Genomic DNA, 230,686 nt, shown 5'->3' with positions numbered 1-230,686 from the left:
TTGGCAGTTTGAATTGTATTCAATGCCACTTGAGCGGCAGCCCGATCTAACCAAAAACCGATCAGCTTCACCTGCTCGCCATCCTGCTCGATATTGGCCAGAACTGGTGAATTGTTCTCGGACAAAATGGCAAACACGGGCACGGCATCGAGGCGACCCAAGACTTCATCGGAACTGAGAGGAACGCCGGTTGATTGAGCAACGATCGCCGGTTCGGATAGTGCAGATTTAGATAGTGCTAGGTCAGTCGTCTGGGCATATAGCGCTTGAGGTATGGCAGCAACGAGCGAAACACTGCAAGCCATTACGAACAGACTCAACTGTCGGACCGGTTTCATGGCAGTTCCTAATTGACACGGGATCTGAAAACAAAGTCGGGAAGCGCAACCTCTCTGTACTGCAATCGCAGCCACTCGAACCTCTTTATTTTATTGGGCGGGGGCGATTTCTCGGGCATATTCAATTGCCGCGCGGGAGGGCACAAACTCAATCTTCTGAACGTTGGCCTCTGCGTTGGGAGACACCATCGAGTTCATCACCGTATTGAGAGAGGTGACGCGAACTTGAGTTCTGGCTGCAATATCGGCGTTTTCAGCGCCAGCCCGATTGAGCGTCGCTTCTAGGTCATCTTTATGGAAGAAGAAGGGTACAACCTCAGAGCCATTGGCTTCCAACGTTAACACCCCAGCCTCCGACTCGCCGTAAAACAACGGTACGCCAGGAAAGCGATCGGCATCTTCTTGTCCAGCAGTCTGTCGCAATAAATTCAGGGCTACTTCCAGTGTCTCGACATCGGGCCAGATGCGGACCTGGATTTCATTCTCTTGTTGCTCTCTAGCCACGCGCAGAGCTTCTGGCATGGGTAGGGATACGAGCCGCGCCTGTCCGCCCACTGAGGGATTCGCTTGCTGAACGTTACTCAGCGCTGTTTGAGCTGCCTTCTGATCCAACCAAAAACTGATCAGCTGAACCTGCTCGCCGTTCTGTTCGATGTTCGCAAGCACGGGCGAATTGTTCTCGGACACAATGGCAAAGACAGGCACAGTTTTCAAACGATCTAACACCTGATCTGGAGTTAGAGCAGTGCTGTCGGCTTGGGCCACGATCGCCGCTTCAGAAAGGACTGGAGCGGCTGTCTGAGCGAGTGCTGCCTGAAAGGTAGCCGCAAGCATTAATGCACCGCAGGTGGTTAACAAGCTCAACTGTCGGACCAATTTCATAGAGGCTCCTACTTTACATAAGACACTTTACATAAGACATCATTACAGGCAAAGGATAGCGGCCAATGGGCTGACAACAGACAAGCGGAACGCTTGCTAGCGGCTTTCGAGCTAGAACTCAGTATCCACTTGCCACTCCTGGGGTTACTAGCAGCAGGAGCTGCCTGTCTGCGAGAAATTCTTTCCTATCCTAGCTAGGGGCCTTATCAACTGCGAGGGATGCAGGCGCAATTGTTTTGCCCCAATTAACACCTCTATCTGCGCTTGCTTCTGCAGAGCCAGAGCGACAGAGTGCTATTGACTGCAGTCCCCCCAGCAATGGGAGCATTCGATCGACCGATAAGAAACTCCTGAGATCCCGCCGAGAAAAGCCTTCTTTGCCCCTAACAAGCCGTCTAGGTCATCCATCGCGCCTCCTCAGTGGCAGACAGTTGACTGAAACTATGCGGCTAAAAGTCTGGATTGAGGTGAGACAAGCGAAATGCAAATCCACAACGTGACGGCAATCCACAAGCAAGCCAATCGCTGGCTCTGGCCCATTGGCGCGATCGCCCTCATTCCAATCGCCTACCTCAGCCTCCACCACTTCCCCAGCGATATTCTCTCCCTCTCCACCTGGCGAGACATCGCCGATCGCACCGGCCCCTTCGGCCCCCTCCTCTATATCGCTGTCCTTGCCATCTCAGTGATTATTTCTAACATCCCCGGTCTGCCCCTACTTGTCGTCGCCGCTGCCATTTGGGGTCCACTCTCAGCCAGCATTTACACCGTCATCGGCGGATTCCTCGGTAGCATGGCCGCCTATAGTTTGGGTCGCACCTTAGGCAGATCCGCCCTCAAAACTCTGACTGGCAAAGTCTTTACTTTCTCCAAACAACGGGGCGAAACCTTCCTCGGCTGGCTCATCTTTGCCACCCGCTTGCTACCCATCTTTTCCTTCGACCTCATTAGCTACAGCGCAGGCATAACGGGCCTATCTGCTCCCATCTACGCTGGTGCCACTTTCTTCGGCATGGTTCCATCCACAATGGCGATCGCCTATCTCGGTGCCAATGTCACCATTGGGTGGAGTGGAGGTTTTGCCTACGCGATCGCCTTCCTCGCCATCTCGCTCGGCCTGCCTTGGGCAATCCGTCGCTACAATTGGTTTGACCTCAACGAAATTATCTGTATCGAATAAAGTTGCCGTACAGTCAGCGTTGCGGTAGGGAGTGCGAGCGTGTCTGAGTCTTGGAGCCACGGCTTTCTGGAAAGCAACGGCATCAAACTGCATTACGTCACCCGAGGAGAAGGGCCGTTAATGCTGATGTTGCACGGTTTTCCGGCCTTTTGGTATGCCTGGAAATACCACATTCCCGAATTTGCCAGCAGCTATAAGGTCGTGGCGTTAGATTTGCCCGGATATAACGACAGCGATAAGCCAACCGAATTCAGTGCCTACCGAGTCGAGAACCTGGTGGGCTATATCGAAGGGGCGATCGACGCCCTGGGCTACAAACACTGCGTTTTAGTGGGTCACGATTGGGGCGGAGCCCTCGCTTGGACCTTCACCTACGACCGTCCCGAACGGGTAGAGCGCCTGGTGGTGATGAACTTTCCCCACCCAGCCAAATTCGCCCAGGGACTGCGCACTCCCCAACAACTACTCAGAAGTTCGTACATCCTCTTCTTCCAACTGCGAGGGATATCAGAATTTGTCATCCGGCAGGGGAACTACGCATTTATTGGTTTTGTATTTGAGGAAGTCAAACAATACAACCCCGACTTTACCTCTGAGGATATCCAAACGTTCCGCACTGCTGCTGCCCGGCCGGGGGCACTGACGGCCATGCTGAATTACTATCGCAATCTTCCCAATAGCCCCTTCTTAAAGCGTCAGTGGGGTCAACTAGAGGTTCCCACCCTATTGCTGTGGGGAGAGCAGGATAATGCCTTTGGCAAAGAACTCTCCTACGGTACCGAAGCCTATGTGAAGGATTTTCAACTGCACTACATTCCCAACAGCGGCCATTGGGTGCAGCTCGATCGCCCCCAACAGGTGAGCCAGCACCTGCGGGACTTTCTCGCTTAGGCACGGACACTGTAAGCTCTCCAGAGAAATAGGCTCCAGTTGCCGAGATCTCCCGGTTTCCTCCCATTAACGTCGTAGAGTATCTCTACGGCAGTGGTGTAACTGCGAGGTAGAAGAAGACCTTCTAACCCTTCTGAGGTCTTGTGGCTCGACTCAGCCACTCGGCATCGATGGCAGTACCAGTAAATGCTGGCAACTCCCGCTAGGTCTGTGGAGGTAGCTTGGAAAGGTAAGCATGAAACTTTTGGTGGTTGAGGACGATCGACGAATTACGGCGCTGCTGCAAGAGAGCCTAGCCGAGCAAAATTTTCTGGTGGAAGTTGCTCATGACGGCGAGATGGGTTGGGACATGCTGGATGCCTTTAAATACGATCTGGTACTGCTGGATGTGATGCTGCCCAAACTAGATGGCATCTCCCTTTGCCGCAAACTGCGATCGCGGGGATATCAATTGCCCATTCTGATGCTGACGGCAAAAGACACCACCACTGATAAGGTTGTGGGACTCGATGCCGGAGCCGATGACTATGTGGTGAAGCCATTCAAGTTTAGCGAGCTCTCGGCCCGGATTCGAGCGCTGTTGCGGCGGGGCATCGCGGCACAGCCGCCCGTGCTGGAGCGGGGCTTGTTGCGCCTCGATCCCAGCACCTGCCAGGTGACCTACGATCTCGAGCCCCTGAATCTAACGCCCAAGGAATACAGCCTCTTGGAATTGCTGATGCGCAACGGCGATCGCATTTTCAGCCGCAGCGCCATTCTGGACCGCCTGTGGTCGTTCGAGGAACCCCCCGACGAAGAAGCCGTCAAGTTTCATATCAAGCGCTTGCGCCACAAATTGAGGCAAGCGGGAGCTACAACCGATCCGATTGAGACTGTTTATGGGATGGGGTATCGCCTCAAATAGTCGTCACCAGCGACTGTTTTTCAGCCTGCGCCTGCGCTTGCTGCTGGCATATTTGGTTGTCATGGCAGCCTCGTTGGGGGTATTTGGCTTTGGGGTGTATGGGTTTGTCGTGCGCAGCCTCTACAGACAGTTAGATAAGCGCCTGCTGACGCTGGCACAGGCGGCTACCCTCACCCAAGTTGACATCGAGCGCCAGGGCCACGAGTATCTCGACAATGTAGAGGAAGTTCCGTGGCGCGATATTTTCAATCGCGATCGCCAAAGTCTGGAGTGGTTCGACGTGAATCGCTCTCTCCTGGCGAGCAAGGGGATCATCTCAATTGCTCGGCCGCCCAAACTGGGTCCGCAAACCCTGCATCCCCCCGATCAACCCTACCCCGTGCGAACCTATGCCATTTCTGTGTTTAGCGATAGTCCAGACTCGGTGCTGCCATCGCTAGAAGGTTACGTTCGTGCCAGCCAATCGATGGAAGATCTAGTGGTGGCGCAGTCTCGGCTGCTGTGGGGGCTGGGTTTGGGGGGCAGCGTAGCTCTGGGGTGCATTGGTGTTGGCGGCCTTTGGCTGACTAAGCGAGCACTCGAACCGGTGGAGCAGAGCTTTCAGCGGCTGCGCCAATTTACAGCGGACGCCTCCCACGAACTGCGCGGTCCGCTGACAGTCATGCAGGGTTTTGTGGATCTGATGCAAGTTCATCCCGAACGGGTTCATCCTGCCGATGAACGGAAATTGGCGGCACTCTCCAGCGCAACAGAACAAATGACCCACTTGACCGAAGATTTGCTGCTGCTGGCGCGGGCGGATGCGGGCGTCGAAGCCAGCGATGGAGATCGAGGACGGATCTGTTTGAGCGAACTGTTGGGGGAGTTAGTAGCAGAAACTTACGATCGAGCCAAACGCGCGGAGATTCAGCTCCAGTTTCGGCCTGCCGAGACTGCCAAAACTGAAATTTGGGGCGATGCCATGAGGCTTCGCCGACTGTTTGGCAATTTGATCGACAACGCCATCCAGTACACTCCTGCAGGTGGTACTGTCGAAGTGCAGGTGGATCGATCGCCTCGCTGGATCGAAGTTGCCGTCACGGATACGGGCATCGGCATTCCCGCCGAACACCTGCAGGCTATTTTCGAGCGTTTTTGGCGGGCGGAAGAGGCTCGTACCCATCGCGAGAACGGCTCGGGGTTGGGGTTGGCGATCGCCCAAACCATTGCCAGACAGCATGGCGGCAAGATTGCTGTCAGCAGTATGGTTGGCAAAGGATCGTACTTTCAAGTGGCGTTGCCTGGCGAGATGAAGCGGGTAGAAGGAAAGCGGCAGCACTCGGGAAGGCAGTGGGATAAATGAAACGTCGCGATCGCACCCGGCACCGTTAATGTTGGGCAACCGTTGCATCTAAAATGGCAGTTTCTAACTCTTGCACGGCGCGATCGATTCGATCGTTGACGATCGCCAGATCGAATTCAGATTCAGCCTTCAACTCCAGCTCGGCAGTCGCCAAACGTTTCTGGATACTCTCTTCAGTATCTTGGCCCCGTTCCCGCAGGCGACGTTCTAGCTCGGCTAAGGAGGGAGGACGAATAAACAGTTTAAAGGCTTCGGGCCATGTGCGGGCCACCTGCCTCGCCCCCTGCAGTTCGATTTCGAGGATGACATCCTCTCCCGCTTGCAGGCGTTGTTTGACGGGAGCCAAGGGGGTGCCGTAGAGGTTGCCCGCAAATTCTGCCCATTCCAGAAACTGGCCGCGATCTCGCAATGATTCAAACTGCTCGCGAGTATAGAAGAAGTAATGTACACCGTCGATCTCGCCGGGACGAGGCGATCGCGTTGTGGCCGAGATCGACATCTGCAATTCGGGATGGCGTCGGCGAATTGCGGCTAGCAAAGTCCCTTTGCCCACGCCACTAGGGCCTGTCACCACGATCAGGCGGCCTCGAGAACGCTGGCGATCGCTGGGGCTGGAGGAAGTTAACAGGGTTTCAGACACGACGAACTCTGCGGGGTGGAAAGGGATTTTCTTACTCTACTCTCTCAATTTGCCAGCAGCCTGCGAGATTGTTCCTCAGATTGCATTTAGAGAACTGATATTGAAGCTGAAATCGCGATCGCGGTAGTAGTCTTGAGAGGGCTCGCTCCCTTTGCGGCTGTCCTCAGAATAGAGCCCCCATCTCGATCGTCGCCTGTGCAACCGTTTGACCTCACTACAGCGATCGCCGTCCATCGCGATCTCGCCCGCCGCTGTCTGCCCGCTCGGGTGGAGGTCGTGCAGCAAACGGATTTGTGGACGCTGCATCTGGCCCTGCGCACGCTGGAGGGGCGGCAATGGGTGACGTTGAGCTGGCATCCGCAGGCGGCTCGCTTTCATTTGGGCCAACGCATTCCCAAAGGCATTGCCGACCCCTTCCAGTTCAGTCAAATTTTGCAGCGGCTGCGGGGATTCGCCCTCTGCCAAATCCTTCAGCTCGATCCCTGGGAGCGTGTCACGGACTGGCAGTTTGCTCTTCGTCCCCAAGAGGAGGCGCAGTGGCATCTCTATCTAGAAACGATGGGCAAATACAGCAATGTGGCATTGGTCGATCGCGACGGGATCGTGGTGGCCTGCGGGCGGGGGGTGAGCGATCGCCAATCGAGCGTCCGTCCCTTGCAGGCGGGCCTTGCCTATCAACCCCCTCCCCCCCTCACGGGCGCGATCCCCAACCCAGATGAGCCGCTGGAAGACTGGCAAGATCGGCTGGTGTGGCCTGCAGGTCCGTTACGCAAAACGCTGTTGCAGGCCTATCGCGGTCTCAGTCGCGCCATTGTGGAACCGATGGCAGCAAAAGCGGATCTGTCGCCGCAGGTTTCGACAGAGGCGATCGCCCCCGAGCAGTGGCAACTTCTATTTGACTGTTGGCAAGAGTGGCTGGCGATCCTCAAAGATGGTGGATTTCAGCCGGGATGGAGCGAGCGCGGTTATACCGTCACGGGCTGGAACAGTGTCGAGCCCGTAGAAGATATTCACAAACTGCTGGATGACTATTACCGTCGGGAACTGGAGAATCAGCAGTTCGATCGCGATCGCCATCGCCTGCGACAGAAGTTGCACTCCGTTCTCCGCAAGCTGGAACAGCGGCGACAGGATTTTGCGCGTGCTTTGGAGGGATCGGAGCGGGCGGGGGAGGCGAAGCGGGCGGCGGACTTGCTGATGGCTCACCTGCAGGACTGGCAGCCGGGGCTGACTGAGATAGCGCTGTCGGATTTTGAAACGGGGGAATCTGTCGCGATTCAATTGGACCCCGAAAAGAATGCGATCGCCAATGCTCAGCAATACTACAAAAAACATCGCAAACAAAAACGTGCTCGCACGGCAGTCACCCCACTGCTAGAGCAAGTGAACCGCGAGATCGCCTATCTGGAGCAGGTTTTGGGGGCGATCGAACAACTGGATGGCTATCGTACCTCTGGCGACCTACAAGCCCTGTGCGAAATCGAACGGGAGCTAATTTCAGAAGGCTATCTCGGCGATCGAGATCGCCCCAGCGCCTCTATCCCCAGCCCAGACTCCGATCCCCACCGCTACACCAGCCCCAGCGGCTTCGAGATCCTCGTGGGTCGCAACAACCGCCAAAACGATCTCATCTCGTTCAAACTCGCTCGCAATACCGACTGGTGGCTCCACGCCCAAGAAATTCCCGGCAGCCACGTCCTCTTGCGCCTGCCCCCGGGCGCAGTGGCAGAAGACGAAGACCTGCAAGCCGCTGCCGATCTCGCCGCTTACTACAGCCGTGCCCGTCTCAGCGCTCGCGTTCCCACCATCTACACTCGCCCCAAACACGTTTACAAACTCAAAGGGGCTGACGCCAAACCCGGCATGGTGACTTACCTGCAGCAACAGGTGTTGTGGGCACAACCGCAGCGGGCAGAAGCGTTTTTCAGTATCCGGCAGAATGTGGAAAACGAGGGTTGAAATTGCTGCCGATCTCAGCGGGAAATTGTTAAAGAAAATCTGAAATTTTGCCGGTAAAATCTCTGGAATGAGACAATCTCGATTCATGCTACTCCAGCTATAGCAAGAAACATCACTAGAAACTTGTGTTGTGTAGAGGTTACTGTAATGGAACTGTAACGCAGCCAACGCAAGCCATTTGGGGAAGGTATGTTATTACGGTATTGACTTTTATACCTGTGATGGCTCGACCCATTTGCTGAAGTTCAATTGCTGAAAATCGCTAAAGCCAGGGATTGCGAGAGGATAGGCGCTGAGAGCGTTTTTATCGCGGCTCGTTTCGGTACGAGCGATCGCTTCATCTCGCCATGGGGGCGAGCAATTCCCCCCTCCCACATCACCACAAGGAGACTAACCCGCGATGACCTCACAAATTCCTGAAGGTTTTGTCTGTCCCGACGTTCTCGTGGAGGACGATCGAGTTGGCTTGAGTGTAGAAACCCTAAAGCGAGCATTTGTCGACAACCTGTTTTACGTTCAGGGCAAGTTTCCAGCTCTGGCAACCAAGAACGACTATTACATGGCCTTGGCTTATACGGTGCGCGATCGAATGTTGCACCGTTGGAATAGCACTGCCGACTGCTATACCCAAGCAGGATCGCGAACGGTTTGTTATTTCTCTGCCGAGTTTTTAATGGGGCCTCAGTTGGGCAAAAACCTGATCGTGCTGGGGATTTACGAGCAGGTCAAGCAGGCGGTGGAAGAGTTTGGCGTCAGTCTCGACATGCTGTTGGAGCAAGAGGAAGAGCCCGGTTTGGGCAATGGCGGTTTGGGCCGTTTGGCCGCCTGTTACCTCGACTCGCTGGCGACAATGGAAATTCCCACCTTGGGTTACGGCATTCGCTACGAGTACGGCATCTTCGACCAAGAGATTCAGGATGGCTGGCAGGTGGAAGTCACTGACAAGTGGTTGCGCTTTGGCAACCCTTGGGAAATTCCCCGGCCCGAGTGGTCGGTGGAGGTGAAGTTTGGCGGTCACACGGAGTCCTATCTCGACGATAACGATCGCTATCGCGTTCGCTGGGTGCCCGATAAAGTGGTGAAGGGAGTGCCCTACGACACACCCATTTTGGGCTACAAGATCGATACCGCCAACACGCTGCGATTGTGGAAGGCTGAAGCCACCGAATCGTTTGACTTTGAAGCGTTCAATCGGGGGGATTATTACGGTGCGGTTGGCGAGAAGATCGTCTCCGAGAACATCACAAAAGTGCTTTACCCCAACGACGAACAGCTTTCGGGCAAGCGGCTGCGTTTAGAGCAACAGTTCTTCTTCGTGTCCTGCTCGTTGCAAGACATGTTCCGCATTATGGAAACGCAGGGCATTCCACTCGATCGATTCCACGAAAAATTTGCCGTGCAGTTGAACGATACCCACCCGGCGATCTCTGTAGCGGAGCTGATGCGCCTATTGGTGGACGTGCGGGGGATGGCCTGGGAGGAGGCCTGGGAAATCACCCACAAAACCTTCTCCTACACCAATCACACCCTCCTGCCCGAGGCATTGGAAAAGTGGCCCCTCAGCCTGTTTGGCAAGTTATTGCCTCGCCACTTAGAGATTATTTACGAAATTAATCAGCGCTTTTTGGATCGCGCCCGTATCAAGTTTATGGGGGATGAAGGCCGACTGAAGCGCCTTTCCCTGATTGATGAAAGCGGAGAGCGCTACGTGCGCATGGCCAATTTAGCTTGTGTGGGCAGCCATGCCATTAACGGCGTAGCGGAATTGCATTCCGAACTGCTCAAGAAAGGGGTGCTGACAGACTTTTATGCACTCTGGCCCGAGAAGTTTACCAATGTTACCAATGGTGTCACCCCCCGTCGCTGGCTAGTGTTGAGCAATCCCAAGCAAACAGAGTTGGTCTGCGGCAAGATTGGCGATGGCTGGATCGTGCAGCTAGACCAACTGAAAAAGCTAGAAAGCTTTGCAGACGATGCGGGCTTTCGAGACGAATGGCAGATGGTCAAGCAGAAAAACAAGCTAGATCTGGCCGATCGCATCTTCAGGAACCTAGGAGTTGCTGTCGATCCGGCCTCTCTATTCGACGTGCATGTCAAGCGCATTCACGAGTACAAGCGCCAGCATCTCAACATCTTGCATGTCATTTCGCTATACCACCAGCTCAAAAGCTATCCCAATCTGGATATTCAGCCGCGCACATTTATCTTCGCGGGCAAAGCTGCTCCGGGCTACTTTATGGCGAAGTTGATTATCAAGTCGATCACCTCTGTTGCGGCTGTGGTGAACAGCGATCCCGATGTGAACGATCGCCTCAAAGTGGTCTTCTTGCCCGACTACAACGTCACCAACAGCCAACGCATCTATCCTGCCGCCGATCTCTCCGAGCAAATCTCCACTGCGGGCAAGGAAGCCTCGGGAACCGGCAATATGAAGTTTGCCTTGAATGGAGCGCTCACCATCGGTACCTTAGATGGGGCCAATGTCGAGATGCGCGAAGAGGTGGGGGCCGAGAACTTCTTCCTGTTTGGCCTCACGGCCCCAGAGGTGGTCGAGCTGAAGGCAGCGGGCTATCGCGCTTGGGATTATTACAACAGCAACGAGCTGCTCAAAGCCTCGATCGATCTAGTGAGCTCGGGCTTTTTCTCTAGCGGCAATCCCGATTTGTTCAATCCTTTAATTGTGTCTTTGCTACACGACGATCCCTACCTGGTGTTGGCTGACTTTCAGGCATATGCTGACTGTCAGAAAACAGTGGGAGAAGCCTATCGAGATCGCGAAGATTGGACTCGCATGTCCATTCTCAATGCCGCTCGTATGGGTAAGTTCTCCAGCGATCGCTCGATCGCCGAATATTGCCGCAATATCTGGAAGGTGAAACCGGTCGAGATCGAGTTGAAGAATTACGATCTCGCCGATCTCAACTTCTGCCACATTTAGGCGATCTGTTCTCCTCCGCCCGAGCTGACCTCGGCAAAGAAAAGTCTCAAAAGAGAAGTGTCAATCGCACCGATCTCAGCTCCATGTTTAGGCAGGCAAAATGCCAATGTCTGTCAGCGATCGCTGATAAGCCTCGATGTCAACATTATTGGAATAAGATTATTGGAATAAAATTATTGGAATAAGCCCACTGCAATCCTTACAGTGGGTTTTCTTTCGGGGTTGGGCTTATTTTACTAGCGCTGGCGATCGCCACAGCAATCCCGGCCACCCCCAGCTTTACATTTCTTCACTTGATGTCACGATAGAAGAACTGCCCGTTGTACCTGCCATTTCTAGCAAGGTACGGGTCCTACACTATCGTCATCTGAGAGACATCGCGTGAATCGATCGCTGCGCTTTCCCATCTCGCCCTTCTTTATCGTGGTGCTCGCGATCGTCATTGAAGTGACGGGGGGCGGGCTCTTATTCCCGGTGCTGCCGTTCTTAGTCGAACGGTTTCGCTCGGATGCCCTCACCATTACCCTGCTGGCAGCCAGCTTTGCCACCGCTCAATTCTTCGCCGCCCCCGTCTTGGGAAACCTGTCCGATCGCTTCGGTCGTCGCCCCATTCTCGTCCTCTGCACCCTGGGCACTGCTCTGACATTTTTCCTCTTCGGCATTGCTAGTGCCCTCTGGGTGATGTTCGTTGCCCAAATCGCCAACGGCATCACGGGAGGCTTAGTCAGCACCGCCCAGGCATACATCGCCGACATCTCGGATTCGCCGCAGGAGCGCACCAAAAACTTTGGCGCGATCGGGGCTGCTGCTGGCATTGGGTTTATTCTGGGGCCACTCTTGGGGGGCAGCTTGGCGGGCATCGACTTGCGTTTGCCGGTGTTTTTAGCCGGGGGAACTGCCCTTTGCAACTCAGCCCTAGCTTACTTCGTACTGCCGGAATCTCTCGAACGCAAGAGCACCGAGCCAATTCGACTGCAGGACTTAAACCCCCTCGGACAACTGCGAGATTTACTCAGCCGACCGCAATTGCGCAGCTTAATGCTGGGGTACTTTACGTTCTTTCTGGCATTTGCGGGGTTCACCAGTATTTTTGTGGTGTTAGTCCGCGATCGCTATGACTGGGGACCGATGCAATCGGCGGGGGTGTTATTTTTTGTCGGCATTGTGGCGAGCGTCGTGCAGGGGGGCTTGATCCGCAAACTACTGCCTCGTTTTGGCGAACTGCGGCTGATGTTGGCGGGCTTCAGCCTTGTTGCTCTAGCTCTGTGTCTCGTCGCTCTCAGCCCGCGCGGATACTATCTGTACGGCACTCAAGCGATGTTTGCCTTTGGCATCGGCATTGCCTCCCCTTCGCTGCGCGGTTCGATCGCCAGCAGCGTGCCGGATAGCGAACAGGGCAAAGTCAGTGGCGGGACCCAATCGCTCAGTAGCCTGACCCAAATTTTAGGCCCCTTGCTGGCGGGGTGGACCTATGACAATTGGCAGCCAACTTGGCCGCTGTGGATTAGCGCGGGTTTGGTGTTAGTGGCGATCGCGGCGATCGCCAGCAGCAGCACCCTTCGCTCTGGTGTAACCGCGCCTGTCCCGACCGCTGCCAAGGAATAAAAGGTGACGGCTCGACTCTAGTGTTTGGAGCCACATCTCTGATGTAAAACGAGGCATCGATCGCCGCCTACACCGCCCGCCTCGATTCAGCCGCAGCCCCCGCAAACGGACAGCCCTCTGTAGAGCGCTGTAATTGAGCCCCCAACCCCCGCAACTTGCCTTCTAGATCCTCATAGCCGCGATCGAGATGCTGCAGATTTTTGACTTCGGTGACCCCCTGCGCCGCTAGTCCGGCAATCACTAAAGCCGCCGCTGCCCGCAGGTCGGTGGAAGCCACTGGAGCCCCCGACAGTGCCGACACCCCCCGCACCAAGGCCACACCCTTCTTAATGCGAATATCGGCTCCCATGCGGTTCAGTTCCGGGACGTGGTTCATGCGATTTTCGAACACTGTCTCGGCAATGGCAGAGTCCCCTTCCGCGATCGCTGCCAGCACCATCACCTGCGCCTGCATATCCGTCGGAAAACCGGGATAGGGCAAGGTTTCCACATCCACCGCCCGCCTCGATTCGCCAGGAGAAATCTCTAATTTATTGACCCCCACTTCGCGAATATTGAGGCCCATTTCCTGCAGCTTGGCGATCGCCGCCCGCAAGTGCTCGGGAATCACGGGGCCAATGGTAATCGTCGACCGAGTCGCCGCTGCCGCCACCAGCAAAGTTCCAGCTTCGATGCGATCGGGAATGACTGTGTATTCTGTGCCGTGCAGGCGAGGGGTACCCACAATCTCGATCGTATTGGTGCCCGCCCCACGAATTTTAGCCCCCATCGCTCGACAGAAATTCGCCAGATCGGCCACCTCGGGCTCTTGGGCAGCGTTTTCAATGATGGTTTCCCCCTGCGCCCCTGTGGCAGCCATCATCAGGGTTTCCGTCGCTCCCACGCTAGGATAATCCAAATAAATTCGGGCTCCCGTCAGCTTGCTGGCCCGCGCATTGACGATGCCGCCATCAATATGGACCGTAGCCCCCAGTTTTTGCAGGCCGCGAACGTGCAAATCCACCGGACGGGCGCCAATGGCACAGCCCCCCGGCAGTGGAATTCTAGCCACCCCTCGCCGCACTAATAGGGGGCCAATGGCAAAAAAGCTAGCCCGCAATTGGCTGACTAATTCGTAAGGGGCGTGACAGGAGGTCAGATGGGAGGGATCGAGGTCCAGAATGTTGCCGTGGAGAGCCACCTTCACCCCCATGCCAGCCAAGATTTCTCCCATCCGCTGGATATCGACTAAGCGGGGCACATTGTGCAGGCGGCAGGGCTCGGGGGAAAGCAATGCCCCCGCCATCAGGGCTAAGGCAGAATTCTTCGCTCCGCTAACTTGCGCGTACCCGGATAATTGTTGCCCGCCCCGGATATATAAGGTTGGTTCTGGGATTGGCTCGGTAAAGTCAGTTCGAACGGAAGCTTTCGATTCAGTTTCAGCAAGGTCAAGGGACTGGCCAGACTCACGCAAAATTTCACCCACCGCAAACACTCCACACAGGGGATATCTTAACCATACCCGTTCACCTATCGGCAAACCTCATGCCAATGCGAAGCCAAGCGCGATCGCCCTCAACCCGCTGCCCTCGGGACGCTCGCACTCGTTTGACGTTAGCTCCAAGGAAATGGCAGCGTCCCATCGAGAGAGCCGCCACTAAAGTGTGTTGAGAAAAAGTGTGTTGAGAAACCGACGCTACCGTCCTAAAATTCTCAGTTCTACCGGGCCGACCCCTGCCCCCAGCAAGCCGATCGCCCGCGCGGCCCTTGCTGACAGATCGATAATGCGATTGCCGATAAACGGACCGCGATCGTTGATGCGCACGATCGCCGAGCGCCCAGTACTGATATTGATCACCTCCACCAACGTGCCGAAAGGCAGGTAGCGGTGGGCAGCGGTCATGGCATTGGGGTTGAAGATCTCGCCACTGGCACTGGGGCGTCCGGCAAAGCCCGGGCCGTACCACGAAGCCAATCCTGCTTGGCGAGCAATAACGGTACCGGCAGCAATGGGACTGATGCCCCCCGGCACACTGTTGAGGGCAGCAGCGCCAACGAGGAGGCGGCGGATGCGATTGGTGGCGGCGAGTGCCGCTCCTGCCCGACTGGAACCGCGCTCGGGTTTCACCATCTCGTCAATCGTCTCAATCGGTTCGCCGTCTACCGCGATCGCCAGTTGTGCGCCCTCTCTAGACAGCTCGATCTCGACTCCGTCTAAATCTCGCTGGGCGAGCAAATTGAGTTGAGCGGTAAAGTTCGACGCACGCTCTAGCGCAGTCGTTGCAGCAGACTCAGCACTGCTAGGGATAGAGGGTTCGATAAAGGTTAAAACGGGCAGCCCTTCGAGATAAACTGTTGCTGCTGCCTTGCCATCGAGATCGTAGGAATAGAGGGTGGCGGGGGCAATTTGGAGTTCTTCCAGGTTGTTTTGCACGCGGCCTAATTTGAGTACTGTCGGGAAGGGAGCGTCTGCCCCATTCTCGCTCGGGGGGGTGATGGAACCGCGATCGCCATCTACCACAGCGGTCTTGATGTCTTCTGCCCGATCGATGTCTTCTGTCTGACTATCTGGTGCCTGACTATCTGGTGTCTGACTATCTGGTGTCCCAAGACTCCCATCAGCCTCTACAGGTGACTCTGAATTCGCTTCAGCCTCTGCGGCAGCTCTAGCCTCTGCTTCTAAGCGCAATAGATCGGCCAGTAGAGGATCGGTTGGCTCTGCACTCGGAGAGATAGTCTCCCGCACCGAAGCACTGTCTTGGGGGGAAGCCTGATTCAAGTCGGTCTCTATTTCAGCAATCGCTGCCATCGGGGAGAGCCATAGCCCTAAGGTTAAGCCAGTGAATGTTGTCAGTGACCGTTTAGCAAGCATAAATATCTCGTCCAGATTTAACTACACTTTGAATGTGGAGAATCGTTAAGCAGAATCGAAGTAAACTTAACACACATTTTGATGGCGGGTGGGTAAAGGGTTGAGTTTGTGCCAGTATATTTACTCATCCTATCTCACGCCTGCCGGTCTGTGAATATCGAGCAAAAGCTTTGAGGATTAGGGGTTTGGACTATCGTTCGGCAGGCGTGGACGTGGCTCGCGGTCGCGAGTTTGTGCGAGACATTCAAGCGAGCGTGGCTCGCACGATGCGTGCGGGGGTGTTGGGCGGAATTGGGGGGTTTGGCGGTTTGTTCGAGTTGCCGCAAGGCTATCGGCAACCGGTGTTGGTGTCGGGCACCGATGGAGTGGGCACCAAATTAAAGCTGGCCCAAATAGCCGATCGCCACGACACCATTGGTATTGACCTGGTGGCGATGTGCGTCAACGATATTTTGACGCTAGGGGCCGAACCGCTGTTTGTTTTGGACTATTTGGCGACGGGGAAACTGGAGCCGCAGCAGTTGGCGGCGGTGGTGGACGGGATTGCCACGGGCTGCGAGCAGTCGGGCTGTGCGCTGTTGGGGGGCGAAACTGCCGAGATGCCTGGGTTTTATGGCGCGGGCGAGTACGATGTGGCCGGGTTTTGCGTTGGCGTCGTCGAAAAATCCCAGTTGATTGACGGCTCCCAGATCGCGGTGGGCGATCGCCTCATCGGCTTGCCCAGTTCCGGCCTTCACAGTAATGGCTACAGTCTCGTGCGCAGGATTGTGGCAGAGAGTGGCGAAGCCTGGGACGCGATCCCCGCTGGCTGGCAGCGATCGCTTTTGGAGACTTTTCTTGCCCCAACCCAGCTCTATGTCCGACCCATTTTGGCTGCCCTCAAAGCAGGTTTGACTGTGCGCGGTATGGCCCACATTACCGGCGGCGGCTTGCCCGAGAATTTACCGCGCTGTTTGGGACCGCATCAGTCCGCGCGCATTCGTCCGAATAGCTGGACGATTCCGGCGGAATTTGAGTGGCTGATGCAGCAGGGACCGGTGGAGCTGTTGGAGATGTTCCACACCTTCAATATGGGCATTGGATTTGTACTGGCGCTTCCCCCCGAAGCTGCCGATCGCGCACTGGACTTACTTCCCGAGGCGATCGCGATCGGCGAAGTGGTGGCTGGCGAGGGGGAAGTCCTCGGGCTGGAGGATTGGCAAGTTTAAACGGAAACTGGTTCCCGCACCGTCTTGGCAACAAACCGGACGTAGTTTTCCAGCATGTGCAAGCCTGCCGCCGCAGATTTTTCGGGGTGGAATTGGGTGGCCATGACGCGGCCTTTGGCGATCGCCGCTGTGACCGTTTGGCTGCCGTGGGTGACGGTGGCGGCGGTCCAACTGGAATCGCTGGGGGTGACGTAATAGGAGTGGACGAAATAGGCCCAAGGGTTGCCGCTGAGGTCGATCCAGAGGGGGGCCTCGGGTTGGGTAAACGTCAAGCGGTTCCAGCCCATGTGGGGGATGGTGATGTCGGGTTCGGGGTTAAAGCGATCGACGCTGCCTGGAACGAGGCCCAAGCCGGGTTCGACCCCTTCGGAGCTGCGATCGAACATCAGTTGCATGCCCAGGCAGACTCCCATCAAGGGTTGACCCCGTTCGACTGCGGCTTTTAGGGGCTGCTCGAAGCCGTGCTTGCGCAAACTCTGGATGGCGGGATCGAATGCGCCCACGCCGGGTAATACCAATCCGTCAAACTGTTCCAAGCGATCGGGGCGATCGAGCACGGTCACGGCAGCACCCACCTGCTCCAGCCCTTTGCAAGCGGAATGCAGGTTGCCCATCTCGTAGTCGATGACTGCAATTGACGCGATCGCCATTCCCATCCTCCCATACCATCACTGCTCTAGTGTGCCACTTTCGGTTCGAAGCGGGGAGACTGGGAACATCGCAGTTGTGTAGATGTGAGTCGTTGCGGGGAAAGCCGATTGTGTTTTATGGCAAGTTTGACGATCGCGATCGCGAGGAATTCCAACAGGCACTGAAACTGTTGCAGAAGGTTTTCGGTCGCGTGTACGCCCAAGATAATTTGATTGCACTCCAGCGAACGGCAGGGTTCCTGCAGGATGAGTCCTTTTTGCAAGCCTTTAAGGGGCAAGCGCAGACTCGCCAAGAACGCTCTTTGGCTTGGAGACTGCACACGCTGACCTGGGCGAGTAAGCATTGCTTGTCCGTTGAGGGGGATTTTGTCGAGTGCGGCGTTTACAAGGGCTTCTCAATGGCTGTGGTGGCGGCTTACCTGCAGTTTGAAGCGGTGGATAAAACGCTATATCTCTACGACACGTTTGCGGGGATTCCGGCGGAGTTTAACTCGGAGGCGCGTTCGAATGCGGTGTACGAGCACGATATGGCGGGCGATCGCGATGCCATTTATCGGACGGTGCAAAACCGATTCGAGCCATACCCCAATGTCCGCATTGTGCGCGGCACTGTGCCCGAGTCATTTGCAGAGGCTTGCCCCGAGAAAATTGCCTTTCTACATCTGGATATGAATTCGAGCAAGTCTGAAATTGCGGCGTTGGAGGTGTTGTTCGATCGCATGTCCTCCGGCAGCGCCATTGTGTTTGACGATTATGGCTGGAGCGGTTACGTGCGGCAAAAACTAGCTGAAGATGCCTTTATGGGCGATCGCGGTCTGGATATTTTGGAATTGCCCACCGGCCAGGGGCTTTTACTGGTGAAATGAGCAGCTTTGGGCGGTGCTAGAATCTTGCCGTTCCGCTCGACGGTTGCCAAACATGCTCGGACTGCTCAGCGTTGCCACCCACAATTTACCCGAGTTGCAAGCGTTCTATCGTCAGTTACTCGATGCCGAGCCCGCTGTTGTTCTAGAGGGCACCTACGCCGAATTTCGCTTGGCGGGGTTGCGGTTGGGGTTGTATCGCTCTAGCAATCCCGAGTTCGAGCCGTGTCTCGGTGCCACGAGCATTTGCTTGCAGGTGAGCGATCTCGATGTCGTTCTCGAACGGCCTGTTTTGCAGGCTGTCGAGCTCTCGCCGTTGCGATCGGAATTTCACGGGCGCGAGGTGGATTGTTGCGATCCAGACGGCAATCGGATTGTCATCCACGAGCCCTCAGAAGAGTTTTGGGGCTTGATGGACTTCGATCGCAAACCCGTAAAGTCAAGACTGGATTAGCGGATAGTTGGGGGAAGGAGAACAGAACGGCAGATTGCGGGTTTGAGGCTATTTCTCCCCTCTCCCAAAATTGGGAGAGGGGCCGGGGGTGAGGGCATGCAGAGCCATCGAACTCAGGCGATCGGAATGGTTTTAGACAGAATGCAATTGCTGCTCTTCACCTGTCCCCCTTTAAATTTCGGGCCCAGACATTAATCGACGCGATTCATCATCGTTCGAGCTCGTGGTAATACCGGTTTCGTTTTGTAGCTTTGGCACATTGCGAAACAGTAGCGTATAAATCTCTGTCGGCATCTCAATATCAGCAGCTTCCAAGGACTCCTTAATCGCTTGGGCTGCCATTGAGGTCGTCTCTAGAAACTCTCCACGGTAAGAGTTCACCCAAAACTGCACTTCGAGGTTAACTGTACTCGCTGCTAGCTCCTGTACGAGAACCCTGGGGGGAAACGGCTCTCGTTTTTGAATGGAGCTGATGGTGCCAATTGCCTCCAAAATAATCTTGATGGCGGTTGAAATGTCAGCAGCGTAGTCAATGCCAACCACGACCGAACTGCGACGAATCGGCGAAGCCGTATTGTTCGTGATGCTAGCTTGGAATACTTCTTGGTTGGGGATATAAACTGTCCGGCCATCGTAGGTTCTCAATGTGGTGGCACGCAGTTGAATCTCGGAGACCGTGCCTTCGTAACCCCCAATCGCCACTTGGTCCCCCTGTCGAAAGGGGCGGGCGGCCAGCAAAATGACCCCCGAAATATAGTTGCTCAAAACATCCTTGAGACTAAAACCAATTGCAACGCTAGTCAGGCCAAATGCCCCTAACAAGGCTCCAAACTCCAACCCCATAACCCCCAAGGCAATCACGGAGCCAATCACCCAGACCCCTCCATACCCCAACCGCGCGATGAGGATTTCCGCACTGCGATCGCCCTCGGTATGCTGCGCCCAGGCAAAGAATCCGCGCCGCACTCCACCCGCCACCCCCCAAGTTACGAGTACAACTATCGTCGCCCCCAATAAAGAAGGGAGACGTTGTACGGTGTCTCGTCCCAAGGCTCGAATGGTTGCGCCGAGCAGTTGGGTAACATCAACAGCCAAGGGCGGTTTCTCGAGTGCCTCGCCCAGTTGCCTCGCCCAATGCCGTGCGAGATCTTCAATCGACACGTCAAAGTCTGCTGCGTCTTGCTGTGTAACGGTCACCAGCACGCGATTGTTGACTTGCAAAGTAGCCCAGGTTCGGTCGGGATTGAGATGCACTGTAACCGGCTGGATAACATCCGCATTCTCCACCAAGCTTGCCAGTCGGCGGTCGATCGTTGCTGCGCGCTCTCTTGCATCGATATCCCCCACACTGCCCACCTGGAAAATGGGTCGACCTCCGATCGACACATCGGCAAAATAAAAGGTGTCGTCGATCGCCCGAAGGGATGATGGTACGGACAGCGCATCTCCAGACAATTGCTCTTCTTGCCCCCAAACGACTGTAGATATCGGAGCCGCCGATATCCCGACAGCGATCGCCATTGATAGGCAAGTTTTGAGAGAGTTGACCATAGTGTCGAGAAACGGGTTAGCGGTCGGCGATCGCCTTTCATCAAAATACCAGTAGGCCCTCCGAAAGCGCAGAGTTATAATGGCTTCAAACTTCTTTAAAGCGATCGAGCTCCGTGAGCCAGCAGCTAACCCTAGAACTTAGTGATGAAGTCTATGCAGCTTTGCAGAGGCAAGCTAATGCTGTTGGATTATCTGTGGCTGAGTGGGTTATTGCTACTTTGAGCCAGAAGAACCATACTTCGAGCAATCGCCTAAACTTTCAAGTGCAGAAAGACGCAGCCCGTTTGAGGTTTCGCAGTCATGCAGGAGCCGTCAGTCTCGGTTATGCAACAGATGCTGGCAACGAGAGTATTGATGCTGACCTGGCTAGAGCATATGCCGATGAGTACTAAGTGCTGAGGCTGATTTGTGCTCCTAGATACATCGGGGTTGCTTTGCTATCTGCACCGAGACGAACCACAGCATCAAGAGGCCGTTAAACTGCTAAACGGAGCAACCAATAAGTTACTGACTCATAGCTATATTTTGGCTGAATTAATCGCTTTGGCATTGGTGCGTCGCTTCCCTCGTAGTGCTGTACTGGCATTTGCAACAGACTTGCTAGACAATCCAGATATCGAGACAGTATGGGTTGGCGAAAGGATTTATACGTTTGCTGCAGTCAGCCACCTAATCCTACGCTGCAGCGAACGGGACAATGGTCTTCTTCCATCAAAATACCAGTAGGCTCTCCGATCGCTGAATTGCAGGAGAACTTAGCGAGTGCGAGCGCGAGTCTAACGAACGACTGGCACAGATTGTAGGAAGCGGTTCAGACGCGGCCGCGCGTAGTAGACTACTCAGACGGAAGTGAATAGCAGAGCAACAACATGGGTCGGGCAAAGAAAGTCGTTTTGGCCTATTCGGGCGGGGTCGATACTAGCGTTTGCATTCCTTACCTCACCCACGAGTGGGGGGTAGAGTCGGTCGTTGCCCTGGCAGTGGATTTAGGCCAAGGAGCCGAGCTCGATGCCATCCAAGCCAAAGGACTCACGGCTGGAGCCGACCAGTCTTTGGTCAAAGACGCCACCCGAGAACTGATCGAACAGTATGCCTTTCCGGCTATCCAAGCGAACGCCCTCTACGAAAATCGCTATCCCCTCTCCACTGCCCTCGCCCGACCCCTCATCGCCAAAATGTTGGTGGAAGTGGCTGAAGAGGTGGGAGCCGATGCCGTCGCCCACGGCTGTACGGGCAAAGGGAACGACCAAGTGCGCTTCGATGTGGCGATCGCCGCCCTCAACCCCAGCCTCAAAGTCTTGGCCCCCGCCCGCGAATGGGGCATGAGCCGCGAGGAAGCGATGGCCTATGGCGAAAAATACGGCTTGACCTTCCCCGTCAAAAAGTCGAGTCCCTACAGCATCGATTTGAACATTCTGGGACGCAGTGCCGAAGCTGGAATTTTAGAAGACCCTTGGGCAGAACCCCCTGAAGAGGTTTATGCCCTGACGAAGGCCGTGGCGGATACTCCCGACGAGCCCGCTTATTTAGAAATTAGCTTCGAGCGGGGGGTGCCAGTGGCGTTGAATGGCGATCGCCTCGGTCCCGTGCAGTTATTCGAGCAGTTGAACGCGATCGCGGGCGAACATGGCGTCGGTCGCATCGATATGCTGGAAAATCGACTAGTGGGCATTAAATCCCGCGAAATCTACGAAACTCCCGCACTGCTTGCACTCATTACCGCCCACCGGGATTTAGAGAGTCTAACTCTAACCAAGGATGTCACTCAATACAAAGTAGGCGTCGAACAAACCTACAGTCAGTTGGTATACAACGGCCTCTGGTTCTCGCCGCTACGAGAGGCGCTAGACGCCTTTATTGTAAAAACTCAAGAGCGCGTCACGGGGGTGGTTAGAATGCGCCTGCACAAGGGTCAAGCAGTCTGTGTGGGACGCAAGTCCGATTGCTCTATCTACAGCGAATCCTTAGCCACCTACAGCGAGGGGGATGTGTTCGACCATAGGGCGGCAGAAGGATTTATTTATGTGTGGGGCTTGCCCACTCGCGTTTGGTCTCGGGGGCAGTCGTAGGAAATTCAAGCTGATGGTCTTACTTCACTCGCGAGCGATACCATCCCACAGTTGAGAGACTGGCAAGCAATCGCCTGCCTCAGACTGTGTTAACGACTTCCGCAGACTGGAGATAATCTCTTCAGGAGTATCGTCTGAGTCTTCCGAATGTTTATCGCTCATACGTCCTGCCCAACCCAATGGTCTATCTGGCTCATTTCGAGCTTGGAGGCTCCCAACCAAATTGGGCGAGATCGATTTTGCCGCGATCGCTAAACTGCACCCCTTCCTCCAATAAAATCTCTCGCTGCAGGTCGTCACTGCCATAACGCATGGGGGACTGCGAAATTTCTCCCTTCGCGTTAATCACCCGCTGCCAGGGCACGTCTGTCTCTCGATCGAGGCGAAATAAGGCATAACCCACCTGCCGCGCATAACCCGGATAGCCCGACCAACGGGCTACCTGTCCGTAGGTGGCAACTTTGCCCGGAGGAATTTGCCTGACGGTTTCGTAGAACTGCTCGTATAGGGGTTTCGAGTCTCGGGGAGTGGATATCAATTTGAGGATCGCTCCCGAAAGGTGCGGTTTTTCCAGCCAAATTGGCATCCCGAGGCTATTCGACCTGCTTGGCCAGCTCGGCCAACTGCTCTTTCTGATAGACCCCGATGCAAGACTGGATCAAATCCTCCATATCCCCTGCCAAAATCGGTGTGAGGGAGAAATTTTGCCCCAAACGGTGATCGGTAACGCGATTGTCTTTGTAATTGTAAGTGCGGATCTTCTCGGAGCGGGAGCCCGTGCCCACCTGCATCCTGCGATCGCTGGTAATCTTATCCCGCTGCTCTTTCAACATCATCTCGTAGAGCTTGGCCCGCAAGATCTGCATGGCCCGCTCCCGGTTTTGCAGCTGCGATCGCTCCTCCGTACAAAACACCCGAATGCCGGTCGGCTTGTGGATCAAATCCACAGCGGTTTCCACCTTGTTTACATTCTGGCCGCCCGCACCTCCCGATCGCGCCGTCTTCATTTCGATATCCTTCGAGTCGATCTTGACCTCCACATCGTCCACCTCCGGCATAATCGCCACCGTAGCTGTCGAGGTATGCACCCGCCCCTGAGCTTCCGTCGCAGGCACCCGCTGCACCCGGTGAACGCCCGCTTCAAACTTCAACTTGCTGTAAACGCGATCGCCCGTCACCTCCATCACCGCTTCCTTAAAACCGCCCATATCGGCCTCAGAGGCACTCGCCAGCTTGACGGACCATCCCACCGCCTCGGCATAGCGAGTATACATCCGCACCAAATCGCCCGCCCAAATCGCCGCCTCGTCGCCACCGGCCCCAGCCCGAATCTCCAACATAATGTTCTTATCGTCATTGGGGTCTTGCGGCAGGAGCAGGATTGTCAGCTTTTCTTCTAGAGAAACTTCCTTCTCCTTCAATTCCTCCACTTCGGCAGCCGCCATTTCCAGCATCTCGGGGTCTTCCTCCGCCGATTTGAGGATTTCCTCTGTCCCTTCAATTTCCGTCTGTACCGACTGCCACTCGCGATAGGTCTGGACAGTCTCTTCCAATGCCGATCGCGATCGCGCCACCCGTTGCAGTTCGTGGGGGTCGGTCGCCACCTCGGGATCGGCCAATCGCAAGGTCAACTCCTTAAAAGTGGACTCGATATTGTCCAATTTTTGCAACATGTGGGAGGCAGCCATACCCTCAAACCCCAAAGACGCTAAACAGCAGTGGCCCGTCTGCGGTGGACCTAAATTCGATCCTAACGAGATCGAAAAAGCGATCGCAAGCACCCGAGGGGGAAACGCGATCGCCCAACCAAGCATTATCGAACAGTCGAATTACTTCTTCTTATCGGACATGCCGTACTTGCGCATAAACCGCTCGACGCGGCCCTCTGCGTCAATAATCTTACTTTGGCCGGTAAAGAAGGGGTGGTTGCCAGACCAGACATCAACCCGCAGCTCGGGCTGAGTCGAACCAACTGTCATCACAACTTCGCCGTTGCAAATCACCTTGGCTTCTGGATACCACTCGGGATGAATCTTATCTTTAGGCATGGGTTGCACCTCCAGCAACGCAGGATGGAATGGGAATAGTCGCGAACCGAATCGAGAGTCCCCAATTCGGCGAACAGGCGCTAGCGCTTCGAGTACTGAGGGGCCTTGCGAGCCTTGTGCAGACCGTATTTCTTCCGCTCTTTAGCGCGGGGATCGCGGGTTAAATACCCTTCGGTCTTGAGGGGACCGCGATTTTCGGGGTCCAGGTCGCACAGGGCGCGGGCCACCCCTAACTTGATGGCATCCGCCTGACCGGTAACGCCGCCACCGTGGGCGTTGACCAAAATATCGTAAGACCCTTCTAAGCCCAAAACCTCTAAAGGAGCCTTAGCCGTGGCAACTAGGGTCTCGCGGAATTGCAGGTACTCGTTACCGGGGCGCTTGTTGATGACCAAATTGCCTTCGCCGGGGACCAAGCGAACGCGGGCGATCGCCGTCTTGCGGCGACCCGTGCCCCAATAAACCGCTTTTGTATCTTCACTCATGACTAGGCTTTCGCTCCGGGAATCGTATTAATGGTTAGGGGTTCGGGCTGTTGGGCCGCGTGGGGGTGGTTGGGGCCAGCGTAGACCTTCAGCTTCGTAAATAACCGGCGACCGAGGGCGTTGTGGGGGAGCATTCCCTTCACTGCTTTTTCGATGATGCGCTCGGGCAAGCGGGCTTGCAGGTGCTCGAAGGTCTCTACTTTCATCCCGCCGGGACGACCGGAGTGGCGGCGGTAAAGCTTTTGCTCGGCCTTACGACCCGTCACAGCAATTTTCTCGGCGTTGACCACAATCACGAAATCCCCAGTGTCCATGTGGGGGGTGAAGGTGGGCTTGTTTTTGCCGCGCAGAGTGGCAGCGATCGCCGTGGCCAGACGGCCCAAACGCTGGTCGGCAGCATCGACTACATACCAGCGGGGCTCTAGTTCGTTGACGGCAGGGACGGGAGTCTTGTTCATAATGACTGTTAACTACAAATGAAATCCATCACTAAGGCAGTGCGGGAGAAAAACACTGCTCCACAGGTGATTCAGCCGCGAAGCGATCGGGTCGAACTGCAAACGGAAAGGTTGCAACTGAGGCAACGTCTAGCGGTTGCGACGCTAGAAAAGGATCGCTCGGGTAGCCCACTCCTGTCAAGCACAGACCCCGGGCGGGGGCGCTGTAGCGAATGGGCGATCGCTTGCGATCGCGCCACATTTGCTCGAACTGTCGGGGGGCAATTTCGCCGAGACCGACGCAGACCAAAGCACCCACCAGCAAGCGCATCATGCGGTAGAGAAACCCAGATGCCTTGACATCAATCCAGACTAACGGGCCAGAACGCCAACACTGCACTGCCAGCACTTGCACGCGGGAGTGGGTGCGCTTGGAGCCCGACAGTCGGAAAATCTCCAGATCGTTCTCCCCCAGCAACGTCTGCAGGGCTCGATCCATCTGCTGCTCGTCTAGGGGTCGACGGTAGTGCCAGCTAAACATCTGCCAAAACACGTTGGGCAGCGCCGCATTCCAGATGGCATAGCGATAGCTGCGCCACACTGCCGAAAACCTCGAATGCCAATCAGTTGCCACCTCTGCCACAGCCTGAACTGACACATCGCGGGGCAAGGCATTATTGAGGGCGAACCCCCATCGATCGATCGGGATGGCAGAGGGGGTGTCAAAATGAGCCACCTGAGCGGAGGCATGTACCCCTGTATCGGTGCGACCTGCGCCAGACAAGTCTGTAGGGCGATCGATCAGCCTGGAGAGAGTCTTCTCCAACACCCCTTGAACGCTGCGGTGCTTGGTTTGTCGCTGCCAGCCAAAGAAACTAGTCCCCAAGTATTGCAGCTTGAGGGCGATGCGTCGATTGATGGCAGTGGTACTAGGCATTGAACTCAATCCCAGCTCAAACAAGCTCGATGATGGCCATCTCGGCCCCATCGCCGCGACGGCTGACGGTACGCAAAATCCGGGTGTAGCCGCCCTCGCGATCGCTGTAGCGCTCGGGCACTTGCTCGAATAGAGCATGCACCAATTGCTTGTCGTAGACATAGCCGAGTGCCTGACGGCGAGCCGCTAGCGAGCCATCTTTGGCCAAGCCGATCATCTTGTCGGCAGTGGCGCGCAATGCCTTGGCGCGGGCCTTGGTGGTGGTGATGCGACCTTCTCGTAGCAGGGAGGTGGTGAGCGATCGCAGCAGGGCTTTGCGCCGATCGGCAGGCATATTGAGTTGGGGGGTTCGACAGCGGTGGCGCATGGTTGAGTTCCTACTGAGGCTAAAGGGGGGATTAAACGCAAACCACCGACTTTACTCTACAAAGTCGGTGGCTGAAGCCATTACTTGCTCTTATCGCGGGTGCGGGGCAGGGTGAGGTTGAGTCGGTCCTTGAGGGCTTCGATCACCTCCTCTGCAGACTTTTGGCCGAAGTTTTTGATCTCTAACAGATCTTCTTCGGAGTAGACCAACAGATCGGCCACGGAATTGACCTGAGCGCGCTTGAGACAGTTGTAGGCACGAACGGAGAGTTGCAACTCCTCAATCGGAATTTGATTCTTTTGATCGTCCTCTGTTTTGGTCACCACATCAGAGGATGCAAAGGTCACATCTTGCAGCGGTATAAATAACCGCACGAGTTCCTGAGCCGCTTGGCTGAGGGCATCTTCAGGGGTAATGCTGCCGTTGGTCCAAATTTCCAGCGTGAGGCGATCCTTTTCGATCGAGCCGCCCTCGCGGGCGTCTTCCACAGAGTAGTTGACCTTGCGCACGGGCATGAAAACAGAGTCGATTTGGAGAAAGTCGACAGCAATTGAGTCGGTGTTGCTATGATCCACCGAGCGATAGCCGCGACCGCGATCGACCAAGAATTCCATCTCTAGGGTGGCATCTTCCGACAGAGTGGCGAGATAGTGATCGGAGTTCACCACCTCCAGTTGGGCAGGCAGCTCCATTTGAGCAGCAGTCACAATCCCCGGTCCTTGCACCGATAGCCGGCCCATTTGAGAGTCGGGGGAAGAGGAATGAAACACTAGCTCCTTCATATTGAGAAGAATGTCCATGACATCTTCCCGTACCCCCGGAACGGTAGAAAATTCGTGACTTACCCCTGCAATTCGCACGGCTGTCACCGCTGCCCCTTCCAAGTTGGACAGCAAGACGCGGCGCAGCGCGTTACCCACGGTGGTCCCTTGGCCGCGTTCGAGCGGTCCCAGCACGAACTTGCCGTATAAGAAGCCTTGCGCTTCTTCTTGGGTCTCGACGCATTCTGTTTGATACTGTGCCATTAGCACACCTCCCTTCCTAGTCAGCCTCTGACTCAAGCGTTCGTCGGATGTCACTCAAATTTGGTGTCATTGACACATTTGGAGTCATTCAAATGGGTGTCACTGAAGTCCAGATCGTCCGACACAATCCAGAGCAGGTCAACTAAAGACCCTTCGGCAAGCGACCCTCGCTCAATTCCTGTTAGTTCCCTCCAGCGCAACAGCGATCGCCACCCTCCATCTAGACGCGGCGGCGTTTGGGGGGACGGCAACCATTGTGGGGAATGGGAGTGACATCCCGAATTAAGGTGATTTCCAGTCCTGCTGCCTGCAGAGCCCGAATCGCAGTCTCTCGGCCCGAGCCAGGACCGCTGACCATCACTTCAATTTGACGCATGCCATTATCGATTGCCGTGCGGGCCGCACTTTCAGCCGCTGTCTGGGCAGCAAACGGAGTGCCCTTTTTAGCTCCTTTAAACCCACTCGACCCTGCTGAAGCCCAAGAAATGGCCTCGCCGTTAGGGTCCGTAATGGTCACGATGGTGTTGTTGAAGGTGGACTGGATGTACGCAACCCCATTGGGCACATTGCGTTTTGCCTTCTTTCTGCGCTGTGGCTGTCGAGCCATGAGTTGTATTCCCCTAAATCCCTGTATCAACCGATCGCCAATTAAAACCTAATGCGAGTTGCGCTATTGCCATGGGCCCGAGCCAGTCGCCAGCGAGACATGCTGAGTCCAAATGCCAAAATCGACCCTAGCAAGCTGCCGCTAGTCTGCGAGCCTCCGCAGGCCATGCGATCACTTCTTCTTCCCGGCCACAGTCTTGCGAGCACCTTTGCGAGTGCGAGCATTGGTGCGGGTCCGTTGGCCGCGCAGGGGCAAACCCGTCCGGTGGCGGCGGCCGCGATAGCAACCGATATCCATCAATCGCTTGATGTTCATCGATTCGAACCGACGCAAATCCCCTTCCACCTGATAGTCGCTCTCGACCACGGCGCGCAGAGCTGCCACTTCAGCATCCTGCAGGTCGCGAGCGCGCGTGTCGGGATTGACGCCAGCCTTGGCTAAGATTTCTCTCGCGCGACTAGGCCCAATGCCATAGATATAGGTCAAAGCAACTTCTACTCGCTTTTCACGGGGAATATCGACCCCAGCAATACGTGCCATATGATTCCTAAATTAACCTTGTTTGATGGGGTTAGCCTTGACGCTGCTTATGTTTCGGGTTGGTACAAATCACCCGAACTTTACCGTGGCGTCGAATCACACGGCATTTCTCGCACATCTTGCGCACAGAGGCTCTGACCTTCATCCCGATCCCGAATAAATCAGCAAATAAACATTGTAGGAGAAGGGCGCACACTTGTCAAAAAATTTAATGGTTCGATTGCGTCACTGTGTCTCCATAGCCCGAGCGAGGGAAACACTGTCACGGTCGCAGAGCGAGAACTAGCGGGTCAGAGGTTCAAGTCGCGGACTGACTAAAAGCCGCCGGTGTTTCACTCGGCGAGCAGTTCAATGGCTCTCGAAAAACGCGAGAACTGATTTCTCGGCGCTCATCCAGGGCGATAAGTCCGAACTGATGCGCTTTCATTCTCATGATTCTGTTTTGCCACGCCTCGTTCCTGATTATCTTGGTTTATTGAGTTTCACGAGTTCAATTCAACCTACATTTCACGACTACAGGTTTCGGAATTGATGCGGCTTGTGCTGTATATAAATAAACCGCAAAAACGTGCTCTTAATATTCCCTTTTTCCGTCCTTATTCAGTGCTTAACCTTGGAAGATTCCTAAATGAGTTAACTTGCCTATGGGAAACTTTTTAAATCCTCAGATCGACTATTTAACTATCTCGAACTGAGAAATACGTACAGACTTTTCAAGAGGAAGAAGAAGACTCATGACAAATCGTAATTGTGCGATCGCGGCTGGTCTGCTAGCTGCCGCAACCTTAGGCGTTGCTTCGGTTGTGTCCGCGGATAACCACCTAAGTGGGGATGTTCTCGCTGACGGTTCTAGCACTGTCGGTCCCGTCACGATCGCTGCTGCTGAAGGGTTCCGCTCTGAGAACCCCAGTGTGCAAGTTTCTGTCGGTACCAGCGGTAGTGGCGGCGGCTTCAAAAAGTTCTGCGTCGGAGAAACCGATATCTCTAATGCTTCTCGCGTCATCAAGCAGAGCGAAATCGATATCTGTGCTGAGAACGGCGTTGAATTTGTTGAAATTCCGGTTGCCTTTGACGGTCTGGCCGTTGTCACCCATAAGGACAATACTTTCGCTCAGTGTCTTTCGGTCGAACAACTCAACTATATCTGGAACGCTGATGCTGAAGGCGAAGTGACCAACTGGTCCCAAGTAAAAGACGCTGATTTCCCCAGCGAGGACTTCGCTCTGTTTGCCCCTGGCGTTGACTCCGGCACCTTTGACTACTTTGTCGAAGCGATCCTAGATGAAGACGATATCCGCGCTGACTTTACCCCCAGCGAAGATGACAACGTCATTGTGACGGGTGTTGCGGGCAGCCCCGGCGGCTTGGGCTTCTTCGGTCTGGCTTTCTACGAAGAGAACAGTGACATTCTCAACTTAGTCGCGATCGATAATGGCAGCGGCTGCATCGCGCCCTCCGAAGAAACGGTGGCTAACGGCACCTACAATCCTTTAGCCCGTCCTCTGTTCATTTACGTCAACACTGAATCTGCCGACGAGTCTCAGGTAGAAGCTTTTGTCGATTTCTACCTCGAAAATGCAGCCGATCTGGCCTCTAGCGTTGGCTACATTGGTTTGCCCGAGGATGCTTATGCATCAATTACCAAACACTGGGAAGCTCGCGGTATTGGAAGCAACTTCCAAGACGTCGAGCCCGGCACTCCCATTGACGAACTGTTCGGCGAGCAATAATTCTCTTTCCCCTTACTAGTCGATTGGCTAGAGTTGCTGCCTGTCTTGCTGATGCAGGACGGGCAGCTTTTTGATGGGCGATGCTTGTGGTTTGCTGTCGCGATCTGCTAGGACATTAGCGATGTCCCGCGATCGCCAACCATGCCACTGATTAAAGTTCAGACCTCCGTCAGCGATACCTCCAGTACAGATCTAGAGACCCTCTTGAAGTCTCTCTCTGCCGATCTGGCCCAGCACTTAGGAAAATCAGAAGCCTATATTATGACGGCATTCGAGCCCAATACCTCCATGACATTTGCGGGCACCGCCGATCCGGCTTGCTATGTGGAAATTAAGAGTGTAGGGACGATGGGCAGTGCTAAAACCAGCGCCATGAGTGCGGCGTTTTGCGAGCAGTTGAGCGATGCGCTGGGCGTACCCAAAAATCGCATCTATATCGAGTTTGCCGATGCTGAAGGAGCCATGTGGGGGTGGAACGGCAGGACGTTTGGATAGGCTCGAACGGGAATCAATGGCCAGCCTGGATGGGAGTCGCGAGAGTTCGGCAGATTGGGTGGCAATTGCCGCTCAGTTTGCAGGCTCTGACAGCGTCATAGACGTTTGCCCGCTAGGCAGCGGCCTCATCAACGATACATTTTTGGCGACCCTTGCGGGAACTGCAGGTCGTCGCTTTGTCTTACAGCGCCTCAATCGCCACGTCTTTCGCCAACCGGAGTTGGTGATGCAAAATTTGCGGGTGTTTTCAGCTCATGCCCGCCAGCGATTGCCAGATTTAGGTTTGGAACTGGGACGGCGGTGGGAGGTGCCGCAGGTGTTGGCGGCAAAAAACGATCGCGACTATTACATCGATGAATTCGGGTCGTTTTGGCGAGCCATTAGCTATATCGACTCTTCTGCAACCATTGGCAAACTCGAAACGGTTGCCCAAGCCCGAGAGGTGGGCTGTGCCCTCGGTATCTTTCATACCTTATCGAGCGATCTAGACTGCGATCGCCTTGCAGACACGCTCGAGGGTTTTCACATCGCGCCCGCTTATTTGCGACAGTTTGACGAGGTTTTAGAGGGTTGCGAGCTGCCTCATTCTAGCGCAGTGAAATACTGCTTGAAGTTTGTAGGCGATCGCCGCGATTGGGTCTCGGTCTTAGAAGATGCCAAAGCGGCTGGGGTACTGCGCTTGCAAACCATTCACGGAGATCCAAAAGTCAACAATATTTTGCTGGATGCCCAAACGGGACAAGCCATTAGCCTGATTGATTTGGATACCGTCAAGCCCGGTTTGGTTCATTACGACCTGGGAGATTGTTTGCGCTCGGGCTGCAAGCGTTCGGATAGCAGCAGGCGAGAGTTCGGGCGGGTGAGGTTCGATCTCGACCTGTGTCGGGGAATTTTGCAGGGCTATTTTGCACGGGCGAGAGCGATTTGGACGGAAGCCGATCGCGATTACCTATTCGATGCCATTCGACTGATTCCCTTTGAGCTGGGGCTGAGGTATATTGCCGATTATTTAGCCGGCAACATTTACTTCAAGATCGGCCATCCCGAGCAGAATTTGGTGCGGGCACGGATGCAGTTCAAATTAGTGGAGAGTATCGAGCGGGGGGAAGGGGAGATTCGAGCCGCGATCGAGCAGATATAGGCTGAGGGGCAGTCGTCACTGCATCAAAAGGCTAAAGCCCCAGACCTTTGTCAGATCGGGGCCTCGGAGCTATTATCTTCTCTCAAAACAAGCTTAAAAAGGGCCAGCGTTGTCGCTTTGCTAGATGCTTTCAAAAGCTTTATGGCTCTGCCTAGCTAGCACAGGGATTCGCACAGGGGTTGGCACAGGGATTTGCGCAAGGGCTGGCGCAAGGATTCGCACAGGGATTCGCGCAAGGGTTGGCACAAGGATTGGCGCAGGGGTTGGCGCAAGGATTCGCACAGGGGTTGGCGCAAGGATTGACAGTGGTACTGGCACAAGGATTGGCGCAGGGGTTCACTTGGCTGACTCCACCGCAGGAAGCAACGCCTAGGCTTAGAGCGGCGGCGATACCAATTAAAGCAAGGTGTTGAATTTTCACAATAGATCTCCTGACTAGCAGTGCCAATTTCCACGTTAGGAAATGGCAGTTCAACCATCAACTATACACGGATTTACACTATCCCGATAGGTGGCATATTAACAAAATATTATGCCAGACACAACCTTACCCACTCCCCTTTCGTGTGGCCACAGTCTTGTTTTATAACAGGCACCGGCATAGAGCTGGACTCTGCTGTCGAGGCGATTCTCCTTTCAAGCTCGATGACAGGCTTGAAGGTACTTCAATCTTATAGAAACCTCAGATAGTTCTAAGGAGAAATACAGCATGAAACCCTTACTGCGCGAGAACGCAATTCCGCTCTCTTGCAGAATTGCGATCGCCAATATTCCGAGCTCTACGGTTGACTGTATGCCAATATTTATCGCAAAAAAATTAGAGACAGGAGTTCCGAGGCAGAGCTTACAGCATATTGACCGAGGAGCCCGTGCCGGGGAAGAAGAGCCAAGACATGAAAAAATTGGCAATAAAAATAGTCAGTAGGGCAGTCACAACTGCAGCCGTAGTGGAGCGTCCCACACCTTTAGCCCCGCCTGTAGTAGTCAACCCCCAACTACAACCAATAATGGCGATCGCAACTCCAAACACAAATGCCTTAATGACAGAAAAAATTAAGTCCGAACCCGCTAAAAAGTTTTGGGCGGAATTGAGAAAACTACTGGCCGTTAAGCCGTAACGACTGACACAAATCAACAATCCTCCCAAAATACCGGTAATGAGGGAAATAACCGTCAAAATCGGCACCATCAGGGCGCAGGCAATCACGCGGGGAACCACCAAATATTCCACCGGATTCGTGCGCAAGACCCGCAGGGCATCGATTTGTTCCGTCACCTCCATCGTGCCCAGTTCTGCCGCAAATGCCGACCCCACCCGACCGGCCACCACCACCGCAGTCAGCACAGGCGTCATCTCGCGAGCCAAGGCCAGCGCCAAGACCCCCCCGATCGCCGAAGAGGCCCCAAAGTTAATAAATTCCCGCGCCACCTGAATCGTAAACACGCCACTAATTACGAGTGCCGTAATCAGTACCACCAGCAAAGACTCGGTTCCCACCAGCGAAAGTTGCTCGACTGTATTGCGCCGATACAAACGCCCGTGAAAGAGGCGCAGCACCACCTGACCAGTCAGCAAAATACTTTCTAGAAATCTCGAGAACCAGTTCACTGTTGCTTTGCCAACATTCCTCAACCGGCCAACCACTATCAATCGTGACGGCTTCGCTAGCAGTCTACAGATAAGATCCACACAACGCTAGGCATGACTAGCTCGGCGATCGGCCGATCGCTGTGGGTTTCAGGGGAACGTTCGTGCCAAAACTGGGCTACATCTACCGACCCATCTCCCTACCCCCCTCCGATGCCGAGCGGCAGCAGTTGCTGAATGCGGGGGCGGAACAGGTGTGGGTGGATTTGGGCGATCGCCAGTATTACACCCGCGCGATCGAATACTTCTCTGGAACGGCAGAAGACTCCGCCTTACTCCTGTTGAGTGTGGCGGAGTTGGGGGATACGGTGACGCAAGTTGCTCAACAACTGCAAGCCTGGAGCGATCGCGCTGTGGAAGTGTGGGTAGTAGACAAAAATGGGGTGCAAACCTCCCGAGACGCAACTGCTGTTGAAACCTGGCTCGCTGGCCTGCCCCTGCAACTCAAGAGCCGCCAGATCTCGGCAGGACACGCCCTCAGTCGCCTGCAGCGCAAGCCACCCCCCGGACCCGCGCCGTTTGGCTATTGCCGACAGGGAGATGTCTACCAATTAGAGGGCGATCGCGCTGCAATCGTGCGGACCTTCTTCGACAATTTTTTGCTGTTTGGTTCCATTCGGGGAGCCGTTAAGTCTTTACAGGTGGAAAGAGGCGAGACTGTCTCCATCAGTACGGCTCGTCGCTGGCTGACATCGGCAGTCTATCGGGGGGATCTGACGTTTAAAGATGGCGTCACCTTGAGAGATACCCACCCAGCCCTGCTGTCGCGCGAAGAGGCTGCCCAGATCGATCGCTGGATGCGCCGCAACCGGCAAATCTCCCGCCGCTCCGCCAGTGCTCCCCGCGCGCTAGCGGGATTAGCGATCTGCCAAACCTGTCAGCAGCCCCTGCGAATTGTGCAAGCGACCCAGAAACAGCGGCAGAAAGTGTATCGATATCTGAGGTGCGATCGCTGTCGCTACAGCCACGACTACGACCGAGTCTTGCAGGCCACCGTGAAAATCGTCTGCCAGCAATTGCCCGCCAAAACGGCTAACTTCAGTCAAACGCCAGTGGCAGAGCTGAAAAAATGTATAGATTTGCAACTGAAAGCAAATGAAAGCATTCTTAACAGTTTCGATTCTAAAAATTCTGCGATCGCCCCCCTCGATCTCCGAGACCAACTGCAGCGCTACCGCCTCGAAGGGGAAAATGCCGCCCTCAACCAAACCCTCGAACAGCTCCCCCCAGAAAACCTAGCGGCGATCGCCCAGACCCTCTCCATCGAGTCCTTCTGGCTGGATTTAACCGAACCGGAGCAGCGGTCTTATCTGCGCGAGTTCATCAGGCAAATAGGTATTGATGCGGATATGAATTTAGACATACAGTTTTTCTTTTGATCTGATTTATTGTTTGGAGCCCAGATCGACCCTTTGAACGGGCGGGAGTTCGATTTAGCATTCAGTTGGCGAATGCGTCGAACAGCTTGTTGAGAACATCAATTCGACAACTGTCTGGCCCCCATCCCCTAGCCCCTTCCCCCCTCGCAAAGCATGGCGTCAGCCATAACTTTGAGCCCAGGAAAGACCAGCAAGCCTCCACAGCTGTTTCTCCCCTCTCCCTAGGGAGAGGGGCCGGGGGTGAGGGCCATGCAGAGCCTCGAACTCAGGTGTCGAGAGCTGCGATCGCATTCTTTTAAGCTCTGTGAAAGAGTCGGTAGGAGTTCAGCCCCAATCCTCCCCGATACCTCAAAATTGGTCTATTCAAGTTTGGCAAGGAGAACGATCTGTGAAACTGGCAGTCTACGGCAAAGGTGGCATCGGCAAATCCACCACGAGTTGCAACATTTCGGCAGCCCTCGCCAAACGGGGCAAAAAAGTTCTTCAAATTGGCTGCGATCCCAAACACGACAGCACCTTCACCCTGACGGGCTTTCTCATTCCCACCATCATCGACACCCTCGAAGAGAAGGACTACCACTACGAAGACGTCTGGCCCGAAGACGTTATTTACGAAGGCTATGGCGGCGTCCATTGCGTTGAAGCAGGCGGCCCCCCTGCCGGTGCCGGGTGCGGCGGCTACGTGGTCGGCGAGACCGTCAAGCTGCTGCGGGAACTCAATGCCTTTGACGAATACGATGTCATCCTATTTGACGTCTTGGGTGACGTGGTTTGTGGCGGTTTTGCTGCCCCTCTGAACTATGCCGATTACTGCACGATCGTCACCGATAACGGCTTCGATGCCCTGTTTGCAGCCAACCGCATTGCGGCCTCCGTGCGCGAAAAAGCCCGCACCCACTCCCTCAGACTCGCCGGACTGATTGGCAACCGCACCTCTAAGCGCGACCTCATCGACACTTACATCTCCCGCGTTCCTATGCCCGTCCTAGAAGTGTTGCCCCTGATCGAAGACATTCGCGTCTCCCGCGTCAAAGGCAAAACCATCTTCGAGCTGGCTGAAAGCGATCCCAGCCTAGAGGCCGTCTGCCAGCACTACCTCAACATCGCCGATCACCTATTGGCCCAACCGGAAGGCATCGTCCCCGACGAAGCCCCCGATCGCGATCTGTTCACCCTTCTCTCCGACTCCTACAACACCGTCGCTACGGGTGCTGCCGCTCTGGTTTAACGGCGTTTTTCAAATCCCAATCGTCACCTGAAGCTTTAAGGATTCTGCTCTGTCATGACTGCTTCCACAGCTCCCAATTCCCTCAATTTCGAATGCGAAACGGGCAATTATCACACCTTCTGTCCCATTAGCTGCGTTGCTTGGCTCTATCAAAAGATCGAAGACAGCTTTTTCCTCGTCATCGGCACTAAAACCTGCGGCTATTTTTTGCAGAACGCGATGGGGGTGATGATTTTTGCCGAGCCCCGCTACGCTATGGCAGAGCTGGAAGAGGGGGATATCAGCGCCAAATTAAATGACTACGAAGAGCTGAAGCGATTGTGTTTGGATATCAAGCGCGATCGCAATCCCTCCGTGATTGTCTGGATTGGCACCTGCACCACCGAAATCATCAAGATGGATCTGGAAGGCATTGCCCCCAAACTGGAAGCTGAAATCGGCATTCCGATTGTGGTGGCCCGCGCCAACGGTCTCGATTACGCCTTCACCCAAGGGGAAGATACAGTATTGGCGGCAATGGCAGCCCGCTGCCCCAGCGAAGCCCCTGCCAGCGAAGCCCCCGAAGAGCGCGGCGGCCTATCCAGCTTGCTCAACCTCGGCAAAAAGTCTCAGGTCGACAGCAGCGAGAGCGAGTTCAAACAGCACGCACCTCTGGTCATTTTCGGGTCTGTCACCGATTCTGTCGTGTCCCAAATCTCGCTAGAGCTGAAAAAACAGGGCATTAAAGTGTCTGGCTGGCTGCCCGCCAGTCGATTTGGCGAACTGCCCGCGTTAACCCCCGATACCCATGTTGTCGGCATCAATCCCTTCCTGAGTCGAACGGCATCCTATTTGGCCCGTCGGCGCAAATGCAAGCTGATTAATGCCCCATTCCCGATTGGCCCCGACGGTACCCGCATGTGGGTCGAGGCCATTTGCCAGTCGCTGGGCGTGGAACCGCAAGGACTAGACGAGCGCGAGGCTGAAATCTGGAACCATCCGCAGGTACAGGAGTACGTCAGCCTGCTCAAAGGCAAGTCTGTCTTCTTTATGGGGGATAACTTGCTAGAGGTGTCGATGGCTCGCTTCTTGGTGCGCTGCGGAGCCACCATCCAAGAAATTGGCATTCCTTACATGGACAAGCGCTATCAAAAATCGGAGTTGGAAGCACTGGAGCGGGCTTGCGAAGAAATGGGGGTGCCCAAACCCAACATTGTGGAAAAACCCGATAACTACAATCAACTGCAGCGCATCAAGCAAGACAAGCCCGATTTAGTCATCACCGGCATGGCCCATGCAAATCCGCTCGAAGCTCGCGGCATTACCACCAAATGGTCTGTAGAGTTTACGTTTGCCCAAATCCACGGCTTCTCAAATGTCAAAGAAATGCTGGAAACTCTGACGCGACCGATCCGTCGCAATGCCAGTTTGGACCAATTGGGTTGGACCTCAATGGTGAAGGAAGAGGTTGCGCGGGTTTAGCAACCGTCTCTCCGCTCGATCGTTCTCTCATTCTTTACGTTGCTTGCGGCCCCGCCTTGGGGCTGCTTTTTTTAGCCGCGACGCGATCGCCCCCGCTGCGATCGCCCCGACACCCCAAAAATTCTTTCACCCCTATCGCAAGTCAAGTGTTAGCATAGTTTGTGCATTAAATTCGTAACCCGACGAGACCCATGGCATTGCTGCAAGAGCGCAAACAAGAACTTATCTCTGAATATCAGGTACACGAGACTGACACTGGGTCTCCCGAGGTGCAAGTGGCCCTGCTCACCGATCGCATCAACTCCCTCACCACCCACCTGCAAGCCAATCCCAAAGACTACGCCTCCCGTCGCGGCCTGATGACCATCATCGGCAAGCGCAAGCGCCTGTTGGGCTATATCCAAGCTGAGTCTCCCGAGCGCTATTTCGAAATCACCAAGCGTCTCAACATTCGGGTCAAAAAGTAGATTATGGCTTCCCGCAAGTCTTCGAAACCGCCGTCTGACCCCAACCCCTCTCCGAAGGGGTTCAAGTTTGGAACGGGCGATCGGTCTGGCCTGAAAAATCAGTCTGGCTCTAAGAATCAGTCTGGCTCTAAATCAGCCAAAACTCGCCGGTCTAAAGTGGCTAAGCAGGCGGCGGGAGGCGATCGTAGGAGAAATCAGAAGACCCGAGCGGCCCGCAGCCAATCTTCGACCGAAGCCTCCAACTACATTCCCCCCGAGGTGAGTCAACGCATGGTGCGCCGCGTCGCCTGGATGGCGGGCGTGCCCAGCGCGCTGGGCCTCTCGGCCTTTTTTATCAATTACTACCTGCTGGTCGAGCATATTTTGGAGCTGCCGAGCTGGTTCACCTTTGTCGAAACGCTTTCCTTATTTGGCATTGGCTTTGTCGGAATCACCTACGGTGTCCTCTCTGCCTCTTGGGAGCCCGAGCGGGCAGGCTCTTGGCTCGGCTTTGAAGAATTTCGGCTTAATGTGGTGCTTCTCTTTCAGCAGTGGCGAGAATACAGACAGGCCCAACGCCAAGCCAGTACTGAAGGAGAGTAGGCATGATTGTTGTCATGAAAACTGGGGCTCCGACGGATGTTATCGAGGAGCTCGCGACTGAGTTTGAGGGTTGGGGGCTAACGCCCGAGAAAATTGTCGGCACCCATAAAATTGTGATCGGTTTAGTGGGCGATACGGCCAGTTTGGACGAAGCCCGCATTCAAGAGTTGAGCCCCTTTATCGAGCAGGTTCTGCGGGTCGAAAAACCCTATAAGCGGGCTAGTTTAGAGTTTCACAACGGCGAATCGACCACGGTTACGGTCGCAACCCCTAACGGCCCCGTTCATTTTGGCCGCAGCCACCCACTGGTGGTGATGGCAGGGCCTTGTTCGGTGGAAAATGAAGCGATGATTGTGGCCACTGCCAAGAGTGTCGGGGCTTCTGGGGCAAAGCTATTGCGGGGAGGAGCTTACAAGCCCCGCACATCTCCCTATTCGTTTCAAGGGCACGGCGAAAGTGCTTTAGAGCTTTTGGAGGCAGCTCGCGCAGCCTCTGGCCTGGGCATTATCACCGAGGTGATGGATACTGCCGATATCGATCGCATTGCTGCTGTGGCCGACATCCTGCAAGTGGGCGCTCGCAATATGCAAAACTTTGCCCTGCTCAAGCAGGTGGGCCAACAGTCTAAGCCCGTGATGGTGAAGCGGGGACCGTCTGCAACCATTGACGAATGGCTGATGGCTGCCGAATACGTGTTGGCGGCGGGCAATCCCAATGTGATTTTGTGCGAACGGGGCATTCGCACCTTTGACAGCAAATACACCCGCAATACCTTAGACCTCTCGGCGGTTCCAGTCTTGCAATCGCTAACCCACTTACCCATTGTCATCGACCCCAGCCACGGTACGGGCAAGTCGCAGTTTGTGCCTGCTACGAGCAAGGCGGCGGTAGCTCTGAATGTAGATTCGCTCATGATCGAGGTGCATCCCGATCCCAGTAAAGCGCTGTCGGATGGGCCGCAATCGCTGACCTTTTCAGCTTTTTCCACGCTGATGGACGAGCTCGAGCCTGTGGCCCGCATCGTCGGTCGCGACTACGCCTAAAGAGTCGGTGGGCTCGCAGACAAATTGAGGAACGGTCCGCAATCCGATTGTCGGATGAGCTAGCGCGATAAAATGATTGCAATGCTGTCGCGGTAGGGCAGGCAAAATGGGCTTGACGCTGGCGAAGTGGTCTCTGACGGACTACCACCGCACGATCGAGGCGGGCGTGTTAGCCGGACGCAAAGTCGAACTCATTGGCGGAGACATTGTTGAAATGGCCCCAGAAGGCCCCCTCCACCGCTACACGAATGCCTCAGTTTTGGATTACTTGAAACAACTTTTAGGCGATCGCGCCCAGGTGCTTCCCCCCGGCCCGATCGAGTTATCCGCCGATGGGTCGGAGCCCGAACCGGATGTGGCGGTAGTGGCCCCGCTGGGGACGATTTATATGGAGAGATTGCCGCGATCGGAGGATTTTTATTGGGTGGTTGAAGTGTCGAAAACTACGGTTGCCCTTGATTTGGGCCGGAAGGCCGAGATGTATGCCAGGAATAGTATCGGAGAGTATTGGGTTTTGGATGTAGAACAGCGGCAGTTGTGGATTCACCGCGAGCCCGTCGATGGGGATTACACTTCAAAGGTGATGCAGCAATGCGGCACGGTTTCTCCGCTGGCCTTCCCCGAGATTGAGATTTCGGTTGAGAGACTGTTTGTCGGCAAGGATGTCTGAGAGTGCAAGCGAAACTGGCTACTGCCCATCTCTACATGGAACTGCGTGCATAAAGGCTCGAGCATGCGATCGCCTCCGCCTTGACTCCACTCAAACCGCGACAGTTGCACTCGAGAGACCAGCCTGTTCTTTTGCAATCCGGCGAGCCCAAGCATCTACCTCCAAAATATCGTCTAGGCTGGGCTGAGCGATGGTGTTGTGGCGATCGCACACTGCTTCGAGCAAGCGAGCGATATCTAAATAGCCAATTTGCTCGTTCAGGAACAGGGCCACCGCCGCTTCATTGGCCGCATTCAAGACTGCAGGCATCGTGCCCCCAGCCCGTCCGGCAGCATAGGCCAACTTCATGCAGGGATATTTGCGGTGGTCGGGGGCCTTGAAAGTGAGAGAGGCGACTTCCACCAGATCCAGCGGTTTCCAGTCGGTGTAGATGCGTTCCGGCCAGCTAATGCCGTAGAGGATAGGTAGGTGCATGTCGGGCCAGCCCAACTGCGCAATGACTGACGTATCCTGCAGCTCGATGAGAGAGTGAATGATGCTTTGGGGATGCACCACAATATCGATGTTGTCGTAGTCGAGGCCGCCAAATAACCAGTGGGCTTCAATCACCTCTAACCCTTTATTCATCAGGGTGGCGGAATCGATCGTAATCTTGCGTCCCATGACCCAGTTGGGATGTTTGAGGGCATCCGCCAAGGTCACAGAAGACAGCTTATCAATGGGCAGATCGCGGAAAGCGCCGCCGGAGGCCGTCAAGATAATGCGCCGCAAGCCCCCTGCGGGAACCCCCTGCAAGCATTGAAAAATCGCTGAATGCTCGGAATCGACGGGAACCAGATTAATGCCGTACTTTTTCACCTCTGGCAGAACGACCGGACCGCCTGCCACGAGGGTTTCTTTATTGGCCAGAGCGATATCTTTGCCAGCGGCGATCGCCGACAGCGTGGGTAACAACCCCGCACATCCCACGATGCCGGTCACCACTAAGTTGGCATCGCCGTAGGCCGCAACCTCGCACACACCTTCACTGCCTGCCAGCAAGCGCGGCGAAGGATCGCAGCCAGCGATCGCGTCTTTTAGTTCCCCCAACTTATCGGGATTGGAAATGGCCACAATTTCGGGTTTGAATTGCCGGACTTGCTCGGCTAATCGGGCGATGTTGTTGTGGGCACTCAAGCCAACAATGCGGAAGCGATCGGGGTATTGGGCCACCAAGTCGAGGGTTTGGGTGCCAATCGAACCGGTCGAACCGAGAAGAGTAATCGCTTTCATAAAATCTAGCAGGGGGCAAACCACCCACACTTTACACCAGACTTTACGGTTTCTTTCGACTGTAGAGTTGTAGCGGCAGTATTCTGCAACAATCCTGCCAGGGAAATGCTCTGTCAGTGGGGTAGGTTTGGCTAAAACAGGAGCAAGCGGCAGGCCCAAAACAGGGGAACGCCCGCTAAAATCGCCCAATCGAATCTTTGCATTTTCAGTACGTGCCACTGAACCGCAAGCTCCGGTCCGAGATAGCCTCGCACTTGCATGGCCGAGGCGGTTTGTTCTGCCCGAATCAACAGATTTTGCAGCACCCTTTCCACCAAAGAGAGGGCCAATTTTACGCCCCCCTTTAAGCCCAATCCCTGCCAGTGAATGTCGCGGGTGCGCACGGCCCGAGCGATGTTTTGCACTTCTTCTAGCACCAGAGGCAAAAACCGCAGGGCTAAGGTCAGAGTTAAGACAATTTCGGCTACCGGCACTTTGAGGGGGCGCAGAGGCGCGCAGAAAAAGGCGATCGCCTCGGTGATTTCTTCAGGGGCAGTGGCGAGTAAAAATAGGGACGTACTGTAGAGCAGCGTGAAAATGAGGGTGGCGAGGCGAATAGCGATCGCCAGCGATCGCCGCGAGATCCGCAGTTCTCGTCCCAGCACTGGCGGTATCGTCAGCAGCTCGTAGCGGTAGCGGGTCGGTTGTGGCAATTGCTCCCAATCCACGACTCGCAGGCGCTCTATCTCTGCAGGCGCGGTTGCGGCTGTGTCGCTCGGATCGGCGGTGACTGCGGACTCCGCTAAGGGCAAGAGCAGTCCGTAAGCCATTTCGGCAGCGGGCCGCACTGGCTCGGAACGAACGCCTAACGCCTCGGGAGCAAAGGCGGTGAGGAGAGTGGCGAAGAGGGCGATGGCTAAAGCGATGCCCAACTGACCTCGCCAGACGCGCCAGGGCAATTGCGACCCCCAGGTGAGCAGAACGAGAAAGGCCACCACCGCTAACCGCCACCAGCCATCGGCCAAGATGGGACTGAGTAAAATACTGACAAGCCAAACAAATTTAACGCGGGGATCGAGACGGTGCAGCCACGTGACGGGCGATTCCAGATAGGTGCCTAACGGGACGTTGCGCAGGAGATCGACCATCGCTGGGGCATTACCGGGTAGCAGGACTCATGTTTACCGTAACAAGGGGTTGGCGGGCAGGCACGCGGTTGGCATCATCCCAGTCCTTGCTGTTCAAATCAATTTTGCTGCGAGATTGCTTGAATAGAGCGAGCATTGCTGTCAGCGATTTGGCGCAATTCAGCCAATTCCTGCCGGACAAGCTCAAATTCTCGTTGGTTAGCTTCTTCGTGCTCTTTTTGCAATTGTGCGATTTGGCCAATCAGGTTGGAAGTTGCCGTTTGCCTTTCAGTCAGTTGCACCAATAGATTGCCAACCATTTCAAACGCAGCTTGTGTTTCTGGGTTCATCTCAGACTCCCCTCCATTTCCCCATCTCTTCTCTACCGCCATCCTAGTCCCTGCACTCGGATGAACGAGCCGACAGGATGTCTTGCAAGGCAAGCTTTGGATTAATCTTGCTGCGAGATTGCTTGAATAGAGCGAGCATTGCTGTCAGCGATTTGGCGCAATTCAGCCAATTCCTGCCTAACAAGCCCAAATTCCTGCCGGACAAGCTCAAATTCTCGTTGGTTAGCTTCTTCGTGCTCTTTTTGTAATTGTGCGACTTGGCCAATCAGGGTGGAAGTTGCTGTTTGCCTTTCAGTCAGTTGTACTAGGAGCTTGCCAACTGTATCAAACGCAGCTTCGGTTTCTGGACTCATCTCGGGCTCTCCTCCAGCTCTCTAGTGCTTCTCTGCAGTTATCCTAGCCCCTCCAACCAGATTACTGAGCTGACAGGATGTCTTGAAAGGCAAAATCTGGATCGGCCAAAACGAAGACTGTGGTTGGCAATTGCGCAGCGCGTTCCTCTAGCTCGGTATACCGTTCGGCAAACGACTCGTCTGGCTGGGCCATGCCCAAAAAGACCAGGTCTGCATGGCGCGAAGTCTCAGCCAAAATTGTGTCGAACGATCGCCCTTCGGCCACCACCACCTGCGATCGCGCCCTGCTCACCCGCAACTGTCGAATCAAGTCGGCCAAATTGGCCGCTGCCGATTGAGCTGCATTTTCATCTGCAACCACTAGGTTGAGGCAAATCTCGGCGTTGCGCCAAGCCACGTCGTTGCGCAAGAGATCCGCCAGCAATAGCATCAGAGCGCCATTGCCCTGCAAGCCCCGCCACCACACGTCGATTTTCTGGCGGCGGCCAAAACCGCGCGCTTCATTTTCCCGCAACACCACAACGCTTCGCCCCGCCCAATGAATATCGGCGATCGTTTGACAATAGCGCTCGCGGCGATCGGGCTCTCCATTGGCCCCCAGCACCACCGTGTTGGGCACCAGCGGACCGATACCGTAGGCTTCCACCAGTTGCAGCGCTCCATCCAAGGGATCGGGAGCGGCAATCACCCGCACCAGTGCTTGCACCCCCCGCTTCTCCAAATAATCCCGGATAGTACTTTCCATATTGGTTTTTTGGGCCGCATCCCGCGACCCACTCGGCAAAATGCTGGCGATCGTAATGAAGCCGCGATTGTGGACCAACGCATCGGCAAACTCCACCAGCGCCCATCTTTTTTTAGGTGTGCCGGTCAAGGCCAAGATATTGGGGCGCCAACTGCGGGGATCTTCGGCAGCAGGGTCGAGCTGGAAAATGCCTTCCCGCAGCAGTGCCAGCCGCAAGCCATTGCGAGCATCTCCCCAGGTGGCGATGAGCGATCGCTGCTGCAGCCAAAAGTAAATGACCAGAACGATCGTTGCGGCCACCACGGTAGCTGCCGGATCGATCGCCAGCATCACGATAATGCAGCCCACTGCCCCCAACAGTGACAGCCACCAGGCCACCGGAAATGTGGGCCGAAAGGACGGGCTTTGGACAAACCCTTCAATCCCGGCAGCCACGTTGAGGACGAGGTAGGTGGTGAGAAAAAACATTGTCAGTACGGGGGCGATCGCATTCAAATCCCCAATACTCACCGCAGCTAGGGCCACCCCCAGTGTCACCATCGTGCCGATGCGAGGTTCGTCGTTCGGGCCACTGCCCGTCCCCAAGATCCGCATCCAGCGAGGCAATACGCCATCGCGGGCCAGCGCCTGCAATACCCTCGGTGCGCCCAACAGGCTACCGATCGCACTGGACAGGGTCGCCCCCCAAACCCCCAGTAAAATGGCCGGTCCCCATGCCGCAATCCGGCGCATCACCAACGAATCGGCAATGAGCGTCGCTGTGTCTACCCGCGCAGCCAAAACAATCGGCACAATCAGGTAGATAACGTATCCCGTAGCCACTGCAGCGAGGGTTCCGAGCGGGATGGCACGGCTGGGGTCTTTCAGATCGCCAGACAAATTAATCCCTGCCATAATGCCGGTGACGGCGGGAAAGAACACGGCAAACACGCGCCAAAACGAGGTTGTCTCCGTCACTCCCACAGCCACAGCACTCGTCGTTTCAGTAGGGTCGAGGGGATGGCCGAATACCAGCAAGATTAGGGAAAGGGCGATCGCTGCCATAATCGCGTACTGTGCTTTAATGGCAGCTTCGGCAGAGGTGAGGGCCAAGACTGCAACTGCTAGGGTTGTTACGAGGGCAACGAGGGTCAAATTGAGATTGCCAAACGAGAGGGTCACACTTTCGGCAAAGCCAATGGTATAGAGGGCCACCGACAGTGCTTGGGCGAAATAAAGGGGAATTCCCACAGCTCCGCCGGTCTCGATGCCGAGGGCGCGACTGACCATGTAGTAAGCACCGCCGACGCGCACCACGCGATCGGTGGCGATCGCGCAGACGGAGAGGGAGGTCAAAAACGTAATCGAGGTGGACAGTGTGACGATGACCAAAGTGCCGAGCAGCCCCACGTTACCCACGACCCAGCCGAAGCGCAGATACATGATCACGCCCAGAATGGTGAGGATAGAGGGGGTGTAAACGCCACCAAATGCGCCTAAACCAGCGGTGGTGGCAGTGTCGCTGCTTGCAGGGCTGGCGGAGGGCGATCGCCACCGAGGGAGCGGAAATTTCATGAACTGTTCGAAGGATAGGCGCAACGATCTTACGCACTGACTGCCAGAACTTCCAGTTTTCGACCCCTTTTAGACCTGAGTTCGATCGCGATCCTCCACGAGCATTACAGGCAATGGGCTGGTTTCGAGCACGGCTTGAGAGACTGACCCCAACAGAATGCGATCGCGGTGCCCCCGACGGCCCATGACGATATTGGTGGCCTGACAGTCGCGGGCCACCTGCACGATGGTTTCGGGAATGCTGCCCTCGATCGCGATCCAGCGGTAGCGGATATCGGCCAACAGTGGGCTGGCGAGTGAATGGAGGGATTGCAGTTGTTCGCGGTTATCTGTGACGCAGACGTGCAGTAGGATGGCGTCTCCATCGGTGCGGCGAGCAAAGTTAGCGGCTTCCAGTAAGACGGATGTCGCCAGCGCTGAGGTATCCACGGCTGCCAGCACCCGCGTCCGCTCCGAGAGCGCGACTTTGGCGGGATCTACTGTCCCTCGCTGCAGCAATTTGGGGGCAAAAAATGGGATTGCCCAGGCCCCCAGCGGTGCAGTGACGAGGATGGAGAGAGCTGCGATCGCCAAAATCGTCTCGCCCCCCGCCAGCCCCTGCGACAGGGGCACTGCCCCAATGGCCGCTTGCACTGTCGCTTTGGCCGAATTCCCCGGCAGTAAATACAGCCGCTCCCGCCACGTCCAGTCGCTGCCGACAGTGGAGAGATACCATCCCGCCGTTCGCCCGAGCAACAGGCCAACTGTCAAGACTGCGAGTCCCGATAAGAGGCGATCGCCCAACACCGCCAGATCGAGACTGGCTCCCAGCAGCACAAACAGAGCGATTTCGGCCACCACCCAGAGGCCGTTAAAGCCCGCACGCAATCGCCGTGCCAGCGGTGCATCCAATTCAATCAGGAAAAATCCCATCGACATCGCCGCCAAATAGCCGGAGAAGTAGGGCCATCTTTGAGCCAGTAACACCAACAGCAGCGAGATTCCCGCTGCCACTAGCAGATCCTGAGTAGCGTTCTGAGTCCATCGCTGCTGGGCCAACAGTCGGACTAACCCCCAGGCCACCCCGTATCCGATCGCAACTCCCAACCCCACCTGCAGGAGGACTTGCAGCGGTAACAGTTGGGCAGCGTTGAGGGACCAACCTCCCGGCAGAGCGAGTTGTGGGATGCTTCCTTGGGTCAGTAGGTTGAGCAGAAGACTGAAAACTAAGAGGAGTAGGGCATCGGAGAGGGCACTCCCCGTTAAAATTGCATCGGCGATTCCTTTGGTTACCCCCCAGCCAGTGCTTTTGAGACGCAACATCCCCGGCACGATCACGGCAGGCGACTCAGCCCCAACAATGCAGCCCAACAGCAGTCCTGTGGGCCAATCGAAACCCAGCAAGCGGGTGGAAATGGCTGCAATAGCGATCGCTTCGCAGGCTCCTGGCAAAACCCCCAGTCTCAAGGCTACCGTCCCCTGCTGGGCGAGTTTACTGCGATCGAGCCCCAATCCCGCCCGCATCAGCACAATCGTGACTGCGAGGGTGCGGGGCGCAGCGGCTTGCTCCAACACCTCTGGGGCGATCGCCTGTCCCCAGCCCAAGGCCAGCCCAACAAGAATAGCTCCCAGTAATGGGGGAGCTCCCAGACGTCGGGCAAGCTGTCCGGCGATGAATCCCCCCAGCAAAATCCACAACCAACTGGTCAATAGGGGCGACATACTTTCCCACCCGAGGTGTTTGGAACTGATGTCGGTTTATTGTAGCGATTGGGAGAAACCCCTTCTGCAGTCTCGCAGGATCGTCGGAAGATGGGGTGCGCGCGGCGATCGCCTATTTGGCATCAGCAGACAGACACTCGACTCGGTAGGTCGCCTTTGCATCCGGGCCAAACGAGATCTCGTCGCCCTCGTGCAGCTCGTGGGCACTGACTTTCAGGCCGTTGACCGTCAAACCATTCGTGCTCGGCTTCCCCTCTAGATCTCCATCTAGAAGGCGGTAGAAATACTCTCCTTCTCGTTCGGCGGGCACCCTCAGGAGCAAAGCGTGATAGCGAGAAGCAAATTGAGAGTTTAAACAAATATCGTTAGCAATATCGCGCCCAATAAAATACTTCGGGGCTCCGAGCGCGTGGTCGCGCAAGCCGTCGCAGTCTTCTACCGACAAGATATGTCGGCAGGATTGGGGAGTAAAGGACTCGTTTCGATCGGCCATGCTGGAGATCGGTGCAACTCTGATGCTGGATTCACGTACTAACACAAATGAACCAAATTTAACGACAGGATGCCAAGTGCATTGAGACGCGGGTTAAAATGCCCGAAGGAATTTTCCTATTCAGAAAGATACCCATAAGGCCGACTTTGCGTAGCGTTGCCACTCATAGCAAGTAGAGACAGCAAATTTTCACTTATTATGACACGAGTTTGCTGGCTAGAAGTTACGTAGATTTCAGTGAAGTTAGTATCGGGGTTTCTGAAAAGATTCAGGGATTCCGTAGGATCTCACAGGCTTCGCGCGCACGCGAGTCGGGCAAAATTGGGTATTCTTTTCGGGTCGCCGATGCAGCTCGCTCGATCGTGAGGTCGGTTTGACAGGGCGATCGCCCCTGTGTAGGCCCAGAATTGTCAGTGCTAGGATCGCAACTGCAAAATCGTCTATCGTAAAATCATCTGTCGCTAAACCGCCCTGTCGCACTGCCATTGTTATTATGCCGGTTGAAGCTCCTGTCAAACCCCAGTCTGCCCCCAGTCGAAACCTAGACCGATCGAGGGAACGGTACCCCAACTATAAAGTGATCGTATTGGATGACGATTTCAATACGATCCAGCACGTCCAAAAATGTCTGCTGAAATATATTCCTAATATGAATCCAACTCTGGCCTACGAGTTGACAATGCAAGTCCATCACCAGGGGCAAGCAATTGTTTGGGTGGGGCCTCAAGAGCCTGCAGAGTTATATCATACACAACTCAAACGAGAAGGATTGACCATGGCTCCCCTCGAACCCGCAAATTAATTTGCCGTTCGGCTGAGCTTGGCTCTGTCGAGTTCGCCCTTCAGTCTGAGGTGCGATCGAGCTGAATTAGGAGATAGCTAATGGCCACAGGGAAAGAGAGCACGAGCAAAATCTGAGGCAATAGCTCCATCAGTCCCGCTAAAGCAGGCCCGAGGACAATGTAAGCAAAGAGTGCAATTGCGATCGCCCAAGTTCGAGAGAGAGTTGCAAAATTCATCACTATCCTTAGCTTGGATGCGAATGAGATGGATGAGAAACACCAGTCAAAAAATAGCCATTACTGAAATATCCAGCAATGGCTGCGAGATTTGGCATTAGGTTGGTTGAATTAGCTTCTATCAATAAGATTCCCGCAAGAGAAAGAAAATTACATCGCCGTTTCTCGACAAAGCGATCGCGCAAAACCTCAGCCTACTGGCAAGAATATTTGCTCATTCAATTGAGGCGATTGTAACTGTCCGACAATTCCTGTTCTTAGGGCCAGTTATCGATAGACCTCTCGGCGATCGCCGAGTCTAACCACCAGAACGAGCAATGCTTTGTCCTGGATATCGCAGATAATCCGACAATCCCCCACGCGGTAACGCCATAAACCTCCAAGTGCGCCGGTTAATGCTTTACCAGTGCTGCGAGGGTCTTCTCTCTCAGCAACGCGCTCATCCATATAATCGAGGATGCGTCTTGCCCTTTGCTTATCGAGCTTCCGCAGTTGTTTTTTGGCCGTGTCAGTGTACTCAATCGTCCAGGCCAAGGTCTTTCCTCACATTAGCCGCAGAATGAACCTGCTCTTGCCCCTTGCGGACGCGCTCTAGCACGTCAGCGGCGAGGTAGTAGTCTTCTAACTCCTCAAGTCCCTGCTCAATGAGTTGACGTAGGTAATAAGCCTTGGTGCGACCAGTCTGCTTGGCCAGGAGGTCGAGCCTCTGCTCGATTTCTGAGGAAAGGCGAATCGAAGTAGCTATGTCTCGCTCCAAATGAATACATGTATTCAGCATATCGCAAGAGTCTGTAGACACTCCAGGTAATTGGGTCCGAACAAGTGTTGCCGGTGATGATGTAGCGCAAGAGGTGACTAGCAAATCGATGCTAAGTTGCGGATACCAGACAACTGACTTTAGAAGAAATCACTGAGGCTTGCGGAAATGGGACTGCTCGTTGATGGCATTTGGCACGACCAATGGTACGACACCAAAAGCACGGGCGGACGCTTCGTGCGCAAAGCTTCCCAATTTCGCCATTGGGTTACCCCCGACGGCAGCCCCGGCCCCACAGGCAAAGGGGGATTTAAGGCGGAAGGCGATCGCTATCACCTCTATGTCTCCCATGCCTGCCCCTGGGCCCACCGCACGATGATTTTCAGAGCCCTCAAAGGCTTAGAAGACCTCATTTCCATTTCGGTGGTGAATTGGTATATGGCAGAAAAGGGCTGGACCTTCGACCCCGCCGACGGCGTCATTCCCGATTCCATCAACCAAGCCCAATACCTCCACCAGGTCTACACCAAAGCCGACCCCACCTACACCGGACGAGTCACCGTCCCCGTTCTGTGGGACACCCACACCCACACCATCGTCAACAACGAATCCTCCGAAATCATTCGCATGTTCAACAGTGCCTTCGACGGGCTGGGGGCCAAACCGGGAGACTATTATCCCGAGCCATTGCGCGCCGAAATCGACGCCCTCAACGATCGCATCTACGACACCGTCAACAACGGCGTCTACAAATCTGGATTCGCCACCACCCAAGCCGCCTACGAACAAGCGGTCAAACCCCTATTCGACACCCTCGATTGGCTAGAAGAACGCCTGGGCAAAACGCGGTACTTAACTGGCGATCGCCTCACAGAAGCCGATTGGCGCTTGTTCACCACCCTCGTGCGCTTCGATCCGGTATACGTGGGTCACTTCAAATGCAACATTCGCCGCATTGTGGATTATCTCAACCTGTGGGGCTACCTGCGGGACTTATACCAAACCCCCGGCGTTGCCGAAACCGTTCATTTCGACCACCTCAAGGGTCACTATTACGCCAGCCACGAGACCATCAACCCCACGCGCATCGTGCCCGTAGGACCGGAGATCGACTTTATGGCCCCCCACGATCGCCACCAGTTAGGTGGCTAACAAGAGCTGTCGCTTGGCCTCAAAGCGATGGGCATTCAACTTCTCCACCGTTGCGATCGCATCTTTGACCAAAAACTGGTTGCCGAATCGTACTAAGCGGCGGCGATCGCCCGCACACACCTCCGCCACCACCGGAATGCGACCGCGAGACTCGCGATCGCCTGCTTGCTCCCGCAAAATCTCGGCGAGCTGGTGCTGCACGGCAATATCGCTGGCGCGATCGGCCTCCAATTTCACCATCACCATCTGCACCTGTTCTAGCGGTTCGATGTCATTCACGATCAATTGTTTCCGGTCGTCCCGCTTATCCACTTTGCCCCACAGCATGACTCGCGTGTCGGGGATGAGGCGATCGTGAATGAGGGCATGGGTTTTGGGAAACACCACCGCTTCGCAGCTACCGGTCAGATCCTCCAGTTGAAGGATGGCCATGCGATCGCCCTTCTTGGTGGTAACGGGCTTGAGGTTGGCGATTAAGGCGATCGCGCTGATATCGATCTTGTCGCTATAGTCAGCCAAATCCCCCAAATTGATGGGGGCCAAAATGCGGGAAGGACGCTGCACGTCCTTGAGGGGATGGTCGGAAACGTAGAAGCCCAATAGCTCTTTTTCTAACCGCAGCCGTTCGTCTTGAGGGTAGTCCTGGGTATGAGGTGCCGTTGGAGCGTCGAAGCTATCGGAAGTTCCGCTATTATCAGTGCTGCCTCCCATCAAATCGAACAGGCTCGCCTGACCGATGGTCCGATCCTTGGCCCGACTGGAGGCCCAATCCAGCACCACATCGAGATCGGCAATGAGTTGTTTGCGGTTGTGGTTGAGTTTGTCGAATGCCCCCACGTGAATCAAGGCTTCTAAGGCTCGACGGTTGACGGCGCGGCCATCGACGCGATCGCACAAATCCGATAGAGACTGGTAAGGGCCATTATTTTCGCGCTCTTCTATCAGATTCTCGATCGCCCCTTGCCCAATATTTTTCACCCCGCCCAACCCAAACAGAATACTCTTTTCCAAAGGGGTGAAATCGAGACCGGAACGGTTGACATCCGGCGGTTCGATCTCGATGCCGAGGGACAGACAATAGGCGATATAGCGCTGCACCTTATCGCGATCGCCGCCAATGGAAGACAGCAGCGCTGCCATATATTCCACGGGGTAATTAGCCTTCAGATAAGCTGTTTGATAAGTGACAAATCCATAGGCTGTGGAGTGGGATTTGTTGAAACAATATTCGGCAAATACCAACATTTGCTCGAACAGTCCTTTAGCCACGGACCCGGGCACGCCGTTCCGGGCTGCCCCATCGAGAAACTTTTCCCGGTGTTTCTCCATTTCAGCCACCTTCTTCTTACCCATCGCCCGCCGCAACAGGTCCGCTTGCCCCAACGAGTAACCTGCCATATCTTGAGCGATCCGCATGATCTGCTCTTGGTATAGAATCGTGCCGTAGGTGTCGTGGAGGATGGGCTGCAGGATTTCGTGACCGTAGGTAATTTGTTTTCTGCCGTGCTTGCGATCGATAAATTCGGGAATCATGCCCGTATCTAACGGTCCCGGTCGGTACAGAGCCAACACTGACGAAATATCTTCCAAATTAGAAGGTTTGAGATCGCGTACTACCTGCTTCATACCAGAAGATTCCAATTGGAAAATCCCTTCTAATTCGCCTTTCTCTAATAATTTATAGGTGTTGAGATCGCCTTCTGGAATCAGATCGATATCTAACTTTTCACCTTTAGTCTTTTCGATCAAATCGACCGCTCGCTGAATCATAGTTAGGTTGCGCAGCCCCAAAAAGTCCATTTTCAGCAAACCGCAAGCTTCCACATCTTCCATGTAGTACTGCGTGATCACCGAGCCATCGTTGTTGCGCTGCAGCGGTACAATCTCATCCAGCGGCAGTTTAGAAATCACCACCCCCGCAGCGTGAACGCCAGAGGTTTTGTTCGTCCCCTCAATCCGCATGGCCATATCGAGCCACTTGGTCACCACGGGATCGTTGAGGTATTTCTCTCTAAATTCCGGTTCTGGCGTGTTCTCGCCAATCATTGTCTTCAGTTTGGCTGGTTTGCCCCGCGCGACGGGGATCATCTTCGCCATTTTGTCGGCGTCGCCGTAGGGAATATCCATCACGCGAGCCACGTCCTTCAGCACCGCCTTAGAGGTCATGCGGTTGAAGGTGATAATCTGGGCAACTTTGTCCTGACCGTATTTTTCGGTGACGTATTGAATCACTTCATCCCGCCGTTCGATGCAGAAATCCGTGTCGATATCGGGCATTGACTTGCGTTCGGGATTGAGGAAGCGCTCGAACAGCAGGCCGTATTTGACTGGGTCGATATTGGTGATGCGCATGGAATAGGCCACCAGCGAGCCCGCCGCCGAGCCCCGACCGGGGCCGACCGGTATATTCTGCTCGCGAGAAAAACGAATGAAGTCCCACACCACCAGGAAGTAGGCGGCAAAGCCTTTGTCCTGCATGATTTTGAGCTCTTTGCGCATGCGAGCGTCGTATTCTGCGGGGATGCGATCGCGGCTGGTTAGTTGAAGGCGATCGAGCAGCCCGTTCCAGGCCACGTCTTCGAAGTAGGTTTCTGGGGTGTGACCGGGGGGGACGGGGTAATCGGGCAGGTTGGTTTTGCCCAGGATGTCGTAGGCTTCGATTTTGTTGGCCACTTTGATGGTGTTGGCGATCGCCTCTTCGATAACGTCGTCGGTTAAGTGATCGCGACAGATCCGGCGCATTTCATCGCAGCTTTTGAGATATTCAGTACCGCTGTAGCGCAGGCGCTTGTCTTCGGTGACAGATTTGCCGGTTTGGATGCAGAGCAGGGCGTCGTGGGCTTCGACGTCGTTGCAGGAGATGAAGTGGGAGTCGTTGGTGAGGATGATTTCGATGTCGAGTTCGCGGGCGATTTTGACCAGTTCGACATTGACGAGCCGGTCTTCGCGGGAGCCGTGGTCTTGCAGTTCGATGTAGTAGTCTTCTCCAAATAGGTCTTGGTACCACTGGGCCACTTTGCGAGCGATTTCGGGGCGGCCCTGCATGATGGCTTGGGGCAGCTCGCCGCCGAGGCAGGCGGAGGTGACGATCAGTCCTTCGTGGTGTTTTTCGAGTAGTTCCTTATTAATACAGGGGCGTTGGAAGATGCCGCGTCCCTGCATGCCTTCGAGGTGGGAGATGGTGGTGAGTTTGACGAGGTTTTTATAGCCTTGGGTGTTTTTGGCCAGGACGACTTGGTGATAGCGGGGGTAGCGTTTTTTCTTGTCGGTGATGTCGCCGTTGATGACGTACATTTCGTTGCCGATGATGGGTTTAATCGGCTTGCCTCGGGTGAGTTTGAGCAGTTCGACGGCTCCGCACATGACGCCGTGGTCGGTGAGGGCGACAGCTGGCATGTTGAGTTCGATGGCGCGATCGACTAGGTCGGGGAGCTGGCTGGCTCCGTCGAGGAGGCTGTAGTCGCTGTGGATGTGCAGGCCGACGAAGGACATGGGCGATCGCTCTGGATGGTGGTTGTAGTCCTAGTTTGCCAGGTGTTTACGCTAATGAGGTGGGGTCTCCACAAGTTTTAGGAAAGCGGTATTGTAGAGGTCTTTAGTAGCACAGGTTTGTGGCGCTAGTAGAACGTGCAAGTGTGTCAATCACACAGAAAGAGGGTAACATTGAGTTGAGGGCTCAGCCCAGGGGTAGTTGTAGGACTGCCGCTCCTAACCGCTGTAAGCAGCGGTTTTTGAGTATTTAAGTATCGAAACAGTAATATTTAATTCCCAATCTTTCTATTTCTGACTCTTCAATTCTGTCATTGATGAGCAATCGATTCGATTTTAAGGATTGAAAAGCTCTGTTATTTGGTTCTCGCTTACCTCTTGCTAGCGGATAGAGGCAAAGGTCGGCAACTTGCAGCTCACTTCTTGTTTTTGGCAGCCCTTCGATGCCCCGCAGTAGCTGTGCGTATTCATTGCGATCGAGCGGAGAGTACTTATCAGAGGTGCTTGGATTGAACGGACTCCCTTTACTCCTCAACTCATTAAAGTATCCTTTGATTATTCGATCCTCCTTCTTCCCAATTTTCTCAAAATAGACCATTAGTTTTCCTCCTTCAGATGCAATGTATTTTGCAGCCCTCTCAACAACGATGCAGAAGGCTGAACGCATCATTTCCCATGTATTAGTTCCATATTGTGCTTCATATCTATTCAAATAACCTTGCCGATCTACAACGCAAGCTGTAAGAATAATCGGTAGACTCGTAATTACATTGGTTAGCTCGTCGAAGAATCGTTCTTGCTCTTCCTCAGAACACTTACCCAGCCAAGCAAATCCTCTCTTTCTGGCTCTAATTTCTGAACCATGTAATAGAGTCTCGCTCTTCATGTCCCAATTCGATTTGAAACAATCGAGGCGATCTCGAATCACCCTTTCATCCTGCCGTTTTACTAGAACCCCGCCAAAGCCAAAGTATGGGCAAGCATCTTTCCTATTGGGCTTTGGACTGCCTGTCTCATCTAGAAAAAGAGCGAACTCAGGATCCATTAGAATATTTAGCAGTATATTTATCGTCTCAAGCTTATCCCTAATCGAGCAAAGTAACATACGGCCAAGGTTGTCAGTCAAGCGGAGGTTTTGATAGGTTTGCGCTTAGCACGGAACTGACGGGACTCGATGTCATCGGTATGTTCTTCGAGATAGGCTGCGATCTCGTCGTCAGGGATACGAATCAGCTCTCCGGTTTTGAGTAATACGTCTGCCATAGTTCTCGGGGGGTTATGATGCTGTCTGCAATATGCTCTGTTTAATCGTCATGTGACATTATTGCCACAGCTCTACTATGGCAGAAACAGTTCTAATGCGTCAGAAATCGGCAGAAACAGCGGTTTGGGGCTTAAAGGCAGCTCCAGTATTGGTTTTGTTGGTGCTGGGGATCGCGTCAGTCGGCCCTCACCCCCGGCCCCTCTCCCAATCCTGATACTGCTGGCCAATTTAACATTTAGAAATATTGGCATGGTGCAAGTCCTCTGCATGGCCCTCACCCCCGGCCCCTCTCCCAAGTTTGGGAGAGGGGAGAAACAGCCGAAAATCCTTACGGGGCCTTGTTCCCCTGCCCCCAAAGTTGGGGGTAGGGGTTAGGGGAAGGGGGCCACAGGCATCTAGACAAATGGCCAATGTTTCGGAATATGAATTTCGCCAGCAGCATCAATCCTGGGCGAGGGGAGTAGCAGCCGCGTTCTTTTGGGGCTAGTGGGGGTACTTTGCGATCGCTGCTTGCTTGTTGGCGATGTTGAAGGAAACGTTTAGGGTTCGAGGGTCGGCACCGAGTGCTGAGCAAGGCTCAAACTGGCGATCGCCCTAACGAGTTAGAACAACTGCTCGATAAGGCTCATTACTCTTGTGAGGACTGATTTGAATAGTAACTTTCCAATCCAGCCGCTGAAGAAACACCAACAGCCTATCCGTTGTGAACCGGTCGAAGTACCCATTCATCAGATGAGAGACTTCCCACTGTTTAATCTCAAGCAGCTCTGTGATCGCCTTTTGTTTGAGTCCCTTCTCTTCTAAAATCCCGAACACTTGAAATCTAATTTGAGCGCGAGTATATAATTTACCAGAACCTTCTGACTCCAGGTCGGCAAATACATTTCCACTACCCTGAAATACTTCTGTTGCTTTTACTTCACTGCTCATTTCTGAAATCCTCCAGAGCTTCTCGATACCGACACTCTATTAAGATGCATAGTCCGACAACTCGACAAGTATTTCTGAAATCTGGTCGAACACTTCATTATTCTCTGGGATATCAGACAAGAGTGTGCGTTGGAGATAAAATATTGCGTCCGAATTAATCTCTCCTGAATCAGAAAGTTTACGTTCAGCATAATCTTTTAAAACTTCCTTTGGATCTGAAGAATTCTGATCAGTAAATTCTTTATGGTTCGCAACTATAAACTCTTCTGAGGTCTGACAAGGTAAATACCGGAAGTGCTTTCTTGCAAAAGATAAATATTTCCTATAAAGATCAAATTTCTGCTCTTGATTGTTTGAATCCATAGGTATACGAGGACAATACTTAAAGGTGCATTGTAGAATGTCTTTCAGGCGATCATTGTCTGAAGGTGGAACCTCTTCAGGATTTCGGATGCCGCCATTAGGCATTTGATCTCCGTCAAAAACAAAACTAGCATTTGATCTATCCTTCAGCATTTCAGTTGCAGCCATATCAAGCATCGTGTTGACACCACCAGGGATAAAATCCACAGTAATTTTATCCCGCTGACTTTCAGAAAGTCTTTTATTTAACACAAATCTTAGTAAGGCTTGAGCGAGTTTATCCTCAACAAAAATCAAAGACTTATTTGATTCAGGTCTTTTATAACCTAAATAAAAAGAGCTTTCATCAGCAGGAGATGAATTAAACAGCTTAATTCTTTCTGTGTCCTCATCACGAATAAGTACCTTAATTGCACAATCTGGAAGACCACGAGCAAAAAATGGCGAATGAGTTGAGATGACAACTTGTAGCTTTTTTTCCTTTATTTTTTCTAAAATAAATTCCCTCAATTTATACTGTGCATCTATATGTAAAGAGGTCTCTGGCTCATCAAGGAGTATCAATGCTTTTTCGGGAGATCTATCTATAGCATAAATAAGTCGCATGATACTCGTCTCTCCACTCCCTGCAAAAGCCTCTGAATAATTATTCTCGTGCCCTTTTTTTATATAAACTGAGAAGCTGCCAGAAAAGTAGAAATCATGTTCAATATAGATAATCTCCTTGTAGTCACTACCAAGAATTTTGTTGACGATTGATCGTTGCGCTTGCGTGAATAAATGATTTACAGATATTCTTTCTTTTCTGTAATATTTTTTACTCTGAAGTTTTTCTTTTATAGCCTCTTTGAGAGGTCTTGAATATTTTCTAAGTGCTTTTCTATGTGCCAGTCTGTTTTTAACAGCTTTATAAAATGCTTTATCGAAAGCACTTATTTCTGCCCTGAAATCTAGATATAGCACCTCCTTATTGATTGCATTCCACCTGGTCATCGACCTTATAGGATGATTTTTGTTTTCAAGTGTCGGGAATGGCTTCATTCCGTACTCAAGAACTGGTCGAGAAGGTTCCCAATAATCAGGATCGCCCTTTCTGTTGATTCTTGTTTTCAGAACTTCTGCAGTGTCGCCAGTTTGCACATCTGTATATCGATAGAAGTATGCTGCTCTTGAATTATCACTAATAGGATCTGTGTAGGTTGAAAACCAGTACTCTCCTGTACTTTTTCCTCTGGGACAACCATATAATGCATGTAGTATCGAGCTTTTATTGGTTCCATTCCTTCCGATAAGTAATGTCAAAGGAAAGTCTAGTGTTAGTTCAGACGAAGGAGATAGATTTTTGTATTTAGGAAATACAATAGATGAAATATATGGTTTATAGTCACTACCACATTGGAATGCTTTTTTGAGACTATCCATATCTTGAGACATAATTTTCTCTCTAAATAAAAGATTCGGAAAACCTTTGAGCCATCAAGGGAGGAACAGCATTTCCTACCTGTCGAGCACATGAGCCTAAGTTGCCATAAAACACAAAATCATCCGGAAATGTTTGTAATCTGGCGGCTTCACGAACACTAATTGCTCGATGCTGCTCAGGGTGTCCAAAGCGTCCATTCGAGTAACTTATACATCTAGTAGTTAATGTAGAAGCTGGCTCATCCCACTTCATACGGCCATATACATCTGTATGACCTTGATAGTTCTTGTGACACCCTACCCTTAGTCCTTCTGGCCAATCTCTTCTATCTCCACCTTCAGGTGTATGTTGAATTCTGATAAGATTTTGCTCCGAAAGGTTGAATGCCGCATGGTTGGGGATTGTTTGATGTCTTTCACCAGCTTTGATCGCAGGAAGATCTGCAATCCAATCCTTAACACTTGTCTCAGGTTGGCTGTATTTCTCAAGAATTTCCTTGATCGGCCTTACCTTCCTTCCATTCGATGATGCTGTAAGGATGAATCTCTTTCTAACTTGTGGCACTCCAATTTCAGATGCTTTTATTACTGAATAATCAAAATTATATCTATCTTTTTCAAGTAATTCTGTAAAACCACTAAAAGCCTCTCCAGATTTGTTTATATTCTGGATACCGGGAACATTCTCAAGAAAAATAAAGTCTGGCTTCCAGTACCTGACAAACCTTTCGAACTCTGACAATAAAGATTTCCTGGAATCATTTTCCTTGATCAGTCTTCTTTGACCTGTAAAAGGCTGACATGGAGCACATGCACAAAACAATAGAGGCGTCTTGCGCTGTTTCATTAATATGCCTGACAGGTCTTCAGGCTTGACTTGCCTAATATCTTTTTCTATAAATGTAACTTTTGGGAAATTGTTTCGGAAAGTTTCTGCTGAGTCTTTGTCATAATCAAGTGCACCGATAACTCTGAATCCATAGTTCTGGAAACCGAGGCTTGTCCCCCCACAACCGCTGAAAAAATCAAAAACTTCAACCATGAATTATTATTCGCGAAGATGCATCACTAGTAATTATGCACTACATAGGACCAATTATATTGAGTTATATACAAGCAACACTTCGGACAGTTTTTCAGAGGCAACGGTAGAATGCGGATTTCAGGCCGTCTGGATGCCCCAATCATCAACGGTAGAATGCGGGTTTCAGCCATTTTCGTAAAAACTGTCCAGACTATTGATACAAAACTGGTTCTAACGTTTTCTGTGGTCGGAGTGTTTTTACTTATTCAGGCAAACATTTTAATGCCTCATAACTTGCATCCCTGTTATCTATAGTTCATCTTTCGTCAGAAGATACACATATTTACAACAAAATAATGCACTATATCTACAGAAGCTTGCAGCAAAATACTGCTATAAGGCCAGAAATACGGCTGCCACAGAATCCGTTAGAACTAGTACAAAACAAGCCCATCTGAAAACACTAAACCTTATACTTGAGTTTGCTATGCACCTGAACCTCACTTATCCAAGCCTAAAATACACTATGTTTTAGGCGCTGTCCACTCGTCAGGGAAATGATAAACCCCATCCACGTAGAGACATGGAATTTTCCAGTGGTAGTCTCTGAACACTGAAGCCATTGCTCTGTAAGCACTGTAGCTGATTTTCAAAACTACGGTTTTCTAGCTAGATGTGGTTTATCGAATTCTGAGATCCTCCTAGAATCCTAATCCCCCACCCTTCACATCGAATTCCAAGTAGAACAAATCCTGACATCCCTTTCTGTTCCTTATGGTGATCTATGCCGTCCGAACCCTTCGGAGATTTCCCAAGACAGACGTGTGAAGGTGTGGTTTATCTGCGAAGAGTCTCCATATAGAGAAGCGCTACCATCCCGCTGATTTCAGCGCCTGCCGTAGGTCTTTGAGAGGAAACATCAGCGTTTTGGGCGCGACGGGTGATTCTTTGAACCCCATACTTTCATAGAAGAGCTTGCCCGATCGCTAAGCGCATGAACGATAAAAGCCCTAGCTCCAATGACATTGGCTGCCTGTAGTCCCCGAAGCAAGGCATCTTTCACCAACCCTCGCCCCAATCCCTGCCCCTGATGATTGAGATCGATCGCCAGTCGTCCGAGAACGATCGCCGGAATAGGATCTGGAGCATTACGTTGCATTGGCTTGATGGCATCCTGTCTGACAACACTCCCCGCAGCCAAACAGTAGAACCCCACGACAACGTTCTCAACACAAACAACATAAGTCCGAGCATTGCCAACCTGCTCACTCTGTCTGGACTGCCGCTGCAGCCAATCATTCAGAGATTCATCCCCACAGTCAAATGCATCTGTACCGTGGATCTCGGCCAACGGCTCTGGCAATCTATACATCACTCCCACGGAGACCTCGAGTGCAGCAGACGGACTAACTCTGGGTTATCTGCTGGAGGGCGATCGATCGCCTCAGTAAACGCCTGCCAAGCTTTGTCACTCAGAGAGAACGCGGTCCGCTCTTGCAGAGCTATTCGATCTACCAATGCCTCGCCCGTTCTGGAAGACAAATCCGATTCACCAGAATTAACAACTCCAACCAGTCCTTCAAGCGTTTTGTCGAGCATTAATGCTTCAGTGTCGTCAGTGTCTTTGACAGCCTTATCCCCATCAATTTCGGGCAGCACAGTCAAACGAACTCGCCGACCGGCTAACTCGTCCGCACGAGTCAGAATCTCTTCCCAAGTGCCCTCTAACGTTTGGAATTCCATCGATCGCCCCTCGTCTTTCCTACAGTCTACGAAATCGAACCCGATCGCGGCGATCGCCCCAACCCCCCTCAGCCAAAGGGCGATCGCACGAGCTAAACTAAACCCAAACTGCATCAGTCCTCCAGACAATGCTCAAACTAACCAACCTCATTCCCCATGAGCCCAACCCGCCAGGATATCATCCAAGCGATCGAATCTCTCCCCAACGAAGCCCTACCCGAGTTAACATCCTTCGTCGAGCAACTCCACCTCAGAACCGAGCCAACCCATCTCCCAAAAACGTCTAGTCTCTCTAGCTTGCTTGCCCTCGCAGGCTTAGGAGCCTCCGGTCAAACCGACATCTCTGAAACAGAAGAAGGCATCCTCGCTACCGAGATCGATCCCCTCCGAGGATGGACCCTCAAGTAGCCCCACCACATGACCGCTATCATCGACACTCGCTTTCTCTACGCCCTCACCGACCGAAGCGATCGCAACCAACTCCCCCGTTCTTCAAACCTCCCAAGCGATCGCCCCTCACCTTGGCACCAACTCAAACCCTTGCCCGCCCCGCAAGTGTAGACATAAACCTCATCCAGATTGAGATCTGGAGTTTTCAAGCATTGCACTCGGCCCCCTAAATCCCCCACCAGTGGGGGACTTCCGAGAGGCTATTGGCTTCGTTCTACAACTATCCAAGGCGAAAATTCTTCGTTTGTCCAAACTTTCGGCAGCAGCAATCAACGAAGCATCAGCCATGTCCATGCATCAGCCATATCCATCGGGCGATCGCTAAAAAATATGTACCGGAGGCGAACTTAAGTCATAATTTGTCGCGCTTCTAATGCCCTAGCGAGGGTAACTTCATCAGCGTATTCGAGGTCGGAACCGATCGGTAGGCCGAAAGCAATGCGGGTGACCTTGAGATTGGGGTTGAGCTCTTTTAGGTAGTCGGCAACCACATGCATGGTCACTTCCCCTTCAACGCTAGGACTGATGGCCATAATGACTTCTTCCGGCTTGTCGGCAGCGGCGCGCTGAATGAGCTGGCGAATATTGAGCTGTTCGGCACCAATGCCATTCATGGGGGAAATGAGGCCGCCCAAAACGTGGTACTTGCCCTTAAACTCGCGGGTGCGTTCTAGCGCGATCAGATCCTTGGAGTCCGCCACGATGCAGAGTTGCCTGGACTCTCGCTGAGGCGATCGGCAAATCTCGCAGGGATCGTCCGCCGAAAAGTGAAAGCAGATGGAGCATTGACCAATTTGCTCTTTGGCCTCGATGAGGGCGCGGGCCAGGGCTTCCACCTCGGTTTTAGGCCGGTCGAGCAGGTGCAGAGCCAAGCGCTGAGCTGATTTGGGACCGATGCCGGGAAGTTTCTGCAGTTCTTCAATCAGGCGGGCTAGAGGGCGAGTATACATGAATGAACTTCCATTGAACGGCAATGGATCGAAAACATCAAAACCCCCCGCGCGATCGCGGAGAGCTGCCTACCGTATTGCGAGCTGCCGCGCAGGTCAGCTTAAAATCCCAGCCCCGGTAGGCTAATATCGCCCGTCAACTCTTCCATCTTGGTCCGCATCGTCTCGGTCGACTCGGCATACGCCTTCTGTAAAGCCTCAAAAAACAAGCCCTGCAACTCCTCCGCTGACTTATCCATCGCTTCTGGAGCCAGCGTTACACCCCGAGGCTCTTGGTTGCCGCTTAACGAGACGGTCACCAAACCGCCTCCAGCTGCGCCGACAATTTCCATCTCGTCTAGCTCGACTTGGAGCTTTTGAGCCCCCTCTTTCACCTGCTGGGCCTTCTTAAGCGCCTCTTGAATCTTGCCGAACGGTCCAAACCCTTTAGCCATGAGTAGCCTCTAAATGCACAACATGCGGACAGAGCACCTGCAATTCTAGCTTGAATTATGCCCCCTCCAGTACAGATTCTCTCGCCTGCACTCACCAAGTGGGGTCGCTCCACAGCTCCACCACCATCGATTGCTCCGGCACTGCCGCAATACAAGAACAGATAGGCCCCCACAAATCGGTCTCCACTTCGCAGGCATGGCAAGATCCCCGCAAACACCCCGTCGGAATCGAGACCCCCGCTCGCGCGGCCACCGCTAGCAGCGACTCTCCGGGAGTCGCTTGAATGGTGACATCGTCCGGTAAAAACTTGATGGTGACCGTTGGTGCGGATGTCGGTTGGGGGGATGCTTTGGGTTCGGACACGCTGCAATGCTCTCCCGCATGACTGCTTGTTAAAGATTCTTCCCTATCGCAGAATTCGCCAGCGCAGCAGTTGATTCCAAAGACGCGCCAACCAGCTTGCGGTACCGGCAATGCGATCGCCTTTGTCCCAGCGACCGAATAACTGGCGACCGATGGGGGCCAAGCGATAGCGGCTAGTAATACCCTGACCGTCCACTTCCCGCCGAATCGCCCCCACTTGAATCAGCCACATCAAATCGTCTTCCACCGCCCGTTCGGAGATGGGGCGAAGGGTGTAACCTCGACTGCTGCCAGCCCGATCGCCAATTTCAGCTAAATCGACGCTGCCATCGAGCATGACGGTGTAGAGAGGATGGCAAAACGGCGCACAACGCATGGCTCGCTCCGCTCGGCGATAGGTACTGGGGGAATAGGTGATGGAAGCTTGAGGGACCAGCATGGGGAAGATGCGAGGGGAACGATCGTTTGCGAAAAGAGGCAAGGATTGGTAAGAGCTGCACGGATACAATTTCAATCTAAACTATCCATCGAATTGTCGCTGAATTCTGCAGGGTACGACTCCACTGCCCCAGCCCCCATCTGCGCAAGCGCGGACACCTAGCCTAGAATCAATGAATTACGTAAACTCAGACTGCTCGACGCAAGCACTATGGCAATCCCTCCAGCCTTTCTCAAAGATCTGCGATCGGTTGTTTCGGCTGAGGCGATTTTGACCGATGCGGGGGTTTGCGAGCGTCTGTCGAAGGATTACTTCTGGTACAGTCCTTGGCTGATAGAAGAGTTGTCGGACAAACAGGCCGATGCAGTGGTGCAATGTTCGTCCGAGGCTGAGGCGATCGACGTGCTGCGGCTAGCCCATCGACATCGGGTGCCGGTGGTGGCGCGCGGCTTGGGTACTGGCAATTACGGTCAAGCCATTCCGCTGCAAGGAGGAATTGTACTGGATCTCAAACCGATGGATCGGATTTTGGGGTTCGAGAATGGCGGCGTGCGGGTGGAAGCTGGTGTGAAGCTGTTGGATATCGAGCAGGCAGGGCGAGAGTGCGGCCTGGAATTGCGCATGTATCCCAGCACGATCGCCATGTCTACGATCGGGGGATTCATTGCGGGGGGCAGTTGTGGGATTGGCAGCATCAATCATGGCGTGTTGCGCGATCGCGGTAACGTTCGCTCCCTTAGGGTCGTCACCGCCAACGAAGAACCGCAGGTGCTGGAGCTGAAAGGCAAAGAGATCGACAAGGTGCTGCACGCCTATGGCACGAACAGCATTATTACGGAGATCGATCTACCCCTCACCCATCGCACCGATTGGATTCAGATGGCCGTGGCCTTCGAGAGCCTGCAAGCCGCCCATAATTTTTGTTGGGCCTTGGGGCGGAGCGAGGGGATTCACAAGCGGGAGATTGCCTTGCTAGAGCAGCCTCTGATTGCCTACCAAAAAGTACTCGCTAACGTAGCCGATCCCGACAAACATACAGTGTTACTGCTCGTCGATCCCACTGATGCGAATGAAACCAGACTGCTGGTGCAGGATTTTGACGGCGGAGTCACTGCCGAGATTCCGCTGTACGAGCCCGGAGCCCCAACCCTTAGCGATGCGACGTGGAACCATACCACCTTGTGGGCGAAGAAATACAACGAGAATTTCACTTACCTGCAATGTGCTTTTGCTGCCGATCCCCAAAAAAGCTGGGAGCAGTCGTCTCAATTAAAAGAAAAATTTGGCGAAGATTGGTCGATCCACGTAGAAATGGTGCGGTTTATGGGGGCGGTCAATTATTGGTCGCTACCGGTGTTGCGGTATCGCGATCGCGAGCAGCTCCAAGGAATGATGGATGAGTGTTTCGCGATCGGTGTGGGAATTTCCAATCCGCATACATTCATTTTGGAGGAAGGGGGGCACGATGCGGGCAATCCCGTACAATTGGCCTTTAAGTACGAAGCCGATCCCCTCGGCATTCTCAATCCGGGCAAGATGAAGCTGTTTGTGCCCCCCGAAGACAGTGCGACTGAAGCAGTGAGTAGCGAGCAGGAAAGTTCTGACGCCCCCGCTCCAGCAGAATCGGCAAGCGAGCTCGAAGGAGATCGATCTCCAGAAACCAGCCAGTCCGGATAGAGCGCTGGCCCAGAATATGTTCGGCAAAGTGTCCTAGGATGGTCGGTGATGTTTGCCATCGCCACTCTCTCCGATGCCTTATCTCGACATTGACAGTAGCCCGCACTACTACGAATGGATCGTGGAGAACGGGGGAGATGCACCTACAGGCGATCGCCCGGTCATGGTCTTTCTGCACGGGTGGGGCGGTTCGGCGCGATATTGGGAAGCCACGGCCCGCGCCCTGTCGGATACCTATGACTGTCTGCTATACGATCTGCGAGGATTTGGGCGATCTTCGGCGCGATCGCTCCAGCAACCTATCCCCTTCGCCGATCCTCGCCACGCAGCCTATGCGCTAGAGCATTACGCCACAGAACTGAAGGAACTGGTAGATGCGCTGCACTTAGATCGCATCTCGATTCAAGCCCATTCGATGGGGTCTTCCATTGCCGCCCTGTTTATCAGTCAGACTCCCGAACGGGTGGATCGGGCTATTTTTGCCTGCGGTGGCATCTTCGAATACAACGCGCTGGTGTTTGGCTTGTTTCAACAAATTGGCAGCACGGTCGTGCGGATTCGGCCTCAGTGGCTGTCGCGGATACCGGGGATGGATCGGATGACGATCGCCCGGTTTGTCCACAAAATGCCCCCCGCACAGGTGCGCCAAGCGTTTTTAGCCGACTATATGCAAGCGGACATACCAGCTAGTCTCGGCACGCTCTATACCAGCGTTAGCAAGCACGCTAGCGTGGCTCAACCGGAAGCCTTTCGCAAGATTCAGCGTCCCACCCTGATTGTTTCGGGGGAGAAGGACATCATTATCCCCTCTGCGCTCGGTCGAATGGCGGCTGAGCTCAATCCCGAGGTTCGCCACGTCGAACTGCCCGAGGTGGCCCACCTGCCGATGTTGGAATGTCCCGACGAGTATTTGGCTACTGTGCGTCAGTTTTTGGCCCATTAGAATTTTTGGCCCATTAGAACTAGCCTCTTGGCTCTTCCTCTCGCGGCTGGGGTTCTGGCGGGCATTTGCTTTGTGCTGCCCGCTGACATTAGCAGAATATATCAGATATGAGACAAGTGCATGCGCAAAAACGATAAACCTCTTGTTTGGCTACACGGTGAGATTAAAACACCTCCTTATTAGCTAACCTGCCAGACTTGAGGCAGGATTCCTGCTAAGGCAACTTCAACACCCAAGCATGTCATCGATATTTGCAAAAAACGCTTAAGTCAGTACGACAGAGATAAACAGGGCTAGTAGCATGGATCGGCAAACTCGCAAAAAACTGGAAGATAAGGGCTGGACAGTTGGCACAGTTTCAGATTTCCTAGAATTGAGTCCAGAAGAAGCAATTCCGAGAAATCAAGCTTGCGCTTAGCCATAGTCTTAAAGAGCGAAGACAGTCACTCATGGCTCAATCTGAGTTGGCAGAAAGGATTCATTCCAGCCAACCGCGCATTGCAAACGCTGAAAATGGAGATGTTTTCGTATCCATTGAGTTGCTAATTCGTACGATTTTAGCGACTGGAGCTTCACCTCAAGATATTGGTCAAGTGATTGCGAGTGTAGGGTAATTATCCTTTTAGACTATCTCTACCGAGGATCTTTGCAGTTATTGCTTTCCTTGAATGCCACATCAACAAGCCCCTCAGCTCATATTTTCTTGCCTGCACGAGACTGGAACCTAAAGTGGGACTGGCGATCGCCCTCAATACCTCATTGCCATTCACAAAACCGCAATTGACAACCTAATCCTCTATCAACAAAGTGAAGCTGCAGGTAAATCCGGCGCTGAATCTGTCAGATGTGATGGATGGCTCCAAACACATTCTTAAAAAGACCATAGTCTTTTTGGCATAGGAAGTATGTCAAATCTTGAAAAAATTACGGTTCGACAAAAATCACGCCTGAAGCTAATTGAACTTGCTCGAAGGCGATACCCTCACGCTTCTCTTGAATAGACTTGAGCTTGACTTCCAGCTCTCGATTTACTTTTCTCAACTGGCCTTCTGTGGCTGGAATAATCTGGGTCTTGCCAGCTTGCTTAAATCGTTGAATGCGATCTTCTAGCTCGCGCTGCTTGCGTTCGGCAAAAGCTCTAGCACTACGCTCCTGAATATTGCAATGATTTTCATTCTCAATCTCAAATTCTTCAAGTGCCTTACCAAAGGAGTCTTCAAGGAAGTCTTCACATTTTTGATGTAAGTCTAAAAGGCGATCGAGATCGTCAATGAAGTTATGAGCATTAGGCTTATCCCCTCCTTGCTGCATGGCTTTAGCCAACACAAACTCAGAAACTCGATCGGAGAGTAATTTGCTGTTGCTGTAGCAGGCAACCTGATAGCCAATTTTATTCTCTGTTTTGAGTCCGATAAATGTCCAGCGACAAACGACATAAACATAAATTCCTAGAGGTAGGCCAACTATTTGTTGGTCAATTTGAGTGGCTGAAATAGGATGGAGCTTTTGAGCTGCTGTTTCGTAGCGGTGGCGAATCCAAAGAATTAGAGGATGAGTAGAATCTAAAAGTTCATTGCGTTTTCCCATTACGCCTGCGATTTTAGAATCGAAGAAGCAGGCAATTGGAATACTCGATAAATGAAGCTGTGTAGGAGTTACACAACGGTTTTGAGTAAGAAATAACTGCAAGCTAACCTTAGCAGCTTCAGAAAGAGTTATTTCATAAAGTTTATCCTGATTTGGCTTTGGTACGATTACTGTACCGGGGTAGTAGCGAGAAAAACAGTCCTCCACAAAAGTCCGAAGTTCCTCAGGTTGAAGCCAGCGGCCTTGTTCCCGGCTATCTGTGATTGACTGAAGAATACGATCTGAGAAAGCTAATATATTAATAGCTTCAGTTTCTAATTCATCTTGTAGAGCACGTTCTTTCAAAAGTGCCATTGTGGTTTCAGTGGCCCGCTGTTCCTGCTCTTCGGGGGTAAGCTGCTCTGAAAAGAGTTCAACAAGCAATTGCTCAGTTGTCTCGCCAAGAATATTTTCTAGATCTCCAATGCTCTCTCGAAATATATTAATCCGTTCGTAGAGACGCTCTAAAATACGTTCTTCAACGGTATCTACTAAACTGAAGTTGATGATTGAGATTCGATCTGCTTTTTGGCCTAAGCGATCTAAACGCCCAATTCTTTGCTCTACCCTCATCGGATTCCAAGGTAAGTCATAGTTAACTAAAAACCGACAATGTTGGAGATCGATACCCTCACTGCCTACTTCAGAAGACAACAAGACTGAAGGACCGCATTTCTCAGCGAACTGATTAATGACATCCCACTTGGCATTTCCCATCCCACCTATGATTAAGCAAGTGGAGATTCCATCTGCTTGCAAACGTCTTTCCAAATACTGGAGGGTTCCTCTGAAATAAGCAAAAATGACGAACTTTTCGCTAGCATTCACTTGAAGCTGCCTATGGAGAAATTGTTGGAGCCGATTATATTTGCTATCTTGCTTCTCTAATTCCGTTGTGTTAACTTTTTGGAGCAAGGTAAGGACTACATCTAGAGGTGATTGCTCTTCTGCTTCTCCATCTTGCAATTCTGCTGAAATTCCAAAATCTTCCCATAGTGATTCATCAATCAGGTCACCTAGAATACCATCAATTTTCCAAGACTGAAGAGCCGCAACCATACAACTTGCCATTTGGCGCTGTCGAGCGATTAATCTAAATAAAGAGACTCCTTGCCTGCCTCGAGTTTGTTGCTTAATTTTTTGAGTCACATAATTATAAATCTCTTGTTCTAAAGGAGAAAAATAGACGTTTAGAGTCTGTGGATCTCGCTTTACTCGGTTCGGCAAGACATCGCGCTTGCGGCTGCGTGTGACATACTGATTGAGTAGGGAGATTTTTTCGAGTTTATAACCTAGTTCAACACGATTTGCTTCATCAATCTGCTCAGATTCCTGCAAGATATTATAAACATAATGAAGCAAACGATTATCTTTAAAATATTCCGATCTCATCGACTGTTTGATGGCAGCCCGAGCTTGTTCTAGCCTTGGCTGATTCGCCCATAGATAGCGTAATGCTTGAATGATGGAATAATTTGCTTCAAGCATGTTTTCAAAAATTAGCTCATTGAAAAAATCATCTGGGCTAACAAGACGTAACAATTGGTAAAGATTAGAACTTTGCACCTGAATAGGAGTAGCTGTCAGCAGCAACAGATGCCGAGATGCATCGCGGATAAGTCGACCTATGCGATTATTTGCAGTGCTAGCATTTCTCAGATAGTGTGCTTCATCAATAATTGCTAGATCGAAGAGCCCGAAATCGTCAGTTGCAGGATTTGTATCTAGTAGTCTTGCAAATTCTGCTCGCGAGTTTTTAACAGTCCGATCTTCCCAGTTTGCACTCGGACGTAGTCCCTCTAGACTAACAATACATGTAAGAGGCTGGAGGTGCTGGGTTTCTAAACAAGTTCTAACTTTATTGACTAACTCTTTGGCATTGACAATTTCGGCAAAGATGTTGAAGCGCTGGCGCAGATCGTCTTGCCACTTTTGACGCAGCATAGCCGGACAAACAATGAGGAGTCGTCGGGCATCTGCACGAGCCTGGAGTTCTTTCCAAACGTACATGGCCTCGATCGTTTTACCCAGTCCTACCTCATCGGCAATCAACAAACGTCCTACTGAAGAATTGAGAAATTTGAGCACTGGCTTAAACTGATGGGCATAAAAGTCTGTTTGACTGGCTTCCATGCTGTAGAAAACATTGGTTAGTTTTCCTTTCACTTTCTCATAGGTTAAAATTCGCCTTAAATCGTCTGGGCCGCCAAATCGTTTCTGTTTGAATAGAGATTTTATACTATCATCATCGCCACAGAGCTCAAGCAGATTCTGCGGCTTGTAGACTTTCTCGTTCGGTCCAAACTGCACCTGAACTAAAATACGTGTCCCTGCCTTGCGAACCTTGCCTGTAGTTAGTCCGCGACGACCGGGGTTGGAGCGAATTCTTACCTCTTGATGGGGAATTTCAGGATTCCAACTTTCAGTGCTGCTTGACGATTGATTTTGATTGGTCATTGCTATGAAATATGAGTCAACCTCAGGCAAAAATTGCTTTTACTCAAGTAGGAGAATTAGAAATTAGATCTCCTTACGTTAAATCTTTCGTATCTTCGTATGGTGTTACTTGATTTAACTCCTTAGGGGTAAGAGTATAATTTGCCTCGACTTGACTGGGAAGACGGATTTCAGGTCCTTCCCAAGTGGGTATAGAAAGACCATAGGCAACGGCAAAGCGATGAAAGTCATCAGCGTCTAAGCCATTCATTGATAAGGTATTCGGGACAGGAATTTGCTTAATTTGATACTGGGGAATTCCTGCTCTATCGTGCTGGAAGTCTTTGTAGGTTGCCTGAACCATGTTTCGAAAGAAAGGATTCTGCCCGCCGCCACCCCCTAAAAAAACTTCTAGGTTATTGCCTAATTCATTTTTAGATAAGATGCCACGATTGTTTTTATGCTTACTCATACCATTTGTAACGACCGAAGCTATGAGCTTTTGAACACTTCGCCGCGTTACACTCGTTTCTATTACGGAAGATAGCCAATCACCTGCTGCCAATCCCACCTCAAAAAGAGCCTGATAAATTTTGTCGGTAGAAGTCTCGTATTCCGAGGCAGTCTGCTGAATAAAAGCTGTTACTCCTAAAGGACGAACCTGGCCAAAATAAAAATCAACTCTTAGTGAATCACCTTCGTTTTCTCGCCAAAACCTAAAGGCAGCGCCATCTAGAGTACCATCTCCAAAGTCGAAGAATGTATAGAATTTTTCCCTTGCCTGACGAGAGCTGAGAAAAGACCAGACAGCTGCTGATATTTCAGGAGTAGTCATACAGTCCAATTCATCATTCGTGACATTATCTTTCATCCATTGGCGCAGGTATGTTCCTAGTAGATTTAAAGAGGATATAGTCAATGACTCTTCAGTAGATGGTGTATTAGATAACAACCATGCTAGGGATAATACTCGCTGAAATCTCTCCAATGCAGGAGAATCACAATACTCTACCGGTACTCCAAGATTAATGCTCCAGCGTACAGTTTGGTTTTTGAATAAGTCTTTACGTTGGCCCTGAATCCAGTTGCGGGCACGGTTGATGACACGGCTTAGGTAATATGCAGATAAATTTTCAACGGTTTCTGGATTGTCTAGCTCGGAAATCTGCTCTAGTCTCCAATCAGCCTCTTTGGGGAAGTCAAGATGGGCTAGCCTCATTTTAATGAATTCAAGCGTTTTTTGAATGTCATGGGTACTTGACTCCCACTCGGTAACTGTGAGACCGGTCAGCAGTGTGCCATTTTGTAGGATAGCAATTTTAGTAGAAATCAATGCTTTTTCTAGCTCGGCACTGGAGTCTTCTGAGAAAGTCACAACTTCTGAGCAGTCACGCGCTAGATCGCGGAAGCAAACCTTGGTAAATCCTGTGCCGAAGTCAATGCCTAAATTGATTTCAAGGACCTCAGTATGGTTTTGAATAGACGGTAACTGCGGAGATATCCACTGAATCTTGGCAACTGGAGAGACTTCTTCGGAAGGTTCAGGTCCAATAGCTGGTTCGGTCAGTGTTTCTGCATCTGAGGGGAAGGTTCTCAGGAGTTCTCTTAGGTCTGCGAATCCTTCTTTGAGTTGAGTTAGATCGTGTTTGAGCTTCCTGAAATTGGTTCTTGCATCTGCGATCGCCTCTTCGAGCGAGGCTCGCCCATCAGCCCACTGCCGCTCTTTCTGTTCTAAAGTCTGAAATCTGTTCTCAAGGTTGAGGAGCTCAAAATCTTCTAAAGTTCTCCAAACTCGCTGGAGATCTTCACTAATTGCGTTGAAACTATCCTGCCTGACAAAATTTTCCTGCTGGCTGTTCTGTTCCTCTAGTTCCTGCCGGAGAGCTTGAATTGCTTCGGAGAGATCTTGGGTTAAGCGATTCGTATCGTCTCTAAGAGTCTGGAGAGCCGCATCAATAGTTGAGTTGACTTCTGGTTGTTGCTCGGGAGTTGTAGCAAGGCTGTTAACACGCTGTTGAATCAGTCGATCTTGCTGGTTGAGTCTATCTAAGCGCCGATCGACCTGAGAGGTGTTTTCTGCAAGACGTTGTTCAATGCGATGTTCCCATTGACGGCGATTGGCTAAGCTCAGTGCAGCAGAAATCGATAGCGGGGCGACTGCATAGACTAGCTGCCGAGTCGCGACTGCTGCGATCGCGCCTACTACTGAGGCAGAAACAGAAACATATTCTACAATTCGCAAGAAGCGATGGCGATTTAATGTCATAAGGCAACTAGCCGAGTCACTGATTGGATGCGATCGAGGTGGTTGAAATGGGGTTACGCCCCAGCCGATTTAAGTGTGTAAATATTTTCGTGAGTCGAGACTCAGTTAGTGGGAAAAGCAATGCTTCTATAGTTAGGATACTCGGAAGATAGAATGATGCGTTCCCAGGAGTGCGGCTATGGTCTATCGCCGGGAAAAGCTGGAACCTGCCGAAATGAAAATGCCCGGGTCAACAGGGCAAGCAGGAATAGACCAAACACCACCATTGCGATCGCCGGTCCTGACGGTAAATCGAAGTAATAGCTGAGATACATCCCGCTCGCGCTAGATGTGGCCCCCAGCAGACTGCCGATCGCGATTGTCCAATGTAATTCTTTGACCAACAAATAGGCAGTTAGGGCTGGCCCCACCAGCAATGAAATGACCAAAATCACCCCCACCGCCTGCATGCCGACCACAATGGTGAGGGTGACAGCAGCCACAAAGCAGACATTAATCGTATGGACCGGCAATCCTGCCGCTTCAGCCCCATTGCGATCGAAGGTGAAAAACAGGAGCTCTTTGTAGAACAATACAGCAACCAACACAGTTGCCAGCATCACCGCAGCCGCCTGCCACACATCTCCAATTGAAACACTCAAGATATTGCCAAATAGCAAGTCTTCTAAGTCCAGGCGACTATCCAGCAAGCTCAATAGCGCTACGCCGATGGCAAAAAAGCTCACTAACGTCAGCGACATGGCTGCATCCGCCTTCACCCGAGTTTTGGCCCGAATCCAGGCGATCGCCAAGGTACTAGCCATGCCAGAAACAAATGCTCCCAACACGAGATCGATGCCGAAGAAATTGGCGATCGCCAATCCGGGCAAGACCGAATGAGAAATCACATTTCCCAGCAATGAAAGCCGCTGCACGATTAAAAACGCTCCCGTGACGGGACACAAAATTCCCACGATGATGCCCATCGTCAAGGAATACCGCATGAACTCGTAATTCAGCGGTTCGAGCAGCCATTCCAGCATTCAATCTATACCTAACTGAACTTATGCCGATCGAGAACTGAGTTCGCGTTTATCTCAATCGGGAGGGTTCTGGGCGGGGATGACCTTCACAGCAGCCCGGTTGCATCGCAGAGCCGAAAGCCTGCCGAATATTGTCTAATGTCATCACCATTTGGGGCTCGTCGTTCGCTAACAGGCGGCGGTTGAGCAGCAAGAGGCGATCGTAGCGGCTGAGTGCTTCCCCCCACTCGTGACTGCAAACAATAATGGTTTTACCCTGCTCTCGCAATTCGTCGAGCAGATCGAAAATAATCCTTTCGGACCTTTTATCCACCCCCGTCAACGGTTCGTCCATCAGAAACAGATCCGCCTGCTGAGCCAGCGCCCGTGCCAAAAAAATTCGCTGCTGCTGCCCCCCCGACAACTCCCCAATCTGGCGATGGCGCAAATCCCACATCTCCACCCGTTCGAGGGCTTCGCGCACAATCTGCCGTTGCTGGCGATCGGCCCACCTCAGCCAACCAATTGCCGTCGTGCGGGCCATCATCACCACACTCCAGGCAGAAGTGGGATAGTCCCAATCAATTTGCGATCGCTGCGGCACATAAGCCACCTGTCGCCGCTGCCGCGCCAGGGGGCGTCCGTTCAGCAAGACTTGTCCGGCATTTGCAGGCACCAATCCCAACATCGCTTTGAGTAACGTGCTTTTTCCGGCTCCATTGGGACCAATGGCCCCGATCAACTCCCCAGCAGGTAACGTCGCGCAGATATTCTCCAGCGCTAACACCCCTCGGTAGTTGACAGACAGGGATTGGATTTCTAACATGAGTTGCGAATGATAACGATTATCAATCTCGATGAGATTGTAGCAAATTTTTGTCTCGCTGCTAGAGATGCTTGGGGTTTATCGATGAATTCTTGTCGCCGCTGGGGCCTCTTGCTCCTGTCTTGCTTGCCCCTTTCTTGCGGGATAGTTGCTACATCTGCCAGAGAAAAGCCTGCTGTCGTTACCACCACCAGTGTCATTTGCGATTTGGTGCGACAAGTGGCTGAAGAAACTGTAGAGCTCACCTGCCTTCTCGCTCCCGGACAAGACCCGCATACCTACGAGCCTACCCCAGGCGATCGCGCTGCGATTGACGGTGCCGATCTGTTGCTGTACGGCGGCTACAATCTCGCTCCCGATATCGTTCAGTTGATTGAGGCATCTTCTCGTTCCGCTCCGAAGGTGGCCGTATTCGAAGCTGCTGTACCCGTTCCCCTGCTGGTTGAAGCTCGCAATCCTGGCGAATGGGTTGCCGACCCTCACGTCTGGCATAGTGCCGATCTCGGAATTGAGATCGTAGAGGCGATCGCCGAGCAACTCATCGCTATCGCGCCAGACGAGGCCGAGTTGTTGAGCGCGAACGCTGCTGCTGTGGTGGCAGAGCTGACCGAGTTGCACGAGTGGATTGCAAGGCAAGTTGCCACGGTTCCCGAGGGCGATCGCAAGCTGGTGACGACCCATGCCGCTTTCGGGTATTTTGCCGATGCCTATGGATTGGAAGTGGTCGGAGTACTCAGTGGTCTGAGTCATGAAGAGAGACCATCCGCCGGTCGCATGGCAGCACTGATTGACTGGGTGGAAGGGGCTGGCATACCGGCAATTTTTGCTGAAACTGCAGCGAATCGAGAATTGATTGAAGTGGTGGCACGAGATGCTGGGGTTCTGGTGCCCGAGCGATCCTTATACGTGGAAGGCCCTGGCGGTCCCGACACTCCAGCGGTGACTTATCAGCAGATGTTAGCGGTCAACACCTGTACCATTGTCACAGGTTTGGGGGGGGAATGCTCAATGTTTGAATCTCCTCTCATAGATATACATGCAGAGTAAGGAGATGTAACGATAGCGGTTTATGTCTCGGCTTGGCGCGGTTCAACCATGTGGATTTGTCAATGGCGATGACGCTCGTGTGAACGATCTTAATCTTCAAACATTTTATACTATCCTTAAAGTACTCAGAGCAGTGCGATCGTGAAATCTCCTCGACAATCAACCATCCGTAGTCATCGTCGTAACGACGCCACACTTTCCTCATTCGTTGTGAAGGTGCTGCGCCGCAATCAAATATAACGTAGTTGGTAAACCACTCACAGAACCACGCACGCGGTCACAGCTGAAGAATCTATCGATGAATTCTCAATCGCTTTATACTCCTTTCTTTTCTAAAGTTACACAAAACCCTGTCGAAATCCAAGAGAATTTCATGGTCTTAATATCCCATTCGGTAAGCCTCTCCATGTTGAAAAGCCGCCCGAATTCTACCAATCAACTTTCTGGCAACAGCTACGATGGCTCGCTTCTTCCCGGTATGAGGATGGAGTCTTTCAAAAAATTCGACTAATGCCTTGTCTTTTCCAATTGCACGCCAAGCAATTTCTATTAATATTCCTCTTACTCTGCTATTGCCCTGCTTGGTAATGTGCCCTCTTCGGATATTTTCACCGGTTGAATATTCACTCGGCGTTAGACCTGTAAAACTGAACAACTGGCGCTCATTCTTAAACTGAGACATATCTCCTAATTCATTAGAAAGAACCCGAGCTGATATCTTCCCGATTCCAGGGGCCGATTGGTAGGTACTCTCATTGGGGTCACTTTCAGCCTGATGCTTCAGCACTTTGTCTAATTTAGCGATCTGTTGGTCTAGGCTCTTCCAGATATCCCAGTAGGCTTCAACTGCAATAGTCAGCTCTTCCGAAAGATTCTGCTTGAACAACTCCCTGACTAGCTTGTGACTCATTCTCCGATTGTCGTCATGGTTGATGAGCCCCAGTTGATGGAACTTCATTCTAATTTTATTCTCGACAGCAGTTCGGTCCTCAACAAGCTGTTGTCTGGTTCGGCTGAGCATGCGGTGTAGTTCTTCTTCCTCGGTTAGGATTCGAACTCCCTTCAAACGTCCTGCTTCCAACAGAGAAGCCAGTTTATGGGCATCTCGTTTATCAGTCTTTACGCGATCGTTAACGGCTACTTCAATCGAAGGGACATGAACGACAATACTATCGATTCCATATTTCACCAGTTCTCGGTGTAGAACAAATGCAGAGAACCCAGCTTCATAGACAGTATGGATTCTTGCCCCTTCAAAGTATTTGAGAAGCTGTTCTGCAAGTCCCTGTGGTGAGGCTGCTGTCGTCCATTTCTTGACGACTTCACTGTCAGCCCTGGCAACAACTGAATAGGTTTTCTTGTGAACGTCAATTCCCACGAAAATATCTTTCCCAGAATAGGAGATGTGTTTGGTAGGTTTCTTCATTGGGTACCTCGCTCTCCGTAGAGACTAAATTCCTTTCCAAGTAGAGCTCACATGCCCTCAACACACCCAAATCCATCATAGAAACAATTGCGGGCATTTTTGGGTAACACTTTCACGACAAAGCGGGCCATCATTTGAGGATGACCAGGCTAGACATACGGGGTCGGATTACGCTCTTTGACCGCCTTGAAAGCTCGCGATGCAATTGATTCCAGCGTTCCCAGTAAGCCTGGGATGTGGGCTGTTTTCGGTAGAGCAGGCCAACCTCGCGCACCGTCTCGCTCAGGCGACCAGGTTAGCGAACGGCTCGCATCGCAATTGAGAGCGAGTGATATTTCCAATCAACCTTAATTGCGGGCGATCACACGCATATCCGTTCCGACGATAATACTGTTAGAGATCAAATCAGTTAAAAGGTTAGGCGTAGTTGGGATGTAGGGCTGGGCAACAAAATCAACATGCTTGCCGTTAAAGTCAACCGGTCCCTCTGCCATGAAGATTGCATTGATCGTGGTGAAGTCGTCGTCTGCTTTGATGCCCGCTGGGCCAGTCAAGAAAGCCCCGCCGCCGATATCACCTCCTTTGAGTTCAATTTTATTGCCCGAAATAATGGCAACCCCAGCCGCGTCAGTCAATGTTGTTGTTCCAAGAAATTTAATGTCATTGAGCGCAGCAATCGTCGAGTCTCCCTCAACCGTTACCCTGCTGTAAATACTAACATCGCCATTTGCGAGAATCGAAGAATCGTTCACAATAAACTCAGTAGGTGGCGAAGCAACATTGTCGAAAGTAAACCCGTCCCCCATCACTAATGTGACATTATCTAATGTTACTGAGCCTTTGTTAAAGTCCAGAGCACCATCTCGAACAACGATCGTGATATTTTCAAGTAAGAGAGTTCCATCAGCAGTGGCATTACCACAGGTAGGATCTGCCGCGAACGCAACAGAGAGAGTGTCTACCACTACAACTGTTGGAGCACCTACAGAGCCTCCTGTAAATCCTGGCGGAACGCAACCCCGATAGGTCCCCCCAGAAGCCGTGTAGTTATTACCGTTCTTAATATCGTCGATGGTCGTTGAGGCTAGGGCAGTTGTCTCTGGAATCGTCGTTAAATCGCCCGAGCCTTCGTTATATCCAGAAGGGGCTCCACCTGGCAAAGATAGGAGTGTCGCATCAATCAGTGTTGCGAAACTTGGAACTGAAAAAGGCGCCACAGTGCTGGTATCTATAACACTTCCGGTAGAGCTGCAATACCCCGCCCACGAGTCATCGGTTGCTTCTGCTCCTCCACAGGTGGCACTCGGTGCTGCTGTAATCCTCTGAGCATCTGTAAGGGTTGCGTTAGCGATTAGCTCGTTACCGCTATAGATCGTGGCATTGTAAGTCGAGGCAGCATCCCCAGAACGAACGCTTTCATTTGAAAAAATGCCAAATTGCTCTCCAGCTAGAGTCACAACTGCCGTAGCAGTATACTCAGCCTCTAGAGCAGGGTCTCTTGCTGTAACCGAAATCCTTGCATTTTCATCGTCAAATCTCGTGTATATTGCATCGCCAGTCGAACCAAGATCCATCCTATTAGGCTGTGCCGAACTCGTGTCAACCTCGATAGGGAGAGTAATAGAACTCACCGGAAAAACCACTGGAAAGACACCGCTAACTCGTGAATCCAAGGAGGCTAGGGCGGCATCTAATCCGGCCTCAGCCCGATAGCGAGTCACAGCATTAGTTCTCACATTTCGAGAAACACTAACGTTGCTAAAACTTAATAGACTCGCCCCTGTTCCGAGAATCAGAAGGAGTGCCATCAACAAGAGTGAGGCAACTAATATATAACCGCGCGAGGCTAACATCAACGTCAATTTAGAGTTTTTTCTGTTTGAGGGGTAGTTGAGTTTCATGCTGCGATGTCTCCTATAGATAGCCGATAGGGTCTAATTGAATTCCAACTGCAGTCAGTCAAGCCTCTCATTGCATGTAGGATAAAAATCTATCAATAAATCCGTCAAGCAGAGCAAGCACCATCTGTCGTGCCCAAAAAGGTACCTGTCAAGCTAGCGATCGAGGCTCCAGAGGTTAAAAAGATGCGGGCAAAGCCGTTGATCGTATAGTTAAGATTGGACCCAACCCCTTCCACATTTGACCATATTGGAACGAGCACGATCTGATTCTCATAAGCTTTGAGTGCATCCCCTACAGAACTATTAACCCCAGTCGCACCTTCAACGACGCTCCCTTGCTGCAAGGTATATCTGTCTGGATCGCTAACTTCACTAATACTTGGATCGATATAGCCGGTGTTGGACAGTATAGGGTTTGTCACAATTTCTCTCAGATAATTTGCACTAGTAGAGCCATTCCACGACAACCAACCAAAGTTACCAGCACCGGGCATACTGCCACCACTAGTCGTCACGGTTGTTTCTACGCCAACGGCCCCCAAACTTGTCTGAGGCCAACCAATGGGAAGCAGATTGCAGGGCTGCCTATTTGGCATCGATATTTCTAGAATTTTTTCGATTCTACGAAAGCGATCGTTGTAGGGTGGCTCAGTCGGCACACCCAAATCAGCCCAGTTGGAAATTGCTGTGCCGTCAGTCAAAACCCCCGTAGGACGTTCCACGGCATTACTGGGAAATGTTTGACTATTATTAGTGTTGGGATCTTCGAGGGTTGCCCGAGTTCTAAAGTAGATGCCAATACTTGCAATATTCGTGACATCGTTGGGGAGGTTGCTTGTGTAGACAGCATTTCCTCCATTGGCGTTTTTGAGTTGGAAGAAAACATGAAAAGCTTCAACACCTGCAACGACAGGCTGGTCGCCATTATTGACTCCATCGAGAGTACAGACAGAATTCGGTGTAAACGTACCAGCACAGTCAAGGCTTTGTCGAAGGCGTGTCAAGTTGTCTCCCACGACCGTATAAGCATTATATTGGAGACCGATTGCGCTCGCACCTGTAGAATTGTCAATTCTGTTTACACGCAAAAAACTGAGAGTATCTGAATCGGTGCCGGTTCCTTCTATTTTGAACAGAGTGGGCAAAGGATCTGTGGAACCAGAAACATTGACGACTCCGACAAGATTGGCTGCCGAGGCAATAGTGTCATCGAGTGTAAATGGCCATCGAAAAGTGCTAACAAAGTTAGCAATTTGAGTCGCACTTGGGGATGTAGTACCAAAAGAATCGGTATCCCCTCCGACAAATCCAACATTTTTCACATCGTTCTGCAATATTGCAGCCGCAACTTCTGCATCTTGAGTTAACGATGTCGCCTGTTCGTTGACTCGATTGCTCCTCAAGGCACTGGAGAACACTTTGCCAAGCGCGAACAGCAAGATTGCTGAAAGTGAGACTGCTATTAGAAGTTCAAGTAGTGTCAAGCCTCGACTTTTCATAAACCCACCGCCTTTATCGTACTGATTTGGACAGGACTATCAATAATTCCTCCATCCACTGTGACGTCAATCTGGCAAGCAGGACTGTCTGCAACACAAGGCGTTGCAGCATTACAGGTTAGAGTTGAGCCTGCGGTATTGAGCAAGCATCCCAGCACAACCGTCGTGCGCGTGTAGCCGTCAACTGTAGCAGAAACGGCAACAGGTACCGAGATCGAGCGCTGATGCTCAATTTCAGCTTCTGCAATGGTTATAGCTCGTTCGAGATCTCGCGAATCCTGGGTTATATTCAAGGAGGCAGCTTGCAATCTTACTGCTGCAAGTATCCCAACAGTCAAAATAACAAGGGATACCATAACTTCAATCAAACTAAAGCCATATTGGCGATGGATAATTTTCATGGTGATTACTGACTCACTCTACCGGCTGAATTGATCGCTATCTGTCTGACCGTGGCACCATCTTGAGTGACATTAATCGTTAGGTCCCCCAATGCTCCGCCACAGAGCTGAGGCGATCCATCTTTATCCCATATCAGGCCATCTCCAGCAACAGTGGTGTCGGCTCCTAAACCCGGCGATCCATCGGTTGGAAGGCGACTTAAGATCGTGTCTCCAGCCTCATTTCCACAGGTCGTTGAAGTTGTATCGTCCTTTGCTCGGGTGATGAATTCCGTGCCTTCTAAGACAAACGAAACAGGTCGATTTCTCTTCATAGCTTCAAAACGAGCCGCTTGTAAGGCACCCTGTAGTTGTTTCGCTAAGGAATTCGCTTCAAGATTTTGGCGGGTTCTATACCAGCCAGCCGCAGAAACCGCTGTCACTATACCAATCAGTGCCAAGACAGCCAGCAATTCCAATATTGTGAACCCTCGTTCTAAGTGACGCACAGCCATTACCCCTTGCAAAATGCGGACGTAACCTCTGGATAATTCATCATTGTGTGTACTCTCCTTGCCAGTGACTGGCGCGAGCAGCAATAGATCGCCAATAAATATCTGCCTCGCTCCAACTGCACGATTTTTGGTTGAAAGAAGAAAGATGGACATAGCTTACCCAATCTGTGGGGGTGATTTCACTTATGCCGAGCTCTCTTGATGCACCCCTTCTAAAGCGAAACTGTCAGACTCGCTACTCACCGGTACTGAGAGATCCAGCAGACAATCCGGTCGATATTCTGGAAACCCGAGCTCGATCGCAACGCAACTCTAGTAACCACCCTCCCCTTCATCAAAACTTTATGTACGCCCGACATTGTAAGCATAAAACCTTGCTAAAGTTGGCGTGCTTACACGTACTCCAAGATGAAAGTCCACTTCGATTGCGAGAATATACGGTATAGATTATAAAAATGATGGCTCTATAGGGATTACAGAGAGGGGAGCCACTCCACCATGCGATCGTTCGATTTAACTTTGGGATAAGCGCTGCACAGCTTCGCCGCCCAATAACTCGTGAGCTTCTTTGAGGTACTGGGGAATGCGATCGCGATGGGGACTCTGCTCCAAACATTTGGCCAACTTGCGCGCCGACACCCGTTCCGCCTTCCCCCCCGGAAACCAATGACCGGCATTCGTCAATAGGTTGTATCGCGCCTTGCCGTATTCCACCATGTCGTAAGCCAGGGCCAAATTGCGCAGCCACAAAATCGTGGGAATGTTAATGCCGTCGGGGGTCTTTTCGTGGGACGGCAGTCCCACCTGCCAAGTTTTTACCCACTCTTCCCCAAACCTATCCACCATCGCCTGCTCCAATCGAGCCAAAATATCCGGCAGGATCTCGTCGGCGCGATCGAGCAAGGGTAAGACTTTGAGATGTTCGTCAAAGTCGCTCGGTCGGGCTGCTCCGAGACTGAGGGTATGGACTTCGGGGTGCGAGAGGCAAAACAGATCGTTGAAGACCATCGGGCTGAGGGGATGGCACAAATCCACCAGCTTTTGAGGGGGATCGTACAAGCGCCCGCCTTTGTCGGAGGGGCTAATAATAAACACCCCCATATCCGCTTGGGTGGCAGCAGCGATCGCGGGCCAGTTGGTTTGATTGATGTAATACCAGTGCAGATTGACATAATCGAACCGCCCGGAGCGAATCGCATCCACAATGACATCACAGGGGCCGTGGGTAGAAAAACCTACAAACCGAACTTTACCTCGTGCCACTAGCTCTCGTGCCACATCCATACAACCGCCGGGACGTAGGGTTTGCCGGATGTGTTCGGGGGTGTTGATGCCGTGAATGCCCAGTAAGTCTACAAAGTCGAGCTGGAGATAGCGGAGGGATTGCTCGAAAGTTTGGCGAAATCGGTTCGCATCTGCTGAGGGGCCCACTTTGGTTTGGATAATGAGGCGATCGCGCGGCAGTTTAGGTAGCACGTAGCCCAACTGCATTTCTGACGAACCGTAGCCTCGAGCCGTTTCAATGTGGGTGATGCCCAACTCTAGCGATCGCCGAATCGTGGCCTCCAGATTGCGCTGGCCGTCTGCGGGCACCTCGGCAAGAGCAATATCCTGCCATTTGTGCTGGTAGCGCATCCCGCCACAGCTAAACACCGGCATTTGCAACTCTGTCCGACCGAAGCGGCGATACTGCACGAGCTCTATCCTTAATGCATTCGTCTTCCGAAATTGTAACGACTACTCCTCGGTTCCCATGGCCCCAACCGCCGCTGGCGATCGCGTTCCATCCAAGAGAGAACGGCTCAAAATGGCTTACACTAAAAACGTTTCGACGCTATAAACCCCGAATACATATGGATATCGTCACGATCGGTTGGATTGCAGTTATGGCCTTTTTTGTCTTCTCCCTCGCCTTTTTGGTGTGGGGAAGGGGCGGCATGTAAATCCCCCCAGATCGCAGGTGCGCTATAGAGGGAATCTATGGACTCCATTCACGCCACTTCAGCATCAATCGAGCAGGTCGCATTTGTCCTATCCGTAGTTCTACTAGGTGGAATTACGCTGGGGGTGGGCTATCTCACTTGGTCCGATTGGCGCGATCGTCGCCGTCGCAAACAGGTGGAAAGCGGCAAGGGCCGCCCCCGAAAATCGCGCTAGAAAGCAAGGTCTTTCAGTGACTGCGGAACGCGATAGATAGAGCAGGCGAGAGCTTCTGACCGACAGACTCTGATAGGATCTTAAAGAAATTGTTGAGATTAAACCAACAGGTTAACGCTGCGAGGTAAAGCGGGTGCGCATTGCCGTTGATGCTATGGGGGGCGACTATGCTCCCGCAGAGATCGTAAAGGGTGCGCTATTGGCCCACAGTCAACACAACATCGACATTGCCCTAGTCGGTCGTCCCGATGCCATGGCCCCCCACCTGCCTTCGAATCTGCCCGACGGCATCGAGATCGTGGAAGCCGAAGACGACATCGGCATGGGTGAAGAGCCGATCGAGGCCCTGCGTCGCAAGCGCAAAGCTTCCATTCGGGTGACGATGGATTTGGTGCGCAAAAGGAAGGCAGATGCAGCGGTGGCGGCGGGCAATACCGGCGCGGCGATGGCGGCAGCTCTGCTGCGCTTGGGTCGCATTCCGGGGATCGATCGTCCGGCGATCGCCGCAATGTTCCCCACCTTGGCCCAAAAACCGGTCATGATTCTGGACGTGGGAGCCAATGTCGATAGTCGGCCCAAATTTTTAGAACACTTTGCCATCATGGGCTCCCTCTACAGCGAATGTGTCTTGGGGGTGAACCGCCCTAAGGTGGGCTTGCTCAATATTGGCGAAGAAGCCAGCAAAGGCAACGAGCAGGTGGTGACCGCCTACCAACATCTCAAACAACTGGACCACATTAACTTTGTCGGCAATGCCGAAGGGCGCGACGTTCTGACCGGCGATTTCGACGTTGTTGTCTGCGATGGCTTTGTGGGCAATATTTTGCTCAAATTTGCCGAAAGCGTCGGCATGGTAGCCACACAAATTTTGCGGGAAGAATTACCTCGAGGTTGGCACGGTAAATTGGGGGCCACGATCCTCATGCCCAACCTCAAAAATGTGAAGCGCCGGATGGATTATGCCGAATATGGCGGCGGTTTGCTATTGGGAGTCAATGGTGTTTGCATCATCACCCACGGCAGTTCTAAGGCTGGGATGGTGAGCAATGCTATCCGTCTGGCCAAAGAGGCTGTCGAGCATCGCGTGATCGATCGCATTCAAGCTGAAATTGTGACTGCCCGCGAAACCATTGAGGGGCAGTCCGCCGCGACAGTCTCTCCGGCAACTGCTCCGGTCGCCCCCAAAGTCGTCTCCCTCGACTCTGCCTCCCGCGAAGCCTTGGATGCCTCCCACATGCACTCGCGATCGCCGTGACTAACGATTTGACCTCTAACGATTTGACCTCTAACGATTTGGCTTCTAACGATTTGACTTCTTCTGCTCTCAAACCCGTCCAACTGGTCAGTGTTGCCACTGCTGTGCCCGATTGCGTGCTCAGCAATGACGAGCTCGGCCAAGTGGTAGATACCTCCGACGAGTGGATTTTCCCCCGCACCGGAATTCGGGAACGACGCATCTTGCCCCCCGATCGCAGCCTCGTCGATTTGGCAACTGCAGCGGGACGGGAGGCGATCGCGCGCGCGCAGCTCGATCCGATGGATATCGATATCGTCATTTTGGCCACCTCCACCGCCAGCGAGCGGTTTGGATCGGCAGGAGCGATTCAAGGGGTGTTGGGGGCCAAGCGGGCAGTTGCCTTCGACCTGACTGCCGCCTGTACGGGATTTGTGTTTGCGGTGGCGACGGCAGCGCAGTTTTTGCAAACCGGATGCTATCGCCGCGCCTTGGTGATCGCGGCAGATGTGCTCTCCCGTACCGTGGACTGGAGCGATCGCCGCACCTGCGTGCTGTTTGGGGACGGCGCTGGGGCCGTGGTGCTCGAAGCCGGTCAAACGGCGGGCTTGCTGGGAATGGAGTTGCGCTCGGACGGAACTGGCTGCGATCTGTTGACATTGCGAAATGAAGCAGAACCCCATCAATTGACGGACTCCATTCAGGTGGGCCAGTACCGCAATCAGTTCATTGCTATGAACGGGCGCGAGGTTTATAAATTTGCCGTGCGGGAAGTGCCGGAAGTGTTGGAGAAAACTCTCTTCCACTCCGGTCTAGAGGCAAAAGAAGTAGACGGGTTCTTTCTTCACCAAGCCAACCAGCGCATTTTGGATGCGATCGCCGCTCGCATGGACGTGCCGGTGGAGCGTTTCGCCTCCGTCATGGATCGGTTTGGCAATACCTCCGCCGCTTCCATTCCGCTGGCACTAGCCGATTGGGTGGAGCGGGGGGAACTGACTGTCGGTCAACTGGCTGTGGCCGCTGGATTTGGAGCGGGTTTGACTTGGGGAGCGATCGCTTTCCGCTGGGGCCGCTTAGACGATTGAGGCTAGCAGAGACGGGTGTTTTTATGGCGGAGCTGTGGCGATCGCCCGATACAGTGGTAGCTCGAAATTTCGCTTTAGCGTAACTTATGTTGCTCGGAATGGGTCTTCTTCGTGCATAGAAGTCCATCAGTCCTTCACAACTCCGTGGAATACTAAAACCAGTCAGTCGCGATCCGATACACCCCATCACTGGGGCGACAGGGATTGGCTCGCAATTGCATTCATCGCATGTAGGGTTACTCGGAAATGAAAATTAGTGACATTGTTGAAGAATCCTTAGCCAGAAAAGCAATTACGATCGCCCAATATCGTCGCGTTCGTATGCTGAGTTTTAAAGGCAGTATCGATGATTCAGATAAACGTTGCTATGAAGCCCTAGAGAAAGCTCTAGAGAGCAGAACAGTCAAGTTAGATATGGGCGGATCGTATAGCAAGCCTCTATAAAGCTAAAGCTGCTCGCAAGACAGATTCTTCGCTGCGATCGCATTCGCTGCTGACAAATCCATCAGGTTGAACCGTGCCGTTCATTGTCTAATCAAACCCAATTCCAGCACGGTTGCCTGCGAGCTCTCTAGAACTCGCTGAACTATGCCTGTTCCCACATGGTTTTAAGTCCATCAGGTAAAAAGCCAGAAATCTCTGCGATGCGGTCGGCAGGCAGTTCACCTTTAGCGGTCGAAAAAACAGCATTAACGGCTGCTTCTGCTGTCACTCCTCCAGGCACACCACCCTCCTGCCGAATGCGACGCAAGAAAGTTTCTGTATCCACCTCTAGCGGGGGACGCAGTTTTGCCAATGCTGCCACGATGGGATTGTCATCTTTCCAAAGTAGTGCAATTCTCTCATCATCAAACGTTTCTTCAGTACGTTCGGCAGCTTCTGTCGTCATTAAGTCTCGCAAAGCACGAAACACAACAATTGTGATATTTCTCGCATCGTATATATCGGGCAGATTGGCCTTCTGCATGACTTTCCCTAGAAAGGCTTGCTCGGCAGGACTAAAATTCTCCACTGACATGGCTAACTCCTAAATACAATGCTTACTGGCATCATACTGCTCCATATGTCCCATTTCTCCAAGGTGTCAGATCTGGGATAGCAGAGCGCTCGATAGAAGATTGGCGGCAGTTCTAAACTGCTCCGCGTCCAGTGAATCGATTGAATAGGATGCGGCTGGATCGCATCAGCTTGTACAGTACTAGAGCTGTGACTGCGTCACAAGACAAACCGGCGATCGGAAAAGATCGAGCGATCGCCGCCATCGCCTCTGAGGAGCAAGTATGTCAATCGCCTGGATCTTTCCCGGACAGGGCTCGCAAGCTGTGGGTATGGGGGTCGATCTCGCCGATTTACCGCACGTCAAAACAACTTTGGAGAAAGCGGAGTTCGTGCTGGGGTGGTCGCTCCTAGACTTGACAGCAGAGCAGTTGAAGGAAACCACCTATACTCAGCCCGCTCTGTATATTATCGAAACCCTCCTCGCAGACCGACTGAAGTCCACCCACTCGCCTGCTGCCGTCGCCGGTCACAGCTTGGGAGAATACAGCGCCCTCTACTGTGCGGGAGTGTTCGATTTTCTGACCGGGCTCAAACTCGTACAGCAGCGATCGCAACTGATGGCCACTGCCCGAGCCGGCACAATGGCTGCTGTCATGGGATTCGATCGCGATCGCCTGGAAGCCCTTTGCGAACAGACTGAAGGGGTGGTGGTCGCCAATGACAACAGCTCCGATCAAGTGGTGCTGTCAGGGGAAAAACTAGCGATTGAGTCAGTGATTGCAGCCGCTAAACCCAAGCGCAGTATTTTCTTGCCTGTCTCTGGTGCTTTTCACTCCCCGCTCATGGCCGATGCCGCCGCCCAGTTTGCTAGCGTATTAGAGACAGTCGAGTTTCAACCGCCCGCCATTCCCGTCTACAGCAACGTAACCGCCGCCGCCACACGCGATCCCGAGATCGTCAAGGCCAACCTGCGCAATCAAGTGACGGGCTCCGTGCGTTGGCGGGAAACCATCTCGAATATGGTGGCGGATGGCGTAGATACCGTCTGGGAAGTGGGGCCGGGGAAAGTGCTGACGGGACTGACGCGGCGCATCGATCGCAACTTGGGCCGCGTTAATATCGGCGATGCTACCTCTCTGGCAGCAATGTTAAACCCCTCTGAATAGATCGGGCTGGCAGTCTGGCCCCAGCCGTGGAGGCAAGCTCGAGGGCAAAGGAGAGAAGATGGTACTTAACGTTTCGCAAAAAATAAGTAATATGAGGATGAGCGCTGAAATTTCCGCTCCGAATCCGCTAGCGAAGATTGCCAGACTCTCGCGATCGCCCAATTCCCCATGGTGCAAGGATTGACTCCAGGAGACGATCGTGTCCACCCCATTGGCTGACGAGCTCTTTCCCGAACCCGAACCGCTGCATCCGGTTCCTGACGAACAGATTCCCATGCGCGAGTACGAAAACCTGCGGGCGTCGGGATTTTTTCGTTGGGCCACCCTCGACGTGCAAACCTACTATCGGCGCTTGGGCTGGATTGGCTTTTGGTCGGGTGCGATTGTTTCTCCAATTGCAGCAGCTAGCTTTCCCCCCGATCGCCAATTAGCGCACCTGCTGTTAGCGGTGCTGGGGGCGGGATTGGCCAGCATAGTTCTGGCCACGCTGCGACTCTATCTGGGCTGGTCGTACATCCGGCAGCGACTGGAAAAGGAGTCGATTGTGTATGAGGAGAGTGGCTGGTATGACGGCGAAACTTGGGTCAAACCGGAGGAGGAATTAGCCAAAGATCGACTGGTGGTGGAATATCAGGTGCAACCGGTGCTGAAACGACTGTACCGCACCTTCTCTGGCAGTTTGGCGATCTCCGCCCTCGGCGCGATCGTCTGGCCTTTTGTCTAGAGTCCGGTCCGTTAGCTGTGCGGGGTACGGTCTGACAGTCCAGGGAATTGAAATCCCCCGCCCGAGTACCCGAACGCTTGAGTTTGTTGAGAGAGCGCCGAGAGGATTGACCTGCGTGCATGTAATTCGCGATTTACACCAAGCCCGTCGTCCTGCTGCTGTGGCATTGGGAAATTTCGATGGTGTCCATCGCGGCCACCAGCAGGTGATCGAGCCGGTCGTCAATGCAGACTGCGGCATCAGCACCATCCTCACCTTCGACCCCCACCCCCGCGAAGTCCTATCCGGCCAGTCTCGTCCCGCCCTCACCCCCCTGTCAGAACGCCTCCGTCTGTTCGAATCGTTGGGGGTCGAGCAGGTGATTTTGCTGCCGTTCACCCCCGAATTTGCCAGTCAATCTCCTCAAGACTTTATCGATCGAGTCTTGGTGGCCGGTCTGGGGGCTCGTGCCGTGAGTGTGGGATGGGATTTCTGTTTTGGCTATCGACGCTCGGGTCGAGTGAAAACCCTACAGCAATGGGGCGATCGCACTGGGGTGCAAGTCTATGCGATTGAGGCCGTGGAATGGGAGGGCGATCGCATTAGCAGTTCCCGCATTCGGGCGGCCTTGGCCAGTGGCAACGTTCAGCTCGCGCAGACGCTACTGAGCCGTCCCTACCATTTGTGCGGGCCAGTGGTGCAAGGCGATCGGCGGGGTCGAGAATTGGGATTTCCCACAGCCAATATGGCCGTTTCTCCCCAAAAAGTCTTGCCCTGCGATGGCGTTTATAGCGGTTGGGTGTATTGGACAGATGTGAATGGTATGGGGGAGGGCCAGCACCGACAGCCAGTCGTGCTCAACATTGGCCAGCGACCCACATTTGACAGTCGAGACCGAACGGTGGAGGTTCACCTGCTCGATTGGTCGGGGAATTTGTACGGCAGCGAACTAACAGTCGCGTTACATCGGTTTTTGCGGCCCGAACGCAAATTCAGCTCGATCGCCCAGCTCGTACAGCAATTGGAACGAGATTGCCAGCAGGCCCGCGAGCACTGCGCGGTTTTGTCACAGTAACCCCCTCCTCCCGAAAGCAGGCGGCAGGTCTACTTCCACTAGAGAAGAGGCGGCAAAACCCGCCTTCTACGGCAGCGCTTTATTGGCCTCTCGCCGGTCTAATTCTCTGAGAGCGTAGAGCGCTGTGGTTGCCACCGTATCTTGCGGATCGCGGGTCAAATATTCCAAGGCCGATCGGCTTTTTGGGGTCGGTAAATTCCCTAACGCCTGGGCTAGCCGCTGGCGCACCAGCCAATCCTCCGACTGGACAAAGCTCAGCAGGCGATCGACAGCCCGCACATCGCCAATTTCGCCCAGAGCGGCGATCGCCGCCTGTTGCATTAACCCATCCGCCTCATCGAGAGCCCGTAGGAGTAGATCGAAGGCTCTCTCATCTTTGAGATTGCCTAACGCTACGGCCGCACTAAAGCGCACCAACCACTCCACATCTTCGTAAAACGCCCGCACCAAGGGTCCGTAAGCACGGCGATCTTCCAGATAGCCCAGAGCTCCAGCCGCATCGGCACGGATACCATAATCTTCGTCAGATTCTAAAATTTCAATCAGTGCTGGCAGCGAAGCCTCGGTTTGCTTGACTCCCAACGCAAACACCGCAAACGATCGCACCTGTTGGAGATCGTCCCCCACCACTTTTAAAATCAGCGGAACCGCCTGCTCGTCAGGCACTTCGCGCAATTGCGCGAGGGCCACCATGCGGTCGGCAGGGCGATCGCTCTCTAACTTTGCGGCCAATGCCGCTAAATCCACCGCCATAACCAACCTCTAGTCTCGCTCCTCTATCATACTCGGGGCCTTAGAGGAGTTGCTGGCCGATGGATAGAGCCCTCGGGCACCAGGCTTTTGAGACAAAACCTAGCGATCGCGATCGCCACTAAGGTATGCTAAAGTGCTACTCTCAAATGTTCCGGTTGTAGCCCGAGTGGGGTAACTGACGATTGTCAGTCCAGCACGGCAAAACTTTCCAGCACAGAAAACTTTATTTGAATAGGCAAAGGAGTCTCGAAGACATGGTGAAACTGCGGTTGAAGCGCTTCGGTAAAAAGCGGGAAGCCAGCTATCGGATTGTGGCTATCGACAGTCGCGCTCGCCGTCAGGGTCGTCCCATCGAAGAGTTGGGCTACTACAATCCCCGTACCAAAGAAACTATCCTCAAAGTGGCAGAAATTGCTAAATGGCTGCGCCGAGGCGCTCAACCCAGCGACACCTTAGATTCTTTATTCAAAAAAGCTCGCATTTACGAAATGGTGAAATCTGGTGTCGAAATTTCCAGCGAGCCCATCACCATTGCTTCCTCTGAGAAGGTAGAAGAGTCTGTCGTGGCAGAGGAGCCCGTAACGGTAGCAGAGCCCGCCCCTGCAGCAGAGGCAGAGACTGTTGGAACGTCCGAAGCTGAGGCTGACAGTGTAGAAGCCCCAGTTGCCGATGCCGAAGAAACTGCTGAGATGGCAGCGGACACAGCAGAAAAGGTAGAAGAGTCCGTATCGGCAGAGGAACCCGTAGCGGCAGAAGAATCCGTAACGGTAGAGGAGTCCGTCGCAGAAGAAGCTCCTGCAACAGAGGCAGAGACCGTTGAAACGTCTGAAGCTGAGGCTGAGGCTGACAGTGTAGAAGCTACTGTTGCCGATGCCGAAGAAACCGCTGAGACGGAACCGGACGCAGAAGAAGCCGCCGACACAGAAACGACTGAAGAAGTGGCTGCTACCGCCTAGCGCGATCGCGAACGGTTGGATGTTGCAATGAAGTGGGTTGGCAGCACATGCCGGATTACATCGGTCTCACTCGGATGCTATTGGAGCCGCTGTTGGAAGAAGGCAGCAGCTTGGCTGTGGACTGCGAAACCACCTGCGGCGGCAAGCGAATTCTGTTGCGGGCCTCCTTCAGCCAAGAGGATAAGGGCCGCGTGTTCGGTCGCGGCGGACGGACGATTCATGCTGTCCGGCAAGTGCTGAGCGCTGCTGGCGAGCTGGCCCACCAGCGAGTGCAACTCGATGTAGGCGATCGCGATCGCCCTAGCAGCCCTCGGGGGCGACGGCGGTAGATGGCAAGATCGGCCGCCCTACAAGCGGGCATGAGTGTGTGAATGTTGCTTGACGTTATCTGCATCGCTCGGTTCGTAGACAACATCGAGAATGCGTTTGGGTTCGGGATTGTAGTTGAGAGCAAAGGGCTGCGAGTCGGGGGTTGCCGTTTCGCCGATGGGCAGATGCTTGAAATCGGATTTAGAGCGATAGGAGCGGACAGCCGCCTGGGCTCGCTCCACAAATGCGTTAGCGGGGATAGTACCTGCAGGAACGATGTCGGCGGGCAAGACAGGGGTGCCGTCTTGCACTAACTCGGCGTATGTGGTGGCGTAGAGCAGTTGGTAGGAAGATGTGCGAGCAGCGCTGTAAAGGCAATCCAACTCGGCAGCAGGCAAGGGTTCTGCCACGAGAATTTCTTCCAGGCGTCCTTCTTCGTTGCGTTTGAAGCAGGTAGCAACGCCTAAAACGAGATATTCTAATCCCTGGACTTCATTGGAGCTAAGGCTGGCAGTCATATCAATCGAGCCGCACAACGGCAGTAAATGTAGAGAGGATAGACACCTCAGCCTTGCAGACTGAGCTTGCTTTGCCAGTTTAGAGGGTTTTCTCAGGGCATTCGATCGACTTCACAAAATGCTAACTTTGCGTCAGTTCGGCTAGGAGCAAATTCAAGTCGATCTAGCTTGACATCACCTGAACTCTACGACGCCGAACTGCTCTCGCCGCCTAGGAACTTGGGCATTGCAAGCGGTACCGGCAGTTAGCACCTCGAGCTGCATAGATCTAAGTTGTCGAGTTCCACGACCGACAAACTCTACTGCGAACTCTATAAATAATAATGTTTTGCTTGGAATATCTTCATTTTCTCTTAAGACCTAGATCGGGAAGGACATCCATTTTAGATAGAGACACCGCGATTGATTCTAGATTCGTTTTGTCCCAGGTCCAATCTTAATGATGACTGCTCGACCTCGGACGTTGTCACGATTTTAGAAAGTCATCAATTAAACACTTCGCAACCCAAAAGGAATCCAACCGTGAAAATTCGTCACCTGACTTTGTTTGGTATCGCCTCTCTGCTCAGCTTTGCCGCGATCGCTGTAGCCCCCAGTGGATTTCAAGGAGCTAGTTCCACTGCCGCTCATGCTGGCCCCTGTGCCTCTAAGCCCTGTGCTAGCCCCTGTGCCTCCCCTTGCGCAAATCCCTGCTGGGCCAATCCTTGTGCTTCTCCCTGCGCCAGCCCCTGTGCCTCTAAGCCCTGTGCCTCTCCTTGCGCCAGTCCCTGTGCTAACCCCTGTGCCTCTAACCCTTGCGCCAACCCCTGTGCCAACCCCTGTGCAACAGCGGCTGCTCCTGCCCCTGTGATTAAATCTGGGGTTGTTTTAGACCAACTTTGCAGTAGCTTCCCCCTCAATTCCCGCTGCGCTGCCAACCCCTGCGCCAATCCTTGCGCGTCTAACCCTTGTGCCTCTTAACGCGCATGTGAACCCTCATTCCAATGCCTTACGGGATTCACTCTAAATGCAATGGTTCTGGCATCTCGCAGTTCGAGCGAGATGCCAGCTCTGTTTTGTAATGCGCCAGTCTAATTCAAATAGCCATCCAGTCTTCTGCGAGTGGTTTTCATCGATCGCAGCTTGCGGAGCGCTTCCTTCTCAATTTGGCGAATGCGCTCGCGGGTTAGGTTGAAGTAGTCTCCTACTTCTCGCAGAGTCTTGCCCTTACCGCCATCAAAGCCATAGCGAAGGCGCAACACATCCTGTTCCATCGGTTTGAGAATTTCCAATGCAGTTTGGACATCTGCCTGCATGGTATTCGCCACTATTTCCTGGAACGGGCGATCGGAATTGCGATCTTCCAGCAAGTCCCCCAGTCGAGTTTCCCCTTCGGGGCCGACGGTGACATCGAGGGAGATGGGCAGCGACGCCGATTGCTGAATGGTGCGCAGTTTCTTTAGCTTTACCCCCATTGCATCGGCCAGTTCCTCTTCAGTGGGGCGGCGGCCGTATTCCTTTGAGAGATCGCGGATGGAACGCTTGAGATGGCGCACTTTATCCACCATGTGAACGGGTAAGCGAATCGTCCGACCTTGGTTGGCAATACAGCGGGTTACCCCCTGGCGAATCCACCAGTGGGCATAAGTACTAAAGCGATAGCCCCGCTCGGCGTCAAATCTCTCAGTGGCGCGGATCAAGCCGATATTGCCCTCTTGAATTAAGTCGAGGAAAGGGACACCGCGATTGAGATATTTTTTGGCAACGCTGACCACTAAGCGCAGATTGGCGTTTATCAATATTTGTTGGGCGCGCTTGCCCTTATGCTCGATCGACCGCAGTTCTAATTCCGTCTTGTCCACATGCTTGGCGAACTCGGCGCTGCTGGGCTGGCGACCTAGGGTTTCGGCCAGCTCCTGTTGCTGAGTGTCCAGTTCAATTTTTTGGCGTACCGCACGAGAAAACTGAATTTCGTCGGCATGGCTGATGCGTTCTACACGGCCAATTTCGTTGAGATAGAGATCTACCGCATCTTCAACGCTGCCAAAAGAGGCGACCGACCTTTTAGAACGCGATCGCCGCTGAGCAGGCCGGTCGTTCTCCCCATCAGCGGCTTCGTCAGTCCAGAGTAGAGAGGAGGTCATTGCAGTCACTTAACTTAAATACGAATTTATTCATATTCATAGTCTAAACAGTGGGCTTCGAGCGCAGTAATCGAAAATCGATCTTCGAGAAGTGAGTTCCACTGGAAGGTTTGATTGGGGAGAGTGAAGCGAGCTGCGACGGACGGGGCGAGGGCTGGGAGACCGCTATCGAGGCCATCAGTCATATCGATCGGCACTGACCTCGTCAAATGGCTAGCGATCGCGGCATAATACCCCTATGTCGGTTCCCAAATGGAGGGGATCGAAAATCGATGATTGCTCCGTCGGGTGTTTTGCCGATAGCTAGAGGATTGGCGATTGAAACCGGAACAACGCTCTCGCTCCGCCAATATCGTTGGCCCTAGAGTCCGTTGGATGCGAGAAAAGTTGCAGCTCACCCAGGATGAGTTGGCAGGACGTTTAGCTCGATATGGAATCACTCTAGATTATGTCAAGATCGGGCAGATCGAGAACGGCAAGCGCCGCGTGATTGATTGGGAATTAGTGGCCATGGCAAAGGCTTTAGGGGTTTCTATCACCTGGCTGCTGAGTGGCGATGAGGAGTCTTGGTAGGCGATCGCGCGATCGCCACCTCGGCTGCGACCATCGGGATCGAAAATCGTTTATCTGCCAGCACCCGCATTGCCCAGCCATCAGGGGTTAGCGATCGCAAAAGCCTTAAACCGCTCCAAATCCGCTTGCAGAGTCGATTCGACAATGCGATCGATAAATGGGATTTGCAGGATAGCGGCCAGCCAGCCGGGAACGGAGTAGGCAATGGAAAGACGAACGATGGTGCCGTCCGCTTTGCGATCGTAAAAGCGCAAGCAGCCTCGGTTGTGCAGTCCATCCACCGATTCCCATTCAATGCGCTGTTGGTGGATAACTGTATGGGTTTTAGAGGTCCAGTTGAAGGTAAAACCGCGACTGGAAAGGGTCCAGCGGGACAGATCGCCATCGAGGGTTTGGACGGAACTAATCCATTTCATCCAACGGGGTAATTGCTCCAGATTGGACCACAGCGACCAAACGCGATCGATGCTTGCGGGTACCTGGATTTGACAGGTGTGTTCTAGCCAATGGTCAGCCATGCAAATTTTTGTTGCGGAGGAAATTATGGCTTTACTGTAGACGATTTTGCTAGCGATCGCCTGTAGGTGGCGATCCCTGCGGCTCTGCCACTGACGCTGCCTCTAGCTTTGGGGGACGTCGTTGCCAGCGCCAATAGGCCGCCCCAAAATGGCCCAACCGTTCTACTTTGCAGTCGATCGCCCTAGCATGCCAAGATTACCAAGAGATTCCTCCCTCCTAAGAACCTATGAAAATCGAGCGATTGCAGGAACTCAAGCAAAAACTGATCCGCGAGCCAAACCTCGCCAAGATCTGGTCGTTTTACATGGACCACTTTGCCGATTTCCAGGAATTCACAGATCTAGGCGAGCCGACCGATAGCCCTTTTCTAGAGGCCGTTATCCCCCAGGTTTGCGAGCAAATATTTGGCAGAAAAATGCGGATTTCCGGCCTCCTCACGATCTACATTGCCGAGCATCAGTTCTTTCACAGCCCCTTGTTTGCTGAAGGACGCCCTGGGGGAGTGATTTATTTCGAAGAGGCCAAAGTTGGCATGCTGGCTGTATCGGCAGAATTTCCCCCTACCGCTGACGTCCTGTATTCGAGGTTTTCAGAGTCGTTCAGAATGAACGTACCGAAAGGGTACGCTCGCAAGAGACCTAAAGGCTTCAAATACAACTGACAGCTCCTCCACTCGGGAGTCGGCATATTCTCATTGCACTCCGAGATTAACGGCGAATGTTTCGTGATTCAAGCTGCTCTCAAATCTCTATAGAGGCACTGGCTAACCTTCAGGCTGCTGCAGATATTGCAGAATTGTTAATGAGTCTGCCATCCTCCATGGTGACGATGCGATCGGCCACATCCAAAATGCGATTGTCGTGGGTGACCAGTAAAATCGTGCATCCCTGCTCTTTGGCTAAGGTCTGCATCAAGTTGACCACCTCTCGACCGGAATGGCTGTCGAGAGCGGCAGTGGGTTCGTCGGCGAGGACAATTGCCGGATGACTGACGAGGGCGCGGGCGATCGCCACCCGTTGCTTCTGACCGCCGGACAGATTGTCGGGATAGGCGTGCGCGCGATCGCCTAAACCCACATGCTCTAGCATGGCGGCTGCCCGTTCGAGCATCTCCTGCCGCCCGAGATTGCCTTGCACCTCCAGTCCCATGCAGACATTTTCGAGGGCAGTTAAGCTTCTATGCAGGTTGTGAGCCTGGAAAATATATCCGTTGTGGCGACGAGCGAGGACGAGCTGTTCTGGAGTGGTACCGCAGAGTTCCCGACCGAGCACTTTTAAGCTTCCTGACTGAACGGAACGCAGTCCGCCGACCAACGTCAGGAGGGTCGTTTTTCCAGAACCGGAGTGTCCCATCAGAATGACAATTTCTCCTGAAAAAATTTCCAAATTGATATCGAAGAGCACTTGCTTGCGCAGTTGACCCCGACCGAAACAATGGTCGAGATGCTGGATGTGAATGGCCGGTTGGTTAGACGTAAAATTTTGCATGGTAAAACGTTGCATGTCATTCCCCATCAGAAAATATCGGCTGGATCTGCAGATTGAAGCCTGCGCGTGGCGATCGCCCCCGATAGTCCGCACATCGCCACAGTGAGCGTCAGCACCCAAACTGCTCGACTGAGGGGCATTGCCAAAGGTAGAGCTGTCGCAGCGGCAGTCAGTTGGTATAAGCCCACTGCCACCATCACACCGGGTACAAAGCCGCAAAGCGACAGAATGACAGCCTCCTCGAAAACGACGCCCAACAAATACTGCGTGCGGTATCCCATGGCTTTGAAAGTGGCGTATTCAGCCAGATGGTCGTTTACATCGGTCGAGAGCACCTGATAGACAATCACCACCCCCACCACAAACCCCATCGCACTCCCCAATGTAAAGACAAAGCTAATGGCTGTAGCGGTTTTGATGTAGTTGAGTTCGAAGTCAACATATTCCTCATTCGTGAAGACTCGCACGTCATCGGGAAGGTGGGCTGCGATGGCCTCCCTAACCCGCTCGGGATCGGCTCCGTCCTGGAGTTCGATCGAACCCAGGCTGATTGCCCCTTCATCTCGTCGGGGGAATAGGTGCAAAAAGGTGGTATGGCTCGTAATCAGAGCCCCATCATCGGCAAATGAAGCCCCCACTTGAAACAAGCCATCAATCGCAATCGTGCGCCGCCCAATTTCCGTATCGACAGTTCGACCCTCTTCCAATTGTGCAATTAAGGCTCGATAGTCTCCTCTGGCGGCGCGATCGAATAGCACGGTATCTGGGAGTTTGAGGCGATCCAATTGCTGGTTGACTGCAGGCAGATCGAATGTCGGCCGATCGGGGCTTTGGCCCAAAATCATCATCGAAGCCTTGTCTCGCGTATCGGGATTGCGCCAATCCACCGAGCCGACATAGAGTGCATCCACAGACTCCACGCCTGGAATGTCTAAAGCTTGATAAATCCGCCTGCGAGGGAATGTGCGCAGGTTACCTAAGTTATCGGCCAAGGTGCTGACGAGGACAATATCGGCCAGTAGCGTGCGGGGATATTGCGTGTTGCTTTGGAATAAGGCATCCATAAAGCCGAACTGCATAAAGATGAGGATGTCGGCGAAGGCGATTCCGGCGATCGCGGTGAGTAACCGAGTGCGATCGCGTTTGAGCTGGAGCCAGCCGAGGGGAGTGCGGCGTCGGAGAGTAGCAAACAGAGCGTTCATGATGGCAATGGGAATTGGGGGCAGATGCCAGAGTTCGAATTTCAAGCGCCAGTGTCGATGGTGACGGTGACGCGGAGATTGGTCAGTCCGCTTACCTGCTGGCTCGCGGCTTCGTCTAGCAAAACTTTGACTTCGACCGTTTTGGCGTCAATGTTGGCAGCGGGGTCTTCGTTAATAACGGTTTGCCGTCGAACCTGTAGGTCAACCTGTTCGACTCGCCCGTGCAGTTCCATATCTGGAAGTGCCCGACTGACGACTCGTGCCTGTTGCCCCAACCGAACTCTGTGAATGTCGCTTTCGTAAATCTCGGCGATCGCAACCATCTGGCTCGTCTGTCCGATATCGACAATGCCGTCAGTAGAGATAACTTCGCCGGGACGGGTGTGAATCTTGAGAATTTGGCCAGATTGGGAGGCTCTGATATAAGCCAGATCGAGTTCTGATTGAGCCCGCTCGACTGCTGCTCGAGCAGCGCGGACTTCGGCGGCAGCCACATTGACATCGACTGGGCGCACTTCGGCAATTCTGTCTAACGTGGCGATCGCTTCATTCAATTGCTGCTGTTGGGCTGACTGAATGCGGGCTAGATTCGCTTTGCCCTCGTCCAGTTGCCGTTGCGCAGTCTCGGAGGCGAGACGCCGACTATCCCACTCGGAGGCAGAGATCGCCCCTTGTTCGTAAAGCTCTCGATAGCGACGCTCGTCCGCTACTGCCGTTTGCAATTCAGCCTCCAGCCGAGCCACTGTCGCTGTCTGGGCTGCTGTATTGTTGAGCAGTTCGGCTTCGTAACGGGCAATTGTCGCTCGCTGTGCTTCGATTTCACCCGTTTTGGCCCCAGCTTCCACCACAGCCAAATTGGCTTCTGCGATCGCCACTTGTGCTCGGGCTTCTAATAAAGCGGCTTGCAAGCGATCGCGATTGTCGAGAATGGCGATCGTCTGGCCCACTTCAACCACATCGCCCTCCTGCACCAATAACTGCGCGATTCGATTCCCATCAGTCGAGCTGGGGGCAGATAGCTGGACAACCTCCCCTTGGGGCTCTAGCCACCCTAACGCCGTTACAGTTTTGATTTCTGGAGAGCTTGTAGGGTAAGGATCGCTTGCTTCAGGCTCGCGAGACTGGGAAATGACTGCCGCCGCACCGCTGAGAGCCAGACCGGCGGCGATCGCCACTGAGATCCAGAGGCGGAGAGATTTACGGATAGGGGAAGCGATCGCTGATTCGGACATCATGACTGCCTCTCGAAGAAATAAACTAAACAGTTTAGTACTGCTATCATTAAACTAGCCAGTTTAGTTTGATTAGTCAATAGGGACTTTCAGTTTTGGCACCTGCTAATGCCGCAGAGGGGTTGGCGAGGGAATTGGTACGATCGGGAAGGCTCGCTCGCAGCCCTTGACAACTCAGGCGGCGCAATCTGTCGGTCGCACTCTAGAGGCATCTATCATGGGACAAAATATTGCACCCAGTCGGCAGCTATCGTCCGAGAAGGCAGAGGCCATCTTGAATGGCGCAATGCAAGAATTTCTCGCGCATGGCTACGCTGCAACCAGCATGGATCGGGTGGCAGCAACGGCAGGAGTCTCCAAGGCCACCATCTACAGTCACTTTAAGGATAAGCAAGGCTTATTTGTTGGGCTGATTCAGTATCTGAAAGAGGAAAAGTTCAACGCGATTTTTGGTCCGCTCGAATCGCAAGCATTGGATGGAGAGCCAAAGGTTATCCTCAAGCAGCTAGCTACTGGGATGCTGAATTCCATTCTGGGCGATCCGCTAGCACTGTCGTTTGTGCGTCTGATTATGGCTGAGTCCGAACGCTTTCCAGAGCTGGCTAGGGCATTCATTTCTCAAACGCCATCAGCGTCGTTGAAAATAGTGGGCCGATATCTAAAATTGCATCCCGAACTCAATTTGCCCGATCCAGAAGTGGCCGCTCGTATGTTCATTGGCACGCTCATCCACTACGTTCTTTTTCACGAACTCCTGTATGGGAAAGAGTTTATGCCAATGGAGCGGGAGCGCTTAGTGGATGGCCTGGTTCAGATGTTAACCCATCAGGTGATCGCGGAGAAATGAGATTTGAACGAGATGGCATAGAGCGACAACTATCACTCCGCCAGTCAAGCGTTGTCGCTGCAGCCAAACGCGAACATCATGTTACGAGAGTTACCCCGAGGCAAGTATGAAACTGCTGATTGCCAATACTCAAATGGTTTTGCCCGATGGCGAACTACTTACCGGGGATCTGCTGGTAGTGCATGGCAAGATATAGCAAATCGAGCGGGCGATCGCCAACGCCAATCCCGATCGAAGTTATTGAGCCTCAGCACATCAACCAAGGCTTATCGGTCTAACCCAGTCATCCTAGCGAATCTAAGTATTTCAGTTAGATTGCGCTTCTCGCGAAACTAACTTGATTTCCAGCTCGCACCCTACAGCGCGGGCATATCGCTGCAGGGTGGCGATTGAAGGAGAGTGCTTTCCACTGCTAAGGGAAGATTCTAAACGGGTAATGGCGGTAGCTTGAGTCCCCATCCGTGCGGCAACATCCGATTGACTGAGCCCAGCTCTTTTCCGCGCCTCCAGCATTTGCCGCAGCAAACTAAATTCAGGCTCTAGGGCGTCATACTCAGCCTTCACCTGAGGATCCCGCAACGCTATTTTCTTGAGGTCAGCGTGTTTCATCGTTTTTTACCTCTGCCATCCGCTTCCGAGCAAGCTTCAACGGAAAAATCTCCAGCCTCTAACGCATTAGCAAACTCGGCTACGCAGTGTTTCGCTGTCGAGAGTGCGATCGCCCTGCCATTGCCTACGGCATTCCCAACAAAGGGCGCTTGCAGGTGGGATACGATGCCGATCTAGTTCTGGTGGATCTGGAAACGACTAAACCTGTCCGCCGCGAAGATCTGGAAACCAAATGTGGCTGGAGTCCGTTTGAGGGCTGGGAACTGACCGGATGGCCGACAGCAACCATCGTCGGCGGCAGCATCGCCATGCGAGACGGCGCGATCGACGATAGCTTGCGAGGGAAAGCGCTAGAGTTTGCCCCCTATCCAGATCCCCCGCCCCTTCAAGCGGCGGTCGGGAGCGCTTGAGCTGCTGCCACCTGTTCTCGCAATACTTCCAGGGCTGCGACGAACTGGGGATCGCGCTCGGTCGCCAGCTCCTCTCGCTTGAGTCGGCGATCGCTGGGCAATTCCACCACCACATCGGGCTCGATCCCCTGATGGTTGATGTCTCGACCGCTAGGAGTGGCATATTTGGCGATCGTGACGGCCAAGCCCGTCTCATCCGGCATCTCGAAGATTGATTGAATCAACCCTTTGCCAAAGGTGCGAGTCCCCACCAGAGCAGCGCGACCGGTGTCTTGCAATGCTCCCGACAATACCTCGCTGGCGCTGGCACTACCGCGATTGACGATCGCCACTAGGGGAGCGTCCGTCAGTTGACTGCCCGTGGCATCCGCACTGTCGCTAATGCCATTGCGATCGATCGTGAACACAATCGGACCGCGATCGATCCACATGCGTCCAATCTCGATCCCCGCCTTCAACAAACCTCCGGGATTTCCCCGCAAATCCAAAATGTAACCGACCGCACCCGCAGATTCTGCGCGATCGATCGCTGCGCGCATTTTCGCAACGGCATTGGCATTGAACTGGCTCAAGCGGATATAGGCCACTGGCTGACCGTTAATCTGCTGAGGAAAAATCTGACTGCGCACCGGGTTGATGGCGATCGCTTCCCGTTTGAGTCCCACTTCAAATTGGCGATCGCCCCGCTGTACCGAGAGATAGACTTGCGTTCCAGTTAAGCCCCGCAGGCGAGCAGCCACCCTCTCGAGACTCCATCCCCGCACCGGTTCGTCATTCACCGCCACAATCCGATCGTCTGTCTGCAATCCCGCCCGATCGGCAGGGGTGCCTTCCAAAGGAGCAATGACTCGCACGCCCCCACTCTCGTCTAATGCAATCTGCAGACCCACCCCGTTCAATTCCCCCGAGGTGGAGGTTTGCAAACTGCGGTAGCTAGCTGGATCCAAAAAACGAGTGAACGGATCGCCCAATGTGGCCAACATGACATTGATGCGCTCGTAGGCGGCCTCGGGCGTCGGCATGGGCTGGCGCAGAAATGTCTGACGCACCTGCCACCAGTTTTGACCGTTAAATGTGGGATCGACATAAGCGCGATCGACCTGCGTCCACACCTGCGCGAGCAGCTTTTGTTCGTCTCCCCACTGCAATCGGGGCTGGCAGGCGGTCAAGCCCAAACAGGCGATCGCCAAGAGGATGAAAGCTAGAGACGCGTGCAACCAGCGCCCGCCCTGCTGTCTCGAGGGCTTGAGGCGCAATGGAAACCAGTCCTTCATAAATACATCTTTATAAGCTAGCGCGGGAGATAGAGGGTCGAAAGCGATCGCGATCTCCGACTCTCAGCCTAACGGAACCGAACCGCCAGCAGTCAGAGTGGATCGGCACGAGAGGAAATATGACTAACTGTATATCGAATTTACATAACACTACAATTCAGGCCGCCTGTGATACGCTGAAACATACCAGGAAAGGATTTGAGCGTAAGGTTTTAGTTTTATGGCAAAGGTTTATGACTGGCTTGACGAGCGTCTGGAGCTGACTCCCTTTGTGGATGATGCCACAGGTAAGTTTATTCCTCCGCACGTCAATATTTTTTACTGCTTGGGTGGCATCACACTGGTTTGCTTCATCATCCAGTTTGCAACCGGTTTTGCAATGACGTTCTACTACAAGCCGACGGTGGCCGATGCGTTCAATTCGGTTAATTTCATCATGACCCAAGTCAACTTCGGTTGGCTAATTCGCTCCATCCATCGCTGGAGCGCTTCCATGATGGTCTTAGTGATGATTTTGCACGTTTTCCGCATCTATCTGACGGGGGGCTTTAAAAAGCCTCGCGAGCTAACCTGGGTGACCGGCGTTGTCTTGGCTGTGATTACCGTATCGTTTGGAGTGACAGGCTATTCTCTCCCCTGGGACCAAGTGGGTTACTGGGCGGTGAAGATTGTCTCTGGCGTTCCCAGTGCCATTCCCGTCGTGGGCGGAACCCTGGTCGAGCTGATTCGCGGTAGCGAGAGCGTCGGTCAAGCGACCTTGACCCGCTTCTACAGCTTGCACACCTTTGTGTTGCCCTGGCTCATTGCGGTATTCATGCTGATGCACTTCTTGATGATTCGCAAGCAGGGTATTTCCGGACCTTTGTAAATCGTCTTTTTTGCGAGTGAGGTCGATCGCTGTCCTCACTTGCTAGCTTTGATTATTTATTTGCACGTACAGAGAGAATCTGCCATGCCTGTCATCCGAAAGGTGGATCTGGATAACCCCAAGGTTCGCGCCAAACTAGAAAAAAACATGGGTCACATGACCTACGGCGAGCCCGCTTGGCCTAACGATCTGCTATTTATGTTTCCGGTCTGCATCCTGGGGACGATCGCAATGTGTGCCGCCCTAGCGGTTATGGAGCCTGCTGGTGTTGGCGAGCCTGCCAATCCTTTTGCAACTCCCCTCGAGATTCTGCCCGAGTGGTATTTGTACCCCGCTTTCCAACTGCTGCGCATTGCCCCGAACAAGCTTCTGGGGATTGCTCTGATGAGTTCGATTCCTGCCGGCCTGTTGTTCGTGCCCTTCTTGGAGAACGTCAACAAGTTCCAAAATCCCCTGCGTCGTCCTGTTGCGACCACGGTGTTCTTAATTGGCACGTTGTTCACCATTTATTTGGGGATCGGTGCAACGTTACCTCTGGATAAGTCCCTGACTTTAGGGCTGTTCTGACAACACCTCAGATTCCAGTTAAGTGTTCGAGGAAGGTCGGATGGCCTTCCTTTTTTACGTCTAGAGGCGCGGGTTGTTAGGATAACTTCGTGCGATGGGCAAAAAAATCGGAGAGTTGGCGATCGTGGTCGTGGGCGAGGTAGCCCAGAGGCAGCTTTGAGAGTTCGAAGGCCTGTACCTCAACAATTTCTGCAGTGTCGCTAATGCTGAATTGACCGCAGGCATCGGCGGCGATCGCAATACAGACCGAATGCATGCGGGGATCGCGATCGGTTGACGAATAGACCCCCACCAATCGGCGCACTTGTGTGAGTTCCAAGCCCGTTTCTTCCACCAGTTCCCGCCGAGCCGCTGTTTCGATTGTTTCCCCCCAATCGACTAACCCTCCTGGCAGCGACCACTGTCGGGTATCTCGACGTCGCACCAAGACAATTCTCCCATCCCCGAGAATGGGAATGATACTCGTACCAACCAGGGGTCGCCGTAGCAGTAGGCGTAAGAGAGTGCGACCAAATCTCCACAATTGGAACATTAATGAGGGCATGCAGAGTCAGTATTGGAAGTGAGCTTAGCATTGCCTGTTCTTAGAGTGTTGTCACTGTGCCATCCGCTCCAAACTAAATGCATATACCTCTCAATCAGTAAACCAGCCTGAAACTGGCCGTCACTGGAAGGCCGAAGGGATGAGGTTGGAGCCCCAACCAACTGAATACGGAACCCTAGATGACACAGAAGAACAATCGCAGCATAAAGCACGCTCAATAAAATTTTTAGATAAAAATAAATTCAATCCTGGGGAGAAAAGAAGACTTTAGCGTACAAAACCAGGAATCCCGAAGAGGACGAAGAGTTTAAATCGACTGGATGTGGACGACATCGAGCAAGAAGTCTTCGCAAATATGTCATCACTGTTGATACTTAATTGCATTAATGGTGGTAGAATGCGCTAGCACTCCAAAACTGGAGGCAATAATGACCGCATTTCAATCAGATAAAGGGATACAGACGTGAAAAAAGTCTCAGTATTGGGATTGATGGTGGTTGCATTGGGAATAGCTGCCTGTTCTTCAGAGCCAATCGCAAGCACGTCAACCCCTGCAGCCCCTTCGGGCTCTCTCAATATCTATTCGGCTCGCCATTACGACACAGACGATGCCCTATACGACAAATTTACCGAGCAGACAGGGATCGACATTAACCTGATTGAAGGTAAGGCTGACGAGCTGATTCAACGGATGAAGAGTGAAGGGGCTAACAGTCCGGCAGACCTATTGATCGTTGTCGATGCTGGGACTCTGTGGCGGGCCGACACGGAGGGATTGTTCCAGCCGGTGACATCGGAAACCTTGGAAGCGGCGATTCCCAACTATCTCCGCCATCCCGAGGGGCATTGGTTCGGATTGACGCAAAGGGCTCGGGTGATTGTTTATAATCCCGAAACGGTCGATCCCTCCGAGCTGTCTACCTACGAAGCTCTGGCAGAGCCAGAATGGGAGGATCGCGTCTGCATTCGCAGTTCTTCCAATATTTACAATCAGTCTTTGCTCGCTTCGACGATCGCCCATAGCGGTCGCGAGGCTGCGGAAAGCTGGGCGGAGGGGATCGTGAATAACTTTGCGCGGGAACCTGAGGGGGGCGACACCGACCAAATTCGCGGTGTTGCGGTGGGCGTTTGCGATGTGGCGATCGCCAACCATTATTATTGGGCTCGTCTGGCAAAGTCCGACGATCCTGCCGATCGCGAGGTGGCTGAATCGACGGCTATTTTCTTCCCCAACCAGGGCGATCGGGGCACCCACGTGAATATCAGTGGTGCGGGGGTTGCGGCCAATGCCCCCAATCCCGAGGCGGCGATCGCCTTCTTGGAATATCTTTCCACTCCTGCGGCCCAGGCGACCTTTGCCTTAGGCAATAACGAATTTCCTGTTGTGGAGGGGGTGGAGGTGGATCCGATTGTGGCTGAGTTAGGGGAGTTCAAAACCGATAGTATCGGGGTTGCCCTTTATGGCGAGAACAACCCAGAGGCGATCGCGGTGTTTGACGAGGTGGGCTGGAAGTAGACCCCACCCTTTGGAATTAGCTCCCTCTACTCTGGAACGGGGGCGATCGTAGTTTTCGGAAGCTACAGCAAGCGGTGCCGCTGTTCAGCGGCACTGCAAGTTTGCGTGACTAGTAGGAGAGTCAAGAGCAGGTGATTCAGTCCGTGCAGTTAATTCCGATTGTGGAATAGGCGATCGCACCTCTCCATTTCCCCTTTTCGTTGCTTGCGGTCGTTTTTGTCGGCTCTGTCGAGCAGCGAGAGGTGGGCGACCCCTCACTTCACCCCAGCGACGCGATCGCCTTGAACGTGCTAACCGCCCAAGCGATCGCCACAAACCCAGCCGCAAACGTTAAGGGCAAAAGCCAGACAATTCGCCACCACGATATCTTTAAAGCAATCGCGATCGCCCACAATTCCCAGGCCAGAAACCACACCAATGCTGCTAATCCGAACAGGGCTCCTAAAGGACCGCCCAAGGCTTGGGCGGGAGCCACGAATGCCCACGGTAGCGCCCCAAAAGCAATCAGAACCAAGACGGAATCGAAACGGGGATCGCGACCGAAGCTAAAGGCTAGCCCTCGCAACAAAGCCCCTAAAATTACCCAACCCAGCAGCCCGATCGAGACCCACTGCACCAGAGAGAAAATGCCAAACCCCGACCTGCGTCCCACATCGAGGGCGTTGAGGGCGATCGTAATGATGGCAGCTTGCCAAATGGGAGCCTCCTCCCGCAGCGATCGAAAGGTACGATCGGGAAAAAACCAGGTGCCGTAGAGGTTGTCGAGAAAGGCTTCCACTCCTGCTGTCCCTCAGTCACTACATCGTTCCAACAATAGCGCTAAACGAGAGTGGCTGCAGGTGGCAGGGCATTCAATCGGGCCACGGGTAGGGCTGTATTAGATCGTCCATGCGGTAAAAACGAGCGATCGCCGTTTCCGTTCCCCCTCGCACCATTGAGATGCGTCCGATCGCATCCACCGATTGAAAGTAAGGACGGTAGGGGGCTTCGGGGTTCCGGTCTGGGTTAGCAGAATAGTCGAGGGCAACGTAGACCCCATTGCGGTGCAGCCATTGGGCGGGCTCGGACCAAAAGGCAAACCCGCGCGGGTCGGAGCTGAAACAGGTGATGGGAATTGGGGACAGTGGGGCGATCGCCATTGCCACCTGCCCGCTGGCAAACCAGTTGTTGGTAAAGACAAACCCGGACTCGTTCAAAGCTTCTATTAAGTCTGGAGACTGTTCGATGCTGCGCCGCAGTTGTTCGATATCGAGCAGTTGGGTCGAGGCATCCGTTTCCACCGGAATGATGCCGCCCAATACCGCCTGGGTACTGGGGATTTGAAAAATACCCGCACGAACGTGTAAGGTCGCTAGCAGCATCAACAGGCTCGCAGTCAGTCCAGACCCCGCCAGCCATCGCCAGACGAGAGCGGGGGAGGGCGATCGCCATTGCGAGGCCAGATGTCCGAGTAGCGGCACAATGCCCCAAAACCCTGGCATCGGCCAAGTGGGCAAAATCGCGCGGTATCCCCCCATGCCGGTAAACCCGATCGCAATGGGCAGAGAGACGCACAGCAACAGCAGATACTTGTCGGGAATCTCCGCTTGCCCCTGCCATCGCCCCCAGCGAGCGGCGAGGCTGACCCAACTGCCCCGGGCGATCGCCCACCACATCGGCAAGCCCAGGGTGGGAAATAAATAGGCAATCCCCACCAACCCAGTGACGGCCAGACTGTCGAATCGATAGCCTGTGGTGGGAATGGCGCGGCTGGATTGAAATAGAAATGAGGCCCATTGGTGTTGGGCATTCCAAATCGCAATCGGGGCAAGGGCGATGGCAAACAGGCCGCAGCCCAATAGCGTCCAGGGCGATCGCAGGGCGGACCGATGGCGATCGCTCAGGAGGCAGAAGCACACCAGCCCAAAGCCGAGGGCGAGACCGTGGTATTTGCCCAAACAGGCGAGCCCGACCAGCAAGCTGACTGCAGACAGTTGCCAAGACGGACGGTAGGGGCGATCGCGATCGAAAAACTCCCGGGCAGCACAGTAAAGGCACAAACTCCAGAAAAACACGAGGGGGCTATCGGGGAGTGCGAGGGTGCCGAATCCCACTTGAAAGATGGGGATGACGCTGGCGATCGCCAGCGCGAGCAGGGCCGCAGTTCGACCGAACAGGTGTCGAGTGGCGAGGGTTAGCCACAGCAGCGAACCGGTATGCAGCAGCAGTGGCCCCAACCGAATACTCCAGCGCGTCACCGAGCCGGTTAGCCAAGGGCCGAAGCCAGTGGCGATCGCCACGAGGGGCGGGTGATCGAAATAGCTCCAGTTGGGGTGGAGGGTGTAGGCGTAGTAGTAGGCTTCGTCAAAGCCGGGGGGCAGGAGAATGGCGATCGCGATGCGAACGCAGAGGCCGAGGGCGAGCAGGGTGAGAATGGGGAGCAATGCTGAAATGTCTCTACACCAATGCCACCGCAAACAGGACGGCGGCGATCGCGCTAGCCACAATCATCACTCCAGCAGGCATTAACTTTTTGGTTTTGCGCAAGCGCACCGCAAACACGATCGCCAAAACGATCGCACAGGCTAAGGCAATCCCCAGACCGGCGCTGGGGGAGTTACTTGCGACGATGCGAGCCACGATGAGGACTGCGGCACTGCCCAGCCCGCTGATTAACGAGATCTTGCTGTTGCTCTTGAGGAATCCGATCGCGCCGCCAACGGCGACGAGAATGGCGTAGACAACGATCGCGATTAGGGCAATAGCGTTCATATATTTTTCGAAACGGTTGATGAAGCGATAGTAGCGCGATCGCGATCGTCACAGGATAAATTCTGGCACGATATCAGTACCAATAGTGATACTATAGTGGGATGGGCAACCTGCGCGACCTCGTTCAACAGATGAAGCAGAATCCGAACGGAGTTCGCTTCAACGATCTTTGTAAGGTTTGCGACCATTACTTTGGCAAAGCCCGTCAATCTGGTGGGAATCATCGAGTTTACAAAATGCCTTGGCGATCCGCTGGTCAATATTCAAAACAACAAGGGCAAAGCAAAGTCTTAAACCGAGTCTAGTCTGAAACCCGTAGTTTTGATGAGACATCGATTAGTCCCTCTCACTAGCGCTGTCGATCGCGGTATTCGCCCCCTAAATCCCCCATTCTGGGGGACTTGACGACAGCGCTAGCTGGGGTTTGGAGACGGGGAAGACGAACCGGCGAATCGCAGTCATTAAAGTTTTAGAACGAAGCCAATAGCCTCTCACAAGTCCCCCACTGGTGGGGGATTTAGGGGGCCGAGTGCAACGCCTGAAAACTCTAGGTCTCAACATGGATGCGGTTTACCAGGTTCGACAAGTTCTGCTAGCCATCGAGAAGTTGGAGGCCGATCGTGACCAATAATCTGGAGCGTTATACTTACCGAGTGACTTGGTCTGAAGAAGACCGAGAATATGTGGGTTCCTGTGTTGAATTCCCCAGTTTGAGCTGGTTAGACGAATCGCCAGAAAGAGCCTTATCCGGTGTGAGAGCCGTTGTCAGCAAGTGCCTTCAAGATATGCAGGCTTCAGGAGAACCCGTGCCAGAGCCGCTATCGACTCGACCCTATAGTGGCAAGTTTATGGTTAGGGTTTCTCCTCATTTACACCGGAAACTTGCCACACAGGCGGCAGAGATAGGCATGAGTCTCAATCGATTGGTCGCCAGCAAGCTTTCCCAATGAGAGCAAAACTCCGGCTACTCCATATTGAATCGATTCCTGAAAAACGTAAAATCGTTTCGAATTTGACATTAAGATCGAGCACTCAGAGCGGGATAATCTGTGTATCCCAGCTCGGCCCCTTCAGGACCGCGACCGTAGAAGGTTTTGGGATTGGGTTCGTTTAAAGGGGCGTCGAGTTTAAAGCGCAAGGGTAGATCGGGATTGGCAATGAATGGCTTGCCAAAAGAGACTAATACGGCACGACTGGAGGCGATCGCCTCATTGCCTGTGGCCTTAATGTAGCGTAAATAAACTCTTTATCCTCTGGATATATTACGCTCGATCGCGAATCGCGAGATTAGGGTCCTGCCGTCACAATTTGCATAGCCTCCGGCTGTAAGATTTGCTGTGCCAACCGATTGACATCCTCCAGCTCGATCGCCTTCAACTTCTGCGGAAACTCGTACAGATCCTCCAACGGAATCCCCAGCACTTCCCGCTGCAAAAACGCACTGGCCACCGCATCGGGATCGGCTAGGCTCACTGGAAAACTGTTGACGATACTGTCCCGCGATAATTCCAACTCAGCCTCGGTCACCCCCTCCGATTTGACCTGATCGAGCACCGCGATCGCACTCTCCACCGCCCGATCCACATCCGTCGGATCGGTTTGCATCGACACCACAAAAGGACCCACACCGCGACCGGTGCGGAAACCGCTGGAGATGCCGTAGGTAAGCCCCTGGCGATCGCGAATTTCTCGACCCAAGCGGCTGGCTAGGGTGTTGCCCCCCACAATGTCGTTGAGCAACAGAGCCGTCTCGAAGTTGGGATCGAGGCGCTTGATGCCCAAATGGCCGAGATAGGTCACCGACTGAGATTTGCCCTCCAAACGGGCATACTGCCGCTCGGTTTGAGCGAGGGGAGTGACTTCGGGAAACTCTAGTTTGGGAGCAGTACCCGGTTTGGACCAATCGTTGAAATACTGACTGAACAACGCCTTAGCGGCCTCGACATCGAAGTCTCCCACCAAGGCGATGGTGGTGGTGTCGGGGCGGTAGTGGGCTTGGTAGAAGGCGATCGCCTCGTCCCGCCCGATCGCCTGCAGCGATTCGGCCGTGGTCATGGTGTAGTAGGGATGGTCGGGCGGGTAAAGGGATTGTTGGAAGGTGCGAACGGCAACCGAGCTGGGGTTGTCCAAAATGGCTTGCAGGCGGGCCAGCGAGCGCTGTCGGTTGAGTTCCAACTGGTCGGCTGGGAATGTGGGCCGCAACAGGGCATCTGCCAATTGCTCCACCAGCAGGGGCAAATCTTGGGCCAGAGCCGCGCCGCCAAATTCCACCCCCTCGCGACGGGCCGCAAAGCCCAAACCAGCCCCTAGATTTTCGAGGGTTTCGGCAAATTCTAGGGCGGTTTGACGTTCAGTGCCGCTGGTTAAATTGCTTGCGGTAAGGGCAGCCAAGCCGGCTGTTTCCGGGCGATCGAAGCCACTGCCCGCATCCACTTGCCCCTCTAGAGTCACGACGGGAGCGCTGCGATCTGGCAGCAGCAGCAGCTTCAACCCATTGCCATAGACGATTTTTTCGGGGATGGGTTGATTGGAGAAATCGATCTCGGAGTCGGCGGCTGCAGGTAAATACTGTTGCAGGTCGAGCGCATTATCGGCATCGTCCAGCACCACTGTTGCGGGGCGATCGGCGATCGCCTCTCCGGCATCTGTACTCAAGTCAGAAGGAGCGAATTGGGTGGGGGTGAAATAGCCTTTGTGGCACAGCTCGGGCCGCAGGTACTGGCGGGCCACCCGTTGAATATCGGCCGGGGTGACGGCAGCAGCGGCTTGTAGGTAGCGATCGCTATCTCGATAGTCGCCAGCGAGCACTTCATCGCTGCCCAGTTGGCGAGCCTGACTGGAAATATCGCGAAAGCCCAATACCACGCCTGCGATTAATTGTCGTTTGACCCGCTGCAACTCTGCCTCGCTCGCAGGTTCGGCGCGCAGGCGCTCCAATTCGGCAAAAATGGCCTCCTCCACGGCTTCTGTCGGTTGGCCGTCTCGCATTGAGGCACCCACATTAAACCAGCCAGCCCCTTGCAGGTTGGAGGTGCCGCTGCTGACGCTATTGGTGATGTTCGTTTGGATGAGATTGCGATAGAAGCGACCGCTGCGCCCCCGCGACAGAATGGCACTGAGCAAGTCGAGGGCAGGGACATCGGGGTGGGTGGCGGCGGGCAAGGGGTACATGTGGGAGAGGAGGCGCAGGCTGCCCGGTTCTTCGAGGTGAATGGGATCGGAGGGGGGCAGGGGCTTGGCGATCGCCGGTTGGGCCTTGGTGCGATTGGGGTGGCCGCGCAATTTTCCAAAGGTGTTGCGAACGCTGTGGAGCAGGTCGTTGGTGTCAAAATCTCCCACCACCACTAACACGGCATTGTCGGGGGCGTAGTACTGGCGGTAATAGGCTTTGATTTGTGCGGGGGTGAATTGTGCGACATCGGCGCGGGTACCGCCGATGGGCAGGCCGTAGGCGGCGATGCTACTGTCTCGGGGCGACTCGAACAGGGAACTGCGGACGGCTCGGTTGAGGCGATAGTTGGGGGAGTTTTCGTAGCCTTGCAGTTCGGAGATGACCACTCGCTTTTCGCTTTCGACGGAGGCATCGTCAATGCGGGTGTTGAGGGCGCGATCGGCTTCGAGGGTCAAGATGGTATCGAGGCGATCGCGGCTGAGGGTGTTGACGTAAGCGGTGGCGTCAAAGGTGGTGAAGGCGTTAGAGCGGCTGCCGATGGCGTCGAACAGGCGACCGAATTGTACGGGGCGTTCTCGGGTGCCTTTGAACAGGAGGTGTTCCAGTTGGTGGGAAATGCCGTTGTTGCCCGAGGTTTCGTTAGCACTGCCGACCCGATACCACACTTGTACGGCGACGACGGGGGCGGTATGGACTTCTTTGCTCAAGACGGTGAGGCCATTGCTCGATACGGTCTTCCTGACTCCTTCGGTCAAGCTGGGCATGAGCAGGTTGGGGGCGGCGATCGTGGGGGGCTGGATACTGTCCGCCCCCAATCGCACATCCGCTAGCTGAGTGACAGGGGGGGTGCGGAAGCTGTGGATCTCTTTTGCCCGGGCGGGGGGAGGACTGAAGAGATTCAATCCCATCCAGGCGATCGCTAGGAGCGCGATCCCGAGCTGTTTCAACTTCACTGCTAACCCGTTCATAGATGCCTGAGTGTCCGCATTTGTTCTTTCGACATCATAACGATCTGCCCGAAGCGAGTGCGACCGTGCAAATCCCTTTTCGAATTCTGCCCGCCCTCCTCCAAAACCTTCCCGACCTTATCGATACCCCGACTTGAATCCCAAACTAAAAAAGCAATGGTTCCTTCCCCAACCCAAAAACCAACATATGACAAGCTAGATCCAGCAATCCCCCCTACCCACCACCGTGACCGCCCCCCATCGCATTGCCGCAATCCTCGGCACCCGCCCCGAAGCCATCAAACTCGCCCCCGTTATCGCCGGACTGCAAACTGCCCCCGACTTTGAAGTTGAAGTCGTCCTCACTGGCCAACACCGCGAAATGGTGGACCAAGTCATGCAACTATTTCACCTCAAAGCAGACGTCAACCTCGACATCATGCAACCGGGCCAAACCCTGACTGACATCACCGAGCGCAGCCTGCGCGGCCTAGAAACCTACTTCCAACAGGCCAACCCCGACCTCGCGATCGTGCAAGGAGACACCACCACTGCCTTCGCCGCCGCCCTCGCCGCCTTCTACCGCCAAATCCCCATCGGCCACGTCGAAGCTGGACTGCGCACCGACGACCTCTTCAACCCCTACCCCGAAGAAGCCAACCGTCGCCTCATCTCCCAACTGGCCAGCCTCAACTTTGCCCCCACCGATCGCGCCCTCGCCAATCTCAAAGCCTCCAGCGCCGTCGGCACCCCCATCAAAACCGGCAACACCGTCATCGACGCCCTGCTCGCCATCGCCCGACAAGACCTCACCCCCCCCGTCCCCCAACTCAACTGGAACGATCGTCGCATCCTTCTCGCTACTGTCCACCGCCGCGAAAACTGGGGCGATCCCCTCAAAGCGATCGCCACCGCCTTCCGCACCCTACTCGATCGCTTCCCCGACACCGCCCTGCTGCTCCCCCTGCATCGCAACCCCACCGTTCGCGATCCCCTCAACACCGTCCTTGCCAACCATCCCCGCGCCCACCTAGTCGAACCCCTCAGCTACGGCGATCTCGTCGCCGCCCTGCAACACTGCACCCTCATCCTGAGTGATTCCGGCGGCATTCAAGAAGAGGCCCCAGCCCTAGGCAAACCTGTCCTCGTCCTGCGCCAAACCACCGAACGCCCCGAAGCGATCGCCGCAGGCACTGCCCGCTTAGTGGGCACCGATCCCGAGGCGATCGTCGCCGCCGCCTCAGAACTCTTGAGCGATCCCGAAGCCTACGCCCGCATGGCCAAAGCCGCCAACCCCTTTGGCGACGGTCGTGCCACCGAGCGCATTCTGACCGGCATGCGCCAGTGGTTCGCCCGCCAAACAACCCCAGCAAATACAATATCTGTACAGTGAACTCGACAGCCCCCTCCAGCGCAGATCTCTCCTACATCGGCGATCGGATAGCCCAACTCCAAGCCGAAATCCCCCCTAGCGTCTGCATCATTGCCATTAGCAAAGGCTTCTCGGCAGGCCACATTCGCACTGCCTACAGTGCCGGATTGCGTCATTTTGGTGAAAGCCGCATCCAAGAAGCCGAAGCCAAATTAGCTCAGCTTGCCGATCTTTCCGACTGCACTTGGCACCTCATCGGCCACCTCCAGTCCAACAAAGCCCGCAAAGCCGTCCAGCTTTTCGATTGGATTGACAGCGTCGACAGCCTCAAACTGGCTCAGCGTCTCGATCGCATCGCGGCAGAACTAAACCGAATTCCGCAGATTTGCCTACAAGTTAAGCTCGCCCCCGATCCCAACAAACACGGCTGGTCCCCCGCCGAACTGCTGGATAGCCTGCCCCAACTGGCTCAGCTCCCCCACCTACACATTCGCGGCCTCATGACCATCCTGCCCGCTGGCCTCAGTCCAAAAGAGTCGCTAAGCTTATTTCTCAAGCTGAAAGATCTAGGCGATCGCCTTCAAGCCAGCCCTGTCTGTCCTTGCGATCGGCAACAGCCCCTCGTCCTGTCAATGGGTATGTCGGGAGACTACCCCACAGCCATCCGAGCGGGTGCAACCCAAATCAGGATTGGCCGATCGATCTTTAAAACCTCTTCTTCTGACGAATCGATCTGAATTCAAGTGTTGAGGTTTAATAACATGAAGCGATCCCTAAATAAACATAAAGTTTTCGATCGTCCGCCATTTGAAGGGGTCGCCAAGTCCTGTAGCAAAGGCTGCGTAAATACTAGGGATAAGGGTTAAATCGCCTCTATATCTATACCAAGCGCTATCGGTAGTGGCGTATTTGTTGCGAATCTTGTCGCTTCTTTGTAAAGAAGCATTTCGACCTCACCTTAAATACGAAATCTGTCGAAAAAAGCTTTTCAGATTTGGCAAGGATAGTCTGTGCAGAATTGTAGAGATCGGCTAGAGTCTGTTGTATCGCGCACAGGCTGGCATACATGTCAGTTGCAGGGGCTTGAGGTAGAAATCGCTGTTGGGCTCCTTCAATAAATTCAGAATTAGAATTGGGGAGATTAATCATGGCTGCATTATTTGGCAAGCTCAAGGAAATGGTTGGATTTACCGACCCAATGGATGCGATTGAAGACGACTATGCAGAGTTGGACGGGCGCGACTATCGCGACCTGTACGAGCGAGATCGCCCCTCTTCGGAGTATGCACCGCTAGACTCAGCTGCTCGCCGTCGTCGCTGGGATCGAGATCGCGAGTCTGCCTCCAACGACTTTAAGACTCGCACCCCCAGTCGGCCGCTGCGCGATCGCCCCATGCCCGTTTCTCATTTAGATAGCAACAAAGTGATTGATATGCCAGGAGTACAAAACTTGCAGGGAGAAGTGTTGCTCGTCAATCCGCGCAGCTTTGACGAGATGGCGGAAGTGATTAAGCACTTGCGCGATCGCAAATCTGTAGTGATGAACCTAACGCTCATGGATCCTGCCGATGCACAGCGTTCGGTGGACTTTGTAGCGGGCGGAACTTATGCCATTGACGGCCATCAAGAGCGCATTGGCGAAAACATCTTTTTGTTCACCCCCAACTGCATCGCCGTCACCACCCCAACCACGACTGGCCAACAGGACACCATCTCCACTCCCGAACCGACTCCCATCGAGCGTCCGTTAGACTTCAGCGCGAATAACCCCGTCTGGGCCGCCGCCGCGAACGGCTAGCCTTCCTCTCCCGCAACGGCTATCCTGTTCGTCAGCAGTTTCGTGCTCGGATGTGCCGTCTAGAATGAATGCTCTGACCTCCGAATTATCCACACCCCTTAAGTTGGCGGTTATTGGAGGCGGGGCGATGGGCTCTGCCCTGTTGCGAGGGATTCTCCGCGCTCAACTCTATTCTCCCCAAGAGGTGGGCGTGAGCGAACCCAATTTAAATCTGAGGCGCGCTCTTTCTGACGAATGGGGGCTGCGCGCTCTTTCTGACAACACTGTTGCAGCTAAAGCTGAGACGGTGTTGTTGGCGGTTAAGCCCCAAGTTTTTCCGCTGGTGGTAGAGCAAGTCCAGCCTCATATCGAGGCCGATTTGGTGGTGTCGATCTTGGCGGGGATTTCGCTAGCGCAGTTGGAGACTGCCTTTCCTCAAGCGGCAGTGGTGCGGGCAATGCCCAATACCCCGGCGTTAGTCGGTGCGGGGATGACTGCTTTAAGTTTTGGCGGCTCTGTGACCGAGGCCCAAGCAGCCCGAGCGCAGGCGTTATTTGAAGCCGTCGGTCGCACGCTGGCGATCCCCGAATCGCAAATGGATGCGGTGACGGCTCTATCGGGCTCGGGGCCGGGGTATATGGCTGTGACAATCGAGGCGTTGATTGATGGGGGCGTACGGGTGGGGCTGCCTCGGGCGATCGCCACCGAACTCGCCATCCAAACCATGTTGGGCAGCGCTCAACTGCTGCAGTCAGAAAATTTGCACCCCGCCGTGTTAAAAGATCGGGTGACCAGTCCGGGCGGCACGACGATCGCCGGTATTTCGGTCTTGGAGCAAAGGGGATTCCGCTCGGCCTTGATGGAAGCCGTTCGGGCAGCCAAAGAGCGCTCGCGACAACTGCGAGAATCTGCCTCCTAATTTTGCTGCGATGCCTTCAAACAGGCTGAATTCATCTCAGTGGAAGCAATGAGTGCGGCGCGAATGGCAAAACGGCTAGCCGATCGCCCCTGTTTCCAACCAAGCTGCGACCCGCTGCAGCGATCGCTCTTTTTGCGTCGCAGTCCGCACGCTGCCCCCCGTTAACCCGTTAAACCCGTGTACTAATCCTTTGCCCCCCAAGGCCACGAGCGTAACGGTGTGGGTTTGACCCGGCTCGAAGCGGACGGCGTTGCCGGAGGGAATGTTGAGGCGCATGCCGAAACTGGAGGCGCGATCGAACTGCAGGGCACGGTTGACTTCAAAAAAGTGATAGTGCGATCCCACTTGGATGGGGCGATCGCCGCTGTTGGTCACCTCTAGAGCGATCGTCGATCGCCCCACATTAGCCTGAATGGGCTCGTCTGCCAGCAGCAGTTCCCCCGGAATAATCGGTGCTGTCGGGCTTAACCGATCGGTCTTTGAGGATTTCTTAGCAGTCTTTTTAGGAGCCATTGGGAACCCGCTAGCGATAACCCGATTGAAGCATCAAATTTCAGCTCTGCAACACCCCCGCATTCCTCACCCCCCCTTCACCAGAAGGCGAACCTAGATTACTGTGAGAAAGTGAGTGCGATCTGCTGCTCTGACCCAAAATTGTGTCTGTGTTGGATTCTTCCCTGTCTTTATGGAAACCGATATTTTTATCTGTGTGGAAACTGCTACCCGCAAGCTTGTGGCAGTTGAAATCGAACCCCGCCAATACGTGCGCAAAGATGACCCTTACTTCACTACCGGTGTCAAAGCATACATCAATCAAGAATTTCCCCCAATGGGAACCATGTTGACAGAAACGCAAGTAGCGCAGTGGGGTGAATTCAAAACCAATCAAAACGAGCGCGATACCCTCTACAAATTGGCAGGCCCCAAGATTTCCACCAGTGTCCATATCGACGGCTTCAAAGCATAATCGCCCGACATGGCCCTGACTCGCACCGACTTACAAGCTCGCCACCTGCAGCGCATGCTGCTGCAGGCAGGGATAACTGCAGACCGAGCGGGAGTCGCGGTGCTGAGTGAAGCTGAATTACAGCAATCGATGCTCAATTGCTTGCAGCGCAATCCCAATGGCAAGCAGGTATGGGTATTTGCCTACGGCTCTCTAATTTGGAATCCGACATTTCAGTTTTGCGATCGCCGTTTGGTCAAAGTCTACGGCTGGCACCGTCGATTTTGCTTGCAATCGCCCCTCGGACGGGGCTCGATCGAAAATCCGGGCTTGGTGTTAGGGCTCGATCGCGGCGGTAGCTGCCGGGGGGTGGCCTATCGAGTAGATGCCGCCCGCGCCCGTGACGAACTGCTGCCCGTGTGGCGGCGGGAAATGATGCTGCAAGCCTATTGCCCGAGGTGGGTGCGGGTGCGCGATCGCGATTGTGAAAGATGGGCGATCGCCTTTGCCGCCAATCGCCAGCACGTCCATTACGCAGGCAAATTATCGCTGGAGCGCACGGTGGAAACGATCGCGACGGCGAGGGGGGAATGGGGAACCTGCTGCGACTATTTAATGCATACGGTGCAGGGATTGAGGGCGATCGGGATTGTCGATGCTTATTTGGGGGAATTGGGCAATCGGGTTGAGGCCCGGTTGCAACAGATGCCGCCATCGTCTTCGCAAACTACTGTTGAGTTGGGTTCGACTGATGTGAAGCCGAGCAGCTTCAAGGCGTAACCGTTGTGATTCGGCAGTGAAAATCTATTTTTAGAAGAATAAGGCGATCGCCACAACTCCACGTCACTGTCCATCCACAGCAATGCCCCAACGCCTCCGCCCTCACCAGTTCTGGCCCACGACGGCGCTCGTTCTCCTTTGGACGGCGATCGCCTTTGCCCTGCGCTTTACACTCCTAGACTCCAAACCCCCCTGGGGCGACGAATGGTCTACATTGGCCTTTAGCCTCGGCCACGGCTATCGCGACATCCCCCTCGATCGCCCCATTGCCATCCCAGACTTACTCGCTCCGCTACAAGTGGACCGCAACCTCGGCCCCGCAGACACCGTCCGCACCCTCATGGCCGAGAGCACTCACCCCCCTCTGTATTTCGCCCTCAGCCATCTGTGGTTGCAACTGCTATCCCCCACAGGACTGGTCTCCCTCTGGCTGGCACGGGCCTTCAGCGCCCTCCTCGGCGTCGCCGCCATCCCCGCCACCTTTTTCGCCGGACGCACCCTATTTCGATCGCCCCTAGCCGGTCAATTCGCCGCCCTGTTGATGGCCGTCTCCCCCTTCGGCATTTACTTAGCCCAAGAAACCCGCCATTACACCCTGGCGATTCTGTGGATTTTGCTCTCCTTGAGTGCCTTCACCATTGCCGTTCGAGCACTGCGATCGCCCGGTTCGCCCTTCCCCAATCGCTGGCCGATACTGTGGGCGATCGCCAATATCTTAGGAGTTGCCACCCATTACTTTGTCGCCCTCACCCTCGCTGCCGAAGCTCTGGTGTTGCTGGGCATCTTGCTGTCAGCAAGTGTATCTGCCTGGAGAAATGGAAAGCTGCGAGCCCTGCTCTGGAGTCCCATCTGGCGCAAGATCTACCTGGTGGGCCTCACCACGGCCCTATTCAGTAGTGGCTGGCTGTTGCAATTCCGGGGAGTCTACGACAGCAAGCTAGTGGACTGGATTCACCATGGCGAACCCCTGAGAGAATTTTTCCAGCCGATCGGTCGCCTGTTGCTCTGGCTCATCACCATGCTGATATTATTGCCGGTGGAAGGAGTTCCTTTGCCAGTGGCGATCGCCTCCGGGCTGCTGCTGTTGGGGATACTGGCTTGGCTTGCACCCATCCTGGTACGGGCAGTTCGCAGTCTGCTGGCACAACCCGAAACCCGCTTGGCCGCGCAGACATTGGGGAGCTTTATCGGGGCGGCGATCGCGATCGTGCTAGCACTCACTTACTTTGCCGGTACCGATCTCACCCTGGCTCCCCGCTACCAATTCATTTACTTTCCCGCCTTAGTCTTGCTGCTGGGGGCAACGTTAGCAAGGGCTTGGCAAGAGGCAGAGGATGCCGACAGCAGTTCGCGGCGGCCCAAAGCGGGTCAGCGAGCCGTTATCGTGATGGCGATCGCCGGATTGCTCGGCAGCCTGACCGTCGTCACCAACTTTGCCTACCAAAAACCCGAGCGCCCCGATCTCGTCGTCCCCACTCTATTGGAAGCCCACCAGCGGGCCTCTGCCGACACGTCTGTGTTGGTGGCGATCGTCCACAAAACCCACGCCCAAACAGGCGGCATGATGGGCTTGGCCTGGGAATTCGATCGCCTCGCCCGCAACTCTGCCGGAGATTCGGCCCCCCCCGAGTCTTTTTCCCCCCAATTTCTGTTAGCCCACAAAGACCGCGATCCCACACCGGCCTCCGAAGCACTGTACGATGCCCTCCAGACCCTGCCCCGACCGCTTCAACTGTGGCTGTTCAACTTTACCGCCCCTGCCGACGTGGAGCCTTACCATTGCCACCCCGATCCCGAGCCCAAACGTAAAGCTCCCGGCTATCGGTACAAACTCTTTTGGTGTCAGACCCGGTAATCTGGAATTTGATTGTTAAAAGTGTTCGGAGCGGAGAGCCCTTGCCCGTTGACCCAATCTATAAATTACAGTTTGAGTTAATCGTGGTAACGGTGTCGATCGCATCATCTCCCAGCCCCAAACTGCACTCTATTGGAAATCCGGCCTGAGTGCGATACGCAGTGGCACTAGCGCTGGCGGTTGCCGTCCAAAACATCCCCGTCATAAATCCTGGGTTGGGTCCCTCATTCGCGGTTGGAGCAGTGCCATAATTAGGGGCCGCATCGATCCAGCGCGTATCCATGAAGCCCGTGCCGATTCGAATTTGGTTGAAGTCATTCGGATAGACACCATTATCGAAACGGTAGATGTTGGAAGCAGAGCCGACCACATCTAGAGCTGCTTGAGCCTCCGCCAGTCTGGAGCGGCGCACCTGGTTGAGAAATGTGGGTGTTGCTACTGCCGTGAGGACGCCGACAATGACAATCACGACTAACAGTTCGATCAGTGTAAAACCCTGCTTGCGAGCGTACAGGAGGCGATATATCGGGGACTTGGGCTGAAAAGTGGAAAACATGCGGTCGACTCTCACAAGGTCTGTAACAAACATCACTTGGTCATATTAATCCCAAATTTGACACAAAATCATTCACTTATTACACAAAAAAGAAAACTCCGCACAAACAGAACACGTACGTCAATACCGTCGCGGCCAGATGCGATCGCCCTAAAATCACCGTATCTTTAAGGAGAATGGCAGTTACTTTATATTCTCTCTCTTCCAGCAAACCCTTTCCCACATCAAAGATCCAGCCTTCAAGAGAGTAATGAAACTCCAATCCTCCTTCACAATTCATTGAGCTTTTACTGTTTAATAGTCGTCAGTTCAAGCCGTAAACTCGGTATTTTTTTAAACGAAGAGTTCCATGCAGAAAGTTCTCGCCGTCTGCAGATAATCGGTTACCTCCAGCTAAACCGTCCGATTGGTCAGAGTGGAATGTTAAGATTTTTGAGCCAGATCTGAAGCCTCATATCGGTTGCCATTCCCCCAACTGGTCCGACCCCGAGCGGCTCGTCGTCAATCTAGGGGCTGTTGGAGGGACTGCAGACTGGTACTCTGTAGGGCGGCAAAGACAATTTCAGCAGGAATTTGCCCCCTGTCTTGGGTTGAGGCACAACTGTCAGTGTCTCTTGCCATTGCCCATTCATTTGCTAATTGTTGCGAGCGCTCGCCATGACCACTGCGATAAACCGTCCCACCCGGACCCATTACTGCGGCGACCTGCGCCTAGCCCACGAGGGCGATCGCGTCACCCTCTATGGCTGGATCGACCGCCGTCGCGATCACGGCGGTGTCATCTTTCTAGACCTGCGCGATCGCACGGGTATCGTTCAACTGGTCAGCGATCCCGCAAAGACACCCGCCACCTCCGGTTTGGCGGGCGATGCCCGCAGCGAATATGTCGTGCGAGTGACGGGAACCGTCCATCTCCGCCCTGAAGACTCCCTCAACCCTCGCTTGGCGACCGGCCAGATCGAGGTCTATGCCGAAGAGCTGGAAATTCTCAACCGGGTGGCCAAGCAGTTGCCCTTTGCCGTCTCCCAAAACGATCTAGATGGGGAGAAGGCGATCGCCAAAGAAGAGTTGCGCTTGCGCTATCGCTATCTCGATTTGCGAGGCGATCGCATGAGTCGCAACCTGCGGCTGCGGCACGAGGTCGTCAAAGCGATGCGCCGCTTCTTAGAAGACGAAGCCGGTTTTATGGAGGTCGAGACCCCGATCTTGACCCGCTCGACCCCCGAAGGAGCCCGCGACTTTTTAGTGCCCAGCCGCATCAACCCCGGCGAGTGGTACGCGCTGCCCCAGTCCCCTCAGTTGTTCAAGCAACTGCTGATGGTGTCTGGGGTCGATCGCTACTATCAAATTGCCCGCTGCTTCCGGGACGAAGATTTGCGGGCCGATCGCCAGCCAGAATTTACTCAGTTGGATATGGAGATGAGCTTCCTCTCGCAGGAAGCCATCCTCGATCTCAACGAACGGCTTATCTGCCACATCTTTAAGACGGTGAAAGATATCGATCTGCCCCGTCCGTTCCCCCGACTGACCTATGCCGAGGCGATGGCTCGATTTGGCTGCGATCGCCCCGATACACGCTTCGGTATGGAATTGGTCGATGTCTCCGAAGTCTTCGCGGTCACGAAGTTTAAGATCTTCGCCAAAACCCTCGAATCTGGCGGCGTTATCAAGGCTCTGCCCGTGCCCGAGGGCAATGACGCGATCTCGAACACCAGCATCAAACCCGGTGGCGATCTGTTCTCGCTGGTTCAGCAGTACGGTGCGGGGGGACTGGCCTTTGTTCGGGTTCGCGCAGGGGGCGAGATCGACACGATTGGAGCCCTCAAAGATAGCTTGACGGACGGCCTGAAGGCGCGCCTGCTGGAGTTAACCGGGGCGGAACCCGGCACCTTGCTGCTGTTTGGGGCCGGGGATGAGGCGATCGTCAACGAATCCCTCAACCGCTTGCGGTTACATCTGGGTCTCCAGCTCGATCTGATTCCCGCAGACAAACTGAACTTGCTGTGGGTCACCGATTTCCCCATGTTTGAGTGGAATGAAGACGAGCAGCGCAACGAGGCATTACACCATCCCTTCACCGCCCCCAACCCCGAAGATCTGGACGATCTGGTTCAGGCCCGCGCCCAGGCTTACGACTTGGTTTGGAATGGGGTTGAAGTGGGGGGAGGCAGCCTGCGGATTTATCAGCGGGAGGTGCAGGAGAAGGTGTTTGAGGCGATCGGTCTATCAGCGGCAGAGGCCCGCGATAAGTTCGGCTTCCTGCTGGAAGCCTTTGAGTACGGTACGCCCCCCCACGGCGGTATTGCCTACGGTGTAGACCGGCTAGTGATGCTGATGGCAGGGGAAGATTCGATTCGCGATGTGATTGCCTTTCCCAAGACGCAGCAGGGTAGAAGCCTGCTGACCGATGCACCTGCAGGGGTTGAGGACAAGCAGTTAAAAGAACTGTGTGTTGCCTCTACTTACGAGCCTGAGGCATAAAAGCCCGCATGTTTGTCTCCAACCTAAGGAGGTATTCCGCACCTTCACTCAGCCGCGGGCGGACTATCGGGGGCGCTCGGCGTCTCCCCTCGTCGCTGCCGTTCTGCGTGCAGTTTGTTTAGCAATGACAACACCTGAGTTCCTCGCTCCAACGAGCGATCCTCGTAAAACGCGATCGTCGGCGTCCGTCGCAGTCTAACCCGCCGGCCAATTTCCTTGCGCACATATCCCTGCGATGCCTGCAAGCCATCCATTGCCGCTGCCCGAGCATCCTCAGTCCCGTAAAAACTGACAAAAACCTTGGCATGCTGGAGATCCCCCGACACCTCTACATCTGTCACGCTTACCATGCCCGTTCCGACTCGCTCGTCCTTAATGCCCGACATTAACATCTGGGCAATCTCGCGCTTAATTGATGCAGCCACGCGAGCTACTCGTCGATCGTTCGCCATCATATAAACCCTCATACCGCAGCCTATCGCTGCGCTTCCCCGGCATACTGTTGCCACCCCTGCCCCAGCCGGTCGAGCCTTCAACCGGCCGAGAACCTTACCTTTACAGATTCGCCCCCAATCGCCGCCGCAAAGCCCCTTCTAGAGCCAAGCTAAGAGGCCAATCCAGACGGCAGCCAGGTTTCCCCCATCATGGCCCGCAGTGTCAGCGTCACAAATAGGAATGCCAAAATACCCCCCAGTGTTACGGCGATCGCCGCAAACCGACTTTTTTTGTACAACTCCGCTAGGGGTTTCACTAACACCCAAAGGCCACCCACCATCACCGAAATAACGTAAAGGGGATAGCGGGACACATTCTCGATAAACCGGTCTTCTAATTTCTTTTCAGCCATTGCATATTTTCAACAAGCATTCAAAACCCTACTCACTTTATCCTAACGCCCCTTCTGCCATCTGCCCGATCGCTCCCTTTTTCGCCCCGATTGCAAGTTCGCCCCAATTGCAAGCCCAGCCCGAGTAGCCACCCCAGATTGCAAGCTACAATCTGGGCACTACTTCTATCACACGCGTTCTATCACACGCGATCGCCGCATGTCTGCTCCAGTCACCACCCCGCACCGCCAGCTCCCCGCCATCGGGGCTTTCACGCTGACCTTGGCTTTAGTGGCCTGCACATCTTTTGGGCCCCCCAACGAGCCTCTAGACAAAACCACCTCCACAGAAAGCACTGCGCCCCCCTCTGCCAACGCCGCCGAAGTTTCAACTGACTATCTCGACTTTAGCTTGGCCCCCGGCTTTAGCCCCGATCCCGCCATTGGCACTGGCGAAGTAGGCGGATTTCGGCAAGCAGAAGATGTGTCGGGCACTAGCACAACAAACACCGGCAACTGTGAAGGGTTTGTTAACGAAAGCCCCGATCACGTCCTCACCCTCACCAGCAGCTTCAATTTTCTCAGCATTAGCGTGCATAGCTCTGACACAGTCTCGCTAGTGGCAATCGGCCCGCAAGGAGAAGCTTGGTGCGCTACAGGCGATTCTCCAGCAATTGAACGAGCCTGGGCCGCAGGTGACTACGATCTCTACATCGGCAACGCTATCTCAGAAGGCATCGGCTCCCGCTACGAGTTGCACCTCTCCGAATTTGCGCGCGAGTCCGAATTTGCGCGCGAGGAAGAGGGGTTCGGTTCTGACTTTACTGAAGGAGGCGGTTTTTATTTGCCCATCAATGTTGCCCCCGGCTTCGAGCCCGATCCGGCGATCGGCAGGGGGGAAACTGGCGGCCCTCTTTCTGCGGCGGAAGCAACCGGTCAGGCGGAGACTGAAACAGGCCGTTGTGAAGGGTTTATCGATACCAGCCCCGATCACCTGCTGACCCTGCAAGATGACTTTAGTTATCTCAAGGTGTGGGTCGAAAGTGACGAGCGCACCTCTTTGGTCATCTTCGGCCCCGACGGTGCAGTTTGGTGCAGCACCGGTCAAAATCCCTTTATTCTCGGCCCTTGGGATGCTGGCAACTACGAAGTCTACATTGCCAATCTTACGGCCGAAGGGGTAGGAGGACTGTACGAATTGAAGGTGAGCGAAATCGAGTAGTGGCGATCGCCTTAAACTCATACTCATACCGACTTCATTGTAGCAGGATTGGGTCGCAGAGTCGCGCGCTGGGGAGCAGTGTATCCCGCTTGTCCCTCGCGTATAACTAAGACAAGCAAGCAAGCTTAAACCCGGAGGCAACAGAATGGTTATTGCTGCATCAGCCACTTTATATTCCACACATATCGATCTGCCCGAAACCAGCCGCACCCAGTTGATAGAACTGCTCAATCAGACGCTGGCCGACACGCTGGATCTCAAGACCCAAGTCAAGCAAGCCCATTGGAATGTTAAGGGCATGCAGTTTATTGCCCTGCACGAGATGTTTGACGGGTTTGCCACCACCCTAGAAGGATATGTGGATATGGTGGCCGAACGAGTCACAGCCCTGGGGGGGACGGCAATGGGCACTGCCCGAATTGCTGCCAGAACCTCGACCTTGCCGGAATATGATTTGACAGCGGTTGGGGGAGAAGATCACGTTCGCGCTTTGGCCGAACGTTTCGCTCACTTTGCCGCCCGCGCCCGTGCTGAGATCGCCCAATCGGCGGATCTGGGGGATGACGATACTGCCGACCTCTACACGGAGATTTCTCGCGAAATTGACAAAAATCTGTGGTTCCTAGAAGCCCACTTGCAAGGGTAAGCATTGGCGATCGCCCCATTGATGCGATCGACCTGAGTCGACGACTCTGCATGGCCCTCAGGTTGAGCAACAGCGAACGTCATCGTTTGCACAGTGTACGCAATCGTGCGGCCAAAGCCGATATTGAAGCGGACAAGACCCCGACTTCGGGGTCTTGTCCGCTTTTAGCGGGGGTTTGCATCCCCCCCTCTCCGTTCGATTTAGCACGTACCATAAGGGTTCGCCGACAATCACCAACAACCGGGTTGGGGTCATCACAAATTTGGACCTCAGTACAAGCCGAAGGAGTTAGATTGTAGTGAGAAATAAGGATTCGTCCTCAAGCTACAGCGCAATGCGACCTCCAAGCGTTTAGCCTAAATCCTATGAACAGCACCATCTTCCATCTCGCTTTTCCGATCGCCGATATTTCCCGCGCCAAATCGTTCTATGCGGATGGACTCGGCTGCCAATTGGGTCGCGAAACTCCTACTTCAGTGATTCTCAACCTCTACGGCAACCAACTGGTGGCCCATGTCACGAAAGAGTCATTCGCTCCCCAGCAGGGCATTTATCCCCGTCACTTTGGCCTCGTGTTTGCCGAGCTATCGGACTGGGAAACGCTACTCGAACGAGCTCGACACAACCACTTGAGTTTTTATCAAGAGCCCAAAACGCGCTTTGCGGGAGAGATTACCGAACATCGCACCTTCTTTTTACGCGATCCTTTTTATAACTTACTGGAGTTCAAGTTCTATACCCACCCTGAAAGTGTCTTTGGCGCGCGCGAATTTTCCCTAGTCGGCGATCGCTCCTAATCTAATCCCCGCATGGCTAACAGTGCCGCTCCATAGGCCGCCTCAGCCCGAGCGGCTGTCTCAACAGGGACTTTTAAGTGTCGCGATCGCAGAGCGGTCCAAGTCCGATTGGCTGCTCCCCCTCCGGCCGTGTATACCCGCTGTAGGGGCGTGGCTCCCAATTGCTGTAGGAGACCGTATCCCCGCGCTTCAATACGGGCCATGCTTTCCAATAGCCCGTGCAAAAACTCCACATCGCGATCGGGGCGCGGCTCCAGGCGGGGGGCAAGGGCGGGATCGTTGCTGGGGAAGCGTTCCCCCGATTGCAGCAGGGGATAGTAGTCGAGCGGACTGGCCAGAGTGGGATCGATGCGATCGCTGAGCTGGACTAACTCGCGATCGCTAAAAAACTGTCGCAATACTGCCCCTCCCGTATTCGAGGCTCCCCCCACTAACCACAGATGTCCCAGTCGGTGGCTGTAAATGCCGTAGCGGCTATCGTCCACCCGCACGGCACTGAGCAGTTTGACTGCTAATGTGGACCCCAATGACGTGACGGCTTCTCCTGCGGTAGCAGCACCACTGGCCAAAAATGCGGCAATGCTGTCTGTGGTTCCCGCACAAACCGCACAATCTCGCGGCAGTTGAAATCGGTCGGCCACCTCGCGACGAATCGACCCAATTGGCGTTCCCGGTGCGACAACGCGAGGCAAGAGAGGGGCGATCGCCCGTCCGCCTGCCTCTAGAGATAGCAGCCAGTTAGGGAAGCACGAATGGGCCACGTCGTACCCCAGCTTGAGGCAGTTGTGATAGTCACTGACTCCTAACTGACCGTGCAGCAAATGCCCCAACCAATCCGCTTGACTGAGGCAGTAGCGAGCGCGATCGAAGTCAGGCTGCTGCCCCAGCCACAGCAACTTGGCTAAGCCCGATGTGGCGCTGAGGACGACGTGATGGGCAGGGGCGACCTGTTGCAGAATGGGCAGCCAGGTGATAGCGCGTCCGTCGTTGTAGAGCAAAACGGGGGCAATGGGGCATCCGTCGCGATCGCAAGCCAAGGTCGTAGAGGAGGTGGCGTCGATCGCGATCGCCCGCACCTGTTGCCGGATAGGAATGGGAAGGCGAGCGAGCAGTTGGTAGAGGGTCGTTTGCCAGCCGGAGGCTGAGTTGGCCGCTTCGGAATAGGCACAGCAGGCTCGGGCTCGCACCGAGCCGTCGGTATGGATGGCGATCGCTCGTGCCCCAGAGGTGCCGAAGTCAAATCCTAGATACACGGGCACTGTGTCGCTGGTTGCAGCGATCCTCTTGTCTTGCCAAGCTTGCGAGCGAAACTGCACGTCCTTATGACCGATCGCTCTACGATTGAAGCCCCTTCAGTAGCGAAGGGGCTTGAAGTGCGATCGAAAATTGCGAATAAACTCAAAGGCTGCTACAGCAGCACTCGAATTGATTGGATGCTAGAAGGTGATATCGTCGTCCGATCTGCCCCAGATACCCCAGATAAAGGTAGCTCCAATGGCAAGGTAAACCCACACGGTCGGAGAGATAGTTTGATCCATTGCTAAGCAACTCGGGTTTTCTTAATGTATGTGTCAATTATTATGACACATTGTTAAGATGTCAAGCCCAATCTCTAGATTGGCTTGATTTGCGAGCAGAAGTTTAGTGCGGAAAAGGGTTCTCCGTACCCACGAGCGCTTCGGCACAGCTGAGCGGAGGGGGGCGATCCAGCGATTATTTGCAGAAGAAGCCAATCACAGTTGAGATAACCGATTCCAGCGGCTCTAATTTCTTAGGTGACGACGGAGAGGACGATTCCGATCGAGAGGATACCGCGTTTGGGGTTGACGGCTGTCGAGGGGGTTCTGGCGATGGGGGTAGCGGTGTGGCGGGGCGGCTCGTCTGAGGGGCAGAGTTGTTCGACTGAGGGGGGGGCGCTGAGGGGGGGTATCTCGACGGCTGGGGTTGTTGACTCGATTGGACTCGCTCGTGCTTGAGTTTAGAGACTGCAGAGCGCAATTCGGCGATCGCCTTGTTGGTCGCGAGGGAATTTCCACGTTTGCTCGACTGCTTGACTAGCCGTTTCTCTAGCTTGCCGATTTTCTCTTGCAGAGCGGCGATCGCTCTAGCATTTTGCGACGTTGTGTCGGGCAAAGCTGACAAGCTAGCCTCCAACGCTGCGATTTGGGCTTGCAAGGGGGCGAGATCGACGGCTCCAGATGGGTCGAGAGCGGCGATCGCTGCCTCTAAATGGGCGATCTGTTCGCCCCAACTGGCTTCATTCATCTGTTGCGAAAGCTGTTCGACATCTGCACGCAGGCTCTCGATTTCAGCACTCGGCTCGTCGAGCGCGAGCGCAGCAGGAAGCTTTGCCAATTGAATCGACAGGTGAGCCACTTGCTCCTGGAGATTGGCGATCGCCTCGGTATTGCTCTGTACTGCTGCCGGTAGCCGAGTCCCGAGCTGGCCCAGCCTCGTTTTCAATTCTTCAATGGCAGTGACTGAGAGCTCTTTGGCAGAGGCGGTGCTGGCCCTCTCCTGTTTCAGTCGATTGAGGGCCTCGTGTACGCAGACGAGGTCGGCGGTTTTGGGGGCAATCGCCGCCTGCTCCACAAGCTGGCGATCGATCTCCGAGAGGCGATCGCTCAATTGGCCTATCGAGGTTTCCGTATGCTGCTGCAGTTGGGCCAAACCTTCTTTCAAATCATCGAGCGCGCCAGAATCGGCAAGCCCCCCTCGCTCTGCAGACATAGTTTCAGCCACTTGCGAAATCTGCGCGTGCAATTTAGCGATCGACTCGGTGTTGTAACGAATGGCTTCGGGGAGTTGTTTTTGTAGCTTCGCGAGCGCGACTTGCACGCTGGCGAGAGCCCGTCGGTCCGCTTGAAATTTCTCGTTCTCTGCTGCCAGCTTTTCTAACGAGCGATTGGCCACTTCTACCTGTATGGCTAGGGCTTGTTGGGCTGCCTGTACTCGTGCGAGAAGATCCCGATCTCCATTTAGGGTATGCTGCGAAACTGCCGTATCCATAGATCTTCACCGCTTTCAAAAGCACCACTGTATCTTTTGTCTTGCCAAGTCGCTCATTATACTCATACTCGATTTTAAACGAACGGGCTCGATGCCCGTTCGTATCCACATCATACGTCGCACGTTTTTGCAAGATACAGTCCGCAATAAAGCGACAAAGATCTAAAGATTCAAGCGGTATATTCGCGGTCGGCCGCTTCTCTGAAGGGATAAACCCAAGCAAAGAAGCTTAGTTGAGTGCTGCCGCGATTGCATCGGGATAGGGAATGCCTCTGAGTTTGCAGGTGTTTTCGACCAGACTGCGAGCAAAGCGATCGCATCTCTGGCGCAACTTTTCATCAGTTATTTCTCCATGCTCGTCAAACGCTTGCCAAGCTTGGCCGATCGCAATTTGTTCGGGAATGGTCCAGCCGTGGACCCAGCGCACAATCGTGCGCAATTGATTGAGGGCATTGCTGTTGGAGCCTCCTCCCAAGACGCTAATGTTGCCGAATACTTTGCCTTCTAGTTGATCGAAACTCATCAGATCGAGGGCATTTTTGAGCACGCCACTGGGGCCGCCGTGGTATTCGGGGGTGGCTAAAATGGCTCCGTCGGCGGCCAAAAATGCTTGCTTCAGTTTGGCAACGTCAGGATAGCCTTCTTCATCGCCTGCCTGACAAAACGGTAAGTCCATCTGCCGCAAATCTAGGATCTCGACTTCTGCTCCGTAGCTGCGCGCGAGCTCGGCGACGTAATGGAGTGCCCTGTAGGTGTAGGACTGAGGGCGCAAACTCCCCCCAATTCCCACAATTTTAACGGGACGCTGGCGATTGGAGGCGAGTGTCCCGGTTGGCACTGCAGTTTTGGCGATCGTAGACATAAGCATCTCCCTAAGGGACAAGTATTCGATAAACGTCAAAATCCCAAGCGGTCAAATAGTCGAGCCGAGACGGTTGAAAGGACTTTATTTAAATCGTACTCATAACGAGTTTGATTTGCAAGGCAATTAGCGCGACTTCAGTTGTTTTACGGGTTGGGCGGCGGCTGGGGATGGGAACCCTACGCTGACGGCGTGATTCGCGATCGCTGCGGAGCGTTTCGACAGGGTGCTTGCGAGGTCAAGGATGTTTGCCAAAGTTTGGTCTGCAACGCTGTTGGGCTTGAAAGCTCTGCAAGTGGCGATCGAGGTGGATGTGGCGGGCGGATTGCCCCAGACGGTGGTGGTAGGACTACCAGATACCGCCGTTCAGGAGTCGAAGGAGCGGGTGCGGGCGGCGATCAAAAACTCTGGATTTGCCGTACCTCAGCGCAAGATCGTGATTAATCTCGCCCCAGCGGACGTGCGCAAGGAGGGGCCGAGTTTCGATTTGCCGATCGCGATCGGCATTCTGGCGGCATCCGAGCAAATCGATCCCGCTTTATTAGCCGGAACTTTGTTTTTAGGAGAACTGTCGCTGGATGGCAGCCTGCGCCCCGTGACGGGAGTCTTGCCCATTGCCGCAGCAGCGAAGGCGATGCAGATACAGCGAGTGGCGGTGCCTGCCGCCAATGGTGCCGAAGCTGCGATGGTCAAAGGTCTGGATGTTTACGCCCTGAACTCGTTGCAGGAAGTAGGGGATTGGCTGCAATCGCCAGAACAGTTTGAAAAGGTGCAGGTACAGCCCCAGGAATTAATGGCACGGGCAAGTCAGTTCGTGCCCGATTTGGCAGATGTCAAAGGTCAGGCGCTGGCTCGCAGGGCACTGGAAGTGGCGGCGGCGGGCGGTCACAATCTCTTGTTTGTGGGCAGCCCCGGTTCGGGAAAGACCATGTTAGCCAAGCGACTACCCGGCATTCTGCCGCCACTGGATTGGGCTGAAATCTTAGAAGTGACGCAGGTCTATTCGGTGGCAGGACTCTTGCGGCAGGGGTTACAGCAGCAAAACGGATCGAAGAGTGCGCTGGTGTGCGATCGCCCCTTCCGCGCGCCCCATCATTCCGCCTCAGGGGTGTCACTCGTGGGGGGCGGCTCCTATCCCCGACCGGGAGAGATTTCCCTCGCCCATCACGGAGTCTTGTTCTTGGACGAGCTGACAGAATTTCGGCGCGAGGTATTAGAAGTGTTGCGCCAGCCCCTCGAAGATGGCCAGATTGCGATTTCGCGTGCCAAACATCGGGTGGAATATCCCGCTAAAACCACGTTGGTCACCTCTACCAATCCCTGCAGTTGTGGCTACTACGGCGATCCTGTCGTGGCTTGTACCTGTTCGCCGAACCAGCGCGAGCGCTATTGGTCCAAGCTTTCCGGTCCGCTGCTCGATCGCATCGATCTGCACGTCCGCGTCAATCGCCTCAAGCCGGAGGAAATGTTATCGATGCAGTTGGGAGAGTCGTCCAGCTCCGTCCGCGATCGCGTCTTGACCGCCCGCCAGCGGCAACAGGAGCGCTTTCGAGCCGATCCGAGCCTGAGCTGCAATGCCCACATGCAGAGCCGTCACCTGCGCCAGTGGTGTCAATTGGACGAGGCCAGCCGCCGATTGCTGGAAGGGGCGATCCGCAAGCTCAATCTGTCGGCACGAGGCAGCGATCGCCTGCTCAAAGTCTCCCGCACGATCGCCGATTTGGCGGCAGCCGAGGCAATCGAACCGGCTCACATTGCCGAAGCGATCCAATATCGGGGTCTGGACCGGGGGAACTGAGTTCCGAACAATTGCTCGCTACAATCAGTCTCAGCGATTCCTCCCCTCCAGTGCCCCTTATGAGTCTTCCGACAGAGTTTGTGACGGTTGCGACATTCAACGAGCGCACGACTGCTGCACTGGCTCGCCAGTATTTGCAACTGGAAGGGGTTGAGGCTCAAATTATCGATGACGCTACGGTGTCGGCGGCTTGGCATCTGACGGTGGCAGCAGGTTGGATTAAGTTGCAGGTGCGATCGCGAGATAAGCGCAGGGCAATCGCCCTACTCGAGGCAAAATACAACGCCGAGCGTCAAGCGGATGTAGGGGGTGGAGATGATGAAGAGGACGATCTTTACATCTCGCCAGAAGATCGCAGTGTCGATCGCGCTTATCGAGCTGCGATAGTGGGACTCATTGTTCTGCCCATGCAGTTCTATGCGCTATTGCTGTCCATTCGCAACCTGTTTGATGCTCGACGAATGAGTCCGAATCGTTATTTTAAGGCGATCGCGGCTGGGGTCATCAGTTCAGTATTCTGTGCAATTTTAGTGGCGATCGTGCTGGAGTATCTCGGCATCTAGTTCCGGGACTCGTTGGATGCTAGTCCCGATGCAAACAGCCTCACACATCGCATGCATCCAACCAAATATCGAGATCGTCCCCACTCTGAAAATCCAATAGCACTTCACCCAGCTCTTCCAATTGAGGTAGTGCCAGTCCTTCTATGCGAACTTGGCGCTGCGTAGGAATCTCCCCGAATCGCCGCGCGAGCTGGCGCAAAATCAGTGCTCGTTCTCCCTGTTCCAGACCTCGTTCGAGTCCTTGTTCCAGACCTCGTTCGAGTCCTTGTTCCAGACCTCGTTCGAGTCCTTGTTCCAGACCTCGTTCGAGTCCTTGTTCCAGACCTTGTTCGCGTCCTTGTTCGCGTCCTTGTTCGCGTCCTTCTTCGCGCCCCTGTTCCAGACCTTCCTGACGCGCCATGCGCTCAATCGTGCTGAGATAAGGCATACGATTCTCCTGCTCCCATCGATCTAACTCTGTCCGAAATTCTAGCTCCAATTCCTCGGGCAACTGCATCACCCAATCGATGAAGCGATACAGATTGACGATCGCCTGACGCTCGTAACCTCGCTCGTACAGCCGCCGCGTCAAACGCCATTTCCACCCCTTGCGCTCCGTTGGCTGACCCCGCGTCGCCTGGGTCTTCAGATGCGCCATCACGACCGTAGCGAAGGGATTCTGGCTGGCTTCCAGCTCTTCCCAGCGTTGCTCGTAGTCTAACAGCTTCACCGTGGGAAACCGAAAGCTCAACTCACAGTCCCACAGACCGGTCTCAAATTGATTGGGCCGCCAACTGGCTCGCTCGTCACTCAAGATGGCCAGACTAACAATGGGGACTTGGAATTTGTCCCGCAGGCGATAGTAGTAGGTAAACATGCGTGCTTCAAAAATGCTCTCGGGCTGACCTTGCACTTCTGCGTGAATGATGACACAGACTTCGCTGCCATCTTTGCGCCATACTTTGGCGAGCTTATCGGCCCAGCGCTTTCCCACTTCTGCGTCGCGGGCGATTTGCTGGAGTTCGGTATTCAGAAATTCGTAACCTCGGCTCCAGTCAATCTCGGCGTAGATCTTGGGAAAGAAGAAGGCCAAGCACTCCTTAAAATAGACCTCCATAATATCTTTCCAAGGGTTATCAAAATCTTGGCGGGTTGAGCTCATCAAAAATCCCCATTAGGCGAACAGTCGCCAAACAATCGTTCCGATCGCAATGAGTCCGCTGAAGTAAGCTAGCGATCGCACCACCGGAATGCCAGCAATGTAGGTCAAGCTGTGGAGAATGCGCGAGATGACTAAAACAATCGAGGCTATCCCGGTAATCTCGTCTGTTTGTCCTGTTACCTGGACCAGTAAGATCGCAACGGCGATCGTCGCCAAATTATCGTGATGGTTGCGCTGTGCCCGATCGGCCCGTTCCACCCATGCCGCCACCTCTGGCTTCCGATCGCGATTGCCCAAGCCCCAATTCACCCCTGCCGCTGCCACTCTGGCGATCGCGGGAATATGATTGAGCGGAATCGACCACAGCGCTAAAATCAGCAAACAAGTTGTATCAATTGTCATAACGGTTCCATTGCGAAGATCTGCTTGATGTTTGACTGTACCTGCAGCCGCTGCCATTAAGCATCGCCCAGCAGGCATCCCACCCACTGCTTTTACCCCCCGGAATGTGCGGCATCTGCTAAAAAGAGACTTGAGGCCGAACGCATTTTCGCGTAGAACCGCACCGCTCTGCACGAGAAACCAGATACAGTAACTCTGAGCCCCGCGCTCCATCCCTTTGGAATCAAAATAATGCTGCCGCTATTTCGTCCACGCTTACAACCGTACTGTTCAGGGGTCGTAGGGCTCGCGGTATTGGCGATCGCCGGACTGAGCTGGAATAGCCCCATCTGGGCTCAAGAGAACGCGGCACCAGCGCCAGCAGATCGAGCTCTGACAGTGATTTCTGACGTTCAGACCGCCAACGCCGACACCGGAGTTATTGTCGCTACCGGCAACGTCATCATTCGCTATCCCTCCAGAGAGGTGGAGGGGATCTCCGAAATTGCGACTTATTACACCAAAGAACAGCGGATTGTGATGGAGGGCAATGTCGATATTACGCAGGGACCCAACCGCCTGCAGGCAGAAACGGTAACCTATTTAGTGGAGCTGAACACGATAGAAGCGCTCCCCGCTGCCGGACAGCAGGTGGAATCAATTTACGTGTTTCCTTCAGATGAGGGAGATGCGACAACAGCAGGCGAAGTGCCCGAGGGGGACAATTCTGAGGTTGACGTCGAAGGGGCAATATCGGATGCAGCAGCCGATGGAATCCCGCCACTGTCGGCCCCATCGATCGATCCTCCAGACAACTCGACTCTCCCAGACAGCTCGACTCTCCTAGACAGCTCGACTCCCTAACCCCTCTCGAACGGCATGAAACTTCAGCTAGACAACATTAGTAAGCGGTACGGTCGTCGCGAGGTGGTGAAAAATGTCTCGCTAGAGGTCGAACCCGGAGAGATTGTCGGACTCCTCGGCCCCAACGGTGCCGGGAAAACCACTACGTTCTATATTGCAACTGGCTTGGAGCGCCCCTCTCTCGGGCGGGTCTGGTTGGGCGATCGCGAAATCACCGAACTCCCGATTCACCGCCGTGCCAAGCTGGGGATTGGCTATCTCGCTCAGGAGCCGAGCATTTTTCGGCGGTTGAGCATTCGCGACAACCTCCTGTTAGTGATGGAACAAACAGGAGTGCCCCGACGGGAATGGCCGGAGCGCCTATCGAAGTCACTAGAAGAATTTCGCATTACCCACGTGATCGATAGCTTGGGCATGCAAGTCTCGGGGGGGGAACGGCGCAGGGCAGAGATTGCCCGCGCGCTCGTGGCCGGTAAGGTGGGGCCAAAATTTCTGCTCCTAGACGAACCGTTTGCGGGGGTAGACCCGATCGCCGTCAGCGATATCCAAGAGGCAGTCTCTCAACTGAAGCAGCGGGGGATTGGGGTGTTGATCACCGATCACAACGTGCGCGAAACTTTGGCTATTACCGATCGCGCCTACATCATGAATGACGGCGGGATCATTGCCAAGGGCACGTCGAAGCAGTTATCGGTGGATGCTCTCGTGCGCAAGTATTACTTAGGGGAGAACTTCAGACTGTGACTGCGACGGATTCTGCCCCTCCCCGAGTAGCGATCGCCCCCAGATTGCGATTTGCCATGCTGGAGGGCTATTTTCTCTCGGAAATGGTGTTACCCTTTCTGTTTGGCGTTGTGGCCTTCACCTCTATCGGTACGGCCATTGGCTCGCTGTTCGAGTTGGTGCGACTGGTTGCGGAGAAGGGGTTGCCCCTGTCAGTGGCGATGCAGCTCTATGTTCTGCAGTCTCCGCGCATCATTGTGTTGACGTTCCCCATGTCAACCCTGCTAGCCACGTTGCTGGCCTACGGTCGCCTCTCGGGCGACAGCGAAGTCACGGCCTTGCGCAGTTGCGGAGTCAGTACCTATCGCCTAATCGTGCCCGCCCTGATGCTCAGTTTGACCGCGACCGGCGGCACGTTTCTCTTTAATGAAGCGATCGTGCCGCAAGCTAACCTGCGGGCAGAGACACTATTGCAAACAGCACTTGAAAATCGCGACACTCTGGGTACCCGCAACGAAGATATTCTCTATCAAGAATTTGGCGAAGTGGCGATCGAACGACCGGACGGCTCCCTCGGGACCGAATCGGCCTTACAGCGGCTATTTTATGCCCGTCGGTTTGATGGGGAGACGATGTTTGGCATTACAGTGTTGGATTTTTCGCAGCAAGATTTCAATCAGGTGATTGTGGCCGACGAGGGGGTTTGGCAAGAGAGGGAGCATGCTTGGCTGTTTTCCGACGGCACCACCTATATCGTGGATGCCCTGGGCAACTATTCAAACATTCTCAAGTTTGAGAGCCAACAGGTGTTTTTGCCCCGTACTCCCCTCGACTTAGGCTTTTCTCGCAGCCCCGAGCAGATGAATATTCGCCAGCTAAAGGACCATATCCAAGCCCAAGCACAGGCGGGAAATTTTCGTAAGGTGCGGCGTTTGCAAGTGGATCTGCAACTCAAGTATGCAATTCCATTCATTTGCCTGACATTTGCGCTGGTGGGGGCCCCCTTAGGCATGCGATCGCAACGGAGTAGTTCGGCACTGGGGCTGGGGCTGAGCATTTTAATCATTTTTGGCTTCTATACCCTGACTTTTGTCTCCCAAGCTCTCGGTCAAACGGGGGCTTTAACGCCCGTGATGGCTGCCTGGTTGCCTAACATCGCGGTGAGCGCCATTGGTCTCAGCCTGATTTATCGTGCTGCCCGCGTGTAGATTCGCCCCATCCCCCTATTCCCCCACCCCTATGCCTAGCTCTACCGTGCAGTCTGTTGCCGACGTGCGAGATCTGTTCGATCGCATTGCTCCCCAATACGATCGCCTCAACGATTGGCTCAGTTTGGGGCTTCACCGCGTTTGGAAAGGCATGGCGGTGGGATGGGCACAGCCGCCACAGGGGGGCACGGTGTTGGATCTGTGCTGTGGCTCGGGGGATCTGGCCCTACAGCTCGCTCGGGCGGTGGGGCCGAGCGGTCGCATCGTTGGCGTTGATGTATCGGAGCAGTTGTTGGCGATCGCGCGACGGCGATCGCAGAGGGCAGGCGATCGAGCGCAGCGGGGTCAGTTGGATTGGATCTGTGCCGATGCCCTACACTTGCCCTTTGCAGAAAACTCTTTCGATGCCGCGACTGTGGGCTACGGCCTGCGCAACCTGACGGATATTCCTCAGGCACTGCGAGAACTGCGGCGAGTGCTCGTGCCGGGGGCCCGGGCAGCGATTCTCGATTTTCAACGGCTGGACTTCACCTCATCTCACTGGATGGCAGAGTTTCAGCAGCTTTATTTAGATGCAGTTGTGGTGCCTGCGGCTGCCAGCTTGGGACTGCAGCAAGAGTATGAATACATTCAGCAAAGCCTCGCGAACTTTCCCACGGCTGCCGAGCAGGGTCAGTTGGCGATCGCGGCGGGTTTCGAGATGCCCCAGTTTTACGATCTGGCCGGAGGACTGATGGGGATCTTGGTGTTAGCCAAGCCTGCTGTTTAAACCCGCAAATCTCGAGCGGAATACCGGGGTATACTGGGGTCGATTGCATTCGCCCCAACAACTGTCACCGTGCAACTGTCTTGTAAATGCGAATATGCCCTGTTGGCGCTGTTTGAATTAGCACAGCACTACGATACAGGCGAGCCGTTGCAGATCAAGCAAATTGCCACCAAGCAAGATATTCCCGAGCGCTACTTAGAGCAGTTACTGGCGATTCTGCGCCGTCAGGGGATTGTGCGCAGTCAGCGAGGAGCCAAAGGGGGTTACTTGTTAGGTCGGGAACCCTGGAACATCTGCCTGCAGGAGGCGATCGAGGCGATCGAAGGGGCGGAGGCCGCCAAGCAGCGTGCAACAACATCAGATTCCGGGACTGCCGAAGGGAAAATCCTGCGAGAAACGTGGCAGGAAGCGCGATTGGCTGCCGATGCCATTTTGAAAAAATATACGCTTCAGGATCTGTGCGATTTGCGGGCACAGCAGCAGCGGGCGAACGTGATGTACTACATTTAGGACAACCATCTGAGTCCGTCCGCGAGAGGATCGCTAACTGTGTCTACTGCTTCGCAACTGCGTCGCCGATCGCAGCTTTTAGGAACGCAAGCCTTTACCAGGGGTACGGTTAAGCGATTGGGATTGGTCGTGCAGCTATGGGTGGATCCTCAAGCGTTGAAGGTGGTGGGGTTTGCAATTCGCAGTTCCGCTGAAAAGTCTGCGATCGCCTCCGTATCGTTCTCGCAGGTGACATTGATGGGCACCGGAGCGGTCTTAGTAGAGCCCAGTGCTTTGAGCGATCCCCTCGAAACAGCAAAGCTTGCAAAACTGGTGGGGCAGTCCCTAGAAACAACTGATGGCGTTGCTCTCGGAAAAATCAAAGGCTTCGAATTTGATGCGGATTCGGGCGAGATTTCTCGGTTGAGCCTATCGGCAACTGGCTTGCCGCTACTGCCCTCCGCGTTAGAAACCACGTTTGCGATTAATCGAGCAGATCTGGCGATCGGCGAGACGCTAGAAGCCATTGAGGGAGCTCAACAGCGGGTATCTCTAGTCAAGCGAGGCTGGCTCGAACGGTTAGGAATCGGCAAGTTTGCTTGGGCTGACGAGTTGACGGAAGCGGGGATATCCATTGTTCCACAGCCCACCTCCAACCCTGAAACATCAGAATCCAAACCGCCAATACCAGAGCCCGAACCCCAGGATGACGCGGCTGGAGCCAATGTCAGTCTTGCCAAAACTGATGGTGCCGAAACGATATCTGATGGAGCCCGAGACGCGACAGCAGTACCGGCAGCACCTGAATCCAATACAGAGTTAGTAACCGACACAGAGATCGAATCCGATCTAGAGCCCGAGTTCGGTGTAGAGCCCCAGCCAGATATCGAAGCTGATACTGTCCCGCTCGGCAGCAAGCCTGCAACTGGATCGCCAAAGACTGCTCCCCACCCTAAAAAAACCCTTTCTCATCCGCCCCTGCCCCCCGACCGCTCCATCTCGCTACCCAGCAGTAGTAACTTTCCCCCCAAGGCCGGAGGGTTTCCACGGAATCTAGGTTGAGGACGCTAGCGATCGCGCGCTTGCAACGCAAGCTCCACCCGATCTGGAGGGGTGACAAGGCGATCGATCTGGAAGGGGACTGATTGCCCGAAGGTACCGCGTTCGAGTCGATGGACCTCTACGTGGAGGTGGGGAGCTGTACTGTAGCCAGAATTGCCTGAATAGCCAATTCGCTCGCCTGCTGCAACGCGATCGCCGACTTCGATCCCGACAGCCCGCCGGAACCCCTGCTGTAAATGACCGTAAGCCGAGCGATAGCCTCCCTCGTGCTCGATCCAGATATAGTTGACTCGATGCATGCCTGCCGCGCCGCTACCGCTGTCGGGAAAGCGATCTTCTAGGCCCACCACGCGACCTGCCCGCATGGCATAGACGGGCGTCCCCAGCTTTACTGCAAAGTCTAGGGAAAATTCTGCCCGTCCGCGATGGGTGGCAAAACCACTTGGCCCCTGAGAGACATATCCCGCGCCAGCTAATGGATGACTGAATCCCCGCAGGGGCTGTGCCACAGATGGACGATTGTGCAATGGCACGGGATCGCGGCCGTCGGGATCGGCCCAAACCTCAATGTCCGAGGCCGCAATAAAGCCGCAGCGACCGTCAATCTCGACGCGATACCAGCCCTCGAGCCGATCCAAAATTGCCATCACGTGCCCCGGTCTCAGGTGAGTGATGACTCTAGACAAGCGAGTACTGGGTCGTTCGCGTAACTGGGGACGAATGCGCCCTTGTCCGATCGGAACCCAGCCCAAAGATGGAGCGATCGTCTCTCGACCGTAGGCTGCAGGTGTGAAATGCTGTTGCTCTTGTCGCTGGCAGGCTGCTGTATCGATGGCTTGAGCGTTCGCTACTTGAGGGATTGCCGACAGTGCGGTCCCCAAAGCCAATAGGCTGGCGGCAATGGCATTGCGAATCCGCTGTTCCCACAACACCTGCCGCAGTTGGGCGCGAGTAATGTAACCTGCCTCAACCAGCACTTCCCCCAGAGGTCGTCTGCTGACTCGCTGTCGTGCCAGTGCAGCTTGTAATTCTGCAGGGCCGATCGCCTGCTTTAACAGCAAGAGCTCTCCGATGCGCAATCTGTCGGTCTGAAAAGCTTGCCGAAGATTTAGCTTGGATGAAGTGCTTTGAAGCTGCTGCATGGGGACAACTCTGAATGGAGGCAAGACACAAGCAGCAAATATTACTTGCCGATTGAAATTGTGCTTTGTCTTACTATTCCCAGGCGTTTAAATAACTTTTCATTCGCTTTATCAGTATTCTGAAATACTCGTATATTCAGGGTTGCATAAAAGGCTGTCAGCCTGTATGGGTATCGCGATCGCCATACGTGGAATTTCGGGATGCCTGAGATTTCACCGATCGGTTGTCGGGGGGCGATCGCCAGCAGAATGAGCATCGAGTGCTTTGCTCTGTCTGAGGGCGAGGAACCAATTGGCCAGCAATTGACGGCAGGGGGTTTCCAGAATGCCGCCGATCGCCTCTGGCTGGTGGAAGGAGGCAGCGCTGGCCGGTAAGTTGAGAACGCTGCGAATGGCTCCAGCTTTGGGATCGTCGGCTCCGTAGACCACGCGATCGAGTCTGGCTTGGGCGATCGCACTGGCGCACATGGGGCAGGGTTCTAGGGTGACGTAGAGGGTGCAGCCCTGTAGTTGCCATCGATTCAATGCCCGACCGGCCGAGCGCAGCGCTACAATTTCGGCATGGGCCGTCGGATCGCGATCGCGTTCTCGACGGTTGCCTGCCACAGCGATCGGGCGATTGTCGAACACCACCACTGCTCCCACCGGAATTTCGCCAGCCGCTCCTGCTGCCTGGGCTGCGGCGATCGCCTGCTGCATCCAATGGTGGCGATCGCGTCTGTTATGCATCGCTTATCCTCGCATTCCCATCCATTCTCTATGCTCGATCCCGCCCGCCTGAGATCGCAACTGACCGCAAACTACTGCGGACATCACTTAGTTCAATATGCGGTACTCGATTCCACCAATCGACTGCTTTCGGACTGGGCTCAATCGAGTCTATCTGGAGGACATCCCTTACCAGAAGGGACAGCGGCGATCGCTATGCAGCAACGGGCCGGCCGCGGCCAGCGGGGTCACATTTGGGAATCGGCAGTGGGAGGGCTCTATCTATCGGTGTTGCTGTATCCGTCGGTCGCGTTGCCTCGCCTGTTGGAACTGACGCTGGCCATTGCTTGGGGGGTGGCACTGCAAGTACGTCGAGATTTGGGGGTGGCAGTGGCTCTGAAGTGGCCCAACGATTTAGTCGTTGATGGGCGCAAGTTGGGGGGGGTGCTGCTGCAAGGGCGATCGCGGGCGGGGCGGGTAACGGCGGCGATCGCCGGATTGGGACTGAATGGCAATAATCCTGTGCCCGCCAAGGGGATTTCTCTGGCGCAGGTATTGGGGAAGACCGTGGATCTGCATGACGTAGCGGCGATCGCCCTTGTGGGGATTGAAACTGGGTATGAGGCATGGCAGGCAAAGGGGCTGGCGGGGTTGGAACCTACATATGAATCTCTCATGTTGCATCGGCAGGCAGTCGTGCCCCAAGTGGGCGATCGCGCTACAGTGACGGGCATTGGCCCCAGAGGGGAATTGCAGGTGGCGACTGCTACAGGAGTGCAAACGTTTCAACCTGGGGAAATTGAGTTGGGGTATGAAGTAGCGTTAGGCGCAGGCTCCGAGTAATCCCTTTCGTATTGCTCGACGCAGGAGTTAAATCGCTCTCTAGGAGGATTGCCACCCGAGTTTATTTCACTGTGCGAGCCAAGCTCCCAGCTCTTGCTGGGTAAGTTGAAAGGATTGTGGCGCAATCGCTAAAGCGGCGATCGCCAGACTCGGTGTTGTTGAATAGGTGATTTGTATGCAGGCACCCATTCCCGATCCAAATCCCCTCGATCTCGGCATCCAATACTACGAATCTGGTCAGTGGCTGTCAGCAGAAGACTGCTTGAAGCAGCTCCTAGATATCCGGCCCACCCAAGCTGAAGCCTGGTACATTCTCGGTCTCGTCGGAGTACAGAAAGAACAGTATCTAATCGCTGAAGAGCGGCTGCGTTTAGCGATCGCACTACAACCTAGCATTGCGAAATATCACTGCGCGCTTGGGAATCTCTTGCAAACACAGACGCAACTTAAGGAAGCCTCGGAAAGCTATCGAGCAGCGATCGCAATCGATCCAGAATATACGGAAGCCCATTTCAATTTAGAACTCACCCTCGCTCAGCTATCCTCCTACCAAACTAGCGAGAGCGGGCAATCGGAAGGAAACCAGATTCCATTCGTCGATACTGCCACTGAGTCGCTAGATCGACTGCTCGGCAGCGCCAATCGATACCGGAAAGCAGGTCAGCTTGATGAAGCTGAAGCCCAATATCGGCGTTTAGTCGAACTCTATCCTGGCTGTGCTGATGGGTGGTACTCATGGGGACTTCTCGCGCTCGATCGCCATCGAGATGATATCGCCTTAGAGCGAATTAGCCATGCTTTAGAGCTCGATCCAGACAATACCTCCTACCAGAAAGCATCGATCTCTATCGCCTTGAATTATCATCAGTCTGGCAATATTCAGGCAGCTCAAAAGCTGTATTGGCAAGTTTTAAATGCAAATCCTAAAAATCCTGATGCGCTTCATTTGTTGGGAGTTATAGCAGATAGCCAGAAGGACCATCGTAAGGCCATTCAATTAATCGGGGCAGCCGTAGGGATCGATCCTGCTCTCGATCTCTATAAAATCAATTTGAGCGTTGCGTTACTTCACGATGGTCAACCGGAGCGATCGATTGAAGTTCTGTCAACCATTAAGCAGCCAACAAGCCTGAGTCACCGAACTCTAGCTGAAGCCTATACCCAAACCAGCCAGTGGTTTCAAGTAGAAAGCAGTTTTATAGCAGCCATCAACCTCACTCCAGAGGATGCCGATCTTTATGAATCTCTAGGCAAGCTTCAGGTATTTCTCAAGAAATACGATCTCGCGACCGAACACCTGCAGAAGGCACTCTCTTTAGGTGTTTGCACTTCCACGCTGTTCGATCGCCTTTGCCGAGCCCGCTTGGAGCAAGGGGAGCTTGAAGCGGCTCTCGATATAGCCCAACGAGGTCTTGCCCACTTCCCAGGCGATCGCAATCTCAGATGGTTCTCTGAACTGGCTTGTTCGACATTTTTCGAAACGGAGGCGGAGAGCGAAATCTATCGAAAGCGCCATTTGGATGGATTGGAGAAGCTTGACAGTATCCAAAGTTCACTTACTGCAGAAGACATAAATGTTGATAACTATCTGTTTAGTAATTTTCAGTTTTATTTATCCTATCAAGGAAAAGATGACATCATTCCTATTGCCACGAAGAATAGCTTTACTCACGCATTGGTTCAGAAGTACTTCTCCGCACTCAATTCCAACCGCAGATCTGCTATCGATCGGAAAAAGATTCGGATTGGATATATTTCTTGGCACATGAGGCGTCATAGTGTTGGTAAGCTATTTTTGGGTTGGCTAGAACAGGCAGATCGCTCTCGATTTGAAATTTATAGCTACTGCTTTAGCCCAGTAATTGATGACTATACCGAGCGATATAAGCAGGCTAGCGATCGCTTTGTCTGTCAGTCTAACGAGCTGGACTTTAAACAAATTGCTAAATTGATTGCTGCAGATGCATTAGATATATTGGTGTACTTAGATCTGGGCATGGAACCCTTAGGATTATTGGTGGCATCGCTCAAATTGGCCCCAATCCAATGCGTGGCATGGGGACATCCCTTAACGACGGGGTTGCCGACAATCGATTACTTTTTGTCAGGGGACTTGATGGAGCCTCAAGACGGTGAGGCACACTATACTGAAACACTGATCCGTTTGCCTGGGATTGGCACTTATTACGATCTACCTGAAATCCCCGATCTGACTGCATCTAGATCGAGCTTGGGGATTGCAGAAGGAAAAATTTTCTATTTGTCTTGCCAATCATTACATAAATACTTGCCTCAATATGACTACCTCTTTGCTGAGATTGCATTGAGAGTTCCTCATGCTAGATTTCTCTTCTTAGCAACGTTTAGCAAGCATTACACGGGGAAATTTGCTCGGAGAATGGCCCGAGCATTTGAGGAGAGGGGATTAAACTTCTCGGATTATTGCGAGATTGCCCCCCAACGGGAATGGGCCGAGTATTGTGCGATGAATAAGACCGCAGATGTCTTTTTAGATACATTCGCTTGGTCGGGGGGAGTCACAACACTGGAGGCGATCGCCTGTGGATTGCCGATTGTGACCTGTCCGGGAAGGCAGATGCGGGGGCGACATGCCTATGGGATTTTGCAAACGTTGGGGGTGACTGCCACTGTTGCCAGCACTCCAGAAGAGTACGTTGAGATTGCCTGCAAGCTGGGGAGCGAACGACAGTTTCGCGACAGTGTTGTTGAGGAAATGCAGGCAAAATATATGAATTTATACCGCAATTGAGAAAGTGTTGATGCATTGGAAATGTTTTACAAACAGCTCGTATCTGTATAGGAATAACGATTAACTTGCGTCGCTCGATCGTGCGTCTTTAGCATCCGATGGCTTTTCAATGCGAGAGTCAAACTCCGAGCTCTTGCTGGGTAAGTTGAGGGGACTGAAACGCGATCGCTAAAACGGCGATCGCAATGCTCGGTACCGTTGGATAGGAGATTCATGCAGGCACCCACCACCCCCATGCCCGAGGGAGACCCGCTCCACCTCGGTATCCAATATTACGAATCCGGTCAGTGGCAGGCAGCGGAAGACTGTTTGAAGCAGCTCGTAGAGAGCCACCCCACCGAAGCTGAAGCCTGGTATGTTCTCGGTCTCATTGGGGCACAGCGCGATCGCTATACAATTGCCAGAGAGAGGCTGCACGTAGCGATTGCCCTAGAGGCCGACACTGCTAAATACCACTGCGCGCTTGGGAATCTCTTTCAGGTACAGGAACAGTTCGAGCAAGCCGTTGAAAGCTATCGGGCAGCAATTGAAATCGAGCCAGAATATACAGAAGCCCATTTCAATTTAGAACTCACTCTCGCTCAGTTATCTGCTTCGCAGGCAAGCGCGATCGCAGCACCAGAAGAGGCAAATGCTCCATCTATCGATACAACTGCCGAGTTGCCAGAGCAACTGCTCGATAGAGCTCGTCAATATCAACAAGCAGGTCAGCTTGACGAAGCTGATGCCCAATATCGACGGTTACTCGAACTCTATCCTAACTGTGCTGATGGCTGGCACTTATGGGGACTGCTAGCAGCGATCGATCGCCATCAAAACGATATCGCCTTAGAGCGAGTTAGCCGTGCCTCAGAACTCGATGAGGGGAATGCCTCTTATCAGATCGATCTCGGCAATATTTACCAAAGCTCGGACAAGCTAGATCTGGCGATCGACTGCTACCAAAAAGCTATTCAATTGCAGCCCGATAATGCCTTAAGTTACTTCAACTTAGCTCGAGTTTTTGAGTCAGCAGGCAAACCTAAAATAGCAATCAAACATTACAGAGAGGCAATTTCAGTTTCTCCCACATTTGCCGCAGCTCAAAATAATCTTGGCATTTTGATATGGAAGTCAGGAGATCTTGAAGGAGCAATCAAATATTTACAAGAAGCGGTTATACAAAACCCAAATTCAGAAGAAATATACTTGACATTGGGGGATCTTTATCTCGCGAGGAGAGACAAGAAAGCAGCTCACGAAACCTATATAAAAGCCTTAAATATTAATCCTGAGAATATTTCTACTCTGTTTACAGTCGGCGATCTTTTCAGGTCAAGTATGAATCTCACTCAGGCTGCACAAGTCTATGAGAAGATCGTCGAACTAGACCCGACTTCCGTCAAGGCATATATTTGCCTGGGAATTGTCTTAAAAGATGCATGTAAAATAGAAGCGTCTATCGAAAGCTTTCAAAAAGCTTGTGAACTCGATCCTAGTGATTTTGCTGCTTTTAATAACCTTGCTTTTGCAATGCATTATAGCGAGGTATATACTGCTGAAGATATTTATGCAGTACACCAGCGCTCAAACAAAATTCATGCTCGCCCCTATACCATTGCGAGTCAGCCACACGATCGCGATCCCAAGCGAAAACTTCGCATTGGCTACGTTTCGGGGGATTTTAAGCGGCACGCTGTCGCATCCTTTTTCCAACCTATTATTGCCAATCATAATCGTAATGAAGTTGAAGTTTTTTGTTATAAAACCAATGCAAAATCGGATGAACTAACAGAGTATTTCAAGCAACTGTCAGATGCTTGGCGAGATATAAGCTGTATGGATGACAACTGTGCCGCCCAGCTGGTCAGACAAGACAAAATTGATATTTTAGTGGATCTCTCTGGGCATACGATGGGCAATCGCTTGTTATTGTTCGCACGCAAACCTGCACCAGTTCAAGTCACCTATCTCGGATACCCCGACACAACCGGGCTAGATGCAATTGACTATCGCATTACCGATCACTTTGCCGATCCCGAATCTCTAACAGAGTACTTGCACTCAGAGGAATTGATACGACTACCTCAAAGCTTTCTCTGCTTTCAGCCACCTTCAGAATGCCCGCCAGTCAATCGATCGCCATTATTAGAAACGGGGCAAGTGTGTTTCGCCTCCTTTAATTTCCTTGCTAAAGCAAGCACCTCAACCATTCATCGCTGGGCTGCCATTCTCAAAGCGGTGCCCAATAGTCGCCTACTTGTTAAATCTCCTCCCCTTGGCGATCCGCAGGTACGAAACTATGTTTTGGGAGTGTTCGAACAACATGGCATTAGTTCGGATCGCATCGATCTGATACAGTGGATACCCAATTTTCAATCTCATTTAGCAACTTACCACCGAGTCGATATCGTTCTCGATGCCTATCCCTATCACGGTACGACATCTACCTGCGAAGCCCTGTGGATGGGCATTCCAGTGGTGACATTGGCAGGAGACACTCACGTATCCCGAGTCGGAGTGAGTTTGCTCTCGGCAGTAGGGCTAGAAGAGCTTATTGCAGATTCCGAGCAAGATTACATTAGTATTGCGATAGATCTAGCCAATAATGTAGATTGGCTGCAACAGTTGAGGTCGAGTTTGAGAGAGCGGATGTACAATTCTCCGCTGATACAAGCGACAGAATTTACGCACAACCTTGAAGTAGCTTATCGAAAGATGTGGCATCGCTATTTACAAGAGAAAGCAGAAGTTCCCACAAGATCTTTGCCCAGTTCTCTTAATATATCTGCTCGGCCTTCAAGCTTTAGCTCTTCCCTCCAACTCGAACCAGATGAACGGCTCATTCAGATTGAAGGTGGTGTTAAAATTTGTGTCAAGAACGATCTCAATAGCTTAACTACTTATGTCTTGCTAGAGCAGGGGGATTGGTTTGAATCAGAGATGGCTTTTATTCGTCAACTGATTGTCCCTGGAATGGAGGTACTAGATATTGGGGCCAATCATGGGGTCTATACTCTGACGATGGCTAAGTTACTGCAAGGACAAGGCCGGGTTACCGCCTACGAACCTGCGAGTTCGGTCGTTACACTATTGAGGAAAGGTGTATATGCGAATACATTAAACACTGTCAAAATAGTGAAAGCAGGTCTCTCAGACCGAGAAGGTGAGGCGGCTTTATTCTTATCAACAAACAGCGAACTAAATTCCTTACATACGGCAAGTGTGGGACAGATGAAGGAAACTATTCGACTGTTGAATTTAGATCGAGAAATGGAAAGAAATGGCTGGCAGGATATCAGCTTTGTCAAGTTGGATGCAGAGGGAGAAGAAGCTAAGATCCTCGCAGGCGGTCAGCGCTTCTTCTCAGAACAATCGCCATTAATTATGTTTGAACTCATTAGCGATAAGGTTAATCTACTGCTAGTCGAACTGTTTCAGGAGTTAGGCTACGATATTTACTACTTTATTCCAGGTATATGTCTATTAGCACCTTTCGACTCTCAGAAGCCAATAGAGCGCTTCCAGTTGAACTTGTTTGCTTGCAAAGCAGATCGAGCTCAACAATTATCTGAACGCCGACTGCTAGTCAAACAGCTTTCAGAAAAACCTTCACTCTCAAAACCTTCCTATTGGTTAGAGGAGATTGCCAAATTAAGTTATGCGGCTCCTTTACTCCGTCAGTGGCAGCAAGTTGAAATGAGCTCAAATGCTTACGGTCAACTGTACGAAGAAGGACTGAATTACTTTTTTATCTCTAAGATATTTGACATTTCACCAGCAGAGCAGTTAGCTTCATTACAACATTCCTTTGAATGTCTTCAGAATGTCGTCAGTGCGAAGCCCTCTTTCTCTAGATACTGTACTTTGGCACGAGTAGCTGCAGAATTAGGTCAGCGGCAAGTGAGTGTCCAGGCACTCCAAGAACTTGTTGGGCTTATGAGGTCTAACGCCACCATCCAGATTGATGAACCCTTTCTCCCTGTAGATAGGATATATGACAATCGACCATTTAACGATCGACTACCTGATTGGTTGTGGGTTAGCATTGTGGAGACTTACGAAAACAGCTACATTTTTAACTCATATCACACAGCAGATACAACAATATCTATCCTCAACCAAGTCGTCCAAAATTCCTTCTGCAGCCCTCAGACAAATCAGCGTTTAAGCTTAGCCAAACTACGTCTTAAAGAACAAGAGTATGCGAGTCATATATATCGACAAGATACCCGTGCATTAAGGTTGTGCCTCAATAATTACTATTCCCTCCAAAATAAGACTTTATACGGTAGTAGAAGCAATCCAGGTAATGGATTTTTCTCGATACTAACAGTATACTTTTGGGGTGTTGTAGAATTATTCAATCAGAATATTCTTCCTGAGAAAATTGATTTTTCGGATGAGTTTCTAGCCTACAAAACTAAGAAGCAGGTGCAAGACAGGATTGATGTCTATCCGTTCTACTTCAAAGACACAATAGATCGAGAGATAAAACATATAAATACAGGCGAATATTTGCCCAAACACAATCATCATGGTGTCTACCAGAGCTATGACTTCAATCGGTATAATTTATTGATTGATAGATATTTTAATGTGAGCGATTCTATCTTAGATCTTCAAGGTTTTCTAGTTGAGAAATATCAAATAGATTTTTCTAGAACAATAGCAGTATGCTATAGAGGTACCGACAAATCTACAGAAATTCAACTAGCTAATCCCCAAGCTTATTTGAATGTGGTTGAAAGTTTTTTGAAAGAAAATCCCGACTTCAGAATTCTAATTCAGACAGATCAGGAGCAAGTCAGAGACTTGTTTGTAGCTCGACTCAAAAATCAATGCTTCTTTATAGAGGAAATGCCTGTCACTAAGGGGAAAATCGTTTTACACGATCTCAGTAATGACTTAAGTCTCGACAGGTTTGAGTTTGGAAAAATTCTATTAGCAACAACTCATTTGCTTTCAAGATGCAGGCTAATTGTGAACCATACTGGAAATATGGCCGCTTGGATTTGCTTGCTTAGGGGGAATGCTCGCGGAATGTATCAGTTCGATCGAGAAGGAAAATTAATTTTTCCTACAGAAATTCTACAACGAGATAGGCAACGATCCTCACTGCGTTCTGGCGAGCAAGAGCAGGAAGGCAAATTGGCCAAATTGATAATAGACCGACCCAAATTTATTTTGATTAAAGCATGGGGATATGGCTTTTGGTCTGATATTGACCATGTATTGGGACAACTTCTGGTTGCTGAATTAACCGATAGAACTCCCATTGTTCACTGGGGGGATAACAGCCTATTTCGCGATCCTGAGGATGAAAATGGATTTGAGAACTACTTTGCGCCAGTCTCGCCTTATACCATTGATGACTTGGCTGGCCGTTCATATACATTTTATCCATCCAAGTGGGTAGAAGATAATCTTAAATGCAATAACTTGAACAAATGGGATGGTTTTGGCTCTCGACTATCTGGCTCATCTTTCTTATTCAGACAAGAAGATATTGTCGTTAGTGACTTCCATAGCTATGTCTGCGATCTCATACCCCAGATTGACACCCATCACTATCTTTTAGGCAAGTCTCCGCAGGAGATTTATCGCTATTTATGTCAAAAATATTTGAAGATTAAACCAGAGATTCAATGTGAAATTGAGCAATTCTACTCCAAACATCTAGCTGGCTGCGATACTCTAGCTGTCCACATACGGGGAAGTGACAAAAGAAAGGAAAGCTCCAACCTCCATCAAATTAATCAGCGATATCATCAGGCGATTGCAAGGCATCTCGAACGCGTGCCAGACACTGTGATTTTCCTTCTGACTGATGAAGCGTCAGTACTAGCAGAATATCAACAGATTTATGGCGAGAGACTATGCTATACAAACGCTACTCGGACGAGTACGGATGTTGGAGTTCACTACCAACAGCACTCCTCTCGCAAGCAGCTTGGCATTGAGATTATTAAAGATACTTATCTGGCAGCTAAGTGCGATCACTTCATTGGAAACGGACATTCCGCCGTCTCGTCTACAATCCTGCATCTTAAGGAATGGCCAGAAGATCGATATCTCCTTCTGGCAGATAATCTGATTTTAATGGCTCCAGAAAAACCCGATTCACAGCTAATGATAAATCCGAGAATTGAGTTCGATCAGCAACTCATTGAGATTGAGGGAGGAGTAAAAATTTGTGTCGAAGATAATCTACGTAGCATGACAACCTATGTCTTGCTCGAACAGGGGGATTGGTTTGAAGCAGAGATGGCATTTATCCGCAGCCTGATCGCTCCAGGTATGCATGCGTTAGACATTGGGGCCAATCATGGCGTTTATACCTTAACAATGGCTAAGTTGCTTCAAGGGCAAGGTCAGATCACCGCCTACGAACCTGCCAGTTTGGTCTTCGAACGGTTGCAGCAAGGTGTGAAAGCTAATTCCTTGGCTACAGTGGAGCTTATAAATTCAGGGCTTTCGGATCGCGAAGGTGAAGCGACCCTCTTCTTATCCTCCAATAGCGAACTAAACTCCTTGCAGGGAGACCCCAACCGACAGCATCGGGAAAGGATCGATCTCTTGTCCTTAGATGAGGAGATGGAGCGGCGTTCTTGGGCTCAGATTGACTTTGTCAAATTAGATGCAGAAGGAGAGGAAGCTAAAATTCTTGCTGGTGGGCGAAAATTTTTCGAACGACAGTCGCCTTTAGTCATGTTTGAGTTGAAACATGGCAAGCAAATCAATATTCAACTGATTGAACAGTTTGAGGCGCTCGGCTACAAGCCCTTTCGCCTATTGCCCGGATTGGGGTTGCTCGTACCGTTCGATCCACACCAACCGTTCGATGGCTATCAGCTCAATCTATTTGCCTGTAAATCAGACTGCACCGATAAACTCAAGCAGCGCCAGCTTCTGGCTGACGACATTGACTCGACCTCTCCAGATTTAGATCTCGACCTTTGGAGGTCGGTATTGGCTGAGATGAACTATGCTCGAGATCTTATTGACGATTGGGTGCCCGCATTCGAGTGTCGGTCTAAGGGCGATCGCAATATATATATTGACGGTCTGCACTACTTCTGGCTGTCGCAGACTTTAACATTAAAACCGAGCGAGCGGATTGCTGCTGCTACCTCGGCATTGAACTGCTTCAAACAAGCTCTTCAAGAGCGGGATTCGCTGGCCAGACGGTGTAGCTTGGCTCGGGTGTTAGCAGAGCTGGGCGAACGCAAGGCCAGTATTGAGCATTTATCCCAGTTGGGGAATGCGATCGAATCTGCTTCAGCGATCGCAATTGATGAGCCTTTTCTGCCCGTCGATCGCCGCTATGACTCTCTTGCCATCGGCGGACACCTGCAAGAGTGGCTGCGAACGAGTATTTTCGAGACTCTGGAGAGGCGGTACGCTTTTTCTGCTTATTTCGTGCCTCAACAATCGATCGAACTACTCAGCCGGATCGACCCAGACTCTCCCTTTAGTGGCGAAGCTCTGCGACGCCTGCAATTGGTCCGAGCCTTAGTTGACCCCTCGGCCCATTCCGTGCGGAGATCGCAGAGTCGTCTGCCCTCCGAATCTACCGAGCGCGGTAACCTTACCCTGCAGCGACGCCAGCTATCGGTTGACGAATTACTGCAGACGGCAAAAGCTCATTACAATACCGGCGATTGGATACGTGCCGAGCAGTGCTGTCAGAAAGTCTTGCAGATGCAGGCCGATTGTGGAGAGGCTTGGCATCTTTCGGGCATGCTGGCTGCCCAAGAGGGAGTGAATACAGTTGCGATCGATCGCATTCAACAAGCGATAGTTCATCAACCTGGAGAGGCCGACTTTTATTGCAGCCTCGGCAACCTGTTCCAGGAAGAAGATCGGATAGAGGAGTCGATCGCCCAGTATCGGCAAGCCTTGCGTCTGGACCCAGAATGCATAGAAGCTGCGTTTAACTTAGAAGTTCTCTCTAGCTCTAGCGGGATTGATTAGCGATTCCCTCAAGCAAGACCGATCTCGGTCGCTAAACTCGAACTGCTCCAGAGGTGCATTCAGAGCGGACTGGGAACCTGGTAACCGTTCACCTTCCCCCCTCAAAAGAGTGGCTAGCTAGCCAGTATTAGAGAATCAGGAAAGGGTGGTGCATCCAAGCCCTTGCGTCTGTCTGCAATCACCTGAGCGAGATAAGTCCAAGGATTGATACCTCTGAGCCGACAAGTCTCCATCACACTGAGTAGGGCTGCATAAGCCTGACTCCCTTCGGCAGAGCGGGTGCCATAGCCAATGCGTCGGGCAATGACAGCATGACGTAAAGCCCGCTCAGCTTGATTATTGGTGACGGGTAAGTGTGGATTGTAGACAAAAGCTACAACCGCATCCCAATCATTGAGGATCTCCTGAGCTAAGGCCTTGAGCTTAGGATGCTCACTGCCAGTAGCGATCAGAGCGACCTTTTGTAAGCGGATAACGCCAGGGTCGTCAGGGTCGTCACTAGCCGCTGTGGCCATAGCATGGATCAGCTCTCGCATCTCCTCTAAAAGCCACTGTGCCAATTGTCTAGCCTCTCGCTCAACAGCTTGGGCTAAGGCCAGCGCTTTACGAATCAAATGGGCTAAGCAGCGCTGGCGATGTTCGTACCAGCGGTAGGCCCCATAACCATCGCTGACCAACCAGCCCACAAACGCTGTCGTCACGATGTGCAACAGCATCTGTTTGGTGCGTCGGCCAATGAAGAAGACTGCGATGGTACTGCTGGTGGCAACCCACAGCCAACAGAGCCGTCCCCATTCGTACCAGGGAGTCTCATCCAGATGGAGGACATCCGCTGGCTGCAACTGCTCACTCAACTCCTCCACCACCGGTCGACAAGCCAGACCTGCTTCTCGGATACTGCGGTCAATGCTGCCAACACTTAACTCGATGCCTGCCCAGTCCTGTAGAAATTCCTGAATCTTCGCTCTGGACAGACGATAGCGCACCGACAAACTGGCGAGAAAGCTCCCCAGCATCGGTCCCACCAACGTATACTCCTTCAATTGCAACTGCACTTGGCGACCGGTCACGGTTGAACAGTCCCCCTTGCCTGGAGCTGCTTGAGTGTGATGACCACAGCTACAGGTAGCACCGTAATAGTGATGCAGTTGGCACTCAATCCTAAACCCGCTGCCTTCGCTCACCAGCTCGAACTGGTAGTAGCCCATATAAGGAGCAGGGTTCACTTGAGCATTGTCTAATTGGGCATTACAAGCAGCGCACTGCTGAGGATAATGCTCGATGGTTCGCTCTGCTTTGAGCGGCTGAGTGCGCCATTTCCCTTGGGCTCCAGGTTGCTTGCCGGCTTTGCGCTTGCCCGCTTCTTTGCCAGAGTCTGGGCTATCGGCACTACCGGCACTGGCACTCTCAGGCGTCTGGGCTGGCTCGGGCGTCTGCTCGCAGAGCCCATCCTGGCAAGCGTCCGCAGATTCCTCTTGCCGCTTCGATGAGTGATAGGGATTGTCTGACGAGGGCGGACGCGAACTCGTCTGAGAGGTTTCCTCAAGCTTTTCTAACTGCTCGACAGCTAGCCCGTGCAGGTTCTTGGCCACTTCCACTAAACGCTCTGGGTCGAGAGCACGAAAATACTCCTCTCCCATTTGTTCCAGGTCTGCTTTGCTCAGTCGAGCCATCTCGCTAGCCGTTGTCTGATAGCCAAAGTATGAGCCCTAAACAGGCTATACAGAGTTCAAGAATCACTGAGATTTATGGCGACTGCCTTAATCTAGGAAGCTGCATTCAAGGGGGGAAGGTGAGCGGTTACGGGAACCTGCTAGGACAGTTGACGGCTTAAACGGCAATTGGGAGGCAACTTCTCGCGCGCTCAGAATCGATGTCGCGATATCAGGTTCTCAATCAACTCAGTATTTCTACTGAGTCCTATCCGATTCGGCAATGGTTTACAGAAAAGGTCAGGATGGGGAGTCCTGAGTTCTTCAAAACCGAGCAGGGGGAAGATAGAGCAGGCGATCGCTACCCTTTAGAATGTTTGAAAGCCCTTTTCAGTATACAGTCCAGCCTTTCACTGATTTATCTGAAGGAGGGCCTAATAGACCTGCATTGAACAGGGGAACCTCTCGTGGGGAGTCATCATATGGGTGGGTGAGACAGGGAGCGAAAATGAAATGACTCGAAAACCCCCTGTGTGAAATATTTTGTTCGACAGGTGGGTAAGTTATCTTCGTCAGGAAAAACTGACTCGGACTGTAAAGCTAAGGAATGGTTATGAACTCTACTCTTCGCGCTAAGTTGGCGCAGAAAATGCTGAAGGATGCCAAAGGCTTCACCCTGATCGAACTGTTGGTTGTCATTGTGATTGTAGGCGTGCTGTCTGCAGTTGCAGTACCTACTTTCTTGAATCAGGTTCGCCGCGCTCGCATAGCTGAAGCACAAGCTGGTTTGGATGTTGTCGGTACTGCCTCTGAAATTTACCGTTTCGATAACGGAAGTTACCCTTCCAATTTTAGTGCCCAACTTGCTTTTACTAGCACGAACCCAACTTATATGGATGCTCCCTGGACTCAAACTGCGCCTAACTACCTCGATCCAACGATTCTCGCGGCCAGTGACGCTAGTGGAGCAATTTTCCAAACTGTAGCCGATGTTGCTAATTCTCCTGAATACATTAATGGTGCTCAGGTCGCACTTACTTGTGAACTCGGGGTAGGTGATCAGAAGGGAATGGAAACAGATTCAGTGGAAGATGGTTGTAACCTATAAATATATTGGTCATACAATGGCTTTAAGTATAGCGATCTAAACCATCTCAACAGTGAAAAAGGGTTCTCTATAAATAGAGCATTCCTTTTTCACTTTTTTATGTGGAAGCCTGGGTTGATTCATATCCATTGAGGAAAAGCTGAATCTTCAAGAAAAATCAACAAGCTTTTAATGATTTCAGTCTAGGCTTTTTGGAGAAGTTACTTTTTGAGATACTCCTGCCGTCTGCATGTTCAAGCACTTGTAAGCAGAAACCTTGGATCACCATATTTGGAACGTGGTAATTGCCCCAAAAGAACTTAGATTTGTAAGCTCCAATCTTGGTATGCATGGAAACGTGAATATCTTGATACTTGTCACAGACTTTCTAAAATATTTCTCTTGTCGGCAGCCTTTTTGGCGTTTTTGAGGTGCTATTTTTAATGGTTGAACAGAAGACGCAATTCACAAAATTCAATCAAACTTTTTGGTATTGCCTGATCGCGATCGGCTCGATCGCTGGTTTAGTAGCATTACAAAAGCCCCAGATAGTGGATAAGGCACAGCTAGTTCGAGACGTAGAAGCCAGTGCTACCGCTCAGATCGCAACACTCGAGATAGGCAAATATCTCGGATTTCGCGGTCTGACGGCATCTATGTTGTGGCTATCTTTCGTTCAGTATTTTGGCGACACTGCTAGGCTTCAGTCCGGTTATTCGCTTACCCCTGTTTATTTAGAAGCCGTCGCTAGTAGCGAGCCTCGCTTTGAAGATGTTTACTTTGTCACAACGTCTGCAATTGCTATTCGTTCTACTCAGCCAGAGCGAGCTAAGGAACTGATAGAATTTGGCCTAGATCATATCCACCCAGATTGGAACGATCGAGCTTATCGACTGCCATTTAGCCTAGGTTTAATTAATTTTTTGTATCTTACTGATACTGAAGCTGCCAGACAAGCGTATTACCAGGCTGCTGATTGGTACGAGGTGTCTAATCGAGATTCTGCACAAAGCTGGCGCGAAATTGGCGATCGCCTCAATGAAAAACCTGAAAGTCGTTACCTACAATTTCATGTCTGGAATCAACTTCTTCGGAGAACTCAAGATCCTGAATCTCGCAGAAGTGTTTTGCAACGATTAGCCAAACTAGGGGAAGTACGACAGCTTCCCGATGGCAGTGTAGAGTTGATACCGCCCCCAAACGATCTCTAGCGCACCAGCACCTACCCGAGTAGACAATCAAGCAGATGTACACGAAGTTTAAGGGATAGGAAGGGGAGACTTCTGCAAGAGATGGGCGATCGCCTCCACCAATCGATCGACAGCAACGGCAGTCGTCGCCTTCCCCAACGTCAGCCTAATTCCCCCTGCAGAAAATCGCTCTTCATACCCCATCGCCAGCAACGTTCGACTAGGAACCAGTTGGCCGCTATTGCAAGCAGACCCCGCGCTAATAGCGAATCCAGCTAAGCTGAGCTGCCTTACGAGCCAAGTGCCCGTATGCTCTGCCGTACAGTAGCTGAGATGGTGGGGCAGTCGGTGTTCTAGTGCCTGCGGACCCGTGGGCACGAGCGAATCGAGGGGGGCGAGGGCGGTGGCGAGACGCTGTTGGAGCGATCGCAATCGACTCACTTCATCCTCTAGTTCCTGCTGGGCTAGCTCTGCGGCCACGCCAAACCCCGCGATCGCCGGTAATGCCTGAGTCCCCGCTCTCCAGCCCCCCTCTTGTTTTCCCCCCAATAGGTGGGCTGCAATCTCCACCCCTTCCCGGACAAACAGAGCTCCAGCCCCCTGCGGGCCGTAAATCTTGTGGCTGGATAGCGAGAGCAGATCGACACCGAGTTTATTGACCGAAAGGGGCAGCCGTCCGGCAGTTTGGACGCAGTCACTGTGAAACAAGATGCCAGATTCGCGACAGATTGCCGCCAGTTGAGCAATGGGCTGTATCGCGCCCACTTCACTTTGGCCGTGGACGATCGATACCAACACCGTATTGGGCCGCAACGCTTCTGCTAAGGCTGTAGGGATCGCCAGCCCTGCCCGAGTCACCGGCACTCGGCTAACTTGCCAACCTTCTCGTTCGAGCTGTCGCGCAGCATTTTCAACCGCTGAGTGCTCTACGCTAGAGATCGCCATGTGTTGAGGAGTATCGTATTGACGGGCTATGCCAAAAATTGCCAAGTTGTCCGCTTCGGTGCCCCCCGAGGTAAAGGCAATCCGATCGCTGGAGGCCTCGATCGAATCGGCAACCTGCTGTCGGGCTGTCTCTAAGGCGATCGCCGCTCGCTGGCCCCAGCCGTGCAAACTGGACGGATTTCCCCAAGACTCTCGCATGGCTCGCTGCATGGCGGCGATCGCCTCGGGGCGAGTCGGAGTCGTGGCACTGTGGTCGAAATATAGTGTAGGGTCTAGCTCGCCCAGCATTGCGATTTGCCAATATTTGCTCCTTCATCATACCTAGCGGGATCGGTGGAACGGTGGGGGTCGGAGGGCGATCTCGATGATTTTAGGAGAGCATTGACTTAAATTTGTCGGGGAAGTTAAAGATATTGGCAGTTTGAAATTCCCAAACCTGATTCATGGTTTGTAATTCACTCTCCGCGAGATCTAGAATGACTAGAAATGCCCTCGATGGATTGATGGAGAGGCGATCGCAATGGGATGAAAACTTGCTTAAGTGAGCATTCGCATTGCCTCCAGTTTTACACTCAATCAATATTGGCTCCTGCTTGACTAAAAATAGGATATCGACTTCATAGGAGTCTTCATTTTGGAAGGTGACTTTGGGGTTGAGAAGATGGTCGTATGCGAGACCGGAGTCATTTAGAATCTTACGCGCTTCATGCAATATAAATTGTTCGAACCATTGCCCAGTCAAAAATAAGCGAATGTCTCCCCGCTCGGCTTGAACGTCAGCATAAATCACTTTTTGCGAGCGATTGTAATTATAGTGACTCAGAAAGGTTGACCTCTTCAAATAATTGCACAATCCGGTCAGAATCCTGATATCACTTTGAGAAGCATTTTTCTTGAAAACAAATCGAATATTTTTTCTGTTTGTAATAGCCCATCGTACGTGCCGTAAAAAATTCGCAATAATTGAGCTATCTCGATGTTTGATATACGCTTGCCCGATTCGTTCGGCATGTTCAAAAAAGATTTTATTTAATCCCGAGTTTTGCTGCTGCGAGGGTTCGATCGAAATACTTTTAGCGGCAAACCATTCGATCGCGTCTTGCTGACGATTATCCGCTGCTCCGTTTGCAGAGGTTGGGGCAAAGGCCGTTGAAGCGCTGGATTCCCGAGAGGTAGAGGGTTCTGGCGGTGTTGGAGGCGGCAAAACCGTGGGTGTATCACTTGTGGAGAGCGCGGCATGGCGATCGCGCTGGAGTTGACGAGCAATGACTGGAGCGATCTCCGGTGCGATCGTCGCGCCCCCAAAAGCCCCCAAGACACTCCAGAATAAGACGGCATTTTTATCGCGTTCAGAACTCAGTCCAGCCCCTAAGCCCCCCAGTACAATCGTTATCGATGCAACCACTAACCCTTGTATCCACCGTTGCATAATGCTTCTTACTCCGCAGCTTTTCCGCTGTTACCTCAACTCGCCTCAATGGAATTGGGGCGATCGTTAATGATTTACCCTCGCTCGTGGGTACAGATGCCTACTGTCTTACCATCAAATTCGATCGAACTGGAACGCTGTTGCATAAATTTAAATCTTCAAGCCAATCCTTTAGTCGCATCTACAGAGTAAAAACACTGAAACGAGCGACAAAAGAGCGTTTAGCCTTCTACTCCCCCCGTTGCCTCAGGCCCTCCGAAGCGGGAATATTCGATGCCGCAGGCTTTAAATGACTGTTTGGCCCTGAGGAGTAAATCGGTTTTGTAAGCAAATTCATCGCGGGCATCCATTGGATAGCTTTTGAGTTTGAGATGTGTAGACCAAGGGGTTTCGGAAGCAACAACGGTGATGGGGAGTTTGAGCTGAGTGTATTTGCTGGTATAGGCGGCTAGATAGAGGATGCGGATGGCAGCTTGAATGTCGGTACTGCAATCGAGATAGAGATCGGTGACCACTTGAGCTTCGAGAGATCCATTGTTGGCATTGGAAATGGGCGAGGTCCAATTGGTGTTGTGGGGAATGGAAACGATGTTGTCATCAGGGGTTTTGAGGCGGATGGTGCGCAGACTGTAACCCACCACCTCGCCGTAATGGTCGCCAATTTGAACGCGATCGCCGACTCGGTAGGGAGCTTCGTAGAGGGCGATCGCTCCGGCAATGACAGAGCTGACAAAGTCTTTGAAGGCAAATCCCAGGGCAACAGCGATGGTGCCGCTAATCGCTAAAAAGTTGGCGTTCGAGAAATCGAGCCACAGATTGGCGATATATACGGCAGTAATGAGCAGAATTAACCCTTGGCAGAAGGGCAACAATTGCTTGAAGGTCAGTCGAAACCGACGGGCCACCCGTTCGGATAGCCAATGGGTGAAGCGTTTGACAGCGGCGATGGCAATCCAGGCGATCGCGATCGCCCCGACTGTCCACAACAATCGCCCTAAATCGAATGGCTTGATGAGTCCTGATGGGATATCGCTGCTCTGGCCCGCTTCGGCTTGAGCTATTAAGACTGGGAGGAGGCTGAAGACCGATCTAAGCATTGTTGGATAGCCTGCGCAATTCCCGCTCTTTGCAAGATGTTTGCATTATCTTGCGTTACCAGCCGTCTGTTTGCAACGCCCACTCATTGGGACTGTCGCAGGTAGTTCGCTAACGCCCGCAACCCCAGCTCGTAGCTTGCGGGACCGAAGCCACTAATCTGACCGATCGCCACAGGTGCAATGTAAGAGCGATGTCGAAACGGTTCGCGCCTGTGAATATTGCTCAGATGCACTTCGACTGTAGGAATCTCTACTCCCGCGATCGCATCTCGGATGGCAATGCTGGTGTGGGTATAGGCGCCGGGATTGATCAGCAATCCTACCTGTTTGTCCCGGCTGGCGTGAATCGCGTCGATGAGAACTCCTTCGTGGTTGGACTGCACGATCTCGAGAGTTGCCTCTAATTCCTTTGCTAGGACTTGTAACGATTGATTGATGCGATCGAGGCTGGCGATGCCGTAGGTACTGACTTCCCGAGTCCCCAGCAGATTGAGATTGGGGCCGTGCAATACCAGAATGGACAAGAGAGAAGCGGACATAGCGCAAGCGACATCGAAAGACTTTCAAAGTTTTGCCAGTCTATTGCGTCCCGGCACATGCCCCGATCGCTGGCCAACAAATCGTTATATTTCGATCGCTTTTTCCGACCAGTCAAGTTAACGCCTGCGGACCGATCTCCGACCCCGCAGAGGGCTGATGCCATTGATGGCGCAAACATTTAGCAACGGTCCCTTCGATCGCACTATCAATAGGGAGCCATTTTTTACCGAGTGTTCCATTCCCACTGGCTTCGGCTATGGTGATGGCAGTATCTGGAATAGTTAACGTGGCTGCGTCGCTGGCCGAAGAGGCGATCGCCTTACTGATCGAATTGGCAGAACGAGGGGAAATCGATCCGTGGGACGTGAATGTCATTGACGCGATCGACCGGTTTCTGGTGAATTTGGCTCCTACCGCCAACACCCGCGACTTGTCGGAGTCCGGTCAAGCTTTTTTGTATGCTTCGATGCTGGTCTATCTCAAGGCGCTCGCCCTTGCTGAAGCAGAGGCAGCGGAGGAAGACGACTTCGAAGAGGCGCCTTGGGAGGGGGAGGTGACGCCACTCCCCAATATTCCTTTAGAGGACACATTGCGACCGCGTCCTGTGGCCCGTATCAACCGCACCCGTCCCATTACGCTCAAAGACATCATCGCTCAGTTGCAGGCAATCGAAGAAGCCGTACAGCGTCAGGAGGAGCGGCCCAAACGCACTCGCCCCAAACCTCAACCGCGCGGCGAGCGTTTGACCAGCATCGCGCAACTGTCCCACGCCGAAAATCTGGCAGAAACGGTGTCTCTACTCGAACCAATTTTGGCCCAGACCTGGCAGCATTCGGCTTGCATGAGTCTAGACAATCTCTTTGCTATCCAACAGGAGCTATATCCCGGCAAGGCCAGTTTTGCAGCCGTGTTCTGGGCCTTGTTGATGATGGCCTCGCGATCGCAGGTTCAGCTCCAGCAGGAGGAGTTTTATCTCGATCTGTCGGTCTTGCCAGTGGCTCCCGCAACGGTTGAAGAGTTGCCGTCGATGCTCGATGGCGATCGACAAACTGCCTAGGGCGATCGCGATCCCAATTCGCAAGCCAGTTTATCTCGGCCTCCATTCACTTCCTGTTTAAAGGGACTTCCGATGCACTTTGGCTCTGGCAAGGACTTCTAATTCATCCAGTGGACTTTGAGGGTGATAGGACAGACAAAGTGGAGCCTGGATCTTTGTTGGCGTGGCGATCGTTTCCCCGACAACGTAAAACTGGCCTTTAGCCAGTCTTGCTAGATCGTGGCCGCCGCCGCCTCGTTGATTGAGTTGCTCCTTAATAGCCGCGATCGCGGCGGGGGAATTTGCTCGCCCGTAAAACTGGGTCGAACAGTTCGCTACGATATTGTGGTCGATACTCTTGGGTGCTTGGGTTGCGAAGACTAGCCCCAGACCGTATTTGCGTGCCTGAGCTGCGAGACGGTTGATATTGTCCTTGCAAGGAGAAGTTCTCTGGGAAGGAATGAAATCTTTAGCCTCGTCAATCACCAGCAATCCCCTTAACGACTGGTCCGCAGGGGCTGGATTCTTCTTGATCCAGGTGAATAGAGTCATGGAGAGTTGATTGAGAAACTGCTGTTGAGCGTTCAGGCCACTGAGGCCGACAAAGTTCACAATCGAGATTCTGGTTTTGCCAGACTGGCTATTCAACCCGAAGAGGATGGCGGGATCGAGGGCCGAACCACTGTGGCGGAGCAGGGGATTGTTGAGAATTTCAGCTCTCAAGGTATCGGCCATATCGCGAGCTTTTTTGTCGGCTTTCGCAATGCCTCCTCCGGCTTCTGGGGGAAGCTCCGATAGGAGTTCGACAAAGTCCGTCAGGTTCCCACCACCATCTTTGGCAAAGTATTCGAGGGCAGCTTTGAGAATGCCCCGCTTCAGGATTGCCGTTTGAGAATTGCCTGGGGCCACAATTTCTTGCAAGGTGTCGCGGGCCATATCGGCTGCACGATTGAGTTCGGAGGGATCGCGAGCGACAGCGGCGAGGTCGGGGATGGGTTCTAGATTTAAAGGATTGCCATCCTCGCGACCGGGGGTCCAGACGACGACCTCGGCTTGTTGGCAGTACTGTGCTTCTTTCCGATCGTCTTCGTTGCGCCAACTCTCGGGATGGGTGGGCCAGCGATCGCCCATGCGAGCCAGATCGTTCGCACAATCAATCACGATCGAGGGGATGCCCATCAGAGCGGCTTCTTCCACCAATCGCTTCACCAAAACGGTTTTACCGGAGCCACTGCCTGCCAGGACAACTGCGTGTTTGGTCAGATTTTCAACTTTCAGAGACAGGGTCTCTCGGGGGCGATCGCCTATCAGACGCGCTCCGATCGGTAAATCCCTCGGCCCTGGCGGACTACCGGGAGGCGGGTTATTGGTTGTGCTTGGTGCAGGCGCACCGCTATTGCTAATCGAGTGGGAACCGTTGGTGCGAGAGGGAGTCTCAGTCGTCGAACTCCCTCCAAGTGAGGGGGCAGGTACCCCCACTGGCTCGGCGATCGCCCCCTCAAATAGCCAGTCAACCGCATCTTTGAAGCAAGTCAGTTGCGAGACGGGGCGGCGCTTGCGCAGCCATTCGTCAAACTCGGAACTGCGGTTGCGGGTGAGTTGATGCAATGCCCCTAAAGTCCGCATCTCGTCTTCAGCAGGATAGAGAAACAGACCGCCATTGTCCTCAAATTCCCGCGTCAGCTTTTGGGTTGCAGCTCCCCCAGGTAAATCGAGAGTACGCACGAGCCCTAATTTTCGAAAGCTCAAAGCTCTATCGATGCCAGATGCTGTCATGGCTGCTTTTAGACGAGCCTTATAGGCATTAGAATTCTTTTTTTGGAGGACTCGCAAGCACAGATGTTTTTCGCGATCGTCCTCGTTGTGAAAGACTAAGCGAAGGCGAGCGTGAAGTGTTTTGTAGCTTTTTCCTCCGGGGAAATCGACATCCACCAAAGCATCAACGGAGTCTGGTGTAGAATTCTCAGTCACGAGACAGTCTCCGGCTGTTTGCAATAAAGAACCGAAGACTCGATCTTCATTTGTTTCATCTCGCAAGACTTCTAAGTCAACTCGCTTTTTGGCTTCTTCAAGCTCCCGATCGAATTTACTGATTTCTATTGGGCTTGGATCTATAATTGGAGGCGGTGAAATTAGGGAGGATAGTTCTGTAATTTCCCCTTTTGACAAGCACTGCTCGCGATGGAGATCGCAACACTTCAAGATACTCCGTGGATATTCCCCTTTGGCTGCTTCAAAGAACTGCTGAGTGAAGGGCCAAGTTGGATAAGGAGGATTGAAATTAAAGTTTTGGTAGGCTTCTTGTAACCGGAGTTCCACAATTTGACTAGCATTTTTATCGGACAGAACTGGCCCGAGTAATATTGGCGGCTGAAAGCGATCGTGCGCTGGTGATACAGCCTTGTCGTTCAAAATAGCCCATGTTCCTTCCAGACAAGAGAGCACAATCAGCGTTCGGCGGGTCTTGTCGCGCAATTCCATCAGACCGCCTGCAATGCCCTCAATAATCGATTTGGACACCCGCTGCTCGTCCAGCATTTCTTCATCAACATTGGAACCGATCGCGATATTGTGCTGGGCAATAATGGCATCTAACTGATCCAACGCTAGAACTGAAGGGCCTCGGAGACTCATCAACCAAGACAGGCCTTCTACGATATTGCTGTGATGCTTGGCGATCGCCTGAGAAAAGCCAAACTCCGCTCTACCCGCTTCTTCGATTGCGAGTCCTTGCAGCCAGTTGTAGCCCAATTCAGATGCGGCAAAATCATTGGAATTTAGCAATAAGAGGGCACGGATAACATCCTGAAACTTGCGTACCTCCTGTGGGGCAATATCAAACATCGTTTTCAAGACGACATTTGTATACTTTTTAAGAGCAGGAGGTTCTGCATTAGAGAATTTCTGTAACGAAATTGGAATTCCTAACTGCTGAATAAGAAATTCAATCAGACGCTGACTTTGAGGCTGACCACTCGCATCTGCTTCCTGCAGGGAACTCACATACCCTTGCAAAATAGTTTCCCAGAAGTCTCGCACGTCGGTCATATCCGCCAGGACAAACCCGAAATTCTGAGCAAGCGCCTGTTTTCTGACGGCACTCAGCAGGTGGGTTTTACCCGCACCCGCTTGCCCGACGAAAATCATCCCTAGAGGTGAATTGGGATTTTTTGTCCCCTGCAAGCGTTTCAACTCACGCGCAATCTTGTCCCGCTTGTCTCGATGGACCCCCTCCACATCGCTATTGCTATCCCGCCATACACTTTTTAGGTGCATGGTCCAGTCAAAGTCAGTCGCTGCCAGCGCCTGTAGCGACGGTACTTGCTTCCGATCTGCCATTACCATCACCCTTGCATATAAATAATGTGCCGTTTGCCAGCTCCGACGGCGATCGCCGCCAGCTCGTCCTCCGGTTGCATTTCCTGCGGATTGTCCATGTGGATCAACACGAGCTGACCATCCAACTGCATACTGCGCAAGGTGCTGTCGATCTCGTCGCGCGATAAATCTTCTAGGTGTTGGCGCAATTGGGCGAGCCGAACTCTGACGTTGGAGCGACCGTCGGCAAGCTTCGCATAGGCCGTCCGAATTCTCTCTTCTAGAGAGGTGGTCGCGATTGGCGCTGCGATCCTATGGTCACTAGAAGCATTCTGTGGCGCTAAGAATTCAGCCAGCGGTATGCCCTGCGATCGCAGATAAGCTTGCAGTTTAGTAAGGGCTGCTTGCAGGATGGGAGCGGCAGCTCGGGACTTTGGCACCTCTGCGTTTAGATGATCGATCGCCCACTCCCAAGCTTTGTCAGTCAATACCATGTGGTTGGAGCGACCTCGTTTCTCCAAGTCAACCAAGCCAGCCTCGATCAACGGTTTGCGTTCGGCAGGACTGAACTGCGGCTTAATCTTCGATATGGCAGGCTCCTCACCCGTAAACAGAAGATTCCACATCACCCGAACTTGCTTAGGCGTTGGATCGAAACTCACGGTTACACCTCATGATAAATAAAGCTTTCCCCGAACTTAGCAAGAGCGATCCGCATGACGAAAGCGCACAAAATCGCGGATCTTCTCTGTTGCGATTACAACATCGTCCATAACTTCGTCGTGCGGCAACCTCAAAACAACGTAGCCGCTCAGCACCAATTCATAGTCTCGCTGGCGATCTTCACTAAACGCAAATCGGTTGCTGTGATATCGATAGCCATCCACCTCAACTGCCACCTTACCCTCCGGCCAAACCAGGTCTACCAGGAACCGACTGCCCCGGGTTGTCAGCACGCTTTCATTGCAGTGAAATAGTCCCCCCAACTCAGGATCTCTGGCCAGCCGTTCGGCTAGCAACTTTTCTCCGGGGCTGAAGGGATGAGGCTTGCCCTGGATGGGCCAGATAGCGTGTTTGGTTTCCTCCTGCCGCTCGCCATCACCCCCCTCGCGAGGTGAGTCGGGCAGCGCGATCGCGCCATAGAGAATCGAGTCTAACTCCCGCTGCTGCGATAGAGCCTTGGGGAGCAGCACGGCAACGCGTGCCCGGGTTTCCTTGGCAAACCAAGTTGCCGCTCGGGCGAGTCCCAGAAGTCGGTCATCTGACGGTTGCAGATCGTTCGCCACCAAAACCAGTACGAGACGATCCGGGTTGATGGCCAGTGCCAGTTGGGCAAACTGCATCCCCCTCGGGAAACTCGACAAGATAGGCGGTTTGCCAGACTGACAGGCTTTGACAGCGGCTTTCAGCCAAGGGGTACAAATTTCCTGTCGAGCTTTTTGCAGTTCTCGAATCTTCAGTTGATTGGCAAGAAGTTCGTCGTGACTGTTGCCCGCGCTGAGAAATGTATCCTGCTGGCCGTACCACGCAGGCCAGATTGCGAGGGTGACTGCTGCCAGCGATCGCAGCGTGTCTTCAATCGCGGTGTCTCGATCGGGCAGGCTCGTCCACTCCCTGACAGCGATTGTGCTGGCGATCGCACAATCGACTCTAGAGCTCTCAAGCTGCGATAGAGCTGCTTCAGCATCCGAATATAGGACTACTCTGACTTCACCTGTACAGATTTTAGACAAATATTCGACTAACAACGAGCTGGATTCCGTAATATTTCGATCGTAAAGGGCGATCGCCCTCTCACTATCAGTTTGCCCCCGATCCATCACAACAAATCCTTGTTCTCACCCGCTCGCACAATCTTTATTAGCAAAAATATATGATTTATGTCTTTTTAGAGTCTATTTTGCTACTCAAGAATTCTGGCCGCTGCTATCGATATCCCCGAAAATGGTCTTAAAACTATCCTGCGATCGCCGATTTGAGAAATTGTTGACCTCTATCTGTGTATCTTACGTTCAAATTGTTTGGGTTGGAAAGCGATGAAAGGCAGAGGGCTGATTGGAGCGTGCAAAATAACGCCAACTTCGGGGTCTTGTCCGCTTTTGGTGATCGTTAAATCTGTCCTAAATGAGGCGCTTATTTCGTATAAGAATCAACTGATTAGGATGAGGCGCTTGGCCAATAGCTCGAGCCCAGCCCTTCCAAACATCTGCCGTTTCAGCATTTTTAGTCGGTTGTTTTGACCCTCCACTGGCCCATTGCTCACCTCGAGTGTGAGAGCTGCTTTCACCGCATCGTAATCTTCTTGAAGACCCTTGGCAAAACTCCGTAATGCCTTGATTGAGCTGCTCACAGCTGTCTCCAGCCAATCGTCGAATTCCCCAGGCAGTCGCTCGCGCACCAGTTTGATGAACCCCTGAGCCAGAGCGATCGCCCCCGATAACTTTGGCTGCTGGCCCAGTTTTTCCAGCAGGGTTTTCTCCTCAGGCGTAAGGTTTTCAGGCCGTGTCAACAGCAGCCAAGCCGCCCGCTTGGCACTCAAAGGCTCTGACACTGGTGTGGCGGGTGATGGCGCTGGTCCCCGACCCGGTAAGTCATTGAGGGATTCTCGGCTGGGCTTGATGGAGGGCAGAGAGCAACGCAACTGCCGAGTGTAACGGGCGACGGTCATATAGCTGCCCGGGTACCCTTGCTGTTGGATCTCGCCAAACAACTGTTTAGTTTGTTGGCGCCCTTGCTGCCATTGCTCTGACAGGTAAGCCTTGTATGGATCCAAACAACTGGGGTTTCTCCGCCGCCCCACAGGATATTGCCATTCCGGAAACGTTGACGCGGCCAGGTAGGTATACACCGTTCGCTCGCCAATGCCGAGGTGATGGGCAATGTCTTTAATGGCATAGCCTTGCTTGCGTAGAGCATGGGTTTGTTCCCACTTCTCCAGTCGTATGGCCCGATTGACTTCCCTTTGGGTTCGATATCTATCCGGAGCAGCTTCGGGGGTCGGTGCTTCGGTTGGCTGTTGGGCTTGAATCTGTTGCTGCTCAACCTGTTCGAGCGACTGGGTTTGTCCCTTAAAGACTTTCTCTAAAGCCTCTTCGAGATTCTGCAACAGATGAAAGCGATCGGCTACCTGGATGGCATCGGGTGCTCCATCGCTCATGCCTCGCCTGTAGGCTTTGGAGCGATCTCTCGAGAGAATCTTCACGCCAGGATGCTCTTTCAACCAGGCTGCTAAGGTCCCAGCCGCCCGGTCGGGGAGTAGTGCGATCGGTTGGTTGGTCTCCAAGTCGACCAAGATCGTTCCGTAATGATGACCCGTGCGAAACGCGAAATCATCCACCCCCAATATCTTTGGCGTGGCCATGACTGGTAGGGGCAATTTGGAGATGGCTCGCAAGATGGTGTTGCGGCTGTATCCGTATCCGAGCTGATGGCTCAAGCGGGCTGCTGCCGAACCACCGAGGGCTAAGCCCATCGCTTCCAGTTGAGCCGTGTAGCGAGTCGTGCGTCTGGCCCAAGGCGCGACAACCTCGGGCAGACGCTCCGTAAAGATACGCCGAGGGCAACGCTCGTTGAGGCAGAAGAACTTACAGACTTGGAGCAATATCGTCAGCGTGAATTGAACTAATGGCAGATCCCTCAACGTTCTCTCATAGTGGCTATGGATGCGATCGGTGGAGCGATGACACAGCGGGCAACAGGCCACCGTTTGAGTCGAGCAGAGGTTAACAACGAGCTGTTGGTTGGCCGGATCGATACTCCAACTGTTCAAGCTCACATCCGTTTGGCTGGGCAGGAGATGCTGTAAAAGTTCCACGGGCTTGGCAGAGTGAGGGTTTGCACCTGGTATTCTCCTATACCTTCTCTGCATCACCAAAAGCGGACAAGACCCCGAAGTTGGCGTTATTTTGCATTCTCCTCACCGTTGGATTATCTGGGCAGATGATAGAGAACTCACTCGTCTACAGGAGCATCGCCAACAACCATTTGGGAAGATTCTCCAGCAACGTTGGCGCGGAGAAGTCCCCACCATTGCACTCAAACCTGAGTCGCCCACGAAATCATTATCCTAATGTCACTCTCCAGGAGTATGGCCATGGCCAAGCCACAAGTCTCGTCTACACAGCCTCAGCAAAAACAGTTTCATGTTGATGGGGGTATTGAGGCTGGCTTACTTCAATATCGAATCTCAAGCCGAATTGAGCAAACGTCTGCAAGTTAGTCGTCTCGTCGCTGACAATGGCCCAAAACTCGCCATTGACGTTGTTGCGTCCCACAATGATGTGGACTGGTCCATAGCAAGCATCTTTGTGCAAGCCAATATTGTGGAAGTAAGCAGCTCGACCATGCTGGAAGTGAAAGTCTTTGAGTGGGCACCATCCACGGCCAGCCCGCTTTATCCAACTATCCTTTTGCAAGCGAATGCGATAGTGCCAATGCCATTGCTGGGTAAAGACCCTCATCAAGTCGGTGTGGACAAAGTCCCGGTCAGCTAACAGAACCACTTTGACTCCTTCGGGCAGGCAACAAGCCGCTTGCGAGAGAACCTGCGGGTAGTCCACGAAGGCCACCGAGGCACTGCTGTGATGCAGCACCCGCCAAGCCACTGGCAAGGCTCGCCCGCGATGGACAACTGCCCATCGGATGAGACAATACTCGTCCCAGAACAAGGACGTATCCAGACTCAGATAGAGGCAATCCTCGCCCCAATCGGCCAATGCAGCTCGAATCAGTGGCTTGTAGAGTTGATGGATGTTGAGGCGAGGGTTATTGAGCCAGCGGCTGATGTGCCTCTGTTTGCTTTGAGCATATTGACCTCGGCAGGGCAGGTAGGGGAGCCAGCGAGTCAGATTGACTTCTCCGGTTTGGAGCAGGGCGATCGCCATCCACAGGCAAGTGGTCAGATGGGCTTGGTGGACCCACGGACAGGCTTGCCCCAACCAAGCTTGCAGAGCATTGTAGAGGGGGGAGTTTTGTTCACGGGTATCGACGCTTATGAGTGGTATCTGAGCTTTGTACCCTAAAACTCCCCTCAGATTTTGTCAATCACTGAAAGCGTTGCCTGTTCAGCCCTTCAGACCATCGCACAGCATCTTTTGTCAGTCAACCAGGATAACAACAGATCCCGATCAATTTTTCAACAGTGAATCGATTTTCAAAACCGAAGCAACATGACTAAGATTGTGCAATGACTCCCCAAATCACTCATGCCCCAAAGCGGAACGTTCTGATGGGCCAACGCAATCGCCGTATCCTGATCGCGGTTGTTCAATTTATACCTCCCTCCATGTCGAAAAATATTATACTTACAAGAGGTAATTTGATGTCTAGATATTGATGAATCATATTTGTTTTGAGTATGGCTCGCAACCATTTAAGCTCAAATTAACTTGACAAAAACTCAAGTGACGTAGATTTGGCATAATGTAAGGATGAAAATTCTCACCCTCAGCAATTGTCCATTAAAAGAATCACTGGGCTCTGGGTATGTGATCTTGAAATACTGTCAAGGGCTGCGATCGCTCGGGCACGAGGTAGATGTCTATGGCCCCGAGTCCTTCGAGCTCTTCCCGTTTTTACAAGGAAAAGGCAAGATCGATCGATTGACAATCGGCATGCTTCTCTTCGCTCTTCGAAAGATCCGAACAAAAAATTATGACATTATTGAACTGTACGGAGCCCAATCTTGGTTAACAGCTTGGGTTTTCAGTCGAATTCCCAAACGAAATTTTATTACGATCTCCCATTCAAATGGGATTGAAAACCATGTTTCAGAACAACTATCCGAGTACCAGTCTTCACAATTGACTAGAAAACCCTGGAGCATCGATCGCTCTGTCCTCTACGAAAAAGCATTTACCGCTGTGGATGGCATCGTAACGGTCAGTCAGTTTGATTTAGATTATGCTCGGCGCCAAGACTATCAGCCAGCCAGTGCTGCTGTTGCCATTGAAAATCCTTTGCCAGATTCTTTTCTAGGATTGTCCGTTCAATTCGAACGTCAACCCAAGATCGGATTTTGTGGGTCTTGGATCGATCGTAAGGGCATTCAAACGATCCAAGCCGATATGCCCAAGTTGCTGCGCGAGTTTCCCCACTGTCAATTTATGCTAATTGGAGTTGGCGAATCTTTTCGAAAAGAAGAAGTGTTTCCAGAAGATGTTTGCGATCGCATCACAGCAATCGCGTATGTCGACGATCGCGATCGCCTGCAAAAGCTTTACGAACAATTCTCTATTTCAATTGTCCCTTCTCTCTACGAGAGTTTTGGCCTCGTGACTAGCGAGGCAATGGCTTGCGGTGTGGCTGTAGTTGCGACGAAAACAGGGTTTGCCGCACACCTCAAGCATCGAGAGAATGCCATGTTACTCGATCGCTCGCGATCGCCCCAATTATACGAAGCCACCCGAAGTCTTCTGTTAGATGAAGCACTACGACGAAGTATCGCTGAAAAAGGTTATCGGCGAGTTCAATCATTGCGTTGGGATACGGCCATTAAAACTCTGGAATCAACTTATTTAAATTGGCTAGATTCATATAGAAAGAATAGAGTTAATTTGGAGACAGCCTAACTCGCCTAGTTCTAACGGATTCTGTGGCAGCCGTATTTCTGGCCTTATAGCAGTATTTTGCTGCAAGCTTCTGTAGATATAGTGCATTATTTTGTTGTAAATACGTGTATCTTCTGACGAAAGATGAACTATAGATAACAGAGATGCAAGTTATGAGGCATTAAAATGTTTGCCTGAATAAGTAAAAACACTCCGACCACAGAAAACGTTAGAACCAGTACCGCTATCTGGGGAGGAGATTGTGGGGACGAGGACGAACATGACCAGACACATTACTGCCCGACTCAACCCCCACATGACAAATGGGAATAGCAACTGACGATAACCTACCTGCTTTGCGTTTGCCTATCAGTATTGCAGGTCGGTGTTTCGGCAGGCGATCGCCAACGAGTGGTAATATTCTTTACTCAAGTATTGATATTCTTTACCCAAGTATTGATATTCTTTGCTTGACTTGACAAACGACAAGCAGATTTACTATGTCTTTATATAGATATATCACTCATTTGAATGCTGTTTAATCAGCTAATAGCAAGCAAGGCTAGGTTTTAAGGAGTGGTTGTTAAGAAACATAAAGTTTGTCTTGCCGTTAGCAGAATCTTGCATAGCTTTAATTTCTTGAGATTTACTAGCCAATTGGAAGGCCAATTTTTCCTTTAAGAAGCCTCAAGCGGAAGCAAGTCACTCTCAGGTGTATTGACAAATCTCTTAAATTGAGAGAAGGCTTAGTTTTCTGAATCTAAAAGTCTGTTATCTTGTCCGGTGTCCTTGCTGTACAGGCATATACAGCGATGTTTCTAATGCTAAATCGCCGCTCGGGCAGCGATTGCAGAGTCTTTTTGACAAAAAATTATTCGTTAAACCCTCATGATTTTTGATGCCCTCAAATTAATCAGAGATTCCCTAGAGAGTTACATTTTGCAGGTGGAAGCTCCTCCCGATCGACCCTCTAGTATTGTTGTTTTAGGCAATATTGGACTGGCTCAAGAGCTGGGCGGTACCAATACGAACCTCAATAATCAGGTGGTCGTGACTTTAGTGAATGTGCAGGAAGAAACCTCGTTGAAAAATCTGCCGCACTATCGACAAGAGAACGGCAAAACGGTATACCGCAACCCCCCGGTTAGTCTCAACCTTTTTATCCTTTTCTCAGTGCTTCACAGTGAAGCCTATGACACTGCCCTCAAGCGCCTGTCTCGCGTGGTCGAATTCTTTCAATGGCAGAAGGAGTTCTCGTTTACCACTACACCCGGCGCGGGCAATCTCTCTCGCGACGTGCGTATCTATCCCGATTTGTATTCCCTCACCTTCGAGCAGCTCAACCACCTGTGGGGAGCTTTGGGGGGGAAGCAGGTGCCGTTTGTGCTCTACAAAGCTCGCGTGGTGGCGTTAGAGGCTGAAAAACGGCAGGCGGAAGGGGTGCCGATTGCCGAAATTCATATCAACGAGAGCTAGGAGGCAGTGTGCTGTGGTCAAGCTTCTCTACAAAAGCGTTCTCGATCTAGACCTCTGGCACGACTATTTTTTAGGTCAGCCAGCCTTGGCGGATTTATCGTTCGACGATTACGACATTTCGACCACGCTGGCGCTGTTGCCGACCGCCGACTGTGTGCAACAGCTTAAGAAGTTGCGTTGGATCTTTCGACCGCGCTCTCGCGGAGGATCGCTGTTTGCCCGCGTAAATGAAGTGGCCCCCGACCAATTTGCCACCCAAGTGGCGGTGAATACGCCCCGCCGCCTCAGCTTTTGGCTGGTGGCTCGCGATCGCCATTTCGCCAATTTCACCAGCTTGTCCCTCAATCCGGGCAGCGGGCAGAGCTATTACTTCTCCAATCTGTCGGGCAATGCTGGAGATGCCTTGTTTTTGACTCAGCCCCTGCCTGCCTATACCCCAGGAACGGAGTACGAGTTTGGGGATTTGGTGGTTAGTGGCGGCAATACTTTAGAGGCAATTCGTTACCAGGCAACGGCAGCCGCCAGCCCCGATGCCGCGCTGTGGGAGACCCTCGCCAATCCCAGCCAATATGCCACGGCTCTCGATCTAATGTCTCGACAGGGGGTGTTTTACTCCCGCCCCATCCCCGCTGCTAACCCTGGCGACAGTTTTGAATTTGGCTTGCAGGATGCCACTGGGCAGCAGACTTTTGCCCATCGCGTAGAGGTGCCGGACAGTCATGTGGCGGGAGAGGCAATCGCCGTTAGCCTCAACTTTACCGGTCAGGTTCCCGGTCGCTATCGTCTGTTGCTGGACGGTGTCCTCGATGACGAGTTCATCCTGTTCGATCCGCTGAGTGCCCCCAATCCCTTTGCCCTTGTTGAAGTGGTGCTCAATTCCCCATTGGTGCCAGCGGCGTTCGAGCTGCTGCAAGCCAGTGGCACACAAACCCTGATTCAACCCAAAACCTATGTCATTCGTTTTAAAAACCGGGCCACCCGCTGGCACTATCGCTACGAACAGCCCCACGGCTTCCAGTCGCTACCCCCCGAGTTTGAGGAGATTGACATTGATATCTCCTATGCCACCATTCGCCCTCGCGGGCTGCGCCTGCAACCGGATACCTTGCTGAGCGACGGTAACGATGCCTTACTGCCCGCCCCCAGCGTGGCGGCGATCGTTCCAGAGTTAGATGCCAACCGGCATCTCGACACTATCTTTTCAGACGTTCATTTGTGAATCCCGTTTGCAGATCGAGATTCTCAACCACCTAGGTAACTCATCATGCCGAGCACGTTTAAAACTCCTGGGGTCTTTATCCAGGAAATCTCTAAATTCCCCCCTTCTATTGCACAGGTTGAAACTGCCATCCCTGCCTTTATTGGTTATACCCAGCAGGCCGTGTATAGGGGCACAGACTTTCACGCCATTCCAGACCCTACCGATCCGACTGCGACGATTGTGCAAATTCTGTGCCTGCGGATTACGTCTCTACTGGAGTACGAACAGTATTTTGGGACGGCACTGAACGAAACGACCATCGACGTGACGGTGACGGATACGGAGGCGAATGCGGCGATCGCCACTCCGTCACCCCACAACATGTACTATGCCATGCAGGCATTTTTTGCCAATGGCGGCGGTCCCTGCTACATCGTTTCCGTCGGCCCGATGGTTGCGGCGGGAACGGTGACAGTTGAAGCGCTAACCGCAGGTTTGGCCAAGATCGCCGAGGAAGACGAAGTTACTCTGATTGTTTTCCCTGAATCCTTAGACTTGCTCGGCCCAGACATCACAGTGCCAGCTGCATACAGCGATTTTGCCGCCTTGTACGATGCTGCCTTGGCTCAATGTGCGACGCTACAGGATCGATTTGTGGTGATGGATACCTTGCTCGATCCCCCCAGCAACTCGCTCACCGAGGCGGTATCAGCGTTCCGCAGTAATGGGATTGGGGTGAACGAACTCAAGTATGGGGCGACATACGGCCCGCGTTTGGAGACGATTTTTAACTATCTCTACGCTGAGACCGATGTCAGTGTGACGCTGCCGGATGCCACAACGACCACGATGGATCTGATTAATCCTACGACCACTCCCGCGACCACGGATGGAGAGTTATATCCCTTGGTGAAGAGTGCGGTGGAACGAATTCCGATTGTGTTGCCTGCGGCACCGTTGGTGGTGGGGGTTTACGCAGCGGTGGACAACAGTCGTGGTGTGTTTAAAGCGCCTGCCAATGTGAGCTTGACATCGGTGATTGGTCCGACCGTGAAAATCACCAACGCCATTCAAGATGACCTCAATGTTCATACCACGGGCAAGTCCATCAATGCGATTCGCTCCTTCACGGGCAAAGGGACGTTGGTGTGGGGGGCGCGCACCTTAGCGGGGAATGACAACGAATGGCGCTACATTCCCGTGCGGCGCTTCTTCAATATGGCGGAAGAGTCGATCAAAAAGGCCACCGAACAATTTGTTTTCGAGCCCAACGATGCCAACACTTGGACGAAGGTGCGGGCCACGATCGAGAACTTTTTGGTCTTGCAATGGCGGGCGGGGGCGCTGGCGGGAGCGAAACCGGAGCAAGCCTTTTACGTCAAGGTGGGTCTGAACGAAACCATGACGGCGCTGGATATTCTTGAAGGGCGCATGATTGTTGAAATTGGCATGGCGGTCGTTCGTCCGGCAGAATTCATCATCCTGAAGTTTTCTCACAAGATGCAGGAAGCTTAACCGGCTCTTACGATATCGGTTGGGTTTTCGATGTTTGGTGGTGGTAAATTGACCGCCCAAGCGAGTTTCAATTCGCCACCTCAACCCATTCAACACACGATTTTGGATTGATTCATCATGGCTGAATATCCCTTACCTAAGTTTCATTTTGACGTGCAGTGGGGTGGGGCTCGCTTGGGCTTCACCGAAGTCTCTGGCTTAGATGTTGAAACGGAGATGATTGAGTATCGGGCGGGTGACTCGAAAGAGTACAACAAACTGCGCTATCCCGGTATGCAGAAGTTTAGCAATATCACCATGAAGCGGGGCACGTTTCAAGGGGATAACGATTTCTACAATTGGTGGAATACGGTGGCGCTCAATACCATCGAGCGGCGCGATCTCACGATTAGTTTGCTGAATGAAAACCACGAGCCGATTGTGGTCTGGAAGGTTAAAAATGCTTGGCCGACTAAAGTGCAATCTACTGATCTAAAAGGGGATGGTAACGAAACGGCGATCGAGTCGGTCGAACTGGTTCATGAAGGGCTGACCATTCAGAACGAATAGAGTTTGCAGGGCTGGAGTTGTGGTCTGACGGAAAATCTAAATTCGATCGCCCAATTATTTAGGTTTTCCGTACCTTGAGTAAGCTTTTTGAGTTCAAGCTGGATGGCGATCGCCATTCGCCAGTTTCAATAGAGGTAATCATGGATGGACCTCCCGCGCTCAGTTTCTTTTTCTCGGTTAGTTTTCGAGGAGGGGGCCTAAATGCTGACACTAGCTTTCAGAGTGTCACGGGTTTGAGTGTCGATATGCAGACCGAAACCCTGAAAGAGGGAGGAGAGAATCGTTTTGAGCACATTCTGCCCGTGCGGACTAAGTACAGTCCCCTAGTGCTAAAGCGCGGCTTAATCAAAGATTCGAAGCTGATTGCTTGGGCCTCTGACGCGATTCTCAATTTCGACATTCAGCCACTCGATTTGCAAGTGCAGCTACTGCACCAAAATCCACCCGATCCCAATGCTCAGAATAGGCAGGTCGAGCCTTTAGTGACCTGGAAGGTGATTGGCGCGTGGCCTAAAAAATGGTCTGTGTCTGAATTTAATGCCGAGCAAAGCTCTCTCGTAATCGAAACGTTAGAACTTAATTATCAATATTTTAAGCAATGAAAATATGATGAATCGAGCTGGAATCTCGCGATCGCACCTTCGCTCTCAACCTCTCATCGAATTGCTGCCCCCTTTGGATGCTAATCATGTCAATTGTCATTCGAGAACTGGTGATTAAAACCTCTTTGAGTGAAGGGGGTGGAGAGCAAGCCTCCGGTTCTGGAGGTGAGGGGGGAAAAGAGGAAATCGTGGCGGAATGTGTGGAGCAGGTGCTCTCGATCTTAAAAGACAAGGCGGAGCGATAACTCATGGATACTGGTGAACTGACTAAAGTTAAAATTATTGCTTTTAAGGATAAGAAGTACTCGGATAAGCTCGGGGAATTTGATTTGCCGATCAACCCCGATCGATTCTCTCAGTCTTTTAAGATTGAATATGATGAAAAGCAGGCAACTGGCTCGCAGGGGAGCGACCCCAAATTTAAATTCACAAAACCGGAAGAGCTGAAGCTGAATTTCACCTTTGACGGTACGGGTGTCGTGCCGGTGAAACAGGGAGGGGATACCTTTCACAAGGATGCGATCGCCCAATTGCAGTCTTTTTTAAGCATTGTCTACAGCATGAACGAGGCCACCCACAAGCCCAATTTTTTGCGGCTGTTGTGGGGCAATTTCTCCTTTGGGGGAGGAGGCCAAAATGGCTTTGATTGTATCCTCAAAGATTTACAAATCAACTACACCCTGTTTGCCCCCGATGGAAAACCGCTACGGGTGAAATTGAGTGCTACCTTTCTGAACTACATCGAACAGGTGCGTCGCCTGAACGAACAGGGCAAACAATCGCCCGATGTGACTCACCAGCGCACGGTTGCGGCTGGCGACAAATTACCGCTCATGTCCCACCGCATCTACGGCGATGCCGATTACTACCTACAGGTGGCCAAGGTTAACGGGCTGGTTAACTTCCGCCGCTTGGGTACCAATACCGATTTGAGATTTCCTCCCACTGAGAAGACAGAGCTATGAGCGATCGCACCATCCCTCAAGAGTCTACCTACGACGTCGTCACCTTCAAGCTGCTGTCTGACGGTACAGACATCACCAACCAATACGACTCGATCTCGTTGTCTGTTACCCGCGAAGTCAACCGCATTCCGATGGCTCGGGTGGTGTTGCGGGATGGGGATGCCTCGGAGGAGGGCTTTGCTGCTAGCGATGGACCGGATTTGATTCCTGGCAAAGAGCTAGAAATTGCTGTGGGGTTCGATAGCAACGATCGCAGCATTTTCAAAGGCATTATCGTCAAGCACGCCCTCAAGGTGGGGGCCAATGGTGACTCGGTGTTGAGGCTCACCTGTCAGGATGTGGCGACCCAGATGACCGTCGGGCGGCACAATCGCTATTTTGTCGAGGGAACCGACAGCGAGGCGATCGAAGAGATTATCGGGAGCTACAGCGACCTGTCTGCTGACGTGGAAGCCACAGCAGCCACCCATGCCGAAATCGTCCAATTCTATGCCACCGACTGGGATTTCGTGCTGTCGCGGGCCGAGATGAACGGCCAGATCGTGCTGCTGGAAGATGGTACGGCGAAGGTCAAAGCTCCTGCCACCAGCGGCGATCCCCTCATTACCCTCACCTACGGGGCCAATTTGCTGGAGTTTGAAGCGGAGATGGACGCCCGCTCGCAGTTGGGGGCAGTCAAAGCCACCGCCTGGAGTTACACCGATGGGGCGCTACTGGAAGCTGAGGGAGCCGAGCCCTCGGTGAATGCTCAGGGCAATCTCTCCGGCTCGGATTTGGCGGCAGTTGCAGCCCCCGAAACCTTGGAACTGCGTCACAGCGGCTTTGTGGACCAACCGGAGCTACAGGCTTGGGCAGATGCTCAATTGCTCAAAAGTCGGCTGGCCAAGATTCAGGGGCGCGTGACTACGCGGGGGTATCCCGATGCTAAGCCGGATGCGCTGGTGCAGTTGGAGGGGATGGGGGGTCGCTTTAACGGGTTGGCCTATGTTTCTGGCGTGCGTCACGAGCTGAATGGCGGCACCTGGATCACTCACCTGCAGTTGGGCTGCTCGCCCCAGTGGTTTTATCGAGAGCCGCACCTGCTGGCACAACCGGCGGCGGGACTGCTGCCGGGGGTGAACGGTCTACAGATTGGGGTGGTGGTGCAGTTGCAGGATGACCCCAATGGCGAGGATCGCGTGTTGGTCAAAATTCCCACCTTGGACAACGAGGCTGAGGGGATTTGGGCGCGGGTGGCGACGCTGGATGCGGGGGCCAATCGCGGCTCGTTTTTCCGCCCCGAGATTGGCGATGAGGTGGTCTTGGGGTTCCTCAACGACGACCCCCGCGATCCGATCGTTTTGGGGATGCTCAACAGTAGTGCCAAACCTGCTCCTGTTCAGGCCAGCGACGACAACCACGAGAAGGGAATCTTCACGCGATCTGAGATGAAGCTGACCTTTAACGACGACACCCAAGTCATCACGATCGAAACCCCCAGCGGCAACAAAATCACCATCTCCGATGAAGACAAGGGCATCACCCTAGAAGACCAAAACGGCAACACGATCGTCACTGGCGATAGCGGCATTACCATGAGCAGCCCCAAGGATATTTGCTTCGAGGCTTCGGGGGCGATCGCCCTCAAGGCCAGTCAAGACCTCACCCTAGAGGGCCTGAATGTAAGCGCCAAAGCCAATGCCCAATTTAAGGCGGAAGGTAGCGGCGGTGCAGAAGTGTCCACTAGTGCGATCGCCGTTCTCAAGGGCTCCCTCGTTCAGATTAATTAACCCCCCCATCCCGAGGCTTTTGTCATGACCAAACCCGCTGCCCGCATTACCGATCTCCACGTCTGCCCAATGGTGACGGGTTTGGTGCCCCATGTCGGCGGTCCCGTACTCGGTCCCGGCATCCTGACGGTGTTGATTGGGGGGATGCCCGCTGCCGTGATGGGAGATACCTGCACCTGCACCGGTCCCCCCGACTCGATTGTGTTGGGCTCTGCCACTGTGCTGATTGGGGGCAAGCCCGCCGCCCGCTTGGGGGATACCACCGCCCACGGCGGCTCGATTGTGCTGGGGGAGTTCACTGTGTTGATTGGAGGATGACATGCTGAATCGTGGCAAAGACCACTTGGGCACTGGCTGGAGCTTTCCTCCCAGTTTCGATCGCCCCGCCAAAGCAGTGCGTATGGTGAGCGCCGAAGACGACATTTGCGAGAGTCTGCGGATTTTGCTCTCCACCAGTTTGGGGGAGCGGGTGATGCAACCGGATTATGGCTGCAATTTGCAGGAGCTGTTGTTCGAGCCGTTGAGTCCCACGGTGTCTAGCACGATTAAGGAATTAATCCGTTCGGCGATTATCTACCACGAACCCCGCATTAAGTTGGAGCGGCTCGATTTGGAGTTGAGCGCTCAGGTGGAGGGGCTGGTGGATATCACGATCGACTACATCATTCGCAGTACCAACTCCCGCTTCAGCTTTGTCTTCCCCTTCTATTTGCAGGAAGGGGCGAATACGACTTTGCCGACATAGACAGGCTTTGTGTTTTGTCTTGCATCCACGACCCATGACTTGCATTGAAAAGACCGATTGCCCGAAATTCATTGTTCCGAATTATGAGCACTTGCTGCGACATTCCCAACCCTTTAGTCCGCGATGGGGCTAGCCAGAGCCAGCGTCAGGCTGAGGCGCTATCTCCCGATTATGTGCGGGTGGACGAACGCGACTTGGCTGACTTTCTGGTGTTTGCCCACCAGCTCAGTCGGCAGGTGATTTACTACGATTTTGACAATCTTCCCCATGGCGACTGGCAGGCGTTTTTTGCCAGCAGTACCCCCGTACAGATCGCTCTGATTGGTAAAACGAATACTCAAATCGTTAAGGATACTTACGATCGCCAACTCACCGTTTTTCTGGACGATCGCACGGCACTGAGCTTCGATCCTCTGCTGGCCACCCTAACGGGTCTGTTCGATCGCCTGCGGGACTGGTATGTGGGCTTGGAGGATTACACGCCGCTCAAGTCGAGAATTTTGGGGTTGGTGGAAACCAATGCGATTGTTCCCCTGACGCAGTTGTTGGAGCTGGTTCTGGGGATGGAAGTCGGCCTCGGCACGAGTGCGGCGATCGCCAATTTTTACGAGCGTTTGGGCCAATTCGAAACAGCCTTTGATGTGGTGGTGGATAGCGGCGCTGTGCCAGCAGACGAAACGCTGCTGACAGGAACTCGATTTGAGGCGCAAACGGCTCTGGATAATGTTTTCCAAGTGCTGTTTCAGAACTATCGTCAAGCGGTTCGGCTAGCCCCGCAGTTTCTGGTCCACAGCCTGGAAGCCCGTTCCGATCACAAGTCCCACCTGGCCCTCTATTTCGCCTTTTTGCAGGTGATGGACTCCGCGCAGGCGGATCTGAATGGCATCGGTCAGCGGCATCTCGACTTTTTCTATCGGGACGTGTTGCAACTGCCGGAACGGCAGGCAATTCCCGATCGCGCCCATCTGGTCTTCGGCTTGGCCAAGTTTGTGGAAGAGCACAAGCTGGAGGCAGATCTGGCTTTTAAGGGGGGCAAAGACGATACGGGGGTGGAGCTGTTTTATCGGCTGAATGAGGAAATTCTGGTTCACAAAGCTCAGGTTGCCAGTCTGAAAGGCTTGTTCCTGAATTCGCAGGAGTCGGCCAGTGGTACTGCCCCCGAGAATTTAACGGGACTGCACGTTTCTGCGGTGGCGGATTCGCCCGATGGTGAGGGTGGGGAGTTTGCCAAAGAAGACGAGGTGCGGGCTTGGCTGCCGTTTGGGGATGGCGATCGCGCTCGGGCTGCATTGGGATTGGCGATCGCCTCTGACCTGTTGCTGTTGCAAGAGGGAGGTCGAACGGTCCAATTTTCTTTAATCCTGACAGGCGCGAGTACCGACTTGCCGCCGAATCGCCTGCACGAGATTTTTAAGGTGTATTTCAGTGGCGAGGAGGACTGGATTGAAGGCACCGTTCTACAGGCAGGTAATGTCCTGTCCTTCAGTCAGCTCCAGCGCAATATCCTGTCCTCCAGCCAGCCCCAAACCAGTTGGGACGGCACGACGCTAAAGCTGGCAGTCACTTTGGCCGCAGATGCCGAACCGGTGGTGGGCTTCCATTCGGAGTTGAGCGGTGCCGCCCTCAATACCGATCGCCCAGTGGCTCGACTGGTGTTGCAGGATGGCGTCGAGATTGCAGGGCGATCGCCCTATCACTATTTGCGAGGGGCGATCGTGACCGATCTCTCCGTCAAGGTGGTGGTGGACGAAGTTCGCACTCTGGTGGTGCAAAACGAGCTTTCGGTGCTGGATGCCACCAAGCCATTTCAGCCCTTTGGTTCTCAACCCAAAGCGGGTGGAATTCTCTATATCGGCAGCCAAGAGGTGTTTCAAAAACGGCTGACGGCATTAACCCTGCACATCGACCAAGAGGGACCGGGAGAATCCTTCGCAAACTACTATGCCGGATACGATCTGCCCACAGGTTTTTCGCCGGGTGATGTCTCGGTACAAGCCCTGCGCAATAAAGTCTGGTCTCCATCGAGCGGTGTTGCCCGAGACCTGTTTGAGGCGAGCGGAAATGCGCAAACATCATTCACATTCGGCAGTGCCGAGCTAGCCAGTTTGGGATTGAACGAAGCGGCAACAACCGATCCCATTGCGGTCTGGAATTTTGACAGCGTTAACGGCTTTATTCGACTCTCGCTCAACTCCGACTTTTTGCACGACGCCTATGCCACTATGCTGGCACGGCAAGTGTTGGCCTCAGCCACCAACGAGATTATTTCAGTTGATAGCGTGGATCGCCGCAAAGCAGTCATCGGCGCTTACTACCAAAAGCCTCCGAGCGGAGAAACCTCCGGCGATATCTTTGTTGCCACGACCTATTATGTAGAGCTGACCGATACCCCCATCATCCCCAACGAACCGTTTACTCCGGTCGTTAACGCCCTGTCTTTGAGCTACACCGCTGAAGCCAGTGTCACCGACTGCCAGCTATTTCACCTGCATCCCTTCGATGGCTTTGTGGAGCTGACCGAGTTTGCCGATACCGATATCGCCACCAACCCCGAATTCCTGCCCACGTTTGACAGCGAAGGCGAACTGCTGATTGGCATTAGCGATCTGGATGCCCCGATCGCCCTGCCCCTGCTATTTCAAGTGGCAGAAGAAACCGCCGATACCGATCTGGCCCAAACCGATGTGAGTTGGTTTTACCTGACCCAAAACCAATGGCTGCCCTTCCAGCAAGAGGATGTGGTCAGCGACAGCACCAATGGGCTAATTGCCTCCGGCATCGTCAACTTAGCCATCCCGTCAGACATCACCGCAGGCAATACCCGCCTCGATCCGAGCTTGTACTGGCTTAAAGCGGCAGTGACGGAACGCCAGCGCGCCATCCCCAACATTATTGGCGTTCACCCCCAAGTGGCAGAGGTGACCTTTAGCGATCGCGGTAACGATCCCGCTCGACTGGCTACCCCCCTCGACGCTGGGGCGATCGCCAAGCTAGAAGTGCCCCAAGCGCAAATTAAGACCATCACCCAGCTCTACCCGTCCTCTGGCGGTCAAGTCAAAGAGCAGCCCCAACACTACTACACCCGCATCAGCGAACACCTGCGCCACAAAGGACGAGCCACCAGCATCTTCGATTACGAACGCCTCGTGCTGGAAACCTTTCCCGAAATCTATAAGGTGCGCTGCATCAACCACGCCCGCATCACCCCAGACGATCGCCTACAGGAATTAGTCCCCGGTCACGTCACAGTCGCGCTGATTCCCGATTTGTCCCAACGGCAGACCACCAACGATTTAGAGCCCAAGGTCAACATCAATCTGCTGGCCAAGATTCAAGCCTATCTGAACGGCATCTCTTCCGAGTGGGTGGAGCTGAGAGTCGTCAACCCCCGTTACGAACCCATACGGGCGCAGTTTGACGTGGAGTTTAAATCCCCCTTCAGCGCCAACTTCAGCTTTTATGCCCAGCAACTCGATCGGGCGATCGTCGGCTTTTTATCCCCCTGGACACTGGATGGCGGGGCCGACATTCACTTTGGCGGCAAAGTCTTCCGCTCTTCCATCATCAACTTCGCTGAAGAGCAGCCCTATGTCGATCGTGTCATTAACTTCCAAATGCACCAAGGCGATCGCCTCGACCTGAAAGAAGTTGCCGCCTCTTCCGCCCGCTCCATCTTGGTGTCTGGCAGCAGCCACGCCATCACCGAGATCGCTCGTCCCCTACCCCCCAATTTGCCAGTCCCCGTTCGCTAACGGGCGATCGCCTCACCCACTGTGCCACCCCAAACCCCGAGCCGATGAGTTCCTAAGGATCGACCCCCATGCTGGATTTTCCGAGCATTTCCAAACGCAATCCCCCCTTCCCCCCCTACCTCAACTTTCAAACGCTGCGGGATAGCGGCGTGGACCACCTACAGGCATTGGCTGGCGATCTGTGGACAGACTACAACCTGCACGATCCAGGGGTGACCATTCTGGAGGTGCTCTGCTATGCCATCACCGATCTGGGCTATCGCATCAACTTCGATATCGCCGATCTACTCGCCCTCGACCCCGCCGATCCCAGCCGTCAGGAAAGCAATTTCTTTACCGCCGATCGCATTCTCAGTTGCAACCCCGTCACGGAACTGGACTTCCGCAAGCGGCTGATCGACATCCCCGGCGTGCGCAATGCCTGGTTGGAAAAACTGGAGACCTACGAACCCGACATTTACGTCGATACGGCGGGCAATCAACTGCAATACATTCCCCCGCTGGACAGCGGCGACGCTCCCCTGCAACTGCACCCGCGCGGCATCTACAACGTCCTGCTCGATCTCGATCGCGAGCAACTGCCCTCTCGCACCGAGGCCGAAGCCCAAGCCGCCGCCGCGTCAGTTGTAGAACAGGTGAAGCGGGTGCTGTGCGCCCACCGCAATTTGTGCGAAGACTTTAACGACCCAACGGTGTTGGGGGAAGAGGCGATCGCCCTCTGTGCCGATATCGAGTTGTCGGCAGCGGCAGACCCCGAAGATGTGCTGGTGGACATCTTCGTCAAGGTACAGGAATTTCTCGCCCCTCGACTGAGGTTCTACACGCTGCAAGAGCTGCTGGCACGGGGCAAGAGTCCGGCGGACATCTTTGCCGGTCGTCCCTCTGCCCTGTTCGACGCCCGCTCGGCCTACGACAGTAACAGCAACGGCTTCATCGACACAGAGGAACTGGCCAAGCTCACGCCCCCCGACATTCTCTACACCTCCGATCTCTATCAGGTGGTGATGGACGTTCCCGGTGTGGTGGCCATCCGCAAACTGAACATCATTAACTATATTGACGGCCTGCCCCAGTCTCTGGGCCATCCCTGGCATCTGCACCTCAGCCCCAGTCATCGCCCCGTGCTGGGATTAGAGGAGTCCAGCGTCACCTTTTTTAAGGGGGATCTGCCTGTCAAAGCGGATGCGGCTGAGGTGGAACGGCGCTTTTTCGAACAGCAAGCGGCCTATATCAAAGCCCCCCGTCGCGATGCCGAACTCGATCTACCGATTCCCAGCGGCACCTATGCCGATCTCGCCGATCACTATTCCATTCACCACGAATTCCCCCTCACCTACGGCATTAGCAGGGGTGGCTTGCCCGCCAGTGCCCCCTCTCTGCGCAAGGCTCAGGCCAAACAGTTGCAGGGCTATCTGATCTTTTTCGATCAGATCTTGGCCAACTATTTCGCCCAACTGGCCAGCATTCGCGATCTGTTCTCTTGGGAAAGCGACGGCGATCGCTTCAATCGCATTGACCCCGAAACCCTACAACACCGCCAGCGCACCTACTTCACCCAAGCCCTCGACAAACAGGAGTTGCCAGCACTCGAATCCCTACTGCGCAACTGCAACCGCTGTCCCACCTCCGACCTAGAGGGAGAAGAGCCGTTGGACTATAGTGCGGTGCTGGATGCGATCGCCGAAGATCCTGCCACCTATGTCGATCGGCGCAATCGCTTTCTGGATCATTTGCTGGCGCGATTTGCCGAAACCTTCACCGATTACGTTTTGCTCAACTACCAAATTGATGGAGGGCAGCGGGATGATGCCGACATTATTGAGAGCAAAACGCGATTTTTACAGCAATATCCCGATATCAGCCGCGATCGGTTTCGAGCTTTTGACTATTGCGATTGCGATGGCGAGGTGTGGGATAGCGACAATATTTCCGGGTTTAAGCGGCGTGTTGCAGGTCTGTTGGGCATTGCCGACCCCAAGCGGCGCACGCTGGGCCATTACGATATTGCTCTGCAACCGGAGCGCTTTGCCCTGAACCTGACGGGTGGATTTGCAGAGCAGCCTAAATCCCTGGCAACTTCGATTGATTTCCCCAGTGCAGAGGATGCGGCAGCGGCGATCGATACCTTCTTGAGGGCGGCGATCGCACCGGAGTCTTATCGCTGTTGGGACTTCAACTATTACCACCATTACGGCTGGGCGGTGAACGATCGCGATCGAGAGCGCTTGGCAGTGCTGGAGCGCGATCCGGCCTTTCTCAACAAGTCCGATGCGTCTGCCGAGCTGGAGCAACTGCTCCCTCTGTTTACCGATGCTGTCTTGGCAGGGACTGGAGAGAGTGGCGAACTGCCCGATTTCGTCTTTGTCTCAGCAGCAGACGACGGGGGCTTGCAATTCCGGCTGGAGATTCCGCTACCCGAGACGGCAGAGTTTCCCCACACCGTCGCTGTCTTTTCCAGTTGGACTACCTATGCCACGGTTGACGAGGCGATCGCAGCGGCGGAAGCGGCCCTCGACCGCATTGTGATTGCTGACGCCTACGAGCGCATTCGCCTGCGTCGGGATGATGCCGCCAGCCGCGAGGAAGGCACTGCCGAGGTGTTTACCCACTATGGCTTTGCCCTAGTGGACGAGCTGGAAATGCGCTTGGCGGAATGGGAGGAGCGCTTCGGGACGGAGGCCGATCGCGATTTGGCCCTTTACTGTTGGTTGGCTAGCTTGCAGTGCAATGGCAAGCCTTTGGGGGTGGAGACTCCCACGATCTGTCAGCCGGAGGATGCCGCCTACAGTTTTGAAATTCTTGATAGCAAGGGCGATCGCGTTTGGCTGGGGCAGAGCATTTTTGCTAGCGAAGCGGCGGCGGACGCAGCGGCAATGGCAGCGTGCGACATGGCCCAAGTGGCCAATTCCTATGTCCCCGTCGATCGCGATTCGGGCACTTGTCCCTATTCCTTCCTGCTCAGTGACGGCCAAGGCCAGCCGATCGCCGAACACCCCACCCATTACCCCACGGAAGCGGAACGCGATCGAGCGATCGAGCGCCTGCGACTGCTGTTTGCCGATCCGCTGACTGGGTTCGAGATCGCCAGCGACGAGGGCGAGCCCGAGCTGCTGACCGTCAGTTTGCCTGCCGCCAACTTCTGTCTGTTTGAAGACTGCGACCCCGAGCAGCAAGCAGAGTTTTCCACTGGTCCGCTGGTCTCTGCCAGCCTGCCCGCTGCCATATTTAACCTGGCCCAAGCCCGGACGGAATTTCTCAATCGCCTCGGTTTCGCCCTCGACGACGCCAAGCTAGTCCGGCTCTACGATAATGATGCCTGCTCCTTCTCCTTCCAAATTCTCAATCCCGAAGGGGAGACAGTGACGGCCAGTCGCAGCTTCTCCAGTCGGGCGGATCGAGAAGCGGCGATCGCCTTCGTACAGTTTGTGGCGCGCGGCTTTAACTTCGAGAAGCGCAGCTTTGGCAGCGATTGCGGCTACTACTTCTATGTCACCTTGCCGGAAGAAGGTACTGCCGAAAACCCCGTCCGGCTGCGCGGCCTGCAGCCCTACCCCACCGAGGTTTCGGCCTGGAAAGGGGCGATCGCCTTTGCCCGCCACCTCTGCTATTTGCCGCGCTATCTAGGGCCACCTTCCATCGCCGCTGAATACGAATTGGGCATTGTGGACGAGAGCGACAATTTGATTGCCGCCACTGAAGCTGCGGTCGATCGCGTTGATGCCTTCACCCAACTGAATCGGTTGGAACCTTACCTTCAGATCGTCCCAGATGGCAGCGATGTTCGCTATCAATTGCGCGATCGCGACGACACCATCCTGCTGGAGAGCCAGAACACTTTCCCCAACGCTGAAGCAGCCACTGACAGCTTCTATGGCGAGTTGCTGGGCTTTTTGCTGGAACCGGGGGCGATCGTCTCCACCGACACCGCTGGCGAGGCTCCCTTTGGCTTTGACGCCGTTAGTCTCGACTCCGGCACAGTTTTAGCCATCCACCCGCAAACCTACCCGACGGCAGCAGAACGGGATGCGGCGATCGCCCATTTCCTCCTGGCAGTTCGCAGCCTGAAATTACCCGTGCAACCCCTCTCGCAGCCTGCCGCTTATACCGGCCAGTTTGCCACCCCCGCAGGCGACCTGTTGATGCTGGGGGCAAGGCGATTCGAGATCGGCGATTCGGAGGTAGAAGCAGCAGACGCCGAACAACGGGCCTGGGACGAAGGCAATGCTCTGGTGGACCTAGCGGACGATCGCGATAACTTCCGCGACCTCGACGATCGCAAGCGCTGTCGCTTCACCTGGGAACTCACCAACGTAGATAAAGATCGCGTGGCTGCCACGGCTCCTGACACCTATGCGACCCCCGAGGAGCGGGACGCGGCGATCGAGACCGTTCGGGCCTTGGTGAACGATGAAGGCTTCCACGTTCTGGAGCACATTCTGCTGCGGCCCCGCAACAAGGGCACGGGAGTGTGCTGCTTTGACGAACTGGCCCCCGATGCCACGGGCCTGAATCTGGATCGGGCGATCGCCCTAGCCGCCAACCTCACCCGTCATTTCGAATCGCCCAACTTCTACTTCACCCTCGACGACGAGACCGGTACCGAACTGTTCCGCTCGGCAGACTTTGCCACCCACACCCAACGCGATCGCGCCTTGCGAGCAATGGTCTTCCATTCCGCCGCCGAAGATAACGATTCCCGTGCCCTCTGGGGCGGTTATGAACTGCGCACCGATGCCGATGGTCCCTTCTTCGCCTTCCTCGACCTACAGGCTGAGACCGTCGGTCGCAGCCGCACCCTGGCCGACGCTGCCGAACGACTGGAACGGCTGGCTTGGGTGGAGAATCACCTCTACAAATTTGCTCCCCTCTACAATCTCGCCATCGTCCTGCCCGACTGCAATATCAAAGACTGCGAGCCCAAAGATCGCTACGACTTCACGCAGGTGTCGCTCAAACGGCGTCCGGGCTTCGAACGGATTAACAGCTCCGACAGTAGCCAATTCTTCGCCCACTTCAACGATCCCCTCGGCAAGGTGCTGCTCTACAGTCCGGGCTTTGCTAGCGGGGTGCAGCGGGATGACGGCATTCGGGCCATGATTCGCAATTCGATCGTGGCGGATCGCTTTCAGCTCAGGCAACTGCCCAGTGGCGATCGCCCCCTCTATTTCTTCCTCTTGCGGGATGAACTCGACGCCGAAATTGCTTGCTCTCGCCTGTTCGACTCTGCCGCAGCAATGCAAGACTGTCTGCTGTGGTTCAGACGAACGGCCTATCTCGCCGCCGAGAAATTCGGTTTGGACCTGGAGGTTCCCGCCGATGCCATTCCTCCTGCATCTCCTGCCGATGGCTTCTTGCCGATCTCCCTCAACGTCAACCCCGAACCGCCTCCCGAATCTTCTGGAGAACTGGAGAGCGACCCCCCCTGTTGCACCACCCCCTACGATCCCTACTCCTTCTGGGTGGGGGTGGTGCTGCCCTACTGGCCGGAGCGGTTCCGCGATCCGCGCTTTCGTGGCTTTATCGAACGCACCCTGCGACTGGAAGCCCCCGCCCATGTCGCCCTCAAAATTTGCTGGGTGGATGTCTGCGACATGCGCCAGTTCGAAACTGCCTATCGCCAGTGGCTGGAAGAGTTACAGCTGAACGCTTGCGAGCCCGAGTCTGCCGATTTGACCCCCGCCCTCAACCAACTGCTACAGGTGCTGCAAGACCTGAGCAATGTCTATCCCGAAGCCACCCTGCACGACTGCGAGGAAAGCAGCCCCGACGATAACCCCACCATCCTCAACCAAACCGCGTTAGGAACCGCCAATGAATAACCTCATGTCGTTTGTCTCCACCCTAGAGAATCGGAGCTACCCCATCTTCGAGCCCAACCAGGTGCTCAAGAACACCGATCTCAACAATCTGGCCAATTACCTCGACAGCCAGAATCGCCTCACCCGCGCCCACACGATTGGCATGGGGATTGTCTGCGGTCTGGATGTGTCTGTGCAGCCCAATAGTGGTACTCCTGCCATTGTTCTCACTGCGGGTTATGGCATTACGTCCGAGGGCTATCTGCTGCGCTATAGCCCCCAAACGGGGGATTTGTTCACCCACTATCAAGACAGTATTTTAGATGCCACAACCCTTAACCCCGAGGCGGATCGCGATCTGCAATTGACGATGCGGGAGTTGGTGCGGCAGGGGGATTTCGATAGCGAAACTGACACCCCCATCTCGACGCTCGATTTAGGCGAGCAAGTGCTGTTGGTGCTGTGCGATTTTGAGGATTTGCCTCGTGATTCTTGTTTGATTGACTGCGACGATCGCGGTCGAGATCGCAATTTCAACCTGCGCTTTTTCGCGATCGACCGGGCTGACCCGATGGTCATCGTCGATCCGAACGATCCACAGCCGACCTCAGCCGATACCTTGATTCGAACAGGGTTTGAGATCCTGCCCCCAACAACTACAGCCGCTGCCTTCCAGCAATGGTTTACCGTGCCCGACTGTCATATTCCCCGCTTGGGCTACCCAACAGACGCCAGCACCACTGACTTCACCATCGATCTTTCGACCATTCAAGATTTTGACGATTTGATGGCGGTCTACTACCGAGCCTGCCGCATGGGTATTGATGCGATCGCCACCAGCTTCACCCAAGTGGAGGCCCTTTTCGGTCCCTTCCTGTCTTCCTTCCAGCCCGACCCGACAGACTTCAGCGCGATCGCGCAGCAGCTCACAGATCTGCTGTTCTCGTTGGTGCCCCTCAGCGTCGCCCTTGCCGATCCCCTCTATGGCAGCGATGTCCCCTCCGAACCTCCGAAGGTGGAGGTGGGCTATGGGGTGCAGTATTTCTACGACTTGTTGGTGGAACTGTGCGCTGCCTTTAACGAACTCAAACAGGCCATTTTCGATCTGATGGACGATTGCGAGTTGGCGGCCAATCGTTTTCCCAAATACCTACTGCTAGGAGAGATTACCCCAGCCACCGATCCCTGTCCGCGACCCTCCCTTTACCGTCATGGCTTTTATCAGCCCCCCATCTACAACGGCAATCGCCAGCGCAAAGCAGAAATTCGCCATCTCTATCAACGTCTACAGCAAATGGTGGCCTCCTTTTGTCTGCTGCCCTTCTACCAAACCCCTGTCAAAGTCACCCCCAGTCGCCTGCGGCTGGCTCCTCTGGCCGATCGGTCCATCCCTTACTTCTACGATTTTTCGACGGTTCATCCCTACTGGAGTTACGATGCCTGTCGCAAGCATCAGCTCGATCGCCTACCGGCCTATTTCGAGCTAGCAACCACTGCCAGTCAGACGGGTTACGACTTGCTCGAACGGTTCGATCGCTCCGATTTCTTTGCGATTGAAGGTCATGTGGGCCGCACCCTCGACGAAGCTCTACTGGCGATCGACAGCTTCCAACAATCGTTCAATCTGCCCTTCGATGTGACGGCGGTGCGCCTGCTACAGGATGACAGCAGTGACGGCGAGACCATCCCGCCCACGGTTCTAACGGGCTATTTTGAGGATTTGGAACGGGAGTTCGATCTCATCCGAGGCCGCTGGCAGGCGATGCGAGCCAAAGGAGTTGGCAACGTCGCGAACACTCGTCTGGCCCTGATTGTCAGTCTTATCGACCAGCAATTTTTCTTTGAGGGGTCTTCTCTCTCCAGCCTCGATCCCCGCCTGTTTGAAAACGAGTTACTGGTGCGGGGGCGCGATCGGGCTAACTATGCCTTTTCAAGTTTCCGTGCGGCTGAGGGAAACTTTCTTTCCATTACGGTTGCGGCGAGAGAAGCGTTTGTCCCCACACCGCCATCGGGAGAGGGAGGGGTCTCGTTCAACAACCCCTACGATTTCGGTCGCAGCCTGACCGAGGCCGATCGCGATCGCATTATCCAAACCTTTGCTGATTGTTTTAAACACCAACCGGTGACCTATGACATTAACAGTAACGACGGCTTATTCCGGTTTGCGATTCGAGATGGCAACGTCGATATCGTTGTAACTGGCACTGACCTGAATAACTTCCAGGTGGCGCTGGAGGACGAGACGCTGTTCAACAGTGCGTTTGAATTGATCGATCGCTACACCGATTGGGAAACCCTCTACGCCTTCCTGCAATTTTTTGGCTCGGGGGAGGAAGAGGCGGAACTGCTCGAACTGGTGCCCTACCACGAGTTTCGGTCTCTGTTGCGCCGCTATCGCGATCGCCTCGATATCATCCAAACCCTCCAAACCTTCCCTGCCTACGCCGAAGAGCATCGCGGCTTAGAGCATTTGGGCGGTGTGCCCAAACAGGGTACCTTCGTGCTGGTTTACACCAGTGATGATGAGGCGATCTCCAATTTAATCGTGGCAGATGTCGCCCTTAGAGCAGATTCAGATGCCAAAGTAACCGCCCTCAGCACCACTATCCAACTGCCGCCAGGGAAGTTGGATAGTGGTCCCGAACGGATTGCAGCCATTAAAGACCGCATCGACAAAAACGTCGTGGTGGCAGATTTTTGCCTGCCCTACCGCTGCTGCACCGGCTTCGGCAATATCGATTACGTTTTGGCCCAACCCAAGCCGCTGATCTCCCTCGACAAAGCAGTCTTCTGCGAAGACGATCCTGGCACTTATCCCTTCACCCTCGAACCCACGGGCGGCATTCTCAAAGGGGGAGACGGCATCGTCGGTGAGGCAGGTCAACCGGCCTTCCAGCCCAGCGCGATCGACTTCGATGTCACCGAAGCCACCAATCTCACCTTTGTCTACGTGGTGGATGATGTCAGCGCCACCTTCTCAATCCTGATGCTGCCTCGGGCCGATGTCACTCTCACGGTTGCCCCCAACGGCCCCCTCTGCGTCACTCCCGGTCAACCCAGCAATATTATTCTCTCGGGTCAACCGGCAGGGGGAACCTATCGAATGGCGATCGCCGGGGGCAATTTCCAAGACATTCAGGTGGATGCCAATGGCGGCTTCGACCTCGGTGCCATTACCTACCCCGCCAGTGCCGATACGGTGCAATTGCAATTCGAATACATCGTCCCCGATACGGATGATTATTGCGGCAACACCAGCCCGACAAGGGTTGTCGAGGTCGTCCTCGCCCCCACCCCCCAAATCAGCTATCCCAGCAACAGCGACGGCACGGTAGCCGGAGCCCTCGTCCACGGAGATATCTGCGTCCCTGCCGTGCAGGCCAACTTCAGCAATGTCGGCAGCACTGCCGACCAGTATGAATGGTTTGTGAATGGCACCCCTAGAGCCAATACTCGGGACGCCCAACTGTTCTTTTCCTACCAAAGCGGTCTCACCCAAACCGTGCAATTGACGGCCACTCGTCAACCCAGCGAGGGCGGAGCCATCAGTTGTGCAGCCACAGACGGCCCCATCTCTGTGACGCTGCCCACGTTAAATACCGATTGGGCCTTCGATAACCCCGATTTGGCAGCGGGTTCGGTGACCCACCTCTGTCGGACCGAGGGGGATAGCGGCCCACATATAGAGACGATTACGGTCCAACAGGCGGGCGGGTTCTTCTCCACAACGGCGGGCCTGCCCTTTCCCCAAACCAATAGCGAGCTTCCCTGTGCGGCCCAAACCGGCTATACCCTCGACTATTCCACCGTTGCGCCGGGACTGTATTCCCTCACCTATAATCTCTCCGGCCATCCATTGGGACCGAATTCAACGCGGCAAGTTCGGGTGCAGGTGGTGCCGGTGGGTAGCTTCCAGGCTGGGGTGCTACCGGTCGCGAACGGCGAAGCCTTCGAGCTACAGTTCTACAACATCTTCCCCACCCCCGAGATGCTGCAAAACCAGGGTTTACAGGCTGTGTGGGAGGTGACATTGACCAACGCCGATCCGTTCGAGACTGCCTCCACCCGGTTCAATATTTCCTATGGCGATCCGAATGCCATACCGGGATCGACCATCCAAGTGGTGATGAGAATCTTCGATGCCGATCGCCGCTGTAGCTCGGTTTCTGCGCCGGAGTTTGTCACGGTGCCGGAACCAGTGTCGCAGACTCCCAACCCTGATTTTAGGATGAGTAGCCTACCGTTGCGCTCCAGTCGCCTCAATCCCACGACGGGAGGGCTGATATGGGACACGATCGCCATTCTGAGACCGGACCAAAGCAACGTCGTCGCGATCGATTTCAGTCAATTGCGGGCTCTGAATATTGAGGGGTTTGTTCGTCCCGATCCAATTGAACCGGGCAGCCTGGTGGCCAGTGTCGATTTTCGGATGCAGCCCAGCAATCAAGCATCGCCTCGGCAATCCTTCAATGACGCTTTCCCCTTCGACATGTATGTCGATGCCAACGATCTGCCCAATGAAGTCTGGAGACCTAGCCCCGGTACCTTCACCCTCAGGGCCATTCCGTTTAATGCTTCGGGTGGCAAGGGCGAGCCTGGGATAGAGATGGAGCTGAAGTTCGCGTTAGTGGAGGGCAGTGGCGGTATCTTGATTGACGGTACAAAGGCCGCGACTTTGCCGGACAGTACGTCTTCCACAGCTCTCGACTCTGCAACTCTCGCGAGTACGGAAACGTTCACCACCACCGCTAGCCTCGAATCTGCCAGCCCCGAAACGCAGCTTGCGGCAGAAGTCGATTACGCCGCTCAGTTGGAACAATTGGGGGCTGACTATTCAGGTTTAAGCAGCCGCGCCCCCTTCACCCGCGCCCAGACCTTTATCGAGGCAGAGGCCGACACCTCTCCTGAAGATCTGGCCCAACTCTACTGGGAACTGGGGCAATCGCTGCGGCGCTCGTTCCTCAATGCAGGAGCTGAGTATCGCGAGTTTCTGGATCGCATTCGCGCCATCTGCACTGGCAGCTTGTTGCAGCGTTTAGACCTCAGCGACCTCTCTGCCGATACCCTGCAGCAATTGCAGACCCAGTTTGAGGATCTCGACAGCGTCGGAATGGCTGAACCTGCCGACTTGGCAGAGGCACTGGCCAGTGCGTTGTAATGGCCTGATGATTAGCCCCCGCTCTGGGGGTTAGTCTCCTGTTTGTGATTCATGCCGCGATCGCGGTTGACCCCTATGCCCCCTCAACACCACATCATCGGACGCACGATTGTCGATCTCGACACCGGCCCTCTGGCGGATGTCTGGAGTCTGCAAGAGGATGTCAATCAACTGGTGCAGCAGGAGATGTTGCCTCAGTTAGAGATCCTGTTCGATCGCCTCTCCGAACCCGATCGCACCCTGCGACTCGATCGCGTGGTGCTGGATGTGGGCCATGTGGCTCCCAAGTCCTTACCGCAAGACTGGGTGCCGCGCCTGTTGGCGCAATTGGAGCAAGTACTGCGCGATCGCATCGGGGGCTACTCCGATGGCGGAGTGGACGAGAGTCCCCCCATTCTGCGGGAGAGGACAGAGGCACATTGGGAGGTGTTGCAGTTCTTTTTGCAATACGGTCGCCTGCCTTGGTGGCAGACCTCGGGCAGTTGGTCCGCGACGGTGGCTCGCTGGCAGCAGGCGGTTGCCGAACCCGTCTCTCGTTGGGTGGAGCAGGTGCGGCAGGTATTGGGCACTAGCCCGATCGCCCGCCAGCGGTTTGCCGTCCAGTTGCCCGAGCCGTTGCAAGAGAGTCTGCTGCTACAGCTACAACCCGCTTGGAGCGATTGGCCACTGTTGCGATCGCAAATCCAGCAACTATTGCAGGCATTGGACTGGGGCGATCGCTCCCGCCGCGATTTAGAGCGGCAGGCTGTGCAGTTGCTGTTAGCCGAGATTGTCCCCAATCGCCCTGTCAGCAGTCTTCTCCCCGCTGTCAGTTGGGCACGAGCTTGGATGGAGCAGGTGGTTCGTGAAGGGCGATCGCAGTGGTTTCCCTCAGCATCTGCCGAAACCGAACCGATCGAGCCGCTAACCTCACCCGATCGCCGCCTGCACCAGCAATTACTCGCTGCGATCGCCGACTTTTCTCCTGTACAGCGATCGCTGTGGCTAGAGGCGATCGCGCACAGCCTGCCCGCGATCGCCTCAACTCCGACCGAACCTTCCGAAACAGAGGCTCGATCGGCTCCCGAACCTAGAACTGATGCCGATTCGCCTCTTTCCCCTGCTGCCCAACCCGCCAGTTCTCCCGAACCAGTCTCCGGGGATGGGGCCACACCTGATGCAGTGCAAGGCGTCTCACCAGAATCCGACCCCGTTGCTGAAACGGCGGGATCGCCCCCTCGCGAGAGATCCGCAGACAGTGAACCGCTACCTTCTCAATTGACGACAGGCGATCGCGCATCAGCTTCTCCTCTCAACGCAGCACCCTCCGCCCTCTCGCCCGAGGAAGAACGGGCTGGGATCTATATCCCTCAAGCTGGGCTAGTGCTGCTGCATCCGTTCCTCAAGATCTACTTCGAGGCGATCGACCTACTCGCAGACAGTCAATTTCGGGATGAATCCGCCCGCCAAACGGCGGTCTATCTGATGCATTGGCTGGCGACGGGAGACCCCGCCGGAGCAGAAGTGGATTTGGTGCTGCCCAAGCTGCTCTGCAATTGGCCCCTCAACGACCCGATCGCGCCAATCGCCTTACCTGCCGCTGCTCTGGAAGAAGGGGAACATCTCTTGCAAGTGGCGATCGATCGCTGGGGTGCGCTCAAAAGCGCGAGCCCCGACGGATTGCGCCAAGGATTCTTGCAGCGCCAGGGGAAACTCACCCGTACCAGTAGCCATGACTGGCAATTGCATGTGGAGCAAACCTCTCTGGATATTTTGCTCGCCCGTCTGCCCTGGGGACTGAGCATGGTGAAGCTGCCCTGGATGGATTGCTTGCTAACGGTGGAGTGGAGTTAATGCCATGAAAACCGCCGAGGCCACCAAAACCAGCAGTCGCCAACAGCAAGCCACTAGCGACAAACCCTTCTTCGGTCCCACCGCCGAGCAGAGTATCGAGTCGGACAATGCGGTTGAACGGCAGCCGTTCTTTTCTAACGAGGCGGGAGGATTACTGCAACGGCAGGCTAACGGCGATCGCCCTCTGTTTTTCCGTCCCTCACTGTCGAGCCTCGCGCCAGCAGCCCCACCCCCCACCTTCACTGCCCCCACGAGCCAACCCTCAGTCCAACGAGTTCCCGCCTTTGAAGGTAGCGGCGAAGAGCCAGAAGTTCAGCGGGTTGCAGAACCCGAAAGTCAGACAGCCGAGCCGATAGTACAGCGGGTTCCAGCCTTCGAGGGCAATAGCGAAGAGCCCGCCGTTCAGCGGGCTCCAGACCTGGAACAGCAGCCTGAACTGGAACAGCAGCCGGAGCTGGAGAGCAAGAGTGAAGAACCCGTGGTGCAGCGGGAGTCTCTGCCACAGCCCAACACCGAATCCCAATCCGATCTCCTCTCAACCCTTAATCTCTCTGCGCAGACTGACTCTGCCACTCAGTCAGACTCCGCCACTCAGTCAGACGCGGCCTCCCAAGCCACTGCCCCAACCTCAGCCAAGACTTCAACCCCCGCTGCCCCAAGCCAATGCGCGGAGTGTGAAGCAGAAGAACGGGAGGAGAAGGACGATCTCGACAAAAAACGTCCTGACGTTCAAAAGGTTCCCGCCTTCGAGTCGCCCGACGATGGCGAAGATCGAGCGGCAGAGCCTGCGCCGCAATTCAAACTCAAGGTTGGTCAGCCTGGAGATATCTACGAACGCGAAGCCGACGACATGGCCGATCGCGTCGTCGCTCAGTCAAACTCAGCCACAGACGCATCTGCTGCCGACACCCCTCTACCCAACAAAACCACACCGCCCTCCTTGCAGCGGCTACCGGCGATCGCCCTACAAGCCAAATGTGCTACCTGCGCCAGTGAAGACACCCTTCAAGCCAAAGCCCTTCAAGCCAAAGCCCTTCAAGCCAAAGCCCTGCAAAAACAAGCAGATGGCAGCCTTAGCGCCAGTGGAGATGTGGCTGCGAAACTGCACAGCAGTCGTGGCGGCGGCAACAAATTAGAGGACGGCACGCGATCGCAGATGCAATCCTCCTTCGGCACTGATTTCAGCAGCGTGCGCGTCCACACTGACAGCAATGCCGTGCAACTGAGCCAAGACCTCGGGGCCAAAGCCTTCACCCACGGCTCGGATATTTACTTCAACCAAGGGCAACACAACCCCAACTCTCCCGAAGGCAAACACCTACTCGCCCACGAACTCACCCACACCGTCCAGCAGGGGGCCAGCACCCAACGCAAACCCCTCGATATTCAGCCCAAAGCCTTCATTCAGCGGGAAGCCTTCATCCAACGGGAAGAAGAATACGACGGAGCCAAGCAACTGGAAGAAAGCCGTCATTCTGCCAAAGAAGCCACCGACCCCATCCCCGCCCAACGCGCCAAAGAAGAAGCTGAACGGGAAGGCCAAGCAGCTCTAGAAGCCGCCGAAGCCCAAGTACCCGAAACAACACCCCCACCCCCCGAAGAAACCCCCGAAAGTCCCAACGCCGAAAAACGGGTAGCCGAGCCCACCCCTACCCCCCCCGACAAACTCAAACCCAGCAAAGCTAAAGCGAAGGGCGAAGTCGGCAAAGACCTAGATGACGCCAGTGCCGGTATCTGCAACGACGGTGCTGCCAAAGCTCAACAATTAGCCGACAACGAAGCCGCCCACGACAGCGCTGCCGACAAGCGCCAACAATTCGAAGCTGCCGTCGAACCCCCTGCCAAAGAAGGCCAATCCCGCGCCAACGCCAGCCAAGTCGAGACGATCGACGAGACTTCAGCCCCCACCCCCGACAAGGAAGCATCTCGTTCGGAACTGAACCAAGCGATCGATGCCAACGTTCCGACCGATCTGGACGCCCTGAATAACTTCAAGCCGGAAGAAAAAGCTTCCGTCATGGGCAATCAAGTCTTGGCCCAAAGCCAGACAGACGTGGGCGCAATCCAAGGCACCTACAAAGAAATTGAGAATGCTCCTCCGGCCCCCCCGCCTGAAGCGGCGACACCGCTACCGGAGATCGAACAAGCTCCTGAAACGCCTGCGCTGAACTTGGGCGAAGGGGCAGTGCCCGATCTAAAAGAAGAGCATGTGGATGTCAGCGAGTTCACCCAACAAGCGGACAATATCTACGCGGAAGAAGGCGTTGGCTCCGACCTGCAAGCGGAAATCGAGCAAGTGCAGGATGGCGAGCTAGGGGAGGCCAACCGCGAACGCTCTGACCTAGACGAAAAGGTTGCCACCCAGCCCACCCAAATCAAGTCTTTTGCCAAAGAGCAGCAATCGAAAGTTAAATCCGACCTTCAGAAAGAGGAGAACAGCGCCAAGAAGAGCATGAAGGATAAGCGCCAGCAGGAATTGGATGCCTCTGCCAATAAGCAGAAGACCACCAAGACCGCGATGGAGCTGAAACGGGAGGCGGTCACTAAGAAAATTAACGGCATTTACGAGGGTGCCAAGAAAAAGGTCGATGGCAAGCTCAAGTTCCTCGAAACCAAAGCCTTGGTCTCGTTTGCTTTGGGACAGGCGAAGTTTTCTGCCAAGTTCGAGCGGGATGCTAACCGGGATATTGATGATTGGAAGAGCGATCGCTATTCTGGCCTGTCGGGTGCTTGGGCCTGGGTTAAGGACCAGTGGGAGGATGTGGGCAACTTCCCCGAAGTGCAGCGCATCTTCGATCGCCATCGCGAAGCCTTTATCAAGAACATCGACGGGCTAATCGTCGAGATCGACCAGCAGAATCAGAAGACGATCGACGAGTGCAAACAGATCCTCGAAGATGCCCGCATTGAAATTGAGGAATTTGTTGCTGGGCTGGGGCCGGAACTGCGCAAGGCGGGTGAAGATGCCCAGAAGGAGACGGAGAAGAAACTGGCCGATCTCGACAAACATATCGATGAGGAAAAAGAAAAGCTACAGCAGAAGCTGTGCGACCAGAAGGAAAAGGCGATCGCGGCGATCGATAAGAAAATCGAGGCCATGAAAGAGGACATGGCGGGCCTGGTCAACAAGCTGGGCAATCTGCTGCTCGATGCCGCCATCAAGTTCTTCAAATGGGCTTTGGAAAAAGCGGGTCTCGATCCCGGTCCCTTGATGGAAGTCATCAACAAGGGCAAAGCCGTCATCAAGAAGATTGTCACCGACCCGATTGGCTTCTTGGGCAATTTGCTCAAAGCTGTCGGCGGCGGCATGGACCTGTTTGTCAGCAATATCAAGAAGCACCTGCTCAACGGTTTGGTGTCTTGGCTGACGGGTGCGATGGGGGACTTGAATATCCAGTTACCCGAGACGTTCGACCTCAGGGGCATATTCTCGCTGGTGTTGCAGGTTTTGGGACTCAACTACGATACGGTGCGCGAACGGCTGGCCGCGAAGGTCGGCGAACCCGTAGTGGCGGCTGCCGAGAAGGGAGTCGAGATCCTCCAGGCAGTGAAGCAGGATGGCCCCATTGCTCTGTGGAACATGCTGAAGGAGAAGGCTGCTGAGATTAAACAGAACGTGATGGAGGGGATTCGCGATTGGGTGATTGCGGAGGTGGTGAAGAAGGCCATTCTCAATATCGCGCTGATGCTGAATCCGGCAGGGGCGATCGTTAAAGCCGTCATGACGATCTATGACGTGGTGATGTTCTTTGTGGAGAACATCGACCGAATTATTCAGTTTGTCAAATCGATTATCAATTCGATCGCCAACATTGCCAATGGTGCTGTCGGTCAGGCATCGGCATTTATCGAACAGGCACTGGCAAAAACAGTGCCCATCATTCTGTCGTTCCTCGCCCGCCTGTTGCAACTGGGTGGTGTTGGCAAGGCGGTGAAACGTATTATTGATAAGATTCGAGACAAGGTTCGCCAGATATTGGATAAGGCGATCGACTTTATTGCTAAGAAAGCAAAAGGACTTTTCAAAGGGAAGGACAATAAACCTGACAAGCGGACACCCAATCAAAAGCAAAAGGACTTAGATAAAGCTCTAGAAAAATCTCAGAAACTCTTAAAAGCAAAAGGAGCGACGCCAGAACAAGTTAATAAAAAGTTGCCTAAGATTAAATCTACTCATAGGCTCAAGTCATTAAAATTGATCAAAATCAAAACGGGTAAATACCACATCGAAGGAAAAGTCAATCCTAATGGTCAGACCCCTGATGAAGACCTGGGTGATTGTAGCGAAGCCAGTATGGAGGCGAAGATTGGCAGCAAGAGTGTTAACCAAGTGATTGCCAGCTCGAAACTAAGATATAGTATCAACGGCAAACAAGTAAAACCCAATCAGGACCATGCAATACGAGCAGATGTTGTTAAATTTGCCTCTAAAGCTTGTGCCGGTTCTCCCTTCCCTCCCATAGATGTTTTCCCTGGAGTTACCCATGTTGTCATTGATGAAGGACACCATCGCTTCGTCGCTTCTAGATTAAGTAATGTAGCAGTTAATATCTCAGGAGAACATAGGGAAGCCTTCCCACCTTACGACCCGAGCACAGAAAACTATGAAGCTATCTTTAGCTGGAGGGATATAGAATGGCGCTAAATTTAATTCAGTCGGAAATCTATTTTTTGCTTAAACGGTTTGTCGATCGTCAGAGAATAGCTTTCGATCTTCTCAAGACAGTACGACCAGATCTGATTTCAATGTCAGAGGGAAAAATTTCCCGACCGTCAAAAGAGTATATTAAATCCACATCATTGGGCGATTGGGGGGATAACAAAGAATGGACGTACCTGATTCATGGTCGAGGATGCCGACTGATTCATAAAGAAACAGACGAGCGCATTGAGTGGAATGCACCAGACCTAAATAGATTTGATCCTTATTGGTTTACCAACTGGGTTCAATGGGCACTTTCCTCAAAGAGTAAATTTGTGGAAATACCTACCATCAGATTACGCCTTGAACAGAATAACGAAAATCTTACAAATCTGATCTTTAAGACACTAGATGAATTGAAAAAATCAGGAGAAATAAACTATCACAAAAAAACCACCAATATGTATTCTCTAAGAAAAGCATAAAATTTCAGATTCATTAATTTATAGGCGCAGATTATCTAAAGGCTTATTTGTTCATCATGTCCAGGCTCTTTTGAGGTGATAGAGACTATGTCAAGTTCCTCTACATATATTTCGAAAGAAGGCGATCCACCTACACCAAGATTAGAGTTTCATGGTCCTGGTTTTTCATGTTGGATTAGAATTCTTGAGGTAAGGCTATTACCGCATGATAGGGCTGCTGGAATGGACTATCACCTCATCCTCGATCTCCCCTACGACCTCTACCAAATCATCGAGTCTCAGTCCCTTTTCAACAGCGAGCCCGCCCTGCGCGGTGCCCACCAAGGCGCTAAATTCGATCGCGATCGTCCCATCCAACTCACCGTCACCCTAAAACCCGAATACTGTTCGCACCTTCAAGACTACGACACCCCAGAGCGAGTTGCCTCCTACCTCCAACGCCTCAGCGAAGCCCACACCAAACTACAAGAGTCCACTAACGAAGCCTCTCCAACCACAGCAACCGAACCTGACCCCCTCCTGCAAACTGAAAACTGGCTGTGCCTCAGCGTCAAACAAACCCAAGACTCCGGCGAAGTCGGCTACGAAACCTTTTGGCATCACATCAACCCCCATACCCTCTACGAAGCCGCCACGTCAGGCGGAAAACTCATCGAAGAAGCGACGGAATTTCTGACTGAATGGATCGAATCTAACTTCGTCGAAACAGCAGAAGAAACCGCCAACCAACTCATTAAAGAGATCGGTCAAACTCTAGAAACCGCCCTCGATCGCACCCTCACCGAACTCGATCGCCAACTAGAGGACGATCCCCCCTTATTAGCAACCGTCAAAAACTTCTTCGATACCGAAGGCTGGCCCTACGCCGAATCCGACAGCGAAACCGCCCTACAACTCGCCTTTGAAGGGGAAAACGGCAAATGGACCTGCTACGCGATCGCCAGCGAAGAGCGACAAGACTTCATCTTCTACTCCCTTTGCCCCGTCAACGCCCCAGCCGACAAGCGGCTGGCTATGGCCGAATTCATCACCCGCGCCAACTACGGCAACATTCTCGGCAACTTCGAGATGGACTTTGACTCGGGCGATATTCACTACAAAACCAGTATTGATGTTGAAGGCGATCGCCTCTCTGCATCGCTTCTCAAGCCCTTGGTCTATACCAATGTAGCGATGATGGATCGATATTTACCCGGCATCCTGTCAACCATCTATGGCGATGCCCCCTCCCCAACTGCATCGATTTCAGAAGAACCGCCTCAGGACGAACGATCTCTAGATCCAGGACTGGAGTTGTCGCGATGAAAAACCCCGACACTAAACCCAAAAGTGCAAGTCAGTCGCGGCAAACCACCCACGATCCATCCTTTTTTGGAGGCGATCGCGATAGTTCGTTTTTCTCGGGGGACGCGATCGCGCCAACCGCTCCCTTTTTCAGCGCAGCTTCCGGCGATGGCGGCAGCGTTCAGAGAATGCCAGCGTTTGAGAGCGAGCAAGATAATTCTTCTGCCACTCAGCTACAGCGAATGCCAGCATTCGACAGCGATCGAGATGCCTCCCCTCCGGTCCAGTTGCAACGCCAAGAGACAGGACCGGAGATGCAGGCAGAAGAGTCTCCCACCGAGGAGGCCGATAACGTACAGGCCAAGCTGAATACTGCCGGAACTCCACCGCCCCCTTCATCCCCCGATCCCCCTAGGTCTCCCCTAACACAAACCTTTTTTCAGCCCAAATTGACGGTGGGTCAAGCAGGCGATCGCTTTGAACGGCAAGCAGACGCGATCGCCGATCGTGTTGTCACTGCCAGTGACTCTCAGCCGTTGCAGAAGCAGGCGGATGCGATCGATCGCGTTCAAACCCAAGCCATCACCAACACCAACCAACAGGTCGTCGATAAACAAATCGAAGAGGCGATCGCCGCCGCCAAATCCGGCGGTCAACCGCTGGCAGATGGCGTGCTAGCAGAGATGGAAAAGAAGTTTGGTACAAGCTTCAAGTCAGTGCGCATCCACACAGATGGAACCGCTGCCGAACTCTCAATACGTCTGGGAGCCAAAGCCTTCACCCACGGCAAACACATCTTTTTCAACACCGGACAGTATTCTCCCGATGCTCCTGACGGTAAACGCCTCCTCGCCCACGAACTCACCCACGTTCTCCAACAAGGAGAAAGGATCGCGACGAAGCTCCTACAAAGAAGCACCGATACACCGGCTGGAAATAATACCGATCCAGAAACTAGCGACCCAGTCGATCTAGACTCACAACCTCCAAAAATCAAACTAGGACCGTTAAGAGTCCCTCCATTCAAACTCTCTTCAGACGGCGGCATCAATCGCGCGGGTCTATATAACAGCCATTCCCTCTTCCGCGCGCAGAGTTATGCCAGAGGCGTCATCAAAGGTGAGACTCCAGGACAAGTGCAAAAATGGGAAAGTGCGGTAAAACCAGATGGCATCGAGCAAAAACTCACAGCTGCCCCCTTTAACTTCGACCCCAACAAACTTTACGGTGTTGGCTTTAAAAAGGCCCCAATCAAGCGTAAAAAGACTATTGGCCGTCAAAGCAACCTCGACTTTTTTCGAATGGGAACCCCCAAAAATCTCGCTAAAGGGTTACTTCGTCCATTTTGGAATAGGGAAAAGAAATTTCAAATTCATCACGTCGATCACATCGTCGAACTACAAGTTTCGGGCTGGCCGAGAACTGCGGGGGCATGGGCGAATGAAATCGACAACTATGAAATGCTCGATGGCAAGTCTAACACGAGTTCTGGAGGAACCATCTCTGCCGACATCCATAAGCGAGTGAATGAATTCATCAAAGCTGGAGGTCGTACACAGCTACACAAGAGAGATCGAAAGAAAGGTAAAAAAGGAATTCTCAAAAACTACGACATCACCTTTGAAGGGGCTCCCATGGGTTCCCTTGAAGATCCAAAAGGCAAAGTTTCCCGATGGAGCAAAGCTCAAGTTGAAGCTGGTGAACATATAGATGCCTTACTCGGTAGTTCTCAACTGAGTCTCTATGACATCACTGACCCCAAGCCACCTAAAACAAGTATTTTCTCCAAACATACGCTACAGAACGAACGTGTGATGGGGTCCTCGACCCGCTTCGTTGTCTATCTAAATGCTTTTGGAGGTCCGAATGCTTGGTTCTCATGGGAGGACCCCAGTACGACGGTTAAAGAACCTCAAAAGAAACGAGACCACGAGCAAATCAAAGGTTTCTATGTAACAGAAATTGGTTTCAATCCCAAACAAGAAGGAGATGAGTTAGGCCACATTTGGGGTCTGCCGTTTAAACATCAAAGAGATAAAGCCAAACTTATCGGCAGCAATCCGATTAGATTATCTGTCAAGAAATTGCCTGGATTGGAATATGCTGGCTACATCGACAAGAGCGGATTGGAAAATCTCGACATCCTTCTTAAAGCATTAAGTCCAATTCAGACTGATGGAATTGGGTTCGATAATCAAGGCTTAGTTCTGAGAGGACGAGTATCTCCCACAGTACCATTAATCGGCGATGCTTCTATCGATATTATTCTCGCCGGCAACGATCTTCGAGCTGAAAAAACATTCTCGATAGGAGATCTTTCTATTCCATCTCCCTTCTCAGTAACCGGATCTACCCTGACGGTTGCTTTGGGAACGAACAGTGGTTTACAGATTGCTGGGGAGCTTTTCTTTGGAATCGAAGGAGTTGGCGATGGTGCCATTAGAGGGGCTGGAAGCAAAGATAGCTTTGCTTTAGAAGGTGAATTTAACTTTGACACAGAGCTATTCGATCCAGCCAATATTTCGGTAACTTATCAGGATAAGAAATTTGGGATGTCGGGAGTTATTGGCATTCCATCTGGCAAAGTCAAGGGCGTAAAGTCAGCCACAATTACGGCTTCATATGCTGAAAATACCTTTAGCGCTAGTGGCGAGGCCGAGCTAGATATTCCCGGAGTTGAAAAAGGCTCTCTATCTGTCGAGTCTTCGGAGCGCGGTTGGGAAATTGCGGGTGAGTTCAGTCTCAAACAAGATATCCCTGGCATCAAGAGTGGTTCGGTTACAGCCAAAGTTGCCAAAGTCGCAGGCGAAAAAGGCTATCAAGTAACCGCTAAAGGGACTGCCGAAGCCGATATCCCCGGTATCACCTCGTCCCTCTCGGTGGAATACGACAACGGTGCCCTCACCATCGAAGGTATGGCTTCCTACAGCCGCAACATTCTCTCCGGCGAGATTAAGGTGGGAGCGAGTAACCGAGCCCTCGACGATGGCGGTCAACCCACGGGCGACCCCACCGATACCTTCCTGGTTTTCGGCAGCGGTTCTCTCACCGCTCAGCTCACTCCTTGGCTCAAAGGCACTGTCGGAGTCAAATTCTTGCCCAATGGCGAAATGGTGGTATCTGGCAAGCTTGCCGTGCCCAACTCCATTCCGATATTCGACTTCGACATACCGAAGACTAACGTGCTGCCGATCCCCACAGTGGATATTCCCATCTTTGCCATTCCGGTGGGTCCTAAGAGTATTGGGTTAAAGGCCAGCATTGGTGGAGGTCTCGATGTCTTTGCCAGCATTGGTGCAGAGCTGAGAGGGTTGGAGTTAGGGTTGGAATACAACCCTGCCCATCCCGAAGAAGCCCGCGTCACTGGAGGGGGAGCACTGGCGATGCCGGTGAAAGCGGGAGCCTCACTGTTTGTCAAAGCGGGTATCGGTCTCAATGCCGTCATTGGTGGGGTGGATGGCAGTTTGATCCTGTCTGGCGGTTTGGAGTTGGATGAGGTGCCCAGTCTGGGCATCAATATCGATTGGTCACCGAAGTCTGGACTGGCGATCGATGCCCTCCTCGATGTGGCAGTTCAGCCGAAGTTTGTCTTTACGATCGATGGCGAGATCGAAGCTTGGTTTGCTTGGTGGGACAAGACATGGCGATGGAATTTAGCCCGATATGAATACGGCCCCGATATGACTTTTGGGATGACATGGCCCATGCATTACCAGGAGGGAGAGCCCTTCAATATTTCCTTCTCAGATATTGAATGGAAGACTCCCAAGATTAACGCCAGAAGTTTCGTGAAGGGTCTGATTAAAGATATTCGAAGTCAAAGGGATTAACTTGGCGTGCCGATCGCCCCTTGTCCCACTCTGTCTCTAAACTTTCTACAGGACTAGAACCTCCCATGACTGCCATGACTGAAGAGTTGACTGCTAAAGACCTCAACAACCAGGGGGTAGAGCTATTCCTCCAAGGCAATATCGCCGCCGCCAGAGCCAAATACGATCGCGCCTTAGAGCTCGATAGCCAAAACTCCAGCACCCTGAATAACTTGGGCTATACCTACGCGTATGAAGACCGGCACGAAGAGGCGATCGCCTATTACGAAAAAGCCCTAGCCGCCAACCCCGAAGACGCCACTGCGCACCTCAACTTGGGCAATTCCCTCGTCAGTCTGGGGCAAATCGAGTCGGGTTTGCACAGTTTGCAACGGGCAGTAGAGGTGAACCCGCGCACCGAACAGGCTTGGGCAGGCATCGCCAAAATCGCTCAACTGAGCGGCAGTCTCTCCGCAGCAGAACGAGCCTGGGCAGAGGCGATCGACATCAATCCCGACAATCTCGACAACATTTACGGTTTGGGGGTGGTGTTGGCGATGCAGCAGAAATATGCTGAGGCGATCGGCGTCTTTCAAGCCCTGCTCGAAGTCGATCCCACCCATACCGACGCGATCGCGCAACTGGGCATTGTCTATCTCATGCGCCAAGATCTGAGTATCGCCCGAGACATCTTCCGACAGGCATTGGGTCTAGAACCCGAGCACGAAACCGCTCGCTACCACTTAGCCCTCGCCCACGCCACCGCCGGAGACTCGCAGGCAGCTCAGCTAGAACTACAGCGTCTAGTGGCGATCGCCCCCCACAATCTCAAAGCTCGGGTGGATTTAGGGGTCTTTCAACTGGCCGCTGGGGAGTTGGACACCGCCCTACAGCAGTTCGACAGCGCTCTCGAACGAGAGCCCGATCTCAGCAAAGCCCTGTACTACAAAGCCCTGACACTGCAACAACAGGGGGATGTCGAGACGGCAAAAGCGATCTTGCAACAACTGAGTCAGCGAGACGATGACGAGTATGGCATCAAAGCCAACACCTATTTAGACACCCAGATTTAGCGATCGCCCTCGCGATTCCCTTCGCATCACTCATTCCAGTAGGAGAATCCCATGTCCCACCGCAAATCTCGACCCCACCGCAAAACCTCCAAACTCGAAGAAAGCCGCGAACCCTTTTTCGATCGCACTCGCTCCGGCGATCGCAATTTCTTCTCCCCAGCCGCTCCAGCCCCCGTCCAGACCAAGCTAGAGATGGGCAAACCCGGCGATAAATTCGAGCGAGAAGCAGATACTGTGGCTGACTCGGTTGTGAACGGACAAGCCGACTCCCCCGTTCAACAGAAACCCGAAGAAAGCCTACACCGCCAAGCTGAAGAAGAGGAGATGGCCCAGACCAAACTCCAGATGCAGGAGGAAGAGGAAGAAGCCCCTCAAGCCAAGCTTCAAATGCAAGAAGAGGAGGAGATGGCTCAAACCAAGCTCCAAATGCAATCTGAAGAAGAGGAGATGGCTCAAACGAAATCGGAGTCAGGCGCACCAACCGCTACACCTGCCCTAGTCGATCGCATTCGCCCAACGAAAGGCTCGGGCAATCCCCTGCCCGATCGCACCCGTGCCGAAATGGGAGCCCACTTTGGCAGAGACTTCAGCGACGTGCGCATCCACACCGACGGCGACGCCGTAGACATGAACCGCCAACTCAAATCCCAAGCCTTTGCCCAAGGCAAAGACCTCTATTTCAACCAAGGCAAATTCGACCCCCAATCCAAAGACGGCAAACATTTGCTCGCCCACGAACTCGCCCATGTCGTGCAGCAAAACAAAGCCAAACCCAAACCAACCCAGTCAGATACGAATTAGCGATCGCTAGTCTCCCCATCGTCTCTTAATGCGGATCGGACCCCTTTCCCCGACCCCTGTTTTCCCTTCGGGCTTACTTCCATGACAACCCTCCTAGCCCCCAGAACCCTCCCCGCCGCCAACACTCGCGGCCTAGAACAGGCCCTCGACTACCTAGCGCGAGTCATCCAATGGCGCATCGAAGCCACCTTCCACCGCAACGGCACCGCCCCTCCTCCCATGCCCCACCCCAGCAACGCATGGCTGGAAGGAGACACCCCCCTAGCCCAATTCATCCGCCAGCAAGAACTGGACAACTTCGCCCAAATCGCCCTATTTATCGCGCTAGCCCCCCACCTACAACCCGACTTCTTCGATCGCACCATTACCGCCCAACTGCCCCAAGCGGGAGACTATCCTCAAATTGGCGGCTGGCGAGGAAAATCCCATCGCGGCTTTCTGCCCACTGGAGAGACCGTGTTGTTTATCTTGGCCGGAGACGACTTCGGCGATCGCCTGCGACTGCAACAGCTCTTGGGCTCGGATAGCCGCTTAGCCCGCGATCGCATCCTCTACCTCGATCTCCCCGCCGAAGGGGAACCCCTCATGAGTGGCAAATTGGCGATCGCCCCTGACTACATCGACCTATTCACCCAAGGGCAATTTTCTCAACCGCAATTCAGCACCCGCTTTCCCGCCCGCCACATCACCACCGAAATGGACTGGGACGATCTGGTGCTCAACGCCCAGACCCTACAGCAAATTCGCGATTTAGAAGCCTGGATCGCCCATTCCCCCACCCTGCTGCACGAATGGGGCATGAAAAAGACCCTCAAACTGGGTTACCGAGCCCTGTTTTACGGTCCCCCCGGCACTGGCAAAACCCTGACCGCGAGTCTACTAGGCAAATACACCGGCAAAGAAGTGTACCTGGTCGATCTCTCGATGGTGGTGAGCAAATATATCGGCGAGACAGAAACGAATCTGTCCAACCTATTCGCTCGGGCTGAAGGGCGGGATTGGATTTTATTTTTTGACGAAGCCGACGCCCTCTTTGGCAAGCGCACCAACGTTCGAGATGCCCACGATAAATATGCCAACCAAGAAGTCAGCTACTTACTCCAGCGGGTGGAAAATTACGACGGCCTTGTCATCCTCGCCTCTAACTTCAAAAGCAACATTGACGAAGCCTTTGTGCGCCGCTTTCAATCGATTATTCATTTCCCTATGCCCAGTCTCAAAGAGCGATCGCAATTGTGGGGTCAAGGGTTTCCCAAACAAGTGGAATTAGATGAGACCGTGGATCTCCAAACCCTATCCACCCAGTACGAACTCACGGGTGCCGATATTACCAACGTGGTTCAATATTGCTGCTTAAAAGCCCTGCAACGGGGGGGGAAGGCCGTCATTCAGCAGAATGACATCACACAGGCCATCAAGCGGGAATTTAGCAAGGTGGGCAAGATCGTCTAACCGCAGCCATCTCTCGATCGTCCCACTCTGCTGCTGTCGAGCATTGCTCCTCCCCGTCCAAAGGACAACTGGAGTTTGGGGTTTGGGCGCTTTGGTCGGGGTGGCAGGGCTCGGGTGAGGGTAACACTTTTGGTCAATCATCAAAGCTTCAAACCCTTACCAAATTGGCTGTTGTGAGATCTGCACTCTGCTCGAAGTGTTACCCAAAAACACCAGTTCTTGAACCATGCCGCCCTGCTCATTCCGCACCAATCACCTGAATGCAGTATCAGTTGCTCTAGCAACAGGAAATACCAGTTGGAATTTGATGGGTATGTTCGCGGGTTAGAGCGTATCTGGATCGATTCCCTTTTGTCGGAGTTTATCCAGCAGTTGTTCGGCCCTCAAGCGTTCCCGATCGGCCCGCAGGCTCTCCTGCTCGCGTAACTGTCGCTCCTGCTCGGCGACCTCTGCAGGTGCCGTCAGTCGATTCCCCTCTCGGTCGTACCAGTACAGCCACTCTCTCTGGCAATTTCGGTAAGTGCCAGTCTCTCTGCCCAAGCCCAGGCCAATCTCGGGCAACCAAACAGGGTCGCCCTCCAGCAAGACGTAGCGATCGCCTTCAAGTCGGTAAATCTCTAGGGGCTGACGCCGTTTGCGGGAGCAGTAAACGGGATTGTAGATCGCGTAGTACAACACTCCGATACTGGCGTAGTCTGCCAGCTTGGAGCCGTACTCTTGCCCGTAGCTGCGAGAGACGTATTCCATAACCAGAATGGGGAGCGCGCCCTCATGCCAGACCACATAGCTCTGTCTGCCATCCGAGCGATCGAAGTGTGCCACCCCCAGGCTCAAGAAGCCATCGGGGACAATGGCAGGTGTATTGAGTTTGTAATAAACCCCTAAGTTGATGCCCCAGAACCAATCATTGCGATCGCGCCAGTGCCAAGCGAGGATGTCGCCCAGGAGGCTGGCGACGAGCGTTTGCAATTCGCTATCCACAGGGGCAAAGTCAGTTTCGGGCAGTTCGTCTTGAGTGGGGAGGTGTTGGCGGGGTTTGAACTGTACCATCAGCTCTGCTCCAATTGAGCTCACTCTATCGTAGCGCTGGCTGCAGTGTCGCTGATGGTGATTTGGTAAAGATGGTGGGGAGTAGCGCTGGAGGGGGATACAGTAGTTCTCTCACTGCCCGAGCAACCAGCTCCAGCCTAGGGAGTGGATTCTGACAGGGTTTGACGAGTATTTTTCATGCTACTTTTGTGTCTCCTTCTTGTTGCTTGAAGGCCGCCCTTCGCTGAGCGAACATGGAGATGCCGAGCACCTGCTTTGCCCAATTGTCGACATCTATCCCTCGCATGGTTTCGAGCGCTCGTTTGACTAAGGGTACTGTCAACTGGACGGTACATAACGGGAGCGTCAGAATCAGTCGCCCGACCTCTTGCAACGGACTGCGCTGGCTAAAGAGCTTATATTTGCCAAACAGTGACTCAAGCACATCTGAGCTAGCCACCCAAGTTTGGGTGTCATCGAGGGAACTCCCTTGCTGCTGGATATAGTCAATCACCTGCGTTCTCAAGGCTTGCCCTTGTTCTGAGAGATTCATCTGTTGAGTGGCCTGAGCAAACTTGAGGTGGGATTGGCGGTTGAGCCCCTGTTGCTTGAGTTGCTCGTTAGCTCGTCTCACCAGGCTGAGTAGTTGTTCGTAGACTTGACTCCCCGAACTGACTCCGAGTGACTGCGCGATCGCGCAGGATGCTAGAAAAATAGCATGTTCATCCGACCGCTTAACCGTTATATGGACAACGCAAATCTTGCATGGGGAAAGTTAACCTAAAAAACAGAAAGTGATTACCCTAGCATTAGCCCCCTTATATCTACGTCAGTTCGACAGACGCCTGTCGAACTCAGGTTATATCTATGAGAGCAGAAAACCATTGCCCCCTAGGCGGAAAACCCCGAGATTTAGTCAGAAGCGAACGATCGCCGTGCGGATATCCTCAATGGTGAGGAGACGGCGAAACGGCAGCTTTGCGCTGGCGTAGCACTCGGCTCCCCCCTGTTCGCGATCGACCAAAGCTAGAATTCCGCCCACCTCGTAACCTGCACCCGCGATTCGCTCCGCTGCCTGCAAGGCAGAAGCACCGGTCGTGACGACATCTTCCAGAATCCAGATACAGGTGTTTTCCGCCAATGCGGGGCCTTCGATATAGGCTTGGGTGCCGTGACCCTTCGCTTGCTTGCGGACAATGAGGGCGGGCAGATTCGTCAGCCCCTCGGTGTTGTAGACAGAGGCGATGCTGACAGCAGAAACAATTGGGTCGGCGCCAAGAGTGAGACCGGCTACAGCTTGGGTACTGGCAGGCAGCTCGGCGAGCAGTAGTTGCCCCACCAGATATGCCCCTTGGGGGTGTAGGGTGACGGGTTTGCAGTTGATGTAATAGCTGCTCTTTTGGCCCGATGCGAGGGTGAAGTCTCCTTCTCGGTAGGCGAGTTCGCGGATGAGATAGATGAGGGCTTGTTTTTGTTCGGCAGGAGCAAGAGTGAGGGGCGATCGCGATAGTAGCAGCATGGTTGAAGGTGAGTTGACTTGATGCGAACGAGCTAGATAGCCTCTGGCTGGGCGGCATGTTGGCGCATGGCAGTGACAAATTGACCGAATAAGTAATCGGCATCGTGGGGGCCGGGGCTGGCTTCGGGGTGGTATTGCACCGAGAAAATGGGTAAGGTTTTGTGCCGGATGCCGGCAATGGTGCGATCGTTGAGGTTGAGATGGGTGATTTCGAAGTCTGCCTCGGCGTTGATGGCATCGGCAGAGACGGAAAAACCGTGGTTTTGGCTGGTGATTTCCACCTGGCGATCGAGGCCGCAGGGTTGATTGAGACCGCGATGGCCGAATTTGAGTTTGAAGGTGTCGCTGCCCATCGCTAGGCTGAGAATTTGGTGGCCCAGGCAGATGCCAAACATGGGCTTGCCCTGCTCTAACAAGGCTTTGGTGGTTGCAATACCCTGGGTGACGGCAGCGGGGTCGCCGGGGCCGTTGGAGAGGAAAATGCCGTCGGGGTTGTGCTTCAAGATGTCTTCGGGAGTAGCCGCTGCGGGCAGGACGATGACGCGGCAGCCGTAGCTGGCGAGGCGGCGGAGAATGTTGCGCTTGACGCCGAAGTCGATCGCCACAACGGTCAGAGTTGGATTGCGATCGCCCTCAATCTCCCCATATACCCATTCGTCGCAGGTCGGCTCTAGCCATTCATAAGCCTCGCTTGCAGTCACCACTGCGGCCAAATTCAAACCGGCCATCGATGGAATCGCACGAACTTTGGCTAAGAGCGTTGCGGGATCTGCAATCTCTGTAGAAATGCCGCCATTGGTGGCCCCTTCGCTACGAATTTTGCGGGTGAGGGCGCGGGTGTCGATGCCGTAGATGGCGACGATGCCGTGCTGTTTCAGATACTCGGGCAGGGGGGTCTGGCTGCGCCAGTTGCTGGGCATGCGGGAGATGTTGCGGGCAATGACTCCCTTGATTTGGGGGCGATCGGATTCGCTGTCGAGGTCGTTAATGCCGGTGTTGCCCAGTTCGGGATAGGTAAACGTGACAATTTGACCGCAATAACTGGGGTCGGTCATGACTTCTTGGTAGCCAGTCATACCCGTGTTGAAGACCACCTCTCCGAGGGTGGTCCCTTCAGCGCCAAACGACCAGCCGCGATAGGTGGTGCCGTCTGCTAACACCAGTAGCGCGGGTTTGCGGGAGGCGCGATGGGGGTCGAGCATAGTAGGTGAGGCCAAAATCGCCAACTAATCATAGCGTTTGGGGGATAGTTGTCGGTGGAGTTTGGCCGCGCTATGCTTCCAACTGCGTTTCTGCATCCAACACCTTGACGACTTGACGGTAGATCGTCTCCGCCTGCTCAGGTGAGTTGCCAATACTGGTCAATCCCACTTTGCCAAACTCGGACAGTGTGCCCATGAGGTGAAAGAGCGTTCCAGTTTCGGTGCTGCTGTCGAAGTGCAGCCGGTGCAGAGCAATGATATCCATCAAATCAGTGGGCAATAGGCCTCGGTATTGCTCCTTTTTCAGATTATCGGTGGCGGTATAGTACTTTGCCTGACCGTGGGGACTGTAGAACAAGCCATTCTCGAGATCGTAATGACCGTCTGTGAGTAGCTTGAGGGTCATTTGAGGATGGGTGGTGCCCCCTTTGCGGAGGTTAATTTCGATCGCCTGCAGATCCCAAGCCTCCACACCCGTTTTGGCCGGATCGCGAACGGCAATAAAATCCACACCAAACCGCTCGAGGGCACCCTTTTGGGATAAATTGCGCCCGATCGCCTGGCCCAATTCCTGCAGGCGCAGGCGATAGTCGGCATCTGCCGGGAACTGGCAGCCCAAATAAATTTGACCGTCTGGACCGCCCAAAATTTGGTCGTGGGTGGAGAGCACTTCCACTTCGCCGCTGGGGAGAATGACCATCTGTACGCTAGGCGATCGTTTGTGCTTCCCCTCCACAAACGCTTCCACAATCGCCCCCAATTCTGGAATGCGGCTGGAGAAGTTTTCCCAAGTTTCCCCCTGCGCTTGGAAGCTAGCCAAAGCGAATCCCCCTTGCAATACGGCAACTCGTTCGCAGTGAGAGGCTGCACCGGGAGCCGCGATCTCGAAGGGCTGCAAATCGAGTAAGGCATTCCCTTCGCCGGAAAACCCCTGATTGAGTTTGATCACCATCCGCTTCAGATGGGGCTGGCGCTCCCACAGGTCGGCGGCAGCAACGGCGAGATCCTCCACCGACTGCACCAAGTCGCTGCCATCGGGGTGGGGAATGCCGCATTCGGCAAAGATTTGGCGGCTGCCACTTTTGGTACCCCAATAGAGTAAGTCGGGGTTGAGGGCGAATAGAGGCACCTCCAATTGCAAGGATAGTTCCCGTTCCCAGGGGGTGGAGTTGTAGCAGATGGCGTAGGTGGAGGAGGTGACGTGCAGGGCACGGCGAATGCGCTCCATCAGGCGGGGGCGTTCGAGCAGCTTTTGGGAGAGGGGTTTTTGGGAGCCGTCATAGGTGGAGAGCAGCAGTAGGCGATCGCGGGCGTGGGAGAAGGGAATGCCGGAGAGTAGGTGGAGGTAATAGTCAACGACGATGGGGGAGAGCGGTTGCGAGGTGATATAGATGACGCGGGCGCGGGGATTTTGCAGGCGGATGAGGGAGAACAGGAGGCGTTCTTCGTAGTGATGCACCCCCGGAATCTTTTGCATTTCCCGCTGGTCGAGGCTGAGGGAGGGGAGCACCAGCATGGTGTATTCGCTGGTGTTGGATTCTTCGATCGCCTGCCAGTAGTCCCGCAGTTTGCCTTGCAGGTGCTGGAAGCGCTCGGCTGCAGTCTCGGAGCTAGGGTTGAGTGTTTGCAAGGATATCGCTCTCCCGTCGGTGTATGCCGCGAAGGCCATCTGATTTCAATCCTAGAAGGCATTCAAATCGGGCATGGAGAATATCTCAATCGCTTAATACAAGCGAGCCAGCAGCGGGAATGAGAACCTCTGCCGCACCCGAGCCCCTGGCATAGAAACCGAGTTGCCGATTCAATAGTGTCGGCAGTGTCGTTCGAGCGGCAGATCGGCTCGCAAGACAGCAAACCTCATTGGGATCGATTGCTCAGTAGTCCCAACAATGTCCCCGACACTCCCGAAATCGCGGCTAGGCTCCACAATACTGGGGCCAAACCAAATTTGGCTTCTGCAAGGCCAGCCAAGGCCAGAGGCAGCGAAAGGGCAATATTGATAGCATTATTTTGCAGGCCGAAAACCTTGCCTCGCAAGTCAGCCGGGGTTTGCTCTTGGATTAACGTCTGCATCGGGACTCCCACGACAGCACCCGAAAACCCCAGTACCCCAATAGCGAACAGACTGGGCCACAGTTGCTCGGGCACGAGCGCCAGTACCGTCAGAGCTGCAGCCATGCCGAGGGACCCCAAGCCGCTACAGACCGACCGAGGCAGGCGATCGCCCCACTTACCCACTACTAATGCCCCCAACCCCATACCGATGCCAGCAGAGGCTAAGAGGATGCCAAACTCCTCGGCTTCTAGTTGAGGAATCAATTCCGCCAAGCGCACTGCCAAAACGGCCAGCGCTGCAAAGATCGAGAATAAAATCACCAGTTGAATAATGGCAGCACGAACCCGGTTTGTTTGCCTCAAATATTGCAATCCTTCTTTTAAGTCGGCCCAGATGTGGCGATCGCCTGCGGTGGAGTCGCGATCGCCCTCTCCCGTCACCATTGCAAATAAGATTGCTCCGGCCAGCAGATATCCTCCCGCCACAAAGACTTCAGACCCCAACTCGGGGCCAAAGGACAGCCACTCGGAAACGCGGTTGGCCAAATCGAGTAGGGGCTCGCCAATCGCAAAACCGATAATGACCGAAGCCATCATGGTTGTGGTGTAAAGGGAGTTCGCAGGTAATAGGTAGCGCTTCTTGACGATGAGCGGAATGGCAGTTTGTTCGGCGGGGGCAAAAAATTGGGTGAGGGTGGAGACGGTGAAGGTAATGGCCAGTAGAGCTAGAAATCCCATCGGCCAGCCGGCGATCGCGGCATCTTCGCCAAACAGCCACAGTACGCTCGGCACGGCCAAAACCAATAGCCCCCGCACCAGATTGGTACCGACCATGACCCATTTCTTCGACCAGCGATCGACATAGACCCCGGCCAGCGAGCCAAACAGCACGGCCGGAATGGTGAATGCCACCATCACCGCCGAGACCCAACCACTAATCGATTCCCGTCCGGCTTGAAAGTGGGCGGCAATCAGGGCCACCAACAGCACGAGAAAGATCTTATCCGAGAGTTGCGAAAAGACCTGACCGCTCCATAGGGCTAAGAAATTGCGGTTTTTCAAGACATCTCGATACCGACCCGATTCCTCCTCTACTGGGGGAGAAGTCGGCTCTTCTGGGGCAGGGCTAGCAGGCGATCGCTCCGACATGACAGGCGGCTCGGCAACGGTGTTCTCGGTCCACTCGGTCATCGGTTTCTCGTTGAGTTGAATTGAACAAATGGGAGATAGGCGAGCGGGGTATCTGCGAGGTGCCAAAGACAGAGGGCGCTCGCGGGTTTTGGCTGCCAAACCCCTCCCGTTTGAAATGGACAGCTCCTGGACCCGAGCGCTCTTATGCGAGCAGTAGGATTGAGTATGTGAGACTGTTAGCGTCAATCTCAGCCAATCTGAACCTCGACCGATCGCCCCCGCTCAGCCCCGATCTCGCCTTATACCTCATGAGTATCCTAACCCTGCAATCCCTCCACAAAGACTTCGGCATCAAGGAGATTCTGCGCGATGCCAGCTTCAGCATCGACGAGAACGATAAAGTCGGGCTGATCGGCGTTAACGGCTCTGGAAAATCCACCCTACTCAAAATGCTCGCAGGCATTGAGCCCATTGATGGAGGGCAACGCCTCGTCAAATCTGGGGCAACCATCGTCTACTTGCCCCAACAACCCGATGTCAGCGAAGAACTCACCGTCCTCGAACAAATTTTCGCCGACAGCAGCGAGCAAATGAAGCTAATTCGACAATACGAAGATCTGTCCCACAAAATTGCCCGTGCCCCAGAAGACGAGTTAGCTCAACTCATGAGCCGCCTTACCAGCGCGACCGAGAAGATCGAACAGGCCGGTGCGTGGGACCTCGAAACCAAAGCCAAAATCGTCCTCAGCAAACTCGGGATCGACAATTTCGAGGCCAAAGTCGGTACCCTCTCTGGCGGCTATCGCAAACGCATTGCCCTTGCCACCGCCCTCCTGAGCGAACCCGACCTGCTCTTAATGGACGAGCCCACCAACCATCTCGACGCAGTCTCTGTTGAATGGCTGCAAACCTATTTGAGCGACTATCGCGGTGCCATTCTCCTGATTACCCACGATCGCTACTTTCTCGATCGCGTCACCAACCGCATCCTCGAAATCGATCGCGGCGATCTCTACGCCTACGCTGGTAACTATTCCTACTACCTCGAAAAGAAAGTCGCCGCCGAAGCTGCCGCAGTCCAGTCTCAACGCAAGCACCAGGGGGTTCTCCGTCGGGAACTGGCATGGCTCAAACGCGGTCCTAAAGCCAGAAGCACGAAGCAGAAAGCCAGAATCGATCGCATTGGCGACATGCAGGATCGCGAATTCAAGTCAGTGCAAGGCAAAGTCGAGATCGATACCCCCGGACGCCGTATCGGCAAAAAGGTGATTGAGCTGCAAGCAGTCTCAAAAGCCTATAACGGGCGCAGGCTGATCTCAAATTTCAGCTACGAATTCAGCCCCGAAGATCGCATCGGCATTATTGGTGGCAACGGTGCGGGCAAATCAACCCTGCTCGACATCATCACCGGACGCCTGGAACCCGATTCGGGAACAGTGGAAATCGGTTCTACCATCCACATTGGCTATTTCGATCAACATTCCGAGCAGATTTTGAGCGCGATCGAGCAACAGCAGCGGGTCATCGAATACATCAAAGATGTAGCCTCGTATGTTAGCACTGCCGATGGCAGCCAAATCAGTGCTTCTCAAATGCTGGAGCGCTTTCTGTTTAGCAGCGATCGGCAATACACCCCCATCCACAAACTCTCCGGTGGCGAAAAACGTCGCCTCTTCCTCCTGCGGGTTTTGATGAGTGCCCCCAATGTGCTCGTTCTCGACGAGCCCACCAACGATCTCGACGTTCAAACCCTGGCAGTTTTGGAAGAATATCTTGAAGATTTCACTGGCTGCGCGATCGCCGTTTCCCACGATCGCTATTTCCTCGATCGCACGGTCGATCGCATCTTTGCCCTCGAACCGGGCGGTCGTTTACGCCAATATCCCGGCAATTACTCCATTTACTTAGATTACAAACAAGCTGAAGCAACAGAAGCCAAAGCAGAAGAGAAGACAGTCCCTAAAACAGCCAAGTCTGACAAGCCCCTGAAAGAAAAATCTACAGCGCCCAAACGCCGACGCCTCTCCAATTATCAGCGCCGCGAATTAGAAGAACTCGAACTCAAAATTCCCACGTTGGAAGCACAGAAGGAGGATCTGGAGAAACAGCTCTACAATAATCCTCCGAGTGGCTTTAGCGAAGTGCAAAAACTCTCGGAACAACTCGCTGAGTTGAGTGCAGACATCGATCTGGCGACCGAACGTTGGCTGGAGCTGGCTGAGATGGAGTCGTAAAGGACAGGGTAACGTAGAAATGCCCAATTCTTCATAAAACCTGAGTTCGATGGCTCTGAATGGCCCTCACCCCCAGCCCCTCTCCCAAAATTGATCCTGCTGGCGAATTCAACAAAGCGTAATACTACTGCAGATACTGGCCAGTGTTAGCTGCCGTGAGTCAAAGGGAAGGAGGCCCAAGGATGGTAAGTCTGCTCGAATAGCGGGCTGTCAGAATAGACATACTCTGCGGAACTAGGCGGCAGGAATAAACTGGAAGGCCGACGGTACAAAGGTACAGGCAATCTTTGTCTCCAAAGTAGAAATCCCTTATCCACTCGGCATTTCAGACTATTTCTCTGTTTAAAACCGATGCTGTCTAATCGCGAGCGAGTGCGTTATGAGGTAGCTAGCCATGTCCTGCATGCCCCAAAAGATTCCTCCCATTCCCGAGCAAACAGCATCCGTAGCCCATCAAGCGTTTCCAAAAGGGACGACTGCGATGAACTTGCGGGATGAATTGGGCTCTCCCTACGAGGATGAGGACTTCAAGAGCTTATTTGGGCAGCGAGGACAACCAGGCCAGCCGCCAGGGCGACCAGCCATGATTGCGGTGATGCAATACATCGGCGATTTAAGCGACCGGCAAGCAGCGGATGAGGTGCGGGGGCGTATTGATTGGAAATATGCCTTGAGTCTGGAGTTAGACGATCCCGGCATTGATGCTTCAGTGCTGAGCGAATTTCGCCAACGATTAGTGCGTGGCGGTGTGGAACAACAACTGCTCGATAAGTTGCTGGCTCGCGCTCAGGAACGTTGTGAATTCCGGAAACTATGGCCGGAATTCACATGCGGATGGCCGCGCCGGATTGGCGGTTCTTTTGGGGCAGCCGATAGCTGAGGGTGCGGTTCGATGATGAGGAAATCAAAATTGTTAAGGCGCTGCTAGAAAGCTTGATCCTCAAGCACAATGCCAAACGAGCGTTTGCTGATGAGATAGAAACAAGTCGAAGCCCAAAATGAGGCACTCGCTTGAGCAGTGGGATGCAGTATCGTTTTCAGTGGGACCCGCTTAAGGCTCGGACCAATCTCGAGAAACATGGAGTTAGCTTTCGAGAGGCGGAGGGGGTTTTTGAAGATCCTATGGCTCTGACGCTTTTTGATGAAGAGCACAGTTTGTTCGAAGAACACTGGATTACACTGGGAAGGAAGATGGGTGGTCAGTATTTGCTGGTCGTTCATACGGCTGACGAGTATGAAGATGTTATTGACGTGCAAATCATTTCGGCAAGACGAGCGACTAAGCGGGAAATTCGTCGCTATGAAGAAGGAGAGCTATGAAAGCTGAATATGACTTTTCTAAGGCGGAACGGGGCAAGTTCTACCGTCCTAATTCAACGTTTAAGTCTCCCATCTATCTCGATGATGAGGTACAGGAATTTGTCAAAAGGAAGGCGGCAGAGAAAGGGATCGACCTGAATGATTTTGTCAATAATCTTCTGAGAAGAGAGATGGATTTGAGCTGATATTGATGGTGTCGACCTCGAAGGTGAGGGCAGGTTTACCTGCTCTTACCTTTGAGGAGCAAAACAATCTTGAGGGTCGTGCCCGTGTTTTTTCCCGCGCCAAGCAGCTACGGCGGGTGGGTGGGTGCGTTGCCCCTGCTTAGTTGATGGCACTGTTGGGCATTAGCGGGGTTGCGCGGGGGCGGCTTGGCGCGAATTGGGAGGCGCGATTAGCGCGGGTGGGGGGACTAGCATTGCCGTTGCACGCAGTGCGCTTGATGAGCGGCGATGCGGAACAGGCGGAGCGCAGCGACTTCATTTACGTACTAGCCTCGGGGGTGGACATGAGGGTAAGACTAGTTCCGTGGACAGTGTCTTCGTTCAATCAATCTATTAAGTGGCAACGAATAGCTTCTTGTTCATCAGCATCGAAGTTTTGTCTAAGATGAAAATGGAACCCATTTGAGTATTCACCAAAAGCCAGTTTTATAAAAGCTTTTGCCAATGCCAAGTAAGCTTGCTTATTCGCATACAAGACTGGAATTTTATTTTCAATAATAATTTTCATCTCCTCATCTATTTCTTGGTCAAAGTCGAATTTGATTCTATTCTCAGATGAGTAATCGTCAAATTCAAATTCAAATTTCTTCTTCATCTCTTTTCCTCGGTTTTTCTAGGCGTACTTATTCTGTCAAATTATACTAAAATGCCAAGCACAAATATATAGATTTAATTCTTCTTCATCCTATCACAAAAAGATACATTTTTGGCTCTCAAAGAATTAATGATATTACTGCGTTATATGAATATTTTCAATTACTCTGTTCCTCCCCCTAGGGGTTCTCCGCGTTACCTCAACATTAGTATGACGGGTAGGGCTTCCACCTGGCTGTAATGGATGTGTTTCTGTCCTTAGATTCACACCTGTTCCATCACCGAAATCAATGGTTAAATTGCTTTCTTGCAATGTATCAGGATTCAGAGGATTTGATTTTACAGTAAAATCACCATTTTCAACCCCTTCTTGGATTCGATCAAAGATTTCTTGAGATCTCTGACTTGGTGAGGAGGAACCACTATTTGGGTCTCCTCTACCCAGCCTCGATCCCAGAACTCCTAGGAGTGGAGCAAAGTTGAGTAGGTCAGGAAGAGAAAAGCATCCCTCGAGAAAATTAGTTGTACTTTCATAGGATCCTGAAAATGTGCTAACAATGTCGAACCCTTGTGCCAAACGCCCCGCTCCAGAGACACCTTTCAGCGCATTTGGTGTGTTTGCTCCCACCCCGAAAGAAAGAGCAAAGGTAGCTATCTGACCCAACTTGAATGCATTGCCCTCGTGCTGCTGCCTAGCCCAATCACCAAACTGGTCCTCGCGCAATTGGGTAGTGTATCCCAATGTGAAGGTATCGCCAATTGCCGCAGCAGACGGATCGACAACTTGCTCTAACAATGTGAGCGGTAGATCCTGAAACAGCATTTGAGCGAAGTCTCCTGGCAAATTGCTCAGGTTATACCGTTCCCTTTCCCCCGAATTCAGCTCGGCATTGCGTTGGCGGATGTAATCTCCCCTGGACATCAATCCTGATGGGTCGGTGAAATTGCTTGGGGAATTACCAACGTAGCGAGAGAGGTTGGCATCACCAGCGCCAAATCCAAGCGGGTCTTCCCCTACAAACTTCCCCGTCTGCGGGTCGTAGTAACGTGCCCGATAGAAGTACAGCCCGGTCTCCTCATCAAACTCTCGACCTGTATACCCAAAGCGGAATTCAACATCAGGATTGGTTTCACCCGTAATATTGCCAAAACTGTCATAGCTGATGTGATTGACCAGATTGCCATTAGCATCGAGCAGGTCTTTTACAGTTCCCTGAAACTATGCGCCCCGAGGCAACTGAGAGCTTTAGACGTACTGTGCCCAAATGAGAAGGAAATGGAGCGGCTAAGGAGGGTGGCAAGGGTCAGGCAGATTGTCGCAAGGCTGCTGAGGCGGAATCTGCCTCAATCCGAGAGCTCTTCCAAGCGCTCGGCCTCTAAATCTGCAAACAACTCCTCTGGGGTGGGATCTTCTTGATTCCAGTCGACGGTGAGCGAGCGCTCGGAGCGAGCGGGATGAGTGAGGGTATGAACCTGCTTGAGCTTCTTAATCGACATCTGGGTGTAGACCTGAGTGGTATCGAGACTGGCATGGCCGAGCATGGCTTGAATGTGGCGAATATCAGCGCCATTCTCATGCATGAGGGTCGCCATCGTATGGCGGAATAAATGACAACTCCCCTGCTTGCCAATCTCGGCGGCATCGACGTAAGCGTGAATCAAGCGACTTAAACTATGAGGACTCAACGGCTCCCCCAAATGAGACAGAAACAAGCGACCATCTTCATAGCCACAGCAAAGATGGGGACGCACATCGGCGAGATATTTCTCTATCCAAGCAATGGCGCGAGCGCCAATCGGAATCACGCGGTCTTTGCGCCCCTTGCCCTGGCGCACCATCAACGTGCCTCGCTCGGCATCGAGGTCTTGCAGACGTAAACCAATCAGCTCGAAGCGACGAATGCCGGTGCTGTAGAAGGTTTCAATCATGGCGCGGTCTCGTAAGCCCAAAGGAGTCGCAATATCGGGCTGAGCGAGCACTTGCTCGGCCTCAGACTCAGAGAGGACGGCCTTGGGCAAGCGACTCGCCCGCTTGGGTAACTCCAACTCACTGGCAGGGTTGTAGAGGATGAAATTGTCGCGAGTCAGCCACTTAAACCAGGCTCGAATGGCGACCAAGTGATTGTATTGGGAGGGGAAAGACAGAGGTTTGCCGTTGAGCTGACGGTAGTGATAGAGAAAGCGTTGATAGCGCTCCAGGATCGGCTTAGTGATCTCGGCAGGACGTAGCAGAGAGCGTTGGGCACACCAGTTGATGAACTGGGTCAAGTGAACCTGTCGAGAGTCGATGGTGCGGGGGGAGTAGTTACGCACAGCCATCCACTCCAGATAGCGGTTCATGAAACAGACAAAACCTTGTGGGTCAGCGATGTTGGGGACATCGGCGAAGCTGGGGGGACGCTTGCGGGACATGAGCGGCTAAGGAGGGGGGAAGTGAGTACGACGGGAAAGTACGACAAAAAGTACGGTTTTGAGATAGGGGGGTACTGTGCTTTTTTGGATAAGTCAGCCAAAATCAGGCTCTATTCCCGTTGAGTACTGGGTTTTAGGCACCCGTACTTGGCCCAAACTTGGGGGCAACTTGGGGCAAACCTGGCCCCTTCTTATGGAGGATTGGCCCATTCTTTTGCGTGTCGTACTCCTGTCTGAGATGGTCCAGGTCAATCAAGCCCATCTGATGAGCGCCTGGTGCAGCAGGATTGCCGTCATAGAGCAGTTCGTATTGAAAGCTTTGGCCGCGACTGCCGGAATGGTGTGAATTCCGGAAACTATGGCCGGAAAAATTCCGGAAATTATGGCCGGTCGAATGAGCTGTAGTGGAGCGAGCTAATTCCAAAATGGAAAAAAGCTCAACCCAAGACAGGGCAAGATGTTCACCCGACTGGAGCGATACATGGCACAAAAACTCAGACAAACGGGGGCGACTCAGAAAGCGACCCGTGACTTGACCGGAATCAGCGAGCGAACGATTCGCCGCATCGAGTGCATATTCATCCGACTTCGGGGTCTTGTCCGCTTTTGGTGATGCAGAGAAGGTATAGGAGAATACCAGGTGCAAACCCTCACTCTGCCAAGCCCGTGGAACTTTTACAGCATCTCCTGCCCAGCCAAACGGATGTGAGCTTGAACAGTTGGAGTATCGATCCGGCCAACCAACAGCTCGTTGTTAACCTCTGCTCGACTCAAACGGTGGCCTGTTGCCCGCTGTGTCATCGCTCCACCGATCGCATCCATAGCCACTATGAGAGAACGTTGAGGGATCTGCCATTAGTTCAATTCACGCTGACGATATTGCTCCAAGTCTGTAAGTTCTTCTGCCTCAACGAGCGTTGCCCTCGGCGTATCTTTACGGAGCGTCTGCCCGAGGTTGTCGCGCCTTGGGCCAGACGCACGACTCGCTACACGGCTCAACTGGAAGCGATGGGCTTAGCCCTCGGTGGTTCGGCAGCAGCCCGCTTGAGCCATCAGCTCGGATACGGATACAGCCGCAACACCATCTTGCGAGCCATCTCCAAATTGCCCCTACCAGTCATGGCCACGCCAAAGATATTGGGGGTGGATGATTTCGCGTTTCGCACGGGTCATCATTACGGAACGATCTTGGTCGACTTGGAGACCAACCAACCGATCGCACTACTCCCCGACCGGGCGGCTGGGACCTTAGCAGCCTGGTTGAAAGAGCATCCTGGCGTGAAGATTCTCTCGAGAGATCGCTCCAAAGCCTACAGGCGAGGCATGAGCGATGGAGCACCCGATGCCATCCAGGTAGCCGATCGCTTTCATCTGTTGCAGAATCTCGAAGAGGCTTTAGAGAAAGTCTTTAAGGGACAAACCCAGTCGCTCGAACAGGTTGAGCAGCAACAGATTCAAGCCCAACAGCCAACCGAAGCACCGACCCCCGAAGCTGCTCCGGATAGATATCGAACCCAAAGGGAAGTCAATCGGGCCATACGACTGGAGAAGTGGGAACAAACCCATGCTCTACGCAAGCAAGGCTATGCCATTAAAGACATTGCCCATCACCTCGGCATTGGCGAGCGAACGGTGTATACCTACCTGGCCGCGTCAACGTTTCCGGAATGGCAATATCCTGTGGGGCGGCGGAGAAACCCCAGTTGTTTGGATCCATACAAGGCTTACCTGTCAGAGCAATGGCAGCAAGGGCGCCAACAAACTAAACAGTTGTTTGGCGAGATCCAACAGCAAGGGTACCCGGGCAGCTATATGACCGTCGCCCGTTACACTCGGCAGTTGCGTTGCTCTCTGCCCTCCATCAAGCCCAGCCGAGAATCCCTCAATGACTTACCGGGTCGGGGACCAGCGCCATCACCCGCCACACCAGTGTCAGAGCCTTTGAGTGCCAAGCGGGCGGCTTGGCTGCTGTTGACACGGCCTGAAAACCTTACGCCTGAGGAGAAAACCCTGCTGGAAAAACTGGGCCAGCAGCCAAAGTTATCGGGGGCGATCGCTCTGGCTCAGGGGTTCATCAAACTGGTGCGCGAGCGACTGCCTGGGGAATTCGACGATTGGCTGGAGACAGCTGTGAGCAGCTCAATCAAGGCATTACGGAGTTTTGCCAAGGGTCTTCAAGAAGATTACGATGCGGTGAAAGCAGCTCTCACACTCGAGGTGAGCAATGGGCCAGTGGAGGGTCAAAACAACCGACTAAAAATGCTGAAACGGCAGATGTTTGGAAGGGCTGGGCTCGAGCTATTGGCCAAGCGCCTCATCCTAATCAGTTGATTCTTATACGAAATAAGCGCCTCATTTAGGACAGATTTAACGATCACCAAAAGCGGACAAGACCCCGAAGTCGGATGAATATGCAGGATTTGAGCAATAGCGGTAGGGTCTGCTGGATGCGGGGATTGGATAGAGTCATGGCAAATCAGTTGGTCGTAGTCGAATAAAGAATGTTGATGCACCTCCAGCGGATGGGGGGAGGATTGAGTCTGCCCGAACTGTTGCTGCAAGCCAGATAGGGTCAAGCTTTGGGCCGCAAACTGAGATTCGAGATACTCCAGCACCGCCTGTTGCTTGTCTTGTTTGGCGGCGATGTAGAGGGATGCCACCATCAACCGGCAAGCAGTATCGGAACCGAACTGCTCGAGAAACTGGCCCCACAAACGGCGGTAGTCCTCGCTGGGAAGGAGCTGCTCGCGCCATTGACAGTTGAGCAGGGCTCTCGGCTTGCTCCTCAAACTGTCAATCACATGCCGGTAATCGAGCTGGCGACCCCGGCGGCTGGGAGCCTCTTTGGGCACGTGCAATCGCTTCAACTCCACCACTGGTTGCAGACCCACAAACCCCACCAAGCGGTCGTGGTGTAAGTGGATCGTCAGTCGCTGGCCAATCAATCGAGAGGGGACGGTGTAGAGGATACAGCACACGCTGATGGTACTGTTGCGAGTCACCTTAACCGAGAGCACTTCGCAATCCGGGTGACGATGAGTCGGCAGAGCTCCCAGAAATTCTCGTTCGATGCCGAACTCTGCCTCGCAGCTCTGATTGAGAGAGGCCACCACTTCGGCAATACAAGCCTGATAGTCGGCTTTCGAGTCGAAGTCCGTGCTTCCCCGCAGCAGCAGGGCTTGGCGTAATCGCTGTTTGAAGTGACCGTGCGGGGATTCGATGGAACCGTTCTCGTGACCCTGACCCCGGTTATTCCGACTGGGCCGCATGCGGTAGTGTTCGCACAGCTTTTGGTAGCTGAAACTCAAGTCTTTTTCCGCTCGTCCTCCCAGGTTGCGATAGGCAGCACTGAGGCTATCGGTGCGATGTGCTTTGGGCACTCCGCCACATTCATGCAGGGCATTTTGCAGGCATTCGGAGAGACTGATGAAACTTTCCCCCCCTTCCACAATCTCCACATATTGCCAACCGCTGTAGGCCAGACGGTAGTGATAGAGCAGGTGGGCAAAGGCTTCTCCCCCGATGGTGACCTTCACCGTTTCAGTTGCGTGTAATCCGACAGACCTTGCTCGCCTGGACGATGCTCCTGGGGAAACATCACTTCTTTGGCTGGGCCATGCTGGGCTCGCCATTGCTGCACTCGCCTTTGCAGCGTTCTCAAGATGGAACGGGAATACTCGCCAGGGTGCTTCCTCTGTAGATAGAGCAACAGGGTCATCGGTTTGAGCTTCGGTTCCCGACGCAGCAACGGTTCCAGCTCACTTTCCCAACAGCCTCTAGCGGATCTGGGCGACTGCGCCAGCGCTGACGCGCCTTTCCCGGTTGATGCTCCCCCCTCTCAATTCGTCGACTGCTTCGGGTTGATATTCCAGCTTTGGCTGCCGCAGCTTCCTGCTCGCAACCTCCCTCTCTTGCATTCATATAGATCTTGACCTGTCGTTGATTGATTCGTTGACCGGGCACTATGCAGCTGGGGATATGGGTTGCTGCTTAGTTTCCGCTTTCACCGGCCAAGATGATTGACACTTGGCGGCCAAGATCATTGTCGCCAGATACTGGGGGCTCTTGGTTTGAGAAGCAGGCTGTACACTATCTATCTGGAAACTGCTATAACCCTCTTTTGTCAGATCGGGATAATCTCGGCAAATTGACAGATAACTTTTTGAGGATTGAGACATTTGGAAAAAGAATGCTACTCGTCTGTAACAGTTGTTCTGTATCGGGTTGAGGGATTCATCCCTTACTCTGCCATCAATTTCACGATCAGGATTTAAGGTGTGGAAAGCTTTTGCTCTTGAATATGGAGTCCCATTATTAATAGAAATAAAATCTCTTGCCATTACCCTGCAATCATTTGAGGTCTGCCTCAGAGAATTTTTCCTTCCCGTTTGTATGACTGACATTTACTCCATAGTGACTGACCTGACAGAAGAGGGATAAGCGTGAGCACGTCCACTTCATACAAGGTGGATTATGACTCGATCACTTATTGTGCTATCGAGGGAACGCCTATCAACACCAACTGGGGAAGCCCTGCAAGCACATGGGGAGGCTAAAGCTAATTATTTAACCACTCACTCCAAACTTCACCCCCCGCTACTCCCCAGCAAAAATCCCTCCAAACGATTAGCCGTACTTATCACTGAAGTTCCGATCGCCTGCACATACACCCCCTCACCCCCAAAAACCGATCGCGCCAACCCCTCCGCGCAGCGAGTGCCAGGAGATAGTGCAGATAATTGGGAATTTTTGGGAGTATCACGAGACGTAGCAGGTGACTTGAGTTAGTGGGACTAAACTGTTTCAGGCGATAATGTGGACGCATAGCGTCTAAATTAAACTCTATCAACTGTATACATTCGTCTAGGAAAAAGGTTCCTTTTCTCCAGACACTTCAGTGGCACTACAAACCGACCTAAAAGGCTAAAAGCATTGCTGCATATACATCACAGCCTATTTGCAATTAATCTGAGCCCAAATCCTTGTTTGTGAGCCCGTTGCAGTTAATGTGAGTCTACCCCTCTTCTGTCAGGTCGGTCATAATGGAGCAAAAGCTCATCATACAAATGGCGTGGATAAAATTCATCGCAAGCCTCAAATGCTTATGGTGTAAAGGCTAGAGCTTTTATTCTCATTCATAAGAGGGCTCCATATTCAAGAGTAAAAGCTTTCTGTAACTTTAATCTCGAACATCAAACTAACGGCAGATGAAGGCATGAAACCCTCAATCCCTGACAGAGTAACTGTCTCAGACGCATGGCATCCTTCATTCAAGTAGCTCAAACCCCAGAAAGTTATCTGCCAATTTATCGAGCCTATCCCAATATGGGCACCTCGATTAATTAATTTTCGCATACCTAAAAAAACAAAATTCATCTATTTCTGGGATGGCTAGGGCATAGTTTTAGGTATTATCAACTTCCTGCCTTAGTTCTAAAGCAGGAAGTTGATTTAATTAAGAGTAAATCCTATAGATTCCCTATACAGCAGCCTGATACTCTAGGAATATGTATCTCTTGATATTAAATGCCAGATTCTTTAAACCGATATTTGTCTCAGCCCTAACTTTGCCAATTGAACGTACAAGCTTCCCTCCCATACTCGTCACCCAAGCTCCAAATA

At 53.4% G+C, this 230,686-nt stretch carries 201 protein-coding genes and 4 pseudogenes (2 of these 205 cut by a window edge); 101 read left to right on the top strand and 104 right to left on the bottom strand.

Annotated elements, in window-relative coordinates:
- Window positions 1-338 carry the 5' portion of a Tic22 family protein gene (locus SYN7336_RS25880; RefSeq protein ID WP_017326490.1) on the bottom strand. The gene continues 481 nt to the left of window position 1, outside the view, so the window shows 338 of its 819 coding nt (coding positions 1-338); the start codon lies at window positions 336-338; its stop codon lies off the left edge, out of view.
- Between the two features lie 90 nt (window positions 339-428).
- Entirely contained in the window at window positions 429-1,220 is a 792-nt protein-coding gene (locus SYN7336_RS25875) for a Tic22 family protein (protein ID WP_017326489.1), read from the bottom strand.
- A 481-nt stretch (window positions 1,221-1,701) separates the two neighbouring features.
- Here SYN7336_RS25875 and SYN7336_RS13525 point away from each other — a divergent pair, with 481 nt between their 5' ends.
- The 4 genes from SYN7336_RS13525 to SYN7336_RS13510 all read left to right on the top strand — a co-directional run bounded on the left by SYN7336_RS13525 (window position 1,702) and on the right by SYN7336_RS13510 (window position 5,537).
- A complete protein-coding gene (locus SYN7336_RS13525; RefSeq protein WP_017326488.1) occupies window positions 1,702-2,400 on the top strand; it encodes a TVP38/TMEM64 family protein in 699 nt (232 codons plus the stop codon).
- Window positions 2,401-2,439: 39 nt separating this feature from the next.
- A complete protein-coding gene (locus tag SYN7336_RS13520) occupies window positions 2,440-3,291 on the top strand; it encodes an alpha/beta fold hydrolase (protein ID WP_017326487.1) in 852 nt (283 codons plus the stop codon).
- 235 nt (window positions 3,292-3,526) lie between these two features.
- Complete coding sequence (locus SYN7336_RS13515) at window positions 3,527-4,195, top strand: response regulator transcription factor (protein ID WP_017326486.1); 669 nt, start codon at window positions 3,527-3,529, stop codon at window positions 4,193-4,195.
- Window positions 4,170-5,537, top strand: coding sequence for a cell wall metabolism sensor histidine kinase WalK (locus SYN7336_RS13510; protein ID WP_017326485.1), 1,368 nt, complete (start codon window positions 4,170-4,172; stop codon window positions 5,535-5,537). The genes SYN7336_RS13515 and SYN7336_RS13510 overlap by 26 nt, the downstream gene beginning before the upstream one ends.
- Window positions 5,538-5,562: 25 nt before the next feature.
- Here the strand turns inward: SYN7336_RS13510 and gmk are convergent, their stop codons facing one another.
- Window positions 5,563-6,177, bottom strand: coding sequence for a guanylate kinase (gene gmk, locus SYN7336_RS13505; protein WP_017326484.1), 615 nt, complete (start codon window positions 6,175-6,177; stop codon window positions 5,563-5,565).
- A gap of 195 nt (window positions 6,178-6,372) precedes the next feature.
- On the opposite strand from gmk, the gene SYN7336_RS13500 reads away from it, so the two are divergent.
- The 3 genes from SYN7336_RS13500 (at window position 6,373) to SYN7336_RS13490 (ending at window position 12,679) form a co-directional block, all read left to right on the top strand.
- Entirely contained in the window at window positions 6,373-8,136 is a 1,764-nt protein-coding gene (locus tag SYN7336_RS13500) for an NFACT family protein (protein ID WP_017326483.1), read from the top strand.
- Between the two features lie 400 nt (window positions 8,137-8,536).
- Window positions 8,537-11,074, top strand: a complete 2,538-nt coding sequence (locus tag SYN7336_RS13495) for a glycogen/starch/alpha-glucan phosphorylase (protein WP_017326482.1) — start codon at window positions 8,537-8,539, stop codon at window positions 11,072-11,074.
- Between the two features lie 381 nt (window positions 11,075-11,455).
- Window positions 11,456-12,679: a tetracycline resistance MFS efflux pump gene (locus SYN7336_RS13490; protein ID WP_017326481.1), complete on the top strand. Its 1,224-nt coding sequence runs from the start codon at window positions 11,456-11,458 to the stop codon at window positions 12,677-12,679.
- Window positions 12,680-12,746: 67 nt separating this feature from the next.
- Here the strand turns inward: SYN7336_RS13490 and murA are convergent, their stop codons facing one another.
- Window positions 12,747-14,054, bottom strand: coding sequence for a UDP-N-acetylglucosamine 1-carboxyvinyltransferase (gene murA / locus SYN7336_RS13485; protein ID WP_202951195.1), 1,308 nt, complete (start codon window positions 14,052-14,054; stop codon window positions 12,747-12,749).
- Window positions 14,055-14,354: 300 nt separating this feature from the next.
- On the bottom strand, window positions 14,355-15,530 hold the full coding sequence (locus SYN7336_RS28045) for a septal ring lytic transglycosylase RlpA family protein (RefSeq protein ID WP_083885729.1): 1,176 nt from the start codon (window positions 15,528-15,530) through the stop codon (window positions 14,355-14,357).
- Between the two features lie 185 nt (window positions 15,531-15,715).
- Here SYN7336_RS28045 and purM point away from each other — a divergent pair, with 185 nt between their 5' ends.
- The gene (gene purM, locus SYN7336_RS13475) at window positions 15,716-16,738 is read left to right on the top strand and encodes a phosphoribosylformylglycinamidine cyclo-ligase (protein ID WP_017326478.1); all 1,023 of its coding nucleotides are present in this window, start codon (window positions 15,716-15,718) and stop codon (window positions 16,736-16,738) included.
- On the opposite strand, the gene hisH is transcribed toward purM, so the two are convergent.
- Entirely contained in the window at window positions 16,735-17,388 is a 654-nt protein-coding gene (gene hisH, locus SYN7336_RS13470; protein ID WP_017326477.1) for an imidazole glycerol phosphate synthase subunit HisH, read from the bottom strand. The two genes, purM and hisH, sit on opposite strands and share 4 nt — an antisense overlap.
- A gap of 110 nt (window positions 17,389-17,498) precedes the next feature.
- Between hisH and SYN7336_RS13465 the strand changes: the two genes are divergently transcribed.
- Both SYN7336_RS13465 and SYN7336_RS25865 read left to right on the top strand, forming a co-directional pair.
- The gene (locus SYN7336_RS13465) at window positions 17,499-18,254 is read left to right on the top strand and encodes a TylF/MycF/NovP-related O-methyltransferase (RefSeq protein WP_017326476.1); all 756 of its coding nucleotides are present in this window, start codon (window positions 17,499-17,501) and stop codon (window positions 18,252-18,254) included.
- Between the two features lie 13 nt (window positions 18,255-18,267).
- Complete coding sequence (locus SYN7336_RS25865) at window positions 18,268-18,705, top strand: VOC family protein (RefSeq protein WP_227498506.1); 438 nt, start codon at window positions 18,268-18,270, stop codon at window positions 18,703-18,705.
- 171 nt (window positions 18,706-18,876) lie between these two features.
- Here the strand turns inward: SYN7336_RS25865 and SYN7336_RS13455 are convergent, their stop codons facing one another.
- Window positions 18,877-20,256, bottom strand: coding sequence for a mechanosensitive ion channel family protein (locus SYN7336_RS13455; protein ID WP_017326474.1), 1,380 nt, complete (start codon window positions 20,254-20,256; stop codon window positions 18,877-18,879).
- Window positions 20,257-20,369: 113 nt separating this feature from the next.
- Here SYN7336_RS13455 and SYN7336_RS13450 point away from each other — a divergent pair, with 113 nt between their 5' ends.
- The 3 genes from SYN7336_RS13450 (at window position 20,370) to SYN7336_RS13445 (ending at window position 22,325) form a co-directional block, all read left to right on the top strand.
- On the top strand, window positions 20,370-20,648 hold the full coding sequence (locus tag SYN7336_RS13450) for a hypothetical protein (RefSeq protein WP_017326473.1): 279 nt from the start codon (window positions 20,370-20,372) through the stop codon (window positions 20,646-20,648).
- Between the two features lie 16 nt (window positions 20,649-20,664).
- Entirely contained in the window at window positions 20,665-20,982 is a 318-nt protein-coding gene (locus tag SYN7336_RS28940) for a PIN domain-containing protein (RefSeq protein ID WP_156820146.1), read from the top strand.
- 143 nt (window positions 20,983-21,125) lie between these two features.
- A complete protein-coding gene (locus SYN7336_RS13445; protein WP_017326472.1) occupies window positions 21,126-22,325 on the top strand; it encodes an argininosuccinate synthase in 1,200 nt (399 codons plus the stop codon).
- Window positions 22,326-22,349: 24 nt separating this feature from the next.
- Here the strand turns inward: SYN7336_RS13445 and SYN7336_RS30910 are convergent, their stop codons facing one another.
- The 12 genes from SYN7336_RS30910 to rpmJ form a co-directional block, all read right to left on the bottom strand.
- Complete coding sequence (locus SYN7336_RS30910; RefSeq protein WP_156820145.1) at window positions 22,350-22,487, bottom strand: hypothetical protein; 138 nt, start codon at window positions 22,485-22,487, stop codon at window positions 22,350-22,352.
- A 31-nt stretch (window positions 22,488-22,518) separates the two neighbouring features.
- Window positions 22,519-22,863, bottom strand: coding sequence for an MGMT family protein (locus SYN7336_RS13440; protein WP_227498505.1), 345 nt, complete (start codon window positions 22,861-22,863; stop codon window positions 22,519-22,521).
- Window positions 22,864-22,918: 55 nt separating this feature from the next.
- Window positions 22,919-24,013: a peptide chain release factor 1 gene (prfA, locus tag SYN7336_RS13435; RefSeq protein WP_026100980.1), complete on the bottom strand. Its 1,095-nt coding sequence runs from the start codon at window positions 24,011-24,013 to the stop codon at window positions 22,919-22,921.
- A 141-nt stretch (window positions 24,014-24,154) separates the two neighbouring features.
- On the bottom strand, window positions 24,155-24,373 hold the full coding sequence (gene rpmE, locus SYN7336_RS13430; RefSeq protein ID WP_026100979.1) for a 50S ribosomal protein L31: 219 nt from the start codon (window positions 24,371-24,373) through the stop codon (window positions 24,155-24,157).
- An 80-nt stretch (window positions 24,374-24,453) separates the two neighbouring features.
- Entirely contained in the window at window positions 24,454-24,858 is a 405-nt protein-coding gene (rpsI, locus tag SYN7336_RS13425; RefSeq protein ID WP_017326468.1) for a 30S ribosomal protein S9, read from the bottom strand.
- A 2-nt stretch (window positions 24,859-24,860) separates the two neighbouring features.
- Complete coding sequence (gene rplM, locus SYN7336_RS13420; protein WP_017326467.1) at window positions 24,861-25,316, bottom strand: 50S ribosomal protein L13; 456 nt, start codon at window positions 25,314-25,316, stop codon at window positions 24,861-24,863.
- Window positions 25,317-25,347: 31 nt separating this feature from the next.
- The gene (gene truA, locus SYN7336_RS25860) at window positions 25,348-26,232 is read right to left on the bottom strand and encodes a tRNA pseudouridine(38-40) synthase TruA (RefSeq protein WP_017326466.1); all 885 of its coding nucleotides are present in this window, start codon (window positions 26,230-26,232) and stop codon (window positions 25,348-25,350) included.
- A 16-nt stretch (window positions 26,233-26,248) separates the two neighbouring features.
- Window positions 26,249-26,599, bottom strand: coding sequence for a 50S ribosomal protein L17 (rplQ, locus tag SYN7336_RS13410; protein WP_026100978.1), 351 nt, complete (start codon window positions 26,597-26,599; stop codon window positions 26,249-26,251).
- Between the two features lie 80 nt (window positions 26,600-26,679).
- A complete protein-coding gene (locus SYN7336_RS13405) occupies window positions 26,680-27,624 on the bottom strand; it encodes a DNA-directed RNA polymerase subunit alpha (RefSeq protein ID WP_026100977.1) in 945 nt (314 codons plus the stop codon).
- Between the two features lie 220 nt (window positions 27,625-27,844).
- On the bottom strand, window positions 27,845-28,231 hold the full coding sequence (rpsK, locus tag SYN7336_RS13400) for a 30S ribosomal protein S11 (RefSeq protein ID WP_017326463.1): 387 nt from the start codon (window positions 28,229-28,231) through the stop codon (window positions 27,845-27,847).
- Between the two features lie 171 nt (window positions 28,232-28,402).
- Window positions 28,403-28,771 carry a 30S ribosomal protein S13 gene (gene rpsM, locus SYN7336_RS13395; RefSeq protein WP_017326462.1) on the bottom strand — a complete coding sequence of 123 codons (369 nt, stop codon included), beginning with the start codon at window positions 28,769-28,771 and terminating at the stop codon, window positions 28,403-28,405.
- Between the two features lie 31 nt (window positions 28,772-28,802).
- Entirely contained in the window at window positions 28,803-28,916 is a 114-nt protein-coding gene (rpmJ, locus tag SYN7336_RS28935; protein ID WP_071590893.1) for a 50S ribosomal protein L36, read from the bottom strand.
- A 589-nt stretch (window positions 28,917-29,505) separates the two neighbouring features.
- On the opposite strand from rpmJ, the gene SYN7336_RS13390 reads away from it, so the two are divergent.
- The 3 genes from SYN7336_RS13390 (at window position 29,506) to SYN7336_RS13380 (ending at window position 32,137) form a co-directional block, all read left to right on the top strand.
- Window positions 29,506-30,501: a PstS family phosphate ABC transporter substrate-binding protein gene (locus SYN7336_RS13390; protein WP_017326461.1), complete on the top strand. Its 996-nt coding sequence runs from the start codon at window positions 29,506-29,508 to the stop codon at window positions 30,499-30,501.
- A gap of 141 nt (window positions 30,502-30,642) precedes the next feature.
- Window positions 30,643-30,996 carry a phenylpyruvate tautomerase MIF-related protein gene (locus SYN7336_RS13385; RefSeq protein WP_017326460.1) on the top strand — a complete coding sequence of 118 codons (354 nt, stop codon included), beginning with the start codon at window positions 30,643-30,645 and terminating at the stop codon, window positions 30,994-30,996.
- A complete protein-coding gene (locus SYN7336_RS13380; RefSeq protein WP_227498504.1) occupies window positions 30,950-32,137 on the top strand; it encodes a phosphotransferase enzyme family protein in 1,188 nt (395 codons plus the stop codon). The genes SYN7336_RS13385 and SYN7336_RS13380 overlap by 47 nt, the downstream gene beginning before the upstream one ends.
- 844 nt (window positions 32,138-32,981) lie before the next feature.
- On the opposite strand, the gene SYN7336_RS13370 is transcribed toward SYN7336_RS13380, so the two are convergent.
- Window positions 32,982-33,746: an MlaE family lipid ABC transporter permease subunit gene (locus tag SYN7336_RS13370; RefSeq protein ID WP_156820144.1), complete on the bottom strand. Its 765-nt coding sequence runs from the start codon at window positions 33,744-33,746 to the stop codon at window positions 32,982-32,984.
- Between the two features lie 143 nt (window positions 33,747-33,889).
- Here SYN7336_RS13370 and SYN7336_RS25850 point away from each other — a divergent pair, with 143 nt between their 5' ends.
- From SYN7336_RS25850 to SYN7336_RS13330, 7 genes are all read left to right on the top strand, one after another.
- The gene (locus tag SYN7336_RS25850) at window positions 33,890-35,164 is read left to right on the top strand and encodes a recombinase family protein (protein WP_017326456.1); all 1,275 of its coding nucleotides are present in this window, start codon (window positions 33,890-33,892) and stop codon (window positions 35,162-35,164) included.
- 388 nt (window positions 35,165-35,552) lie between these two features.
- Entirely contained in the window at window positions 35,553-36,392 is an 840-nt protein-coding gene (bchL, locus tag SYN7336_RS13360; RefSeq protein WP_026100975.1) for a ferredoxin:protochlorophyllide reductase (ATP-dependent) iron-sulfur ATP-binding protein, read from the top strand.
- Window positions 36,393-36,446: 54 nt separating this feature from the next.
- Window positions 36,447-37,853, top strand: coding sequence for a ferredoxin:protochlorophyllide reductase (ATP-dependent) subunit N (locus tag SYN7336_RS13355; protein WP_017326454.1), 1,407 nt, complete (start codon window positions 36,447-36,449; stop codon window positions 37,851-37,853).
- A 191-nt stretch (window positions 37,854-38,044) separates the two neighbouring features.
- The gene (rpsO, locus tag SYN7336_RS13345) at window positions 38,045-38,320 is read left to right on the top strand and encodes a 30S ribosomal protein S15 (protein WP_017326452.1); all 276 of its coding nucleotides are present in this window, start codon (window positions 38,045-38,047) and stop codon (window positions 38,318-38,320) included.
- A gap of 3 nt (window positions 38,321-38,323) precedes the next feature.
- A complete protein-coding gene (locus tag SYN7336_RS25845) occupies window positions 38,324-38,902 on the top strand; it encodes a PAM68 family protein (protein ID WP_017326451.1) in 579 nt (192 codons plus the stop codon).
- A 2-nt stretch (window positions 38,903-38,904) separates the two neighbouring features.
- On the top strand, window positions 38,905-39,945 hold the full coding sequence (aroF, locus tag SYN7336_RS13335; protein ID WP_017326450.1) for a 3-deoxy-7-phosphoheptulonate synthase: 1,041 nt from the start codon (window positions 38,905-38,907) through the stop codon (window positions 39,943-39,945).
- A gap of 106 nt (window positions 39,946-40,051) precedes the next feature.
- Window positions 40,052-40,615, top strand: a complete 564-nt coding sequence (locus tag SYN7336_RS13330; protein ID WP_017326449.1) for a Uma2 family endonuclease — start codon at window positions 40,052-40,054, stop codon at window positions 40,613-40,615.
- A 90-nt stretch (window positions 40,616-40,705) separates the two neighbouring features.
- Here SYN7336_RS13330 and dxr read toward each other — a convergent pair whose 3' ends face one another.
- From dxr to SYN7336_RS13295, 7 genes are all read right to left on the bottom strand, one after another.
- Window positions 40,706-41,887 carry a 1-deoxy-D-xylulose-5-phosphate reductoisomerase gene (dxr, locus tag SYN7336_RS13325; protein WP_017326448.1) on the bottom strand — a complete coding sequence of 394 codons (1,182 nt, stop codon included), beginning with the start codon at window positions 41,885-41,887 and terminating at the stop codon, window positions 40,706-40,708.
- Window positions 41,888-42,018: 131 nt separating this feature from the next.
- Window positions 42,019-43,014, bottom strand: a complete 996-nt coding sequence (locus SYN7336_RS13320) for an energy-coupling factor transporter transmembrane protein EcfT (RefSeq protein ID WP_017326447.1) — start codon at window positions 43,012-43,014, stop codon at window positions 42,019-42,021.
- 98 nt (window positions 43,015-43,112) lie between these two features.
- Window positions 43,113-43,343, bottom strand: a complete 231-nt coding sequence (locus SYN7336_RS13315) for a hypothetical protein (protein WP_017326446.1) — start codon at window positions 43,341-43,343, stop codon at window positions 43,113-43,115.
- A 101-nt stretch (window positions 43,344-43,444) separates the two neighbouring features.
- Window positions 43,445-43,696 carry a hypothetical protein gene (locus SYN7336_RS13310; protein ID WP_017326445.1) on the bottom strand — a complete coding sequence of 84 codons (252 nt, stop codon included), beginning with the start codon at window positions 43,694-43,696 and terminating at the stop codon, window positions 43,445-43,447.
- Between the two features lie 61 nt (window positions 43,697-43,757).
- Window positions 43,758-45,995 (bottom strand): amino acid permease, encoded by a 2,238-nt coding sequence (locus SYN7336_RS13305; RefSeq protein ID WP_017326444.1) that lies wholly within the window; start codon window positions 45,993-45,995, stop codon window positions 43,758-43,760.
- 69 nt (window positions 45,996-46,064) lie between these two features.
- The gene (locus SYN7336_RS13300) at window positions 46,065-47,696 is read right to left on the bottom strand and encodes a sodium:proton antiporter (RefSeq protein WP_017326443.1); all 1,632 of its coding nucleotides are present in this window, start codon (window positions 47,694-47,696) and stop codon (window positions 46,065-46,067) included.
- Between the two features lie 112 nt (window positions 47,697-47,808).
- Window positions 47,809-48,234, bottom strand: a complete 426-nt coding sequence (locus SYN7336_RS13295; RefSeq protein WP_227498503.1) for an FHA domain-containing protein — start codon at window positions 48,232-48,234, stop codon at window positions 47,809-47,811.
- A 448-nt stretch (window positions 48,235-48,682) separates the two neighbouring features.
- Between SYN7336_RS13295 and clpS the strand changes: the two genes are divergently transcribed.
- On the top strand, window positions 48,683-48,991 hold the full coding sequence (clpS, locus tag SYN7336_RS13285; RefSeq protein ID WP_017326440.1) for an ATP-dependent Clp protease adapter ClpS: 309 nt from the start codon (window positions 48,683-48,685) through the stop codon (window positions 48,989-48,991).
- Between the two features lie 40 nt (window positions 48,992-49,031).
- Here clpS and SYN7336_RS30905 read toward each other — a convergent pair whose 3' ends face one another.
- The 3 genes from SYN7336_RS30905 to SYN7336_RS13270 form a co-directional block, all read right to left on the bottom strand.
- Window positions 49,032-49,208, bottom strand: a complete 177-nt coding sequence (locus SYN7336_RS30905) for a hypothetical protein (RefSeq protein ID WP_017326439.1) — start codon at window positions 49,206-49,208, stop codon at window positions 49,032-49,034.
- A 267-nt stretch (window positions 49,209-49,475) separates the two neighbouring features.
- Entirely contained in the window at window positions 49,476-49,742 is a 267-nt protein-coding gene (locus SYN7336_RS13275) for a type II toxin-antitoxin system RelE/ParE family toxin (protein WP_026100974.1), read from the bottom strand.
- Window positions 49,726-49,986: a ribbon-helix-helix protein, CopG family gene (locus tag SYN7336_RS13270; RefSeq protein WP_017326437.1), complete on the bottom strand. Its 261-nt coding sequence runs from the start codon at window positions 49,984-49,986 to the stop codon at window positions 49,726-49,728. The genes SYN7336_RS13275 and SYN7336_RS13270 overlap by 17 nt, the downstream gene beginning before the upstream one ends.
- 147 nt (window positions 49,987-50,133) lie before the next feature.
- Between SYN7336_RS13270 and SYN7336_RS13265 the strand changes: the two genes are divergently transcribed.
- On the top strand, window positions 50,134-51,117 hold the full coding sequence (locus SYN7336_RS13265; protein ID WP_017326436.1) for a glutathione S-transferase family protein: 984 nt from the start codon (window positions 50,134-50,136) through the stop codon (window positions 51,115-51,117).
- On the opposite strand, the gene SYN7336_RS13260 is transcribed toward SYN7336_RS13265, so the two are convergent.
- From SYN7336_RS13260 to SYN7336_RS31730, 3 genes are all read right to left on the bottom strand, one after another.
- Window positions 51,106-54,609 carry a DNA polymerase III subunit alpha gene (locus SYN7336_RS13260; RefSeq protein WP_017326435.1) on the bottom strand — a complete coding sequence of 1,168 codons (3,504 nt, stop codon included), beginning with the start codon at window positions 54,607-54,609 and terminating at the stop codon, window positions 51,106-51,108. The genes SYN7336_RS13265 and SYN7336_RS13260 overlap by 12 nt on opposite strands.
- A 247-nt stretch (window positions 54,610-54,856) precedes the next feature.
- Entirely contained in the window at window positions 54,857-55,651 is a 795-nt protein-coding gene (locus SYN7336_RS13255; protein ID WP_038027048.1) for a DUF3800 domain-containing protein, read from the bottom strand.
- A gap of 77 nt (window positions 55,652-55,728) precedes the next feature.
- A complete protein-coding gene (locus tag SYN7336_RS31730; RefSeq protein ID WP_017326433.1) occupies window positions 55,729-55,869 on the bottom strand; it encodes a hypothetical protein in 141 nt (46 codons plus the stop codon).
- Between the two features lie 77 nt (window positions 55,870-55,946).
- Here SYN7336_RS31730 and SYN7336_RS30900 point away from each other — a divergent pair, with 77 nt between their 5' ends.
- A complete protein-coding gene (locus tag SYN7336_RS30900; protein WP_156820143.1) occupies window positions 55,947-56,084 on the top strand; it encodes a hypothetical protein in 138 nt (45 codons plus the stop codon).
- 380 nt (window positions 56,085-56,464) lie between these two features.
- Here the strand turns inward: SYN7336_RS30900 and SYN7336_RS13245 are convergent, their stop codons facing one another.
- From SYN7336_RS13245 to SYN7336_RS31515, 5 genes are all read right to left on the bottom strand, one after another.
- A complete protein-coding gene (locus tag SYN7336_RS13245) occupies window positions 56,465-56,800 on the bottom strand; it encodes a helix-turn-helix domain-containing protein (protein WP_017326432.1) in 336 nt (111 codons plus the stop codon).
- Between the two features lie 39 nt (window positions 56,801-56,839).
- Window positions 56,840-58,597, bottom strand: a complete 1,758-nt coding sequence (locus SYN7336_RS13240; protein ID WP_083885727.1) for an ATP-dependent endonuclease — start codon at window positions 58,595-58,597, stop codon at window positions 56,840-56,842.
- A 10-nt stretch (window positions 58,598-58,607) separates the two neighbouring features.
- Complete coding sequence (locus tag SYN7336_RS13230; protein ID WP_017326429.1) at window positions 58,608-59,627, bottom strand: DNA cytosine methyltransferase; 1,020 nt, start codon at window positions 59,625-59,627, stop codon at window positions 58,608-58,610.
- 901 nt (window positions 59,628-60,528) lie between these two features.
- The gene (locus SYN7336_RS25840) at window positions 60,529-60,981 is read right to left on the bottom strand and encodes a GNAT family N-acetyltransferase (protein WP_202951104.1); all 453 of its coding nucleotides are present in this window, start codon (window positions 60,979-60,981) and stop codon (window positions 60,529-60,531) included.
- Window positions 60,981-61,466, bottom strand: coding sequence for a DUF1778 domain-containing protein (locus SYN7336_RS31515; RefSeq protein WP_051039813.1), 486 nt, complete (start codon window positions 61,464-61,466; stop codon window positions 60,981-60,983). The genes SYN7336_RS25840 and SYN7336_RS31515 overlap by 1 nt, the downstream gene beginning before the upstream one ends.
- A gap of 42 nt (window positions 61,467-61,508) precedes the next feature.
- Between SYN7336_RS31515 and SYN7336_RS13205 the strand changes: the two genes are divergently transcribed.
- Both SYN7336_RS13205 and SYN7336_RS30890 read left to right on the top strand, forming a co-directional pair.
- Window positions 61,509-61,760, top strand: a complete 252-nt coding sequence (locus SYN7336_RS13205; RefSeq protein ID WP_017326426.1) for a hypothetical protein — start codon at window positions 61,509-61,511, stop codon at window positions 61,758-61,760.
- 9 nt (window positions 61,761-61,769) lie between these two features.
- Window positions 61,770-61,913, top strand: a complete 144-nt coding sequence (locus SYN7336_RS30890; protein WP_156820142.1) for a hypothetical protein — start codon at window positions 61,770-61,772, stop codon at window positions 61,911-61,913.
- A 236-nt stretch (window positions 61,914-62,149) separates the two neighbouring features.
- Here the strand turns inward: SYN7336_RS30890 and recR are convergent, their stop codons facing one another.
- From recR to SYN7336_RS13185, 4 genes are all read right to left on the bottom strand, one after another.
- Window positions 62,150-62,752: a recombination mediator RecR gene (recR, locus tag SYN7336_RS13200; protein WP_017326425.1), complete on the bottom strand. Its 603-nt coding sequence runs from the start codon at window positions 62,750-62,752 to the stop codon at window positions 62,150-62,152.
- A gap of 101 nt (window positions 62,753-62,853) precedes the next feature.
- The gene (locus tag SYN7336_RS13195) at window positions 62,854-63,186 is read right to left on the bottom strand and encodes a YbaB/EbfC family nucleoid-associated protein (protein WP_017326424.1); all 333 of its coding nucleotides are present in this window, start codon (window positions 63,184-63,186) and stop codon (window positions 62,854-62,856) included.
- Window positions 63,187-63,277: 91 nt separating this feature from the next.
- The gene (locus SYN7336_RS13190; protein ID WP_017326423.1) at window positions 63,278-63,550 is read right to left on the bottom strand and encodes a 2Fe-2S iron-sulfur cluster-binding protein; all 273 of its coding nucleotides are present in this window, start codon (window positions 63,548-63,550) and stop codon (window positions 63,278-63,280) included.
- A gap of 43 nt (window positions 63,551-63,593) precedes the next feature.
- The gene (locus tag SYN7336_RS13185) at window positions 63,594-63,989 is read right to left on the bottom strand and encodes an Npun_F0494 family protein (RefSeq protein WP_017326422.1); all 396 of its coding nucleotides are present in this window, start codon (window positions 63,987-63,989) and stop codon (window positions 63,594-63,596) included.
- Window positions 63,990-64,199: 210 nt separating this feature from the next.
- Between SYN7336_RS13185 and SYN7336_RS25830 the strand changes: the two genes are divergently transcribed.
- The 3 genes from SYN7336_RS25830 (at window position 64,200) to SYN7336_RS32310 (ending at window position 67,223) form a co-directional block, all read left to right on the top strand.
- Window positions 64,200-65,666 carry an FAD-binding oxidoreductase gene (locus tag SYN7336_RS25830; RefSeq protein WP_017326421.1) on the top strand — a complete coding sequence of 489 codons (1,467 nt, stop codon included), beginning with the start codon at window positions 64,200-64,202 and terminating at the stop codon, window positions 65,664-65,666.
- A gap of 73 nt (window positions 65,667-65,739) precedes the next feature.
- Window positions 65,740-66,609, top strand: coding sequence for an alpha/beta fold hydrolase (locus tag SYN7336_RS13175; protein WP_017326420.1), 870 nt, complete (start codon window positions 65,740-65,742; stop codon window positions 66,607-66,609).
- A gap of 401 nt (window positions 66,610-67,010) precedes the next feature.
- On the top strand, window positions 67,011-67,223 hold the full coding sequence (locus SYN7336_RS32310) for a helix-turn-helix transcriptional regulator (RefSeq protein ID WP_369791881.1): 213 nt from the start codon (window positions 67,011-67,013) through the stop codon (window positions 67,221-67,223).
- 310 nt (window positions 67,224-67,533) lie between these two features.
- Here SYN7336_RS32310 and SYN7336_RS13165 read toward each other — a convergent pair whose 3' ends face one another.
- The 4 genes from SYN7336_RS13165 to SYN7336_RS25820 form a co-directional block, all read right to left on the bottom strand.
- Entirely contained in the window at window positions 67,534-70,692 is a 3,159-nt protein-coding gene (locus tag SYN7336_RS13165; protein WP_017326419.1) for an SNF2-related protein, read from the bottom strand.
- A gap of 73 nt (window positions 70,693-70,765) precedes the next feature.
- Window positions 70,766-72,937: a hypothetical protein gene (locus SYN7336_RS28035; RefSeq protein WP_017326418.1), complete on the bottom strand. Its 2,172-nt coding sequence runs from the start codon at window positions 72,935-72,937 to the stop codon at window positions 70,766-70,768.
- A gap of 176 nt (window positions 72,938-73,113) precedes the next feature.
- The gene (locus SYN7336_RS13155) at window positions 73,114-73,959 is read right to left on the bottom strand and encodes a metal ABC transporter permease (protein ID WP_017326417.1); all 846 of its coding nucleotides are present in this window, start codon (window positions 73,957-73,959) and stop codon (window positions 73,114-73,116) included.
- 49 nt (window positions 73,960-74,008) lie between these two features.
- On the bottom strand, window positions 74,009-74,764 hold the full coding sequence (locus SYN7336_RS25820) for a metal ABC transporter ATP-binding protein (protein ID WP_017326416.1): 756 nt from the start codon (window positions 74,762-74,764) through the stop codon (window positions 74,009-74,011).
- Window positions 74,765-74,848: 84 nt separating this feature from the next.
- Here SYN7336_RS25820 and SYN7336_RS13145 point away from each other — a divergent pair, with 84 nt between their 5' ends.
- Entirely contained in the window at window positions 74,849-75,811 is a 963-nt protein-coding gene (locus SYN7336_RS13145) for a metal ABC transporter solute-binding protein, Zn/Mn family (RefSeq protein WP_038027039.1), read from the top strand.
- 379 nt (window positions 75,812-76,190) lie between these two features.
- Here SYN7336_RS13145 and SYN7336_RS13140 read toward each other — a convergent pair whose 3' ends face one another.
- From SYN7336_RS13140 to SYN7336_RS13115, 6 genes are all read right to left on the bottom strand, one after another.
- Entirely contained in the window at window positions 76,191-77,237 is a 1,047-nt protein-coding gene (locus SYN7336_RS13140; protein WP_017326414.1) for an IS110 family transposase, read from the bottom strand.
- A 347-nt stretch (window positions 77,238-77,584) separates the two neighbouring features.
- Window positions 77,585-79,138, bottom strand: coding sequence for a hypothetical protein (locus SYN7336_RS13135; protein ID WP_017326413.1), 1,554 nt, complete (start codon window positions 79,136-79,138; stop codon window positions 77,585-77,587).
- 104 nt (window positions 79,139-79,242) lie between these two features.
- Window positions 79,243-80,637, bottom strand: coding sequence for a PilW family protein (locus tag SYN7336_RS13130; protein WP_156820141.1), 1,395 nt, complete (start codon window positions 80,635-80,637; stop codon window positions 79,243-79,245).
- Entirely contained in the window at window positions 80,634-81,038 is a 405-nt protein-coding gene (locus SYN7336_RS28920; RefSeq protein ID WP_017326411.1) for a prepilin-type N-terminal cleavage/methylation domain-containing protein, read from the bottom strand. The genes SYN7336_RS13130 and SYN7336_RS28920 overlap by 4 nt, the downstream gene beginning before the upstream one ends.
- Before the next feature lie 5 nt (window positions 81,039-81,043).
- On the bottom strand, window positions 81,044-81,685 hold the full coding sequence (locus tag SYN7336_RS13120; protein WP_017326410.1) for a GspH/FimT family pseudopilin: 642 nt from the start codon (window positions 81,683-81,685) through the stop codon (window positions 81,044-81,046).
- A gap of 360 nt (window positions 81,686-82,045) precedes the next feature.
- Complete coding sequence (locus SYN7336_RS13115; RefSeq protein WP_017326409.1) at window positions 82,046-83,227, bottom strand: aldo/keto reductase; 1,182 nt, start codon at window positions 83,225-83,227, stop codon at window positions 82,046-82,048.
- 158 nt (window positions 83,228-83,385) lie between these two features.
- On the opposite strand from SYN7336_RS13115, the gene SYN7336_RS25810 reads away from it, so the two are divergent.
- The 4 genes from SYN7336_RS25810 (at window position 83,386) to SYN7336_RS13100 (ending at window position 86,008) form a co-directional block, all read left to right on the top strand.
- Window positions 83,386-83,475, top strand: a complete 90-nt coding sequence (locus SYN7336_RS25810) for a cytochrome b6-f complex subunit PetN (protein ID WP_038025955.1) — start codon at window positions 83,386-83,388, stop codon at window positions 83,473-83,475.
- Between the two features lie 37 nt (window positions 83,476-83,512).
- Entirely contained in the window at window positions 83,513-83,689 is a 177-nt protein-coding gene (locus SYN7336_RS31725; RefSeq protein ID WP_017326408.1) for a hypothetical protein, read from the top strand.
- A 133-nt stretch (window positions 83,690-83,822) separates the two neighbouring features.
- Entirely contained in the window at window positions 83,823-84,944 is a 1,122-nt protein-coding gene (plsX, locus tag SYN7336_RS13105) for a phosphate acyltransferase PlsX (RefSeq protein WP_017326407.1), read from the top strand.
- 53 nt (window positions 84,945-84,997) lie between these two features.
- Window positions 84,998-86,008, top strand: a complete 1,011-nt coding sequence (locus SYN7336_RS13100) for a beta-ketoacyl-ACP synthase III (RefSeq protein ID WP_051039915.1) — start codon at window positions 84,998-85,000, stop codon at window positions 86,006-86,008.
- 586 nt (window positions 86,009-86,594) lie between these two features.
- On the opposite strand, the gene SYN7336_RS13085 is transcribed toward SYN7336_RS13100, so the two are convergent.
- The gene (locus tag SYN7336_RS13085; RefSeq protein ID WP_017326403.1) at window positions 86,595-87,026 is read right to left on the bottom strand and encodes a DUF2267 domain-containing protein; all 432 of its coding nucleotides are present in this window, start codon (window positions 87,024-87,026) and stop codon (window positions 86,595-86,597) included.
- Window positions 87,027-87,288: 262 nt separating this feature from the next.
- On the opposite strand from SYN7336_RS13085, the gene fabD reads away from it, so the two are divergent.
- The 3 genes from fabD (at window position 87,289) to SYN7336_RS13070 (ending at window position 89,951) form a co-directional block, all read left to right on the top strand.
- Window positions 87,289-88,173 carry an ACP S-malonyltransferase gene (gene fabD, locus SYN7336_RS13080; RefSeq protein WP_017326402.1) on the top strand — a complete coding sequence of 295 codons (885 nt, stop codon included), beginning with the start codon at window positions 87,289-87,291 and terminating at the stop codon, window positions 88,171-88,173.
- Between the two features lie 199 nt (window positions 88,174-88,372).
- Complete coding sequence (locus tag SYN7336_RS13075) at window positions 88,373-88,897, top strand: CGLD27 family protein (protein ID WP_017326401.1); 525 nt, start codon at window positions 88,373-88,375, stop codon at window positions 88,895-88,897.
- Window positions 88,898-89,012: 115 nt separating this feature from the next.
- A complete protein-coding gene (locus tag SYN7336_RS13070) occupies window positions 89,013-89,951 on the top strand; it encodes a bifunctional riboflavin kinase/FAD synthetase (protein ID WP_017326400.1) in 939 nt (312 codons plus the stop codon).
- Between the two features lie 66 nt (window positions 89,952-90,017).
- Here SYN7336_RS13070 and SYN7336_RS13065 read toward each other — a convergent pair whose 3' ends face one another.
- Window positions 90,018-90,704, bottom strand: coding sequence for a HEAT repeat domain-containing protein (locus SYN7336_RS13065; RefSeq protein WP_017326399.1), 687 nt, complete (start codon window positions 90,702-90,704; stop codon window positions 90,018-90,020).
- 254 nt (window positions 90,705-90,958) lie between these two features.
- Between SYN7336_RS13065 and rpsP the strand changes: the two genes are divergently transcribed.
- Both rpsP and SYN7336_RS13055 read left to right on the top strand, forming a co-directional pair.
- Window positions 90,959-91,660 (top strand): 30S ribosomal protein S16, encoded by a 702-nt coding sequence (gene rpsP, locus SYN7336_RS28915; protein ID WP_017326398.1) that lies wholly within the window; start codon window positions 90,959-90,961, stop codon window positions 91,658-91,660.
- Window positions 91,661-91,692: 32 nt separating this feature from the next.
- Window positions 91,693-91,989, top strand: coding sequence for a KH domain-containing protein (locus SYN7336_RS13055; RefSeq protein WP_017326397.1), 297 nt, complete (start codon window positions 91,693-91,695; stop codon window positions 91,987-91,989).
- A gap of 18 nt (window positions 91,990-92,007) precedes the next feature.
- Here SYN7336_RS13055 and SYN7336_RS13050 read toward each other — a convergent pair whose 3' ends face one another.
- The 4 genes from SYN7336_RS13050 to SYN7336_RS30880 all read right to left on the bottom strand — a co-directional run bounded on the left by SYN7336_RS13050 (window position 92,008) and on the right by SYN7336_RS30880 (window position 94,795).
- The gene (locus SYN7336_RS13050; RefSeq protein WP_017326396.1) at window positions 92,008-92,487 is read right to left on the bottom strand and encodes a hypothetical protein; all 480 of its coding nucleotides are present in this window, start codon (window positions 92,485-92,487) and stop codon (window positions 92,008-92,010) included.
- 626 nt (window positions 92,488-93,113) lie between these two features.
- The gene (locus SYN7336_RS30885) at window positions 93,114-93,416 is read right to left on the bottom strand and encodes a hypothetical protein (RefSeq protein WP_038025953.1); all 303 of its coding nucleotides are present in this window, start codon (window positions 93,414-93,416) and stop codon (window positions 93,114-93,116) included.
- Between the two features lie 141 nt (window positions 93,417-93,557).
- On the bottom strand, window positions 93,558-94,610 hold the full coding sequence (locus SYN7336_RS13035; protein ID WP_017326393.1) for an RNA polymerase sigma factor, RpoD/SigA family: 1,053 nt from the start codon (window positions 94,608-94,610) through the stop codon (window positions 93,558-93,560).
- A 26-nt stretch (window positions 94,611-94,636) separates the two neighbouring features.
- On the bottom strand, window positions 94,637-94,795 hold the full coding sequence (locus SYN7336_RS30880; protein WP_017326392.1) for a hypothetical protein: 159 nt from the start codon (window positions 94,793-94,795) through the stop codon (window positions 94,637-94,639).
- A gap of 133 nt (window positions 94,796-94,928) precedes the next feature.
- Between SYN7336_RS30880 and SYN7336_RS13025 the strand changes: the two genes are divergently transcribed.
- Window positions 94,929-95,183, top strand: coding sequence for a helix-turn-helix domain-containing protein (locus SYN7336_RS13025; RefSeq protein ID WP_026100965.1), 255 nt, complete (start codon window positions 94,929-94,931; stop codon window positions 95,181-95,183).
- 80 nt (window positions 95,184-95,263) lie between these two features.
- Here SYN7336_RS13025 and SYN7336_RS13020 read toward each other — a convergent pair whose 3' ends face one another.
- Complete coding sequence (locus SYN7336_RS13020; RefSeq protein WP_017326390.1) at window positions 95,264-95,701, bottom strand: SRPBCC family protein; 438 nt, start codon at window positions 95,699-95,701, stop codon at window positions 95,264-95,266.
- Window positions 95,702-95,928: 227 nt separating this feature from the next.
- Here SYN7336_RS13020 and SYN7336_RS13015 point away from each other — a divergent pair, with 227 nt between their 5' ends.
- A complete protein-coding gene (locus tag SYN7336_RS13015) occupies window positions 95,929-96,363 on the top strand; it encodes a hypothetical protein (RefSeq protein WP_017326389.1) in 435 nt (144 codons plus the stop codon).
- 109 nt (window positions 96,364-96,472) lie between these two features.
- Here SYN7336_RS13015 and SYN7336_RS13010 read toward each other — a convergent pair whose 3' ends face one another.
- From SYN7336_RS13010 to SYN7336_RS13000, 3 genes are read right to left on the bottom strand one after another with little or no spacing between them, the layout of a single operon-like run.
- Window positions 96,473-97,204: a DevA family ABC transporter ATP-binding protein gene (locus SYN7336_RS13010; protein ID WP_227498501.1), complete on the bottom strand. Its 732-nt coding sequence runs from the start codon at window positions 97,202-97,204 to the stop codon at window positions 96,473-96,475.
- 11 nt (window positions 97,205-97,215) lie between these two features.
- Window positions 97,216-98,391, bottom strand: a complete 1,176-nt coding sequence (gene devC / locus SYN7336_RS13005) for an ABC transporter permease DevC (RefSeq protein ID WP_026100963.1) — start codon at window positions 98,389-98,391, stop codon at window positions 97,216-97,218.
- A gap of 41 nt (window positions 98,392-98,432) precedes the next feature.
- On the bottom strand, window positions 98,433-99,626 hold the full coding sequence (locus SYN7336_RS13000; protein ID WP_227498500.1) for an efflux RND transporter periplasmic adaptor subunit: 1,194 nt from the start codon (window positions 99,624-99,626) through the stop codon (window positions 98,433-98,435).
- A 163-nt stretch (window positions 99,627-99,789) separates the two neighbouring features.
- On the opposite strand from SYN7336_RS13000, the gene SYN7336_RS12995 reads away from it, so the two are divergent.
- Entirely contained in the window at window positions 99,790-100,470 is a 681-nt protein-coding gene (locus SYN7336_RS12995; RefSeq protein ID WP_227498499.1) for a TetR/AcrR family transcriptional regulator, read from the top strand.
- A 306-nt stretch (window positions 100,471-100,776) separates the two neighbouring features.
- Here SYN7336_RS12995 and SYN7336_RS12985 read toward each other — a convergent pair whose 3' ends face one another.
- Complete coding sequence (locus SYN7336_RS12985; protein WP_017326383.1) at window positions 100,777-101,079, bottom strand: helix-turn-helix domain-containing protein; 303 nt, start codon at window positions 101,077-101,079, stop codon at window positions 100,777-100,779.
- Between the two features lie 86 nt (window positions 101,080-101,165).
- Here SYN7336_RS12985 and SYN7336_RS12980 point away from each other — a divergent pair, with 86 nt between their 5' ends.
- Window positions 101,166-101,489: an amidohydrolase family protein gene (locus SYN7336_RS12980; protein WP_017326382.1), complete on the top strand. Its 324-nt coding sequence runs from the start codon at window positions 101,166-101,168 to the stop codon at window positions 101,487-101,489.
- On the opposite strand, the gene SYN7336_RS12975 is transcribed toward SYN7336_RS12980, so the two are convergent.
- Window positions 101,465-102,763: a S41 family peptidase gene (locus SYN7336_RS12975; protein ID WP_017326381.1), complete on the bottom strand. Its 1,299-nt coding sequence runs from the start codon at window positions 102,761-102,763 to the stop codon at window positions 101,465-101,467. The genes SYN7336_RS12980 and SYN7336_RS12975 overlap by 25 nt on opposite strands.
- Window positions 102,764-102,983: 220 nt before the next feature.
- Here SYN7336_RS12975 and petB point away from each other — a divergent pair, with 220 nt between their 5' ends.
- Complete coding sequence (gene petB / locus SYN7336_RS12970) at window positions 102,984-103,631, top strand: cytochrome b6 (RefSeq protein WP_017326380.1); 648 nt, start codon at window positions 102,984-102,986, stop codon at window positions 103,629-103,631.
- Window positions 103,632-103,715: 84 nt separating this feature from the next.
- On the top strand, window positions 103,716-104,198 hold the full coding sequence (gene petD / locus SYN7336_RS12965) for a cytochrome b6-f complex subunit IV (RefSeq protein ID WP_026100961.1): 483 nt from the start codon (window positions 103,716-103,718) through the stop codon (window positions 104,196-104,198).
- Window positions 104,199-104,274: 76 nt separating this feature from the next.
- Here the strand turns inward: petD and SYN7336_RS12960 are convergent, their stop codons facing one another.
- Entirely contained in the window at window positions 104,275-104,730 is a 456-nt protein-coding gene (locus tag SYN7336_RS12960; RefSeq protein WP_017326378.1) for an NUDIX domain-containing protein, read from the bottom strand.
- A 475-nt stretch (window positions 104,731-105,205) separates the two neighbouring features.
- Here SYN7336_RS12960 and SYN7336_RS12955 point away from each other — a divergent pair, with 475 nt between their 5' ends.
- Window positions 105,206-106,258, top strand: a complete 1,053-nt coding sequence (locus SYN7336_RS12955) for a Fe(3+) ABC transporter substrate-binding protein (protein ID WP_017326377.1) — start codon at window positions 105,206-105,208, stop codon at window positions 106,256-106,258.
- 259 nt (window positions 106,259-106,517) lie between these two features.
- On the opposite strand, the gene SYN7336_RS12950 is transcribed toward SYN7336_RS12955, so the two are convergent.
- The 3 genes from SYN7336_RS12950 to SYN7336_RS12940 form a co-directional block, all read right to left on the bottom strand.
- Complete coding sequence (locus SYN7336_RS12950; RefSeq protein ID WP_017326376.1) at window positions 106,518-107,036, bottom strand: YIP1 family protein; 519 nt, start codon at window positions 107,034-107,036, stop codon at window positions 106,518-106,520.
- A 73-nt stretch (window positions 107,037-107,109) separates the two neighbouring features.
- A complete protein-coding gene (locus SYN7336_RS12945; RefSeq protein ID WP_017326375.1) occupies window positions 107,110-108,681 on the bottom strand; it encodes a glycosyltransferase family 39 protein in 1,572 nt (523 codons plus the stop codon).
- Window positions 108,682-108,694: 13 nt separating this feature from the next.
- Complete coding sequence (locus SYN7336_RS12940) at window positions 108,695-109,009, bottom strand: TMEM14 family protein (protein WP_017326374.1); 315 nt, start codon at window positions 109,007-109,009, stop codon at window positions 108,695-108,697.
- Between the two features lie 620 nt (window positions 109,010-109,629).
- Here SYN7336_RS12940 and SYN7336_RS28905 point away from each other — a divergent pair.
- Window positions 109,630-109,959 (top strand): type II toxin-antitoxin system HicB family antitoxin, encoded by a 330-nt coding sequence (locus tag SYN7336_RS28905; RefSeq protein ID WP_071590781.1) that lies wholly within the window; start codon window positions 109,630-109,632, stop codon window positions 109,957-109,959.
- A gap of 337 nt (window positions 109,960-110,296) precedes the next feature.
- Here the strand turns inward: SYN7336_RS28905 and SYN7336_RS12920 are convergent, their stop codons facing one another.
- Window positions 110,297-113,149 carry a pitrilysin family protein gene (locus SYN7336_RS12920; RefSeq protein ID WP_017326370.1) on the bottom strand — a complete coding sequence of 951 codons (2,853 nt, stop codon included), beginning with the start codon at window positions 113,147-113,149 and terminating at the stop codon, window positions 110,297-110,299.
- 226 nt (window positions 113,150-113,375) lie between these two features.
- On the opposite strand from SYN7336_RS12920, the gene wecB reads away from it, so the two are divergent.
- The 4 genes from wecB to proC all read left to right on the top strand — a co-directional run bounded on the left by wecB (window position 113,376) and on the right by proC (window position 117,196).
- Window positions 113,376-114,521, top strand: coding sequence for a non-hydrolyzing UDP-N-acetylglucosamine 2-epimerase (wecB, locus tag SYN7336_RS12910; protein ID WP_017326368.1), 1,146 nt, complete (start codon window positions 113,376-113,378; stop codon window positions 114,519-114,521).
- Entirely contained in the window at window positions 114,518-115,237 is a 720-nt protein-coding gene (locus SYN7336_RS12905; RefSeq protein WP_017326367.1) for a YggS family pyridoxal phosphate-dependent enzyme, read from the top strand. The genes wecB and SYN7336_RS12905 overlap by 4 nt, the downstream gene beginning before the upstream one ends.
- Before the next feature lie 410 nt (window positions 115,238-115,647).
- Window positions 115,648-116,298, top strand: a complete 651-nt coding sequence (locus SYN7336_RS33005; RefSeq protein ID WP_017326365.1) for a cell division protein SepF — start codon at window positions 115,648-115,650, stop codon at window positions 116,296-116,298.
- 64 nt (window positions 116,299-116,362) lie between these two features.
- Complete coding sequence (proC, locus tag SYN7336_RS12890; protein WP_017326364.1) at window positions 116,363-117,196, top strand: pyrroline-5-carboxylate reductase; 834 nt, start codon at window positions 116,363-116,365, stop codon at window positions 117,194-117,196.
- A gap of 75 nt (window positions 117,197-117,271) precedes the next feature.
- Here the strand turns inward: proC and SYN7336_RS12885 are convergent, their stop codons facing one another.
- Window positions 117,272-117,646, bottom strand: coding sequence for an urease subunit beta (locus tag SYN7336_RS12885; RefSeq protein ID WP_026100957.1), 375 nt, complete (start codon window positions 117,644-117,646; stop codon window positions 117,272-117,274).
- Window positions 117,647-117,881: 235 nt separating this feature from the next.
- Here SYN7336_RS12885 and SYN7336_RS12880 point away from each other — a divergent pair, with 235 nt between their 5' ends.
- From SYN7336_RS12880 to SYN7336_RS25795, 3 genes are all read left to right on the top strand, one after another.
- On the top strand, window positions 117,882-118,163 hold the full coding sequence (locus SYN7336_RS12880; protein ID WP_017326362.1) for a hypothetical protein: 282 nt from the start codon (window positions 117,882-117,884) through the stop codon (window positions 118,161-118,163).
- Between the two features lie 9 nt (window positions 118,164-118,172).
- On the top strand, window positions 118,173-118,922 hold the full coding sequence (locus SYN7336_RS12875; RefSeq protein ID WP_017326361.1) for a gamma-glutamylcyclotransferase: 750 nt from the start codon (window positions 118,173-118,175) through the stop codon (window positions 118,920-118,922).
- Between the two features lie 82 nt (window positions 118,923-119,004).
- The gene (locus tag SYN7336_RS25795; RefSeq protein WP_017326360.1) at window positions 119,005-120,777 is read left to right on the top strand and encodes a hypothetical protein; all 1,773 of its coding nucleotides are present in this window, start codon (window positions 119,005-119,007) and stop codon (window positions 120,775-120,777) included.
- Window positions 120,778-120,835: 58 nt separating this feature from the next.
- Here SYN7336_RS25795 and SYN7336_RS28030 read toward each other — a convergent pair whose 3' ends face one another.
- Window positions 120,836-121,333, bottom strand: a complete 498-nt coding sequence (locus SYN7336_RS28030; protein ID WP_017326359.1) for a type IV pilin protein — start codon at window positions 121,331-121,333, stop codon at window positions 120,836-120,838.
- A 657-nt stretch (window positions 121,334-121,990) separates the two neighbouring features.
- On the opposite strand from SYN7336_RS28030, the gene aspS reads away from it, so the two are divergent.
- A complete protein-coding gene (gene aspS / locus SYN7336_RS12860; RefSeq protein ID WP_017326358.1) occupies window positions 121,991-123,814 on the top strand; it encodes an aspartate--tRNA ligase in 1,824 nt (607 codons plus the stop codon).
- A gap of 44 nt (window positions 123,815-123,858) precedes the next feature.
- On the opposite strand, the gene rbfA is transcribed toward aspS, so the two are convergent.
- Both rbfA and SYN7336_RS12850 read right to left on the bottom strand, forming a co-directional pair.
- Entirely contained in the window at window positions 123,859-124,266 is a 408-nt protein-coding gene (gene rbfA, locus SYN7336_RS12855; RefSeq protein WP_026100956.1) for a 30S ribosome-binding factor RbfA, read from the bottom strand.
- 152 nt (window positions 124,267-124,418) lie between these two features.
- The gene (locus SYN7336_RS12850; RefSeq protein WP_017326356.1) at window positions 124,419-124,661 is read right to left on the bottom strand and encodes a DUF751 family protein; all 243 of its coding nucleotides are present in this window, start codon (window positions 124,659-124,661) and stop codon (window positions 124,419-124,421) included.
- Window positions 124,662-124,860: 199 nt separating this feature from the next.
- On the opposite strand from SYN7336_RS12850, the gene SYN7336_RS28025 reads away from it, so the two are divergent.
- The 3 genes from SYN7336_RS28025 to SYN7336_RS12830 all read left to right on the top strand — a co-directional run bounded on the left by SYN7336_RS28025 (window position 124,861) and on the right by SYN7336_RS12830 (window position 127,305).
- Window positions 124,861-125,862 (top strand): hypothetical protein, encoded by a 1,002-nt coding sequence (locus tag SYN7336_RS28025; RefSeq protein ID WP_017326355.1) that lies wholly within the window; start codon window positions 124,861-124,863, stop codon window positions 125,860-125,862.
- A 145-nt stretch (window positions 125,863-126,007) separates the two neighbouring features.
- Window positions 126,008-126,508: a DNA starvation/stationary phase protection protein Dps gene (gene dps / locus SYN7336_RS12835; RefSeq protein ID WP_017326354.1), complete on the top strand. Its 501-nt coding sequence runs from the start codon at window positions 126,008-126,010 to the stop codon at window positions 126,506-126,508.
- A 365-nt stretch (window positions 126,509-126,873) separates the two neighbouring features.
- The gene (locus SYN7336_RS12830; RefSeq protein ID WP_017326353.1) at window positions 126,874-127,305 is read left to right on the top strand and encodes a VOC family protein; all 432 of its coding nucleotides are present in this window, start codon (window positions 126,874-126,876) and stop codon (window positions 127,303-127,305) included.
- Here the strand turns inward: SYN7336_RS12830 and SYN7336_RS12825 are convergent.
- The 3 genes from SYN7336_RS12825 to SYN7336_RS25765 all read right to left on the bottom strand — a co-directional run bounded on the left by SYN7336_RS12825 (window position 127,302) and on the right by SYN7336_RS25765 (window position 131,176).
- Window positions 127,302-128,621, bottom strand: coding sequence for an FGGY family carbohydrate kinase (locus SYN7336_RS12825; RefSeq protein ID WP_017326352.1), 1,320 nt, complete (start codon window positions 128,619-128,621; stop codon window positions 127,302-127,304). The two genes, SYN7336_RS12830 and SYN7336_RS12825, sit on opposite strands and share 4 nt — an antisense overlap.
- A gap of 397 nt (window positions 128,622-129,018) precedes the next feature.
- Window positions 129,019-130,314: a hypothetical protein gene (locus SYN7336_RS12815; protein ID WP_017326350.1), complete on the bottom strand. Its 1,296-nt coding sequence runs from the start codon at window positions 130,312-130,314 to the stop codon at window positions 129,019-129,021.
- A 229-nt stretch (window positions 130,315-130,543) separates the two neighbouring features.
- Window positions 130,544-131,176, bottom strand: coding sequence for an NADPH-dependent FMN reductase (locus SYN7336_RS25765; RefSeq protein ID WP_017326349.1), 633 nt, complete (start codon window positions 131,174-131,176; stop codon window positions 130,544-130,546).
- A 244-nt stretch (window positions 131,177-131,420) separates the two neighbouring features.
- Here SYN7336_RS25765 and SYN7336_RS12805 point away from each other — a divergent pair, with 244 nt between their 5' ends.
- Both SYN7336_RS12805 and SYN7336_RS12800 read left to right on the top strand, forming a co-directional pair.
- Window positions 131,421-132,974, top strand: a complete 1,554-nt coding sequence (locus SYN7336_RS12805) for a YifB family Mg chelatase-like AAA ATPase (protein WP_017326348.1) — start codon at window positions 131,421-131,423, stop codon at window positions 132,972-132,974.
- A 59-nt stretch (window positions 132,975-133,033) separates the two neighbouring features.
- On the top strand, window positions 133,034-133,537 hold the full coding sequence (locus SYN7336_RS12800) for a hypothetical protein (RefSeq protein ID WP_017326347.1): 504 nt from the start codon (window positions 133,034-133,036) through the stop codon (window positions 133,535-133,537).
- A 40-nt stretch (window positions 133,538-133,577) separates the two neighbouring features.
- Here SYN7336_RS12800 and SYN7336_RS12795 read toward each other — a convergent pair whose 3' ends face one another.
- Both SYN7336_RS12795 and SYN7336_RS12790 read right to left on the bottom strand, forming a co-directional pair.
- Window positions 133,578-134,678 (bottom strand): DUF4351 domain-containing protein, encoded by a 1,101-nt coding sequence (locus SYN7336_RS12795; protein ID WP_017326346.1) that lies wholly within the window; start codon window positions 134,676-134,678, stop codon window positions 133,578-133,580.
- Window positions 134,679-134,690: 12 nt separating this feature from the next.
- On the bottom strand, window positions 134,691-135,080 hold the full coding sequence (locus SYN7336_RS12790) for an MAPEG family protein (protein ID WP_026100954.1): 390 nt from the start codon (window positions 135,078-135,080) through the stop codon (window positions 134,691-134,693).
- Between the two features lie 231 nt (window positions 135,081-135,311).
- On the opposite strand from SYN7336_RS12790, the gene SYN7336_RS28020 reads away from it, so the two are divergent.
- The 6 genes from SYN7336_RS28020 (at window position 135,312) to SYN7336_RS12760 (ending at window position 140,174) form a co-directional block, all read left to right on the top strand.
- A complete protein-coding gene (locus SYN7336_RS28020) occupies window positions 135,312-135,923 on the top strand; it encodes an LptA/OstA family protein (protein WP_017326344.1) in 612 nt (203 codons plus the stop codon).
- A 15-nt stretch (window positions 135,924-135,938) separates the two neighbouring features.
- Window positions 135,939-136,667: an LPS export ABC transporter ATP-binding protein gene (gene lptB, locus SYN7336_RS12780; RefSeq protein WP_017326343.1), complete on the top strand. Its 729-nt coding sequence runs from the start codon at window positions 135,939-135,941 to the stop codon at window positions 136,665-136,667.
- Window positions 136,664-137,854, top strand: a complete 1,191-nt coding sequence (locus tag SYN7336_RS12775) for an LptF/LptG family permease (protein WP_017326342.1) — start codon at window positions 136,664-136,666, stop codon at window positions 137,852-137,854. The genes lptB and SYN7336_RS12775 overlap by 4 nt, the downstream gene beginning before the upstream one ends.
- Window positions 137,855-137,885: 31 nt before the next feature.
- Window positions 137,886-138,623, top strand: a complete 738-nt coding sequence (ubiE, locus tag SYN7336_RS12770) for a bifunctional demethylmenaquinone methyltransferase/2-methoxy-6-polyprenyl-1,4-benzoquinol methylase UbiE (protein ID WP_017326341.1) — start codon at window positions 137,886-137,888, stop codon at window positions 138,621-138,623.
- Window positions 138,624-138,692: 69 nt separating this feature from the next.
- On the top strand, window positions 138,693-139,133 hold the full coding sequence (locus SYN7336_RS12765) for an Rrf2 family transcriptional regulator (RefSeq protein WP_017326340.1): 441 nt from the start codon (window positions 138,693-138,695) through the stop codon (window positions 139,131-139,133).
- A gap of 39 nt (window positions 139,134-139,172) precedes the next feature.
- Complete coding sequence (locus tag SYN7336_RS12760; protein ID WP_017326339.1) at window positions 139,173-140,174, top strand: hypothetical protein; 1,002 nt, start codon at window positions 139,173-139,175, stop codon at window positions 140,172-140,174.
- A gap of 5 nt (window positions 140,175-140,179) precedes the next feature.
- On the opposite strand, the gene SYN7336_RS32305 is transcribed toward SYN7336_RS12760, so the two are convergent.
- Together SYN7336_RS32305 and SYN7336_RS25750 are read right to left on the bottom strand one after the other, a co-directional pair.
- Window positions 140,180-141,316, bottom strand: a complete 1,137-nt coding sequence (locus SYN7336_RS32305) for a M23 family metallopeptidase (protein WP_017326338.1) — start codon at window positions 141,314-141,316, stop codon at window positions 140,180-140,182.
- A gap of 213 nt (window positions 141,317-141,529) precedes the next feature.
- Window positions 141,530-142,045 carry a nucleoside deaminase gene (locus SYN7336_RS25750; RefSeq protein ID WP_038025945.1) on the bottom strand — a complete coding sequence of 172 codons (516 nt, stop codon included), beginning with the start codon at window positions 142,043-142,045 and terminating at the stop codon, window positions 141,530-141,532.
- 30 nt (window positions 142,046-142,075) lie between these two features.
- Here SYN7336_RS25750 and SYN7336_RS12745 point away from each other — a divergent pair, with 30 nt between their 5' ends.
- The 3 genes from SYN7336_RS12745 to SYN7336_RS25745 all read left to right on the top strand — a co-directional run bounded on the left by SYN7336_RS12745 (window position 142,076) and on the right by SYN7336_RS25745 (window position 153,593).
- The gene (locus SYN7336_RS12745; protein ID WP_017326336.1) at window positions 142,076-142,867 is read left to right on the top strand and encodes a biotin--[acetyl-CoA-carboxylase] ligase; all 792 of its coding nucleotides are present in this window, start codon (window positions 142,076-142,078) and stop codon (window positions 142,865-142,867) included.
- 175 nt (window positions 142,868-143,042) lie between these two features.
- A complete protein-coding gene (locus SYN7336_RS12740; protein WP_017326335.1) occupies window positions 143,043-145,637 on the top strand; it encodes a tetratricopeptide repeat protein in 2,595 nt (864 codons plus the stop codon).
- 213 nt (window positions 145,638-145,850) lie between these two features.
- Entirely contained in the window at window positions 145,851-153,593 is a 7,743-nt protein-coding gene (locus tag SYN7336_RS25745; RefSeq protein ID WP_017326334.1) for an FkbM family methyltransferase, read from the top strand.
- A gap of 113 nt (window positions 153,594-153,706) precedes the next feature.
- Here the strand turns inward: SYN7336_RS25745 and SYN7336_RS12730 are convergent, their stop codons facing one another.
- Window positions 153,707-155,266 carry an IS66 family transposase gene (locus SYN7336_RS12730; protein WP_017326333.1) on the bottom strand — a complete coding sequence of 520 codons (1,560 nt, stop codon included), beginning with the start codon at window positions 155,264-155,266 and terminating at the stop codon, window positions 153,707-153,709.
- A 592-nt stretch (window positions 155,267-155,858) separates the two neighbouring features.
- On the opposite strand from SYN7336_RS12730, the gene SYN7336_RS28010 reads away from it, so the two are divergent.
- Both SYN7336_RS28010 and SYN7336_RS12715 read left to right on the top strand, forming a co-directional pair.
- A complete protein-coding gene (locus SYN7336_RS28010) occupies window positions 155,859-156,353 on the top strand; it encodes a type IV pilin protein (RefSeq protein ID WP_156820140.1) in 495 nt (164 codons plus the stop codon).
- Between the two features lie 422 nt (window positions 156,354-156,775).
- Entirely contained in the window at window positions 156,776-157,543 is a 768-nt protein-coding gene (locus SYN7336_RS12715) for a hypothetical protein (RefSeq protein WP_017326330.1), read from the top strand.
- A gap of 48 nt (window positions 157,544-157,591) precedes the next feature.
- Here the strand turns inward: SYN7336_RS12715 and SYN7336_RS12710 are convergent, their stop codons facing one another.
- From SYN7336_RS12710 to aroQ, 4 genes are all read right to left on the bottom strand, one after another.
- Window positions 157,592-158,755, bottom strand: coding sequence for a cysteine desulfurase family protein (locus SYN7336_RS12710; protein WP_017326329.1), 1,164 nt, complete (start codon window positions 158,753-158,755; stop codon window positions 157,592-157,594).
- Between the two features lie 82 nt (window positions 158,756-158,837).
- On the bottom strand, window positions 158,838-159,782 hold the full coding sequence (locus SYN7336_RS12705) for a Card1-like endonuclease domain-containing protein (RefSeq protein WP_162139107.1): 945 nt from the start codon (window positions 159,780-159,782) through the stop codon (window positions 158,838-158,840).
- Window positions 159,783-160,117: 335 nt separating this feature from the next.
- Entirely contained in the window at window positions 160,118-160,993 is an 876-nt protein-coding gene (locus SYN7336_RS25735; protein ID WP_017326327.1) for a mechanosensitive ion channel family protein, read from the bottom strand.
- Window positions 160,994-161,076: 83 nt separating this feature from the next.
- Window positions 161,077-161,532 carry a type II 3-dehydroquinate dehydratase gene (gene aroQ / locus SYN7336_RS12695; RefSeq protein WP_017326326.1) on the bottom strand — a complete coding sequence of 152 codons (456 nt, stop codon included), beginning with the start codon at window positions 161,530-161,532 and terminating at the stop codon, window positions 161,077-161,079.
- Between the two features lie 287 nt (window positions 161,533-161,819).
- Between aroQ and SYN7336_RS12685 the strand changes: the two genes are divergently transcribed.
- Window positions 161,820-162,590: a segregation/condensation protein A gene (locus SYN7336_RS12685; RefSeq protein WP_017326324.1), complete on the top strand. Its 771-nt coding sequence runs from the start codon at window positions 161,820-161,822 to the stop codon at window positions 162,588-162,590.
- Between the two features lie 57 nt (window positions 162,591-162,647).
- On the opposite strand, the gene SYN7336_RS12680 is transcribed toward SYN7336_RS12685, so the two are convergent.
- The 5 genes from SYN7336_RS12680 to SYN7336_RS25730 all read right to left on the bottom strand — a co-directional run bounded on the left by SYN7336_RS12680 (window position 162,648) and on the right by SYN7336_RS25730 (window position 170,824).
- A complete protein-coding gene (locus tag SYN7336_RS12680; RefSeq protein ID WP_017326323.1) occupies window positions 162,648-165,908 on the bottom strand; it encodes a helicase HerA domain-containing protein in 3,261 nt (1,086 codons plus the stop codon).
- Window positions 165,909-165,913: 5 nt separating this feature from the next.
- The gene (locus SYN7336_RS12675) at window positions 165,914-166,549 is read right to left on the bottom strand and encodes a hypothetical protein (RefSeq protein WP_038025942.1); all 636 of its coding nucleotides are present in this window, start codon (window positions 166,547-166,549) and stop codon (window positions 165,914-165,916) included.
- 36 nt (window positions 166,550-166,585) lie between these two features.
- The gene (locus SYN7336_RS12670; RefSeq protein WP_017326321.1) at window positions 166,586-167,707 is read right to left on the bottom strand and encodes an endonuclease domain-containing protein; all 1,122 of its coding nucleotides are present in this window, start codon (window positions 167,705-167,707) and stop codon (window positions 166,586-166,588) included.
- A 329-nt stretch (window positions 167,708-168,036) separates the two neighbouring features.
- The gene (locus SYN7336_RS12660; RefSeq protein ID WP_017324316.1) at window positions 168,037-169,701 is read right to left on the bottom strand and encodes an ISL3 family transposase; all 1,665 of its coding nucleotides are present in this window, start codon (window positions 169,699-169,701) and stop codon (window positions 168,037-168,039) included.
- A 301-nt stretch (window positions 169,702-170,002) separates the two neighbouring features.
- A complete protein-coding gene (locus SYN7336_RS25730; RefSeq protein ID WP_156820138.1) occupies window positions 170,003-170,824 on the bottom strand; it encodes a hypothetical protein in 822 nt (273 codons plus the stop codon).
- Between the two features lie 492 nt (window positions 170,825-171,316).
- Here SYN7336_RS25730 and SYN7336_RS12650 point away from each other — a divergent pair, with 492 nt between their 5' ends.
- From SYN7336_RS12650 to SYN7336_RS12640, 3 genes are all read left to right on the top strand, one after another.
- On the top strand, window positions 171,317-172,456 hold the full coding sequence (locus tag SYN7336_RS12650) for a glycosyltransferase family 4 protein (protein WP_017326318.1): 1,140 nt from the start codon (window positions 171,317-171,319) through the stop codon (window positions 172,454-172,456).
- Between the two features lie 867 nt (window positions 172,457-173,323).
- Window positions 173,324-173,911 (top strand): DUF4255 domain-containing protein, encoded by a 588-nt coding sequence (locus SYN7336_RS12645; RefSeq protein WP_017326317.1) that lies wholly within the window; start codon window positions 173,324-173,326, stop codon window positions 173,909-173,911.
- Between the two features lie 13 nt (window positions 173,912-173,924).
- Window positions 173,925-175,130 carry a hypothetical protein gene (locus tag SYN7336_RS12640; RefSeq protein ID WP_017326316.1) on the top strand — a complete coding sequence of 402 codons (1,206 nt, stop codon included), beginning with the start codon at window positions 173,925-173,927 and terminating at the stop codon, window positions 175,128-175,130.
- Window positions 175,131-176,238: 1,108 nt separating this feature from the next.
- Here the strand turns inward: SYN7336_RS12640 and SYN7336_RS33000 are convergent.
- Window positions 176,239-176,304, bottom strand: a pseudogene (locus tag SYN7336_RS33000) (hypothetical protein); the annotation flags it as partial.
- Between SYN7336_RS33000 and SYN7336_RS32995 the strand changes: the two are divergent.
- The 19 genes and pseudogenes from SYN7336_RS32995 to SYN7336_RS12545 all read left to right on the top strand — a co-directional run.
- Window positions 176,301-176,627 (top strand): annotated as a pseudogene (locus SYN7336_RS32995) (phage tail sheath C-terminal domain-containing protein); the annotation flags it as partial. The pseudogenes SYN7336_RS33000 and SYN7336_RS32995 overlap by 4 nt on opposite strands.
- A gap of 117 nt (window positions 176,628-176,744) precedes the next feature.
- Entirely contained in the window at window positions 176,745-177,176 is a 432-nt protein-coding gene (locus tag SYN7336_RS12630; protein WP_017326314.1) for a phage tail protein, read from the top strand.
- 140 nt (window positions 177,177-177,316) lie between these two features.
- Window positions 177,317-177,778 carry a phage tail protein gene (locus tag SYN7336_RS12625; RefSeq protein ID WP_017326313.1) on the top strand — a complete coding sequence of 154 codons (462 nt, stop codon included), beginning with the start codon at window positions 177,317-177,319 and terminating at the stop codon, window positions 177,776-177,778.
- Window positions 177,779-177,864: 86 nt separating this feature from the next.
- Entirely contained in the window at window positions 177,865-178,023 is a 159-nt protein-coding gene (locus SYN7336_RS31720) for a DUF5908 family protein (protein WP_017326312.1), read from the top strand.
- A gap of 3 nt (window positions 178,024-178,026) precedes the next feature.
- Window positions 178,027-178,743 carry a LysM peptidoglycan-binding domain-containing protein gene (locus tag SYN7336_RS12615; protein ID WP_017326311.1) on the top strand — a complete coding sequence of 239 codons (717 nt, stop codon included), beginning with the start codon at window positions 178,027-178,029 and terminating at the stop codon, window positions 178,741-178,743.
- Window positions 178,740-180,512, top strand: coding sequence for a type VI secretion system tip protein VgrG (gene vgrG, locus SYN7336_RS12610; RefSeq protein WP_017326310.1), 1,773 nt, complete (start codon window positions 178,740-178,742; stop codon window positions 180,510-180,512). Before SYN7336_RS12615 ends, vgrG begins: the two co-directional genes overlap by 4 nt.
- A gap of 24 nt (window positions 180,513-180,536) precedes the next feature.
- A complete protein-coding gene (locus SYN7336_RS12605; protein WP_017326309.1) occupies window positions 180,537-180,830 on the top strand; it encodes a PAAR domain-containing protein in 294 nt (97 codons plus the stop codon).
- 1 nt (window position 180,831) lies between these two features.
- Window positions 180,832-181,257 carry a GPW/gp25 family protein gene (locus tag SYN7336_RS12600; protein WP_038025939.1) on the top strand — a complete coding sequence of 142 codons (426 nt, stop codon included), beginning with the start codon at window positions 180,832-180,834 and terminating at the stop codon, window positions 181,255-181,257.
- Window positions 181,258-181,340: 83 nt separating this feature from the next.
- The gene (locus tag SYN7336_RS25725) at window positions 181,341-185,009 is read left to right on the top strand and encodes a baseplate J/gp47 family protein (RefSeq protein WP_017326307.1); all 3,669 of its coding nucleotides are present in this window, start codon (window positions 181,341-181,343) and stop codon (window positions 185,007-185,009) included.
- A 68-nt stretch (window positions 185,010-185,077) separates the two neighbouring features.
- Entirely contained in the window at window positions 185,078-190,828 is a 5,751-nt protein-coding gene (locus SYN7336_RS28005; RefSeq protein WP_017326306.1) for a hypothetical protein, read from the top strand.
- Window positions 190,821-195,965 (top strand): hypothetical protein, encoded by a 5,145-nt coding sequence (locus tag SYN7336_RS12585; RefSeq protein WP_017326305.1) that lies wholly within the window; start codon window positions 190,821-190,823, stop codon window positions 195,963-195,965. Before SYN7336_RS28005 ends, SYN7336_RS12585 begins: the two co-directional genes overlap by 8 nt.
- A gap of 75 nt (window positions 195,966-196,040) precedes the next feature.
- Complete coding sequence (locus SYN7336_RS28000) at window positions 196,041-197,798, top strand: contractile injection system tape measure protein (RefSeq protein WP_017326304.1); 1,758 nt, start codon at window positions 196,041-196,043, stop codon at window positions 197,796-197,798.
- A 4-nt stretch (window positions 197,799-197,802) separates the two neighbouring features.
- Window positions 197,803-202,443, top strand: a complete 4,641-nt coding sequence (locus SYN7336_RS31885) for a DUF4157 domain-containing protein (RefSeq protein ID WP_026100951.1) — start codon at window positions 197,803-197,805, stop codon at window positions 202,441-202,443.
- Complete coding sequence (locus SYN7336_RS12570) at window positions 202,434-202,925, top strand: hypothetical protein (RefSeq protein ID WP_017326303.1); 492 nt, start codon at window positions 202,434-202,436, stop codon at window positions 202,923-202,925. The genes SYN7336_RS31885 and SYN7336_RS12570 overlap by 10 nt, the downstream gene beginning before the upstream one ends.
- Window positions 202,926-203,147: 222 nt before the next feature.
- Window positions 203,148-204,230 (top strand): YbjN domain-containing protein, encoded by a 1,083-nt coding sequence (locus tag SYN7336_RS29795; protein WP_017326302.1) that lies wholly within the window; start codon window positions 203,148-203,150, stop codon window positions 204,228-204,230.
- Window positions 204,227-208,039, top strand: a complete 3,813-nt coding sequence (locus SYN7336_RS12560; RefSeq protein WP_017326301.1) for a DUF4157 domain-containing protein — start codon at window positions 204,227-204,229, stop codon at window positions 208,037-208,039. Before SYN7336_RS29795 ends, SYN7336_RS12560 begins: the two co-directional genes overlap by 4 nt.
- Before the next feature lie 65 nt (window positions 208,040-208,104).
- A complete protein-coding gene (locus SYN7336_RS12555) occupies window positions 208,105-209,091 on the top strand; it encodes a tetratricopeptide repeat protein (RefSeq protein ID WP_017326300.1) in 987 nt (328 codons plus the stop codon).
- A 51-nt stretch (window positions 209,092-209,142) separates the two neighbouring features.
- A complete protein-coding gene (locus tag SYN7336_RS25705; RefSeq protein WP_017326299.1) occupies window positions 209,143-209,892 on the top strand; it encodes a DUF4157 domain-containing protein in 750 nt (249 codons plus the stop codon).
- 81 nt (window positions 209,893-209,973) lie between these two features.
- Window positions 209,974-211,344, top strand: coding sequence for an ATP-binding protein (locus SYN7336_RS12545; protein ID WP_017326298.1), 1,371 nt, complete (start codon window positions 209,974-209,976; stop codon window positions 211,342-211,344).
- A gap of 324 nt (window positions 211,345-211,668) precedes the next feature.
- Here the strand turns inward: SYN7336_RS12545 and SYN7336_RS12540 are convergent, their stop codons facing one another.
- From SYN7336_RS12540 to SYN7336_RS12515, 6 genes are all read right to left on the bottom strand, one after another.
- Window positions 211,669-212,394 (bottom strand): Uma2 family endonuclease, encoded by a 726-nt coding sequence (locus SYN7336_RS12540; protein WP_017326297.1) that lies wholly within the window; start codon window positions 212,392-212,394, stop codon window positions 211,669-211,671.
- A gap of 175 nt (window positions 212,395-212,569) precedes the next feature.
- Window positions 212,570-213,007 carry a hypothetical protein gene (locus tag SYN7336_RS25700; protein WP_017326296.1) on the bottom strand — a complete coding sequence of 146 codons (438 nt, stop codon included), beginning with the start codon at window positions 213,005-213,007 and terminating at the stop codon, window positions 212,570-212,572.
- 282 nt (window positions 213,008-213,289) lie between these two features.
- Entirely contained in the window at window positions 213,290-213,892 is a 603-nt protein-coding gene (pyrE, locus tag SYN7336_RS12530; protein ID WP_017326295.1) for an orotate phosphoribosyltransferase, read from the bottom strand.
- A gap of 32 nt (window positions 213,893-213,924) precedes the next feature.
- Window positions 213,925-215,094, bottom strand: coding sequence for a glutamine-hydrolyzing carbamoyl-phosphate synthase small subunit (carA, locus tag SYN7336_RS12525; RefSeq protein ID WP_017326294.1), 1,170 nt, complete (start codon window positions 215,092-215,094; stop codon window positions 213,925-213,927).
- Window positions 215,095-215,164: 70 nt separating this feature from the next.
- The gene (locus SYN7336_RS12520; protein ID WP_017326293.1) at window positions 215,165-216,763 is read right to left on the bottom strand and encodes a peptide ligase PGM1-related protein; all 1,599 of its coding nucleotides are present in this window, start codon (window positions 216,761-216,763) and stop codon (window positions 215,165-215,167) included.
- Between the two features lie 188 nt (window positions 216,764-216,951).
- Window positions 216,952-218,340, bottom strand: a complete 1,389-nt coding sequence (locus SYN7336_RS12515) for an MFS transporter (protein ID WP_156820137.1) — start codon at window positions 218,338-218,340, stop codon at window positions 216,952-216,954.
- 248 nt (window positions 218,341-218,588) lie between these two features.
- Here SYN7336_RS12515 and SYN7336_RS12510 point away from each other — a divergent pair, with 248 nt between their 5' ends.
- The 4 genes from SYN7336_RS12510 to SYN7336_RS12495 all read left to right on the top strand — a co-directional run bounded on the left by SYN7336_RS12510 (window position 218,589) and on the right by SYN7336_RS12495 (window position 222,019).
- Window positions 218,589-220,514, top strand: a complete 1,926-nt coding sequence (locus SYN7336_RS12510; RefSeq protein ID WP_026100949.1) for an ABC-F family ATP-binding cassette domain-containing protein — start codon at window positions 218,589-218,591, stop codon at window positions 220,512-220,514.
- Window positions 220,515-220,908: 394 nt separating this feature from the next.
- Complete coding sequence (locus SYN7336_RS12505) at window positions 220,909-221,394, top strand: transposase (RefSeq protein ID WP_038025933.1); 486 nt, start codon at window positions 220,909-220,911, stop codon at window positions 221,392-221,394.
- A gap of 143 nt (window positions 221,395-221,537) precedes the next feature.
- Complete coding sequence (locus tag SYN7336_RS12500; protein ID WP_017326289.1) at window positions 221,538-221,834, top strand: BrnT family toxin; 297 nt, start codon at window positions 221,538-221,540, stop codon at window positions 221,832-221,834.
- The gene (locus SYN7336_RS12495; RefSeq protein ID WP_017326288.1) at window positions 221,831-222,019 is read left to right on the top strand and encodes a hypothetical protein; all 189 of its coding nucleotides are present in this window, start codon (window positions 221,831-221,833) and stop codon (window positions 222,017-222,019) included. The genes SYN7336_RS12500 and SYN7336_RS12495 overlap by 4 nt, the downstream gene beginning before the upstream one ends.
- A gap of 364 nt (window positions 222,020-222,383) precedes the next feature.
- Here the strand turns inward: SYN7336_RS12495 and SYN7336_RS12490 are convergent, their stop codons facing one another.
- The 5 genes and pseudogenes from SYN7336_RS12490 to SYN7336_RS31880 all read right to left on the bottom strand — a co-directional run bounded on the left by SYN7336_RS12490 (window position 222,384) and on the right by SYN7336_RS31880 (window position 225,710).
- Window positions 222,384-222,653 carry a hypothetical protein gene (locus SYN7336_RS12490; protein WP_017326287.1) on the bottom strand — a complete coding sequence of 90 codons (270 nt, stop codon included), beginning with the start codon at window positions 222,651-222,653 and terminating at the stop codon, window positions 222,384-222,386.
- Window positions 222,654-222,788: 135 nt separating this feature from the next.
- Window positions 222,789-223,475 (bottom strand): hypothetical protein, encoded by a 687-nt coding sequence (locus SYN7336_RS30865; RefSeq protein WP_156820136.1) that lies wholly within the window; start codon window positions 223,473-223,475, stop codon window positions 222,789-222,791.
- Window positions 223,476-223,586: 111 nt separating this feature from the next.
- Window positions 223,587-223,817 (bottom strand): annotated as a pseudogene (locus SYN7336_RS30860) (RHS repeat-associated core domain-containing protein); the annotation flags it as partial.
- Between the two features lie 179 nt (window positions 223,818-223,996).
- Window positions 223,997-225,064, bottom strand: coding sequence for a site-specific tyrosine recombinase XerC (gene xerC / locus SYN7336_RS12480; protein WP_026100948.1), 1,068 nt, complete (start codon window positions 225,062-225,064; stop codon window positions 223,997-223,999).
- Between the two features lie 133 nt (window positions 225,065-225,197).
- A complete protein-coding gene (locus SYN7336_RS31880; protein ID WP_193789866.1) occupies window positions 225,198-225,710 on the bottom strand; it encodes a hypothetical protein in 513 nt (170 codons plus the stop codon).
- Between the two features lie 20 nt (window positions 225,711-225,730).
- Here SYN7336_RS31880 and SYN7336_RS12470 point away from each other — a divergent pair, with 20 nt between their 5' ends.
- Window positions 225,731-227,395: an ISL3 family transposase gene (locus SYN7336_RS12470; protein WP_017324316.1), complete on the top strand. Its 1,665-nt coding sequence runs from the start codon at window positions 225,731-225,733 to the stop codon at window positions 227,393-227,395.
- A gap of 566 nt (window positions 227,396-227,961) precedes the next feature.
- Here SYN7336_RS12470 and istA read toward each other — a convergent pair.
- Together istA and SYN7336_RS12455 are read right to left on the bottom strand one after the other, a co-directional pair.
- Window positions 227,962-228,985: pseudogene (gene istA, locus SYN7336_RS32990) on the bottom strand (IS21 family transposase); the annotation flags it as partial.
- Between the two features lie 1,558 nt (window positions 228,986-230,543).
- Window positions 230,544-230,686, bottom strand: partial view of an IS5 family transposase gene (locus SYN7336_RS12455; RefSeq protein WP_026100947.1) — the end only. It continues 886 nt past the right edge of the window; the window shows 143 of its 1,029 coding nt (coding positions 887-1,029); its start codon lies beyond the right edge, outside the window; it ends in the stop codon at window positions 230,544-230,546.

It is taken from the genome of Synechococcus sp. PCC 7336 (assembly GCF_000332275.1).
Lineage (GTDB): Bacteria > Cyanobacteriota > Cyanobacteriia > Thermostichales > PCC-7336 > PCC-7336.
Note: the sequence above shows the minus strand (reverse complement) of the source record. Positions and strands in the feature narration are given on the sequence as shown.

Excerpts from the sequence above, each read along its gene's own strand:
- prfA (WP_026100980.1), bottom strand. The coding sequence starts at position 24,013 with ATGGCTGCCTCCCACATGTTGCAAAAATTGGACAATATCGAGTCCACT.
- SYN7336_RS12790 (WP_026100954.1), bottom strand. The coding sequence starts at position 135,080 with ATGACAATTGATACAACTTGTTTGCTGATTTTAGCGCTGTGGTCGATT.
- SYN7336_RS13205 (WP_017326426.1), top strand. The coding sequence starts at position 61,509 with ATGAGCCCAACCCGCCAGGATATCATCCAAGCGATCGAATCTCTCCCC.
- SYN7336_RS30880 (WP_017326392.1), bottom strand. The coding sequence starts at position 94,795 with ATGACTGATGGCCTCGATAGCGGTCTCCCAGCCCTCGCCCCGTCCGTC.
- SYN7336_RS13000 (WP_227498500.1), bottom strand. The coding sequence starts at position 99,626 with ATGATGTCCGAATCAGCGATCGCTTCCCCTATCCGTAAATCTCTCCGC.
- SYN7336_RS12940 (WP_017326374.1), bottom strand. The coding sequence starts at position 109,009 with ATGAACGCTATTGCCCTAATCGCGATCGTTGTCTACGCCATTCTCGTC.
- SYN7336_RS13245 (WP_017326432.1), bottom strand. The coding sequence starts at position 56,800 with ATGAGCAGTGAAGTAAAAGCAACAGAAGTATTTCAGGGTAGTGGAAAT.
- SYN7336_RS13195 (WP_017326424.1), bottom strand. The coding sequence starts at position 63,186 with ATGGCTAAAGGGTTTGGACCGTTCGGCAAGATTCAAGAGGCGCTTAAG.
- SYN7336_RS12510 (WP_026100949.1), top strand. The coding sequence starts at position 218,589 with ATGAGTATCCTAACCCTGCAATCCCTCCACAAAGACTTCGGCATCAAG.
- SYN7336_RS13405 (WP_026100977.1), bottom strand. The coding sequence starts at position 27,624 with ATGGCACAGTATCAAACAGAATGCGTCGAGACCCAAGAAGAAGCGCAA.
- SYN7336_RS25745 (WP_017326334.1), top strand. The coding sequence starts at position 145,851 with ATGCAGGCACCCACCACCCCCATGCCCGAGGGAGACCCGCTCCACCTC.
- SYN7336_RS29795 (WP_017326302.1), top strand. The coding sequence starts at position 203,148 with ATGGACTATCACCTCATCCTCGATCTCCCCTACGACCTCTACCAAATC.
- SYN7336_RS13065 (WP_017326399.1), bottom strand. The coding sequence starts at position 90,704 with ATGGCGGTGGATTTAGCGGCATTGGCCGCAAAGTTAGAGAGCGATCGC.
- vgrG (WP_017326310.1), top strand. The coding sequence starts at position 178,740 with ATGAGCGATCGCACCATCCCTCAAGAGTCTACCTACGACGTCGTCACC.
- rpsP (WP_017326398.1), top strand. The coding sequence starts at position 90,959 with ATGGTGAAACTGCGGTTGAAGCGCTTCGGTAAAAAGCGGGAAGCCAGC.
- SYN7336_RS12625 (WP_017326313.1), top strand. The coding sequence starts at position 177,317 with ATGGATGGACCTCCCGCGCTCAGTTTCTTTTTCTCGGTTAGTTTTCGA.
- xerC (WP_026100948.1), bottom strand. The coding sequence starts at position 225,064 with ATGTCCCGCAAGCGTCCCCCCAGCTTCGCCGATGTCCCCAACATCGCT.
- aspS (WP_017326358.1), top strand. The coding sequence starts at position 121,991 with ATGACCACTGCGATAAACCGTCCCACCCGGACCCATTACTGCGGCGAC.
- SYN7336_RS12715 (WP_017326330.1), top strand. The coding sequence starts at position 156,776 with ATGGTTGAACAGAAGACGCAATTCACAAAATTCAATCAAACTTTTTGG.
- truA (WP_017326466.1), bottom strand. The coding sequence starts at position 26,232 with ATGCCTAGTACCACTGCCATCAATCGACGCATCGCCCTCAAGCTGCAA.
- SYN7336_RS12680 (WP_017326323.1), bottom strand. The coding sequence starts at position 165,908 with ATGGCAGATCGGAAGCAAGTACCGTCGCTACAGGCGCTGGCAGCGACT.
- SYN7336_RS12615 (WP_017326311.1), top strand. The coding sequence starts at position 178,027 with ATGGATACTGGTGAACTGACTAAAGTTAAAATTATTGCTTTTAAGGAT.
- SYN7336_RS25795 (WP_017326360.1), top strand. The coding sequence starts at position 119,005 with ATGCCCCAACGCCTCCGCCCTCACCAGTTCTGGCCCACGACGGCGCTC.
- SYN7336_RS31725 (WP_017326408.1), top strand. The coding sequence starts at position 83,513 with ATGGACTCCATTCACGCCACTTCAGCATCAATCGAGCAGGTCGCATTT.
- rpmJ (WP_071590893.1), bottom strand. The coding sequence starts at position 28,916 with ATGAAGGTCAGAGCCTCTGTGCGCAAGATGTGCGAGAAATGCCGTGTG.
- SYN7336_RS13085 (WP_017326403.1), bottom strand. The coding sequence starts at position 87,026 with ATGTCAGTGGAGAATTTTAGTCCTGCCGAGCAAGCCTTTCTAGGGAAA.
- SYN7336_RS31720 (WP_017326312.1), top strand. The coding sequence starts at position 177,865 with ATGTCAATTGTCATTCGAGAACTGGTGATTAAAACCTCTTTGAGTGAA.
- SYN7336_RS13495 (WP_017326482.1), top strand. The coding sequence starts at position 8,537 with ATGACCTCACAAATTCCTGAAGGTTTTGTCTGTCCCGACGTTCTCGTG.
- SYN7336_RS12795 (WP_017326346.1), bottom strand. The coding sequence starts at position 134,678 with ATGAGCTCAACCCGCCAAGATTTTGATAACCCTTGGAAAGATATTATG.
- SYN7336_RS12600 (WP_038025939.1), top strand. The coding sequence starts at position 180,832 with ATGCTGAATCGTGGCAAAGACCACTTGGGCACTGGCTGGAGCTTTCCT.
- SYN7336_RS25875 (WP_017326489.1), bottom strand. The coding sequence starts at position 1,220 with ATGAAATTGGTCCGACAGTTGAGCTTGTTAACCACCTGCGGTGCATTA.
- SYN7336_RS12605 (WP_017326309.1), top strand. The coding sequence starts at position 180,537 with ATGACCAAACCCGCTGCCCGCATTACCGATCTCCACGTCTGCCCAATG.
- SYN7336_RS13175 (WP_017326420.1), top strand. The coding sequence starts at position 65,740 with ATGCCTTATCTCGACATTGACAGTAGCCCGCACTACTACGAATGGATC.
- SYN7336_RS13270 (WP_017326437.1), bottom strand. The coding sequence starts at position 49,986 with ATGCTGAATACATGTATTCATTTGGAGCGAGACATAGCTACTTCGATT.
- SYN7336_RS25705 (WP_017326299.1), top strand. The coding sequence starts at position 209,143 with ATGTCCCACCGCAAATCTCGACCCCACCGCAAAACCTCCAAACTCGAA.
- SYN7336_RS12500 (WP_017326289.1), top strand. The coding sequence starts at position 221,538 with ATGCAGTATCGTTTTCAGTGGGACCCGCTTAAGGCTCGGACCAATCTC.
- SYN7336_RS13355 (WP_017326454.1), top strand. The coding sequence starts at position 36,447 with ATGACTGCTTCCACAGCTCCCAATTCCCTCAATTTCGAATGCGAAACG.
- SYN7336_RS12800 (WP_017326347.1), top strand. The coding sequence starts at position 133,034 with ATGAGTCTTCCGACAGAGTTTGTGACGGTTGCGACATTCAACGAGCGC.
- SYN7336_RS12520 (WP_017326293.1), bottom strand. The coding sequence starts at position 216,763 with ATGGCCTTCGCGGCATACACCGACGGGAGAGCGATATCCTTGCAAACA.
- SYN7336_RS12710 (WP_017326329.1), bottom strand. The coding sequence starts at position 158,755 with ATGCTGGGCGAGCTAGACCCTACACTATATTTCGACCACAGTGCCACG.
- SYN7336_RS12920 (WP_017326370.1), bottom strand. The coding sequence starts at position 113,149 with ATGAACGGGTTAGCAGTGAAGTTGAAACAGCTCGGGATCGCGCTCCTA.
- SYN7336_RS13300 (WP_017326443.1), bottom strand. The coding sequence starts at position 47,696 with ATGTCGCCCCTATTGACCAGTTGGTTGTGGATTTTGCTGGGGGGATTC.
- SYN7336_RS13385 (WP_017326460.1), top strand. The coding sequence starts at position 30,643 with ATGCCACTGATTAAAGTTCAGACCTCCGTCAGCGATACCTCCAGTACA.
- SYN7336_RS28000 (WP_017326304.1), top strand. The coding sequence starts at position 196,041 with ATGCCCCCTCAACACCACATCATCGGACGCACGATTGTCGATCTCGAC.
- SYN7336_RS12495 (WP_017326288.1), top strand. The coding sequence starts at position 221,831 with ATGAAAGCTGAATATGACTTTTCTAAGGCGGAACGGGGCAAGTTCTAC.
- SYN7336_RS12815 (WP_017326350.1), bottom strand. The coding sequence starts at position 130,314 with ATGGATACGGCAGTTTCGCAGCATACCCTAAATGGAGATCGGGATCTT.
- SYN7336_RS30910 (WP_156820145.1), bottom strand. The coding sequence starts at position 22,487 with ATGAGCGATAAACATTCGGAAGACTCAGACGATACTCCTGAAGAGATT.
- SYN7336_RS25725 (WP_017326307.1), top strand. The coding sequence starts at position 181,341 with ATGAGCACTTGCTGCGACATTCCCAACCCTTTAGTCCGCGATGGGGCT.
- SYN7336_RS12880 (WP_017326362.1), top strand. The coding sequence starts at position 117,882 with ATGGAAACCGATATTTTTATCTGTGTGGAAACTGCTACCCGCAAGCTT.
- SYN7336_RS25830 (WP_017326421.1), top strand. The coding sequence starts at position 64,200 with ATGGCAATCCCTCCAGCCTTTCTCAAAGATCTGCGATCGGTTGTTTCG.
- SYN7336_RS12545 (WP_017326298.1), top strand. The coding sequence starts at position 209,974 with ATGACAACCCTCCTAGCCCCCAGAACCCTCCCCGCCGCCAACACTCGC.
- SYN7336_RS28010 (WP_156820140.1), top strand. The coding sequence starts at position 155,859 with ATGAACTCTACTCTTCGCGCTAAGTTGGCGCAGAAAATGCTGAAGGAT.
- SYN7336_RS12805 (WP_017326348.1), top strand. The coding sequence starts at position 131,421 with ATGTTTGCCAAAGTTTGGTCTGCAACGCTGTTGGGCTTGAAAGCTCTG.
- rbfA (WP_026100956.1), bottom strand. The coding sequence starts at position 124,266 with ATGGCGAACGATCGACGAGTAGCTCGCGTGGCTGCATCAATTAAGCGC.
- SYN7336_RS32305 (WP_017326338.1), bottom strand. The coding sequence starts at position 141,316 with ATGCAGCAGCTTCAAAGCACTTCATCCAAGCTAAATCTTCGGCAAGCT.
- SYN7336_RS12585 (WP_017326305.1), top strand. The coding sequence starts at position 190,821 with ATGAATAACCTCATGTCGTTTGTCTCCACCCTAGAGAATCGGAGCTAC.
- SYN7336_RS30890 (WP_156820142.1), top strand. The coding sequence starts at position 61,770 with ATGACCGCTATCATCGACACTCGCTTTCTCTACGCCCTCACCGACCGA.
- SYN7336_RS31730 (WP_017326433.1), bottom strand. The coding sequence starts at position 55,869 with ATGGCAGACGTATTACTCAAAACCGGAGAGCTGATTCGTATCCCTGAC.
- SYN7336_RS12555 (WP_017326300.1), top strand. The coding sequence starts at position 208,105 with ATGACTGCCATGACTGAAGAGTTGACTGCTAAAGACCTCAACAACCAG.
- SYN7336_RS13145 (WP_038027039.1), top strand. The coding sequence starts at position 74,849 with ATGAATTCTTGTCGCCGCTGGGGCCTCTTGCTCCTGTCTTGCTTGCCC.
- SYN7336_RS12505 (WP_038025933.1), top strand. The coding sequence starts at position 220,909 with ATGTCCTGCATGCCCCAAAAGATTCCTCCCATTCCCGAGCAAACAGCA.
- SYN7336_RS13015 (WP_017326389.1), top strand. The coding sequence starts at position 95,929 with ATGAAAATCGAGCGATTGCAGGAACTCAAGCAAAAACTGATCCGCGAG.
- SYN7336_RS31515 (WP_051039813.1), bottom strand. The coding sequence starts at position 61,466 with ATGCAGTTTGGGTTTAGTTTAGCTCGTGCGATCGCCCTTTGGCTGAGG.
- SYN7336_RS12670 (WP_017326321.1), bottom strand. The coding sequence starts at position 167,707 with ATGGATCGGGGGCAAACTGATAGTGAGAGGGCGATCGCCCTTTACGAT.
- SYN7336_RS13135 (WP_017326413.1), bottom strand. The coding sequence starts at position 79,138 with ATGAAACTCAACTACCCCTCAAACAGAAAAAACTCTAAATTGACGTTG.
- SYN7336_RS28920 (WP_017326411.1), bottom strand. The coding sequence starts at position 81,038 with ATGAAAATTATCCATCGCCAATATGGCTTTAGTTTGATTGAAGTTATG.
- petD (WP_026100961.1), top strand. The coding sequence starts at position 103,716 with ATGCCTGTCATCCGAAAGGTGGATCTGGATAACCCCAAGGTTCGCGCC.
- SYN7336_RS13320 (WP_017326447.1), bottom strand. The coding sequence starts at position 43,014 with ATGGTCGATCTCCTGCGCAACGTCCCGTTAGGCACCTATCTGGAATCG.
- SYN7336_RS12850 (WP_017326356.1), bottom strand. The coding sequence starts at position 124,661 with ATGGCTGAAAAGAAATTAGAAGACCGGTTTATCGAGAATGTGTCCCGC.
- SYN7336_RS12875 (WP_017326361.1), top strand. The coding sequence starts at position 118,173 with ATGGCCCTGACTCGCACCGACTTACAAGCTCGCCACCTGCAGCGCATG.
- SYN7336_RS25820 (WP_017326416.1), bottom strand. The coding sequence starts at position 74,764 with ATGTTAGAAATCCAATCCCTGTCTGTCAACTACCGAGGGGTGTTAGCG.
- SYN7336_RS13265 (WP_017326436.1), top strand. The coding sequence starts at position 50,134 with ATGGGACTGCTCGTTGATGGCATTTGGCACGACCAATGGTACGACACC.
- SYN7336_RS12975 (WP_017326381.1), bottom strand. The coding sequence starts at position 102,763 with ATGAAGGACTGGTTTCCATTGCGCCTCAAGCCCTCGAGACAGCAGGGC.
- SYN7336_RS12830 (WP_017326353.1), top strand. The coding sequence starts at position 126,874 with ATGAACAGCACCATCTTCCATCTCGCTTTTCCGATCGCCGATATTTCC.
- SYN7336_RS12745 (WP_017326336.1), top strand. The coding sequence starts at position 142,076 with ATGCTCGATCCCGCCCGCCTGAGATCGCAACTGACCGCAAACTACTGC.
- SYN7336_RS13020 (WP_017326390.1), bottom strand. The coding sequence starts at position 95,701 with ATGGCTGACCATTGGCTAGAACACACCTGTCAAATCCAGGTACCCGCA.
- petB (WP_017326380.1), top strand. The coding sequence starts at position 102,984 with ATGGCAAAGGTTTATGACTGGCTTGACGAGCGTCTGGAGCTGACTCCC.
- rpmE (WP_026100979.1), bottom strand. The coding sequence starts at position 24,373 with ATGCCTAAAGATAAGATTCATCCCGAGTGGTATCCAGAAGCCAAGGTG.
- SYN7336_RS12515 (WP_156820137.1), bottom strand. The coding sequence starts at position 218,340 with ATGACCGAGTGGACCGAGAACACCGTTGCCGAGCCGCCTGTCATGTCG.
- SYN7336_RS13130 (WP_156820141.1), bottom strand. The coding sequence starts at position 80,637 with ATGAAAAGTCGAGGCTTGACACTACTTGAACTTCTAATAGCAGTCTCA.
- SYN7336_RS13330 (WP_017326449.1), top strand. The coding sequence starts at position 40,052 with ATGGGCTTGACGCTGGCGAAGTGGTCTCTGACGGACTACCACCGCACG.
- SYN7336_RS13260 (WP_017326435.1), bottom strand. The coding sequence starts at position 54,609 with ATGTCCTTCGTCGGCCTGCACATCCACAGCGACTACAGCCTCCTCGAC.
- SYN7336_RS28025 (WP_017326355.1), top strand. The coding sequence starts at position 124,861 with ATGTCTGCTCCAGTCACCACCCCGCACCGCCAGCTCCCCGCCATCGGG.
- SYN7336_RS12560 (WP_017326301.1), top strand. The coding sequence starts at position 204,227 with ATGAAAAACCCCGACACTAAACCCAAAAGTGCAAGTCAGTCGCGGCAA.
- SYN7336_RS25735 (WP_017326327.1), bottom strand. The coding sequence starts at position 160,993 with ATGCTTAGATCGGTCTTCAGCCTCCTCCCAGTCTTAATAGCTCAAGCC.
- SYN7336_RS13185 (WP_017326422.1), bottom strand. The coding sequence starts at position 63,989 with ATGCTGGTCCCTCAAGCTTCCATCACCTATTCCCCCAGTACCTATCGC.
- SYN7336_RS12630 (WP_017326314.1), top strand. The coding sequence starts at position 176,745 with ATGGCTGAATATCCCTTACCTAAGTTTCATTTTGACGTGCAGTGGGGT.
- SYN7336_RS25765 (WP_017326349.1), bottom strand. The coding sequence starts at position 131,176 with ATGTCTACGATCGCCAAAACTGCAGTGCCAACCGGGACACTCGCCTCC.
- SYN7336_RS28045 (WP_083885729.1), bottom strand. The coding sequence starts at position 15,530 with ATGCTTGCTAAACGGTCACTGACAACATTCACTGGCTTAACCTTAGGG.
- SYN7336_RS12730 (WP_017326333.1), bottom strand. The coding sequence starts at position 155,266 with ATGGCTCGACTGAGCAAAGCAGACCTGGAACAAATGGGAGAGGAGTAT.
- SYN7336_RS13155 (WP_017326417.1), bottom strand. The coding sequence starts at position 73,959 with ATGCTGGAATGGCTGCTCGAACCGCTGAATTACGAGTTCATGCGGTAT.
- SYN7336_RS13140 (WP_017326414.1), bottom strand. The coding sequence starts at position 77,237 with ATGAAGAAACCTACCAAACACATCTCCTATTCTGGGAAAGATATTTTC.
- SYN7336_RS12570 (WP_017326303.1), top strand. The coding sequence starts at position 202,434 with ATGGCGCTAAATTTAATTCAGTCGGAAATCTATTTTTTGCTTAAACGG.
- SYN7336_RS13310 (WP_017326445.1), bottom strand. The coding sequence starts at position 43,696 with ATGAGTCCAGAAACCGAAGCTGCGTTTGATACAGTTGGCAAGCTCCTA.
- SYN7336_RS13305 (WP_017326444.1), bottom strand. The coding sequence starts at position 45,995 with ATGAAATTTCCGCTCCCTCGGTGGCGATCGCCCTCCGCCAGCCCTGCA.
- ubiE (WP_017326341.1), top strand. The coding sequence starts at position 137,886 with ATGCCTAGCTCTACCGTGCAGTCTGTTGCCGACGTGCGAGATCTGTTC.
- hisH (WP_017326477.1), bottom strand. The coding sequence starts at position 17,388 with ATGGCGATCGCGTCAATTGCAGTCATCGACTACGAGATGGGCAACCTG.
- SYN7336_RS30865 (WP_156820136.1), bottom strand. The coding sequence starts at position 223,475 with ATGCTGTTTCAGGATCTACCGCTCACATTGTTAGAGCAAGTTGTCGAT.
- SYN7336_RS25840 (WP_202951104.1), bottom strand. The coding sequence starts at position 60,981 with ATGTATAGATTGCCAGAGCCGTTGGCCGAGATCCACGGTACAGATGCA.
- SYN7336_RS31885 (WP_026100951.1), top strand. The coding sequence starts at position 197,803 with ATGAAAACCGCCGAGGCCACCAAAACCAGCAGTCGCCAACAGCAAGCC.
- SYN7336_RS25810 (WP_038025955.1), top strand. The coding sequence starts at position 83,386 with ATGGATATCGTCACGATCGGTTGGATTGCAGTTATGGCCTTTTTTGTC.
- SYN7336_RS13445 (WP_017326472.1), top strand. The coding sequence starts at position 21,126 with ATGGGTCGGGCAAAGAAAGTCGTTTTGGCCTATTCGGGCGGGGTCGAT.
- rpsO (WP_017326452.1), top strand. The coding sequence starts at position 38,045 with ATGGCATTGCTGCAAGAGCGCAAACAAGAACTTATCTCTGAATATCAG.
- SYN7336_RS12645 (WP_017326317.1), top strand. The coding sequence starts at position 173,324 with ATGATTTTTGATGCCCTCAAATTAATCAGAGATTCCCTAGAGAGTTAC.
- SYN7336_RS13255 (WP_038027048.1), bottom strand. The coding sequence starts at position 55,651 with ATGGATCCTGAGTTCGCTCTTTTTCTAGATGAGACAGGCAGTCCAAAG.
- SYN7336_RS13455 (WP_017326474.1), bottom strand. The coding sequence starts at position 20,256 with ATGGTCAACTCTCTCAAAACTTGCCTATCAATGGCGATCGCTGTCGGG.
- carA (WP_017326294.1), bottom strand. The coding sequence starts at position 215,094 with ATGCTCGACCCCCATCGCGCCTCCCGCAAACCCGCGCTACTGGTGTTA.
- lptB (WP_017326343.1), top strand. The coding sequence starts at position 135,939 with ATGAAACTTCAGCTAGACAACATTAGTAAGCGGTACGGTCGTCGCGAG.
- SYN7336_RS13050 (WP_017326396.1), bottom strand. The coding sequence starts at position 92,487 with ATGACTGCCAGCCTTAGCTCCAATGAAGTCCAGGGATTAGAATATCTC.
- SYN7336_RS28020 (WP_017326344.1), top strand. The coding sequence starts at position 135,312 with ATGCTGCCGCTATTTCGTCCACGCTTACAACCGTACTGTTCAGGGGTC.
- dxr (WP_017326448.1), bottom strand. The coding sequence starts at position 41,887 with ATGAAAGCGATTACTCTTCTCGGTTCGACCGGTTCGATTGGCACCCAA.
- SYN7336_RS30905 (WP_017326439.1), bottom strand. The coding sequence starts at position 49,208 with ATGAATTTTGCAACTCTCTCTCGAACTTGGGCGATCGCAATTGCACTC.
- dps (WP_017326354.1), top strand. The coding sequence starts at position 126,008 with ATGGTTATTGCTGCATCAGCCACTTTATATTCCACACATATCGATCTG.
- SYN7336_RS13035 (WP_017326393.1), bottom strand. The coding sequence starts at position 94,610 with ATGACCTCCTCTCTACTCTGGACTGACGAAGCCGCTGATGGGGAGAAC.
- devC (WP_026100963.1), bottom strand. The coding sequence starts at position 98,391 with ATGAACGCTCTGTTTGCTACTCTCCGACGCCGCACTCCCCTCGGCTGG.
- clpS (WP_017326440.1), top strand. The coding sequence starts at position 48,683 with ATGCCGGTTGAAGCTCCTGTCAAACCCCAGTCTGCCCCCAGTCGAAAC.
- SYN7336_RS13165 (WP_017326419.1), bottom strand. The coding sequence starts at position 70,692 with ATGACCAATCAAAATCAATCGTCAAGCAGCACTGAAAGTTGGAATCCT.
- recR (WP_017326425.1), bottom strand. The coding sequence starts at position 62,752 with ATGTATACTCGCCCTCTAGCCCGCCTGATTGAAGAACTGCAGAAACTT.
- SYN7336_RS13525 (WP_017326488.1), top strand. The coding sequence starts at position 1,702 with ATGCAAATCCACAACGTGACGGCAATCCACAAGCAAGCCAATCGCTGG.
- rplM (WP_017326467.1), bottom strand. The coding sequence starts at position 25,316 with ATGAACAAGACTCCCGTCCCTGCCGTCAACGAACTAGAGCCCCGCTGG.
- SYN7336_RS12960 (WP_017326378.1), bottom strand. The coding sequence starts at position 104,730 with ATGTTCCAATTGTGGAGATTTGGTCGCACTCTCTTACGCCTACTGCTA.
- SYN7336_RS28005 (WP_017326306.1), top strand. The coding sequence starts at position 185,078 with ATGCTGGATTTTCCGAGCATTTCCAAACGCAATCCCCCCTTCCCCCCC.
- SYN7336_RS13515 (WP_017326486.1), top strand. The coding sequence starts at position 3,527 with ATGAAACTTTTGGTGGTTGAGGACGATCGACGAATTACGGCGCTGCTG.
- SYN7336_RS13230 (WP_017326429.1), bottom strand. The coding sequence starts at position 59,627 with ATGGTTGAAGTTTTTGATTTTTTCAGCGGTTGTGGGGGGACAAGCCTC.
- SYN7336_RS12540 (WP_017326297.1), bottom strand. The coding sequence starts at position 212,394 with ATGGTACAGTTCAAACCCCGCCAACACCTCCCCACTCAAGACGAACTG.
- SYN7336_RS28030 (WP_017326359.1), bottom strand. The coding sequence starts at position 121,333 with ATGTTTTCCACTTTTCAGCCCAAGTCCCCGATATATCGCCTCCTGTAC.
- SYN7336_RS13315 (WP_017326446.1), bottom strand. The coding sequence starts at position 43,343 with ATGAACCCAGAAACACAAGCTGCGTTTGAAATGGTTGGCAATCTATTG.
- SYN7336_RS13120 (WP_017326410.1), bottom strand. The coding sequence starts at position 81,685 with ATGTCCATCTTTCTTCTTTCAACCAAAAATCGTGCAGTTGGAGCGAGG.
- SYN7336_RS12985 (WP_017326383.1), bottom strand. The coding sequence starts at position 101,079 with ATGAAACACGCTGACCTCAAGAAAATAGCGTTGCGGGATCCTCAGGTG.
- SYN7336_RS13240 (WP_083885727.1), bottom strand. The coding sequence starts at position 58,597 with ATGTCTCAAGATATGGATAGTCTCAAAAAAGCATTCCAATGTGGTAGT.
- SYN7336_RS13390 (WP_017326461.1), top strand. The coding sequence starts at position 29,506 with ATGACAAATCGTAATTGTGCGATCGCGGCTGGTCTGCTAGCTGCCGCA.
- rpsM (WP_017326462.1), bottom strand. The coding sequence starts at position 28,771 with ATGGCACGTATTGCTGGGGTCGATATTCCCCGTGAAAAGCGAGTAGAA.
- SYN7336_RS13510 (WP_017326485.1), top strand. The coding sequence starts at position 4,170 with ATGGGATGGGGTATCGCCTCAAATAGTCGTCACCAGCGACTGTTTTTC.
- SYN7336_RS12650 (WP_017326318.1), top strand. The coding sequence starts at position 171,317 with ATGAAAATTCTCACCCTCAGCAATTGTCCATTAAAAGAATCACTGGGC.
- proC (WP_017326364.1), top strand. The coding sequence starts at position 116,363 with ATGAATGCTCTGACCTCCGAATTATCCACACCCCTTAAGTTGGCGGTT.
- SYN7336_RS12740 (WP_017326335.1), top strand. The coding sequence starts at position 143,043 with ATGCAGGCACCCATTCCCGATCCAAATCCCCTCGATCTCGGCATCCAA.
- pyrE (WP_017326295.1), bottom strand. The coding sequence starts at position 213,892 with ATGCTGCTACTATCGCGATCGCCCCTCACTCTTGCTCCTGCCGAACAA.
- aroQ (WP_017326326.1), bottom strand. The coding sequence starts at position 161,532 with ATGTCCGCTTCTCTCTTGTCCATTCTGGTATTGCACGGCCCCAATCTC.
- SYN7336_RS12490 (WP_017326287.1), bottom strand. The coding sequence starts at position 222,653 with ATGAAGAAGAAATTTGAATTTGAATTTGACGATTACTCATCTGAGAAT.
- SYN7336_RS13010 (WP_227498501.1), bottom strand. The coding sequence starts at position 97,204 with ATGCAACGTTTTACCATGCAAAATTTTACGTCTAACCAACCGGCCATT.
- fabD (WP_017326402.1), top strand. The coding sequence starts at position 87,289 with ATGTCAATCGCCTGGATCTTTCCCGGACAGGGCTCGCAAGCTGTGGGT.
- SYN7336_RS13380 (WP_227498504.1), top strand. The coding sequence starts at position 30,950 with ATGCTGAAGGAGCCATGTGGGGGTGGAACGGCAGGACGTTTGGATAGG.
- rpsI (WP_017326468.1), bottom strand. The coding sequence starts at position 24,858 with ATGAGTGAAGATACAAAAGCGGTTTATTGGGGCACGGGTCGCCGCAAG.
- SYN7336_RS25845 (WP_017326451.1), top strand. The coding sequence starts at position 38,324 with ATGGCTTCCCGCAAGTCTTCGAAACCGCCGTCTGACCCCAACCCCTCT.
- SYN7336_RS28035 (WP_017326418.1), bottom strand. The coding sequence starts at position 72,937 with ATGACATTAAATCGCCATCGCTTCTTGCGAATTGTAGAATATGTTTCT.
- rpsK (WP_017326463.1), bottom strand. The coding sequence starts at position 28,231 with ATGGCTCGACAGCCACAGCGCAGAAAGAAGGCAAAACGCAATGTGCCC.
- rplQ (WP_026100978.1), bottom strand. The coding sequence starts at position 26,599 with ATGCGCCACCGCTGTCGAACCCCCCAACTCAATATGCCTGCCGATCGG.
- SYN7336_RS30900 (WP_156820143.1), top strand. The coding sequence starts at position 55,947 with ATGGCAGAAACAGTTCTAATGCGTCAGAAATCGGCAGAAACAGCGGTT.
- SYN7336_RS25750 (WP_038025945.1), bottom strand. The coding sequence starts at position 142,045 with ATGCATAACAGACGCGATCGCCACCATTGGATGCAGCAGGCGATCGCC.
- SYN7336_RS33005 (WP_017326365.1), top strand. The coding sequence starts at position 115,648 with ATGGCTGCATTATTTGGCAAGCTCAAGGAAATGGTTGGATTTACCGAC.
- aroF (WP_017326450.1), top strand. The coding sequence starts at position 38,905 with ATGATTGTTGTCATGAAAACTGGGGCTCCGACGGATGTTATCGAGGAG.